We start from the raw sequence: 205,707 nt of genomic DNA, 5'->3' as shown, positions 1-205,707 counted from the left end.
TCTCAGCACTCATGACAGACAAGGCAATGAAGACGTACACCCCGCAGAACGACCCGCAAGGAATGACACCCCACTCCTGAGAAGCACGCTCCCGTCCCCCTGACCGTCGCGGCTGAGATCGCCTCGCGCGCCAGCGCGGCAGGTCAGATGCGCGGCCGCGTCCAGTGAGACAGGAATCGTAGGTGTGCGCCGGCCGCCCCGCGCGCTTTGAAATCTGTGAGTATCGCAACCCATTTCCTCAGGTAGGCATGCTGCTCTGTGAGGTGCGATAGCTGTGAGAGCAGCCGTCGGCCAGGGCCTGCTGTCCTCTGACAAGTGATCTTGGCCGTTTGCCAGGAGATTTTGACGACCAGCAGTTCCCTGCCACCTGATCTTGACCGATGGTCCTCTGTGAGCCAGGTGTCGTTTTGGTCGGACATCCCGGTGGGCCCCTTCCCGGCCTGAGATGATCAGCGGGACCGTACGAATGAACGCAGAGGTGGGGAACATGGTCGGCCTGGTGCTGCTCGGCGTCTTGGTGCTCGCCGTCGGCGGGTGTGCGTGTGTGGTGTGGGCGGAGCGCGGCGGGCCCCGCTGGGTCCGCGGCGTGGCGACCGTGACGCTCGCCGCGAGCGAGCTGGTGCGTCGCTCCGAGAAGAACCGGCGCCGGAGTCTGAACCGGACCACCAGCGACGGCGAGTAGGAACGGACGAAGCGGCCTGAACCGGGCGGTCAAAGTCGCCTGGCAATCGGTCAAGATCACTTGTCAGAGGTCACCTGCGGCTGCTGCATGGTGCTGCTGATCGTCGTGGTGGTGGCTGGGATGGTGGTTCGTGGTGCAGCGCAGCATTTGCACGACCCGGCCGGAACAAGGGTGCTGCTGCTCCGCAAGATGACCGCGCCGCAGCCCCCTACCTGATCGGCCTCCGCGACACGGCCGCATTGCTGGCCGGATTCGCCCTCGCCGCCTGCCGCAGGACCGCGTGGGTGGTGTGGTCAGCCGAGGAAGGACAGCCGGACTTGGCGTTCGGGGCTTTCCCGGCTGGAGTTCACCAGTACAACGGACTGCGAGGCCCCCAGTTCCAGCTCACCATTGACTACGGGCAGCGTGGCGTGTGGTGGTACCAGTGCCGGGAGCACGTGGTCACTGCCGTGGCCTGGACGACCGTGGCGGGCTCGCCAACGGTCGTCCGCGGGAAGAATTTCGCGGAGGGCTGCCAACAGGTCATCGTCACTGCCCGCGCCGGTCTCGATGATGGCCAGGCCGGATGTCGCGTGGGGGGTGAAAACGTTCAGCAGTCCGTTTCGCCCATGAGCGACCTCCCGGAGGAACGCGGAGCATGCGTTCGTCAGGTCGTGCATGGTCTCAGTGGCGCCGGTTGCAATGTTGATGGTGCGGGTGGTGAAGGTGCCGGTCATGATTCACCGGTACCCATCACAGAACAAAAGCACTAAGGGCCGGATGGGTTGTTCCTCCGGGACTCCGCCGGTAGGGGCACGTGCTCCCGTACCTGGACAGGCCCATCGCACCGTCTCATCCGAATACCGCAAGCCAGCCCTGGACTGCGGCTTCCTCGCTCTCCCGGCCCCACACGCATCCCTTGCCGTCCAGCGCCTCGGGGGCCTCCCCCTGAGTGGTGGACACGCTGATACTGGATCTGCTTGATCCGGAGGAAGCGAGAAGACCACCGATGGCGATGAAGGACTACTCGGACGAGTTCAAGGCCGATGCCGTGGCCCTGTACGAGTCCACACCCGGGGCGATCTACAAGAGCATCGCTGCTGACCTGGGCGTCAACCGGGCGACTCTGCGTGAGTGGGTGCTGCGGGACCGCGAACGCCGTGGCATCACCGCGGCGATTGCGAAGCCGGGCGCCCGGCCTCGGAAGGCGGTGCCATCCGCTGATCCGGACGAGCGGGTGCGGCAGTTGGAGGCCCGGGTGGCCGAGCTCGAGGCGAGTGAGCGCAAGCTCGCCACCGAGCGGGACATCCTCCGCAAGGCGGCCAAGTATTTCGCCGGAGAGACGAACTGGTGAGGAGCCGCTTCCAGTTCGTTGACGACCACCGGAACACCTACGAGGTGAAGCGGCTCTGCCAAGTCCTGGACGTGAACCGGTCCAGCTACTGGATCGCGCCCTTCTCGTTCTTGGGCGCGGCGTCGTACTCGGCCACGATCCGCAGCTTGTACTCCGGGCTGAAAGTGCGGCGCTTCGGCCGGGGAGCCGGGTCGGACCCGGCGGGCTTGGTGCTGGTCATGAGGGGGTGGTTCTCCTGTCGCGCCCTCTCAGGCTAACCCGCCGAAGCGGAACGTCTCACCCAAGGCTGACAGAGAGGGTTCCTGGTGTCGGACGATGCCTCGTTCATCACTGGCCGGACCATCCAGGCCGACGGCGGCTGGTTCTGACCAGGAAGGGCACCGTGGGCGAGACGGCCGCACAGCCTTGGTGCGCCGTCTGCTGATTCTGGGACTGGAAGTCTCCCACCCTGCACTGGAAAACACCTGGTCGCAGCGGCCAGAGTCCGTCGAACAGGCGTACAGTTAAAAGACCGGAAGTACTTCGCACACCGGCTCCCACGCGGGTGTCATTTCCGGCGATCACGAAAAACCGGGCTGCCGACGGACAGCCCGGGGGCAGGTCCACACCATGGCCACCCTCCTTGACCGGACCGCGCCCCGCGCCCCCGCATCAGAGTTCCCGGCACGCTTGTCCCTCACCCCGAAGAGCACCCTCGTCGGCCAGCTGGACGGGGCCTGGTGGCCCCGTTCCCGCGACCTGGACGTGGAGCTTCCACCGCTGGTGGCCGCACTCGACGAGGTCTGGGGACGCATCACACGCGTCACCGTGAACCCCACCCACTGGCCCGTCATCCCGCACAAGGTGCCCGTCTCCGGGCACACCGTCCATGTGGGCTGGTTCACCGAACAGCACCCCGACAAACTGATCCTGCTTTCCCTCACCCTCGGCCGCTGGGACCTGCTCGTGATCCCGCCCGAGACCGAGCCCGCCGCCACGGCCCGTCTCATGGCCGCTGCCGCGATCCCCGGAAGCGTTCTCACCGCCGACATGCTGATGGCCAACGAAGCCGATATCAGCAGCGGCATACGGGACGCCCGAAGCCGCGAGGACACCTGGGAAACCGAAGGCGGAGCATGCATGGCGCCCTTCGGGCACCCGATCGGGCAACGGGCCCTCCCCGCACCCGGGAACACGTGGCGGTGAGAAGCATGGCGCCCCTCATCTCATCGCGGCGGTGATCGTCATGACCGCCATCGGAATGCACCAGATGCACCTCCTCAACAGACAGCACGACGCGCGCATCGCCGCCTATCACTTCAGCGACGCCCTGCCCGGCGTCCGCCGACGCAGCCGCAAGCACCACCCGCGGGCACACGGAGACCCCTGCCGATGACCCAGACCCTCCTCTGACCGGGGGCAGTGGGTGGGACGCCACAGGCGTCCCACCCACCGACGTGTCGCCCGCCCCCGACGAAAGGACACCTGCCTTGGACCCTCACGAGACACAGACACCGCGGGCAGCCGGACACGCAGAAGTCCGTATCGTCGCCGCCTCGCCCCAGGCCGCCCGCGCGGTCGCCGAAATACTGCGCCACTGCTTCGACGCCACCGAACAGCGCAGCTACCCCACCCCCGCCGGCGCCACCCGGCTCCACCTCACCGTCGACACCGAAGCCGCCGTCGGCCCCGCCCGCTCCCGGCTGGCCACCAGCAGGCCCCCCACCGGCACCGGCGCCCACGCCGATGAGACCTGACGGACCGGGGCACACACCACGCACGAAAGGACGCGGCCATGGCCACACTTCGCGAGCGGAAGACCTACCGCCAGCAGATCCTCAACGACCTGTACGAAGCCACCGAAGGCAACCGCCTCCTCGGCATCACCGGGGCGAAACTCGGACACGACCTCCACATCCCGGAACAGGACTTGGCCGCCGCCTGCACCTACCTCGCCGGCGAGGGCCTGATCACCGTCGACTGGGAGCCCGGCAACACACCCGCAATGGTCTCAATGACCCACCAGGGAATCCGGCTCATGGAGACCGAGGAAGAAAATCGCGGCTGAACCAGCCTCTCGAGCATCCGCGCCACCTGGGATGGAACGAGCAGCGTGGAGGCGTGGAGGACACTTCCAGGGTCTTCGGGTTCTCGCGGGCGAAGGGCTACGACCTGATTCGTCGCAGGGAGTTGCCGTGCCGCGTGCTGCGCATCGGCCGTGGGACACGCGTCGTCACCGCGTCGATGCTCCGCGTGCTCGAAAGCGGAGAGCCGGAGTACAACAGCGTCCACGCGGAATGCGGCACGCCGTCGCATAACACCATTCCAACAGCTTTTTGAAGGGGCCTGACATGTCGGTCTTGAGCTCTACAGGCGCCAGGAACGTCTGCCAGCCTCTTGGCCGAAGTGGCGCAGTCGAGGCAGGGCCGCTCATGCTGTTCAACGACAAGGTGCGCATCAAGGGGAAGACCACTCCGGGGCTATTCATCAGCGTCAACGGCTTCAGCGCCGGCGCCAATGCAGCCTTCCAAGAGGGCACCGCGTTCCTCACCATCGAAGGCAGGGCGCCCTGTTCCCCGCTCTCCGAGTCGGTCCGTGACGGTCGACGCCCAGTAGCCCGCCGCGCGCAAAACCCCGCCGGAGCAGGCGGATTCCAGGGGTTGTTGCAACACGTGGTTGGTTGATCAGGCCGCGAGCAGTTTATGCAGGCGCTCGGCTGGGGTTTCCCAGTCGAGCGTTTTGCGTGGGCGGCTGTTGAGTTCGGCAGCAACGGCGGCCAACTGCTCGGGCTCGTGGACGGACAGGTCGGTTCCCTTGGGGAAGTACTGTCGTGGCAGGGCGTTGACGCTTCTATGTCAAGCGGCGAACTGATGTTGAGTGATGTGGTGCTGCCAGGAAGCTCGGTCTTTGGTCATGGCTCGGTGGATGACGTCGATCAGATGGCGTTTGAGGATGCGTCGGGCTCCGCGGGCTCCCTTGGTTGGCTCGCGGCGGGCCAGGAGTGCTCGTGCGCCCGGGTGGAATCGCTGTTGGACGATGGACGTCGTGTAGAGCACGCTGTTGAGCCGCCGGTTGCCGCCTCGGTGCAGTCGGTAGCGTTCCTTGTCCGAGGAGTAGACCGGGATCGGTGCAGTTCCGGTATAGCGGGCGAGCTTTGCTGAGCTTGTGAAGCGGGTGATGTCGCCGATCTCGGCGAGGAGGACCGCCGCAGAGACGTGGCTGATCCCTGTGATCTCCAGCAGCGCGGGTGCCAGCGGGGTGACCAGTTCCCGGATCGTGGTTTCGAGTCCGCGGACACGTTTGTTCAGCTCGTCCATCTCCGTGATCATCTCGATCAGCACCCGGTGGACGTGGGCACTCATTTCCGTGGTGTCCAGCAGCGCTGTCAGCGAGGTCATGCCAGGCCGACGGGTGAGGTCGCCCGGGGTGTGGTCGAGCCAGAGGCGCGTGTATGCCTTGATCTGGTTGATCACCATGGTGCGGCGTCGGACGAGGTCGGCCCGTGAGTCGACCAGAACGCGCAGCTCGCGCACGCGGTCATCAATGCGGTGACGGTCCAGGCCGGGTGTGGCGATCGCAGCGTGGGCGACCGCGAGTGCGTCGACGGGGTCGGACTTCGAGCCGGTGGCGGCGTGCCGTTTACGGTGTGCGGCCATCAGACGGGTAGGGACCCAGATCACCTCGTGGCCGGCCAGCAGCAGGCCGTCGGCCAGACGGCGGGCGAAGCCACGGCCGTCCTCAATGGCCCAGGCGACGGGGGCGTCGTCGGCGATCGTGCGGATCCATTTGAGTAGGACGCCGATCAGGTTCGCGTCGTTCTTGACGGTCAACGGCCTGGTCAGCCGCCTGCCGTCAGTGTCGACGGCCACTGCGACGTGGACGTGCTTGTGCGGGTCGATCCCCACTGTCACCATCGAGTTGACCTCTTGTCTGCTGTCGCGGATGACGGGACAGACGCGAGGGCCCTGGCCAGGGGACAAACCTATTGCGAGTTGACGGCTCAGCAGGCTTCTATCAAGTCACTCCTGGCCAGGGCTCTCGCCCTGTGGACCGCCGTGGACATCTCAACGGAAAGCCTTTCCTCACGTGTTCTCCGAGTCACCCGACGGTGCCGCCGAACCTCTCCCGTCGAAGAAGCCCGGCCCGCCAAGGCTGCACCAATTGGTGTTCTCGTTCGATCCGCGCTGCCAGGGGCTGGCTGGGTCGCAGAAGTAGACCGGAATGTCCGTGGCGACAGTGAAGGCGTGATGGGCAGCCACCTCGGATCCTTGATCCCAGGTCAGGGACTTGGTCAGGTGTCGCGGCAGGGCCTGGACGGTGGTCTGCAAGGCCATGCTGACGTCTTCGGCGCCACGGCCCTGGGGCAGATGGACGAGCATGACGTAACGGGTGGCCCGCTCAACCGGGGTGCCGGTGGCGGAGGCGCCGTCCCTGCCGATGATCAGGTCGCCTTCCCAGTGACCGGGCACTGCCCGGTCGTCCGCTTCGGCGGGCCGCTCGCTGATCATGACCATGGGGTGGGAGAAGCGCGGCTGCCGGGCAGCGGCCCGGCGGTGCGGCTTCCGCCGGGCCCGGCCCGTGCGCAGAGCTCTGGCCAGCTCCCGGCGCAGTTCCCCGCGGCCCTGGACGTAGAGGGCCTGATAGATCGTCTCGTGGACCACGTGCATCTCCGGCCGGTCGGGGAACCGTCTGCGAAGAGCGTGACAGATCTGTTCCGGGCTCCACTGCATGGTCAGGTGGGCCTGGATGAAGTCCCGCAGTTCGGTGTCCTGGCCGATCTTGCTGGGCTTGGGCCGGGGCCGGCGGGCACCGGCCCGGCGCTGGGCGGCGTGGGGACGGTAGGCCCATGCGGGTGCGGTCGCCGCGCAGAGGCATGCCGTTGCGGCGTATTTCACGGCTGATCGTGGACGGGCTGCGGCCCAGCTCGGCGGCGATCGCGCGGACGGACGCCTTCTCCCGCAGCCGGTCGGCCATGTGGAGACGCTCGTCTTCCCGCAGGTACCGCGTCGGCGAAGGCTCGGGCTCCTGCTCCGCAAGAGCAGGAGCCCGCCGCCGCTTCGGGTCGGTCCGGCCGTTTCGCCATTCGCGGCCGGTCCGTTCATGGACGCCGACGCGTCGGCTTGCCTCTCGGTTGGTCAGCCCCATCTGCACGAGCCGGAAGTATTCCTCCCGCTCGGCCTGGAGCTTCACAGGCCCCTGAGCCTTGCGAACCTTGCGGATCTCGAAATCCATCGCCCCCCATGAGCTGGGGAGTTGCGACGATCACTAGAACCGAAGCAGCCGACGGGGGCTTCTCACCTGCCTCGCGCTCTCACGTGCCTCTCACGTGCCTCTCACCAACGGGGTAGACGCGACTGCACCAGAGGACCCTGACCTGCGCGAATCGCCCCGGCGTGGACCACCTGGACCACGCAAGACGCCATCTACAACCTGTGCCAGGTGGGACCGTCACGGCCCAGGGCGGGCAGCAGTGGCCGGACGCAGTTCCTTCGGAGGGACGGGTACGCACAGGGTGGAGGTCTTGGAGCCGAGATCACCCCTGGGATGCCAGCTGAGCGCCCGCTACAGTCACTCAGCGTGCCTGCGACAGCGCCAAGTTTCGTCTCCCGCCGTCCGTCACGGCGGCCCTCCCTGGGGAGAATCTGGGGAGGATCAGCGCTGCTGGGGAGCGTCTGGGGAGGATCGACTACATAAGACGGCACGCCCCTGAAAGACCCTGAAAGATTCAACTGCACTGGTCAGAGGCGACTGAAGCTGCATCGCTCCAGGTCAGCGCGACGTGGTAGACAACTTCATGACGAAGTCCACCGGTTCGGACCTGGTTGCCGTTGGGATTACTCACGCCGACCCCTGACTCGGGCACGCAACCTCGATGCACCCATCAACCGCTTCAGCTCCCGTCGATCAGGGCGGCACAGGCGTCGCCCACGGCGACAGCCGTATTCACCGCCGAATCCGCCCCGGCCACCCCTCGCCGAACGTCTTGGCGCTGCGGTGATCGCGCTGCGCGGCGTCCACCCGGGCTGGCTCGCAACCGACACCGAATCTCATTTCGCCCAGGATCCGGTCCATACCCGGACCAGGCCGGGCTCGAAGACCACCGAGGAACGCTTTTTCGCTGGTCAACGTGTACCACCAGGAGACGAAGAATCTGCCGGGATGGCACCACGGCCGGTCCGCACAGCGAACGCCGCTTCGCAATCCCTCCCGCCGCAAGCAAGTGGCTGGAATGTCCCCATACACCACGTGCTGACGAGGCCGGTGTATGCATAGGCACCGACGTCCGGCCACAACCGAACGCATCCTGATTCGGACCTGGTCGCGCCCATCACGTTCTCGCACGTGCCCTTCGCTGCCGCAAGGCCGATACTGCCGACAGGAGCAGGTCAGCCGAGACCCGCCCGACCATCCAGCCAAGCTGACGGCCCGTCACCAAAGTCAGCATTAAGTCAGCATCAGTACCGCCAGAACCCGCTCACGACCGCCAGGGACAGCCAAGATCACGATGTACCCATACCCACTCTGAACAGCGAAAACGCAGGACAACAACTCACCTGCTACCCTGCCTGGGAGATACCTATGAGGATGCTCATCAACGTTCCCGAAACCGTTGTCGCGGACGCGCTGCGCGGTATCGCCGCCGCTCACCCCGAGCTGAACGTGGATGTCGAGAATCGTGTCGTCGTACGGCGTGACGCGCCCGTGGCCGGGAAGGTGGCGCTCGTCTCCGGGGGCGGGTCCGGGCACGAGCCGTTGCATGCGGGATTCGTCGGGCCCGGGATGCTGTCCGCGGCCTGCCCGGGAGAGGTGTTCACCTCGCCGGTGCCGGATCAGATGGTGCGGGCCGCCGCCGCGGTCGACAGTGGGGCGGGGGTGTTGTTCGTCGTCAAGAACTACACCGGTGACGTGCTGAATTTCGAGATGGCCGCCGAGCTCGCCGAGGACGACGGCGTGCAGGTCACCCAGGTGCTCGTCAATGACGACGTGGCGGTGACCGACAGTCTGTTCACCGCGGGGCGGCGGGGCACGGGCGCGACCCTGTTCGTCGAGAAGATCGCTGGGGCAGCGGCCGAGGAAGGTGCGCCGCTGGAGCGGGTGGAGGCCATTGCCCGGCGGGTGAACGAGGCATCGCGGAGTTTCGGGGTGGCACTCAGCGCCGTCACCACGCCCGCCAAGGGGTCCCCCACATTCGATCTGCCCCCGGGCGAGCTGGAGCTGGGGATCGGCATTCATGGCGAGCCGGGTCGGGAGCGGCGTCCGATGATGACGTCGCGGGAGATCGCGGACTTCGCGGTGGACGCGGTCCTGGAGGACCTGTCGCCGCGTGGACCCGTGATCGTGCTGGTCAACGGGATGGGTGCGACGCCGCTGCTGGAGCTGTACGGGTTCAATGCCGAGGTGCAGCGAGTGCTGTCCGAGCGGGGTGTGGTGGCGGCTCGTACGCTCGTGGGGAACTATGTGACCTCGCTCGACATGGCGGGCTGCTCGGTGACGCTCTGCCAGGTGGACGAGGAGCTGCTGCGCCTCTGGGACGCGCCGGTGGAGACGCCTGCGCTGCGCTGGGGCCGTTGACCCGCCCGACAAGGAGATCATGTGCTGGACGCCGACTTCTTCCACCACTGGATGACCGCGGCCGCGGCTTCCGTGGACCGCGAGGCGAACCACCTCACCGAGCTCGACTCGGCGATCGGTGACGCCGATCATGGCAGCAATCTGCAGCGCGGATTCGCCGCGGTGAGGGTGGCCCTGGACAAGGAGCCGCCGCCGACTCCGGGGGCCGTGCTGATGCTCGCCGGGCGACAGCTGATCGCAACGGTCGGCGGGGCTTCGGGCCCGTTGTACGGAACGCTGTTGCGACGTACCGGTAAGGCTCTGGGCGACGCGCCCCGGGTGGCACGGCAGCAGTTGGCGCAGGCGCTCGGAGTGGGCGTCACGGCCGTGGCCCAGATGGGCGGGGCCCAGGCCGGGGACAAGACGATGCTCGATGCGCTGCTGCCGGCCGCCGAGGCGCTCGGTACCTCGTTCGGCGCCGCCCAGGAGGCGGCGGAGGCAGGGGCGCTGGCGACGGTACCGATGCTGGCCCGCAAGGGCAGGGCGAGCTATCTGGGTGAGCGCAGCATCGGACATCAGGATCCGGGCGCGACGTCCTCCGCCCTGCTGATCGCCGCACTGGCCGAGACCGATGGTGCGAGTGGCGGTGACGCGTGAGCGGCGGGAAGCAGGTCGGGATCGTGCTGGTCTCGCACAGTGGCCCGGTGGCCGAGTCCGTCGCCGAGCTGGCCAGGGGGCTCGCGGCAGGTGGTGCGACGGCTCCGGTGGCCGCCGCCGGTGGCACGCCCGCGGGTGGTCTCGGGACCAGCGCCGAGCTGATCGCCGAGGCGGCCAGGTCGGTGGACGGCGGAGCGGGGGTGGCGATACTGGTCGACCTGGGCAGCGCGGTGCTCACGGTCAAGACGATGCTGGCCGAGGAGGACGAACTGCCGGACGGCTCACGGCTGGTGGACGCGCCGTTCCTGGAGGGCGCGGTGGCTGCCGTGGTCACCGCGTCGGCGGGCGGCGACATCGCAGCGGTGGAGGCTGCGGCGTCGGAGGCCCACGGGTACCACAAGGTGTAGGCAGACGGGTTCCGCGGTCGTGAGGCCGCCCCGCACCTGTGTCCATGGGTGGTGCGGGGCGGCCCGGTGCCTGTCCGGCTGTGATCGCCGGACAGGCACGTGGTCTGTCAGGCCGCCGACGCGGCCCCGGCTGCCCCGATCCTGATCTGCACCTTCTGTGTCGTTCCGTTGACCGTCACAGCGAGCGTGATCGTGCCCGGTCGGAGCGCGGTGAGGGTGCCGGTGGACGGGTCGAGGACCGCCGTGTGGCGGTGACGGGCGTCGTCCCGGTCGCCGATGTGGACGTTCGGGGACCCGGTCCAGTCCGCGGCCAGCGGGAAGCCGACCGGGACACTGCGGGTGCCCTGGGTGACGGTCGCCGTGACTCTCGTACTGCTTCCGGTGCCGAGGACCGGGGGGGCTTCGATTGCCAGGGCGTCGACATGCACTCGGGTCTGTACGGAGACCCAGTCGGGCCCGCCCTGCCACGGCCGCTGCCGCGCTGCGGCCTGTTCACCGGACGTGATGTGGTCGGCACCGACCAGCGACCAGCCGGTGAAGCCGCCCTCGCCCGCCGGTCCGGCCGGTGCCTTGCCGGAGTTGCCGTTGATCAGATACGGCACTCCGTCGACGTGCGAGGCGTGGAAGACCCCGACATGGCTGCCGATGAAGGCCGCGCCCTTGCCCGTCGTACGGCGGAAGTCGGCGAGCCACTGTTCGACCAGGGCCGCCTCCTTGCGGTCCCCGAGCTGGCTGCCCTTCTGTACGGTCGGGTCGCGCGGCGGCACGTGCTCGATCAGCATGACCGAGTCCACGGTCCGGTCCTTCGCCGCCGCGTCCAGCTGGGCGCGGAGCTGCTTGATCTGGGCGAAGCCTCCGCCGCGCAGGCTGAGGCTGGATGTGTCGAGCGTGACGAAGCGGGTGCCCCTGTGGTCGAACGTCCGCTGGGCGGGCCCGAATTCGGTGACGAAATTGTCGATCCTGCCGCCCATCACTTCGTGATTGCCCGGTACGTAGTACCAGGGCAGCGAGTCACCGAGTTCCTCGGTGAGGATCCGGTGGGCGAAGGCCAGGTCGGCGGGCGATCCCTCGTCGACGAGGTCGCCGTTGATCACGAGGAAGTCCGGGTCGGCTGCCTTGATCTCGCGCAGGGTGCGCCGCGCCTGGGTGACGATTGCGCTGTCCGGGTCACGGGCGACGAACTGGGCGTCCGACATCACCGCGAACCGCCAGTCCCTGCGCTCGGTCACGGCTGCCGGGTCGATCAACGGATCGGCGGAAGCCACCTGTTCGGGAAGGTCGACGGTTGGCGGCACCTGCGCGGTGAGCTCGTCGATGACGATCTCACCCGTGTACTGCTTGGCGGCCGCGGTCTCCGCGAGGTAGAAGCGGGACACGGAGAGCGGCATGGCAGCTCCCGGCGGTACGGCGAAGGTGACTTGCCGCCAGCCGGTCCAGGTGACGTACGGTCCGCGCAACAGCTGGTCGGAACCTGCGGCGTCCTTGAGATGCAGGGTAGGCCAGGCGCCCTTGCCGTCACCCTTGATCCACAGCTTGAACGACTGGGGCTGGCCGGGCACGGGGACCGGCTGGGGCGGGGCGGCGTAGGCGGCGCGGGTCGCGGTGGACTGGGTGAAGTCATAAGTGAGCTTCAGTCCGGTGCCGGTGCGGCCGTCGGGCGTGGCGGCGAGGGAACCGCTCGCCCGGGCCTGGCTGAACTTCCAGGATCCTGCGTCGTCGAAGGAGGAGACTGCCTGCTCGGTGAGGCCGACGCTGACGGCGAGGACGGTGGTGGTACCGGCCACGGTTGCCTTGATCTGTCCGGCGCCGGTGCCGGTGCGTGAGGTGACGGTGAAGGAGCCCTGGCCGTCGGCGCGGATGTCGAAGAGCGCGTGGTCGTAGTCGAGGGTGATGTCGCGCGGTTCGATGGGGGCGCTGGTGCCGTGGGCATCGAGTCCGACGATGCCGAACGTGCCGGTGGCCTCGGCGTCGGCGAGGCCCACCCGCTGGGTGGTCGGCTCGATCCGGGCGAGCTTGTCGAGGACGGTCAGGGATGTGCTGCCGCGCGCCGGTCCGTGTTCGGCGCGTACGTCGGTGGTGCCGCTGCGTCGCGCGGTGAAGAGCCCGTTGCCGTCCACCGTACCGACGGCGCCCCGCACCGTACGCCAGCGCGGGTCGCCGTCGGCGGGGCCGTACGTCTCGTCGTATCCGGTCGCGGTGAGGCGTCGGGTGAGTCCGGGGAAGACGCGGTCGGGGTGGCCGCCCTTCACGGGGTCTACGCCCGGTGCGGAACCGGCGGGCGTACGGGGCTGGACCCAGAAGCCCTTGAGCCGGCCGCTGCCGTCGGGGGCGGTGAGGGCGAGGCCGTTGGGGACGGTGCGTTCGCTGCCGTCGGACGGGCTGTTCTCCACCCGGAGCGCGTCGCTGCCGGGCTCGCGCGCGACGAGGGTCGACGATCCGCCGCCGTCCAGATTGAGTGCGCTGTACGAGCCGGCGCGCTGCATCATCAGACCGAGTTCGGTGAGGGTGACGCCGCCGCTGTCGGCCTGCCGCCCGTCGACGGTGAGGATCTGCATGGTCCGGCCGTCCTTGGAGAAGCCGACGGCGGTGCGGGGCGCTGCGGTGTTGTTGCCCTCGCCGTCGTGGTTCTGTGCGACTCCGTCGGCGACGAGAAGTTCACGGCCGCCGACCGCGGTGCGCGGCACAGGTCCGCTGTCGGTGCGTGCCCGGTAGGTCAGGGACACCGGGTCGCCGGGCTTCAGGGCGTCCAGTGCGACGGCCCCGGCTTCACGGCCGACCAGCACGGTGGTGTCGTCGGGGACGGCCCCCGGTCCGGTGGTGTCCGAAACGGAGACGACCTTGCCGTCCCGCACGACCGCTTCGGTGACCGGGGTCGCGTTGTCCACGGTCAGGGCACGGTCGGCGGTTCCCCAGGCGGAGGTGTACGCGCCGACTCCCCCGGCAGGCACATTGGCGGCGTTGTACGCGGCGAGCGGCTGCTGCCCGGCGGGCAGGGTGAGCGTCCCCTCGAAGTACAGGTTCAGGATGCGGCCGGCGCTGTCGGGGCCGATGCCGACGGCCCGGTTGATTCCCGGGGCGGGCGACTGGACGGTGATCCCGTCCCTGATGCCGATCCCTTCCGGCGCACCGGTCTGGTTGATGTCGAAGAAGTCGGCGTTGATCGCGGCGACGGTGCGGCGGCCACGGCCCGCGACGTGGCCGGCGGCGAGTTCGGAGACCGTGCGCCGGTCGGAGACCTTGCCGGTGGAGAGGTAGTCGGCGTGTACGCCGGTGCCGGTGAGGTCGACGGAGAGGGAGTCGACCCGCAGCCACTTGTCGGATTCGAGCCGGTCGTACGAGTCGATACGGACACCCGGGGCGATCGGGCGCGACGTACGAGCGGTCTCGATACCGTCGCCGTCCGCGACCGATCTGGATTCCCCTGCCGGGTTGCTCGCGGGTGGTGGGGCGACCGGTCTGAGGATTTCGGCGGAGGTACGGGGACGGGGGTCGGGGGTCGAATCGGCGAGCGCGGGAGAGATCGCGCCGACCGTCATCGCGGAGACCGTCGCGAGCAGCACGAGCGGTCGCGCAACCGTCCCGTACCCTCGCGCCGCCCTCCCGCGCGGTCCGGTCGTCTTGCCGACTATGCCAAGGCCCACAAATCCTCCTGGAATCCCGATGGTTGCGCGGCTCGGCCCGCGGGCAGAAAGCGCTGTCGGCGGACAGCATGGCCGCGCGCACAGCCGCGCACCAGGGGGCATCGGGAACCTCAGGGGAAACAGGGCGGGTCAACTCGATGACGGCGGTGATCATCGGGAAAGGGGTGTCGTCCGTGGCGGCGTACAGTACCGGGACGCAGACTTGACGGCATGCCATCCCAGAAACGCGCCACGCGCAGTGCGGGTCTCCTTCTGTTCCGCCGACCGGACGGGGCCTCGTACGACAGTGCCGGTTTCGAGGTGCTCATCGGGCATATGGGCGGCCCGTTCTGGGCAAGCCGCGAGAGCGCGGCGTGGTCGATCCCCAAGGGGGAGTACGGCCCTGCCGAGGAACCCGCGGACGCGGCCCGCCGCGAGTTCGAGGAGGAGTTCGGCCGTCCGGCGCCGGACGGTGAGTGGGTGGCGCTCGGTGAGGCCCGTCAGTCCGGCGGCAAGACCGTGACGGTGTGGGCGATGGAGGCGGATCTCGATGCCGCGGCGGCCGTTCCCGGGACGTTCATCATGGAGTGGCCGAGGGGGTCCGGTGTGCTGCGCGAGTTCCCGGAGATCGACCGGTTCGCCTGGTGCACACCCCAGGAGGCCGCGGAGCGGCTCGTCACGGGCCAGCGGATCTTCCTCGAAAGGCTGCGGGAACACGTGGAGTACGGGCGGGTGACGCCCGCTCAGGACGGGTCCTGAGCGGGCGTTTCGTCGTCTGTGCGGTTGATCTCCGGGCTGTGCAGGTGGTGTTCGACCGCGTCGTGGCTCACCCGGAGCCGTTCCCGACCGGGCGGCCGCCGTGCAGCTCCAGCCGGTCGCCGGTGAAGCGGCTGCGGAAGCTGCGGTCGTGCGAGACGACAACGACGGCTCCCCGGTACTCCGCGAGCGCTGCCTCCACCTCCTCGACCAGGCCGAGCGCGATGTGGTTCGTCGGCTCGTCCAGCACCAGCAGATCGGCCGGTCGGGTGACCGGACGGGCCAGCGCGAGCCGTCGCTGCTGGCCGACGGAGAGGGCGGCGACCGGCACGGTCAGGTCCTCGGGACGGAACAGACCCAGCGCGAGGAGGCTCTCGGCGCACTCGTCGGGGTGACCGGACCGCCCCGCGGCGAAGGTCGCCAGCAGTGTGCGGCGCGTCGGCCGGGCGGGAAGTTCCTGCGGGAGGTAGCCGATCCCGGCCCGGCGGCGCACCGTGCCCTCGTCGGGGGTGAGGTCCCCGGCCAGGACCCGCAACAGGGTGGACTTCCGTCGGCAGTCCGCCGGGCGAGGTCAGTGCTGCGGGTTCTCGCTCTGGGCCGCTTCGATGCTGCTGTGCAGATCGCTCGTCGCGTCGAGCGCGGCGGCGCCGGAGACGACCAGGCAGGCCAGCAGCGCCGCGGCGGCCGCCCGGCCGACGCGGGGTCGTGGGGCGCCCCGGCCGAGGAGTGCGGCGACGCGGCGCGGTACGGGCCCGGCCGCTGCGGCGAGCGCCACTCGTGGGCGAGGCTGCGCGGCGCCTTCGGCGGCGCGTGCGGCGAGGGCTGCTCGGCCGATGGCCCGGGCGGCGACCCTTCGGTCGCCGACGGCGGAGGCGGCAGCCTCGTCGGCGCAGCGCTCCAGGGCGTAGCCCATGGGCGCGCGCAGGGAGCGCAGCGCTGGGTGGCAGAGTGCCGCCATTTCGGCGGCGGCGATGAAGAGGTGGTGGTGGCCCGCGAGATGGGCGCGTTCGTGCGCCAGCAAGGCGTCGCGTTCGGCGGGGTCCAGTGCGCGCAGCATCCCCGTGGTGACGACGATCCGGCCGGGAGTGCCGGGACGTCCGGGCAGCGCATACGCGTCGGGGCGGCTGTCTCGCAGGACGGCCAGTTCGCCGCCGGTGTACTCGGACGGCTGCGCGGACCGGTGCAGCTCCGCCCAGTGGCGGCGGGCGGTGCGGGTGACGGCGGCGGCGCAGCCCGCGAGCAGAGACAGTGCGGCAGCTGCGAGGGGCACGGCGACGGCGGGAGCTGCGTCGGAGAGCGGCCTGACGAGTTCGCCGAAGGCGGAGACGGCGGAGAACCGGGTCGCGCCTGGCACCACGAGCAGGGCCAGGGCGAGCAGGCTGCACAGGGCGAGGCCGATGCCCGTCGAGGCGAGCAGCCGTACGGCCCGCACCGGCGACAGGGTGTCTGCCAGGCGACGGGCTGCGGGTACCGCGACGAAGGGCATCAGCAGCGGAACCCACACGGCATAGATCATCGGGCTTCTCCATCGAGCAGGTCCCGGAGCAGCTGCTCGTCCTCGTCGGTGAGCTGTGACACGAATCGGGCCAGCACCGTGCTGCGGTCCTCCTCCTTCTGCAGTTCGCTGTGCATCCGGCGGGCGGTCAGCCCGGGCGCGTCCTCGGTGGGGGTGTACGCGAATCCGCGGCCTGCGCGGGTTCGCGTGACCGTACCCTTTTCGTAGAGACGCGACAGGATCGTCGTGACGGTGGTGCGGGCGAGAGCGGCCCCGATCGCCCCCTGCACCTGGCCTGGAGTGAGCGGGGTTTCGGCCGCCCACAGGGCCGCCAGGATCGTGGACTCCAGCTCGCCGGAGGGGCGTCGCTCCGATGCGGTGTGGTGCGGTGACGGGCGCTCCGGCCCGGCTTCTGTTGCCGGCCCGGAGGGCGGTTCGCCGTACGAGCCGGGGTCGGGTTCTCGGCTCGATATCCCCTTCACTTGGGACATGGGAACTCCCCTCCGCCTTCGGGCGTCTACAGTGATGTAGACCGTCTACATCACTGTAGTCAGTCCGGGCGTTCCGTAGGGCCGCCCGCTCACCATTATGGGAGACCTTCCACCGTGTCCGTATTCTCACTGGCGGCCGCGCCGCAAGCGGTGAACCTGCTCGATGCAGGTTCACTGCTCGGAGCGTTCGGTGCGCTCGGCATCGCCGTCGTGCTCTTCGCCGAGACAGGACTGCTCGTCGGCTTCTTCCTGCCCGGCGATTCCCTCCTGTTCACGGCGGGCCTGCTCTGCGTGTCGGGCACCCACGGCCCGGTCCAGCTGTCGTTGCCGCAGGTGCTGATCGCCTCCGTGGCCGGCGCGCTGCTCGGTGCGCAGGCAGGCTACTGGATCGGTCGCCGCGGTGGCCGGGCCCTGCTCGCCCGCAGCCGCGCCAAACGGCTGCACGAGGGCGCCGCCCGCGCCGAGGAGCTGCTCGGCAGATACGGCCATGCGCGGGCGATCGTGCTGGCCCGCTTCGTACCCGTCGTACGTACGGTGCTCAACCCGCTGGCCGGGGCGCTCAACGTCCCTGCCTGGCTCTTCACACTGTGGCAGGTCGTCGGCGGGACGGTCTGGACCGTCGGACTGGTCCTCGCGGGATACGCACTGGGGTCCTCGGTGCCCAACGTCGACCGTTATCTGCTGCCGATCGTCGCTGTCGTGGTCGTGGTCTCCCTCATCCCGCTCGCCGCCGAACTGCTCCGCTCCCGCGGCCGGCGCACCGCCGAAGGAGACAACAGCTGATGCCTCTCGCCTCCACCGCCGCCTCGTTCGACGGCGGCCTGTACACCTGGATCACCGAGCTGGCCCAGCGCTCCCCGGCCGCTCTGGATTCCACCATCCGTGTCTGGTCGGACTACGGACTTGCGCTGTTCGCCCTGCTGATGCTCGCGTCCTGGTGGCGCTCCCGCTCCGCAGACCCCGCCCGTACCGCCATGGCGCTCTGCACTCCGCTCGTCGTGGTGGCCGCGTACATCGTCAACGATCTGGTGAAGTCGGCCTTCCATGAGCAACGGCCGTGCCAGACCCTGCATGTCGTGACGGTGGAGGCATGTCCCGCACTCGGTGACTGGTCCTTCCCCAGCAACCACGCCGCCATCGCGGCGGCCGCGGCGATGGCGATCTGGCTGACCGACCGCCGGCTCGGGGCGCTTGCGGTGCCTGCCGCTCTGCTGATGGCGGCGTCCCGGGTGTGGATCGGTGTGCACTACCCGCACGATGTGCTGATCGGGCTGGTCACCGGCACGCTGGTCGCCTGGCCGCTGGCGGTCGCGGCGCGGCGCTGTGCCCCGGCGGTCGTCCGGCTGCGCGAAAGCCCGCTGCGCCCCCTGGTGGCGACACGATGACCGAAGACGCTTCGGCGGTCGCGCGCGCCCGGTCCGTACCCGTCGCGTTACCGCTCCGTGCACCGCTGGGAGCCGTTCTCGTCGGGCTGCTCGGACTCATCGCGCTGACGGCTCTCGTCCTGGCCACCCGGCACGGCTCCCCGCCCGCCCTGGACCGGGCCGGCCACGACTGGTCGCTGCGGCATCGGCCGTCGGGCCTCGTGACGACCGCTCGGGCCGTCACGGCCACCGGTACCGGAGTGTTCCCGTACGGGACAGCGGTGATCGCCGGGCTGATCGCCGGCCGTGACACCCGCCGACGGCTGGGGTACGCGGCAGGCGCCCTGGCCTTCCTGCTGCTTGCGCAGGGTGTCCGCTACGGCCTCATGGAGCTGATCGCCCGGCCCCGCCCACCGCTGGCCGACTGGGCCACGCGCGCCTCGGGCTTCGCCTTCCCTTCCGGGCACGCGACGACGTCCGCGCTGATGGCCGGCCTGCTGCTCACGGCCCTCGGCCTCCGGACGCGCGGCGGGACCGGGCCGCGTCCCCTCCGCACCGTCGTCGCTGTCCTGGTGGTCTGCTGGGCCGCGGCCGTCGGTGTGAGCCGGGCTCTGCTCGGCGTTCACTGGGCAACGGATGTACTCGCAGGATGGCTGTTCGCCACGGTCTGGATCGGGCTCGGGACCGCGCTGATACGGAAGGCACTGCCGCTCCCGCAGTGACCGGTCCGTTCAGGCCCCACCCCATCGAGGTTCGGTGCGATGCCGCTCATCTCTCCCGCACGTGCCACCCGTGCCATCCGTCCACCGGTTGCGCCGCGTCTGCTCTCGCTCCTCCAGCGACGGCTGACCTGGGTGATGGTGGCCGCGTACACGGCGGCCACGCTACTGCCGCAGGGCGGACTGGCCCTGCGGCAGCTTCACCTCGCCGCGGTGCCCGTCCCCGGCGGCGCCGCCCGTACCCAGCTCACCCTGCCGTCGCTCCTGCTCGGCTATCTGCTCTTCACCGCGGCGTTACGGGTGCCTGCCGGGGGGCTGCCTCGGCTCGTCCGCCGACCACTGCCGCTGCTGGTGGGAACGGCCGCCAATACGCTCATTCCGCTGGCCCTGCTGCCCTGCCTGGCCGTTGCACTGGGCCGACTGCCCGATGCCGACGGCTGCAGCGGACTGATCACCGGCCTCGCGCTCGTGGGGGCCATGCCGGTCGCGGCCGGAGCCACGGTCTGGGGTGGTCGGGCGGGCGGCAATCACTCCCTGGTCGTGGGGATCGTGCTCGCCTCCACCCTGCTGAGTCCGCTGACGATTCCGCTGATGCTCTCAGCGGCCTCAACTTTTACACGTGGCCACTATGCCCACGATCTGTCCCGGATGGCGGCGACGGACGGCGGGGCGTTCGCCGTGATCAGCGTGATCGTGCCGTGCGTCGCCGGTCTGGCCGTCCAACGGGTGACACCCCGCCTTGCGCTCGAACGGCATCTGCCATGGCTGCGGCTGCTCGGACTCGTCGACGCGGTACTGCTCACGTACAGCAACGCCTGTGGGGCGCTCGGCGGCTTTCTGCTCCACCCACGGCCCGCACTGCTGGTCGCGGCCGTCGTCGTGTCCGGGGCCCTGTGCGCGGCGTCCTTCGTCATCGGCTGGTTTCTGGCCCGCACGGTACGGGCGAACCGCGCGGACACGGTCGCGATCACGCTCACCTGCGGAATGAACAACAGCAGTGCAGGCGCGGTACTGGCGGCGACGAATCTGCCGAGCAGCCCTCAGGTGCTCCTGCCCGTTCTCGCGTACAGCCTGTTGCAGAAGTGCGGGGCGGGGCTGGCGGACTCGGTGCTGCGCCGCAGGACCTAGGTGCACTTGGTCTGTCTCCTTGGCACTGCGGGGCCAGCGGCATGCAGCCAATGACACCGCGGCTCGGCCTCACGGTCAGCCGACCGCAGGGTTCAATCCAGCAGCCGATATCGGCATATGCCAATTGGCAACTTTAGTTACCAACTGGCGGTTCGGTAACTAAAGTTGCCCTCATGGTGATGCCTGAGATCACGACCGCAGAACTGACGGCCCTCGACACGGCCCTCCTCGAGGCCCTCAACCCGCTCGCCGCATCCATGCGCGCCCGAGCGACCGGACTTCCCGAGGACCACATGTGGGCAGCAGACCCCTCTGACGTGGCCCTGTCCATCCTCAGCACCTGGAAGGTAGTGGACGAGGAGGTCAAGCGGTTGACGGCGATTGCCGCGCAGACCGCCGGTGCCCATGGTGCGAGCTACGAGCGGATGGGCGCTGCTTGGGGGATCACCCGACAGGGCGCCCGCAAGAAGTGGCCCGACGCCGTCGACAAGTCGGCAGCCAAGGAAATGGGGGCGAGCAGCCTCGAACTGTTCGGTGGTACCGCCGAATTGTTCCGGGACACATCGTCGGATGGCTGGCGATGGAAGGGCCGGGGCGCTGACGGAACATGCAGCGAAGACAACGGCGCACTCACGCTCGCCACGAAGGAAGAGGCTGCCGCCCACGCAGGGGCCTTCCTGAAGGAACACACCGCCGACGAGGGTTGGATTCCCGTCCCGTGGGTCACTGACGGGCCCGGATGAGGATGGCGGCGAGGTGGAGTGCGGCCATCAAAGAGACACGCTCCGGGTCTGTTGTCCGGGCAGGCGGATGACGGCGAGGCCGCCGTCGAGGTCGACGGTGGAGCGGTTGGGCGGCGCGCCGTCCTCCTCGTCGTCGCGCAGCAGCAGGGCGCTTTGGCGCTCCTTGAGTTCGCTCTGTTTGCCGGGCGAGAAGCTCGCGTGCAACTGCTCGAACCCGGTCGCCGACACCTGGCCCCGGCGGGCGCCGTTGCGCCATGGCAGCAGACCGGCCCGCCCTGCGCGCAGCATCAGCTGATCGAGAAAGGCGACGACGGTCAGCCCGATCACCAGTCCGGGCAGCGTCATCAGCGCGACGAATTCCATCAGCCCATTCTCATCGGTGTCCGGTGCGGTGCGCATCGGTCGCGGGTATGACTGCGCGGGCCGTCGCACTGCGCGACGGCCCGCACGGTCCCGGGGATCAGGGCTGTGGCCGGTCAGCCGTTGGGGAGGATGACCGCGCGGCCGTTGATCTTGCCGTGGTGCAGCCGCTCGTATGCCAGTGGCGCCTCGTCCAGCGTGTAGGTCTCGACGTGGACCTCGACCGATCCGGCACGGGCGAGGTCGAGCACCTCGGCAAGCTCGGAACGCGAACCCCAGTACGGGGAGGTCACCGTCGTGCTGTACGGCAGTGAGCCGAAGCCGACCGGCAGCGCACCGCCGCCGAGGCCGACGATCGTGACATCGGAGTCGATGGCGGCCGCGGCCCCCGCCGTGGCGACGGTGGGAGGTGCTCCGACGAAGTCGAGGACGACCTGTGCGCCGACACCGCCGGTCAGTTCACGGACCTTCGCCGCGGCGTGTTCGTCGGAGAGTACGGTCTCGTGGGCCCCGACAGCGCGGGCCAGGGCGAGCTTGTCCTCCGAGACGTCCAAGGCGATGACCCGGACGGCCGTCATGGCGCGCAGCAGCTGGATCGCGACGTGGCCGAGACCGCCGGTGCCTATGACGACGGCGGTGGCTCCGGGCACCAACTTGGGCAGGGACCGCTTTATCGCGTGGTACGGGGTGAGGCCCGCGTCGGTGAGCGGCACTGCCTGGACCGGATCGAGGTCGCCGAGCGGCACCAGGTGGCGGGGTTCGTCGACGATCATGTACTCGGCCATGGCGCCGGGCGAGCCGAGTCCCGGCGGGGTGATGCCGAGTTCCTTGGCGCGCAGGCAGTAGTTCTCCTTGCCCTCGGCGCACTTGATGCACGTACCGCAGCCCCAGGGGCCGTAGACCGCGACGGACTCGCCGATCGACAGGCCGCTCACTCCGTCGCCGAGCGCGGCGACGGTACCGACGCCCTCATGACCGAGGGTGAGCGGCAGCGGGAAGGGGATCTGCTCCGCGGGCCGGCTCATCACGGCGATGTCGGAGTGACAGACACCTGCGGCGGTGACCTTCAGCAGCACCTGGCCGGGGCCGGGCTCCGGGTCGGGCACGCTGACGACTTCGGGTGCTGAGCCGACAGCGCGGTACTGAACGGCCTTCATGGGGTTCTCCTCACTGCTTTCTTTGTGTTCTGACCCTTGCCCCCCCGTTCCCCCGTCCGCCGGTCAAAAGGCGGAATAGCCGCCGTCCACCAGGTGGTAGCTGCCGTGGATGAAGGAAGCACGGTCGGAGAGCAGGAAGGCGGTGAGTTCGGCGACTTCCTCCGCCTTGCCGAGGCGTCCGGCCGGGTGCAGCGAGATGAGGTGGTCGCGGGCCGGGCCGTCCGTGTTGCGCAGCAGCGGCGTGTCGATGAAGCCGGGGCCGACGGCGTTGACCCGGACGTTCTGTGCCGCGTATTCGAGGGCGGCCGTCTTGGTGAGGCCGACGACACCGTGCTTGGCGGCCACGTAGGCGGGTGATCCGGCGAAGCCGTTGGTGCCGAGGATCGACGACATGTTGACGACGGCGCCGCCGCCCGCCGCGACGATTGCGGGAAGCTCGTAGCGCATCGAGTAGAAGACGCCGCTGAGGTTGGTGGCGACGACCCGGTTCCAGTCCTCGATCGCGTACTCACCGGTGGGGTTGCTGGGACCGCCGATGCCCGCGTTGTTGACGGCGAGATGCAGGGCGCCGAACGTGTCGACGGCGAATCGCACGCCCGCTTCCACGGACGCCGGGTCGGTCACGTCCATGGCGACCGCGGCGGCCTTGGCGCCGGCGTTCTCCAGTTCGGCGACCGCCTTTCGGGCGTTGGCCTCGTCGTAGTCGGCGACGGCGACGGACGCGCCACCTGCGGCCAGCCGGTGGGCCAGGGCCAGTCCGATGCCGGAGGCACCGCCGGTTATGAGGGCGGTCCTGCCCGCGAACTCCTGGTCGGCGGGGGTGAGGGGGGTGCTCATGAGGTTGCGTTTCCTTCCGTGGTGCTGTGCGGCGCCGGCCCAGCCGGAAGCTGCGTGAGCAGTTCTCCGGAGAGGGCGTCGAAGGCCTGCCCGACCAGTCGGGGCAGGTTGTCCGCGTGTCCGCCGCGCACCCAGGCGGCTTGGGCCGCGAGGAGCGCCCCGGCCCCCGCTGCGACCGTGACGGCGGGGCGGATGTCCAGCTGCGGATCGACTCCGAGCCGTTGCGCGATGATGGCGACCGAGTCCGCCTGGGCGTCCACCCGGATGTGGTGGAACGCGGCGTAGAGGGTCGGCTCCTGCTCGGCGAGGACCAGCAGGTCGAAAATCCGGTCGCGGCGGTGCCACGCCTGTGCGTCGTGGTCGTCGAGCCAGTCGAGGACGGCGCGGCGGTAGGCGGTGAGCGGGGGCTCTTCGGCGGGGCGTACGCGCAGGGCGTCGTTGATCCGGTCGCCGTCACCCTGGAGCGAGTCCAGGACTGCGGCTTCCTTGCTGGTGAAGTACCGGCTGAAGGTCCGCCGGTCGACGTCCGCGCGTTCCGCGATCTCCTCGACCGTCACATTCTTCAGGCCCCGGTCGAGTACGAGCTCGAACGCGGCCTGCGCCAGTGAGTCCCGGGTCCTGCGGGCCTTGCGGCTCCGTCGCTCCGGGGTCTTCCGTTCCGGATTCATGAGTGCACCGTACACCTAAAAATGTCCCGACGCGACAGAAGTCTCGCCGGGACATTGGATCAGTGTTCGGCTGCCCTGCCGGCCGCTCTACCGGCCGCTGAAGGTCTCAGCGGCCCGGCGAGCACCGTGACCCGTCGCCACGGGCCGGTGGCGGCTGCCTGCCGGTGCCCGGCGCAGGGCGAGGGCGGCGATGTCGTCGCGTCGCACACCTCCGGAGAAGGACTCCAGGTCGGCGTGGAGCGCGTCCAGCACCTCGCGCGGCCCGTGGCCCGCCCAGTGGCCCAGCCGGGCGTCCAGCGGATAGAAGGCGCCCGATGCGTCGCGGGCCTCGGTGACCCCGTCGGTGAAGGCCAGGAGCGTCGCGTCGGGTGGGAAGTCCAGCCATTCCGCGACCCGTGCCTCCAGACTGAGCTCCGCCATGCCCAGGGGGACGGATGTGAGCCGCAGCGGAACCGCGCAGGCCACGCCGTTGTGCAACAGCCGGGGCGGCAGATGGCCACAGTTGACGGCCTGTACCCGGTGCTCCCCGTCGAAGTCGAGCACCAGGGCGGTGACGAAGCGTTCGATCTCTCCGGTCTGGGCGGAGAACGCGTTGTGCCGGGCAACCGCGTCCTCCAGCGCATCGACCACTCCCGTCAGGGTGGGCTCGCGAATGGCCGCTTCCCGGAACGCTCCGAGGACGGCGAAGCCTGCCCCGATCGCAGCGAGCCCCTTGCCCTGGACATCCCCGATGATCACCCGGGTTCCGTAGGGCGACTGCACGACCTCGTAGATGTCACCGCCGACCAGGCGGTCCTCCTCGATCGGCGTATAGATGCCGTGGGCAAAGATCTGCTCGGTCAGGATGGGCAGCGGGCGCAGAATCTGCCGCTGGAGCGCAACGGCGGCGGAGCGCAGTCTGGCTATCTCGGCGGCATGACGCAGCCGCAGCGCGCAGGAGCCGACACCCAGGAAGCAGGCCAGCACGGTGAAGGCGACGCTGCTGGTGATGTCCCAGAACGTTCCCCCGTTCACCAGCCGGGAGCAGACGACGACGGTCGTGATCGAGGTGGCCACGCCGACGGTCTGCCGGATCGTTCCGAAGACCGAGACGAGTGCGGGCACGACCACAAGGAGCGGTAGAAGACGCAGCTCGTCGCCGGTCCAGACGTCGAGGATGCCGACCAGGGCGGTCAGCAGTGCCAGCCCGCCGAACAGTGCCCCGTTCCCGATCCGGGGCGCGAAAACGGCTGCCTCCCCCGCATCCGTACCAGGGAGCGTCGCTCCATGCGTCGCCGCTCGGTACTGGAGACCGATCGTCACGGCCCATTCCTCCCGGGATCTGCCGGCCCCGCGCCGACGTTCACTCCCAGTCCATCCGGTTCACAGAGGGCAGCACACGAGGCTTACGGCCCCTCGGGGCGTGCCGAAGGTCCCGGAACCGGAAATGGCAGTGACCTTCGGCCCGGAAGTTCCGGGCCGAAGGTCACTGCGCCGTGGTTCAGCGCACGGCTGCGGCACGGGCTTCGCCGTCGCGGCGCACGCCACCGGTTCCCGGCAGGCGCGTCGGCGGGTGTTCCGGTACGAGCGCCGAGAGGAAGGACGTCCGGCGGCGGAGCACGAATCCCAGTGATTCGTAGAGCCGGACTGCATTGGTGTTGGAGGCGGAGGCATGCAGGAACGGTGTTTCGCCGCGCTGCCTGATCTCGTGGGCGACGGCAAGGACGAGCGCGCTGCCGAGCCCCTGCCCGCGCACGGACTCGTCCGTGCAGACGCCGCTGATCTCGCTCCAGCCGGGTGGGTGGAGGCGTTCGCCCGCCATCGCTACGAGCGCTCCTTCGCGGCGGACGCCGAGGTAGGTGCCGAGCTCGACCGTACGGGGCAGGAACGGTCCCGGGCGGGTGCGGGCGACCAGGTCGAGCATCTCGGGCACATCGGCGGGTCCGAGCCGTACGGCCTGCGGAAACGGGGCCGCCGCGACCCCGGCGTCGACGAGCTGGACGCCCTCGGCGTGAAAGGTGATCTCCCAGTCGTCCGGCGGCGGTTCGCGGAAGGCGGTGATGGTGACGGCGCCACCGGGGCCGGCGAGCGCTGCCGCGTCGGCCCAGTCCTCGGCCTGCGGCGCGTCCGGGGTCGCGACCCAGGGGGCCACGTCCGCCGGGTAGCGCAGGATGCGGCCACGCACCTCGGCGAAGTGGGCGTGCGGGCCGGTCAGTGCGGCGCGGACCGGGTTGTCCAGCGGGTGCGCGTCACCCCCAGCGACATGCGGCGCGCTCACGCGATCGCCTCGATCACGATCTTCCCGCGCGCATGTCCGCTCTCCACGGCGCGCAGCGCCTCTCCCGCCTCGGCGAGCGGGAAGGTCCTGGTCACATGCGTCCGCAGGGCTCCGGTGACGACGAGGTTCGCCACCTCGTCGAGGACCGCCGCGGTGCGGGCCCGTGCGACGGCCGCCCCGCCGAGTTCCACCGCCAGTGGCTTGCCCCCGGCGCTGATCAACGTGGCCGGGTCCGTGAGCAGCGGGGCCACGGCCCTCAGGGTGTCGCCGCCGACCAGGTCGAAGACCGCGTCGATGCCGTCGGGTGCCACTGCCCGGACCCGGTCCGCGAGACCGGCGCCGGATTCGACGTGCACCGCGCCGAGCGACTCGATGAAGTCCTTCTTGGCCGCGCTCGCGGTACCGATGACATGGACACCGGCGTGGCGGGCGAGCTGTACCGCGGCCGTTCCGACACCACCGCCGGCCCCGGTGATCAGCAGGGTCGAACCAGGGGCGAGTCCGAGCTGACGGACGCCGTCGTACGCGGTGGCCACCGCGACCGGCAGCACGGCCGCGTCGGTGAACGACAGCTCGGCCGGCTTGTGCGCGGTCACGGCGACGGGCAGCAGCGTGTACTCGGCGTACCCGCCGGTCACCGGATTGCCGAAGACCTCGTCCCCGACCGCGAACCCTTCGACATCCGGGCCCACGCCCTCGACGACTCCGGCGGCCTCGCTGCCGAAGACGGTGGGAAACGGCTGCGGCTCACTGCCGGGCCTGGTGTACCCCGTACGCAGCTTCCAGTCGACCGGGTTGACCCCGGCCGCCCGGACGGCGACGAGCAGCTCGCCGGGGCCCGGCACCGGCACGTCCTGCTCGACGAAAGCCTCCACCTCCGGTCCGCCGTTGCGGGTGAACACGTACGCCTTGGGCATGAGCTCCCTCTCTCCTGGTCATGGCAGCGACGGTTCACGGCACCGACGGCCGGGCCGCTCACTGGTCGCTACAGCAGCAGGAAGGTCCTTTTCCGTGCACGTATTCCCGGGCCGGTGGAATGTTCATCGGGCCGCAATGATTCAGCGGACGCCGCCCGTGACCGGGTCCACGACCTTGTTCACGAGGAGTTCGAGAAGCCTCCGGTCGTCGCCCGCGGTGCCGCGTTCATCGGGTGTGTCCGGGTTGACGTCGAGCAGCACGTGGGTGGCGCCCAGCTCGCCGAGTTCTGCCAGATCGGCCCGGATCCGGTCGATCGTGCCGTGTCCGGCGGGGCGTTCACCGCGAAGGAGTGCGTCGGTGACGCGGATCTGCAATCGCGGCACGAGCGTGGGTGCGGGGCGCCGGACCCGTTCGGCCTCCTCGGTGATCACCGGCAGCCCGGCCCGGATCGCATCGAGAGGCAGCCGGTACGGATGCCAGCCCTCACCGAGCCGGGCGGCGCGGCGCTGGGCAGCGGCCGAGTTGCCACCGACCCAGACGGGCAGGCAGGGGGCGGATGCGGGCGCGGGCGCGGTCCGGACCCCTTGGTACGAGACGTGCTCGCCCCGGAACGTCGCGGGGTCCTCGGTCCATGCAGCGCGGATGGCGGCCAGGTATTCGTCGGTGATCCGTCCCCGCTCGGCGAAGGGCACGCCCAGCGCCTCGTACTCGGCCCTGGACCAGCCGATCCCCGCGCCGAGGATGAACCCGTCGGCGTTCAGGTTGTCGATATTGGCTGCGAGCCGGGCCGTCTGGAGAGGGTGCCGGTACGGAATCACGGTGACGGTCGTACCGAGCGCCAGACCTGGTACCCGCCCGGCGATGTGCGCGGCGAGTACGAACTGGTCGTAGAACGGGGCGGGATACGTCTCGTGCACGTCGGGGGTGACCGCGATGTGATCGGAGATCATCGCGAAGGAATACCCCAACTTACGTGCATCCACAGCCTGTTGGAGGAGGCTTGCCGGGGTGGTACCGGCACCGAAATTGAGTATGTTCACGCCGAATTTCACGACCGGAGCCTAACAACCGGACGTGCGCGGACGTCGACGCGAGGAAGGCGGGGAGAGCCGCCAACTCCCCCTTCGCACCAAGTCGTTTCGATGGCACCGGAGCAATCGGTCGGCGAAGACGCAGCGGTGGCGGGCGGCTTCGATGCCCTGGAGGTACTGGCGGGCCCAGTCGTACATCCCGTTCCCCCTGGAGCGCAGCGTCCGTTCCGCCGGCACCCGGGGCGCCCGGCGGCACACATCGCCTCGGCCGTGGCACTCAACCTCCTCGGCGACCGGCTGTTCGAGGCATTCTCCGACCGTGGGAGGTCCTGATGGCAGGACACGGCCCGGTTCTCGTGGCTCAGCAGCCACTACTACACCACCGAGGATTCCCCCGCCGTCACGCACACCATCGTGGGCTACCCGCGCGACTGAACAGTCCGGGCATCGGTCCGCAGTCGGCGCACCGTCGATTTCGACTCAACTACCGCTGGATATGCGCCGGTCGGCCCCGATGGGCCGTCGGCTGTGGCAACCTGAGGCGACCGCCCCACCGGGCTCCCCCGTACCGGTGGGGCGGTTCTGGTGTCCGGTGCGCCTCGCCTGCACAGATATTGCGCCCCGCCTGCACAGAGGTGACGAGGGATCACGACGATTCCCGGCCATTGATCCCGTGTGACCTGATCGACTTCCACTTTTCCGCATGGGAGCCCCCTCCGGGGGCAGACGCATACACCTCACCTACGACCAGGGGAGTGTGACGAGATGACGGCGCACACTGCGCGGACCGCCGGTGCGGAGCGAGCGGAGAGTGCACGGTCGACGCCGACGGGGGAGGCTGCCTGGGACATCGGCGACCTGCCGTGGATCGAGGACGCGAGGAAGATCGCCCCGCCGGATGCACGTGAACTGTCCAGGCTGTTCTTCGACCGGCTCCAGGTCCTGGAGGAGGGAACCCCCTCCCATCAGTACGCGCGCAGCACCCTCATCGAGATGAACCTCTCCCTCGTCCGGTTCGCCGCAGGACGGTTCCGGAACCGGGGCGGCGGCGACATGGAGGACATCGTCCAGGTAGGCACCATCGGACTGATCAAGGCCATCGACCGGTTCGATCTCTCCCGCGAGGTCGAGTTCACCTCCTTCGCGGTTCCTTACATCACCGGCGAGATAAAACGGTTCTTCCGTGACACCAGCTGGGCGGTGCATGTCCCGCGCCGACTGCAGGAGTTGCGGGTCGACATCGCCAGGACCAAGGAGTCCATGGCCACGCAGCTCGACCGCGACCCCACCGTTCCGGAGCTGGCCGAACAGCTGGGGCTCAGCGAGGGCGAGGTGACCGAGGGCATCGTGGCGGCCAACGGGTACACGGCAGGTTCGCTGGACATGCCGGCCGCTCCGGCGGACGCGGGCCGGCGAAACGCACCGGGGCGCACCTTCGCCGATGTTCTGGGCGGACCCGATCCCGCCATGGAGACGGTCGAGAATCTGCATACGCTCGCGCCGCTGCTCGGCGATCTCGACGATCGTGAACGTCGCATCATCGGCATGCGCTTCGGCCAGGAGATGACCCAGTCCCAGATCGGCACGGAGCTCGGCATCTCGCAGATGCATGTGTCACGGCTGATAAGCAGGATTCTGCGGAAGCTCCGCAGCGGAATGCTCGTCGAGGAGTGATCCGAGTGGACGCGGTCTCCGGCTGACGCATCAGCCGGAGTCTCCATCGCCCGTCTGCCCCGCGATCGCGCTCATGCATAGCTGCCGCATGAAATCGGGCGCAGCATCGGGCCACTCGGCGAGCCGCCCACAGCGGTCCCTCACGGCTGCGCAACAGGTTCGTCCACACGGGTCGGAGCCGATACGGAGACATGGCGGGCGGTGCCGTGACCAGTGGCTGAACCGCATGCGAGCGCTCGCCTCCGGCAGGCCGCGGAGACCCTCGCCATCCTGACGCCGGCCGGCGCGGGGGACCACATCGTCTCCGCCACCTCGCCGTACGGCGCCACGTACAACCTGCTGCGCCATACGCTCCCCCGGTTCGGCATCGAGGTGTCGTTCGTCGACGACCCGGACGACATCGACGCGTGGGTGGCGGCGATCCGTCCGAACACCAAGGCGCCGTTCGCACAGACGCTGGGCAATCCGCGGGGCAACGCCCTCGACATCCGGGCGGTCGCCGATGCCGCGCACGCGGCCGGACTGCCGCTGGTCGTCGACAACACGTCCACGGGGCTCGGCGGTGCCGGAGCGGGTCGCTCCGGCACCCTGGGCCGGCCGGCCGGCGGCGCTCAGTCGCCGTCCTTCTCCGGGGCGCGGCCCGCGTAGTAGGTGGCGATCATGTCCTCGCCGCCGTGCCCTGCCGCCTCGGCGCGCGCGAAACGGTCGGCCGAAGCGGCGACCAGGTCCAGGCGCACCCCCGACTTCTCCGCCGCGTCCAGGATGAGGCGGGTGTCCTTCAGCGCGGTGGACAGGGCGAAGCTCGGGGTGAGGTCGCCGGAGAGGACGGCGGCGGACTTGCCCTGGAGGTAGGCGGAGTCCAGCGGGCCGCCCTTCATGACGTCGAGGAACATCTGCGGGTCGATCCTCAGTCCTTCGGCGAGGTTGAGGCATTCCGCGATGTTGTTGACCATGGTGATCACCCAGGTGTTGACCACGAGCTTCAGCCGCGAGGCCGCCCCGGGGGTCTCCGCGACCCATACCGTTCGCTGCCCGATCGCGTCCAGCACCGGGTTCACCGACGCCCGGGCGGCGGAGGGACCGGACACGAAGACCGTCAACGTGCCCTGTTCCGCGGGTTGTTTGGTACCGGAGACCGGTGCGTCGAGGTAGACCACACCCGCGTCCATCGCCTGCCGGGCGAGATCGGTGGTGGCGTCGAGTCCGACGGTCGAGCTCTGGAGGAGCACCTGGCCGGCACGCAGGCCGGGCGACGCGGCGGTCAGTGCGGCGGCAACGGCGGGGCCGTCGTTGAGCATGGTGAGGATGACATCGGCGCCGCGTACGGCTTCCTCCTCCGTATCCGTGACCGTGGCGCCGTCGGCGGCGAGCGGGGCCGTCTTGGCCTGCGTGCGGTTCCATGCGCGGACGTCGAGGCCGGCCCGGAGCAGACTCCGGGCCATGCCGGATCCCATGATTCCGGTGCCGAGGACGGCGACGGTCGGCCGCTGCGGGGCGGCGTCGGCAGCGCTTGGGGTCATGAGGGGACTCCCTTCATCGGCCGCGTCGCGGTCGGCTCGCGGCGCGGTGGGTTCTCAGGATTGCCGCAGCGCACCTTCGAGAACGGCAGCGTGCACGGCCCTGGCGAGTCGTGCACCCCAGCGGGAGCGGGGTCCGGCGAAGGGTTCACCAGGGGTGGGTCCCGGGGAGGGGGCGGCGATGCAGACGGCGTCGGTGGGGGTGCCGGAACAGTCGAGTCCCGCATCCAGGAGTGCCTGGACCTTGGCCTCGGTCGCCGTGGAGACCGCGTTGACGAGTGCCGCGTCGGAGAGTGCCACCGGCAGGGTCACGACGATATTGACCGTTCCCGGCCGCGGCGGCCGCTCGGTGCCCTCGGCCGGGGTGGCGGCCCAGCCGCGTACGCCGAGTCCGCAGGTGGCGGTCGCCGTCACACCCTCGTCGGCCGCGGCTGTGTACGCGGTGACATCGGCGGCCGTCATCAGCCCGGCACCAGGTCCGGTGAGGTGTTCCGCGGCGGCGATCTCGGCGAGGTGGCGGTCGGGGTCCAGGCGCGGATAGCCGCCGGGCACCTGGGCGTTGAGGATCCAGGCGCGCGGGCCGATGCCACCTCCGAGCACGGCGCTGCTGCACACCCGCCACCCCGGTCCCAGCCGCCACACCAGATGGTGCAGGTCCAGGCCGTCCTCGTGCCGGGTCAGCAGTTCACCGCGCTGTTCGGGGAGCCGGATGCGTACGGAACGGATGGGGCACCCCCGGTGGCGCGGCAGGACGACGGCGGGCAGTCGGCCCGTCGATCATATGCGCCGGGGTCCCTCGGCCCGCGCCGGGTGCGGTGCGGGGGCGGAGACGTATCGGAGTTCGGTCCTGGTGCTCGGCGCCGGGCGACTCCCGTACCGGAATATCCGGACACACATCCTTCACCTATCACCCGAGTGGGCTAATCCGGGCACTGTTTGCGTACCTCTGCCGCGGGTGCCTGCCGAGCGGGTTGCGGGGGGCCTCCATCGACGGGGGAGGTTGCGGCATCCCTGCGAGTGAGGCGCGATGGGGCTCGAACGCGCCTCGCCGGAGGAAGCCGGCCGCAGGACGCGCCTCGCGAGGAGGAATCGGTCATGGGAGCCGCCGACGGTTTCACGGATTCCGGAGAACTCGACGGCCTGACGGTGTACGACGCCGCGGGCGAGAAGATCGGCGGTGTGGGACGGGTGTACCTCGACGACGACACCGGCCGTCCGGACTGGATCACGGTGAAGACCGGCCTGTTCGGCATGAAGGAGAGCTTCGTACCCCTTGCCGGGGCCCGTCGCGTGGGTACCGATCTGCATGTCGCGCATGCGAAGGAGCGCGTGAAGGGAGCCCCTCGGGTGGACGCGGACGCACATCTGTCCGTGGCAGAGGAGGAGGAGCTCTACCGCCACTACGGCCTGTCGGGAACGCCGCCGTCGGACCCGGCGGCCGATTAGAGCTGCGTCCGCACGGGTCTGCCGGGTCGGAGCAGGGGTCCGTTCTTCACCGCGTGGGGGGGCCGGCGCCCGGAGCGCTCACACGTGAGCTCCGTGTCGCATCTGCACGGAGAAGCCACCGGTGGTCGGGGCAGTCCACAGTTCCGCCGCCCGCTTCGCGGCCCAGTGCCGGATGCCGGACCCCTTGCGAGCGGGCAACCTGCCCGGGATCACGCGCGTCGGCGTGGGGCGGCACGGGGCGACTTCAGCGCGGTCAGGGGGTTCGTGAGGCGTCCCTCCTACGACGTTTGACACCCCACAGGGGTGGCCGTCGGCCGATTGGCAGCCGTGGCAGCCGCGCCCTGCGTGGGTGCGGTGACAGGTGGCCGACAGCCGGCCGGGGCGCCGCCGCGCCGGATGGCGGCGCGACGGATGGCGGGGCGGGCGGCGCGACGGCGGGCGAGCAGGCGGCGGGCGAGCAGGCGGCGTAGCGCCTCACGGCCGATGCGAAGGTCACGGCCGATGCGAAGGTCCCGGCCGTGGACGTTCCTCAGGCAGGCCGTCGACTTGCGCAACGACCGGCGGGTGCAGGACTGATCGAGGGTCGGCCGCCCGAACCGTGCCCGACCCTGCGGCCCCGCGCGCTCCGGGTCCGGACGGTTCGTGCGCCGTGCCGCGTTCATCTGCCGGCCTCTGTCGGCATTTCCACCGGATCGCTGCGGATAAACCTCTTCAAACACTCTTTACATTTATTTGTTTATTGCCCGTTCGATGGACCGCTCCGCCACCCCACCAGAGAAGATCCAGAATTCCCTGGAACACGCTCCACACAGAAGGCAGCCTCACTCGTATATCACTCATAGACAAATGTCCTACCGAAAGTTATTGCCCGACCATTTGCCCGGAAAATTCCTGGTCATCGCCACCGCGCGAGACCCTGTGGAGTGTTCGGCCACGGGCGGTTCGGTCCATCACGGCGAACGGTGTGTGATCGAAAACTAGCGGAAGGGTGTCCGGGAGGGCGGGACGGACTGCCCGCCTGCACCACGGCCAACGGCTGCTTCAAGAAGGTCGACCAGAGGGGCGGCACCGACTACCCGGCCCCCGACAGCGGCTGGGCCGGTGAGATCTCGCTCGACCTGGACATGGTCTCGGCGGCCGCCCCGTACGCCGACATCGTCCTGGTGGAAGCCGACTCCGCAAGCTTCGAAGACATCGGCGCCTCGGTCGACCAAGCGGTCGCGCAGGGCGCCAAGTTCATCTCCAACTCGTACGGCACGGGCTACACCAGCACCCCGGGCAGTGGTGAGGACCCGTCGGAGACCACCGAGTTCGACGCCCACTACAACCACCCGGGCGTCGCCGTGGTCGCCTCCTCGGGCGACGACGCCTACGGTGTCGCCTACCCCGCGGCCTCGCAGTACGTGACCTCCGTGGGCGGCACCGCGCTGGCCCAGGACTCCTCCACCAGCCGTGGCTGGTCGGAGTCGGTCTGGCACAACAGCTACGGCGGTCCGGGCTCGGGCTGCTCGGTCTACGAGGCCAAGCCGGTCTGGCAGCAGGGCGTCGGCACCGACTGCGACATGCGCGCGGTCTCCGATGTCTCCGCGGTCGCCGACCCGTTGACCGGTGTCTCCGTCTACCAGACGTACGGCGGTGACGGCTGGGCCGTCTACGGCGGCACCAGTGCCTCCTCGCCGATCATCGCCGGTGCCTACGCCGCAGCCGGCACACCGACCGCGGGCACCTACCCGGCCGCCTACCCCTACGCGGCCGGCGGCAGCGGTCTGAACGACGTCGTCGACGGCGAGAACGGCTCCTGCACCCCGGCAAAGCTATGCACGGCGGGTGAGGGCTGGGACGGTCCGACCGGCCTCGGTACCCCGAACGGCGTCCAGGCCTTCCAGAACGGTCCGCACGGCGTGCTGAGCGGCACCGTCACCGACAGCACCACCGGTGATCCGGTCGCCGGTGCAGAGATCACCGCGGGCGACTCCAAGGCCAAGTCCGGTGCGGACGGCACCTATTCGCTGACCCTGGCGGCCGGCACCTACAACCTGACGGTCGACGCCTACGGTTACACCACGGCCACCTTCTCCGGTGTCGAGATCACCGACGGAGGCTCGGTGGCCAAGAGCTTCGCGCTCACCCCGGTCCCGAGCCAGACCGTCTCCGGCAAGATCACCGACGGCTCCGGACACGGCTGGCCGCTCTACGCCGAGATCGCCGTGGACGAAGTGCCGGGCGCGCCCATCGAGACCGACCCGCTCAACGGCACCTACACGGTGAACCTCCCGGCCGGCAAGAAGTACACCCTGAAGGTCACCAGCAACTACCCGGGTTACCAGAGCGCCACCAAGATCATCACCGTGGGTGACTCGGCGGTCTCCGCCAACGTGAGCCTGCCGGTGGACGCCTGGGCAGGCACCGCGGCCGGGTACACAGCGGTGGACGACGGCGCCACCGAGCCCTTCGACTCCACCACCTCGGCCCCCGAGGGCTGGACCGTCGCCAACGCCGACGGCACCACCGGTGGCTGGCAGTTCGACGACCCCGGCAGCCGGAAGAACACCACCGGCGGCACCGGCGCCTTCGCCATCGTGGACAGCGACAAGGCGGGCAGCGGCAAGACCCAGGACTCCACGCTGACCAGCCCGTCCTACGACTTCTCGGACACGGACCTGCCGGAGCTCAGCTACCGGACCAGCTACAAGTCGTTCTCCGGCCAGACCGCCAAGGTCGAGGTGAGCACGGACGGCGGCACCACCTGGACCGCGGTCTCCTCGCTCACCAGCGCCGTGACCGGTTCCAAGATCACGATTCCGCTGACCGACTACGCGGGCGAGTCCGATGTGAGGGTGCGGTTCCACTTCACCGGCAAGTTCGGCTGGTGGTGGGAGGTCGACGACGTGTTCATCGGCGCCCGCAGTATGTCGCCCGTCCCCGGCGGTCTGGTCATCGGGCAGGTCACCGACGCCAACACCGGCGACGGCATCAGCGGGGCCACCCTGACCGGCACCGGAACCGGCGCCGTGAACACCACGTCGGCCGCCACCCCGAACGACGCGGCCCTCGGTGACGGCTTCTACTGGGCCTTCGCACCGGTCGGCAAGCAGACGCTGGCCGTCGCCAAGTCCAAGTACACCTCGGCCTCCAAGGCCGTGACCTTCGCCGCCGACTCCACCGTCGAGAAGAACTTCTCCCTCAAGGCCGGGCGTCTCAAGGTCACGCCCACCTCGATCGACTCCTCGGTGGCCTGGGGCGGTTCGGCGACCAAGACCCTCACGATCAAGAACACCGGTGGTGCCGACGCCACCGTCAAGCTGGCCGAGAAGACCGGCGGCTTCACCCCGGCGACCTCGGGTGCGCCGTTGATCAGCAAGAAGGGTGACTACTCGCCACTGTCGGCGAAGAGTCAGGCCGGCAAAGCCGGTGCCGCCGCGGCGGCACCGGCCGAGGGGGGCGAGGCCTGGGAGACCGTGGCCGACCTGCCCGACACCATCGAGGACAACGCCGTCGCCGCCGACAACGGCAAGATCTACTCGGCGTTCGGCTACGACGGTTCGGCCGACATCAAGTCGCTGTACTCCTACGACGCCGAGGACGGCTGGACCAAGCTGGCCGACGCGGCCGACACCCGGGAGGCCCCGGCCCACGGCTTCATCGGCGGCAAGCTGTACGCAGTCGGTGGCTGGGGCGCCGGCGGGAGTCCGGACGCCAAGCTGGAGATCTACGACCCCGCCTCCAACACGTGGACGACCGGTGCCCCCTCGCCGACTCCGCTGGCGGGTTCGGGCTCCGCGGTCCTGGACGGCAAGCTGTACTCCGTCGGCGGCTGCACCGCCACCGCCTGCGGCTCCGACTCGGTGACGGTCTACGACGCGTCGGACAACTCCTGGTCCACCGGGGCAAGCTACCCCGAGGACGTCGCCTGGGAGTCCTGCGGCGCCATCGGCGCACTGCTGTACTGCTCCGGCGGTGTCACCGACGATGGCGAGCTGAAGTCCGGGTACGTCTACGACCCGGCTGCCGACTCCTGGTCGGCCCTGCCGGACATGCCGAAGCCCCTGTGGGGCTCCGCGTCCACCGCGGCCAACGGCCTGCTGCCGATCTCCTCCGGCGTCAGCGGCAACGCACTCACCAACGTGGGCTACGCCTACGACCCGGCTGCCGGGACCTGGTCGTCCCTGCCCAACGCCGACGTCGCGACCTTCCGCGGCGGCGGCGCCCCGGGCTTCTACAAGGTCGGCGGCGCGACCGGCACCGCAAGCCCGGTCAGCACGGTCGAACTGCTCCCCGGCTACGACCAGACCGGCGGCTCGGACGTCAGCTGGCTGTCGCTGGACTCCTCGGAGTTCAAACTCGCTCCGGGCGCCACCGTCTCGGTCGCGGTGTCGGTGAAGGCCTCGGTCGACGAGATCACCCAGCCGGGTGAGTTCACCGCCCAGGTCGCCATCTCCACCAACACCCCGTACGCGGTGGCATCGGTCCCCGTCACCATGACGGTGGCCCCGCCGAACACCTGGGGCAAGATCACCGGGACGGTGCTCGGCAAGGCATCCAACGGCAGCACGGCACCCCTGAAGGGGGCGACCGTCCAGGTCGACTCGTGGGCGTCCTCGTACACCCTGATCACCGACAAGGACGGCCACTACGCCCTGTGGCTGGATGCCCGCAACAACCCGCTCACAGTGATCGTCGCCAAGGACGGCTACGCACCGACGGCGACCACCGTCAAGGTCGTCAAGAAGGCAACGGTGACCACCGACTTCACTCTGAAGAAGGCCTAGGCGCGGCGGACACCGGGTGTCCCCGGGGCCGCGCTCACTGGTGAGCGCGGCCCCGGCCGCTGGGGCAGGAAGCGCACCGAGGGCCGCCCGTCCGGGCCGTCGGGAGTGACCCGCGCCCTGACCCGGTAGACGTCGGCGATCCGCTCCTCGGTGATCACTTCCGCCGGGGTCCCGGCGGCCACCACCCGCCCCTCCTTCATGACGACGATCCGATCGCAGAACATCGCGGCCAGATTGAGGTCGTGCAGAGCGATCACACCGGTGAGGGGCAGCGAGGTGATCAGCGACAGCAGATCCAACTGGTGCTGGATGTCGAGGTGGTTCGTCGGCTCGTCGAGCAGCAGTTCACGCGGCTGCTGGGCCAGTGCGCGCGCTATCTGGACACGTTGGCGCTCGCCTCCGGAGAGGGTGTGCCAGGACTGGTCGCCGCGATCGGCGAGACCGGTCCGCTCCAGGGCTTCGCGCACCGCGTGGTCGTCCGCCCGGCCGGGTGCCGACCAGGCCCTGCGGTGCGGGATACGCCCGAGGCGTACCACGTCCAGGACGCTCAACTCGACCTGGGTGACGGCATGCTGGTCGACCACGGCGACCCGCTGGGCCACGGTTCGGCGACCGATCTCGTCGAGCCGCCGGCCGTCGAGGGTGATCACTCCCGCATCCGGGGCGAGGACCCCTGCCAGCACCCGCAACAAGGTCGACTTGCCGGACCCGTTCGGCCCGATCAGCCCGACGGTGGCGCCGGGCGGCGGGGCGAGATGGACCCCGTCGAGGATGAGGCGGCCGCCGGCCTCCCGGCTGACCCGCTCGGCACACAGCCCCTCAGTGGCTCCACCCGTCATGTGATCCTCCGGCTGCGGTACAGGACCAGGACGAACGCGGGCACACCGATGAGGGCGGTGACGACTCCCACGGGCACTTCCTGCGGGTCGAGGACCGTCCTGGCGAGGGTGTCGACCCAGACCAGGAATACCGCCCCCGCCAGTGCGGTGACCGGCAGCAGCCGCCGGTGCCCGGAGCCGGCGAGCGCACGGGCGGCGTGCGGCAGGACCAGACCGACGAAGCCGATGGCGCCGGCCGAGCTGACGAGTGCGGCGGTCAGCAGCGCGGTCGTGCAGAGCAGCACGATCCGGGTGCGCGCGACATGGACGCCGAGTGCGGCGGCGGCGTCCTGGCCGAACGCGAAGGCGTCGAGCGTACGGGCTTGGCCGAGGCAGATCAGCAGCGTCACGACGAGAACGGCGCAGCAGATCCACACATCACTCCAGCCGACCCCGCTGAGCGAGCCGAGCAGCCAGAACAGCACCCCGCGGGTCTGCTCGGCGTCGGCGGCGGTCATCACGACGAAGGAGGTGAGCGCGGAGAACAGCTGCATGGCCGCGACACCGGAGAGGACGACCCGGTCGGTCGTGCCGCCCAGGGTGTGGCTCAGCAGCAGAACGAGGGCGAACGAGCACAGTGCGCCGATGAACGCGCCGGTCGAGATCGACACCGCTCCCCCGCCGACTCCGAGGACGACGACCACGACCGCGCCGGTCGACGCACCGGAGGAGACGCCGAGGACGAACGGGTCGGCGAGCGGGTTGCGGAGCAGGGACTGCATGACGGTCCCGCACACCGCGAGCCCGGCGCCGCACACCGCGGCGAGCAGGGTGCGCGGCATGCGCAGGTTCCAGATGATGCCGTCGCGGATCGGGCTGAGCCGTGACCGGCCCCAGCCGAGGTGGGAGGCGACCGTGGACCAGACGTCGGCGACGGAGATACGGGCGGGGCCGATGGTGACGGCGACCGCGACGGACAGCGCGAGCAGTGCGATGCCACAGGCCCATAGGGCTCCGCCGCGCAGCCTCCGTATCCCCGTGCCACTGCGCACGGCTGCGTCAAAGGCCCGTGGCGCGTCCACCGCCGTGGCCCGTTCGGTGTCCGTCACCCCGCGAATCCGAATGTGCGCAGCCCGGCGGCGACGCGTTCCACACCCTCGGCCGTCCGGATGGACGGGTTCATGGCCTGGCCGCTCAGCAGGACGTACCGCTGGTGCCTGACGGCGTCCATGTTCTTCGTGACGGGGTTGGACTCCAGGAATTCGATCTTCTTCGCGGCGCTCTCGGCGGTCTGTGCCTTGCGGGTCAGATCTCCGATGACCAGGACGTCGGGGTTGCGGTCGGCGACGGTCTCCCAGCTGATCTGGGGCCATTCCTCATGGGTGTCGTCGAAGACGTTCTTCGCACCGACTTCCCTGGTGATGATGCCGGGCGCTCCGCAGCAGCCGGCCAGGTACGGGGCCTTGGAGTCGGAGAACCAGTAGAGGAGGGTGGCGTCGGAGGCGTCGACGCCCTCGGTCGCCTTCTTCACCCGGGCCCGCAGCTGCGCCACGAGTGCGTCGCCGCGTTTCTGCACGCCGAACACCTTGGCCAGGTCGCGCACTTCGCCGTACACGCTGTCCATGGTCAGTGGCGCGGTACGGGCTCCGTCGCCGCCGCCGCTGTTGTCCTTGCCGGTGCAGTCGGCGGGCGAGACATAGGTGGGAACGCCGAGATCCTCGAACTGTTCGCGGGGTGCGACGCCGCCCTTGGCGAGCGTCGACTCGAATGACGCGCTGATGAAGTCGGGTTCCTGGTCGAGGACCTTCTCCGACGACGGCCGGTTGTCCGCGATCCTGGGAACCTTGGCGTCGGCCTTCTCCAGGCCCTTCATCACCGGGTCGGTCCAGGTCGAGGTGGCGGCCAGCCGGTCGGCGAGGCCGAGGGAGAGCAGGATCTCCGTCGATCCCTGGTCGACCGAAACGGCCCGGTGCGGTGCGGCTTCGACGGTGACGGTGCGTCCACAGTTCTTCAGCGTCACGGGGTATCCGTCGGCGGAGCCGGACTTCGCGGCAGAGCTGCTCGTTCCGCCCCCGCAGGCGGTCAGCAGGACGAGTCCCGCCGAGAGCAGGGCAATGGCGCGGACAGGGCTGGCTATGGACGGCACGGCACGGAGTCCCTCTGCGTCTCGGGGCTCATGCGCGGAGCCCGCTGTACGGAGTCCTGCGCCCGGTACCGGGTCGCAGGTGCCAGCAGGTCTTCGGACTCGGGCTCCTACGGACGGGACGCCTTCCCAGGACACCCGCGGGTGTCCCAGTGGCCGTGGCCCCGCCCGTCCCCCTCACCGCTGCGCGTCAGTTCCGGATTCTCACCGGATTCCCTGACCCCTACGTGGAGTTTGACTGGCTTCGGCAAGCTATCACGAGCCTCCGCGCAGCTCATGGGCGGTGTGGCCGGTGGTACGCCGGGCTGTGCTCCCGTCGCACCACCTGCCCGATGCCTACGGACGCTCAAGAGCGATCACGGCGTTGTGCCCGCCGAAGCCGAAGGAGTGGCTGACGGCGCGCCGGATGGGCTGCCGCAGGGGTTGCTTGGTGACGCAGTTGATGTCGAACTCGGGGGCCGGGGCGTCCAGGTTGGCGATCGGCGGTACGACTCCGCGCTGGAGCGTCAGGACGGTCAGTCCGGCCTCGATCGCTCCGGCCGCCCCCATGCAGTGCCCGAGTACTCCCTTCGGGGCGGTGACGGGCGGCCGGTGCGGGTAGACCCGGCCGATGAGGGCGGCCTCGGTGGCGTCGTTGATCGGTGTCGCCGTGCCATGTGCGTTGACGTGCTCGACGTCCTCGGCCGCCCAGCCCGCGTCGCGCAACGCGGCCTCGACCGCGGCCTGGGCGACCGCGCCGGACGGGTGCGGGCTTGTGGGGTGGTGGGCGTCGGTGGTGGCGCCGGTGCCCGCGAGCAGTGCCCGCGGCGCGGCGCCCCGGGCGACGGCGTCGTCCGCCCGTTCCAGCACCATGACGGCGGCGCCCTCACCCATGACCAGCCCGGCACGGTCGGCCGCGAAGGGCCGGCACCGCCTGGCCGGGTCGCCCTCCGCCCGGGCCGCGGCTCCGGACCGGGCGAATCCGGTCATGGCGACCGGGTAGACGATCGACTCGGTGGCTCCGGCGATCGCGATGTCGCACTGTCCGGTGACCAGCAGATCGCGCGCGACGGACAGTGCGGTGGCGCCGGACGAGCAGGCGGTGCACGGTGCCAGGCTGGGACCGGTGGCCCGCAGCTGGATGGCGATCTCGGCCGCGGGCATGTTCGGAATGGTGAGCAGGATGCCCGACGGCGAGGTGGCATCCGGTCCGTGCCGGTCGAGTACGACGGCCTGCTCGGTCAGTGCGGCGGATCCTCCACTGCTGGTGCCGACGACCACCGCGACCCTGCTGCCCTCCCACTGCGCCGGGTCGAGTCCGGCGTCGGCGACCGCCTCCCGGGCCGCGAGAACGGCGAACTTGACGTACTTCCCCATCCGGAAGGACGTGCGGCCGCCGATCGCGGCGTCCAGATCGATCCCGTCGACCATGCAGGCGAAGTCGATCGCGCAACCCTCGAGTGCCGCGACGGTACGCACCGGCGAGACTCCGGCGCACACACCCTTCCAGGTGGATTCGGTATCGTTGCCGACCGGGGTGATCATTCCCACGCCTGTTACGGCAATCGCGGGCTTGTTCATCGGGCGTTGCTCGTCGGTACCAAGCCGCCCATCGGCGCCCCGCTGCCGGCTGTCGCGTCGATGTACCGCGTGATGTCGGCCAGGGTGGCGTCCTTGGGGAGCTTGTCGAAGTCCCCGTCGCCGCCCATCGTCGTCTCCCTGATGAGGACGGCGAACTCGGCGACGGCGAGGGAGTCCATCTCCAGGCTGTCCATCGTGGAATCCGGGTGGATCTCGGCGACGGGCACTTTGAAGGTGTGTGTCAGAACCTCGGTGATCTTGGGATGAATCGCACTCATGAGCTTCCTCTCCATCATTCGGTACGGCTGCCGGGGACGGCGGTGGCACCGTCCCGACGCCGAATCAACTGGGTGACGTGCCTCCAGTTACGCCTTGTGCCGAACCGATTCGCCACCGCCCAGCTGCGACTGCGTGAACCACCGGGCCAGGACGGCTGCCGTACCCCAGAAGACCAGCAGCACAACACGAACACCGAGGGCCCCGGCCGCCTCCCGCACCCGCTGCGTCCGCACGGCTGTTCCCGTCCTCGTCACGGCTCTCACCGCTCCCCCGGGGCCGTCGCCCGGTCCCCGTCCGACTGCCAGGCCGCCGCCGGATCGTCGTACGCATCGACGTAATCGGCCCCCGCGATGGGCCAGTCGGCGAGCAGTTCCTGCGGCAGCGCGAAGGAGTCGGCGAGGGCGGGCAGATGAGCGGCGACGGCGGTGATCAGCTCTTCCAAGGCGTCCGGCAGTCCATTGACCTGATCAGCCGTCAGATGTCCTGCGGCCAGCAGATCACCGCTGTTCCGGGCGATCCGGTCGAGTGCGAACAGCCGCTGCAGCTCGACCAGCCGCTCACGGGCGGGCCCGTCCGACAGACCTGCCACCGCGTCCGCGTACGCCTCGGCAGCCTGTCGGTGGGCGTGGGCCTCGACGCCGCGAAGGGCGGGACCGGATGCGATGTTCCACCGCTCCAGCGGGTCACCGTGCGGTGCGCGGCCCAGCCTTTCCCTGGCCCGGTCGAACCAGATCTCCTCCAGCACGGCCAGGAGCCTGCCGAGGAACCCGGGGTCGGTGAGATCACCGGGTTCGCCGCCGAAGGGAGCGTCGTACGCGGCCGGTTCGGTGGCGAAGAGCATTTCCGCGGCCGCCTTGGCGTGGATGGCCAGGTTGTCGCCCTCAGCGGTGATGACGCCTTCCACTCCGGTGATGAGTTCGCTCATGCCGTTGTTCTCCAGGAGCGCCTGGGCACCGCACCGTTCACGGCATTCGACGATCACGGACCTGGCCTGCCAGCTGATCCATCCCTTGGCGACGGCGACCAGCCGCTCCGCCTCCTCCCGGCCCGAGCCCGAGCCGTCCTCCCGTCCCTCCCAGCGGTTCAGGGCCCTGCGGTGCAGCAGGCTCATAGCGAAGACCGTGGCCATGGCCCGGGCGAGCGGGCCGTGGTGGCTGCGGTGGGCGATCACCGGCACCTGACGCGATCCGCGGGGTCCGGAGATGTACCGGTGGCTGCCGTAGCGGACGGCGACGGCGAGCGATGCGCGAGCGGAGCCGACCGCGCAGGCACTCATGGAGATCTTGCCGGAGGTGACGCGCCCGATCGACGTGAGGAGGCGACGCCTGCGGCTGCCGACGGCACTGCTGAACTCGCCGTCGTCACCGATCCGTCCGTGGTCCCCGCCGAGCAGCGCGTCGCGCCCCACGAAGACCTGGTCGAAGGAGGTCAGGCAGTGGTCCACCGGGCTCCCCATGCGTGCGGGAAGTCTGCGGACCCGTACGCCGGGCAGGGCCCGTACGGCATCGGTGAGCGGTACGAGGAAGAGGAAGACGCCGTGATCGGCGCCGTCGACGAGCAGACGCGCGGCCACAAGACCGGCTTTGGGGCCGCCTGCCGGACTGGTGTTGGGCATGAATTTCTGGGCGCCGGCATGCGGTGTGTGCAGCACAAACCCGTCGCGTTCACGGTCGTAGGCGGCCGTGGTCTCGACGGCCGCCGCGTCATTGCCGTGCGCCACCTCCGTACAGAGAAAGGTGCCGATGCTGCGTAGTCGGAGGAAGTCCGACAGATCGAGCCGGCTGTCGCCTTCGTGGTCGAGGAGGCTGCCGAGAAAGAGGTTGTAGTGGATGCCCGCCACCGTGGTGAGGGCCGGGTCGACCGGGCCGAGCCATTCGTGCAGGGCCGCGAGGGCGCGGGGGTCGGCGGCGAGCCGGGCGCCGCTGTCGAGGCAGTCGTTGAGGATGCGCAGCCGCTCGTAGGCGAGACGCAGGCGTTCGTCGGGGGTGCGGTGGTCCGGGCGGCGGAACGGTTCCGTGCTGATCATCCGCTGCCAGAAGCCGTGCTCCCGGCGGAAGTTGTCGCCCAGGAGCACACCGGTGAGGAGCTCCATGGACCGTTCGGTGGAGAGGTCGTCGATGGTTGCGGTCATGAGACATGAACGATCAGCCGACGGCAAGGACACCGGGGGCCGTCCGCGGCGGGCCGTCCGCGTCGACGCGCTGGAAGGCGAGCGCGACGTTGTGTCCGCCGAAGCCGAAGGAGTGGCTGAGTGCCCGCTCGACGTGCTGCATGCGGGGCTCCTTGACCACACAGTCGAGGCCGAACCCGTCCGGCAGCGAGTCCAGGTTGGCGATCGGCGGGACGAGACCGTGCTCCAGGGTCAGTACGGTGGCCACCGCTTCGATCGCCCCGGCCGCGGCGAGGGTGTGCCCGAGCACACCTTTCGGCGCGGTCACCGACGGCCGGTGGGGGAAGAGCCCCGAGATGAGCGCTGTCTCCATCGCGTCGTTCAGGGGGGTCGATGTGCCGTGCGCATTGATGTGATCGACCTCGTGGGCCACCCAGCCCGCCTCGTGCAGCGCCGCCTCCACAGCCCTGCGCGCACCGGCTCCTTCCGGGTCCGGGGCTGTGGGGTGGTGGGCATCGGTGCCGGAACCCGCGCCGGTCAGCAGGGCGCGCGCCCGTCCGCCGCGGGCTTGCGCATCGAGCGTCCGCTCCAGCACGAGCACGGCGGCACCCTCACCGATCACGAAACCGTCCCGGTCCGCGGCGAACGGCCGCGACGCGCCCGCCGGATCGCCGGTACGCAGGGAGAGCGCTCCCATTCCCGCGAAGGCGCTCACCACCAGCGGAGTCAGTACGGACTCCGCGCCGCCTGCCACCACCACATCGCACCGGCCGCTCGTCAGCAGGTCACGGGCCACGGCGATCGCGGTCGCCCCGGACGCGCAGGCCGTGGCCGGTGCCAGGCTGGGACCGTGGGCCCGCAGGGCGATGGCCACCTCCCCGGCGGCGGCATTGGGCATCATCATCGGGACCAGGAGCGGCGACACCGCCCCCGGTCCGCCGCCGTCCAGCCTGCGCAGATTGTCGACGAGCACGGACACCCCGCCCACGCCGACGCCGAGCACCACTGCCACCCGGTCGCCGTCCCACCGCTCCGGTGACAGCCCGGCGTCCGCCACCGCCTGCCGGGCGGCGACCAGCGCCATCTTCACGAACCGTGCCATGCGCCACGCCGAGCGACCGCCGACGGCCTCGTCCAGGTCGATCCCGTCCACCTGACAGGCGAAGTCGACCGGGATCCCGGCCAGTTCCTCACATCGCCGTGCCACGGACACACCGGCACACAGTCCCGCCCAGAAGGTGTGCTCGTCCGCGCCCGCAGGGGTCACCAGCCCCACTCCCGTAACCGCGACACCCATGTCGTCCCGCCCCATGATCCGCCCCTCCTCCGTAATCGATCACGTCTACCGGATGTCGAACGGCAGTCGCCCCGGCGAGGATGCGCTCACTGAGCCGAACGGGTCACCGATGGGCCGAGTGCACCGAACCTCGCCGCGCGCCCGGTGAAGGCGTTCACCCGTCCGCAGCAGTCCGCCGCGCTGTGTGCACCGGCAGGGCATCCCCTTGGGACATGGAAGCGGACGGTAACCAGTCTCAGTCCCCGCAAGCGCGCGCGGAACTGGAGGCGCTGCGCGCCAGGGTGGCGGTGCTGGAGGCCCGTGCCCCGGCACCGCACCGGCTGCGGGCCCGTTCGTTCTTCGCCGTGCTGCTCATTCTCGTCGCGGCCGTCCTCACGCCGCTGAGCATCGTGTCCACCTGGGCGAAGAGCGAGATCGGCGACACGGACAACTATGTGGCGATGATGGCGCCGCTCGCCTCCGACCCCGATGTGCAGTCCGCGGTGGCCGATCGCGTGACCGGCGCCGTCATGAAGCACCTCGACGTGAAGGCGCTGCTGGCCGACGTCGCCCCGGCGGACCGGCCGGTGGTCGACAAGGCGCTCTCAAGACTGAGCGGCCCCCTGACCACGGGGGTCTCGGACTTCGTGCACGGGACCGTGGAGAAGTTCGTCGCCGGCGACGCCTTCGAGACCATCTGGACCGACCTCAACCGGACCGCGCAGTCCGCGACGATGAAGGCACTGTCCGGGAGCGGCGGTGGGACGGTGAATCTCGCCAATGACACCGTCACCATCGACCTGGCACCGGTGATCGACCGGGTGAAGCAACGCCTCGTCGACCGGGGGCTGACGGTCGCCGCGAATATCCCGGAGATCCACACCGACTTCACGGTGCTGACCTCCGACTCGGTCGGCAAGGCCAAGAAGTGGTTCCGGGCCCTCCAGATCATCGGCTTCTGGCTGCCGTTGGTCACTCTGGTCCTTGCCGCGGGCGGGGTACTTCTCGCGCTACGCCGCCGTCGCGCACTGATCACGGCGGCGCTGGCGATCGCGGCGGGTGCCGCGGTGCTCGGGCTGGCCATGTGGGTGGGCCGTGCCTTCTATCTCGACAGTCTCCCGTCCGAGGTGTCCCAGCCGGCCGCCGGTTCCGTCTTCGACGCCCTGGCCGGCCCCGTACGCGTCTTGGTCCGCCTGATGGTCACGCTCGGCATTGTGGTGGCCCTCGCGGCCTGGCTCACGGGTGACGGCCGCGCCGCCACCCGTGTCAAGTCGATGTGGAGCGGCGGCATCGGTGCCGTGCGGGACGCGGCCGGTGTCACCGGCGGCCCGGTCGGCAGGTGGGTGCACCGCGCCAGGCCCTGGCTGAACTGGACGGTGGTCGTGGTGGCCGCCGCGGTCCTGGTGGCGTGGGACCGGCCGACGGGCCTGGTCACCGTATGGATCGCGCTGTGCGCGCTGTTCGCCCTCGCCGTCATCGAGTTCCTCGACGACGACAGCACGCCGCATCTGGCGGCGCCCGGGTAATGAACGGGTAATGAGACCGGGGATCGCTGATCGACAAGACCTTCGCGGCCTCCGACAAGGCCTCCTACGGGCTGAGGCGCACCGTCACCTCCGCCGGGATCTCCCCTCTGGCTGGTGGGGCCACCAACAAGTGGACCTTCACGGCCGGCGGCACGGGTGACACGGCGACCCTCCCGGTCGGCTGACCCCGAGCCGACGCCATGGCGATGCCACCGCCTTGCGAGAAGCGGTGGCACCGTCGTGTTCAACCCCGGGCGAGTGCCGCCTTCAATTCCGCCTCGTCCGGCGGGTTGGCACCGGCCCGTGCGACGGTCACGGCGGCGGAAGCCGCGGCGTGACGCAGGACATCGGTCACGGTGTCCCGGCTCAGCGAGCGCAGCCGTTCACGGCCGTCCGCACCGAGCAGCCCGTGCGAGGCGAGGGCGTGCAGGGTGCCGGACATGAAGGCGTCGCCCGCCCCCACCGTATCGACCACGTCGGCGGGCAGCGCGTCGACCGTCACCTGCCCGTCGCGAATGACGGCCAGGGCACCGTCGCCTCCCCGGGTGACGAGGACGACGGCCGGGCCGGTGGCCAGCCACCGCTCGGCGACCCGCTCCGGCTCCTGGCCCGGATACAGCCACTGCAAGTCCTCGTCGCTGGCCTTGACCACATCGCTGAGCGCGACGCAGCCCTCGACCTTGCGGACAGCCGCGTCGTGGTCCCCCATCAGCTCGGGCCGCACATTGGGGTCGTAGCTGACGGTCGCGGACGTCCGCAGCGCCTCGACGGCGGCGAGGACGGTGGCCGCTCCGGGTTCCATCACCGTCGCGATGGATCCGGTGTGGACGTGGTGGGGCGCCCGGTCCAGGGAGACCGGGTCGAGCGCCCAGGTGATCTCGAAGGTGTACTCGGCCTGGCCGTCGTCGTCCAGGGTCACGACGGCGGACGGGGTGGGTTCCGTGGCACCGTCCGTGCGGATCTCGACCCCGGCGCCGGTCAGATGGTCCCTGATCAGCCGCCCGTTGTCGTCCGGGCCGAGCTGGGTGAGCAGGGTTGCGCCGTGCCCGAGCCGGGCCAGACCGTACGCGACGTTGGCTGGGCTGCCTCCCGGGTGGACCTGGTCGGCCGCACTCGGCAGCCGGACGATGTCGGCGACGCATTCGCCGATGACCAGCAGGTCGAGTCTGTCGAGCATGAGCTGGGGTCTCCTAGTGCGGTGACGAAGGTGTCCTGGTAGGCGGTGCGGCCTCCGAACACATTGAGCCCGATCCTGCCCCTTGCATAGCGGGTGTCCGTCACATCGATGACCGGACGGCCGTCGATGAACGCCTCGATCCGTCCGCCCCGGGCCCGGATCCGCAGCGAAGGAGTCACCCCGGTGCGCAGCAGCACGGGCACTTCGGCGAGTACGGTCGTCTGTCCGCCACCCCTGCGGAAGAGCCGGGCCGTCCGCAGGTTCGGGTCGAGGTTCACGGCATGCCCGTCGGCCGTGTCCGGCATGGCGCGGAGCAGCACGGAACCGGCACCGCTGGTCCCGTCCGGGCCGCCGAACCGTACCAGCGTCGTCAGTTCCAGGTCGCCGTACACGGTGCTGGAGACGGCGGTCGAGTCCCGGTCGAAGCTTCCGGTGCGGCCGGCGCCCGTGGTCGTCCAGTGTCCGGCCGGGACCACGGTGAGATCGCCGAGCCCGCCGCTGCGGAACTCGCCCGCCTGACGGGGTCGCGGGCGAGTCCGGGCCGGTGTCGGTGGCCCGGAAGACGTCACGGAGCCGGTGGACGGTGAGTGTGACGATGCGCGCCTCGCCTCCGTCGGCGAACAGCCTTATCCTCAGGCGCCGTTCACCGTCGGCCGCTTCCTGGGGCAGAGGCGCGGAGGTCCGTCCCGCAAAGTGCTCCGTGAAGTCGCGGACGCCTGCGGCGGTACGGTCCACGAAGGGCTTCCCGGCGCCGATGTCACAGCCGACCACCGTCCGCCGGCTTCCTCCGGTGCGGAGCCGGAGGGCGAATTCGGTCGCGCCGCCCGTGCCTGCATGCCTGCTCCTGGGGACGTACGGTGTCGGCTCAGGACGCTCCTGGCCGGCCTCGCGAACCGGAGCGGCCGGCGCGATCGGAGGCGTCCGTACGGAGCATCGGCACACGCGGCCCGTGCGGCGGTCGGGGGCGGCCGCACCCTGTGGCCGCGTACGTCAAAGCCGCCGCGCGGCGGCCTCCAGCGCGTCGGCCACGAGTACCAGGAACCGTGCATGGGCCTGCGGACTGCAGACCGGCTCCGGATTCCAGGGCAGCACCCGGGCGACGCGCTCGATCGCCGACCACTCCTCGTTCGTCCGGAGCTCGTCCAGGGGTGTGGCGTTGGCGCGGATGTCGGCGAGCACGATGGCGGGGCGCAGCGCCGCGGCGTCCGCCCAGCCGACCGTGGACCAGTTCGCGCCGGGCCCCTCGACCGGCTCCACCAGGTCGACGCCGAACTCGGCCAGCACACGCAGCTCGGGCCACATGCGGGGGCGGGCGAGGTGCGTCCGGTCCTGGCCGGCCGGGGAAAGGGCGACCACCCTGGGCCGATCCGGTCCGGCGGCGAGCATGCGCAGCCGGTCCCGGGCAGCCTCCAGGTCCTGTGTCGCCGTCGTGGCCTCCTCGGCGCCGAGTGAGCGTGCCAGTTGCGCGAACCGGTCACCGATCTCCGCGAGGGTGCGCGCCTGGCCCACGTCGATGACGACGACCGGGACGTGCTCCTCCAGATGTTTGGCGGTCTCCGGGGCGAGCCCGTAGACGTGACCGCCGCCGTAGCTGACGGCCACGACGAGGTCCGGCTCACCGCTCAGCAAAGTGTCCACATCCAGGGTGCTGCCCGCACCGAGATAGCCGACCTCGGTCAGCGACAGCGATCCGGTCTTCGCCGCGTCCGGCACGGCTTGGTCGTCGTGATCGGAGCCGAATATTGCGCTCGGGCGTATCCCGTGGTCCCACAGGGTCGCTCCGGCCTGGACATAGGCGAGCACCCGCGTCGGGCGCCGCCCGGCGGTCGACAACTGACCACGATCGTCGGAGAACTGCCACACGGTCTGCTCCCTCACGTCACACACCCCTCGGCACCGGCCGCTTCGCCCCGTTTCCCGGGTCGTACACCAGTACCTGCCCAGCCAGCCCCCGTGACACCCCCTCCCATGGCCAGTCCGGTACAGATGACGCGAAGACGCCCGCGGGTGGCCGGGGCCGGCGCCCCCGGCACGGATCCCGCCCCGGCCGAGGACCACCCCGCCGTTCGTCAGGGCGTGCGTGTGATGCTGATGGCATGACTGGTCGATCCGACATCGCCGCCGTCCGCCGGCCGGGCCGGCACGGTGCCACTTGGTACGGCGGCGCTCCGCGCCGCCCTGCTCAGGATGCGATTCCTCCCGGGCATAAACGCCCGGGGTTCCTCGCAAGAACAGGGGGCGCGGGACGAGTTGGTTTGCATGGAGCGCACCGTGTGAGTGGGCGCCGGGCGTCGTCCCGCCGATGCCGACGGACCGCTACAGGTCCGCTTCGGTGGTGCGTCCCAGGTAGATGACGGGCCCGGGGTCCAGCACCCGGATCTCGCCGAAGCCGAGACGGTCGTAGAAGGCCCTGGCCGGAGTGTTGGACGTGAGCATGGACAGATGCACGGCCTCGACCGGCCTGTCCGGCCCCCGCGGCCAGGTGCTGGTCCATCTCGGCCTCCAGCGCGGCCTGCATCAGGTGCTGGGCCGGCTCGGGCAACAGCCCGCCCTCGCCCATCAGCCGCAGCCCGCCCTCGGCTGTACGCTCCGCCGCGAGCGCGGCCGGCTCCTCCAGCAGCTCGACGGACAGACCGTTCACGGATACCGGCACCGGCTTCACGTCGGCACCCTGGACGCCCTCGCCGGACCCGGCAAGCGACACGCCCTCAGCGGACTCGATCAGGTGACTCCTTCGTGGAGAGTCCGCACCTGATTCATGACACTCCCGTCGAGGACGCACAATCCGGAGGGCGGTACCTCGATCGTGCGGATGCCTGGTGTGAGGGAGAGAGCCGTGGCCTGCTGCAATCGACCTTGGGCGTCATGGGTCTCTACGCAGACCCGGCGGGGTGGTCCGGACACGTCGAGCACCATCCGTGAAGCGGTGGAGGCGTTGATGAGGGAGAGAGAACGCCAGGCTTCGGTGGGGAGGGGGACGACCTTGTCGGTGTAGTTGGTGATGACCCGTTGGTTTCCGCAGGTGGCCGTTACCTGGGGAAAGAGTTCGTCCGGGCGGCCGGGTTCGTAGTGGCCGGAGGTGAGGACGGGAGCCAGTCGACGCCAGGTGGCGAGCCAGAATGCGAGGGTGTCGCGGTGGTTCGGGGAGAGCCGGGTGAGGCGGGCGGAGATCTGCGGCACGGAGTGCAGGGCCCCATGGAAGTGTCGGGCCACGCTGTCCGGTGTTGCCTGCGGATCCCACATCAGCATGTCGGAGTGGACTGCTCCGCCGGGTGCGAGCAGCGCGATGTCCAACGTCCGGATGCGGTTGGCGACAGGATCAGCCGGGCAGTCGGTGGCGCGCAGCGCGTTGCCGAGTGCGGTCATGGCCGGCCCGGTGTAGGGCTGGCGCAGCTCGATGACGAACTGGTCGCCGCGCAGGGCCCGCAGGGCGTCGCGGATGTCGGCGAGCAGCGCGGCCATCGCCTCTCCGACGTCCGGAATGTAACCGGGGGCCGGTTGGTCGGGTGCGGCGGCGTAGGCCATGGCCTCGTCGAGGAAGTCGATTTTCAGGCCGTCGAGTCGGTACTTGTCGACCAGGGTGCGGCAGGTGTCCGCGATGTGAGCGCGCACCTCGGCGTGTCGGGGGTCGAGGATGTGGCAGTCGAGGTGCGGGACGTGGTGCGGCGCGTACGGTGCCCAGGCTTGGTAGGCGGAGGAGTGCTCTCCCAGAAGGAGCGGGGCGATCCAGGCGGTGTAGCGCAGTCCGGTCCGGCGAACGGTTCTGATGTGGGCGCGGAAGTCGGGGAACTTGACGGGGTCCGGCTGCCAGTCGCCGCAGCCCGCGTAGCCGCGGCCGTTGCCGTGCAGTTGCCAGCCGTCGTCCAGGAACAGCTGGCCGCAGCCGAGGGCGGCGGCGAGGGCGGCCTCTTCCTCGACCTCGGCCGCGGTCATGTCCTGGGTGAAGGCGTACCAGGTCGAGTAGACGGGCGTCCGGGCGAACTCCGGAACGGGCAGCGGCTCTCCGTCGGGCAGACCGGCGAGCCACTGGCGGAGCTGGCGGAGGGCGGCGGCCATGGTGGTGCCCGGCGCGGGGATGCGGACTCGGCAGGTCTGCCCGGCGGCGAGGGAGAGGCGCAGCCACACGCCGAAGCGCTTGCGCTCCTCGGAGACACCGAAGCGGATCCAGGTCTCTTGGACGGTGCAGTCGGTGGCGAGGGCGAGCAGGCTGCGACCGGCGGTGTCGTAGAGACAGCCGACGGGTGCGGATCGTACGAGTGACAGGCCGCGCCATGCCGACCAGTCGGCGGGCAGGGTGCGCTCCCAGCCGGCGTCGGGATGCCAGAAGCCCACGGCGTCGCCCAGTGGGACGTCCAGGCGCAGGGTCACGGTGCCGTCCGCCATTGCCGTGACGAGAGCGTCGGTCCCGGCCGCGCCGTCGTGCGGCAGGGTCAGGGTGGCACTGTCGGCGAGGGTGCGCAGGCTGATTCGTGTGTCGCCCACGGCGAGGGTGTGTTCGCCGTCTTCCCACCGGCCGGGGTCGAAGGCGGACAGGTCGATGAGGTGGATGGACGTGGTATCCACGGAGGGGACCTCTCTGCGGGACGCGAGTGGGGGCGTCCTTGTGGTTGGCTGCCGCGCCTGGGAGTCGCCGGCCGGCGGATTCCTGCCGGCGTCAGGCGACCTGCGGTGTGAGGGAGTGGAAGGGCCGTCCGTCGAGCGTCCAGTGCGGGTCGGGCGTGATACCCAGGGCGGCGTAGACGTGGGCGGCGACATCGGCGTGGCGGAGGCTGTCCGGTGCGGTGGAGGGGGTGATGCCGGGGCTGTTCGCGGCGATCCAGGCGGTGCGCTCCGATGTGCTGCGCCCGCCGTGGCCGCCCTCGTCGCGGTGGCCGTGGTCGGTCACCCCGATGATGGTCCACTCCTCGGACCGGGCGTCGGGACGTCCGCGTACGGCGGTGAGGAGCTGTCCGAGTCGTCGGTCGGCGGTCTCGATCGCGCGCCGGTACTCGGGGCCGCAGCCTTGGTAGTGGGCGGTCTCGTCGACGGCGCCGAGGTAGACGAAGGAGGCGTCCAGGTCTTCGCCGGAGCTGAGAACCCTTACGGCTTCGTCGGTCACGCTCTGGTCGCATTCTTCCCAGGCCTGCGGGGTGTCCTCGCGCGGGGCGATGTAGGCGAGCCTGCTCGGGGCCGCGAAGACCGGGCCGCCCTGCCGGGCCAGGAACAGGGGTTCCCAACCGCCGACCGCAAAGGTTCGCAGCCCGTGCTCGGCGGCCAGCCGGGTGGTGAAGTCGGGGAACACCCCAAGCCGGTTTCCGGTGAAGTTGTTGCCCCAGACTCCGTGCTTGGCCACGCCGACACCGGTGACGATCGTGGTCCAACAGGGGCCCGACATGGTCGGTGTGTCGTCGTCGATGTGGACGGGCGCGAGGAAGCCGGCGTTCGCGAGTTCGTCGAGGTTGGGGGTGTCCAGCAGGGGCAACAGGTCGAGGCGGACGCCGTCGATGCCGACGACCAGGACGCGGGGTGTGGGCATGTTCTCGGTTCCTTCGTGAGTCGGGTGCAGAAGGGGGCGGGGTCAGACGGTGCGGCGCAGCCGGATCAGGCGGCTGGCGTAGTCGCCGGCGGGCAGCCGCAGGTCGATGCCCCGGCGGGTCAGGACGGCGCCGCTGTGGGTGATGCCCTCGTCGATGTCGAGGTAGCGGGCCGCGGGGTCCAGGGCCGGCAGGGCGAGCCCGGGGGCCGGGTGGCCGAAGCGGGTTGCGGGGCGCCAGGCGAGGACGGCGTGTTCGGTGTCGTCCTGGGCCGCATAATGCACGGCTGTCACTCCGTCGGGGCCGTGGAGGCGGTACTGGCGGCCGTGCTGGACCAGGGGGCGGATCTGCTTGTAGCGGATGACGAGCGCGGTGGCCTCGTCGAGCTCCTCCTCGGACCAGGCGGTGAGATCCCCGCCGAGGCCGAGCGCTCCGGCCATGGCGACATGGAAGCGGAAGCGGAGAGGGGTGGTGCGGCCGGTGGTGACGTTGGGGTTGTCGGTCACCCAGGCGGCCATGGCCTGGGCGGGGAAGAGCTGGCTGAAACCGTGCTGAATGCTGATCCGGTCGACGGGATCGGTGTTGTCGGAAGTCCAGGCCTGGTCGGTGCGGGCGAGGATGCCGAGGTCGGCCCGTCCGCCACCGCCCGCGCAGGCCTCGATGCGAAGGCCGGGGTGGTCGGCGCGGAGGCGGTCCATGATCCGGTAGACGGCGCGGGTGTGGTCGATCCACAGCCTGTCGGGGTCCGGGTGGCCCGCCCATCCGGCTTCGGTGACGACCCGGTTGGCATCCCACTTGAACCAGTCGACGTCGTGGTCGCACACCAGCTGGTCCAGGGTCCGGTGGGCCCAGGCCTCGACGTCAGGGCGGGCGAAGTTCAGCATGAGCTGGTTGCGCAGTTCGGTCGCGTCCCGAGTCGCCGCATGGACGACCCAGTCGGGATGGGAGCGGTAGAGGTCGCTGTCGCGGTTGACCATTTCCGGCTCCACCCAAAGTCCGAAGGCCATGCCCAGGCGGTGCACTTCGTCGGCCAGTGGGCGCAGCCCGTCGGGGAATGCCTCCAGCCGGGGTGTCCAGTCGCCGAGGCCCGCCCGGTCGCTGGTTCGGCCGCCGAACCATCCGTCGTCGAGGACGAAGAGTTCGGCGCCCAGACGTGCGGCCAGCCGGGCCAGGTGCAGCTGGCCGGGTTGGCCGACGTCGAAGCCGGTGGCTTCCCACGAGTTGTAGACGACGGGCCGGTCGTGGTCGGGGGTGGGCAGGACGCTGGTGCGGATGTGGGTGTGCCAGGCGCGGCTGGCGGCGCCGAAGCCGTCGGGGGTGTAGAGGCCGGCGAAGACGGGTGTGTGCAGGCTCTGGCCGGGCTGGATGGTCCAGCTGAGTCCTTCGTGGCCGAAGCCGCCGGTCCAGGTGGTCCGGCCGACCGGGTCGCGGTGCACGGTGATGCGCCAGCTTCCGCTCCAGGCCAGGGCGGTGCTCCAGACCTCGCCGTGTTCCTCGTCGGCGGTGCCGTCGTCGAGGGCGAGCCAGGGGTTGGCGTGGTGGCTGGTGACGCCGCGGCGGCTGGTGAGCACGGTCTCGGCGACCGGGAGCCGGTCGCGGTGCAACTGGAACTCGCTGTTCCAGCCGCCCACGAGGTGGCTGAGCCGGTAGTCGGGCAGTGCCGGTACCGTCCAGGAGGCCGAGTCCAGCCGGTCGACGGTGATCGGGCCCGAGTCGTCGGCTCCGGTGTGGGTGAGTTCCACCCAGCGCTCGATGACGTCACTGCCGGGGCGCACGCCGTAGCACAGTTCGGCGGCCAACGGGTAGCGGCGGTCGGCCAGTTGCAGGCGGAGTTCTCCGTCCCGGACCGTGTGGCCGGTAAAGGACCACTGGGTGCCGCGGGTGCCGTCGGCGAACCGCACCTGGAGGCCGGCCGGCCCGAACCGCGCACCGGTCTGCGGGGCCAATTCGTCCGGGGTGGGGTCTGTCTCGAAGCTGCTCGCGGCAGGTGAGGTGGCTGCGGGCAGTCCACAGAGGGCGTCGGTGTCGAGCATTTCCCCCCAGTGCAGATGCCGGGGGCTGCCGTCGGCGCCGATGCGCACGGCGTAGACGCTGTTCGGGGTCCGCAGGACCACCAGCCCGCGGGTGGGGTCGAAGGAAACGGATGAGGGCGTGGGAGGCACAGGAGGTCCCGAGGGGTGTCGAGCGTCGGTGAGGACCCGGGCAAACGGAAACGCCGAATGACGTTTGAAGTGGCCGGAGTTGGGCCAGAGCGTAGGGCCGCTCGAACGAGAAAATCAATACTGGACGAAGTTATTTATTTATCGTAGGTTGCCGCCGTGTTTCCAAACCACTCGCGACCACTGGTGACGGCACCGGCCGAAACCGCCATCCTCACCCTGCTGTTGGCCGAAAGCCCGCTCAGCCGGGTGGAGCTGGCCCGCCGGACGGGTCTGTCCTCGACCGCTGTGACCAAGGCCGCGCGACCACTCATCGACGACGGCTACCTGCACGAACTTCCCCCGGAGCGCACCGCTCCAGGGGCCGGACGCCCCGTGAACCCGCTGGCCGTCACTCCCGACCGGGAGTTCGTCGTCGGTGTGAAGATCAGTGCTGACACCCTCTTCGGCGCGGTCTGCGACCTGCAGGCCCACATGCGCACCACCGCCAGCCGACCGTTGGGCGACCGCGACCCGGCCGCCGTATGTGGGCTGCTGGCCGAACTCGTCGCCGAACTTCTCGACGCGAAACCCGAGTACCGGGCCCGCACCCGGCACCTGGGCATCGCGGTCTCCGGCGACGTGGACCGCCCCTGCGGGCATGTCCGCTACTCCGTGCTCCCCAACTGGCGCGACGTGCCGCTGGCCGAGACCGTCGCCGCGGCGACCGGCCTGACCGTCACCGTGGAGAACGACGTCAAGGCCATCACCGCCGCCGAGCACTGGTTCGGCGAGGGCATCGGCACCGAGTACTTCGCGCTGGTCACCATCGGAGCAGGGATCGGTTCCGGGATCGTCATCAATGGTGAGCTGGTCGCCGGCGCGTACGGCGTCGCCGGAGAAATGGGGCACATCAGCATCGACCCGGCCGGGCCACGGTGCCACTGCGGCCAGGTCGGCTGCGTCGAGGCCATCGCCTCCAGCGACGCCGTCCTCGCCGCCATCCGCTGTGCCACCGACGACCCGGACCTGGACTTCGACGGCGCCGTGCAGCTCGCCCGTGGTGGAGACCCCGCCGCGCAGGGCGTCTTCGCGAGGGCGGGCCACGCCATCGGCGTCGGCATCGCCACACTTGTGAACCTCGTAGGTCCCGAGCGCGTCGTCGTCACAGGCGAGGGGCTCGACACCTACGACCTTTTCGGAATGCACATCAGGGACGCCTACGAAGCGCACTGCTTCAAAGCAGCGGCGAAATGCCCGCTGACCCTGCGTCCGCTCCCCTGGGAGGAGTGGGCCCGCGGCGCCGCCGTCGTCGGCATCCAGGCCCTATTCCCCTGAACGAGTGTCACCATCCTGTTCGCCGGCCCAAGCTTCCGGCGCAACCGATGTCCATCACCGTCTGCCAACTGTGAATGCCGGACACCGGCTGCGCCGGACAACAACACGTACACCCAACCCTCTCAACCTGAAGGACGCGAAGTGAGCGCACGGAGCTCCAAGCTTAGCCGCAGAGGATTCCTCGGCGGATCCATCCTGTTCGTCGCCGGAGCGGCGGTCGGCTGCAGTACCGACCCGGCCGGCGGTGGCTCCTCCAGTGCGAAGACCACCCTGAATGTCTGGTCCCACGCCTACGGCGAGGCCGGCACCCAGCAGGCCCTCACCCGCTATGCCACCGCGTTCACCAAGGCCAACCCGGACATCGCGGTCAAGGTCACCTGGACCCCGGGCGACTACACCGCCAAGCTCAACGCGACCCTGCTCACCGACTCCGCCCCGGACGTCTTCGAGATAGGCGACTTCAGCGAGAGCTTCGCCCGGCGCGGCCAGATAGCCGAGCTGGACGACATCTACGGCAGCGCCAAGTCCGACTTCAACCCGGGCGCCCGCGAGATGGTGACTGTCGACGGCAAGCTCTACGGCGTCAAGACGCTCGACGACGTCATGATGCTCTACTTCCGCAAGAGCGTGCTGTCCAAGGCCGGCATCACCCCGCCCGACAGCTTCGACGCGCTCGCCGACGCGGCCAAGGCCCTGAGCTCCAAGAAGACCAAGGGTCTGTTCGTCGGCCAGGACGGCCTGGGCGACAGCGCCATCCTGTCCGTGTTCTCCAACGGCGGCGACCTCGTCACCGACGACGGCAAGGCGGGCTTCGGCTCCCCTCAGGCCGCCGAGGCCGTGGCCGGGCTCAAGCGCCTTCACGACGACCGGTCCCTGCTGCTCGGTTTCACCACCGACTGGTGGGATCCCTCCGCCCTCACCCAGAACGTCGTCCCGATGCAGTGGGGCGGCCTCTGGTCGATGCCCGCCATCAAGACCGCGCTCGGCGACGACTTCGGCATCCTGCCCTGGCCCGCCTTCAAGCCCGGCGGCAAGCCTGTGGTGCGCGTCGGTGGCTGGAGCACCTGCGTCAACGCCAAGGGCAAGAACGTGGACGCGGCCAAGAAGTTCGTCCAGTGGCTCTGGGTCCAGCAGACCGACCTCCAGACGGACTGGTCGCAGAGCTACGGCCTCCACATCCCGCCCCGCACGTCCGTCGCCGCCTCCGCCGACAAGCTGACCCAGGGGCCCGCCAAGGAGACCGTCGAGCTGGCCGCCAAGTACGGCAGGCACAACCCCAGCACCTGGAACAGCACAGTGAGCGGCCTCTTCACCGCGGCTGCGGCGAAGATCGTCAGCGGGAAGGGCGATGCGGAGCGGCTCCTGGCCGACGCGGCCAAGAAGGCCCAGGGCGAGATCGACAAGCAGCGCGCATGATGAAGTCCGCACCTCCGCCCACGCTTCACCACGAGCGTGTCGGGTGCCCCGCGGCCGAGCCGCGGGGCACCGCCCCCGTCCGCCGTTCCCGCCCGGACTGGCGTGCCTGGGGAGCGTTCGCACTGCTCGCCGGGCCCCTGCTGATCGGCCTGGGCCTCTTCAAGTACGTCGCCATCGGCTGGAGCTTCCTGCTCAGCCTCAGCGAGGCCCGCGGCACCATCGCCCTGGGTCACTGGGTCGGCCTGGACAACTACCAGGCGCTGCTCTCCAATGCGGTGTTCCGCAAGTCGCTCGGCCAGATCCTGCTGTTCACGGTGTTCATCGTGCCGGTGACGTTCGCCGCCTCGCTGGGGCTGGCGCTGCTGGTGCACCGGATCCGGCGCGGCCGGGCCATGCTGCGCACCGCCTTCCTGATCCCGGCCGCCGTCTCCTACGTCGCAGCCTCCCTGCTGTGGAAGATGAGCCTGTTCAACGGGCTGCCGAGCGGCATCGCCAACACGATCGGCGGATGGTTCGGCATGGATGCCGTCCCGTGGCTGCAGACCACCTCGCCGCCGCTGTACTGGGTCGTCCTCGTCACCCTCCGCCTCTGGCTCCAGGTCGGCTTCTACATGGTGCTCTTCCTGGCCGGGCTCCAGGCCATCCCCAAGGAGATGTACGAGGCCGCCGCCCTCGACGGCGCCACCGGCCTGCGCCTGTTGCGCAGGATCACCCTGCCGATGCTGCGCAACACCTCGGTGGCCGTCCTGATGCTGCAATTCATCGCCGCCTTCCAGGCGTTCGACGAGTTCTACAACCTGTTCAACAGCGGGCTGTCCGGGTCGGCCGCGGCCCCGATCCGAACCCCTCTGGGCTACCTCTACGACACCGCGATGGGCTCCCAGAACTATGGCCTCGGATCGGCCGGAGCCTTCGTACTCACCGCCCTCATCGTCGGTGTGACCCTGATCCAGGGCCGGCTCACCGGCTTCGGCAAGGGTGAGGAGTGAGCAGCATGACAACAACACGACAACTGCCGCAGGTAGTACGCCGGTCCGTGCGCGGCCTGCTGGCCGGCCTGCTGACGGCAGTGTTCCTGGCGCCCTTCTACCTGATGCTGCGCAACGCGCTGATGGACACGCAGGGCCTGACGTCGCCGGACTGGACCTGGTGGCCGTCGACGATGCACTGGGAGAACTTCACCTCGCTCTTCAGCGACCCCACCCTGCACATGGGCCAGGCCCTCGGCAACTCGTTGCTGATCGCCGCGATCACCGCCCCGGTGTCGACGCTCCTCGCCTCGGCCGCCGGATACGCCCTCGCGCGCATCCCGGTACCCGGACGCGGCGTCCTGCTCGCCCTGGTGGTGGCCACGCTGATGATCCCCGGCTCGGTGACGTTCGTCCCCACCTTCGTCGTCGTGGGCTCCATGGGCGGGGTCAACACTCTGTGGGGAATCATCGCACCCGGGCTGTTCAATCCCTTCGCCGTCCTGCTCTTCCGTAACTTCTACCTCCAGTTCCCCAGCGAGATCGAGGAGGCCGGACGCCTGGACGGGCTCGGCTGGCTCGGCCTCTACCGCCGGATCGCGTTGCCGTCATCCGGAGCGATGCTCGCCTCGCTCGGCGCGCTCGCCTTCATCGACAGCTGGAACGCCTTCCTGTGGCCGCTGGTCATCGGCCAGGACCCGTCCGCGTGGACGGCCCAGATCGCCCTGTCGACGTTCCTCACCTCACAGACCATCAACCTGCCCGGCCTGTTCGCCGGAGCCGTCGTGACCATCGCCCCACTGGTGGCCATGTTCCTGGTTGCCCAGCGCTACATCGTCGAAGGCATCGCCACCAGCGGCCTCAAGGGCTGAGCCGCACCTGACTCCGGACCGCCGGTCCGGGCCGCACCACCTGAAGATCCAACCCCCACACCCACCCCACCCTTGGAGGGGACAATCATGAGATCCGACAGGTCGGCTCCCGCCGTCAGGAGATTCTTCTCCCGAATCCTGCCTGCCACGGCAGCCGCGGTCACCCTCGTTCTCGCGGGAACCACCGGCTCAGTCGCAGCGCCCCCCAGCACCAACACCACTACTCCAATGACCGGACCGCAGTTGGCAGCCTCCTGGACGGGGCCGCTGAGTACCCGCGGGCGGTACATCGTCGATGCCGATGGCAACCGCTTCAAGCTGAAGGCCGGCAACTGGGCCGGTGCCCAGGGCACCTACGAGGGCAGCGGCGACGTCAACGACCCCGCGAACCACCAGGCGGACCAGATGTCGCACAACATCCCGTTGGGCCTGGACCGCGCGCCGATGAAGCAGATCACGGACGACTTCCACGCGCTCGGGCTGAACAGCATCCGGCTGCCCTTCGCCAACGCGATGATGCACGACACCACGGTCGTACCGGACTCGGCGGTCGCGGCCAACCCGCAGCTGAAGGGCAAGACCCCGCTGCAGGTGTTCGACGCGGTGGTGGCGGCCCTGACCGCCGAGGGGTTCGCGGTCATCCTCAACAACCACACCACCACCTACCGCTTCTGCTGCGGCCTGGACGGTAACGAGCGCTGGAACAGCGGCCAGTCCACCCAGCAGTGGCAGGACGACTGGCTCTTCCTGGTGAACCGCTACAAGGCGAACAAGCGTGTGGTCGGCGCCGACCTGCGCAACGAGATCCGCCGCGACACCTGGGACGATCCCAACTGGGGCCGGGGCGACGATCACGACGTGTACGCGGCCTTCGAGCTGGCGGGCACCCGCATCCTGCAGGCCGACCCCGACATGCTGATCATCATGGAGGGCATCAACTGGTACGGCATCCCGCTGGACGGGCTGGACTACGGCAGGCCGATGCTGACCCCGGTCCGCGAACTCTCCAACACCCTCACCACCTCGGGGAAGCTGGTCTACGCCGCGCACTTCTACGGCTACACCGGGCCGAACTACACGGGTGCCGACAGCGGACCGGGTCACACCAACGACTGGCCGTACGAGGACTTCCCGCTCGACAAGCTGAAGCAACTGGTGCACGACGAGGCCCTGTTCGTCACCCAGTCCGGCCAGCACTTCACTGCCCCCGTCTGGATCAGCGAGTTCGGCGCAGCCGGCCGGGGGTCGGACGACGCCAAGGAGAAGACCTGGTTCGACAACTTCACCGACATCCTGGTCGAGAACGACACCGACTTCGCCATCTGGCCGCTGGTCGGATGGACCGGTGCCAACGGTGTGCCGCAGGACAACTGGGCCCTGATCTCCTACGACTCCGCCGGCAATCGGCAGAGCCTCAACGACGCCGGTGACTGGCGGTCCGCCGACTGGAACAAGCTGGTCAATGGCGCTGGCGTCTCCGGTCCGGTCGCACAGGTCAACCACTGGAACATGCTCGACCTCGACTTCCGGGACCACAACGTCTCCTCCCGCATGCTCGCCCAGGGCGACTGGAGCCCCGGCTACCGCAAGGGCAACTGCCCCGACAGCCAGCGCCTGACCGGCCTCGGCCGCAGTGACAAGCGCGGCCTGTGCACCGACGCGAACCAGCCCGCCAAGGGTGCCGGTGACTGGGTGGCCGTCCATGACGAGCGCTACGTCACCCACGGTGACTGGGCCTCGGGCTACAACAAGCTCCAGTGCCCCGACAACACCTTCGCCGTCGGCTACAGCGTCAGTGGCAACGCCATGGCCGGCCTGCTCTGCGCACCGTCCGCGGCACCGCTGCCGCTCAACGGCCGCAACGTCTGGTTCGACCAGGGCAACAACCGCCCCGCCACGGGCGGCTCGGTCGAGAGCGACTGGGCTCCCGGCTACTACAAGGGTCAGTGCACCGACAACGAGTACGTCGCCGGCGTCGCCTTCACCTGGAAGTGGAACCACGGCGGTGTCCCCGACGCACTGCTCTGTCGTCCGCTGAGCTGACCCACCGCCATCAGTTCCATCAGTTCGATCAGTTCCATCAGTTCCATCAGTTCCATCAGTTCCATCAGTTCCATCATCGAGGAGACCACGGCCATGCCACGACTCGAGGTTGCCGCAGACGGCTTCCGTCTCGACGACCGACCGCTGCGGATCATCTCCGGCGGGCTGCACTACTTCCGGATCCATCCGGAGCAGTGGGCCGACCGGCTTCGCAAGGCACGCCTGATGGGGCTGAACACGATCGAGACCTACGTCCCATGGAATCTCCACTCGCCCCGTCCGGGTGAGTTCCGGCTGGACGGAGGTCTCGATCTCTCGCGGTTCCTCGATCTGGCCGCCGCCGAGGACCTGCACGTGCTGCTCCGCCCCGGCCCGTACATCTGCGCCGAGTGGGAGGGCGGCGGCCTGCCCTCCTGGCTGCTCGCCGACGAGGACATCGAACTGCGCAGCCGCGACCCGCGCTTCCTGAAGGCGGTGGACGACTACCTCGGCGCCCTGTTGCCGCCCGTCCTTCCTCACCTCTCCACGCGTGGCGGCCCGGTCCTCGCCGTACAACTGGAGAACGAGTACGGCGCGTACGGCGACGACTCCGGCTATCTGGAGAATCTGGCGGAGCTGCTGCACCGGCACGGAATCGACGTGCCGCTGTTCACCTGCGACCAGCCCGCCGACCTGGAGCGTGGCGGCCTCGACGGCGTCCTGCGCACCGTCAATCTCGGCAGCCGGGTGGACGCCGGGCTCGCCGCACTGCGCACGCATCAGCCGTCCGGGCCGCTGATGTGCAGCGAGTTCTGGATCGGCTGGTTCGACCGCTGGGGCGGCACCCATGTCACCCGCAGCGCGGCCGACGCCGCGGCGGACCTCGACCGGCTGCTCGCGGCCGGTGCCTCGGTCAACATCTACATGTTCCACGGCGGCACCAACTTCGGTTTCACCAACGGCGCCAACGACAAGGGCACCTACCGCGCCACCGTCACGTCGTACGACTACGACGCGCCCCTGAACGAGGCCGGCGACCCCGCCCCCAAATACGCCGCCTTCCGCGAGGTCATCGCCCGGTACGCGCCCGTCCCCGAGGAGCCGGTACCCGCGCCCGCGCCCAAGCTCGCCCCGGCCGTCGCCGAACTCACCGCATGCGCAAGCCTCCTGGACCAGTGCGAGCGGCTCGGCAGCGCGGTGCACGCCGACCGCCCGCAGGTCATGGAACGGCTCGGCCAGTCCTTCGGATTCCTCCTGTACGAGACGGCGCTCCCGGCGGCCGGTCCGGCCGTCCTCCGCATCGCCGAGGTGCGCGATCGCGCCCAGGTCTTCGTCGACGGCCAGCCGGTCGGCGTCCTGGAACGCGAGAACCATGAGCACACCCTCGCCTTCCGCACCCCCAGGCGCGGCGCGCAATTGGCCGTGCTGGTGGAGAACCAGGGCAGGGTCAACTACGGGCAGGGCATGCACGACCGCAAGGGACTGCTCGGCGAGGTCTCCGTCAACGCACTGGCCCCGGACGGCTGGTACAGCCGGTCGCTACCTCTCGACGACCTGGGCCGGCTGTCCTTCACCGCGTTCGATCCCGCCTCGCCCCCGGTCGGCCCCACGTTCCACCGTGGACACCTGGACATCGAGCAGCCGGCCGACGGCTACATCGCCCTGGACGGCTGGACCAAGGGCCACGTCTGGATCAACGGCTTCGCACTCGGCCGCTACTGGTCCCGAGGACCGCAGACCACGCTCTACGTCCCCGCACCGATCCTGAATACCGGCCGGAACGAGATCACGGTCCTCGAGCTGCACGGCTCCACCGCCCGCACGGTGGAACTTCGGGGCACTCCAGATCTGGGCCCCATCGAGGACTGACGTCCGCGACACCGGTCGGTACGCCTCAGCCGGTGGACCGACCGGCCACGCCGACACGAACATCCAGAGGGACCGAGAATGCCCCAGCACCCTGCCGGTGCCCATGACAGCGCCGCCCCGGCCGGATCCCCGGCAATCCGGTGGAGTCAGGCCGTCATCCACCAGCTGTACCCGCGCAGCTTCGCCGACGGGAACGGCGACGGCGTGGGCGACCTCCCGGGCGTGCGCAGCCGGCTGTCGTATCTGAAGGAGCTCGGCATCGACGCCCTGTGGCTGAACCCCTTCTACGCCTCCCCACAGGCCGACATCGGCTACGACATCGCCGACCACCGTGCGGTCCAGCCCACGCTCGGCACGCTGCTTGACGCCGACGCGCTGATCCGGGAGGCCCACGCGCTTGGGCTGCGCATCATCGTGGACCTCGTGCCCAACCACTCCTCCGACCAGCACGAGTGGCTCCTCCGCGCACTGGAGGAGGGCCCGGGATCGGCACCTTCACCCGCTCCCAGGGGAAGGACGGTTTCCGCGACGGCTGCCGGGTACCGATCCCGTGGACGGTCGAGGGCACCTCGTACGGTTTCGGCACGGGCGGCAGCTGCCTGCCGCAGCCCGAGGGCTGGGGAACCCTCGGCGTCGAAGCCCGGACCGGCGACCCGGACTCGACGCATGAGTTGTACCGCAGCGCGCTCGCGGTACGGCGGACGCACCCGGGCCTCGGCGCAGGTGATGCCGTCGAATGGACCGACGCGCCTGCGGGCGGTGCTCGTCTTCCGCCGCCAGGGCTTCGTCTGCACGATGAACACCACCGATGAGGCGGTACACATCCCCGCACCCGGGCGTCTACTGCTCGCCAGCTCCCCGGTCAGTCCCACCAACAGCTCCACGGCGCGAGCTTCGAGCCGGCCGCGAACACCACGGTGTGGTGGACGGTCTGGCGCCCCGTTCCCGCACCGCTCCTGACGGCCGGCTGGCCGGCCGCAACAAGATCACCGTCCTCCACCGACGACAGAGGAATCCATGCACAGCAAGCGACGCCTCACCGAGCAGCGGCTCGACCGGGTGCTGAACCAGCGCATCCGGCCCGCGGTCCACGCCCGTCCCGTCCCGGTCGAGATCGCGATCTGGAGCGTGCCGGGCGAGCCGGTCCCCGTGGCCGACGGCCTGGCCGCACCGTACGAACCCGTGACGCTCGGGCACCGGTGGGGGCCGCCCTGGTCCACGAGCTGGTTCAGGATCAGCGGCAGGGTTCCGGAGGAGTGGACCGGCCTGCGGGTCGAGGCGGTCATCGACCTCGGCTTCAACGTCACCGGCGCGGGCTTCTCCACCGAGGGCCTGGTCTACCGGGCGGACGGCAGCGTGGTGAAAGCCCTCAACCCCCGCAACGCCTATATCCCGGTCGCCGACCCGGCGGTCGGCGGCGAGGAGTTCACCTACTACGTCGAGGCCGCCGCCAACCCCAACCTGGTCGATGACCACATCCCGTCCCGGACCGGGGACCGGCCCTCCTGGATGACGGGAGTCGGCTCCGAGAGCGCACCCTTGTACCAGCTGCTCCGACTGGAGTTGGCGGTCTTCGACGCACAGGTGTGGGAACTCGTCCACGACCTGGACGGCCTCGGGGGGCTCATGCGCGAACTGCCCGAGGCCGACCCGCGCCGCTGGCAGCTCCTGCACACCATCGAGCGGGCCCTGGACGCAGTCGACCTGCAGGACATCGCCGGCAGCGCCACCGCCGCCCGCGAGGTGCTGCGCCCGGCGTTCGCCGCCCCCGCGGCCGCCAGCGCCCACCGCATGTCCGCCGTCGGACACGCCCACATCGACACCGCCTGGCTGTGGCCGCTGCGCGAAACCGTCCGCAAGGTCGCCAGGACGCTCTCCAATGTCACCCATCTCATGGACGACCACCCGGGCTTCCTCTTCGCCATGTCCCAGGCCCAGCAGCTGGCCTGGCTCAAGGAGCACCGCCCCGAGGTCTACGGCCGGGTTCAGGAGAAGGCGAAGAAGGGGCAGTTCCTCCCCGTCGGCAGCCTGTGGGTGGAACCGGACACCAACATCACCGGCGGCGAGGCCCTCGCCCGGCAGCTGATCCATGGAAAGCGCTTCTACCTCGACGAGTTCGGCGTCGAGACCGAGGAGATGTGGCTTCCCGACACCTTCGGCTACAACGCGGCCATGCCGCAGCTGATGAAACTGGCCGGGGTCCGGTGGTTCCTCACCCAGAAGATCTCCTGGAACACCACCAACAAGTTCCCGCACCACACCTTCTGGTGGGAGGGCATCGACGGCACCAGGATCTTCAGCCACTTCCCGCCGGTCGACACCTACAACGCCGAGATCACCGGCGCCGAACTCGCCCATGCCGTCAGCAACTTCCAGGACAAGGAGGCAGCCAACAGCTCGCTGCTCCCGTTCGGCTACGGAGACGGCGGCGGCGGCCCCACCCGGGAGATGCTGGCCCGGGCCGAGCGTCTCGTCGACCTGGAGGGCTCGGCCAGGGTCGTCATCGAGAGCCCCGCGGACTTCTTCGAGCGGGCACACGCCGAATACCCCGACGCGCCGGTGTGGCAGGGGGAGCTGTACCTGGAGTTCCACCGCGGCACGCTGACCAGCCAGCTGAGGACCAAACAGGGCAACCGACGCAGCGAGCACCTGCTGCGAGAGGCCGAGCTGTGGTCGGCGACCGCCGCCGTGCGCACCGGATTCGCGTACCCTTACCGGGCCCTGGACCGGCTGTGGAAGACGGTCCTGCTGCACCAGTTCCACGACATCCTGCCCGGCTCCTCCATCGCCTGGGTGCACCGGGAGGCGGAACAGACCTACGCCGCCGTCACCGCCGAGCTGTGCGCGATCACGCACGCCGCCCAGCGCGCCCTTGCCGGCGAAGGCAACCTGCCCTTGGTCTTCAACGCCGCTCCGTTCGCCCGCGACGGCGTCCCCGCCCTCGGCGCCACGCTCCGGACCGGGCCGCCGGGCCGACCCGTCGCCCCGGTCCCCTGCGGGGACGGCTTCGTGCTGGACAACGGCCTGGTCCGCGTCAAGATCGACGCCCAGGGCCTGGTGACCTCGGCGTACGACATCGCGGCCGACCGCGAAGCGCTGGCCCCCGGCACCGCCGCCAACCTCCTCCAGCTGCACCAGGACTTCCCCAACGAGTACGACGCCTGGGACATTGACGCCTTCTACCGCAACACCGTTCACAACCTCCTCGACGCCGACTCGGTCAGGGCAGAGGAAGGCGGTGTCCGGATCGTACGGACCTTCGGCGACTCCCGCATCGAACAGCTGGTCTCCCTGTCCAAGGGCTCCCGACGCCTGGACATCGACACCGAGATCGACTGGCACGAGAAGGAGAAGCTCCTCAAGGCCGCCTTCCCGCTCGACGTGCGGGCCGACCACTCCAGTGCGGAGATCCCCTTCGGACACGTCCGGCGCCCCACCCACACCAACACCAGTTGGGACGCCGCCAAGTTCGAGATCTGCGCCCACCGCTTCCTGCACCTCGGCGAACGGGGGTGGGGCGCGGCTGTGGTCAACGACTCGACCTACGGGCACGAGGTCACCCGAGACGTCCGCGCCGACGGCGGCACCACCACCACCGTCCGGCTCTCCCTGCTCCGCGCTCCCCGCTTCCCCGACCCGGATGCCGACCAGGGCCACCACCGCCTGCGATACGGGTTCGTCATCGGCGCCGACATCGCCGACGCCGTCCGCGAGGGCTACGCGTTCAACCAGCCGGAGCGCAGCCTCCCCGGCTCGACCGAGGTCCACCCGCTCGTCACCGCGGACAACGAGGCCGTCGTCATCGAGACGGTCAAACTTGCCGACGATCGTTCCGGCGACATCGTCGTACGCCTCTACGAGGCCCACGGCGGACGCGCACGAACCGTTCTGACCGCCGGCTTCCCGCTGGCGTCGGCGGCCGAGACCGATCTGCTGAAGCGCGAACTCGACCCGCGCGAGAACGTGGACGCCGTACAAGCGGACGGCCGAAGGGTGCGCCTGGCACTCCGCCCGTTCCAGATCCTCACTCTCCGGCTGAGGCGCCGGGCGGGTGACTGACCGAGGCCCTCCGGGACGGGCCGTCTCCACCGTCCGCAGCGTGCTGGTGGGATCTCACCCCGCGAGGGTGCCGCGGTATCCGGAGACCGCGCAATCCTGTCGCAGAGCCGTCAGAGCCAGTTTCCTGGCAGGCCATCCGTCCGTCCGTACCCGCCCCCGGGCCGGACAGGTGATGCCCCCTCGCGGAGTTCCGGTGCGGGACTCCTCCAACACGCCGCCCTCAGCGAGGACGCCGCCTTGAGGAACGCCTTCACCAGGACCGACCTCACCGACAGAGCCCTGCAAAGCGATCAAGTCGCACATCCCAATTGACGGTCGAGTCGTCGCGGGGCTCCGAGCAGCCGTGTTCCTTAAGCCACTCCATCGGCTCCACCATGCCGGTCATAGATCCCCGGGGTCACCGACCTTACAAGTGATCAGCCAACCCACGACCAAAAAAGGTAGGACCGCCGTGCCTGCACTCCCCGCCGCCGTCCTGTTCGACATGGACGGCACCCTGGTCGACACCGAGCACCTCTGGCTCCAGGTCACCGCCGAACTCGCCGCCGGCCTCGGCCACACCCTCACCGAGGAGGACCTGCCCGAGGTGCTCGGCCGCGCCGTCGACCACACCGCCGCCCATCTGTACCGCATGACCCGGACCAGCTTCACTGCGGATACCTTGGCCGAACTCCTCAGCGACGCTTTCCGCAGCAAGGTCGCCGCCGAGGTCGTCCCCCGGCCCGGCGCACTGGCGCTGCTCGCCGAACTGTGCGACGCTGCCGTGCCTACCGCGCTGGTCTCGTCCTCCCCCCGCCGCGTAGTAGACCTGGTCCTCGGCAGCCTCGGCGATCAGTGGTTCACCGTCGCCCTCGCCGCCGAGGACACCGAGCGCACCAAGCCCGACCCTGCCCCCTACCTGGCCGCCGCTGATCGACTCGGACTGGACCCTTCGAACTGCGTGGCCGTCGAGGACACTCCGACCGGGGTCGCCTCCGCGCGCGCCGCCGGCTGCTCGGTGGTGGCCGTTCCCTCCACCGTGCCGATCGCCAAGGCCGACCGGATCACCCTGCTGGACAGCCTCGAACAGGTCGACCTGGCGCTGCTCTCCGCGCTGACCGTGCCGACGACGCAGACCGCCTGATGCCGTCACCCACTGCTCGCGCTCGCATGTTCGCGAGAACCTGGGTCTACCAGGAATCAGGCGTGGTTCGTCTGAATGGCCTACAGGGTTTCCGGTAGGCCGGGTGGTCTACGCTCGTCCGGTGGAAAGGCGCCGCATCTCGGGGGAACCTCACCGCACACAACGCGCACCAGCAAAATACCAGGTCAGAAGCCCTTCGCGGCCGGTTCAAGGATGGCGACGCACTCCACATGGTGCGTCATCGGGAACACATCAACGGTTTCACCGGCCTCCCAACAGAGGCGGGCGTCCAGTTCGACGCCTCTGCCGCCCAACAACCGAACAGCAGCCTCGTCACCTGGACTGTCTGGGCCGGTCCGAGCCTCGACCACCCCACTTGGAGCCTCGCGGCTTCTCCTCGCACCCAGCCTCGCTGCTGGCCGATCCCACCGCGAATCTCGCCCAAGAAACCGGCACCCGCCGACCCACCGTGGCCGCCTGTCAACGCAGGACGCCCCTTGGCACCGCGTCGGCGGCCATCCCGCCAACAGCCGGGCCCACGGTCAGCCGCGCCCGCTGGACGCCAGCACCGTCCCCAGGTCGCAGCTCACGGCTTATCACCGCTGCAGTCCCGGACAAAGCTGGCTTCCCGGGCGCGGGGCGTAGGCAGCCTGTCCGCCTGGCTCCGAATTGGCCGAGTGACCTCGGAAGCACGGCCCCCGTGGCGACGACCTCGTCGCTCCAGGCCATGACGTCGAGCAGGAGCCCATCGAGTGGCCCCCGACCAACCCGGCGTACGTGTGCCCGCGCTCGAGTCCGTGCTGACCGTCGCGCTGAGCGCCGTAGTCCTTGCGCGGGAGAAGTCCTTCGCCCATGACGCCAGAACGGCACCCAAACAACACAGCGGGCAGACAGACGAGGCGTCGGGACCGCGTCAAAGCGGGGGAAGATGGCGGGCTGCTCGCGCTCATGTTGCTCACCGACTCGCGCCGCGGCGCGGCGCGTTGCTCGGGCCCGGACGGCGAACTGGTGCCCCTGGCCGAGCGGGACTTCCCGCAAAGCCGCCGCCGGTCGCCGACGGAAGGCTGAAGCCAATGTTCAGCCGGCGTCGACACCGAGTCCGGTCAGGAACGCCGCAGCGGCCGGGGTGGGGCGCAAGCGGCTCCAGACCAACCGCTCCGTGCGGGCGGGCGCGTCGCGGACGGGCAGCACATGTACTCCGGTCAGTTCCGCCGCGAAGGCGGCCGGAAGCATGGCGATGCCGAGCCCGCTGCGGACCAGCCGGACGATGAAGTCGGTGCCGCTGACCTCGAAGGCCACCTCACGGGTGAGCCCCATCGCCGCGAACGCCTCCTCCGACTGTGCCCGGGCCGCGGTGCCGTCGGGGTAGTCGACGAACATCTCCTTCGCCAGCTGTTCCAGACCCACTTCCGCCTCACCGGCCAGGGAGTGGGTGGGGGCCACGACGGCGACCAGTTCGCCCGTGGCGAGTTCGCGATCGCTCACGCCCTTCGGCCGGTAGCTCGGCAGCACGCCCAGGAACGCCACGTCGAGCGCGCCGTCCCGCACTTCCTGGACCAGGTCCTTGCTCGCCCCGTCGCGCAGGACGATGTGCACCTTCGGGTAGCGGAGGTGGAACGCCCGCAGCGCGGCCGGGATATCGACCGCGGCGACGGTCGGGATGGCTCCGACCGCCAGGCGTCCGCGGACCTCCCCCGCTGTGGCGGCCACTTCGGCACGGGCCCGTTCCGCCGCGTCCAGCGCCTGCCTGGCCTCCGGCAGGAACGCCTCGCCCGCCGCGGTGAGCCGCACCTGACGGCTGGTGCGGTCGAAGAGCCGGGCCCCCAGCTCCTTCTCCAGCCGCGCGATCTGATGGCTCAACGCGGACTGGACGACCAGACACCTCTTCGCGGCGCGGGTGAAGTTCCCCAGTTCGGCCACCGCCACGACGTACCGCATCTGCTGAAGTTCCATCCATCCATCGTGAACCACGATCGATGAAATGAAAAACATGTGTTGGACTCATGGATGGTGGATCCCCGACGCTGAGGGACATGGCTCATTCCACACACGGGACCCGAAGCCGGGCCGTCCCGCGCACTCTCCCCGATTCGCCCGCTCTCGGGCGCGGCCTCGTCCTGCTGATGGCCCTCGCCGCCGGACTCTCGGCCGCCGGCAACTATTTCGCGCAGCCGCTGCTCGACATCATCGAGGCGAATCTGCACATCGGTGTCACCGCGGCGGGGCTGCTCGTGACCGCCGCCCAGGCCGGATACGCGCTGGGCCTGATCCTGCTCGTTCCCCTCGGGGACATCATGGAACGCCGGCGACTCGCCGTGAGCCTGTTCGCGCTGACCGCCTTCTTCCTCCTGGCCACGGCCGCTGCCCCCACCGGCCCCCTGCTGATCGCCGGGACCCTGTTCACCGCGCTGACCTCCGTCGGCGCGCAGGTCGTGGTGCCGTTCGCGGCGACGCTCGCGGCTCCGGCCGAACGCGGCAGGATCGTCGGCGTCGTCATGTCCGGTGTCCTGCTCGGCGGGCTGTTCGGGCGGATGGCCTCCGGCGCACTGTCCGAGCTCGGCGGCTGGCGTACCGCGTACTGGGTCAACGCGCTGCTCATGGCCGTCATGGCGATACTTCTGCACAAACGGCTCCCCCGGCTGCCCCGGCAGCGCGACGCGGCCCCGATGTCGTACACCGGACTTCTGCGCTCCACACTGTCCCTGCTGCGGCAGGAGCCACTGCTGCGCTGGCGGGCAGCCATCGGCGCGTTCTCCATGGCCTCGTACAGCGTGCAGCTGACCGCGCTGACGTTTCTGCTGACCCGGCCCCCTTTCCGCTGGAACGCGGCCGCCATCGGACTCTTCGGTCTGGTGGGCGTCATCGGTGTGGTGGGCATGAACTTCGCGGCCCGGTTGAGCGACCGCGGCCGGGTACAGGCGGTGTCGGGAACGGCGGCCGCGCTCCTCACGCTCTCCTGGCTGCCGCTGCTGGCAGGCGAGTCCTCCCTGCTGTGGCTGGCGGTCGGGGTGATCTCGCTGAACATCGCCCAGCAGGCGGGACTCAACAGCGCACAGAATGTGATCTACGCGCTCCGCCCGGAGGCCCGCAACCGGATCAACTCCGGATTCATGACGCTCTTCTTCATGGGCGGGGCTGCCGGAGCCGCACTCGCTTCGGTGGTCTGGGCACGGGCGGGCTGGAGCGGCATCTGCGTGCTGGGCGGTTCGCTGGCCGCCGGAAGCCTTGTGCTGTGGGTCCTGGAGCGCGTCCGGATGGCCTCCGCCACACGTCCCGGGTCCGTCGCCGTCACTCGTTGACGGTCGTCAGCAGCACTACGGCGTCCTCCAGCGCCAGCAGCCCGTGCCGCTCCTGCGGGATCGGGTGGAGTCCTCCGGCACTCAGCTCCACATCGCCGGAGGGCGCCGTGAGGCGTACTCTGCCGCGGAGCACCTGGAGGGAGGCCGCGGCGGGTGCGTTGTGCTCGTCGAGGGCGGAGCCGGAGGTGAGGGCGATGACGGTCTGGCGCAGGGGTTCCTCATGCAGCAGGCGGTGGGCGCTGCGGCCGTGTGCTGAGGTGCGGGCCGCGGCCAGATGCTCGTCGGCGAGGGCATTCAGATCGTCCATATGCCCACTGTGCCGCAGCCCTCGTCCCCCCGCGATCCTGCCGCAGGCCCACCCCACGGATTGCCCGGTCGCCCCCGCCGGTTCCCCCGCGGTCAGTTCCGCAGCCAGGCCGTCGTGTCCTGCGGGAGCCTCCCCTCCCCGTCCAGCGGCCCGCTGGTGAGAAGAATGTCCGTGTGTCCGGGCAGTTCGACGGGTTCCGCGCCCAGATTGGCGACGCAGATCAGTCCTCCGGTCCGGGTGAAGGCGAGCACCCCGGGCGCCGAGGGCAGCCAGGTCATCAGCAGCGCACCGGAACCCGCGGCCACCCGGAAGCCCGGCTCGGTCCGGCGCAGCCGCAGAGCTTCGCGGTAGAGGCTGAGCATCGACTGCGGATCGGCGCTCTGCCGGTCGGCGGCGTACGAGGACCAGTCGGCCGGCTGCGGAAGCCACGGCTCCGCGGTGGAGCCGAAGCCGGCGTACGGAGCCTGCGCCGACCACGGCAGCGGCACCCGGCACCCGTCGCGTCCCGGGTCGGTGCCGCCCGAGCGGAAGTGCATGGGGTCCTGGATCCGGTCACGCGGAATATCCGCCTCCGGAAGACCCAGTTCCTCGCCCTGGTAGAGGTAGGCCGCACCGGGCAGGGCCAGTGACAGCAGGGCCGCGGCGCGGGCCCGCCGGGTGCCGAGTGCCAGGTCCGTCGGTGTGCCGAAGGACTTGGCCCCGAAGTCGAACCCGGTGTCCTCGCGGCCGTACCTGGTGACGGTCCGGGTCACATCGTGGTTGCACAGGACCCAGGTGGCGGGGGCGCCGACCGAGGCGTGCTCGGCGATCGTGTCGTCGATCGCGGTGCGCAGCTGCCCGGCCGCCCAGGGGCAGGCCAGGAAGTTGAAGTTGAAGGCGGTATGCAGTTCGTCGGGGCGCAGATAGCGGGCGAAGCGCTCGCTGTCCGGGAGCCAGACCTCGCCGACGAAGACCGCCCCGTACTGGTCGGCGATGGCCCGCCAGGAGCGGTAGATGTCGTGGAGTTCGTCGCGGTCGGTGAACGGGTGGGGGTCGCGGCCCTTGACGAAGTCGGGCAGTGCGGGGTCCTTGACGAGCAGGGCCGCCGAGTCGATCCGTACACCCGACACGCCCCGCTCGAACCAGAAGCGGAGCACGTCCTCGTGTTCCTGGCGGACGGCCGGGTGTGCCCAGTTGAGGTCGGGCTGCTGGGTGGCGAACAGGTGCAGGTACCACTCGCCGTCCTCGAGCCGGGTCCACGGGACGCCGCCGAATTCGGAGACCCAGCCGTTGGGCGGGAGCTCACCGTCCGTGCCGCGTCCGGTCCGGAAGTGGAAGAGTTCCCGCTCGGGGCTGCCGGGTCCGGCGGCGAGGGCCGCACGGAACCATGCGTGCTGGTCGGAGACATGGTTGGGGACGACGTCGACGATCGTACGGATGCCCAGCTCGCGGGCCTCCGCGATCAGCTTCTCGGCCTCGGCGAGACTGCCGAAGGCGGGGTCGATGGTGCGGTAGTCGGCCACGTCGTATCCGCCGTCGGCGAGCGGCGACAGATACCAGGGGGTGAACCAGATCGCGTCCACGCCCAGTTCGACTAGGTGGGGCAGCTTGGCCCGTACTCCCGCCAGATCTCCGGTTCCGTCACCGTCGCCATCGGCGAAGCTGCGTACATAGATCTGGTAGATGGCGGCGTCGCGCCACCAGTTCGCGGTGGCCTCGGACGGAAGACTGGCTGCCACGTGGCGTTCCTTTCGGGCAGGTGGGACTCCGCCGCCGGCCCCGGACAGCGGGGCGCTGGATGGGAGAGGGCCCACGGCGGAGTTCTGGGGGGACGGCGGTTCGACGGCAGCGGCTAACCCTTGAGGCCGCCCGCGGTGAGACCGCTCATGATGTTGCGCTGGAAGAGCAGGAAGATGAGGAGCGTCGGGACGGAGGCGATGGTGAGCGCGGCGATGAGTACGTTCTCGGGTACTCCGTTCGCCAGCGAGTAGATGCCCACGTTGAGGGTCTGTTTGCCCGGATCGGGCAGGGTGAGCATCGGCCAGAGGAAGTCCTTCCACACACCGACGATCGCGAAGATGGAGACGACGCCGAGGATCGGCCGGGAGATCGGCAGGACCACCGAGCGCAGGGTGCGCAGCGGCGTGGCTCCGTCGATGGCGGCAGCGTCCAGCAGTTCGCCCGGTATCGAGTCGAAGAACCGCTTCAGCAGGAAGATGTTGAAGGCGTTGGTGACGGACGGCAGCCAGATGACCCAGGGTGAGTTGAGCAGATTGCGCTGCACGATGGGCACGTCGAGGACCGTGAGGTACTGAGGTACGACGAGGACGGTGGCCGGGATCATCAGGGTGGCCAGCATCATGCCGAGGATGGCCTTGCCGAACACCGGGCGGAGTCTGGACAGCGAGTAGGCGGCGGCGACGTCGAAGAGCAGTTGGAAGGCGAGCGCGCCGAACGCGTAGTAGAAGGTGTTGAAGAGAAGTCCGGACAGGTCCATCACGGTCCAGGCCCGGGAGTAGTTCTCGGTGTGGACGGAGGTAGGGAAGGCGGTGGGCGGGCTCTGTACGGCTTCCTGGGTGGTCTTGAGTCCGCCGGTGACCATCCAGTAGAGCGGTCCCAGGAAGGCCACGGTGAACAGGATGATCACCAGGACGAAGACGATCCAGTAGACGGTCTTGCCCCGGGGCCTGGCGAGCTGGGCCGGTGAGATCAGGGTCCGTTGGCGTCCCTGGTCGGCGGCGCGCCGCCCGGCCCTGCGCCGCCCGGGGACGCGCCGTCGGGAGACAAGGGTGTTCGATGCCATGGTCAGCCCCCTACTGGTCTTCGCTGCTGCGGCTCAGTCGTACGTACACCGCGGAGAAGCCCGCGAGGACGACGAGCAGGACGAGGCCGAGTGCCGCCGCGCTGCCGTAGTTGTTGAAGTTGAAGGCGTACTGATAGATGAGGTAGACGACGGTGGTGGTGGAGCCCTCGGGGCCTGCGCCGTTGGTGAGCAGGAAGGGCTCGGTGAAGACCTGCATCGTCGCGATGATCTGCATCAGCAGAAGCAGCGAGAGGATGAGCCTGGTCTGCGGGACGGTGACGTGCCAGACCTTGCGCAGCAGCCCGGCGCCGTCGAGCTCGGCCGCTTCGTAGAGTTCGCCGGGGATGCCTTGGAGGGCGGCGAGATAGATCAGGGTGGCGCCGCCCATGTTCATCCAGGTGGCTGCGATGACGACCGAGAGCATGGCCGTGTCGGTGGACTGGAGCCATTGCCGGGCCGGGAGATGGAAGAGTTCCAGGACGCGGTTGAAGAGCCCGTAGCCGGGGTCGTAGAAATACTTGAAGAGGAGTACGGAGGCGACCGGGGGCAGCATCACCGGCAGATAGACCAGAAGTCGCAAGTAGCCCTGTCCGTGCCGGAATTCATTGAGGACGACGGCGACGACGAATGGCACCGCGAAGCCCAGCAGGAGCGCGAGCCCGGTGAAGAGCAGGGTGTTGCGCCAGGCCTGCCAGAAGGCCGGGTCGTTGAGGACGTGGCTGAGGTTGGACCAGCCGGCCCAGGTGGTCCGTCCGTCCTCGTTCTTCTGGAAGGCCAGGATGAACTCCCGGACCATCGGGTACCAGGAGAAGAACGAGAAGCAGAGCACCGCTCCGATCAGAAAGCCGTGCGCGGAGATATTGCGGCGCAGTGCTCGCCGGAACTCCTGGCGGGCAGAGTCCGTACGGGCGGGGCCCTGGTGTCCACCGCGTGGCCCGGTCGCCTTGCTGGTGGACAGGGTGGGGGCCGACATGATGTCTCCTCGGTGCCGGTGTGCTGAAGCGCAGACGGACGGCCGGATGCCGGGCCGGGGCGGTGCGCTCCCGGCCCCGCGCGTCCGTCACTGGCTCGCGAGAACCTGATTGACCTGCTGTTCGGCGGTGGAGAGCAGTTTGTCGATGTCGGCGTGTCTGTTGGTGAGGACCCCCGACATGGCGTTGTCGAGGATCTTGTAGATCTCCTGCGCCTTCGGCGGCTCGGCCTTGCCCTTGACGGGGTTGTCCATGAAGGCCTTGAAGTTCTCGACCGGCATGGTGGCGTTGGCGACCCGCTGTGCGTCGTCCTTCGTCTTGGTCGCGCCCAGGAAGAAGTTCGGCTGCGGCAGCCCGACGGGCAGCTGATCGGCCTTGGTGCGTGCCCAGTCGAACTGGCCCTTGCCCTGGGTGAGGTTCTTGAAGTTGAGCCAGGCGATGGCGGCCTTGATCTGGTTGGGCGAACTGCCCTTCTTGATCATGTAGTTGTTGCCGCCGAAGAGGGTTCCCTCGGCGCCGGGGATCGGGCCCATGCCGAAGTTCTCGTACTTGGCTCCGAGTTGCTGGACCATGTACGTGATGTCGTCGGGTGCGGCGAGGAACATGCCGAGCTTGTCGCTGGCTATCTGCTTCTGCAGATCGCCCCACTTCAGCAGCTGGGTCTGGCCCATGCTGCTGTCCTTCCAGCGCATGTCGTGCAGCTGCTGGAGGACCTGCTTGCCGGTGTCGTCGTTGAAGGCGGCCTTCTTGCCGGTGGAGTCGACGACGTCCCCGCCGAGGGAGTACTGGGCTGCGGTGAAGTGCCAGCCGCCCGTGTTGCCGGCGCTGTACTCGCCGTAGCCCGCGATGCCCTTGCCGAGTGCCGCGATCTTCCTGCCGGCCTCCCGGACCGCGTCCCAGGTTGCCGGTGGCTGGTCCGGGTCCAGGCCGGCCTGCGTGAACAGCTTCCGGTTGATCATCAGGCCCATGGTGTAGTTGCTGGTCGGCAGGGCGTAGAGCTTGCCGTCCTTGCGGGCCACATCGACCACCTGGGGCTGGATGTCCTTCAGCGCGGGCACCGTCCTGTCGGTGACGTACGCGGAGATGTCCTCGGCACCACCGTTGTCGAGCACCTGCTCCAGGTCGGTGAAGTAGGCGTAGAAGACGTCGGGTTGCGACTTCGCCTTGAGCATCGCCGTGAAGCGCGGCGGCTCCAGGCACTGGCCGGGGGTGGACTTCCCGTTGATCGTGACGTTCGGGTACGTCTTCCTGAACGTCTTGATGTCCTCGTTCCACTCCCGCAGTTCCGCGGCCTTGGCGGCCGGCGGCATGCAGTCGATCGAGATCGACACCTTCGCCTTCCGGTCGAGCGGGGCCGACGGGTCGAAAGAGCCCTCGGATCCGTCACCCTTGCCGCCCCCGCTGCTGCTCGTACCGCAGGAGACAAGGGCGGTCAGGGCGAGCGCGGTGACGAGGGTGACGGCGGAGGCACGGCGTGTACGGCGGAACCCAGCACTTCTCATCGGTGGTCCCCTTCGGGCATGAGCGCGGAAGGCCCTCGGCCTGCACTCTGCCGGGGCGCGGCACACTCAACCACCGCATACAGGGGAGAGCAATATCCCGCGCAATTTTCGTAAATGTTTGACAGCGCGATGCATGTGGCGTGCACAGATGGCAGGCGGCGCGAGAGCGAGAAGCGGGGCCCTGCGGCTGCGGGCCCCGCTCGTCGTGCACTGTCAGCCGGCCGGGATCAGAGTCCGCCGGTGTGCAGAAGCCGGTTCGGCGCACCCGGGCTCAGGCAGGACAGGATGTCCTCGGTGGACTGGTCGTCGAGCCGGAACGCGATGCCCTTCGGCGTGGCGCCCGGGTTCCTCTGCTTGCAGAGGGCGGCGACACCGGCAACATGCCGACTGGCCATGGCGGTTCCGTCGAGTGTGACGGAGCCGCCGCCGAGACCGGCGGAGACGATGTCCGCGCCGGGGCGTGGCGCCACGCACATGAGCCGTAGTTGCTGAAGTCCCTTGAGCGTGATCATCCGGAGAGCTCACACAATTGCGCGGATGTGCCCGCGCACGCGTCCCGGGCGGGACAGGCCATCAGCCGTTCGCGGTCCACCGGTACCTGACGTCCGGTTCCTTCTCCTCGTTGCGGCTGCCGTCGTCGAACCCGACCGCGGTGAAGCCGTACCGCTCGTAGAAGGCCCGGGCGTCGGTGTTGCGCTGGAAGACGTACAGAGTGAGCTCGTCGGGGGCGATCTCGCGCGCCTTGGCCAGGAGCAGCGAGCCGATGCCCCGACGCCGTACATCGGGTCGCAGATACAGGTGTTCCAGCTCGGTTCCGTCGAGGGAGGCGAACCCCAGCACGTCCCCGGACCCGGTCTCGGCGATCCACACCGTTGTTCCGGGCAGGACGACATGGGTCATCCAGGCCAGCGTGTCCTCGTCGCTGTGCACCTTCGGCAGGTACGGCATGGCCGCGGCGCGGGAGGCGAGGAACAGCCGGGTGAGCGGCTCCGCGTCCTCGGCGGCGGCCTCGCGCAGCAGAACGCGGTCGGCCTCTGCGGACTCGGTCAGTGCCATCTCGTCTCTTCCCGTTCGGTCGGAACCCGCCACTTCTCGCACTCTGCGGTGGGCTGCTCGTCGTCGTGGACAACCTATGTCGGACCGGAGCCACGCCTCCACAGGATTTGGGCTGTTCATCCGGGCCGGCCCCTCCCTCCGCGCCGGTGCGTGTCCACGGCGGGGCAGTCGCGGACCGGCGCGGGCCACCCGCGAAAATAGCGGAGGGGAAGATCGCAACGACCGACCGATACGGAGGAGTGGGCAGATGCCGCACGAACGAGCTGGACAGCCGGCCCGGCCGGAGGATCTCACCGACGTGGCCCGGCTGGTCACCGCTTATTACACGCTGCACCCGGATCCGGCCGAGCCCGGCCAGCGGGTGGCCTTCGGTACCTCCGGCCATCGCGGGTCGTCCACGGCCACCGCGTTCAACGAGGACCACATCGCCGCCACCAGCCAGGCCATCAGCGAGTACCGGGCGCTGCAGGGCACGGACGGGCCGCTCTTCCTCGGCGCCGACACCCATGCGCTGTCGGAACCGGCCCGGATCACCGCCATCGAGGTGTTCGCCGCCAATGACGTGACCGTGCTCATCGATCCGGCCGACGGCTATACCCCGACCCCGGCGGTGTCGCACGCCATCCTCACCCACAACCGGGGACGGACCTCGCAGCTCGCCGACGGTGTGGTGGTCACTCCGTCCCACAACCCGCCCGGTGACGGCGGGTTCAAGTACAACCCGCCGAACGGCGGCCCGGCCGGCTCCGAGGCCACCGGCTGGATCCAGGAGCGGGCCAACGAGATCATCGCGGCCGGAATGAAGGACGTACGACGGCTGCCCCATGTCCGCGCACGGGCGGCGTCGACCACCGGGACGTACGACTTCCTCGGCAGCTACGTCGCGGACCTGCCATCCGTGCTCGACCTGGACGCGATCCGCTCGGCGGAAGTACGCATCGGTGCCGACCCGTTGGGCGGAGCGTCGGTCGCGTACTGGGGCCGCATCGCCGAACAGCACCGGCTCGATCTGACCGTGGTCAATCCCCTGACCGACCCCACCTGGCAGTTCATGACGCTGGACTGGGACGGAAAGATCCGGATGGACTGCTCCTCGCCGTACGCGATGGCCTCTCTGATCGGGCAGCGCGACCGCTATCAGATCGCGACCGGGAACGACGCCGACGCCGACCGGCACGGCATCGTCACACCCGACGCCGGGCTGATGAACCCGAACCACTACCTCGCCGTCGCCATCGACTACCTGTACGCCCACCGCGACCAGTGGCCGGCCGCAGCGGGCATCGGCAAGACGCTGGTCTCCTCGGGAATGATCGACCGGGTCGCCACCGGCCTCGGCCGTGAGCTGGTCGAGGTGCCGGTCGGCTTCAAGTGGTTCGTGGACGGACTGGCCGACGGATCGCTCGGGTTCGGCGGCGAGGAATCGGCCGGGGCGTCCTTCCTGCGCCGAGACGGGTCGGTGTGGACGACCGACAAGGACGGCATCATCCTGGCGCTGCTCGCCTCCGAGATCCTCGCGGTGACGGGCAAGTCCCCGTCCGAGCACTATGCGGCGCTCACCGGCCGGTTCGGCGAGCCGGCGTACGCCCGGATCGACGCTCCCGCCGACCGCGAGCAGAAAGCGGTTCTCGCACGGCTCTCCCCCGAGCAGGTCACCGCCGACACCCTGGCCGGTGAACCCGTCACGGCCGTGCTGACAAAGGCGCCCGGCAACGGTGCACCGATCGGCGGCATCAAGGTGACCACCGAGAACGCCTGGTTCGCCGCCCGCCCATCGGGCACCGAGGACGTGTACAAGATCTATGCCGAGTCGTTCCTGGGCGCCGACCATCTCGGCCGGGTGCAGGAGGAGGCCAAGGCCGTGGTCTCCGCGGCGCTGGAGGCCTGAGACCGGCCGGGGCCGCCTCGGGCGGCCCCGGCCGTTCGGCGAGCTCAGCGCACGATGTCCACGAAGACCGGGTTGGTGTAGAACCAGGTGTCGAGCCATGGGTTGCCCTTGCCGGGCTCGTGCGGGAGCGGGCCGTGCGGGTCGACCGACGCACCGAGGAATCCCGTTCCGTGGCGCTTGCCGTCGCTGCCGCGCAGCCGCAGGTAGAACGGCTCGTCCGCGCGCCCGACCGGGATGCGCAGGGTGTACGTGCCGCGTCGGCCCGCAACGTCGGCGGTGTGGGCGAGCCGCGTGTCCGGGGCGTGCCAGTCGTCGCGGTCGGCGGCCGGGCCGCGGACCGCGCCGCGGATGACGTCGACGTGCTCCAGGCGCGGCAGCACGCCGTACGGATTGCGGCGGGAAGCGGCCGTCACCGTGACGGTGAGGGTGAGCTTCTCGCCGCGCCGGGCGCGCAGTCGGCCGCCGAGTGTGGCGCTGTTGCCGTGCTCGCCGCGCACCTTGACGTCGATGCCGTCGATGAGATGGCCGTGGTCGACCCAGACCCGGCCGGCCCGCAGCCCCTCCATCACCTGCCGGTAGCCGTACCGGGTGACGCCGACATGCGTACGGCTGAACTGGCCCGGCCAGAAGTCGCCGCCGGGCTGCGGCTCGGTGGTGTTGTACGGGTCGGGGACGTGGCCGGTGTTGTCGAAGTTCTGGCCGGGCGGCCATGCGCCGTTGACCCAGGTGTCCTGGGCGACGCGGTGGACGTCGGAGTTGGAGGTGATCGTGAAGAGCTTGCCCTCCGCCAGCATCGCGTCCCACAGGCCACCGACGGTGGCGGTCGCCCAGTCGAAGCCCCCGTAGGTGACGTACGCCTCGCGCGGGTAGCCGGGCCAGGAGTCGACGGAGGGTGAATTCGTGTACTCGCCGCGGATGTTGGTGTCCGGGTGCCAGCCCGGGATCGCCCCGGCCTGGGCGCCCGGGGCACCCTCCATACCGATCATGATCTCGGGGGCCGCGTCGCGCCAGCCTCGCATCTCGTGCGGGGAGTCGATGCCGAGCCGCATGGGGTGGTTGGCGAGGACGAGCACGTCGTCGACGTACCGGGCGCGGCGCTGCTCGGCCAGCCACTTGAGGGCCTTGACCGCGTGCGCCTCGTTCCGCGGGGTGTCGGGGTGCGTGGGGGCACCGGCGGTGTAGCCGAGCAGCTTGCCGTCGAAGGCTTCCTCGAAACGGGTGAGGAGGTCGACTTCATGCCGTCCGGGCGGTGAGAAGACGGTGCAGTGCTCGGCGCCGGGGATGTACCACTCCAGGCCCTGGAAGATCAGCATGCGCTCGTTGTCGGCACGGGCCTTGAGGATCTCCCGGTGCTCCTGAGCGGCGCCGAGCTCGGCATGGCCGATGTTGCTGTGCTCGGTGAAGACCATCCAGTCGAGGCCGAACTTCTGTCCTGCCGAGGCCAGCTGGGAGAAGGTGTACTTGGCGTCATGGCTGTAGACGGAGTGGTTGTGGTGATCGCCGACCAGATAGACCAGGTCGGGGGCGTGTCCGTGACCGAGTCCCTGGGACCGCCCTCCCCGGCTGTCGGCCAGCGCGGGCAGCGGCAGCGACGCGGCGGCGAAGGCCGCACCGAACAGACCGGCTCGGCGCATCAGCCCTCGGCGGCTGAGCCCCTGGGGGTCGAGTGACTCCGCGGGAACCTGGGGGTCGGCCCATTCGGGCACGGGGTGGGACATGGCGCGACATTCTCCTCAGTGCAGGGCGGCAACGGCCCGGGGCCCGGATCGTGACGCCGCCGTGGTGAGGGTTTCCTGATTCCGGAAATGCCGGGTGAACCCGGCCCGAAGGGCGGGGGGCGTACCTGTGACGCGCGGGATGTGGTGGCTGCGGGTCGGCTGGGCGGAGTCCGTTCAGCGCGATACGCCGGGCACATAACGGCACGTATCGCTACAATTTGGGCATGGGAGAACGGCCTGTAGCGCCGACTGCGCCCGAACTCGTTCTCGAAACCGACGCAGGACCGACTGTGATGAGTCCGAGCCGGGATTACCACGTCGGGCGCGACCCCATGAGTGACATCGTCATCGACGACGCACGGGTTTCGTGGCACCACGCGGTGCTGCGGCCCGTGGCCGACCACTGGTCGCTGGAGGACGAGGACAGTACGAACGGCACGTACACGGAGGGCAGGCGCATCCACGAGTCGGGCGTGGGCCCCGGCAGCGTCATCCGGTTCGGTCATCCCGCGGACGGGCCGTGCGCCGTGCTGATCGGCCAGGGCCCCCCGGCCTCCGCACTGCATCCTGCCGATCGCCCGTCCGCCGTCTCCGTGCCCGCGGCCACCGGTACGTTCCGGCAGCCGACCACCGTGCGGCCGCGGCCCGTCCACAACGTGAGCATCGGCCGCAGCGCCGACAACGACCTCGTCGTCGACGACCTGACCGTGTCGCACCGGCACGCCGAACTGAGGGCACATCCGGACGGCACGTACGAGATCGTCGACCTCGGCTCGTACAACGGCACGTATCTCAACGGCCAGCTGGTCGGCCGCGCCCCGGTCGCCGCCGGTGACATCGTCGGCATCGGGCACTCCGAGTTCTCTCTGGTCGGCGACGTGCTCCAGGAGTTCGTCGACACCGGTGAGGTCTCGCTCGATGTGCAGGACCTGGCGGTCACCGTGGACCGGGGCAGCAAGACCCTGCTCGACCATGTCTCCTTCCCGGTGGGCGAGAAGTGTCTGCTCGGCGTGGTGGGTCCGAGCGGCTCCGGTAAGTCCACCCTGCTCAACGCACTGACCGGCCTCCGCCCGGCCGACGAGGGCAGCGTCCTCTATGACGGCCGCGACCTGTACCACGACTACGCCGAGCTGCGCCATCGCATCGGGCTCGTCCCGCAGGACGACATCCTGCACTCCCAGCTGACCGTGCGCCGCGCCCTCGGATACGCCGCCGAGCTCCGCTTCCCGCACGACGCCGCCCCGTCCGAACGCCGGGCCCGGGTCGCCGAAGTGATTCGTGAGCTGGCTCTGGAAAGGCGGGCGGAGCAGCCGATCCACAGCCTCTCCGGCGGCCAGCGCAAGCGCGTCAGCGTCGCGCTGGAGCTGCTGACGAAGCCGTCGCTGCTCTTCCTCGACGAGCCGACCTCGGGCCTCGACCCCGGCATGGACCGCTCGGTCATGCATATGCTCCGGGGGCTGGCCGACGACGGGCGTACGGTCATCGTCGTCACGCACAGTGTGCTCAGCCTCGATGTCTGCGACCGGCTGCTGGTCCTCGCCCCCGGCGGGAAGACCGCCTTCTACGGGCCGCCGGACGACGCACTCGCCTTCCTCGGCTTCGAGCACTGGCCGGAGGCGTTCGAGGCGTTCGAGAACGACCGGGACCGGGCATGGTCGGCGCAGTACCGCGCGTCCTCGTTCCACCGGCAGTACATCGCGAACTCCACCGCGCAGCCCCGGCTGCCGCACACCGCGGTCGCCCCGGTCGCGCCACCGCCGAAGACCCGGAGCGGGGGCGCTCAGCTGCGGACGCTGGTCCGCCGCTATGCCGCCGCGCTGAGTGCCGACCGAACCTTCCTGGCCATCATGATCGCTCTGCCGTTCGTGATGGGCGCGATGACCCGGGCCCTGGCCGGCAGCCGGCTGACCCAGGACACAGCGATCAACGCGCTGCTGATCCTCTGTGTGGGCGGCGTGCTGACCGGCGCCGCCAACGCCGTACGGGAACTGGTCAAGGAACGGGCGATCTACCAGCGGGAGCGAGCCGTCGGGCTGTCCAGATCGGCGTATCTGATGTCCAAAGTGGTTGTCCTGGGCACCATTACGGTGCTGCAGGCCGTGGTCCTGACCCTCGTCGGTCTGGTGGGCGTCGATCTGAACGCCCCGGGCGGCAAGGGCGTTCTCCTGCCACCGCTGGTCGAGGTCACGCTGGCCGTGGCCCTGCTGTCGTTCTCGGCGATGATGCTCGGACTGGTCATCTCGGCGCTGGTACGCAAGGAGGAGGTCACCATGCCACTGCTGGTGCTCCTCGCCATCGTCCAGGTCGTCTTCTGCGGTGCGCTGCTGAAGCTGCACGGGGTGCCCGGCCTGGAGCAGCTGGCGTGGCTGGTGCCGTCCCGGTGGGCGCTCGCGGCGATGGGCGGGACCATCGGGCTCGGCAGGATCGTGCCGGGAAAGGTGAGCTCGGATCCGCTGTTCGAGCACTCCGCATCGGTGTGGCTGCTGAACATGGGGATGCTGGTGGTGCTGTCGGTCGTCTTCGGACTGGTGATCGCGCGGCTGCTGCGCCGGCACGAACCCGCCGTCATGCGGAAATAACGGAAGCAGGCGCCCATGGTGACTCCGGAGTTCCGTCCGACCCATGTCGTCCCCCGGGAGGGGCTGCCCGCCTGGGAGGCGCCGGACGTCTCGCGCCCCGCCGAACCGCTCGACCCGCTGCTCCCGGTACAGCTCATCGACCGGCGCGGGGACTGGGGGCAGGTCCTGTGCGCCAACGGCTGGTCGGCCTGGGTCGACGGCCGCCTGCTCGTCTCCGTACCGCAGGGGCCGCCGATGGCCGGGCAGCCACTCGCCCGTACGGCGGATCCGCGCCCCCTGCTGGCCCGGGTCCAGGAGTCGCTGGCCCAGTACCGGCGCGCCGCGGAGGAGCTGGCCGATGGGCGTATCGACGGGGAGACCTTCCGCCGTCGTACGCAGGGGCTGCGGGTGGGGATGGTCATGGACGGCGAGGCGGTGTGGCTGTACGACGCCGAGCACGAGCGCTGGGTGTACTGCGACGGGACGCGGCTGAGCACCTACGCGGCCTCGGCCGGACCGGGCAGGCCGAGTGCAGCCCAGGCGGATGGGCCGCCGGAGGCGGTCGAAGCGGATCCGACGCAGGTCGTCGCGCCCGAGCAGTTGGGGTACGCCCGAGCGCCGGAAGAGAACGACGAGGAACCGACGCAGATCGTCCGCCCGGAACAGACGGCCCGGGACCGGCCGCCGGCGGAGGACCACGAGGAGCCGACGCAGATCGTCCACCCGGTCGGCGAATCCGACCCGCCCGCCGCGCATCCGCCCACCCGGGCGGGTGACGGGTGGTGGCCTGCGAGCCCCGGCGCCCGGCTGCCGCGCACTCCTCGCGGGGCACCGAGCTGTCCGTCGGTAGGCCTTCCGGTCTGATCGGGAAGCAGATCGCGAGCTACGTGGTGGAGAGCGAGATCGGCTGCGGTGGCATGGCGGTGGTCTACCGGGCCAAGGATCTGCGACTGGACCGCACGGTCGCTCTCAAGCTGCTGGCACCCGAACTCGCGCGCAACGACACATTCCGCAAACGCTTCACCCATGAGTCACGGGTCGCGGCCGCGATCGACCATCCCCATAGCGTGCCGGTCTTCGAGGCCGGTGAGACCGAGGGCATTCTCTACATCGCCATGCGCTACGTCGCAGGTCAGGACCTGCGCGCCCGTCTGGACCGCGAGGGGCCGCTGGCCATCGGCACGGCGGTCCGGATCGCCGCGCAGGTGGCGTCCGCACTCGACGCCGCCCACGATCACGACCTGGTGCACCGGGACGTCGAGCCGGGCAACATCCTGGTCGCGGCGGGCACGGACAGCGACCACCCCGAGCATGTGTACCTCACCGACTTCGGCCTGACGAAGAAGTCGCTGTCGCTGACCGGATTCACCTCGGTGGGCCAGTTCGTCGGAACGCTCGACTACGTGGCGCCCGAGCAGATCTCCGGCCGTCCGGTGGACGGCCGGTGCGATGTCTACAGCCTGGCGTGTGTCGTCCACGAGACATTGGCCGGCGGGCCGCCGTTCCGGCGCGACGACGACATGGCTCTGCTGTGGGCCCACCGGTTCGACCCGCCGCCGCCCCTGAGCGAGCTGCGCCCCGATCTCCCGGCCGCGGTGGACGACGTACTGGCGAAGGCGCTGGCCAAGAGCCCGGATGACCGGTACGACTCATGTCTGCAGTTCGTGGCCGCCCTGCGTTCGGCCACCCGGGGCGGTGCGCGGGAGAACCATCCGCCGACCCTGGTCGACCGGCGGATCGCCGCGCGGCCCCCGGAGCCCGAGCCACCGCCCGGGCCGCCGCGGTGGGCACTGCCGGTGTTCCCCGGGCTCCGGCGGTAGGCGCGGTCGTCAGCCGGCCACTTCGCCGCGCCGCAGGACCCTGGAGCCGAGCAGACCGCCGAAGAACCCGGTGACCAGCCCCCAGAGTGCGGCCAGAGCGAGTGCGCTCCCCATGCGCGGGCGCAGGGTGACCTGCCCGCCGAGGCCGCCGTCCACATCCCCGATGCCCAGCAGCGACAGTCCGTAGTGCGCGGAGATGGGGACGGTCAGGCAGATGGTCAGCACGGTGAGTACGAGCCCCACCGCCATGTGCACGGCGTGCTGCCAGGGCGGCATCCGGGCGGGCGAGCCAATCGCCATGAGGAACGCGGCCGACAGGGTCAGGACCGCGGCAACGACCACCAGCCACCAGGACCGCGCGTCGGCATCGGCCAGCGTGGTGACGTCGAGGGTGGAGATGTCCGGAGTGCGGAGTACGGAGTCGAGCACATGCGGCACGGGCAGCCCGAACGGGCCGTCCACCCGTCCCTCCCACGACGCCCCGAGCCCCAGCGTGAAGGCGAGCCACACAAGGTTCGGCAGCCCCAGGAGAATCACGGCGAACGTCTCGGCCGGGTGACCGCGGGTCACCGCGACGACGAGCCCGACGACCAGTCCCACTACGACGTATGCGAGCAGCAACGCCACCATGGCGTACGCGGCCGGGCGCACCGGCTCCTGGAAGCGCACCAGCCGGGCGGGGAGCGGCGCCGCCCGCGACACGAGGAGAGCGAGGACGAGAACCCCTGCCAGCCAGATCAGGCCGAGGACGAGGGTGAGGACGACATCGGCCCGGAATCCGACCTCGGGGGATGCGTCGAACACGTCGCTGATGACTGTGCCGGTCGGGCCCCCGACCGCGACGGCGAACGTCTGGCGAGCGAGCAGCGAGAGGCCGATGAGCACCAGCGCCCAGAGCACTGCCACCCGGGCGGCCCAGCCCGCCAGTTCTCGGGTGCCCGCGACGGCCCGGTGACGCAGCGGGCGCAGAAAGCCCGCGGCGATCACCAGCGCGCCGGCCAGGGTCACCGAGAGCGGCAGCACCGAGAGGTCCGCGTGGGTCTTCGCGAGGTCCCCGGCGTCCCCAAAGAGGTCGACCGTGCCGCCCGCCGCCACCACGACGACAGCCGCGACGACGCGCGGGAACGCACCGTCCGGCAGAGCGGTCGCCCCGGCCGCCCACAGTCCGAGCGCGGCCGTGACCGCCATGGCCACCAGCCCGGCGAGCACCGTGACGAGGGCGTCGCCCCAGCCGTGCGCAGCGCTGTGTCCGTTGCCGCTCCGGTCCCCGGCTCCCTGTTCGCTCACGGGGCCACGCTAGGCACGGCGCCGGGCACTCCGCCCCTTGGGAGAGCCGGTCGGCGTCGGCTTGCGGGCCTCGCGAGCATGGCGCACACAATGTGCATGCAAGGGAAGATTCGGGACCGCTGCCTACCGCCCGGAAGAAGAACCCGTGAGTGACCGAACCCCGCCGTCCGGCCGCCCCACAGGACCACCCTCCGGCCCTCTCTCGGGCCCCACGCAACAGGGACCTGTGCCGGCGCCACCGCCGCACCGTCCCTCCGGCCCTCCGTCCGGACCGCCGGCCGGAGGCGGCTCCGGCAGCACGGGTGGACCCGGTGGGTGCGTTCGCGTCGGTCCTGGGGATCGGTCCCTCCGGCGTCCCCGGCTATCTGCGCTCGCTGACCCCGGTGCAACTCCGGCTGGACACCCGGGTCACCCAACCACGGGTACCGCAACGGTGCACCCACCGGCTTCATCCGCGACCACCGAACCGCAGGCTCCGGTGCCCCCGTCCACCGGGGCGCCGCCCCCATCGCCGGCGTCGGACACGGGGTCGGCCCCCGAGTCCGTGGCGCCTCGGTCCGCGCCGGAATCCGTGGCGACGCCCGCCCGGCCGGCCTCCGGTGGCACCCCGTCGGCCGGCGGGCCGACGGGCCGACGGGCCGACGGGCCGACGGGCCGACGGGCCGACGGGCCGACGGGCCGACGGGCCGACGGGCCGACGGGCGCATAGGAGGGTACTGAAGATCTTGGCCGGATCAGGGAGCGGCGTTCGGTGCGTGCAGCTGCAAGGCGCCGGAGTCCTCGAATGGGGTCTCCCCTGCTCGAACGAAGCTGAGAGCTCGGGGAAGGAGCTATGAGGGCGTTTCGGCAACGCCGCAGATGTGCGTGCCGGGCGTCGCGAGCCCGGCCAAGATCTCCAGCGCCCTCCTAGCTAGGAGGGGACGCGGAGCGGCATGAGCCGTCGTTCTTGCGTGGTCCCGGCGGCTGTTCATCCGTCTGCCACTGAGCAGTGGCGAAGCGGGCAGGGTACGTCGACGCTTGTCCCTACCCACCGATACGCGCGGTGGACGGAGCCTGATGGGGGTGAATCCGTGTCGGACCCGGACGCCGGTGCACCGAACCCGGGGTCGACTCCGGTCGACGGTATGGGGGCGGCGGTCCTCCACACGTTGTTCGCCCAGTCCGCGGTGGGCCTGCATGTTCTGGACACGCAGTTGCGGGTGGTGCGGGCGAACCCCCTTTCCGACGTCGTCCCCGCCGAGCTCCTTGCGGGGCGTCACTTCACCGACGCGTACCACCTCGAACAACCACACGAAGCGGAGCGAATGCTGCGCGGAGTGCTGGACACCGGCGTGGCCTCGCGCGACCGCGTGATCCGCGGCCGGCTCCAGGACGCCCCCGGCCCCACTCGCAGCCTCAGGGTGTCCGTCTACCGTCTGGACGATGCGGACGGTGACACCCTCGGACTGCTGGCCACGGTCGTCGATATCAACGAGCAGGAGAAGGCGCGCGTCCGGGCGGCGTGTCTCGCCGCGGTGCGCACGCGGGTGGGCAGGTCACTCGATGTGGCGGCCACCTGCGAGGGGCTCGTCGAGGCCGTCGTTCCGGTGTTCGCCGACTTCGCCGTGGTCGAGGTGGTGGACGAGGTCCTGCGCGGCTCGGATCCGCCGACCGGACCCCTGGGGCGCGACGTCCCACTGCGCCGCGCGGCAGTCCGAGGCCTCGGCGCCGACGGTCGCAGGGACGGCCTGGTCGGGGAGATGCGCAGGCTGCCCGCCCGTACCCCCTACGGTCTGGCCGCGTCGGATCTCCGGCCCCGTCTCGTCCAGATCGGTCCCCGGACACCGTGGCTCGACGCGGACCCCGACAGCACCCGGATGATCGAAGCGACCCGGGCCCACTCCTTGATCGTGGTCCCGCTGAAGCTGCACGGCACGGTCCTCGGTCTGGTGAGTCTCTACCGGTGCCGGGGTACGGAGCCCTATGAGGAGAACGATGTCCCGCTCGCTCTGACCGCAGCCGCTCATGTCGCACTGAGCGTCGACAACGCACGGCGCTACGAGCGCGACCATGTGATCGCGTCGACGGTCCAACGCCGCCTCCTCCCCCAGCGCGACGGTGACCGGATCGCTGTGGAGACGGCACACGTCCTGCTGCCCGGGCGCAACAGCGGCTGCTGGTTCGACACCATCGGTCTCTCCGGCGCGCGCACCGCTCTGATCATCGGCAATGTCGAGGGTCCCGGCCTCCAGACGGCCATCACCATGGGGCAGTTGCGGACCGTCATCCACGCGCTGGCCGGTCTCGACCTGGAGCCGGACGAAGTGCTTGCCCGGCTCAGCGACACCGCCGGCCGCCTGGCCGTCGAACGGGCATCGCTTCCGCCCGGCGACCGACTGCACCGTGAATCGCCCGAGGCGACCTGCATGTACGCGGTCTACAACCCGTTCTCCCGTACCTGCACCATCGCACGGGCGGGGCATCCGACGCCGGTTCTCGTCACGCCCGACGGCACCACGACCACCCTGGACGTACCCCAAGGGCCCTCGCTCTTCTCCACCGACAGTTCGCCGTTCGCCACCGCTGCCTTCGAACTCGACGAAGGCAGCGTTCTGGCGTTCTTCACCGGCACCCTCCTGACCGGCCACGGGTCCGCAAACCGGGTACGGGAATCGCTCGCGCAGCCCGGCCGGAGTCTGCAGGACCTGTGCGACGACGTCGCCTACACCCTTCCGGCCGAGGACTGTCCCGAGGGCGCCGCCCTTCTTCTCGCACGTACCGGCGTCGTCCCGCCCGAACGGGTCGCGACCTGGGAGCTGGCCCATGACCGGACCACGCCCGCCATCGCCCGTACGCTCGTGCGCGACCGGCTCGACGGCTGGAACCTCGACGAGGAGACGACCGAGGCGACCGAACTCATCGTGAGCGAACTGATCACCAACGCCGTCCGCTACGGCACCCCTCCACTGCAACTGCGGCTGATCCTGGGCCGCTCGCTCACCTGCGAGGTGCACGACAGCAGTCGGGTGTCACCCCATCTGCGCCATGCGCGCACCGTCGACGAGGGCGGGCGCGGACTGTTCATCGTCTCCCAGCTCGCCACCCACTGGGGCACCCGGTACAGCAGCGACGGCAAGGCCCTGTGGACCGAGCAGGAGATCCCGTCCTTGGCGGATGAGTCCTGACCTCGGCATGCGGCACCCGCTGCGCACGGCCGCCTTCCTCGTGGCGGCCGTGCGCACGCTGGTGATGGCGATGACCGCGACAGAGCGCAGCACCGTGGTGCCCCCCTCGTTCCACCAGTCGGTACCCGGCAACGAAGGTGGCGCCCCGCGGCCGGGCTGGCCGCGGGGCGCCACGATCAGGGTGGTGGCGGCCGTTCCGGGGACGGAGAGCGGTCGCCGGTCGCGTCAGTCGCGACCGTCGTGGTGGTTACGGCCGCCACGGTCGTCGCGGCTGTCGTGACCGTTACGGCTGTCGTGACCGTTACGGCCGTCGTGACCATTGCGGCCGTCGTGGTCCCGGTCGTGGCGGTCCAGGCCATCGCGGTCCCGGCCGTCACGGTCCCGGCCATCGCGGTCCCGGCCATCGCGGTCCCGGCCGTCACGGTCCCGGCCATCGCGGTCCCGGCCGTCACGGTCCCGGTCGCGGCGGTCCCGGTCGCGGCCATCGCGGTCGCGGCCATCGCGGTCCCGGTCGCGGTCGCGGCCCCAGGACTTCGAGTCGACCCTGCGACCGTACGCGTCCCGCAGAGTCGCCGTGTCGCTGGCGTCCCATACGTGGTTGCGAAGGTCCTGGTAGACGTCGCGGCTGGTGTCGCGGCCGACTCCGGTGTGCACACGCACCGATGAGCGGCCGGCCAGCCGCAGGTCGAACCGGTAGGTGCGGCGGCTCTCGTCGCTCAGGGTCCAGCCGCGGAGGTTGACCGAGTGACGGCCGGTGTTGGTGACGGTGACCCATTCACCGTTGAGGCTCCGGTTGGAGCCATTGTCGTAGCCAGGACTGTTGTACTGGATCGCGCCCAGGACCACGGCCGAACGCGGGTCGGTCTGGGTGTGGCCGTGACCGCGGTCGCGACCGATCCCGTGGTCGTGTTCGTCTGCGATCGCCGGCAGTGCGGCGGCGGCCACCAGTGCGCCGGAGGCGAGAACGGTAGCGGTGAACCGCCGTGCGGAACGGGACATGAAGACCCCTCAGATGCGGGCCCGGACCGTGCGGTCCGAGCGTTTTCCGGTCTCGGCCTGTTGCCGAGAACGCACACTGTGGCCCGATCGCCCGAGTCACGAAAGACGCACCGATACGCGTTACGAAGTACGGACATTTCCGTCACACGCACCTGTAACCGGCACGCATCCAACCCCCCGAGTACCTGCCAACCCCTGCCTGCTGCACCCATCCGCGCGACACCGAACCGATGCCGCCAGTGGCGGCATCCAGTACCCGGCGCACACCCACGCACCCCCCGTGTGACCGGTCCGGGAAATCCGTAACAACCACCGCCCGTACAGCCTTGAACACCCGTTCCCTTACCTACGGAAAGAAGAATGACAGTTCTGCCGCGAGCCATTGCACCGCGAGGACAACAGTGGTTGAGTGACAGAGGAAGATATGAATTGAGGTTCAGAACATCGCTGACACGCCCTCGCCGAGCCGGCCATCGCCGCGGGTATCGCCGCAGGTGGGCTGCCTGCGGCGAATGCACAGCTGTCGGCCACCACCGTGATCGGGGCGGTCGCGAGGCACTTCTCGGCCCGTTGTCCCCGGTCGGCGAGCGGACCGACCCGGGACCGGTCGTAGAGGGCATCGCCACGCTGTGCCTCAGAGCCGTCGTAGCCGACGGCACCTGATCGCGAGCCGCACACCGCCGTACCCACTCCCCCGCCGCCCCGCCCATCGACCCAGGACAGGAACCCGCGATGACCGTCACCCCGCACCGGACCGACGTGCGGCCCGAGGCCCCCGCGCCGCACCCCACCCATGAGGTCACCAACCAGGCGCCGCCCCGGACCGGCCTCGACGAGTACGGCACCAATCTGCCGCTCGCACAGGCCGTCCGGACGTTCGGCGCGGCCTGGCACGAGCCGGAGCTGCACGACATCGGCACCCTGGTCGGTTCCGAGCGGTTCCAGATCAGTGCGGAGCTCGCCCACACCTCCCCGCCCGTCCTGCGCACCCATGACCGGTACGGCAACCGCGTCGACGAGATCGACTTCCACCCCGCGTACCACGAGGTCATCGGCGCGGCGGTGAGTCATGGCACACACACCGCGGGCTGGGCCGACCCGAAGCCCGGAGCAGCGGTGGCGCGGGCGGCTTCGTTCATGCTGTTCGCCCAGATCGAGCCCGGCCACGCCTGCCCGATGTCCATGTCGCATGCCGTGGTCCCGGTCCTGCAGCGCGATCCGGACGTGGGACGGGACTGGCTGCCCGGCCTGCTCAGCCGTTCCTACGACCCCCGGCTGATCGCTCCCGGCAGCAAGTCCGGGCTGACCTTCGGCATGGGGATGACGGAGAAGCAGGGCGGCTCCGACGTCCGCGCCAACACCACGCGCGCCGTCCCGCTCGCCTCCGACCCCGAGGGGCGGGCCCATCTGCTCACCGGCCACAAGTGGTTCTTCTCGGCCCCGCAGTCGGACGCCTTCCTGGTCCTGGCCCAGGCCGAGGCCGGGCTCACCTGCTTTCTCGTACCGCGGGTACTGGCCGACGGCACCCTTAACACCGTCCGCATCCAGCGGCTGAAGAACAAGCTCGGCAACAAGTCGAACGCCTCCTCCGAGGTGGAGTTCGACGGCACCTGGGCGGTGCGGGTCGGCGAGCCCGGCCGCGGCGTCCCCACCATCATCGAGATGGTCAACCACACCCGGCTCGACTGTGTGCTCGGCACCACCGCCGGCATGCGCCAGTCGGTGTCCGAGGCGATCTGGCACGCACATCACCGCAGCGCGTTCGGTGCCCGGCTGGTCGACCAGCCGGCCATGACGGCGGTCCTTGCCGATCTGGCGCTGGAGACGGAGGCCGCGACCTGGACCTCACTGCGCCTGGCCCATGCCTACGAGGCCGACAGCGGCGAGTCCGAGGCGATGTTCCGGCGGCTGGCCACCGCGGTGTCCAAGTACTGGATCTGCAAGCGCGGCCCGCACCACGCCTACGAAGCGCTGGAGTGTCTGGGCGGAAACGGCTACACCGAGGACTGGCCACTGGCCCGGCGCTACCGCGAACAGCCGGTGATGGCGGTGTGGGAGGGCTCCGGAAACGTCATCGCGCTCGATGTGCTGCGGGGCATGGCCAGGACCCCGCAGTCGCTGAACGCCTTCTGGGCCGAGCTGGAGACCACGGCCGGTGCCAGTTCCGTGCTGGACGCACACAACCGTCGGGTACGCCAGGAGCTGGCCGAGGACCTGCGCGACCCGCTGGCCGCGCAGACCCGCGCCCGGGCGACCGTCGAGGGCATGGCGCTGGCTCTGCAGTCCTCGCTCATGCTGCGCCACGCTCCCGCGGCAACGGCCGAAGCATTCGTCGCCGCCCGGCTCGGCGAGGCCCGTGGCCATCAGTACGGCATCCTGCCGCGCGGCACCGATGCAGCGGCGATCGTGGAGCGGCACTTCGGCGGGACCATCTGAGGCAGTCACCGCCGCCGATCGCCCGGTGCGGCAACGACAGACGGGCAGAGGCCGAAGAGAGCCCCCGCCCGTCGTCGTACGGCGTATCCGCCGGCATGGGCGTTAGGTTGGCTCCCATGGAGTCGAGACCCCGCACGCTGTGGCTGCGCACCGAACCCCTCCACTCAGTGATCTACTTCGACGAGGAGTGCCGGGGCATCGGCCGGTCCGTGGGCCTCAAGGGTTTCTGGATGGGCTACTTCGCCACCCGTACGGCCCCCATGGGGCCGGTCCTCCCCGAGACCGCGACCGCTGTCCTTGCCGTCTTCGCCCAGGGCATGGTGGCCCGGGCGCTGCCCGCCGCGTGGCAGATCGTCACCCCCGAAAGGCTTACGGACCTCCGCGCACAGCTTGCCGCGCGGGCGCTGCGCAGACTGGTCCCCGGCATCGGCACTCTTGCCGAACAGCTCACCCCGCCGCTCGCGGCGATGGTCGAGGACGCATCGGCCCTCGCGCGTCCGCTGTTCGCCGCGAACCGCCCGCTGTGCGAGCGCGCCGACCCGGTGGAACGCCTGTGGCAACTCACCACCGCGCTGAGGGAGTTCCGGGGCGACGCGCACGCCGCCGCCCTTGCCGACCACGGTATCGACGCCCCCGAGGCGCTCGTTCTCGCCGCCGCCACCGACCGTGTTCCGCGCGAGGGCATCCAGCTCGACCGGGGGTGGAGCGACATGGAGTGGGCGGCTGCCGAGGAACGGCTGCGCTCCCGCGGGCTGATCGACGCGGAGTCGGCTGTCACGCCGCGCGGTCGGGAGGAACGGGATCTGATCGAGGACACCACCGACCGGCTGGCCGCCCGGCTGCTGCGCCCCCTCACCGACAGCATGGTGGACGCGGTGCTCGCCGCTCTGGAGCTGCCGGCCCGGCAGGTGCTGGAGGCTGGACTGCTGCCGTTCCCGAACCCGATCGGCCTGCCCCGGCCCGTCTAGCCAGGAGGGTGCTCCGCAGGGCGTCGGCGGGTCCAGCCGAGCAGGATCACCGAGCACACCGCCGCGAAGGCGCACCAGGTCGAGACGGACTCCAGCCGCCAAAGCGCCGCACAGACGGCGGCCCCGACCGCGACCAGCACGCCGAGCCATCGCAGCAGGCGGTCCCCGGCCAGGAGCAGTGAGCCCACCGTGGCCAGAAGGTACCCGCCGACCAGCAGCCCGGAGCCGGGGAGGCCGAGGACGCAGCCGAGGGTGTGCCCGCGGATCTCTGCGGTCACGGGACGGGTCGCCAGACAGTAGGGAGCGGGACGGCGGTCGCGATTCCGGCCGCGAGGGGCACCAGCACCCGCCGTCGGGCGTGCGGCGGCGCGGCGCACAGCACACCCGACGGAACCCACAACGGCAGCAACGGAAGGGCGATGACGGCCCAGGCAAGGGTGGCGGGCCCGGTGCCACCGCCCGAGCGCCAGATCACGGACTCGATGATCTGATGGGCCCCGAGGAGCAGCGGCCGCGCCGCAAGCGGCAGGTCACGGACCCGGCGCAGCTGCGCGACACACGCCACTCCGACGGCGGCGATGCAGGTGCCCGCGACGAGATCGGCGGTCGCGCTCCAGCACATGTCTCCCCCCTGGACCCGGCATTGTGGCTTCGGCCTCTCCCGTACGCAACGCCACGGCTCTCCCGGCAGGCGCCCGATGTGTCACGAGCGGCACACTCCGCCGCAGCGGCAACGGCTGCGACTGCGGCTGCGGCTGCGGCTGCGGCTGCGGCTGCGGCTGCGGCGGGCGAGGATCACTGCCAGTGCCGCGATTGCGAGCACGGCAAAGACTCCCGCCGCGCGCCTGGCCACCGGGCCGGCTGCTGTGCGTGGCAGATCGATCGGCTCGGTCTCGCGCATCGGCGTGCTGTCGGACGCGGCGGATTGCGTACCGTCGGTCACGGAAGCAGCAGTGGCCGGTGTTGTCGTGGACGGTTCTCCCGTGGCCGACAGCTTCTGTGACAGGCAGTCGGCGAACCGGCCGATGAGTTTGTCGCTCACATCGGCCATGACCCCGCGGCCGAACTGGGCCGGCCGCCCGGTGACGGTCAGGTCGGTGGTCACGGCGACCGTCGTCCCTCCGTCGTGATCGGCCAGGGTGCCGGTCACCGTGGCGCTCGCCGTGCCCTGGCCCCGTACTTCGTTGCCCCGGGCCGACAGGACCACGCGGTGGGCCGACTCGTCCTTCTCCAGGAAGGTCGCCGTGCCCCGGTACGTCACGGTGATCGGTCCCACCCGCACCTTCACGGAGCCCTTGATGGTGTCGCCGTCGAATTCCTCCACGGTCGCACCCGGCATGCGGTGCGAGACACGTTCGATGTCGAGGAGCGCCCGCCAGGCATCGTCGACCGGGGCCGGCACGGTGAATGAGTTCTCCAGCTGCATGGTCTGCTCCTCACACGAATCACAGGGTCACGAAGTCATACGGATTTCAGCCGCGGCGGGTGGATCGCCCCGACCGTGTCCGCGAGCGGGCTGCCGGTGCCGCCCCAGCGCAGTGCGACGATCTCCGCCGCGATCGAGACGGCCACCTCCTCGGGGGTACGCGCGCCGAGGTCGAGGCCGATGGGCGAGCGCAGCCGTGAAAGTGCCGCTTCGCCGAGACCGGTCGCGCGCAGCCGGGCCAGGCGGTCCTCGTGGGTCCGACGGCTGCCCATCACGCCGATGTACGCGGCCGGGGTGCGCAGGGCCACCTCCAGCAGCGGGACGTCGAACTTCGGGTCGTGGGTGAGTACGCACATCACGGTCCGCCCGTCGATCTCCGTGTCGCTCAGATACCGGTGCGGCCAGTCGACGACCACCTCCGCACCGTCCGGGAAGCGGCGGGGGTCGGCGAAGGCGGGGCGGGCGTCGCAGACGGTGACGCGGTAGCCGAGGAACGCACCGATCCGGGCCACCGCGGCAGCGAAGTCGATGGCGCCGAAGACCAGCATCCGGGGCGGCGGGGCGAACGACTGGAAGAACACGGTGACGTCGTCCTCGCGCCGTTCACCGTTGGGGCCGTAGTGCCGCAAGCCGGTTGCGCCCAGGGCGAGTTCTCCACGCGCGTCGGCGGTGACGGCGGCGTCGAGGCCGCTCGCGCCCAGCGATCCGGAGACGGTGTCCGGCCAGACGGCGAGGGCGGCGCCGCGCGGGGCGGGTCCGTCGGTCACGGTGGCGACCACCACCGGGCGGTGCCCGGCAACCGATGCGGCGACCTCGCCGAAGGAGGTGTCGTACACCGCCGTCACGGGACGCACGAGGAGGGTGATCTCGCCGCCGCAGGTGAGGCCGACCGCGAAGGCGTCCTCGTCGCTGTAGCCGAAGGTCTGGAGCTGGGCCCGGCCCGTTTCCACGACCTCCTTGGCCAGTTCGAAGACGGCGCCCTCGACGCAGCCGCCGGAGACGCTGCCCACGACCTCGTCGTCCGGTCCCACGGCCATCGCCGCGCCGGGGCCGCGCGGAGCGCTGCGGCTGACCGCGACGACGGTGGCGAGCCCGAACGGTTCCCCGGCGGTGTACCAGCGGCTGAGCTCCGGAAGGATCTCACGCATCGGCGGCCGCCCCTCGTACCACTGCCGCCAGCCGCTCCAGGGCGGCCAGGCTGTGCCCTTCGACGGAGGCGTCCGAGTGCGGCAGCGCCGCCATGCCCGCCGCGAGCGGTGCATAACCCGGGCGTGCCTTGCGTGGGTTGGCCCACACCACGCGGTGCGCCGGCCGGTGCAGTCGGCGCATCCGGGCCGCGAGCAGTGCGGGGTCGCCCCGCTCCCGGCCGTCGGACAGGACGACCACCACCGCTCCCCGTGCGCAGGAGCGCTGTCCCCAGCGGTCGAGGAAGCTTCGCAGCATCTCGCCGAGCCGGGTGCCGCCGCTGCGGTCGGGGACCGCGTCGGCGAACGCGGCCAGTGCCGCGTCCGGATCCCGGTGGGCCATTTCGCGGGTCACCCGGGTCAGCCGGGTGCCGATCGTGAACACTTCGGTGGGTGTGCGAGCCGCCACGCCGTGTACCGCGGCGTGTGCGAAGCACAGCAGGGCATCCGCGTACGGGTCCATGGAGCCGCCGACGTCCAGCAGCACGACCCGTCGCGGCCTGGTGGTGGGGGTGCGGTGGCGCAGCCGGGCGGGTTCGCCACCGTGCCGCAGGAGTTCGCGCACGGTGCGCCGGGGGTCGACATCGCCGCGTCGGGCCGGGCGCAGCCTGGGGGTGCGGCGCGGCTGACCGCTCAGCGCGAACGCGGCGAGCATTCGCCGTAGTTGGGCTCTTTCGGCGGGGGTCAGCCGGCCCGGCCCGGCCCGCGGCCCGTCGGCTCCGTTCCCCCGGTTCGCCGGGCTCGTCACCTGTCACTCCATCCCGGCCGCGGCCAGCACCGCACGCCGGGTCAGCACCCGTACGAGATGTTCGCGGTACGCGGGCGAGGCCGACAGGTCGGAAGCCGGGTGCGTGCCCTCGGCCGCGGCTTCGGCGGCCCGCGCCACGGCGGCCGGGCCGGCCTCCGCGCCGGTGAGCGCCTGCTCGGTGGCGCTCGCGCGCAGTGGCGTGGTGCCCATGTTGGTCAGTCCGATGCGGGCCTCGGCGATGTGGCCGTCGTCGCGTCGTACGAGCGCCGCGATACCGACGACCGCCCAGCCCTGGGCGACCCGGCTGAACTTCTCGTAGTGGAAACCCCAGACGTCGGTCCTCGGCACCCGGATCTCCACCAGCAGCTCATCCTCCGTCAGGGCGGTCTGCAGGTAGTCGACGAAGAAGTCGCGTGCCGGGATGGTGCGTCGGCCCTGCGGCCCCGCAGCCACCATCTCGCCGTCGAGGGCGAGCAGCACCGCCGGGAGGTCGCCGGCCGGGTCGGCATGGGAGAGCGAACCGCCGAGTGTGCCCCGGTGCCGTACGGCGGGGTCGGCGACGGTCTCGGTGGCGGCGGCCAGCAGTCCGGCGTGGCGGCGCACCAGCGGGTCGTGGATGACGTCGTGGTGGGTCGTCATGGCTCCGATCACGAGCGATCCGGTGCCGGTGTCCTCACGGACGCCGCGCAGCTCCGGTATCCGCCCGAGGTCGACGAGGAGTTCGGGGAAGGCCAGGCGCAGCCGCAGGATGGGGATCAGGCTCTGTCCGCCCGCCAGGACCTTCGCGTCTTCGCCGCCGTCGTGCAGCGTTCGTACCGCCTCGTCGAGGGTCTGCGGCCGTGCGTAGTCGAATGCGGCGGGGATCACGTCGTCGCCTCCTCGGCCCGTGCGTCCGTGATCGCCTGCCAGATCCGCTGCGGTGTGCACGGCATCGCTACGTCCTTCACACCGAGCGGCCGCAGTGCATCCACGACCGCGTTGACGACGGCGGGGGTGGACGCGATGGTCCCGGCCTCGCCGACTCCCTTGACGCCGAGGGCGTTCGATGTCGCCGGGGTCTCGGTGCGGTCGGTGACGAAGTCCGGCAGGTCCGGTGCGGAGGGCACCAGGTAGTCCGCCATCGTCCCGGAGACCAGGTTGCCCTCGGAGTCGTACACCGCCTCCTCGTAGAGCGCCTGGGCGATGCCCTGCGCCAGACCGCCGTGGATCTGGCCCTGGACGATCACCGGGTTGATCACCTTCCCGATGTCGTCGACACAGACATAGCTGCGGATCCGGGCGCGGCCGGTCTCGGTGTCGACCTCGATCGCGCACAGGTGGGTGCCGTGCGGGAACGAGAAGTTGTCGGGGTCGACCAGGTGCTCGGCATTGATCGTCGGTTCCAGTCCGTCGGGCAGGTCGTGGGAGGAGAACGTCGCAAAGGCCACTTCCTGGATGGTTTTCGTCGCCTCCGGCGATCCCTTCACCGAGAAGGTGCCACCGGAGAACTCCAGGTCGGCCTCGTTCGCCTCCAGCAGGTGTGCGGCGACCCTGCGGGCCTTGGCCACCACCTTCAGGGCGGCGTGGTGGACGGCCAGACCGCCCACCACGAGCGAACGGGAGCCGTAGGTGTCCATACCCTGCGGTACCGCCCTGGTGTCACCGTGCACCACTTCGATGTCGTCGAAGGGCACGCCGAGCACATCGGCGGCGATCTGGCTCCAGCAGGTGGCGTGGCCCTGCCCGTGCGGGCTGGTGCCGGTGGTGACCTCGACCTTTCCCGTGGGCAGCATGCGGATGGTGGCTGCCTCCCATCCCCCGGCCGCGTACCGCAGATCGCCCAGGACCCGGCTGGGCGCGAGGCCGCACATCTCGGTGAAGGTGGAGATGCCGATGCCGAGCCGCACCGGGTCGTTCCGTGCGTTGCGCTCGCGCTGCTCGGTGCGCAGGTCGTCGTAGCCGAAGAGGGCGGTTGCGCGGTCGGTGGCCGCTTCGTAGTTGCCGCTGTCGTAGGTGAGTCCGGCGACGGAGGTGTACGGGAACTCGTCGTGCCCGATCCAGTTGCGGCGACGCAACTCGACGGGGTCCAGGCCCAGTTCGGCAGCGAGTTCGTCCATGGTCCGCTCGATCGCGAACGTCGCTTCGGGGCGGCCGGCGCCGCGGTAGGCGTCGGTCGGTGTTCTGGTGGTGAAGACGCCGGTGCAGTGGAACGTGTATGCGTTCATCTTGTAGATCCCCGGGTACATGAACGCGCCGAGCAGCGGAATGCCGGGGGTGGCCAGCATCAGGTACGCGCCCATGTCGGCGAGCAGGTCGACTCTCAGGCCGAGGATTCGTCCGTCACCGGTTGCCGCGATCTCGATGTCCTGGATCTGGCCGCGGCCGTGATGGGCGGCCTGGTAGCCCTCGGAGCGGGACTCGGTCCACTTGACGGGCCGGCCGAGCTTCCTGGCCAGTGTGAGGGCGACGGCCTCCTCCCCGTACACCTGGAGCTTGGACCCGAAGCCGCCGCCGACGTCCGGGGCGATCACCCGCAGTTTCTGTTCGGGGATCTCGGTCACCATGGACAGGAGGACCCGGGCCACGTGCGGGACCTGGGTCGAGGAGTACAGGGTGTATTCGTCGGAGGCCGTGGGCGGTGTGGCGACGACGGATCTGGGTTCCATGGCATTGGGGATGAGGCGCTGCTGGGTGTAGCGGCGGTGGAGTACGACGTCGGCGCGGGCCTTCTCCGCTGCGTAGTCGCCCGTGGCGAGCGGCCAGGTGTAGCAGCGGTTGGTGCCCTTGTCGGCGTGGACGAGCGGGGCGTCGTCGGCCAGTGCGGATTCCAGGTCGAGGACGGGCGGCAGGGGTGTGTAGTCGGCCTCCACGGCCTCCAGGGCGTCCGCGGCGGCATACCGGTCGCGGGCGATCACCAGGGCGACGGGGTCACCGACGTACCTGACCTCGTCGACGGCGACCGCCGGGTGGTCGGGCATGACGATGTTCTCCGTCACGGGCCATACACAGGGCATGGGGCCGAGTTCACCGGCCAGGTCGCGGCCGGTGAAGGCGGCGACCACCCCCGGACGTTCCAGCGCGGGCGACACATCGACCCGGTCGATGTGCGCGTGGGCCATGGGGCTGCGCAGGATCGCCAGATGCAGCAGGCCCGGCACGGTGATGTTGTCGGTCCAGGTGGTACGGCCGGTGACGAGCCGGGCGTCCTCCTTGCGCATCCGGGAGCGGCCGACCTCGGGGCGGGATTCCCCCGTGGTGATCAGGCCGGTCATGTCCGGGCCTCCTGCCCGGCGCCGATCGGGGCCGGGGCCGCGCCGCTCCGCGGCATCGGCCGGCCGGTGTCCGAGCTCCGGGGTGCGGGAGCGCGGCGGCGGCGCTCCTCGGCGGCCGCTGCCAGGACGGCGCGCACGATGTTCTGGTAGCCGGTGCACCGGCAGAGGTTGCCCTCGAGCCCGTGACGGATCTCCTCCGAAGTGGGGTCGGGGTTCTCCTTGAGCAGGTCCCTGGCCGCCATGATCATGCCGGGGGTGCAGTAGCCGCACTGCAGCGCGTGCTGTTCGTGGAAGGCGGTCTGCAGCGGTGTCCATTCGCCGTCGGAGGCGAGCCCCTGGACGGTCGTCACTTCGCCGCCGTCGGCCTGCACGGCCAGTACGGAGCAGCTCTTGACACTGTCCCCGTCGAGTTCGACGGTGCACGCCCCGCAGTTGCTGGTGTCGCAGCCGACGGGCGTGCCGGTGAGCCCCAGGTGGTCTCGGAGGTAGTGGACCAGCAGCAGCCGGGGCTCGACCTCGTCCTCGTACCTCGTGCCGTCCACCGTCATCGAGATGCGGGTCATATGCCCTCCCCAGGGCTCAGGCCGTGGTGTCGGACCAGGCGTACGGCGGTGCGACCGGCCCGCTCGCGGGTCCGGCTCCGACCGTTTCCAGTTCATGGTCGGCGGCCTTCATCAACTGCGCGGCGACGTCCTTCATGGCGCGGCTCGCCGCGAGTTCGTCGCCGATGACGGGAATATCCACGTCCTGCGGGTTGCAGCGGGCGACCCCATGTCCGATGAGCGTTCCGGATCCGGTGTCCAGTACCGCCTCGGCCCTGGTCGTACCGTCCTCCTCGGACAGACCGACGCGGACCTGCCACTCCAGCGTGCGAGTCATCGCGCACCTCCTGCGACCGCGCCCGGCCTCGGTCCGCCGCCACGACGCGGTCCTGTGACCAGCATCCACCCGGCCGGGCCCGTTCGCCCGTTCCGGCTCGTCCTGCGGGGTCACACCGCCGAAATGGGATGCATGGAGTCACTTCCACCGAGTGCGGAGGGCCCTGAACCGGCGTCGTCCTGCTCGTTCGGCGAGGGCCGGCGAACTGCTCACCACTCTGCGACGGCCCACCTCACGGGCACCCGTGAGGTGGAGCTGCATCAGGCGCGGGTGGAGCCGGCCGAGGCGCTGCAGCGCGGAATGCTCCCTTCGGCGCTGCAGCCCTCCCGGGGCCGCAGACCGCTGTCCGGTACACGCCGGCCCGCAGCGGGCCGGACATCGGCGGTGACTGGTGCGACGGATTCGTGCTGCCGGACGGCACGCCGGCTTTCGCCGTCTCCGACCTCACTCCCGCGGGCGGCCGGGACGCCGCTGCGGAAGGCCGCTCAACGCAGGAAGTGGCGCGCCAGGAACTCGTTCCGGAACTTGCCCTCCGGGTCGAACCGGGCCGTCAGCCGCTCAAACTCGGCGTACTTCCCGTACAGCGTGCGCAGTGTCCCGGGGGTGGTGGTGAACACCTTTCCCCAGTGCGGCCGCGCACCGAACGGTGCCAGGGCCTCCTCGATCGCCCCGAGCACCGGTGTGACGGCGGCCGTGTCCGGTACCCAGGTGAAGTGGAAGGCCACCGAGTCCCTGCCGCCCGCCGGGCTCAGCCACAGATCGTCGCGGGCGACGGTGCGGATCTCGGTGATCTGCAGCAGCGGGGCGATCCGCTCCCGGAGCCGGCCCAGTGCCTCGTACGCCGCAGGCGCCTCCTGCCGGGCCACGAAGTACTCCGACTGCAATTCGTCCCCGTTGCTGGGGGTGAACTCCAGGCGGAAGTGCGGAAGGCGCCGGTGCCACGGTCCGACGACGCCCTGCTGGCGGGTGCAGTTCTCGGCCGGCATCCCGGCGATCGGATGGCGCGGCCCGTCCGCGAGCCGCGCGCCGAGCCACTCCTCGGGCGCCCGCTGCGGCCCGTCGGAGCCCACCCGCTGCTTGAGCCACACCTGGTTGAGCGGCCCCTCACGCCAGTCGGTGAAGACGCTGACGCTGTAGGCGGCCGACATCACCTGGTCGAAACCGCCCGTGAGCCGGGACTCCGGCAGATCCTCGTAGACCCACTGCTGTACGTCGAAGGCGGGCACCACGTCCAGCGTCAGCGCGGTCACCACGCCCAGCGCGCCCATGGCCACCACGGCTCCGGGAAAATCCGCGTCTCCACGCCTCAGTGACACGTTCCGGCCGTCGGCCGTGACCATGTCCAGTGCCCGGACGGCCCCCGCGATGGAACTGTTACCGACTCCCGAGCCGTGGGTTCCGGTCGCGCAGGCCCCGGCGACCGAGATGTGCGGCAGCGAACCGAGGTTGTGCAGGGCGTACCCGTTCTCGTGCAGTACGTCGGCGAACTCCCCGAAGCGCAGCCCCGCGGCGACGGTGACCGCCCCTGCCTCCCGGTCGATCTCGACCCTGCGGGGCAGCCCGGCCACCGACATCAGATCGCCGCGGGTGTCGGCGACGGTGTTGAAGGAGTGCCGGGTTCCCAGCGCGTGTACCGCGGTCGAGGCGGACACCGTCTCCCGCAGCTCGGCCTCGGAGCAGGGCATACTCAGCCGCCGCGCGCCGAACGTGATGTTTCCGGCCCAGTTCTTCTCCGTGGGAGTCACCACACGTCCCCACTTTCGCTCATGGCCTGGTGTCGTGATCCCGACGGTGCATCCTCCCAGACAAGCCTGTTGGTGAGGCCATGCAACTGGTGACGTACATGTCCGCACACCATCCGATTCCGGCACCTTCCAAATGCGAACAGTCACCCACAGACCACGAGATCCAGCCCGGAACGGGACGAGTTCCGAGCCAGTGCGCATGTCTGAACTTCACTGGAACTCCAGCGAAATGGCACGTGTGTGGATATCGTGCAGCGAGCGAGGGCGCATCCGTCAGTCCATGGGATCGGCGGATGCGTCCCGTTTGTGGCGATGCAACTGTGACTGGGGGGTTCATGGGGCATGTCGAGCTACCCGATTCGAACAGATCAGGACCTGTGGGGCTGGCGGGGGCGCCTCGTCCACGGACTGCTTCAAATCGGCCTCGCAACAAGGAACTCGACGATCTGTGGAGGGCACCGACCGTACAGCGCGAACGTTCAGGACCGGCCGCGACGAAGAGAAGGACGGGCCGCTGTCTGCCGGTCGTCATCGGAGCCGAACTTGTCGGCCTGGGGATTCCGGCATGGCTCGTGCTGGCGGCCGGAGGACAGGAGCGGGCCGCGGTCGCCGCGGTCGTGGCCGCTCTTGCGTGGTCCGGTGTGCGGGCCGCGCGCGGCCGGTACGCGGACCGGCCTCCGGGCGATCCGCCGGGGGTACTGAGCACGACGGGCGACTGGCTGCTGCTCATCGGCGTACTCGCCGTGCTGAGGACCATGACCGGCGATTCGGCCGATCCTGCGACGGCGGTCGTGGCCCTGCTGCCCGGCCTGCTCGTGGGCATTGCGCTATGGGGGGTGCGGCGGTTGCCCTGGCCGGGGCGGCAGCAGCGGGCGGTCCGGCGGGTACTGGTGGTCGGTGAGGCCCCGGGGGTGGAACGCGCGGTGCAGCTGCTCGGTTCCCGTGCGGACCATCCGTACGCGGTCGTTGCCGCCATACCGGTGGGGACCACGCCGCTGGAGTGCGAGGTCCATGTGCCGGGCCGGCTCGCACCGGCACCGGCCGACGACGATGCGACGACCGTGCTGGGCGGAGCCTTCGCCCATGACGCGGACCTGGCTCTGGTGGTGCCCGGGCCGCAGCTCTCCGAGGAGCGGCTGCGCCGGCTCTCCTGGGGGCTGCACGACGGCGGGCTTCCGCTGTCCGTGCTGTCGGAGCTCTCGGGCATCGCGGCCTCCCGGGTACGGCCTTCCGCGGCGGCCGGGCTGACCCTGCTGCACATCGCGCCGCCGCTGCGCCGGGGACCGCAGATGGTCCTGAAGGCCCTGGTGGACCGTACCGGCGCCGCACTCGGTCTGCTGGTTCTGGCACCCCTGCTGCTCCTGATCGGGGCAGCGGTGCGGCTCGGCTCGAACGGGCCGGTCTTCCACCGCCAGATCCGCCACGGGCAGCACAGCCGGCCGTTCACCATGTGGAAGTTCCGGACGATGGTGGTGGACGCCGAGAGCCGCAAGGCTCATCTGGTCACGGCGAACGAGAACGACGGCCCGATGTTCAAGATGCGCCGCGACCCCCGGGTGACCGGGATCGGCCGTCTGCTGCGCCGGACATCTCTCGACGAGCTGCCGCAACTGCTCAATGTGCTCCGGGGCGACATGTCACTGGTCGGTCCACGGCCTCCGCTGCCGGATGAGGTGTCCCGCTACGACGAACGCGAGCTCCGGAGGCTCGCGGTCAGGCCGGGGCTGACCGGTCTGTGGCAGGTCAGCGGGCGCTCGGATCTGTCCTGGCAGGAGACCGTCTCGCTCGATCTGTGGTATGTCGACAACTGGTCGGTGGCCACGGACATGGGACTCATGGCCCGCACGCTGCGCGCCGTCACCGACGGCCGCGGGGCGTACTGAGTGCGGCGGCCGTCGATGCGAAGAGTGCGAAACCTCCGGCCGTGCGGGGCCGGAGGGAGGAGCGGCCGTCGCGTTGCGGCGGCGGCCCCGTGCCGGTCGGCCCGTCGGGTCCGCTCAGACCTGTGCGGCCTGCCGCTCCAGCCACCATGCGTAGGTACGGGCGATCCCGTCGCGCAGTGGAATCTGCGGTGCGAAGCCGAGGGAGGTGAGCCGGGAGACGTCGAGCAGCTTGCGCGGGGTGCCGTCGGGCTTCGACGTGTCCCATTCAAGAGAACCCTGGTACCCCGTCACCTCACTTACCGTTCGGGCGAGTTCACGGATCGACAGGTCCTCCCCGCAGCCGACGTTGACGGGCTCGTCACCGTCGTAGCGCTCCAGCAGCAGGAGGCACGCGTCGGCCAGATCGTCAACGTGCAGGAACTCACGGCGGGGACTGCCGGAACCCCAGAGCGTGACCGCGGGCGAGCCGTCGCGTCGCGCCTCGTGGAAGCGGCGGATCAGCGCAGGCAGTACGTGCGAGGTCTCCAGGTCGAAGTTGTCGCCCGGGCCGTAGAGGTTGGTGGGCATGGCGCTGATGTACGAGGCGCCGTACTGCCGGCGGTAGGACTGGGTCTGCACGATTCCGGCGATCTTGGCCAGTGCGTACGCCTCGTTCGTCGGCTCCAACGGGCCGGTGAGCAGGGCGCTTTCGGGGATCGGCTGTGGGGCGCGCCTGGGGTAGATGCAGGACGAGCCGAGGAAGAGCAGCCGCTCGACCCCGGCGGCATGAGCTCCGGCGATGACGCTCAGCTGGATGCGCAGATTGTCTTCGAGGAACTGCACCGGATACGTGCTGTTGGCCATGATCCCGCCGACCTTGGCGGCGGCCAGCACCACTGCGTCCGGACGGGCCTCGCGGAGAAATGCCTCGGTCCGCGTGGCGTCGCGCAGATCGAGGTGATCGCGATCGCGGGTGATCACCTCATGTCCGGCGGCGGTGAGGCGGCGTACCAGCGCCGAACCGACCAGTCCGCGGTGACCCGCGACGAATATGCGGGCACCGGGTCGTAGGAGGGGGCGGACGGATTCCTGGGGAGGGCCGGGGAGATCAGTCGTCATGGCTCGGATTGTGCCAGCAGCCGCAGGCCGCGGTGGAGTTTTGCCGCAGATCGCTCAATTCCGATATTTCGGTGAGAATCAACAGCCTTTCAGGCGAAGACAGAGGGGGAGTCGTGGCGAAGACCGCGCTCATCACCGGCGTGACCGGACAGGACGGTTCGTACCTGTCCGAGCTGCTGCTCGACAAGGGATACACGGTCCATGGACTGATACGCCGCTCGTCGAGCTTCAACACCGAGCGGATCGACCACATCTACCAGGGACCGGAGGAAGAGAACCGTTCGTTCGTCCTGCATCACGCCGACCTCGCCGACGGGGTCGCGCTGGTGAATCTGCTGCGCGACATCCGGCCGGACGAGGTCTACAACCTGGGTGCGCAGTCGCACGTACGCGTCTCGTTCGACGCTCCGCTGTACACCGGTGACATCACCGGTCTCGGCACCATCCGGCTGCTGGAGGCCGTCCGCGCGAGCGGTATCGACACCCGTATCTATCAGGCGTCCTCGTCCGAGATGTTCGGCTCCACCCCTCCGCCGCAGAACGAGAAGACCCCCTTCCATCCGCGGAGCCCGTACAGCGTCGCCAAGGTCTATTCGTACTGGGCGACCGTCAACTACCGTGAGGCGTACGGGATGTTCGCGGTCAACGGGATTCTCTTCAACCACGAGTCACCGCGCCGCGGTGAGACGTTCGTGACCCGGAAGATCACTCGTGGGGTGGCCAGGATCAGAGCAGGTCTGCAGACCCACCTCCATCTGGGCAATCTCGATGCCGTGCGCGACTGGGGCTACGCCCCCGAGTATGTCGACGCGATGTGGCGCATGCTGCAGTGCGACAACCCTGACGACTATGTGGTGGCCACCGGCGAGGGTGTCAGCGTCCGGCAGTTCCTGGAGTACGCCTTCGCGCACGCCGACCTGGACTGGCGGGAGCACGTCCGCTACGACGCCAAGTACGAGCGCCCCAGCGAGGTCGACGCGCTGATCGGTGATGCCGCCAAGGCCGAGGAACTGCTCGGCTGGAAACCGGCCGTGAAATCGCAGGAGCTCGCCAGGATCATGGTCGAGGCGGACATCCGGCAGCTGTCCGACCAACTCGCCGGAGCGGCTGTGCGGGTGGACCGATGAGAGATCCGTGCACATCCGACAGCCGCACCGCCCTGCCGGTCACCGGTGTTTCGACCGGTTCGGCAATCACCCACAGCACCCGGCCGTCGCACCCCACGACCGCGCCGGGGACCACAACGGGCACGACCTGGCTCTCCACCGGCTGCCCGGTGGACCCGAGCGCGTCCGCACCGGTCCGGGCCCCGGGCCCGGACCACTCACTCGCCCTCGCCGGCAGCGGGACGGACAGTCTCCGCCGCCGGTCGGACGAGGCAGGAACCGCGGCCTTCCAGCCGCAGCTCGTTCTCACCTTCGGAGCTGAATGATGAACGGAAGTACGGGGCGCAGACCCATCGGACGCGGCAGGGCACGTGCCGCGGCCGCCGCGCTCTGCCTGCTCGCCGGAGCCCTGACCGCCGCCGCGTCCGGGGGCTCCCCGGCCGCCGCCCTCACACCGCCGGTCTCCCTGACCGCGGACGACCTCACCACCTGGCAGACCAACGGCATCGTCTGGTCGATGGCCGCGTCGGATGCCGGTGTCGTGTACACCGGCGGAACCTTTTCCACCGTCCGGCCGCCGGACGCGGCCGCCGGAACCTCCGAACAGCCCGCGGTGAACTTCGCCGCGTTCGATGCGGCGACCGGTGCACCGACCGGCTGCAGTCTGTCGTTCACGCTTTCGTCGGGGACAGCGACCGTACGGGCCCTCACGCTCTCCCCCGATCAGAAGACCCTGTACGTCGGCGGGCAGTTCGGGGCGGTGAGCGGGGTCGGGGTGAGCAATATCGCCGCGATCGACACCGCGACCTGCACCCCGCGCCAGGACTTCAAGGTCTCCGTCTCCGCGACGGTACGGGCGCTGGCCGTCACGGCCGACACCGTCTATCTGGGTGGTGACTTCAACACAGTCGCGGGGCAGACCCGGAACAAGTTCGCCGCGGTCACCACGGGCGCCGCGCTGAAGCCGTGGACGGCCAACACCGACGAGGTGGGCCGGGCAGTGGAGCTGACGCCCGATCGGAAGCACGTGCTGATCGGCGGTGACTTCTTCACCGTCAACGGCACCACCTCGCACGCGCTGGCCGTCGTGGACGCCACCACCGGGGCCGTCGCCAAGAGCTACCCGGCCGGCTTCATTCCGAACACCTCCACGGTGCAGGACCTGACCACGGACGCCACCGGCTTCTACACCGCCAACGAGGGCACCGGAGGCGGTGTCTTCGACGGCAGGATCGCGCTGAACCTCAGCAACTTCGAGCAGCGCTGGCGGGACACCTGCCTGGGCGCCACCCAGGCCGTCCTCGTGCACAACGGCGTTCTGTACAGCGGCAGTCACGCACACGACTGCGCCAGCATGGGTGAGTTCCCGGACCAGCCGCGCAAGCATCTGCTGGCCCAGTCCGTAGACGACCCGAAGCTGCTGCCCTGGTTCCCGGACACCAACGACGGCATCGGGGAGCCGGTCGGGCCGCGGGTGATGGCGCAGACCGACAAGGGCGGCCACCACTATCTGTGGGTGGGCGGCGAGTTCACCACCGTCAACGGCTCCGCGCAGCAGGGCCTCACCCGGTTCGCCGACGGCCCCGACACCGGGGCACCGTGGGTGCCGAACGCCAGTCTGTCCACCGTTGCCGCGGGCAAGGTGGAGGTCAACTGGCAGACGAGCTTCGACGCCGACGACGGTGAGCTCACCTACCGGATCTACAAGGACGGTGCGAGCACCCCGGTGTACACCACGACGGGGTACTCGCTGTTCTGGGACCGGCCACAGCTGAGGTGGACCGATACGGACGTGGCCGCGGGTGAGACCCACTCGTACCGGATCAGCGCGAGCGACGGCACCAACACCAGCGCCAAGTCGCCCGCCCTGTCCGCCACCGTGGCGTCAACCGCCGAGAAGTACCCCGCCAAGGTACTGGCGGACGGTGCTTCGCTGTACTGGCGATACGACGAAGGCACCTCGACCTTCGCCGCAGACACCGGCAGCGGGCTGGACAACGGATTCCTGCGCAACTCCCCCGCCTACCGGCAGACTCCGGCCGCTGTGGCGGGCGCCTCGACCGCGATCGGCTTCAACGGATCGAACCAGTACGCGTACAGCAACAAGCGTCATGCGCAGCCCATCAGGTTCTCGGTGGAGACCTGGATCAAGACGACCACCACGAGGGGAGGGAAGATCATCGGCTTCGGCAATGTGACCATGCAGAACAGCACCCAGTTCGACAAGCATGTGTACATGCGCAATGACGGGCGGCTGAACTTCGGGGTCTACAGCGGCGGCACCAGGACCATCACGACGCCTGCCGCCTACAACGACGGTGCCTGGCACCATGTCGTCGCCACGCAGGGCACCGGCGGTATGGCGCTGTACGTGGACGGGCAGCTCCGCGCCTCCAGCGCCCTCTACACCGGCAACGAGAACTACAGCGGCTACTGGCGGGTCGGCGGGGACAATCTGAACAACTGGCCGAACCAGCCGACGAGCAACTTCTTCGCCGGGCAGATCGACGAGAGCGCCGTCTACCCGACCGCGCTGAGCAGCTCGCAGGTCAGCGCCCACTACGCCCTGAGGACAGGTGGATGAGGTATCCGTTCCCGGCCGGCGCCGCCGTCGTCGTACTGGCGGCGGCGCTGGCCGCCTGCGGCTCGTCCTCCGACGGGCACAAGGCGGCGGGCGATGAAAGGCCATCGGCCACCCGGACCCCTGTCACGGCCCCCTCGGCAGGTCCCGGCGCCACCTCGCCCAGTGGCCCTTCGGCTCCGCGGACGAGCGAACCACCGAAACTGCCCACCGATGAACTCACCCCGGCCACCGGCTCCTTCAACAAGAAGCAGAAGGAGTATCTGGTCGACCGCGTGCCCAAGGGCATGGATCCGGCGGCCGTGCTCCAGACCGGTCAGGAGACCTGCGACAAGCTGACGTACCTCGTGAAGGTCGACCGGGACACGGCGGTCGGCGCGATCGTGACGGGCGAGATCGCCGGTGCGAAACCCGCCGTCGAGCACCTCTGCACCCAGCACGAAGAGCTGGTGCGGGAGGCCTCGCAGGGGTACGCGGACGGCACGTACAAGGACGAGCAGATCCGGCCCGGCCGCTACCACGACGTCACTCCCACCAAGAACTGCACCTGGCAGATCACCGGAGCGAACGGCAAGAACCTGGTGTCGGGCTCCTCCGCCTCCGGGAAGCGGGCCGAAATCACCGTCCCGGAGGCGGCCCGCGCGTTCACCTCCACAGGCTGCTACGCCTGGCTGCCCGAAGGAGACCATGGATGAGCAAGCTGCCGATAGCCGTGGTGATCCCCACGAAGAACGAGGGGCTGAACATCGCCGAGGCGGTGAAGTCGGTGCTCGGCCACTTCGAGGCGGTCGTCGTCGTCGACTCGCACAGTACGGACGACACGGCGAAGATCGCCGAGGAGTACGGAGCCGAGGTGATGACGTACACCTGGGACGGCGGTCATCCGCGCAAGAAGCAGTGGTGCCTGGACCATGTCCGCACGGACCTGGACTGGATTCTGCTGCTCGACGGGGACGAGCGGCTCAGCCCCGGTCTGCTGGCAGAGCTGCGGCAGATCTTCGCCGATCCCGGCGCGCCGAAGCCCGCGGCCTACGACATACCGCTGGGTTACTGGTTCTCCGGGAAGCGGCTACGGCACGGCTACACCATCCGCAAGCGGTCACTGACCGACCGCACCCGTTGCAGATACCCGGAGGTCGGGGATCTCGAAGCGCCGGGCATCGGCGAGGTCGAGGGCCACTACCAGCCGGTCGCCGAGTCGGCCGGCTCGCTCCGCAATCCGATCGAGCACCAGGACCTCGACCCGGTCACCGCCTGGTTCGAGCGGCACAACCGGTACTCGGACTGGGAGGCGTGGCTGGAGCACCACCCCGAGGTCAAGGAGCAGGTGCGGAGGGTGAAATCGCGCCAGGGGCAGCTGTTTCACAAGGCGCCCTTCAAGCCCCTGGTGTCGTTCGCTTACATGTATGTGTACCGACGGGGATTCCTCGACGGGCGGGCGGGCTTCGACTTCGCGCTGGCGATGAGTTTCTACCGCTGGCAGATCGCGCTCAAGTCCCGTGAGGGGAAGACCGTTTGACTCAGCGGCCCTTCCGGCGGACCACGTCCTCGTAGGTCCGCCGGAGGGTCCGGGTCACGACCTCGATGGTGAAGTGCTCATTGACCAGGCCCCAAGCAGCCTTTCCCGCCCGGGCGTTGGACTCGGGTTCGAGGAGTTCCAGTATCGCCCCGGCGACCTTGAGCGCGTTCTTCCCGTCCTCGCCGACCCGGCTGTCGATCACCCGGCCCGCCCCGGCCCGCGCGACATCGGGGCCGAGACCACACGTGCGGGTGATGACCACAGGGGTGCCGACCGACATCGCTTCGAGGACGGATACGCCCAGGGGTTCCTCGATCGACGGCAGTACGTACACATCGGCCTGCCGCCCCGCCGCCAGGACCTCTTCGTGGTCGAGCGCTCCCACATGGTCGAGGGCATCCATCACCCCCAGTCCGCGGGCGAGTTCGAGAGTCGCGGGCAGCGCTCCGGTGTCGGGGCCGGCCAGCACGAACCGGGCGTCCGGATGCTCGGCCAGGACCGTCGGCATCGCGGCGACGAAGTCCTCCGGGCGCTTGCGCTCCTGGATCCGGGCCAGGAAGAGGACCGTCGGCGGCCGCCCCGGCTCCCGGGCCGGCCCCAGCTCCTGCGGCCGTACACCGTTGACCAGCCGTACGGTGCGGGTCAACGGCACCGGTGCGGCAACGGCGTTCACGTCGAGGCGTTCCCTCTCGGTCAGATGCAGCACGGCGTCGGCGTCCCGCAGCACCTTGCGCACCCCCAGCAGATCGGTCAGCTGGGCAACCCGCTTCTCGGTCGGGTCCACCATGCCATGGGTCTGGACGACCAGGGGTGTGCGCGAGGCCAGCGCGAGCAGCGCGACGGGCAGCGTCACCAGGTCGCGCATCAGATGGACATGGACGAGATCGGCGCCGCGCATCATGCGACGGGCGGCGAGCAGCAGCGCACCGGAGGTGATTCCGCTGACCTCGAACATGGGGAGCAGATAGCGGGCCCGGAAGAGATGGACCGGCACGCCCTCGACCTCGCGCGGCAGCCGTCCTTCGAAGCCGTCGCCCAGTGCCACGATGCGGGCGTCGTCGCCCCCGGCCCGCTGAACCTTCGACAGGTTGAGCGCCACCCTTGTCGGGCCGCCGAACGCATGGTCCGGGGTGTGCAGTGTGACGACGTGCAGGATCTTCACCAGGGTTCCCCTCAACCTCGGCCGACCTTTTACAGACTAGTCATCCAAACCCCCCAAGTGGGTTGATTCGTTAGAGTGTTCACAGGTCCACGGAACGGGGAACAGATGACGTCCGTGCACGAGGCGGCGCCGCCCGCACCCGTACCGGAGCACGGCCCGCGAGACCCGGTCCAGCCGCCGGCGAAACCCATGTCGTGGGCGATGCTGTCGCGGGCCCTGGCCGTGCCTCTCATCCTCGGCCTGGTCTGCTTCCTGCCCGCGGTGATCGCCGCGCAGCCGGGGACGGGCGTCCGGGACACCGCGTACTGGCTGCAGCTGGTGCTGACGTGTTACGCGGGAGCCCGGCTCGCCACGATGATTCTGTCCACGCGGCGGCGTCTGCTGCAGGGCGTGTTCTGGATGTTCGTGTACATCGCGATGGGGGTGGCGCCGTTCGCCCAGGCGGTCATCGGGCAGACCCCCACCCCGTTGGTCGGGCCGCGGTCGGATCTGATGACGGCCATCGCGCTGATCCTGGTGGGGTGCGCCGCGTTCGATCTCGGGGCGCTGCTGGCGTCCCGGCGTCCGCTGCGCCACCGGGCCACCGCACGCTCGGGAAGCGGTCCGGCCACCGCGCACCGGATGCGGCTCAGGCTGTTGGTGGTGCTGGCCTTCGCGGCGAGCGGCTACTACGTCCTGAAGCTCGGCGGGCCCGCGATCTTCTTCACCAGCCGCCAGGAGATCAGCGCCTCGGTCGCGGTCAGCGGGGTTGCGTCGAGCCAGTCCAACGTGGGATCGGCCTTCCTCAAGGGCTTCGGTACGGTACCCGCGCTACTGGGGCTGCTCTTCTGCACCCGCCGCCTGGTGACCTCGCGCAGGGCCCGGCGTTCCCCCTCGACGGTTCTGGTCTGGTGCGGGCTGCTGATCCTCAACATCGTCGTCAACAACCCGATATCCAACGCCCGTTACTGGTTCCTGACCGTACTGGTCTCGCTCCTGTTCACCGCGTTCCCGAGCAGCGCGGCGATGTACCGGTCGGTGCTGGCCATGGGGGTGGTCGGGGCGCTGGTGCTGTTCCCGTACGCGGACCGGTTCCGCTACGACAGCGCCGGGTACCGGCCGGTGGATTCGTCGTCGGTCTTCGAGCCGCTGGCCACCAAGGACTACGACCAGACGGTGATGTTCGCCAACACCATTACCTGGGTCGACGCCCGCGGCCACACCTATGGGCGGCAGCTGGCGGGCTCCGCCCTCTTCTTCGTGCCCCGGTCGGTGTGGAGCGGCAAGCCGGAGGACACGGGGGTCCGCGTCGGCCAGTGGATGGGAATGAACATGACCAATCTGTCGGCGCCGCTGTGGACCGAGCTCTGGGTCGACTTCGGTGCTCCGGGCATGGTCGGCACTCTCGCACTGATCGGGTACGTCGCCGCACGCACCGACCGGCGTTACGCGCGGGCGGTGTCCCGGGACGGCCCGGGCCCCGGCAGTGTTCTGGCCGTCGCCGCGCCGCTGATCGCCGGGTACACCTTCATTCTGTTGCGCGGACCGCTGTTGCAGTCCGTCGGGAAACTGGCGATCGCGGCGCTCTGTCTGCTGCTGATCACAAGCTTCAGGAGCCGGAGCGGACAGCGCTCGCACTGACGGGCGCCTGTTCCACCGTGGTGCGGCGTCCGAGCCGGGCCACCCGGGTCCAGGTGGCCACCGCCTTGCAGATGGATCCCAGGCACAGGCCCCAGGCCGCGCCCGGCACCCCGCCGAGCACATAGCCGCCGGTGAGGAAGGCGACGGCGGCGAGCGAGAAGACCACCTGGATGGAGAGGGTGGTACGGGGGTCGAGCATCCGGAGCGCCAGCAGCCCGCAGGTGCCGACGGCCATCGCCGCGTACTGGCTGCCCGTCGCCGGGAGCAGGGCGGCGGCCAGGGGCCAGGTGTCGCCGAGCAGATGGCGGCCGATTCCGTCGGGCAGCAGGGCGAGTGCGGTGGCCCAGGCGGCGGCTGTGGCGGCCAGGACCGCGGCGAGCGCCGCTGTGGCACGCACCCTGCGCCGTTCGGAGGCGAGCCGTCCGAGCAGTGGCGGGCCGAAGCCGGTGGCCGAGGTGAACAGCACGTTCAGCGGCCCGAAGAGAGTGGTGGCGCCGCGCAGGGCGCCCACCACGAGCGGGTTGCCGACCATGCCGAGTACGAGCACGGAGAGCTGGCTGGTGGCGTTTCCCACCCCGAACTCCACCACGAAACGCCGTCCCAGATGTCCTCTCCGCAGCAGGACCTTGAGCCGCAGCGTCGTACCGGCCACTCTGCGGCGCAGCAGGGCGGCCGACAGCAGAAGGGCGGGCAGCGCGGAAAGCCCCCAGACGCTGACGAGCCGGGCCGCCGGGGCACCGTACGGCTGCACGGCCAGCGCGCCCAGCACACAGACCAGTCTGAGCACATCGCTCGCCAGCGCCAGGTGCGGCAGGTGCAGGGTGGAGAAGGCGTAACGCATGGTGTCCTGCCCCAGGACCACCGGCAGGACGATTCCCAGCATCATCAGGGCACGCGCGGTGGCCCCCGGCAGCGTCAGGCAGACGGTGGCGAGCAGGCCGCCGAGCGCGGCCGCGGCAAGCAGGGTGAAAGCGACCGCCGACCGGCACGCCCCTCGCACCTCGTCGCTCTCGCCGCGCCGCAGCACGAGCGGCTGCCCGGTGTAGGCGCCGGATACCCCCAGCAGCACGGTGAAGACGAGGTAGACCGCCGAGAAGCGGGCGAAGTCGGCCACCGTGGAGAGCCGGGCGGCGGCCACCAGCACCAGGATGTTGGTGAGCGCCGCCACGCCCTGGTCCGCGACCGAGCAGACGATCGCGGTCCGTGCCTTCATCTGTGTCCCGCGGTGGAGTCGAAGGTGCGCAGGCCGAGCGTCTCGGCCGGGTCGCCGGTGTACCCCCGGCCGCCGTCGTCCCGGCCCGTCGCGGAGCCGGACCGGCCTCCGCCCGTGCGGCGCCGGCCGGCCTTCTTGCGGGCCCGGCGCTCGTAGCGGCTCCGGCCGGAGTGCAGCAGGGCGCCGAGCACGGAGCCTCCGGCCGCCCCGATGATCTCGCGGATCCGCTCCAGGTCGCTGCGGTGCACCTCGCGCGGGTCGCAGACCACCACGACGCCCTCCACCCGGTCGATCAGTGCGACGGCGTCGGCGTACGAGAGCACGGGCGGGGCCAGCACGATGACGACGGCGCCCGGCCGGTCGCCCTCGGCGACGATCCGTCCGACGGGCGCGGAGGTCAGGGCGCGCGGGACGTTGTCCGTGCGCCGGCCCGCTATCAGGGTGAAGGCACCCGACCCGGGTACGTCCACATTCATCCGGCTGTCCGACGGCCAGGCCCGTTCGCCCTCCGATGCCCAGCGCGGCCCGGCGCCCTGCACGGCCGGGCCGAGGTCCCTGGCCAGCGAGGGGGTGCGCAGATCGGCCTCGACCAGGAGTACATCACGTCCCATCTCGGCGAAGGCCGCGGCCAGGTTGACCGCGGCGGCGGCCGCCGCGTCGTTGTCCCCGCGCGGGGCCGTGACCAGGAGTCTGCGGCGCTGGGCGAACGACGGGTCGTAGGCGAGCCGGAAGGCGACCGCCCGGTACTCCTCGGCGAGCCGGCTCCCGCTCCGCCCGATGGCGAGCAGCGCGCCCGCGGATGCTCGTTCCCTGGGCAGGGTGCCGAGCAGCGGGGCGCCGAGCGAACGGACCAGCTCCCGGGTGGAGCGCACGGCAGGGTCGAAGACCAGGCGTACCCACGAAAGGAGCAGGCCGAGCGCGAGCCCGACGACGCCGCCGAGTCCGAGCAGCAGGGGCAGCCCCGCGCCGGTGGGGTCCGTGGGCGCGACGGGCTTCTTCGTCAGATAGCCGGGAGTGGTGTCCAGGGCGCGCAACTCCGAGATTTTACGGCTCAGTTCGGAGATCGAGACCACGAGGTTGGCCCGTGCGCTGGTCACGTCGTTGCTTGTCCCGGCCTGCTCCGCCAGCTGATCGCGCTGTTCGGTGAGGGGCTTCAGCTGGGCGCGGTAGCCGTCGACCATGTTGGCGATGCTGTCCTCGGTGCGCTGTCTGCGGATCTCCAGATAGGCGTCGGCGAGCGCCTCGGCCCGCGCCTTCGCCAGCGCGGGGGTGCGGCCGGTGTAGGAGAAGCGGAGCACGAGGGTGTTCGGCGGGTTCGTGACCTGGAGACCGGACAGCAGGGTCCCGACCTCCACCCGGTCGCCGCGCCTGGCCAGGGAGCCGACGGCCAGGGTGCCGACGGTGTCGCTGACGGCGGTCTGCCGCTCGGAGCCGATGTTGATGCCCTTGTCGGCGGAGGCACCCGCGGCGAAGGGGTCCGAGACGGCGGAGCGTACGACCACCTCGCCCGTCGATGTGTAGCTCTCCTCGCCGCTCAGGGCGAGCCAGCCGCCGCCGAGCAGTCCGAGGACCACACCGGCGGCGAGCAGCGCGCGGTAGCGCAGGAGCTGACGGAACTGGTCCCTCAGCAGCGCGGGCTCGTCCTGGTCCTCCAGGGCGCGGATCGGCTGGGTCATCGGCGTTCTCTCCCTTGTGCGTCCGCGAGGACCTCGGTGAGCAGGGCGTCGAAGCGGGCCAGGCCCGCCTCTCGGCTCAGGTGACGTGCGACGTACTGCGGTCCGTTGGCGCCGAGCCGGTCCGCTTCGGCCGGCGCTTCGAAGAGCTTGCGTACGGCTGACAGCAGCGCGGCAGGATCCTCCGGTGCGACGAGGATCCCGGCGCCGGACCGGTGGACCTCCTGGGCGGTGCCTCCCCCGTCGGCGACCGAGGCGACGACGGGGCGGCCCGAGACGAAGTACGAGGTGAGTTTGGACGGGACGCTCATGTCGAGCACGGATGCCCGCTGGGTCACCGCCAGCACATCGGCGGCAGCGAGAATGTCCGTGAACTCGTCCGCGCCGGCCGGCGGCAGGAAGTCGAGATTGCGCAGGCCCGTCGCACGCCCCAGCAGCGCCTCGCGTTGGTTCCCGTCCCCCATCAGCACGACACGTATCTCCGGTGCCAGCCGGGCCGCGTCGACCAGGACCTCCAGGCCCTGTTTGAGTCCCATGTTCCCGGAGTGCAGGACCACGGGAGTGCCCTCGCTCCAGCCGAGTCGCGCCCGGGTCCCCGCACGGTCTGCCGAAGGTGCCTGCACATGCGACCAGTTGGGCACGATACGGATACGCCCCGGGTCCACGCCGTACTCGGTGACGCGCGGGACGAAACTCTCGTGGATGACTCCGACGAGGTCGGCGCCGCGCAGTGCGTATCGTTCGGCCGCCGAGGCGACGGCTGCCGCCCGGCCCCCGCCCCGGATACCGCTCTGCGCGGCGGCGGCACCCATCAGATCCTGCACGACCGGTATGTGCGGCGCTCGATGGCGGCCCGCCAGCCGGGCCCCGATGACACCGCCCGCAAGGCTCGGCATCTGGGAGATCACCGCGTCCGGCGGACGCGAAACGGGCGGCGACAGCAGACCGTGTCCGAGCACCGTGGCCTCGAACGCCGCTCTGCGCAGGGCGGTCTGGCGCGGCGGCACATAGTGCCTTCGACGGTGGACGGTGACCCCGGCCCGCTTCTCGGTGACCCGCCACACGCCCCGGTACTCCGCTTCGGTACGCCAGGACGGGTAGTGCGGCATGCCGGTCAGTACATGGGTCTCGGCCCCGGACGCGGCCCAGTGCTCGGCGAGCTGCGCGGCGTACGGGCCGATGCCCGTCAGCTCCGGTGCGTAGTTGGTCGAGACGACCAGGAGAGTGCGGTCTTCGAACGGCTTGTGACGATCGGCATCGGACATGGACGCTCGCCTTCCCCCCGGAACATTCTGTGTTCCCCCCAAGGAACAGCCCCAAAAGTGAGCTTATCCGTTCACGAGATGCGCAAGTGGTCTTCACAGTAAGGTCGTTGCACCATCAACACCGATACCGATATCCCGCAGCACCGGATGCCATGTCCGGACAACGGCTGCTGGACACGGACATCACGTTCACCGTGGGGGGAGAGAACGGATGGTGCACAGGGTCGGCTACGCGCCGGGGGTCTACGACCTGTTCCACATAGGCCACCTCAACATCCTGCGGCATGCCCGCAGCCAGTGCGACTACCTCGTCGCGGGCGTCGTCTCGGACGAGATGGCCGCGCTCGCCAAGGGCCACAAACCGGTGATTCCGCTGCCGGAACGGCTGGAGATCGTACGCAGCGTCCGCTACGTGGACGCTGCGTTCGTCGAGACCGTGCCCGACAAGGTCGAGACCTGGCAGCAGGTCAGGTTCGACGTCATCTTCAAGGGGGACGACTGGCGGGACACCGAGAAGGGCAAGCGGCTGGAGCGCGACTTCGCCGAGGTGGGCGTCGAGGTGGTCTACTTCCCGTACACCGTGCACACGTCCAGCACCCAGCTGCGCCGGGCGCTGGACACGCTCGTCAGTCCGCAGTCCGGAGCGCTGTCAGCTCCCTGAACCACTTGGCGAGGAACGCCACCAGGAACAGTGCGTGCACGACGGCGAGCACCGCATAGCCGATGCGGAACGCGGTCCGGTCGCCGAGCAGCAGGAACACCAGGCAGAACACCCCGTAGTCGGCGGGCAGCAGTGCCACGGCCCGCACCCGGGACACCGGGACCGCGGCACCGCTGCCTGCCGTGGGCAAGGCGGCCGCCCTGCCCAGCTGTTCACGCAGCAGCCCGGCGCAGAAGGTCAGAACGGCGGTGAACAGGAAGCCCAGCGGCAGGAGCAGCCAGACCTCGGCCGGCAGAACGAAAAACCGCTGGAACGAGATCAGCACGGCGGTGTGTACGAGGATCATCTTGGCGCAGTCCACGACATGGTCCAGCCACTCCCCGTCCGGACCTCCCCTGCCGGTCAGCCTGGCCAGCTGTCCGTCGGCCGAATCGAAGGCGAAGCCGATGACGAGCCCCGCGTACACCGCGACCGCGAGCCCCCAGGACGGCCGGACGAGAGCCACCGAGGCGATGGCGGTGAAGGTGAATGCCGCGCTGATCAGCGTGACTTGATTCGGTGTCAGTCCGATGCGGTATGCACCTGCCGCGAACACCCGTCCGGCCGGGCGGTTCACGTACCGCGAGTACAACGACACCCCCTTGGCCGTCTTCTGCGCACCGCGCAACTCGCGCAGAACCGTGCCCGTGCTTCCCATACGCCCCCCAGCGTGTCGCCGTTGCCGGCGGCATCGGCAGAGCACTGCGGACGCTGCCGTCGGAGCCGCATCATGGCACGCGGGCCCCGTTTCGCGTGGCCACTCGCCCGCTCCGGCCGGCGATCCGCCTCCGTCGGGCCCGCACCGGGTGCGCAGGCCCGACGGACCGCGCCTCAGGCGGGCACGGCGCGGCACTCCGGGTGGCCCCAGCCGTTCGGGTTCTTGGCGATCATCTCCTGTGCCGCGTAAGGCTTTCCGCAGTGGCAGCGGCCCGCGAACCTGGCCCGGATGGTTCCACCGGAGCGTGCGGAGCGTGCCGAGCCCCCTGCCTTCTTCGCCGGAGCACTCTTGCCCCGCCCCTCGGTCGCCCTGGCCGGAGCGGGCGTCGGCAGCTGCGAGCCGTGCGCGGTACCAGCCGGCCGCTGCGCCACAGCGGCCTCGCTGGCCGCCTGGTCGGCGAGGGCGTTGAGCGGATCTCCGTCCACCTGGTGGGCGGGCACATAGACGAATTCCACGGTCCGGCCGGTCAGCAGGGCGTCGATGCGGGACACCAGGTCACGGTTGGCCACCGGCTTTCCGGCCGAGGTCTTCCAGCCATTGCGCTTCCATCCCGGCAGCCACTTCGTCACCGCGTTCATCGCGTACTGCGAATCCATCCGTACCTCGATCGCCACGGACGGATTGGTGGAATCCAACAGCTCCTGCAGCGCCGTGAGTTCGGCGACATTGTTGGTGGCGGTCCCCAGCGGTCCCGCTTCCCAGCGCTCCGGTCGGCCCTGCGCATCGGCCACGACCCACGCCCAGGCCGCAGGCCCCGGATTGCCCTTCGATGCCCCGTCACACGCGGCGATGATGCTCTCGTTCATGCCCTCGATCATGCCAGCGCTGCACCGCCTCCACGGCACACCGTAACGCTGAGTGACGATTCGAGGTGCGGTGAACCGGCGACGCTGGTTCTCTGATGGAGCAAGCTCTTCCCAACCGCACAAGGAGCGATGATGAGCGTTGCACGTGAATCCGGTGACCGTGCGCAGGAGCTGCGCGAGAAGGCCCGGCACATGACCGAGGCCGCTGAGCGCACCACCGACCCTGAGCAGCGCCGGCGGCTCCAGGAGAAGGCCCAGAAGCTGCAGGAGCAGAGTGACCAGCAGGGCAACATCGGCAGCGGGAAAGCCCGCCCGCCGAAGTAGTTCCTGCGCCACGCCGTACACGTGTCAGTAGTACCTGTGTCACGTAGTACCTGTGTCACGTAGTACCTGTGTCACGTAGTACCTGTGTCACGTAGTACCTGTGTCACGTAACACCTGTGTCACGCAGTACCTGCCTCAGAAAACGGCCGGCGCCTTGCTGCCCTTCCATGAGTGAGCGGCAGGACGTCGGCCGCCAGGCTTCGACACCCCGGCTTCATCGGCGACGCAGCGATCGTCGATCTGCTCTCGTTCCGAACCGCCTCAGTACGGATGTCTGTTCGCCTTGTTCGTCCACGCCTCGCAGGACGTGGCCCCCAGCTCCGTCAAACGCCGCAGCAGTCGATCACGGCGAATCCTTCCCACCGGAGAAGTTCACGGGCCTCGGACGATGTCAGGAACGCATGGTCGTTCCTCCGTACACGCCGGCCGGATCGATCGCCCGCGGCTGAGCAACGCCCGGGCCGGGACGCACCGCCCACTCATGGAGGCTTGTTGACGTTCCTCCGGCGCAGGGCCTAGGTTTCGGTAAGCGCTTTCCAGCCCAGGAGACTTGGGACATGAGCAGTCCACTGCGCATCACGCACGCCCACGGGGACCGGATCACGGTCACGGAGGAGCGGGGCGGTATCGATCTGATCAGCTATGTCTACCGTCCGGAGGCGGCCTGGGAGGCCCCGAAGCCGTACGTCCACCCCATGCGCACACTGGCCGATAACGTTGTCACGGACTATCGGCCCACTGATCACCGCTGGCACAAGGGCCTTCAGATGACGGCCTCCCATCTGTCCGGGCAGAACCTGTGGGGAGGCAACACCTACGTTCACGGCCAGGACTACCGGCCGCTGCCCGAACGGGTCGGATCGATGGCGCACATCGGGTTCGACGAGGTGGCGGCGGACGCCGGGCGCGCGGTCATCGCGGAGCGGCTGAGCTGGCGCCACCATGACGGCACGCACTGGGCGGACGAGCAGCGGATTATCGACCTGCATGACGTGGAGCACGCCGAATCCGGCGCCGGTACGGCGGGCACCGGAGGCAGTTGGACGCTGACCTGGTCGAGCGCGATCACCAATCGGCGTACCGAGCCGCTGCGCTTCGGCAGCCCCACGACGCACGGCCGGGAGGCTGCGGGCTACACCGGTCTCTTCTGGCGCGGGCCGCGCGCCTTCCGGGGCGGGCGGATCCTCGGGCCGGACGGCGCGGGGCCGGAGCTGATGGGGACGCAGGCGCCGTGGCTGGCCTACAGCGGTGAGCACGACGGCTCCGACGGCCACGCCACACTGATTTTCCAGCACGCCCCGGAGAACGATCACACGGGAGAGGGCGGGACCCACCCGGCACACTGGTTCGTCCGCAACAAGCCCTTCGCGGCCGTCGCACCCTCCTTCGCGTTCTACGACGAACTGGAGCTGGCCCCGGGCGACACCCTGTCCCGCCGCTACCGGGTCACCGTCGCGGACGGTGCATGGGACCGGGAGCGGATCGCCGAGTACCTCGCGGAGCACCCGTGGTGAACGAGGGCGCGGACGGGGTCAGCCTGTACGTGGAGCTGTCCCTCGACGATTCGCGCTCGACGGACGAGAGCGCTCGGGTCGTCGACCTGTGCGGCGGCAACTGGCTCCGGCTCGACACCGGCGCCCCACTGGGCAATTCCGTGCGGTGGTCCAGAGGATTCTGAGGACGAGGCCCCGATGCCGCCGACCGCGCCGGGCCGATGGAGCACGGGCTGACCGAGGGGCGGCAGGACGGTCCCGGTGCCGGGTTCCTCTTGCGTACGCAATGGGAAAACGCTTTCAGGGCAGCTATCGTAGCCCTATGCAGAGCCAGGTCAATCGACGTTCCGCCCGTTCCCGCCCGCCGTCCGCCGTGACGCTCCAGCAGGTCGCGCACGACGCCGGGGTCTCTCTCGCCACGGCTTCGCGCGTCCTCAGCGACAGCGACCGCAATGTCACCCAGGAGCTGCAGGAGCGCGTCCTGGAGGCGGCCGCCCGGCTCCGCTATGTGTCCAACGCGCCGGCCCGCGCGCTCGTGCAGTCCACGACGTCCATCGTCGGTCTGATCGTGCACGATGTGAACGACGCCTACTACTCCGCCATCGCGGCCGGTGTCATGGAGGTCGCCCGCGACCACAAGCTACTCGTGATGCTGGCCGGCACCTTCCATGAGCCCGGACTCCAGGCGGAGTACGTGGCACGGCTGCGGGCTCAGCGGGCCCGCGCCGTCGTCCTGGCCGGCTCGGGCTTCACCGGCGGGAGCCCCGCGCTCACCCAGGAGCTGGAGGCGTTCGCGGCGCAGGGCGGCCGGGTGACCGCGGTCGCCCACCAGGATCTTCCGGTGGACACGATCGTGCCGGGAAACCGCGAGGGTGGCCGGGCGGTCGCCGAGCATCTCGCCCAGCTGGGGCACACGGAGATCGGCATCATCTGCGGACCGCTGGCGCTGGTCTCCGTGCAGGACCGGCTGCACGGCTTCCTGGAGCGGGCGGCCGAACTGGGCATCTCCGTTCAGGAGCGCCATCGCGTCGAGGCCGACTTCACCCGGGAGGGCGGGCGGGCCGCTGCGGTGCAGCTGTTCCGCAGGTCGCCGGGGATCACCGCACTCTTCGCACTCAATGACGCCATGGCGCTCGGGGCGCTCGCGGCGCTCCGTGACGACCTCGGGCGAAGCGTGCCCGCCGATGTCTCCGTCGTCGGCTTCGACGATCTTCCGGTGGCCTGCGACGTCACACCCGCGTTGACCACGGTGCGGCTGCCGCTCGAAGAGATCGGCCGCCGGGCGCTGCTGCTGGCCCTCGGCGACGCGACGGCTTCGCCGCGCACGCTCGCCGTGCCGTCGCGACTGGTGGTGCGTGCCAGCACGGCACCGCCACCCCGCACGACCGGCTGAGGCACGACCGGCTGAGGCCCCCGTCCGGATCACTGGATTGACGCATTGAATCAGCAACTCCCCTATTTGACGCACTAAGTTGCCGATTATTCCGCTGCAACCCTCTTGAAATAATGCGTTAACCGCCACCACACTGTGATCAACGCCGATTGACGCGTCAAATCCGAGAGGCTGGTGGCCGGATGGGTACGTCCGGACCCAAGTACCAGCGCATCAAGGACGAGTTGCGGGCCGAGGTGGCACGTGACGCGTACGAGGCCGGCGCTCCGTTCATCACTCAGAACCAGCTGCGCGAGCGCTTCGGGGTCAGTTCCACCACCGCCGTCCGGGCACTCAACGACCTTGTCGCGGAAGGGTTGTTGGTACGCCGCCGGGGCCTGGGTACCTTTGTCGCCGATCCTTCGGACCGGACCGCGGAACCTTCCTCGGCCCACAGATCCGGTGTGATCGCCTGCATCATCAGCGGCCAGGGGCCGTACCAGTCCGAAGTGCTGCGCGGGGTCGAGTCCGGCTGTTCGGAGCGCGGGCTGCGGCTGTTCTTCTCGGACTCCGCGGTCCAGATGACCGACACGGGGCACGCCGATCACCCCGCGTCCCTCGCCCGCCAGGACCAGGCGCTGCACCAGGCCGTCGAGGACCGGGTCGACGGCATCATCCTCTACCCGGTCCAGGGCGCGCCCGATCTCGACGTGCTGGACGAGATCAGACGCCTGCGCATCCCGATGGTCCTGGTCGACCGGTATTTTCCCGGCCTCGCCATCGACGCGGTCACCGCCGACAACTACGACGTCGGCTACCGGCTCACCGAGCATCTGCTGGCCGACGGCCACGAACGCATAGCGACGCTCTGGGGCGAGACGCAGTGCACCAGCGTCCACGACCGGATGACCGGGCACAAGCAGGCGCTGCGCGCCCATGACCAGCCCCTGCTCCCCCGGTTCACCGCGCTGCGCTCGTACACGGCACTGTCCGAGGACGACCGCAAGCAGTTGTTGTCCGGTCTCCTTGCGGCACCCGAGCCACCGACCGCCCTGCTGTGTGCGCATGGTTTCGCCGTCGCCACCGCCGCCTCCGATCTGGCTTCGCTCGGCATTGCCGTGCCCGACGAGATCGTGCTGGCCGGTATGGACGACGCGGGCCCCTACGATCTGCTGCCGCTCACCAGTTTCGCCGCCCGGCTGCCCGCCAGGGAGATCGGCAGCCGGGCGGTCGAGCAGCTGGTCACCCGGATCGCGGAGCGCACGGCGGGCGAGGATCCGTACCGCAGCGCCGAGCAGATCGTGCTCCCCGTCCGGATCAGGACGCGCGAGTCCGCACCGGTCCGGCTCCGTACCGTCGCCGCCCGCCGGCCCTGAGGGAGGAGACTCCTGTGTTCGCCGCCCCCGCACCCCGTACCCGCGAACTCGGGACCGATGTCCTGGTGGTCGGTGCCGGTCTCGGTGGTCTCGCCGCCGCGCTGACCGCCGCCCGGTTCGGACACCGCGTCGTGCTCACCGAGGCGACCGACTGGCCCGGTGGCCTGTTCACCGCGCAGGCGGTGCCCCTCGCCGACGGCCACCGCATCGAACTGGATCCCGTCTCCCCCGGCTATCGCGATCTGCGCGAGCGGATACGCGACTTCTACCGGCGCAACTACCCGCTGTGCCCGACGCCGTACGCCGATCCACTGCTCGACCCCGGCCTCAGTACCACCGGTCATCTCAGCCATGAGCCGCGCGCCGCACTCGCCGTCGTCCAGGAGCTCCTCACCCCGCATCTCGCCTCGGGCCTGCTCACCCTGCTGCTCGGCCACCGCCCGGTCGCGGCCCAGGCGGACGGGGACCGGGTGGCCGCGGTCACCCTGGAGGCGGCTGACGGCGAGCTGCTGACGGTCAGCGCCCCGTACGTCGTCGACGCGACGGACCTGGGAGAGCTGCTCGACCTCGCGGGCGTCGAACATGTCACCGGCGCCGAGTCCCGCGAGGAGACGGGCGAACCGCACGCGGCCGCCGTCGCCGATCCGCTCGACCAGCAGCCGGTCTCCTGGGTCTTCGCCCTGGACCACCGCCCCGGCGAGGACCACACCGTCGACCGGCCGGCCGGCTACGCCCGGTGGGCCGACGCCTTCTCCTGGGACACCGCGGAACCCGGCGGCGCCCCGGCCCGCTCCGTGCCGCTCTTCCTGCACGAGCCGGACGAGGTGCCGCCGTGGGCCGCACCGCCCAACGACCGCTGGCACCAGCTGCGGGCACTCGCCCGGAGCCGGTATCTGCCCGGCACCTTCGACAGCGACATCACCCTGGTCGACTGGGAGCAGACGGCCTACACACGCCTGCCGCTCGCCGGGCTCGGGGACGAGGTACGGGCCCGCGCCGAACGGGAGGCATGCGAGCAGGCACTGTCGTTCCTCCACTGGATGCAGACGCGGGCACCTCGGCACGACGGAGGCCACGGCTACCCCGAGCTGCGCCTGCGGCCCGACGCCACCGGCACGGCGGACGGGTTCGCCAAGACACTCCACGTACGCGAATCCCGGTGCATCCGGGCCGAGTTCACCGTGCTGGAACATCATCTGACCGCTGCGGCACGGGCCGGGGCACCGGGCGCCGAGGCCTTCACGGACAGCGTGGGCACCCTGCGATCCCGGATCACGCTGCACCCTGGAACCGGTGGCGGCGCGGGCCTCGATCTGGAGTGCCTGCCGTTCCAACTGCCGCTGGGCTGGGCGCACTGCTGCCCGTACGGGTGGAGAATCTGCTCCCCGCCGGGCGGAACATCGGCGCCACGCATCTCAGCGCACCCGCGCTCGGCGGGCACGCGGGCCAGTGGAGCATCGGCGAGGCCGTCGGCGCGCTCGTGTCGTACTGCCTGGAACACCGGCTGCCGCCGCGCGCGGTCCGCGGCGCCGAGCACCGACTCGTCTCCTTCCAGAGCCGGTTGAGCAACTCGCTCGGCCTCGCCCTCGACTGGCCGGACCGGCTCCGCACCGGACCCGTGACCAGTGCCGGGGCGCTCTACGCCACTCTCTGAAACCCAACCGCCCTTCCCTCGGGAAGGGCGCCTTACCGACCTGCTGGAAAACGCTTACCAACCCCGGCGGCTCACGCCCTCAGCCTGGACGGCCCTCTGTGACTTTGTCTCCCTACCGTGTACTGCTCGTCGGCGCGGGCAACATCGCCCGCGCCGTCCATATGCCGGCGTTCCTCGAACTTCCCTCGGACTTCGCAGTGGTCGGCGCCGTCGATGCCGATCCCACCGCGGCCCGCGCCTTCGCCGCCGACTTCTCGCTCCCCCACCACTCCACCGATCTCGCCGCCTCGCTGAGCAAGGTCCGTCCCGATCTCGTCGTCGTCGCCTCGCCGCCCGTCGCCCACCGGGATCAGGTCGTCGCCGCCCTGGGGGCCGGGGCGTGGGTGTGGTGCGAGAAGCCGCCCGCCCTCAGTCTCGCGGAGTACGACGCCATGACCGCCGCCGAGGGCGAGCGGGGCCCGTACGCCCCGATCGTCTTCCAGCACCGGTTCGGATCGGGCGCCGAGCACGCCAAGGCCCTCATCGCCTCCGGCGAGCTGGGTGCGCCGCTGGTCGCCCACTGCCAGGCCACCTGGTACCGCGACGACGCCTACTACGCGGTCCCCTGGCGCGGAAAGTGGGCGACCGAGGGCGCGGGCCCCGCCATGGGGCTCGGCATCCACCAGATCGATCTGCTGCTGGAACTGCTCGGGGACTGGGCGGAGATCCGGGCCATGGCGGGGCGGCTGGCCCGCGACCTCGAGACCGACGATGTCACCACCGCCACCGTGCGTTTCACCTCGGGCGCACTCGCCACCGTGGTCAACAGCGCCCTTTCGCCGCGTCAGCTGAGTCATCTGCGGATCGATCTGCGGGACGCCACGATCGAGCTGAACCATCTTTACGGGTACGCAAACGGTGACTGGAGCTACACCCCCGCACCAGGTGTCGAGCCCGGCCGGGCGGCCGCCTGGACCTCCCCCGCCGAGGACGTCCCCAGCTCGCACAGCGCCCAACTCCGCTCACTCCTGGCCGACATGCGGGCGGGCCGACGGCCCAGGGCGAGCGCCGGGGACGGCCGCCGTTCCCTGGAGCTGATCACCGCGATGTACAAGGCGGCGCTCACCGGTCGCCCCGTCCTGGCCGGCGAGATCGTCCCGGGCGATCCCTTCTACACGGCACTGCACGGCTCCGTGCCCGGCTGGGCGCCCAAGGAGTCCGGGCGATGACCGGCCGCGGGGAAGATCACGTCGACCGCGCCCTGCTGCTCACCTTCGACGACCGGCATGTGCGCGAGTGGGCCGCCGCCGCACCGCTGTTCACGTCGTTCGGCGCCCGTGTCACCTTCTTCGTCTGTGAGCCCGACCGGCTCGACCGCGACGACGTGCGGCTGCTGCGCCGGCTCGCGGACGACGGCCACACCGTCGGCTGCCACGGTCTGCGGCACGAGCGGGCGCCCGAGTTCATCGCCGCGCACGGCGCGGCCGCCTATCTCGACCGGGAGGTGGTGCCCGCCCTGGAGACGCTGCGCCACCTCGGCTTTCCGGCCCGGGCCTTCGCCTACCCGTGCAGCGCGCGCGACGAGAGCACCGACCGGCTGCTTCTCGCGCTCTTCGAGCGGCTGCGCGGCGGTCTGTCCGGCGACCGCCGCGCCGATCCGTCCCTCGCGGCCGAGCTGCGTGTCCCGGCCGGCGGCATCGCCGCCCGGCGGGTCCTGCCGGGGTGCTCGGTGGACTCCGGGCGCGGGGGCGTCGCGTACGGAGACGATCTGACCGGCGTCGAGACGGCACTGCGCCGGACCGCCGATGACGGGGGCTTGACCACGCTCTACGCCCACTGCATCGCCGACGCCCATGAGGCCAACCATGTGACACCGGCCCGGCTGGAGAAGCTCCTGGCCCTGGCCGACGGGATGTCACTGCCCTGCGTGGGCTTCGACGAGCTCCCGTGAACCACCACCGCGCCGCACACATTTCATTCAGAGGGGCCCTTCACTCATGCATGACGACCGCACGCTGACCGAGGAACGGCTCGACCGCGCCCTGCGCGAGCGCATCCGCCCCGCCGTCCATCCCCGTACGGCACCCCTCGAATTCGAGGCCTGGCACGCCCCCGGCGAACCGGTGCCCTTCGCCGAGGCGGTGGCCGCCCCCTACAAGCCCGGTGCCATCGGCGACGACTGGGGGCCTGCCTGGGGCACCAGCTGGTTCCGGGTGACCGGCCGCGTCCCGGCCGACTGGGCGGGTGAGACCGTCGAAGCGGGACGCGCGGGGTCTGGTGGTCTCGGTCGTCGATCTGGTGGCCGGGCGCGAGACGATCGCCCCGGGCTGCGCGGCGAATCTGCTCCAGGTCCATCCGGATCTGCCGAACCGCTGGGACGCCTGGGACGTCGATGCCTTCTACCGCAATTCGGTGACCGATCTGACCGGGGCGGACGTGGTGCGCCGCAGCGGTGACGGCGTCGAGGTGGTGCGTACCTTCGGTTCGTCCCGTGTCACCCAGCTGCTGACGCTGAGCTCTTCGCCGAGAGCCCTTCCCCGGAGACGGGAACCACCTGGCTGGATGCGGTCACCACACTGGGCAGCGTGAACCACCAGGACACCTGGCTGCAGCGGCGTCCGCTGTTCGGCCACTGGGTGCGTCCCGACGGCTCCCCCGGGCATCTGCACGTCCATCTGATGAAGGACGACGGGGCGGAGGACTTCGACTTCGCGTCCGGTGTGCTCTCCACCGTGCAGAGCGGCCCGCATGTGGCCTGGCTGACGGGATTCGCCTGCCCGGCGGGCGACCGGCACCACCACCTCGACATGATCGAGCCGGGTGACCGGTTCCGGGCGCGGTCGCTGCGTCTGGTGGTGGACGTGATCGGTGCGCCGCCCGTAGCGGAGACGTCCGTGGCCGGCGGCGATGTCGACCTCGACCTGGGGACGGCGCGGCTGGGCTTCAGCCTGGCCGGGGGCAGTTTCGGCGGCCGTACGCCGACGGCCCGGCTGGTCCCGCTCGCTGACGGGGTGCGGATCGAAGTCGTCCTTTTCGAGAGCGCGACCCCGGTCGAGCTGGACTGGGCGGCGTTGGGCGACACGTTCGCGGCGGGGACCCTTTCCCTTGTGCCGTCCGGTACGGAGCAGGGCGGGGAGCCGGTGCCTGATCCCGAGGTGGATGTGGTCGGCGACTGCGCCGAGATGTGCTGGACAACCCCTCAGGGACGCCGGCTGACGGTGCGCGGCAGCCGGTCGGTCGTCTCCCGCGAGGAGCACGCCGCGCTGCACTCCGCGACGGTGGACGGCGCGGCACCGCCGTCGCCCCGCCTGTCGGAGTCCCGGCTGGTGCCGTAGACACCCAGGAGCTCCTCTTCGGCCCGGGGGCCGGAGCGGAGCTCCCTCGGCAGGAGCCGGCACGGCCAGGCGGTCGCCGACCTGATCAAGCGTTGATTCCTGCGCAGTTCGGCGTCGGCGGCTCAGTGGAGGGGGGCGCCGACGTGGGCGAGATAGCCGAGTCCGGTGGACACGTCACCGTCGGTGGCGCCGTGCCGTGACGGGCGCAGCCGATCCCGGGGTCCGGCCTGCTCCCGGGTGCTCGCTGATCCGTGCATTCGTATCAGGGGGCCGCGTTGGGACCGCCATGGGTGACGCGGCGCTTGCGGGCCGCCGTCACCAGGCCCGCGCCTGTCAGGACGGTCACGCCCGCGAGTCCGCTGATCCAGGCCAGGACCACAGTGCTGGTGCCCGTCGGGGCCATGAGCGACTTCGCGGGGGTTCGGTCTCCGGCGGCCTGCCGGATGAGATCGGCGACGACATCGGGGTGCGACATCATCGCGACATGCGAGGAATCGACCTCGACGGTGTGCGAATTGGCGCGCTTGGCCTCGAAGCGTTCGAGATCCGGGGCGATGGCCTTGTCCCGGGTGGCCACCAGCGCCCAGGACGGAATGGTCTTCCAGGCCGCCGCAGCCGCCGTGTCCATGAACGCGGCTCCGTTGATGGGGCGTTGAGTGGCGGCCATCACGGCCGTGGTGCCCGACGGCACGTCCGCCGCGAAGACGTCGTGGAACCTGTCGGGCTGAATGTACAGATCAGTCCCCTCCTTTCCGTCGGCCTCCGGGAACGGCACCGGCTTCAGAGCCGCATTCAGCTCGCTTCCCGCGAACTTCGCCGACAGGTCCGACAGCTTCTCCCCCTTGTCCGGCATGAGCGCGGACACGAACACCAGCGACTTCACCTGCGGGTTCCCCGCGGCGGCGCTGCTGATCACCGCACCGCCGTAGGAATGCCCGGCCAGCACGATCGGGCCCTTGATGCTCTTCAGCACGCCGGCTATGTACGCGGAGTCACCGGCGAGCCCGCGCAGCGGATTGGCCGGGGCCATGACCTTGTACCCGTCACGCTGCAGGCGTTCCACCACACCGTTCCAGCCCGAGGCATCGGCGAACGCGCCGTGTACCACCACCACCGTGGGCTTGACGCCGGGCGGATCGGCACCGCCATCGGCTGCGGCAGGTCCGGCGGCCGCGGCAAGGGCGGCTGCGGTGAGCGCCACGGCGACGGTCTGCGCGCGCCGCCCGCGTATCCACATCCATGGGGCGAGGAGGGTTGAGACGGTCATGCTGTTCTCTCTTCGTCGAGGAGCAGTTGGTGGGCTCAGCGTTGCCAGGCCCGGCCCGGACGGCGCGACGCGCGAAGCAAAGGAGTGAAAACGCGCGACCGTCCGAGTGAACGAGATGCAACACGGAGTGACGGGAGCCGAGAGTGTGCCGTACCGATCAGCTGTCCGGGAGCGGAGGCGGACCGGGTGCGGTATCCCGGAAACATGGCTTCCCGGCGGTTCCTGCAGTCGTTCCCAAAGACCCGAAGGCGCAGGAACGCTCTCGTGGCGATGCCGTTCGCGCTGATCGCCATCGTCACGGTGGTTGACGTCATCTCGCCGCCGGATGTGCACATGGGCCCGTTCCTGGTGGCCGCTCCTGCGGTGGCTGCCTCTTTCACCGGGCCGCGCATGACCGCTTTCGTCGGTGCGGTCGCCGTGCTGGCCCAATCCCTGGTGGCCATCGCGCGCACCAGCATCAACGACCTCAATCACACCTACCAGATCATCGCGCTCATTCTCATCTCTGGCTTCGTCACCTTCTTCGCCCATCTGAGAGAACGGAACGAGCAGGCGGTGTCCCAGCTCCGTTCGGTGGCCGAGGCGGCGCAGCGAGTGGTACTGCGGCCGCTGCCCAGGCGCAGCGGCCCCTTGCGCATCGCCTCGGTCTATCTGGCCGCGGAGGCGGAGGCGCAGATCGGGGGTGACCTGTACGCGGCCGCCCGCACCACCGACGGAACCCGCCTGATCATCGGCGATGTCCGCGGTAAGGGACTGTCCGCGATCGGCGAGGCAGCCAGCGTCCTGGGTGCCTTCCACGCTCTTTCCCGCCAGGAGTCGCAGCTGCCCGATCTGGTGGCGCATCTGGAGGCGAGCATCGCGCTGGACGAGAACGACACCGTTCACGAAGGCATGGACGACGACCTCGCGGAGTCCTTTGTCACCGCGGCCGTTCTCGACATCCCCGATGCCTCCACCGAACTCCACCTCGTCAGCTGCGGTCATCCACCGCCGCTCCTGCTGCGTGCGGGAGAGGCGATCCCGCTCAAAGTACGGGCGCCCGCCCCGCCGCTCGGTCTGACGCACCTGCTGGTCACCGAACACACCGCGGAGACGTTCGCCTTCGGCGTCGGCGACACCCTGCTTCTGTACACGGACGGTGTCATCGAGTCCCGGGACCGGTCAGGGGTCTTCTATCCGCTCCCGGAGCGGGCCGCATTGCGGTGCGGCCAGGGCCCGGACTCCCTGCTGGAATCACTGTGTGCCGACCTGGTCCGCCACGCCGGCGGCCGCCTGGGCGACGATGCGGCGCTGGTCGCCATCGAACGGCTTCCGGCCTCCGGGTGACGCCACCCGCCCGCACCGCTCAGGCCTGGCCGCCTCGCAGCCTGCGCGATACGGCACGCAACCAGGGATGGCGTTCATGCAGTTGCGACGAGTGCCGGTCGAGTTCCTTGCCCAGACGTTCCGTGCGCTTGTCGATGTCGAGCTCGTCCAGAATCCGGTCGATCTCGGCGAGCAGGGCTCCGTGCAACTGCCACTGTCCGGGATGTTCCTGAACGTCTTCGAGGAGCAGGTTCGCCACCCGGTCCCTGGTCGCACGGCTCACGGCGAGCGCGCGGGCGAGCCGGTCCTCAGCCTCCTCGCCGTTCTCCGCGACCGGAGTGGTGATCAGCTCCGAGAAGCTCTCGATGGCACCGGCCATCTGTCCGAACAGCTCCGTCAGGGATTCGGCCACGTCGGCGGGGAACAGCGTCTCGTCGGTGCGGGCCTTGGCCAGGTCGGTCAGGGTGCGTGACAGCACCCGCAGCACCACGGCGCAGATCTCCAGGGTGTCCAGACCGGTACGCAGCACGACCCGGTACAGCAGTCCCTGCCTCACGCGCGGGTTGAGCGTGAGGCCTTCCTCGGCCTGCCGCAGCGAGGCATCGACCTCCACGATGTCATGGTCCAGCCGACGGGCTTCGTGGAGCCGGTCGGCCGCCCGCTGGACGGAGGCGCGACCGCCCACGTCCTCTCCCATCGCACGGAACATATGTCCCATCGCGTGGGCCAGACTGTCGATGGAGGCGCCCGCGGACTGCACCCAGACGGGTGGCGCGAAGAGCAGGTTGAACAGCATTCCCACGCCCGCGCCGATCAGTGTCTCCAGCACGCGGTCCCAGGCTGTGGAGGCGACCTGCGAGACGCCCAGTACGAGCATCGCGCTGATCGCCACCTCGGGTACGAACTCGTCGACCCGCACCAGCCGTCCGATGATCAGCGAGGCGAAGATCGTGAGTCCGAGGCTCCACCAGCTGAGTCCCACCAGGGAGCTGAGCGCACTGGCGATGAGCACCCCGACGATGACGGAGTTCACCCGGCGGATCCCCGTGGTGAGGGTCGCGTAGAGGGTGACCTGTACGACGAGGAGTGCGGTGAGCGGTGCGGTGAGCGGTGCCGGATGCGGAAGGGTCCACACCGCCACGACGTAGGCGATGACGGAAGCCGCCGTGGAACGCAGGGTCTGCGCTCCGACGGGCTCGGTCGTACGCCGGACGAGCTTGATCACGGGTGCGGATACTCGTGCCATCTATTTCCCATGCCCGCCCGTGCGCCGCCACAGCGCCTCGGCGAACCGAACCCCACCGTACGGCCGTGCCGATGGGCGCAGCCGCGGATGTCGTGGCTCAGGAGCGCGGTTCGAGGGCGCCGATCAGTTCCCTGCCCGTGGCGGTGGCCCGCATCTCGTCGGACAGGCACTCGGCCCGCGCCCGGTACGAGGGTTCCTTGAGGACCAGTTCGACGGACGACCGGAGATGGGAAACATCGTCGGGGCCGAGCACCGTCGACTCGTCCGCCGGGCCCACGGTCGGGGTGACAGCTGTCCCCGCGCCCGCCTCGGTCACCAGCCGGGCGTTCACGGGCTGGTCGGCGAAGAGGGGGACGCAGACCAGCGGGACGCCTGCCGCCAGGGCGCCGAAGACCGTCCCCGACCCGCCGTGGCAGACCACGAGGGAGGCACTGCCCAGGACATCGGCCTGCGGCACCCACGCCTCCACGTGGACGTTGGGCGGAATCGGCCCGAGCCCCGATACGTCGGTGCCGTGCCCCGTCGTCAGCAGTACCCGCACCGGCAGTCCGCTCGCCGCCTCCAGCGCCGCCCGCTACAGGCCGGCGGCGGTCGGCATGGCGCCCGCCACGGTGCCCGGGGTGGGGTAGACGAGCGGTTCCTCGACCCCGCCCCACCAGTCCGGCAGTACGCCCGGACGAAGGGGTTCACAACTCTTTGGCCGGCACCTTGTTCTGGCGAACATGGGCACCACTGAGTGAACGGCGTGACGATCTGTGGGTGTGCCCGGCGGGGTCTGCGTAACGTGTTCGTTGCGATTTGGGACGCCGGGTGTGGCGTCAGCAGTCGGGGCCCCCGTTCCACCGGAGTGATGGTTCGGGGCCTCCCCGTCGCCTCCGGCCACACCCACATGGCCAGGTCGTAGGGATTCCGCCCGCCTGGAACGGACCGCATACGGGATATGCGTCGCCGCCCAGGACGCGAAAGCGGAGGACCAGCGCGCCCAAGACGTTCGGGGCGTGCCAGTGGGGCGGGCTCACTCCTGCTCACTGCCCAGGAACGGTTCGTGGTAGTGGTGGGTCACGGCGTACGGCGAGGGATCGAGGGAAGCCGGCAGGCGCGTCAGACGGGCCGCCACTCGCGGCATGCCTCCTCCAGCGCGGAAAGCATCGCGGCGGTGAACAGCCGGCCGAACACCTCCCTCGTCATCAGGGACACGCCGTCGTCCGGGGGCAGTTCAAGCACGCGCGCCATCACCGGCCCGAGCTCCTCGTCGGGCGGCTCTCCTCCGATGCGGTACGGCTGTTCCCGGGTCCTCAGTAACGCTTCGAGTTTCGGTGGGGCGACGACGAGGACGTCGTCGCCCCGTGCCGTGCACGCGTCGATGAAAGGGAGGAGTGGGTGGAAGTGGCCCGATCCGCTGGTCGAGGCGAAAAGTACACGCATGGGGCCGGGCCCAGGGGTGGCCGCCCCCCTGCCCACAGGCCCACTTTCCGCCTGGTTCCGGCGCCTTGCCCGGGTGCGTACGCCCCGGCCGTCAGACCGGACGGTCGTCGGTCACGTGCCGGTCCTGCACCCTGATCCGGTACAGCCACAGCAGTACGGCCGCCACCAGAACGGCAAGTGCCACTCCCAGTTCGGTGTAGCCGCCGTATCCGGTGATGGAGAAGCCGGTCGCACCCACAACCAGCACCACTGTGAGGAACCCGGCCAGCGTCCAGGCCAGGGGTACGAAGAAACGGGGCAGCCGGATCGGCCGCGCGGCGTCGGGACGGTCCTTGCGCAGCAGAGCGAAGCCGGAGACCGCCAGCACATGGGTGAGGATGTATCCCAGGTTGCCGGTGACGATGATGGCCAGCGGGGTCTGAAGCACTGTCAGCACGAAGACGTTCAGCACCAGGGCCACCAGCAGGGCCCGGGCCGGCACCCCGCGCTTGTTCAGTACCCCCACCTGCTTGATCGTGAGCCCCGCCTTGCCCATCTCGTACAGCACCCGGGAGCCGTCGGCGAGACCGGTGATCATGATGAGCAGCAGTGAGGCGATGAGGAAGACCACCATGAGGTCGGAGGCGCCGCCCACCAGGTCCTGGAAGGCGCCGACGAAGAAGGTGGTGGGTTCCTCGCCGATGGCCTTCTCACCGACGTACCCCGACAGGGTCAGCGGCAGCAGGATGAAGACGCCGAGGGAGAACAGCACACCGGCGCGCAGGGCCCGGGTGGTGTCGCGCACCGTGTCCTTGTACTCGGGGGCGAAGGTCGCACACACCTCCACACCGAATGACGTCCACGCCATGACGTACAGCCACACCAGCGCCTCGCGCAGCCCCGCGGCGCCGTGCAGATTCCAGTGCAGGCCCTGCGCGCTCCAGTCACCGGAGAACAGCGGCAGGACAATGAAGACGGCGAGCGGCACCAGCAGCGCACCGCCGGTGACGTAGACGACCCACATGGCGACATGCAGGCCGATCATTGCGGCGCCGAACAGCAGCAGCATCACGAGCAGGCCCACCGCTATGGGGAAGTCCACTTTCACCGGCCCGAACTCCACGCTCCAGTCCTGGCCGGGGAACCACTGGGCCTGGACGAAGGAGCCGATGAGCCCGGAGTAGACGGCGAGGGCCGTCGTCCAGGGGAACCAGTAGCCGATGCTCGCGATCGGGCCCACCACGGGCGCCCGCTTCTTCCAGCCCTCGGTCGCGTAGTGCGCGATCCCGCCGGAGGAGTCGGGGAACATCGCGGCCAGTTCGGTGTAGATCCAGTTGGTCGCGGTGGCCAGCACCATCGAGGCCGCCCACAGGGCGATCGCCCCCCAGGCGCCGAGGCCGCCGATGGAGGCGCCGAGCGAGGCGATGAGCGCCGCCGGCATGGTCAGCGACATCGCGAATCCGTCGAACCAGCTCATCTTCTTCGGCAGTGCCGGGGCGGACGCACCCGCCGCTCCCGAGGAGTCCGAAGGGTCCGGTGAGGGTGGGGCTGGGGTCTTTGGCTGGGATGACATGGGCTTCCCCTCAGGGTGGGCGCAGACAGGAGAGTCGTTGGGGCCCGGTTATAGATGAAGCGAAAAACACCTGTCAATACTCATGAACAAGCAATGATCGACTTCAGGTTTTGCTGATTCAGCAGTCTTGACAGTTCCTGATTGCTCAGCGAGTCTCCAGTCATCGCTTCGCACCCGACCCGGGCCGGCGCGGCCCAGAGCCGACGCGCCCGTTCCCGGTCAGGAACAGGACAGAGAGGCCAACGCATGACCACCCCGACCGCCGACCGGCACCAGCTCTTCATCAACGGCGCCTACACCGACGGCACTTCCGGGACCACCCACGAGGTCATCAGCCCCGCGACGGGCGAACTCGTGGGCACCTTCCCGCTGCCCGCGGCCGCCGACGTCGACACGGCCGTGCGTGCCGCGAACGCGGCCCAGCCGGCTTGGGCCGCGACCAATGTGTGGACCCGCGCCGAGCTCTGTCACCGCATCGGTACGGAACTCGGCAGGCGCGTGGACGAACTCGCCCGCCTGCAGTCCCTGGAGCAGGGCAAGCCGCTCGCCGAGTCCGTCGCCGACATCGAGGAGGCGGCCAAGCTCTTCCACCTGCACGCCGAGGACGCCGTACGGCTGCACGGCGAGACGCTGCCCTCCACCGACAACACCAAGCGGATGTTCACCTTCCAGCGCCCGGTGGGCACGTGGGGCATCATCACGCCGTGGAACTTCCCGCTGCTGATGCTCGCGGAGTTCGTCGCCCCCGGACTCGCCACCGGCAATGCCCATGTCGTCAAGCCGCCGGCCAACACCCCGCTCACCGTTCTCAAGGCGATGGAGGCGTTCGTCGCCGCCGGACTGCCCGACGGCCTCGTCAACATCGTGCCCGGCGAGGGCGACACCGGCGATGCGCTGGTACGCCACGAGGGCATCCACGCGATCGGCTTCATCGGCTCCACCGCGACCGGGGCGAAGATCCAGTCCGCCGCCGGCCTCAAGCGCTCCATCATGGAGTGCTCGGGCAACGGCCCGCTCGTCGTCCTCGCGGACGCCGATGTCGAGGCCGCTGCCAAGGCCGCTGTCGACGGCGCCTACCCGTGCGCCGGACAGGTCTGCTGCGCCACCGAACGCGTCATCGTGCACGCCGACATCCACGACGAGTTCGTCGAGGCCGTGCTGCGCGAGGCCCAGCGCATCACCCTCGGCGACCCGTTCGACCCCAAGACGGTTCTCGGCCCCCTCAACAACGAGGGCGTCGCAGCCAAGATGGACCGTCACATGGCCGACGCGCGCGAGCGCGGCGCGCGCATTCTGCTCGGCGGCAAGCGCGCTTCAGGACACCCCACGGACCTCTACTACGAGTTCACCGTGGTGGACGGGGTGCCCGAGGACAGCCTGCTGTCCCGCGAGGAGTCCTTCGGCCCGGTCGTCCCGATCATCACCGGGCAGGACGAGGACGACCTGTTGCGCATCGCCAACGACGACAAACTGGGCCTCCAGGGCGCCGTCTTCACCCGCAGCATGACCTCCGCCTTCCGCTTCATCGAGGAAATGGCCGTCGGCCAGGTCGTCGTGAACGAAAGCAACAACTGGTGGGACATCAACATGCCCTTCGGCGGCGCCGGCAGCCGCTCCACCGGCTGGGGCCGCATCGGCGGCAAGTGGACTCTCATGGACATGACCGACACCCGCACCGGCGTCATCAGCCTCTGACCGCGCCGCGCCCACTCCACCGTCCGCCGACCGGGGCCCCGACCAGCGTCGGGGCCCCGGCCCGCGCTGCCCCACCACGCCGGTAACGAGGTACCCGCCAGATGACCACCGCAGCCCCCCGCCCCACCGACCACCGCAACCGACTGCGCGACACGAAGGCCGCCCCCTACTGGCTGGACCGGCCCGAGCACCCCGCACCGCTGCCCCGGCTGACCGCCGACACCGCCTGCGATCTCGCCGTCGTCGGCGGCGGTTACACCGGGTTGTGGACCGCCCTGCTCGCCAAACGCGCCCGCCCCGAACGAGACGTCCTCGTCCTCGAACAGAACACCTGCGGCCACGCGGCCAGCGGCCGGAACGGCGGTTTCTGCTCCCCCAGCATCACCCACGGTCTCGCCAACGGCGCCGACCGCTGGCCCACCGAGGCCCGGCTGCTGCACCGCCTGGGCATGGAGAACTTCGACGCCTTCCGGCGCGACCTGGACACCCATGACATCGACTGCGGGTTCGTACGCAGCGGCAAGGTCACCACCGCCGCCACCCCCTGGCAGGCCGAAGGACTCAAGGGCGCCCATGCGCTCGCCCGCCGGTACGGCGAACAGACCAGGCTGCTGGACCGTGACGAACTGCGGAGCTATGTCGACTCCCCTCTCTGGACAACCGGCCTGTGGTCTCCCGACTACGCGCTCCTCGACCCCGCCCGCCTTGTCTGGGGCCTGCGCGCCGCCTGCCTCGACCTCGGGGTCCGCATCGCCGAGCACACCGAAGTCACCGCCCTGACCTCTCGTCATGCCGGCCGGGTCCGCCTCACCACCCCCTACGCCGCGGTCGGTGCCCGGCAGGTCGCCCTCGCCACCAACATCTACCGGCCCCTGCTCAAGCGCCTCTCGCTCACCATGATTCCGGTCTACGACTACGCGCTGACCACCGAACCCCTGAGCAATGAGCAACTCGCCGCCATCGGCTGGAGCGGCGAGCACGGAATCACCGACGCGGGCAACCAGTTCCACTACCTCCGCAAGACCGACGACAACCGCATCCTGTTCGGCGGTTACGACGCCATCTACCACTACGGCAACCGGGTCGAGGAGCGCCTCACCCAGCGCCCCGCCACCTTCGACACCCTCGCCGCCCAGTTCGCCGAAGCCTTTCCCACCCTCGCCGGCGTCCGCTTCTCGCACTCATGGGGTGGCGTCATCGACTCCACCACCCGCTTCTGCATGTTCGCGGGCACCGCCGCGCGCGGCCGGATCTCCTACGCCCTCGGCTTCACCGGGCTCGGCGTCGGCGCCACCCGCTACGGCGCCCAGGTGATGCTCGACCTGCTCTCGGGCCGGCGCACGGAACGGCTCCGGCCCGCCATGATCCGCCGCCCTCCGGTGCCCTTTCCCCCGGAGCCGGTCCGCTATCTCGGCGTCGAGGCCACCCGGTGGTCCATGGCCCGCGAGGACACGTACGGCCACCGCAACCTGTGGCTGCGCACCCTGGACCGGCTCGGCCTCGGCTTCGACTCCTGAGCAAGCCGGGCAGGATAGGCCCGTACGACCGAAGATCCAGGCCCGCACACCGTGGTGGGCCGTACATGAGAGCCGGAGCACAGCATGAGCACGCTGGGTGGCAGCCCCCTGGACGACACCGACCGTCAGATCATCGCCGCACTCCAAGCGGACGGCCGCCGCCCGTACAGCCAGATCGCCGAGGAACTGGACATTCCGGCCTCCTCCGTGCGTTACCGCGTTCAGCGCATGGAGGAGAACGGCACCCTCCAGATCGTCGGTATCGCCAACCCGCTGACCATCGGCTTCGACCGGTTCGCCATGGTCGGCATCCGGGTCAGGCCGGGCAGCGCCCAGGAGGTCTGCCGACGGCTGAGAGAGTTGCCCGAGACCTCCTACGTCATCATGACCGCGGGCACCTACGACGTGATGGCGGAGGTGATCTGCCGGGACACCGATCACTTCACCGACCTGATGAACCGCAGGCTGCATCACATCGACGGAGTCGTCTCGACCGACTCGTTCTTCGTACTGGAAGTGCACAAGCTGGCGTACGGCTGGGGCGTCGGCGAGGTGGACACCTCGCTGCTCGACGCCCCGCAGCCACCACTCAGCGCCGGTCTCGACCAGCGCGCCTGAGCCGCGCCGCCCTGCCCGGCGGGCCACTCACCGATCGCCACCACCTGTACGGCGCGCAGCTTAACGGTGGGGTCCACGTCGGCGCGGTCGGGGCGCCGGGCCGTGGTCGCGGGCAAGGACGCGGGCGGGGACGGAGACACGGACGTCGGGGATACCGACTCGGACGGGCCGGCCGCAGTCCGGGAGGTTGCCGAGCAGCCCGTGGATCCCGCGAGCAGTCCACCGGTGCCGAGCAGCAGTGCACGCCGGCCGAGTGGTTGTCGCATGCGTTGCCCCGTTCCCGTTCGGGGTCCTCACCACGGAGATTCGGACCCGTACGGATTTCGATGGTCAGGCATGAATAGCTTCATCATCTTCCATTCACCCGGGCGCGACTGCCAGCATCGGCGCACCGCCACCCCGTGAGGGAGAAATCCGATGAATCGTCCCCGTTCTCTGCGCTGTCTGGCAGCCCTGGCAGTAGTGGCTCTCGCGGCTACCGCGTGTGGCCGCTCCGGCCAGGGCGACGCCCCGTCCGGCCGTTCCTCGCAGGCCGCCGCCGGCCGGACCGCAGCCGAGCTGCTCCCCGCGCAGTACCGGCAGAAGGGTGTGCTCCAGGTGGCCACCGCGGTGGGATACCCGCCGATGGAGATGTACGAGCCCGGGACCACCCGGCTCACAGGTGTCGACCCCGACCTGGCCAAGGCCATCGCCGAGCGGCTCAAGCTGAAGCTCGAACTCACCAATGCCGCCTTCGACGGGCTGATCCCCGGTCTGGAGTCCGGACGCTTCGACCTGGTCATGTCGTCCATGACGGACAGTGCCCAGCGGCGCCGGGCGGTCGACTTCGTCGACTACTTCCGCACCGGCGGCGTCATCATGACGAAGAAGGGCAACCCGCAGGGCATCAAGTCCCTCACGGACCTGTGCGGAAAGACCGTCGTCCTCGCCAAGGGCAGCTCGAACCTCCACATCGGCGAAGAACAGAACGCCAAGTGCAAGGAGAAGATGCGGATCTCGCAGAGCGAGGACGCGCCGACCGGGCTGCTGCAGCTGGACAGCGGACGCGCAGTCGCGACCATCGTCGACTATCCCGTTGCCAGGATGTTCACAAAGAAGAGCAGCGCTTACGAGGTTCTGCCGACGCAGTACGGCACCGCCCCCTGGGGCATCGCGGCCGCGAAGAACCAGGGCGGATTGCGCGATGCCGTCCACAAGGCCCTGCAGGAACTGATCGACAACGGCGACTACAAGAAGATCCTCGACACCTGGGGAGTCGGCGACAGCGCCGTGCCCGAGGCCACCGTGAACGACGGGCAGTGAGTACGGACATGACCCACCGGAAAATGCCCGGCGCCGCTCTCAAAGCGGCACCGGCAGCAGCCACAACGGATGCGACACCGCCGGAGGAGGACCTCTCCCTCCAGGTGACCCGGCGCCCCCGTCCCGGGCGCTGGCTGGCGGTCCTCGCCGCCGCACTGTTCGCGGTGTGGCTCGCCTACACCGTCATCGTCAATCCCAACCTGCACTGGGACATCGTCGCCAAGTACCAGTTCGACGGCGTGATCCTCAAGGGTCTCGGCGTGACCATTCAGCTCACGCTCGTCTCGATGGCTCTCGGCATCGTCATCGGGGTACTCGTCGCGGTGATGCAGCTCTCCGACAGTCCGGTTCTGCGTCTCACCGCCGGTGCGTACACCTGGTTCTTCCGGGGCACACCGCTGCTGGTCCAGCTCATCTTCTGGTTCAACCTGGCCCTGCTCTTCCCGGTGATCAGCATCGGTATCCCGTTCGACGGCCCGAAACTCATCAGCTGGCAGTCCAACCAGGTCATCACCGGCTTCGTGGCGGCCCTGCTCGGCCTCTCCATCAACGAGGGCGCCTACATGGCCGAGATCGTGCGGGCCGGCATTCAGAGCGTGGACCCCGGCCAGCGCGAGGCGGGTGCGTCCATCGGCATGTCGAACCGTCAGATCCTGTCCCGGATCATCCTTCCGCAGGCGATGAGAGTCATCATCCCGCCGTTCGGCAACCAGTTCATCTCCATGCTCAAGACGACCTCGCTGGTCTCTGTCATCGCGGGCGCCGATCTGATGACCGTCTCCCAGCACCTCTACCTCGCCAATTTCGAGGTGGTGGCGCTGCTGCTGGTGGCTTCCCTCTGGTACCTGGTGCTCACCACGATCGCGAGCATCGGCCAGCATGCCGTCGAGCGCCGCTACAGTCCGGGCGCCGCCCCGCCGCTGCGGCGCAGGGTCCTGGCGAATCTCGTACCCGGGCGTGACAGGAAGAAGGCAGCGGCATGAACGAGGTGATCCTCAGGGCCCGTGGGGTCCGTAAGCGATTCGGTGACACCGAGGTGCTGAAGGGCATCGATCTCGATGTCCGCAGCGGTGAGGTGCTGTGTGTCATAGGTCCTTCCGGGTCCGGGAAGTCGACGCTGCTGCGCTGCTTCAATCACCTCGAGCAGATCGACGCGGGGCGGGTGTGGATGGATGGTGAGCTGATCGGCTACGAGCAGCACGGCCCGTCCGGGCGTGTCCTGCGCGAGCGGCGCCCCCGTGACATCCGACGGCAGCGGGAGCGGATCGGCATGGTGTTCCAGCGGTTCCACCTGTTCCCGCACCGCACAGCGGTGCAGAACGTGATGGAGGGGCCGGTCGCCGTCAAGGGCCTCTCGCGTGCACGGGCCGAGAAGCAGGCCCGGGAGCTGCTGGACCACGTCGGTCTCGCGGACCGAGCGGATCACTACCCGGGGCAGCTCTCCGGTGGGCAGCAGCAGCGTGTGGCGATCGCCCGGGCACTGGCCATGGAGCCGGCACTCATGCTCTTCGACGAACCCACCTCCGCTCTCGATCCCGAGCTCGTCGGCGAGGTCCTGGGCGTCATGCGAGACCTGGCCCGCAGCGGTATGACGATGGTCGTGGTCACCCACGAGATGGGCTTCGCCCGCGAGGTCGCCGACCGTGTCCTGTTCATGGATCAGGGTGCCGTCGTCGAAGCCGGGAGCCCGGAGCGTGTGTTCACCGACCCGCGGCACGAGCGCACGCGGGCCTTCCTGTCGACGGTGCTGTGATGGGCCGCCCACTGGACCTTCTGCTGCGCGGCGGCACACTGGTCGACGGAACCGGGGCACCCGCCAGGGAGGCGGACATCGCGGTGGTGGACGGACGGGTCGCAGTGCTTCCCGCCGGCACCCCGGCCGCGGCGGCCGAGACGCTGGATGTGACCGGCCAGGTCATCGCGCCCGGCTTCATCGATGTGCACACGCACTCCGACGCCCTCGCGGCACCCCACGGCGCCGACGGCACCGCGGAGCCGGTCGACGACCTTCGCCTCGCACCACTGCTGCAGGGCGTCACCACGGAGATCTGCGGCAACTGCGGGACGAGCCTGTTCCCTTCGCTGCCGGAACGGCTGCCTTCACTTGCCGAGCATCTCAGAGTGACGTTCGGGCTCGGACCGGTACGGCCCGCGGTGGACTTCGACGCATTCGCCGCCGGACAGGACCCTGCCCTGCGCCGCAACCACATCGCCTCGCTGGTCGGACACGGCACGCTGCGCGCCGGGGTGATGGGCTTCGAGGCCCGCCCGCCCCGGCCCGACGAGCTGGACACCATGTGCGCGCTGCTCGACCGGGCGCTCGGCCAGGGTGCGGCCGGCCTGTCCACGGGGCTGATCTACCCGCCGGGCACCTACGCCGGCACCGAGGAGATCGTCGCGCTGGCCGGAGTCGCCGCGCGTCATGGCAAGCCCTACGTCACCCATCTGCGCGACGAGATGTCACAGGTGGAGACCGCCCTGGAGGAAGCCCTGGAGATCGCGGTTCGCTCCGGTGCCCCGCTGCAGATCTCCCATCACAAGACCGCGGGCCGGCACGCCTGGGGCGCCACGCTGCGCACCCTGCCCCGGCTGGAAGAGGCCCGTGCCGAAGGCGTGGACGTGCTGTGCGACGTCTACCCGTACACCGCGGGCAGCACCGTTCTGCACGCCATGCTGCCACCGTGGACGAGCGAGGGCGGCATCGGCGCCCTGCTGGAACGGCTGCGCCGGGCAGATACGCGCGACCGGATCCGGACGGACATCGCTCAGGGCGTCAAGGGGTGGGAGAACACCGTGGGCAACGGCGGCTGGGACCTCATCACCGTGGCCGCCGCGCAGGCGCACCCGGAGGCCGAGGGCCGCAGCATTGCCGACCTCGCCGCCGGGCGCGGCGTCCACCCGGTCGACTACGCGTGCGACCTGCTGCTGGCCGAGCAGGGCGAGGTGACCATCATCAGCCATTCCATGCGCGAGGACGACGTCCGGCGGGTGCTCGCCAGCCCGCTGTCGATGATCGGCTCGGACGGAGTCCCCAAACCCGGTCGCCCGCACCCTCGTTGGGCGGGAACCTTCGCCCGCGTACTCGGCCATTACGGCCGCGACCAGCAACTGATCCGGCTGGAGAACGCGGTGCACAAGATGACCGGTCTGCCGGCCCGGAGGTTCGGGCTCACCGGCCGCGGCGTGGTCCGCGACGGCGCCCTCGCCGATCTGGTCGTCCTCGACCCGGCGTCGGTACGCGACACCGCCACCTTCGACCGACCGCTGCTGGCCCCCGAAGGCATCGATACCGTCGTGGTGGCGGGGCGGGTCGCAGTAAGGGGCGGCTGCCCGACCGCGGCGCGAGCGGGAGAAGTGGTGAGGATCCGATGAGTCTGGCCCAAGTGGCCGCGGCGGCGCGGCGCTCGGCAGCGCTGCCGCTCACCCTGGCCGTCGCCGCCGTCGACATCGACGGCGGCGAGACGGTGGGGGTCCACGACCACACCGTGCTGCCGGTCGCGTCCGCCTCGAAGCTGCTGCTGCTGGCCGAGGTCTCACGCCGACTGGACACCGGTGAGCTGCTCGCCGACCGGCCCGTCGAAGTCCTCGACGAGGACATGGCGGACGGCACCGGCCTGCTGCGCCGGATGAGCAGGCGCGGCTGGACCGTCGAGGATCTGGCCTGGCTGACCGCTTCGGTCAGCGACAACACCGCCACCAATGCGCTCCTGCGCCTGGTGGGGTGCGAGTCCACGGCCCGGCTGGCGGAGGAACTCGGGCTCGGCCGCCTCACACTGCACGACAAGGTCCGTGACATCCGGGGCCCTGATGTGCCGGCCGTCTTCGCCACCGGCACCGCACGGGACCTGGCACGGCTGGTGACACATGCGGTACGCGGCACGATGAGCTCCCCGGCAGCCTCTGCACGGCTGCTGGAGTGGATGCGCGCCAACACCGACCACGGTCTGGTCCCCGCCCTGGTGGATCACGACCCGTACGCCCCCGGCTTCCCGAACCCCTTGCCCGACGGGCTTCTGGTGGCCAACAAGACCGGTACCGACACCGGGGTCCGCGCCGATGCCGGTGTCATCGTCGGTGCGCGCCGACTGGCATACGCGGTGGTGGCGCACTGGGACCCGGCGCTGGGCCCCAGCACGCAGCGGGCCGCGGTGCACGCCATCCGGGACGTCGGCCGCACCCTCGCGGCCTGTGCCCGACGCCGCACCGCCGAATGAGAGCGGCACGCCCCGCCGGTCAGGACCACTGCATCTCCAGCAGCGACCGGATCTCCTCGGCGGCCGACCGCAACTCCGCGAGGAAGATCCGCAGCAGCGGGTTGCGGTTGGTGGGCCGGGTGGCGACCCCGATCCGCCGGTGCAGTCGGGGATGGTCCAGTCGGCAGACGTGCACACCCGTGGTGTCGCCGAGCCCGAGGGCCGGGACGAGCGCGATACCCATGCCCGCGCGGGCCAGGTTGATCGTGACCTGGTAGTGATCGCTGCGGCAGCGGACCCGCGGCCGGAACCCCTCGGCCGCACATGCGCGTTCCAGGACCGGTTCGCCGGTGTGGCCACCGTGCGTACCGATCCAGCTCTCCCCCTCCAGCGCGGCAAGCCTGACCGCGGTGTGCCGACCGAGGCGGTGCCGCAACGGGAGGACCACCAGCTGCGGCTCGTCGAAGAACATCTCCACATCCACGGTCGCCTGCCGGCACCAGGGGTCCAGCGGATGTTCGAAGACGACCGCCGCATCCAGCCGGCCCGCCTCCAGATCGGGAACCAGCTCGTGCGGCTGCCCCAGGATCAGCTCCAGCTCGACCTTGGGCCGCTCGGCCGCGAAGGCCGACAGCGCCCGAGGAAGCAGCTCCAGGCCCGAGGAAGCGAAGAAGCCCAGCCGCAGTACCCCGGCGTCGCCTTCGGAGTGCGCCCGCAGATCGTCCTGTGCGACAGCCATCAGGTCGGCGACAGCCTGCGCGTGCTCGGCCAGCCGCACACCGGCCGCTGTCAGCCGCAGGCTCTGCGGCTGACGTTCCACCAACGCCACCGCGAGTTCCTGCTCCAGCCGGGCGAGTTGATGCGAGACGGCGGACGGGCTCAGATGCAGCGCCTGGGCCGCGGCCACAATGGTGCCCGTGCGGGCTATTTCCAGCAGGACGAGCAGTCGGGCACTGTTCAGCATCGGGTCAGACTAGGCCGTGCCGACGCGCTGCGCCGCCCCGGCACCCGACCGTACGGACAGGCTCCGGGCGGCGCAGTGCGTCGGCACGGCGGGCTCGTCCACGTCCAGGCGCAGCAGGTCCTCCTCGGTCTCCCGGCGCACCACTGTGCGAGCATGGCCATCGGACACGAAGACGACAGCGGGGCGCGGCAACTTGTTGTAGTTGGACGCCATGGCATATCCGTATGCGCCCGTGACCGGCGTGGCCAGGAGGTCACCCACCGCGACCTCGGCCGGCAGGGCGGCGTCGTCGACGATCACGTCGCCGCTCTCGCAGTGTTTGCCGACCAGCCGTGCCCGCAGCGGTCGCGGGGCGCGGGGGCGACGCGGCAGGAACACCTCGTAGCGACTGCCGTACAGGGCGGGGCGCAGATTGTCGCTCATCCCGCCGTCGACGCTGACGTATGTCCGCACGCCCTCTATCCGCTTGATCGTGCCGACCCGGTACAGGGTCAGCCCCGCGCGGGCGGCGATGGACCGGCCGGGCTCCACTGTCACGTCGCCGCCCCAGCCCGCATCGCGCACCGCGGTGCGCACCCGGGCCGCCCAGTCGGCGAACGAGGGTACGGTCTGCCCCGCCTCGTACGCGACTCCGAGGCCGCCGCCGACGGTGAGCCGGTGCACCCCTGTCTCCGCCGCGAACCGTGCGACGGCCGCGGCTCCTGCCGCGAGCTCCGCCGTGTCCAGCACCTGGGAGCCCACATGCGCGTGGACGCCCTCCAGGATCATGGCCGGGGAGCCGGCGGCCCGCCGCACGGCGGCTGCGGCGGCTGCGCCGACGAGGCCGAAGCCGAACTTCGAGTCGATGCCACCGGTCCGGATCGCCTCGTGTGCGCCTGCGGCGACACCGGGCGCCACCCGCAACTGGACCCGGGCGGGCGGCAGTTGTTCCTCGGCGTGCAGGAGCTCGATGCGGTCCATCTCGTCGAAGCTGTCGACCACCACATGCCGCACCCCGGCTGACATGGCCGTGCGCAGCTCCGCCTCGTCCTTGTTGTTGCCGTGCAGCACGATCCGTCCGGCCGGAACACCCGCGTGCAGCGCCACGCGCAGCTCGCCGCCGGAGGCGACATCGAGCAGCAGTCCCTCCTCATGGGCCAGTCGGGCCATGGCCGTGCACAGGAATGCCTTGGAGGCGTAGGCGACGTTGTCCTGGCCGAAGGCCGCGACCGCCTCCCGGCAGCGTCGGCGCAGGTGCTCCTCGTCGTACACGAAGAGCGGTGTTCCCCAACGCTGTGCCAGTTCGGTGAGCAGGACGCCTCCGACGGCGAGCCCTTCCGGGCTGATCTCGGAAGTGAAGGGCAGCAGACCCGTTTCGATGGCTGACGACATGGTTCCTCCCCCATAGGCCGGTTCTCCGCCATCCTGCGGCCTGCACGAGGGGTCACAAAAGCGCATTCTTCTGTGGCTGAGCCTCGCCATTTTCGACGCTCATGCCACGTCGGGGGTCGCGGGAAGGGCCTCTCGTACCGGGCCGGGAACTCCCGTCACAAGGTCGTGATCAGCCCTCCGTCGATGACGAAGTCCGATCCGGTGACGTTGCCCGAACGGCCGCTCGCCAGCAGCACTACCAGATCGGCGACTTCTTCCGGCCGGGTGAACCTACCGGTCACCGCTTGGGCCGCGAACTCCTGGGCGACGGTGTCCGGTGCGGTGCCGTCGGTCGCTGCGACGGTGGCCGCGATGCCTCCCTCCCCCAGCCAGAGATCCGTGGCGACAGGTCCGGGGCTGACGGTGTTCACCCGTACCCCTTGCGGGCCGGCCTCCTTGGACAGGGCCTTGCAGAAGTTGGTGAGGGCAGCCTTGCTCGCGCAGTAGTCGATGACCGAGGGGTCGGGCAGAAAGGCGGTGACCGAGCTGACTGTCACGATGGAGCCCGAGCCGCCCTTGATCAGGTGTGGCAGCGCGGCGCGCGTGGTGCGGACCGCAGTGAGGAAGTTGACCGTCATCGCCCACATCCAGTCGTCGTCGCCGACGGACAGGAAGCCGCCCGCTCGCGGACGTACGGCCCCGACGTTGTTGACCAGGATGTCCAGCCCGCCGAACCTGGCGACCGCTTCCTCCACCGGTTCTGCGGAGCCGTCGGGCTCGGTGAGGTCCGCCTGTACGAAGTGGACGTCCTTGCGCGCCGCCAGCTCGGACAGGGGTTCGGTGGGGGTGCGGGAGGCGGCGACCACACACGCGCCCTCGTTGGCGAGCGCCTGTGTCACGGCAAGGCCGATGCCCCTGCCGGCGCCGGTGACCACGGCTACTTTGTCTGTCAGGTGCAGATCCATCATGGTCTCCTAGCAACGAGCGGCACCGACGGCGGCGAGTCCAGGCGCGCCATGAGAGGCACGACGGACTCAGCGTTTCCGGTATCGGCCAGTGATGGCGCGGCCCGGACAGCAGCGGAGTGACGCAGGCCGACCGTCCGGGTGAAACCGGCTGTCGGAACGGGTCCGCCCCCCTCGCTGCTACGTGTGGCCTTGGTGTGTGGTCGTCACGCGTTCTTCAGCAACGTCCAGGGCATGGCGCACCGCACCCATCGCAACGGCTCGTTCGCCGAGCACCGATGCGTTCAGCTCGACCGGCACCAGGGTGTGTGATCGCAGATGCCTGCGCACGGGGCCCAGCAGGGTGTCCCCCGCTCGCGACACCCCGCCGCCGATGACGACCCTGCCCGGATCGAGGACGAGGAGAAGTACGGCGAGTCCTCGGGCGAACCGGGCGGCCACGCGCTCCACCACCTCGACGGCAACCCGGTCGCCCGCTTCCGCCGCTGCGAAGAGCGGTGCGATGTCATGGGCGCCGCCCACGGGAGCGCCGGCCTCCAGGGCCAGCCGGTGAATGGCCTCGGCGCCGACCAGCCGCTCGAACGGCCCCATGCCGTCGGCCGGGCGCGGTCCGGGACGGGTGTCGGGATCACCGACGAGGTCGACGAAGCCCAGTTCACCGGCGGCGGCCGAATTGCCCCGGTAGGGCCTGCCGTTGATGACGATGCCGGTGCCGATGCGCCGCCCCCACTGAACGAAGACCAGGCAGTCGGTACGCACACCGGCGCCGGCGCCACTGCCCGCTCCGGCGGGGACCTCGGCTCCGCGCCAACGCTCCGCGAGCACCGCGAGGTTGACGTCGTTGTCGATGGACACCGGGCAGTGCAGCCAGTCGCGCAGCAGCGAAACGGCGGGCAGCCCGGCCCAGTCGGGAATGCTGGGAGCGAGCAGCACCTCGCCCCGCTCGCGGTCGACGATGCCCGGAGTGCCCGTACTCACCGCCCACAGGCTCGACAACGGCACGCCCGCCTCGGCCGCGGCCGCCGTCAGTGCGGCGCGGACGGTGGCGAAGAGCTGTGGTCCGGTCACTCCCCTGTCCACGGCCGCACGATGGGTGGCCAGCACCTGACCTGCCAGGTCCGCGATCATCACCAGCACCTTGTGCGGACCGATGTCGACCCCGGCGACATGTCCCGACTCGGCACGGAACCTGGCGTACTGGGCGGGACGGCCGAGCTGCTGCGGTCCGGCAGCTGCGGTGAACTCCACCAGGCCGCAGTCCCTCAGCTCGGTCAGGGCCCTGGTCACCGCGGGCCGTGACAGTCCCGTGAGCGATGCGAGGTCGGTGACGCGGGCGGTGGGAGTGTCCCCCTCCCGCAATGCGGCCAGCACCGCGGCTACATTTATCCGGCGCAGGACGTGCGGCCCGGTGGCCGCTGCTTTCCGGACTGGCATGTGCGTCAACTCCCTTGCCCGACCGTGCTGTCGGCACTGTACCCAGCGCTTCGAGAACCCGGGCTGTCGGCGCTCTTGACGATCGCGGCGCAACCCGCCCATATTAACGAATGCTCCGTTAGTAAGTCTGATGTGCGTCCGCACCATGTCCTCGGCAAGCCCCCGCATCCCTTCATCGGACGAGGTCAAAACCTTGAGAAGCCTCAGATCCTGGATCGCCGCCTGCACTGCCGCCCTCGCTGTGCTGGCCACGGTGCTGAGCACTCCTGCCGCTCCCGCAGAAGCCGCCCCCAGTGACAGGCCCGCCTTCGCCCCCGGGCCGGCGGAGGCGGCACTGCGCCGCCTCCTCCCCCGGCACGCCGGGCAGTTCGACCTCGTGCCGGTGAGCCGTCCCGCATCCGGTGACTACTTCGCCGTCTCCGGGACCACGGGGCATGTGCGCATCCAGGGCACCAGCCCCGCCGTGCTCCTCAGCGGCGTCAACTGGTACCTCAAGTACACGGCCGAGGTGGACATCGGCTGGCCGGGCGACAGCACGTCGAAGCTCCCGAAGAAGCTCCCGGCACCCGTCGGCACGGTCCACCAGGACGCCTCGGTGCCGCACCGGTTCGCCCTCAACGACACGGACGACGGCTACTCCGGTGCGTACCGGAACTGGGCTTCGTACGAGAAGCAGATCGACGTCCTCGCGCTGCACGGCGTCAACGAGGTGTTCGTGCAGATGGGTGCGGACGCCGTGTACTACGACACCTTCCAGGAGTTCGGGTACGCGAAGAAGGAACTCACGTCCTGGATTCCGGGCCCGGCGCACCAGCCGTGGTGGCTGATGCAGAACATGTCCGGGTTCGGCGGCCCGGTCACCGAGAAGCTGCTGGATCAGCGCGCCGAGCTCGGCCGCAGGATCGCCGACCGGCTGCGCCGGCTCGGCATGACGCCGGTCCTGCCCGGTTATTACGGCACGGTCCCGCCCGGGTTCACGGACCGCAACCCCACCGGCCCCGTGGTCCCGCAGGGCGGCTGGGTCGGTTTCGAACGGCCGGACTGGCTGGACCCGCGCAGCGAGATGTTCCCGAAGGCCGCAGAGGCCTTCTACCGTCATCAGCGCAAGCTGTTCGGCGACTCCGCCATGTACAAGATGGATCTGCTGCACGAAGGCGGCAGGCCGGGCGACGTACCCATCGGGGACGCGGCCAAGGCCGTCATGAATGCCCTGCAGACCGCGCACCCGGGTGCCACCTGGGTCCTGCTCGGCTGGCAGAACAACCCCTCCACGCAGCTCATCGACGCGGTCGACAAGAGCAAGCTCTTCATCGTCGACGGACTCGCAGACCGCTACAACGGCCTGGACCGCGAGGCCGCCTGGCACGGCGCACCCTATGCCTTCGGCACCATCCCCAACTTCGGCGGCCACACCACGATCGGGGCCAACACCGCTGTCTGGACGGCCCGGTTCAATGAGTGGCGCACGAAGCCGAACAGTGCGCTGCAGGGAATCGCGTACCTGCCGGAAGGCACCGGCGGCAACCCCGTCGCATACGAACTCTTCACCGAACTCGCCTGGCGCACCGCCCCGTCGGACCAATCGGCCTGGTTCGCCGACTACGCCGAACGCCGTTACGGCGGCGCCGACCCGCACGCCGCCAAGGCGTGGGAACTGCTGCGGACCGGCCCCTACAGCACCCCGTCCGGCACCTGGAGCGAGTCCCAGGACAGCCTCTTCACCGCACGCCCCGGGCTGACCGTCGGCACGGCGGCCAGCTGGAGCCCGTCGTCCATGCGATACGACGCGTCGACGGTGCAGCAGGCGCTCACGGAGCTGCTCCAGGTCGCCCCCGATCTAAGGAAGTCGGATGCGTACCGCTTCGATGTGGTGGATGTGGCCCGACAGGCCCTGGCCAACCGCAGCCGTACGCTGCTGCCGCAGATCAAGTCCGCGTACGACGGGAAGGACCTCGCCCTGTACCGGCAGCGGACCACGGAGTGGAAGCAGGACCTCGCCCTGCTCGACCGGCTGCTGGCCACCGACCGGCGGTTCATGCTCGGGCCCTGGCTCAAGGACGCCAAGTCCTGGGGCAGCACGGATGCCGAGCGGTCCGCCGCGGAATTCGACGCCCGCTCGGTCCTCACGACCTGGGGACATCGGTCCGGCAGCGAGTCCGGCGGGCTGCGCGACTACGCGAACCGCGAATGGTCGGGCCTCGTCTCCGACTTCTACGCCAAGCGCTGGACGCTCTACCTGGACTCCCTCGACACGGCCCTGGTCACCGGGCAGCCGCCCGCCGCGATCGACTGGTTCGAGCGGGACAACGCCTGGAACCTGGAGCTCAAGAGCTACCCGGTGAAGCCCACGGGCGACCCGGTGGCGCTGGCCGGAACTGTACGCGCATCCCTTCCGGCTCCTGTCGCTCCGACTGCCGGTGACTGATTGACCGGCGCCATGACGTCACCGGCATTCGAGACCATCGCCCCCCGACTCCACCGTCCACCTCGACCGCCTTGCCGCGACCGACCTGGCTCGCGCCTGCAAGAGCCGCATGCTCGACGAACTCGGACTCCGGCCCGGCCACCTCGGCTGCGGCCCCGGCCCGCTCGCCGAGGCCGTCACCGCGGCAGCCGAGGTGATCCGGTGTCGACCACGACCAGGCCACGGTCGACACCGCCGAGCACCGCACCCGCGACCTGAGCACCGTCACGGTCCGACGCGGTGACATCTCCTGCCTTGGACCTGATCCGACGCCAGAAGGGCTTCCTGGGTTATGAGGGCGGTGGAACCCGGAGCCGTGACGGCATGGGCGCCCGCCACCGCGCCCAGGCGGGCGCATTCCAGGGCGTCCCGGCCCGCGAGTCTCCCGTAGAGGAAGCCGCAGACGAAGGCATCACCTGCGCCGTTGGAATCCACCACCGGTGCGGGCGGAACGGCCGCCGGAATGTGGTGCGGGACCGAGCCGCCGTTCCGGGTGAGGACGTAGGAGCCGTCTGCGCCCGCCGTGACGACGACGGTGTCCGCGCGGCCCTCGCGGAGGATCTCCCGCATCAGGGCGGTGGCGTCCTGGCCCGCGCCCGCCGCACTGAGGAAGACGAGGTCGGAGCGGAGCGCGAACTCCCGGTGGTGGTCGGCAAGTCCGTCCCAGTCGTGCAGATCCGTGGAGACGGGGACACCGAGATCCTCGATGTCCCCGTAGAGGAAGCGCGCGAAATTCATGATGGAGAGGTGGACGTGGCGGGTGCGCCGCAGCCGGGGAAGGTAGAAGTCCCGGGGCATCCGCAGATCGGCCGGGTCGCGGGCGTCGTAGAAGGACATCCGGCGTCCGGTCGCGTCCACCAGGTTGACCGCGCGGCGGGTGCCCGCCGCCGAGATCAGCGGGGCGAACTCCACGTCTCCCACAGCCAGCCGCTCGCGCACCTGCGCGCCGGTCCAGTCGTCACCGATGCAGTCGAGCAGCGCGACCTTCAGGCCGAGCGCCCGGGTACCGAGGGCCACATTCCCTCCGGTGTGGCCGGGCCACTCCTCGATCGGCCCGACATGGACCGAGTCGGCGAGCGGTACCGGCAGGGCATCGACGCGGACAATGGTGTCCACCCCGCTGCCTCCGACCACCAAGACGTCGTACTCCGTGTGCTGTTGGATCACCGTTCCCCCTCTCTGTTCCCGCCGCGGCCCAGTATGGCGTGGGTACGGGGTACGGTTCGGCGCTTGTCGCACTCGGACTCGTGAACGCCGCGCCCCCTCCGTGGCCGACGCTGTCCACTGCCGATCCGGTCGCCATACATTCCATGGCTGAGCCGGTCGAGGAGGCATCGACTGTCAGCGATCGGGGTCACGGAGCCCCAGCCCGTCCAGGACCAGGTCGGCCAGGACGCGCGGCAGATCTTCGTCAAGGGGCTCCCGGGTCAGCAGCACCCTGCTGTGAAGGGGGGCGATCAGGGCTTCGAGGGCCACGCGCGGATTCACACCGGTCCGGAGTTCGCCCCGGTCGATGCCGCGTTCGATCATCGTGGCCGCCAACTGGATCCTCGACTGCCAGAACGCCTCGCGGGCCGCGGCCAGTTCCGGATCCTCCACCGTGATCACGGCCGCGCGGGCGAGGGCTCTGCCGAGGGGGCTGTTGAGGTACTCCACCACCGAGGTGGCGAAGAGGTACAGGTCCTCGCGCACCGAGCCGGTGTCCGGCACCGGTACGCGCCGGTCGCTGACGGCGAGCAGTGCGTCGGTGATCAGATTCTCCCGTGTGCGCCAACGCCGGTAGACGGAGGTCTCGTTCACCTCGGCCCGAGCGGCGACGTCGGCAAAGCTGAACCTGGTCACACCGTTCTCGACCAGTGCCTCCACGGCAGCGTCGAGCACGGCTTGGCGGACACGTGCGCCCCGGCCGCCAGGGCGGCGCCGGATCTCGTCCTCGGTCATGTGCATCACTCCTCACACCCATATTAACGCCAAGATTCTTGCTTTTACCCCCGACTTGGGTCATGTTCTTAACACAAGAGTTCATGCTTTTAGCGTCACTCGCGGTGACGCTGCCGCGTTAGGAGTTCGACATGTCGTACATATGGCCGCTGGATCCGCGTGATCTGTTCACCGAGCGCTATCCGCAGATGCTCGGCTTCGGACTGCCCACCCAGGACGTCGACGCGACCCGCGCCACGATCAAGGACATGTGGCCGAACGCACCGGCCGGCTGGGTGCACGAGTGGTCGCAGCTCGCCGCCCGCTACGCCGTCGAAGGCCGGCACGACCTGGCGGCGCTCGCCTACGGCTGGGCGAAGTTCCCCACCCTGACCGACGAGCCCAAGCGCACCGCGCTTGCCCGGCAGGCCGAGCAGTACGAGCTGGCCTCGGCCGGCTTTCCGGTGGACTTCGAGCGCCGGGTCCTCAATGTCCCCTACAAGGGCGGCACGGCACGGGTCACGATCCACATCCTGGCTGCCCCCGGCCTCCCCGCCGACGCGCCCGTCACGCTCGCGAGCGGAGGAGTGGACTCCTGGAAGATGGACCTCCACCCGCTGTGGGTGCCGCTCGCACTTCAGTCCCGTACCCGGATCGTCGCCTTCGACCTCGCCGGCACGGGCGAGACCAGCCACCTCCCCATGACTCACGACGGCGGCACCGAAATCATCGAGGGCCTGATCGCCGAGGCCCGCAGGCTGGGCAACGGCAAGGTGGCGCACCTCGGCATCTCCATGGGCGGCTACTACTCGGCCCGCACCGGCCTCTCGGGCGCGGTGGACGCCTCCGTGGTACTCGGCGGCCCCGTGGAGGCTTCGTTCGCACCCGCTCGCGGATTCGCATTCGGCATGGAGGGAACCGTCGGCAACGCGCTCGGCTTCGACCGGCCCCCGAACCCGGAGGAGCAGTCCGACGCATTCGCCCGCTTCAACCTGCGCCCGCTGCTCGACCAGGACGCTCACACCCCGATGCTCGTCATCAACGGCACCGACGACGTCCATGTCCCCCAGCACGACACCCTCGTCTTCCGGGGCCGCCGTGACACCCGGGTCGAGCTCGTCCCCGGCACGGGACACTGCGCCATCTCCAAGCTCCCGGAAGTCCTGCCCGTCATGGTCGGCTGGCTCGGGCAAACCCTGAACACCTGAACCGTACGAATGAACGCTCCGGTACGCCGCGCGCACCGGAGCGTTCTGATTGCGACGCTTGATCCGGCAGTACTGGGAGAGCAGATCGGCAAAGCGATTGGCGCTTACCGAAGAAAGACAGTGGCTCCGCCCTCCGATGGTCTTGCACGGCTGGCCGACCGTATTGCTCAGCTCGCCCATTGAGGAAAATACGCCGCTGTCGGTGGGCAGAATTTCACCCTTGATCTCTCGTACTCTCGTGACGGTTGATCCTCGGGTCGGCGATGGTGTACTGGAGGCGCTCAGGCGACCAGAGGCCGGTCCTGTGGAGCGATGGGCGCCAAAAGCGCCGTGGAGCCGTTCAGGTAGCGGTCCGTTGCCGCCGCGGCGGACCGTCCCTCTGCGATGGCCCACACCACGAGGGACTGGCCACGCCCCGCGTCACCGGCGATGAACAACCCGCCGGTCCCGGCGCGGCCTGTCCGCTCGGCCGGCTTTGCCGTTTCGGCCGCGAAGGCAGCATTCCGGGCGAAGTTTCCCCGGTCGTCCAGCGTGAGTCCGAGCTGCCGCATCAGGCCGGTGCCCCGTTCGGGACCGAAGAAGCCGAGGGCGAGCAGGACCAGATTCGCCGGGATCACATGTTCCGTCTCCAGCCGCGGCGTTCTGTCCTCGGGCTCCACTTCCGCCAGGCGCAGCGCGCGCACTTTGCCGGACGGGTCCCCTTCGAAGCTGAGGGTGGCGGAGGAGAAGACTCTCGGATCCGCGCCCTCTCGCCCCCGGGCCTCTTCATGAGCATGAGATATCCGATAGACCTTCGGATACACGGGCCAGGGCTCGGCGTCCCGTCGGGTGTCACCGGGCTCGGGGTTGATGTCCAACTGTACGACGGAGGCGGCGCCCTGACGCAGGACGGTGCCCAGACAGTCCGAGCCGGTGTCCCCGCCACCGATGATCACCACGTGTTTTCCCTCGGCGGTGACGACAGGCACGTCGCGGTCGCCCTCCGCCACCCTGTTGGCCAGGGTCAGGTAGTCCATGGCCTGGTGGATGCCGTAAAGCTCACGGCCCGGGACGGGCAGTTCCCGTTGCCCCGTGGCTCCGACGGCGATGACGACCGCGTCGTGTCGCTCTGCGAGCTCGGTGGCGTCGAGATCGCTGCCGACATCCACACACGTGCGGAACTTGGTGCCCTCCGCCCGCATCTGCTCGAGACGGCGATCCAGGTGGCGCTTCTCCAGCTTGAACGCGGGGATGCCGTAGCGCAGCAGCCCGCCGATGCGGTCGGCGCGCTCGTAGACGGCGACGGTGTGACCGGCACGGGTGAGTTGTTGTGCTGCCGCCAGTCCCGCGGGGCCGGAGCCGATGACGGCGACGGTCTTGCCGCTGAGCCGCCCGGGCGGTTGCGGCGTCGTGTATCCGCGCGCCCAGCTCTGGTCGGCGATCGCCTGTTCGACATTCTTGATCGTCACCGGATCGGCATTGATGGTGAGCACGCAGGCGTCCTCACACGGCGCCGGGCACAGCCGCCCGGTGAACTCCGGGAAGTTGTTCGTCGCGTGCAGTCGCTCGGCCGCTGCCCACCAGTCACCCTTCCTCGCGTAGGCGTTCCACTCGGGGATGAGATTTCCCAGCGGGCAGCCGCTGTGGCAGAAGGGTATGCCGCAGTCCATGCAACGTCCCGCCTGCTCGGACACGAGCGGAAGGCGCGCCTGCCCCGCGTAGACCTCGTTCCAGTCGCTCAGCCGCTCCTGGACGGGGCGCGCCGGGACGGGCCGGCAAGGCGTCTTGAGGAAGCCGTAGGGGTCGGTCATGCGCCGCCTCCGTCGCTCACTCGCGGTACACAGGCGTTACGGCCAGACTACGCCTGCACACCACGACGACCACCTGCTCGGTGCAGCGGTTTCAGCGCAAGCCGGGGGGGGGCGCCGACAGGTTGTCGATCACTGGTCGAAGGCGAGTCCGCTCTGCCGGCGGAGCGCACTCCTTGCGCTTCTGTCCTGCCTGGATGTCGCCTGTACGGGTGGTGCATCCCCGGCCACGGCCGTAGCGTCGTTTCAGGAACAACTGCGGAAAGAAGGGCGTCACCGCCACCGACGAGTGCTTCTGACGGGCAGACCGCAGCGCGCGCGGCTGGTCAGGCGTATTTTCGGGGCCGCCCGGGCTGAAAAAGAGGCAGTTGGGGAGCCGATATGCGAAGAGACAAGTTCACAACAGCGGTCATGCTGTGTGCTGCCACAGCACTCGCGGCAGCAGTAGTACCAGCATCCGCATCCGCAGGATCACCCGCGTCCGCCCACGCAGTGGCCGTCGACTGTTTCTCGAAACCGCAAGTACGCCCCGGCGACTTCTTGATCGCCTGTGGCGATGGCAACAACCACCTCATCGGACTTCGGTGGTCCAATTGGGGGCACACGTCCGCTGTGGGCAGGGGACTCGACGCAGTGAATGACTGTCAGCCCTTCTGTGCCGCAGGCAGGTTCCACTCCTACCCCGTCATCGTCAGGCTCGACCGCCCGGATTCCTGGAAGAAGCAACCTGAGCTGAAACGCTTCACCCGGCTGCAACTCACCTACACCGGCGACAGGCCGTCGCAAACGCCGCGGGACGTGACCTACAAGCTCTGGGACTGATGCTCCTGACGCCCCTCGGTCCGCCTCGCCACCTCGTGCCGTGTGCCTCTGCAGTGGGCGGCCACTCATAGGGTGGCGTGCGTGATCGTTCGCGAGGGCGCAGTGAACGCAGGCGATGGCTGGCGGCCGGGCTATCCGGCTGCGGCAGTGGTTTTCGCCATCGGGATGGCCGGGACCACCCTGCCCACACCGTTGTACGGGCTCTACCAGGAACAGATCGGGTTCTCCGAACTGGTGGTGACCGTTGTGTTCGCCGTGTATGCCGTTGCGGTCATCACCGTGCTTCTGGTGGCGGGAAACTACTCCGACGAGGTCGGCCGCAGACCGGTGCTCCTGTGTGCCATGGCTTTGTCGGCCGCGAGTGGGGGCTGCTTCCTCCTGCAGAGCGGTCTGCCTCTGCTCTTCGCGGGGCGGCTGTTGTCCGGCTGCGCGGCCGGCTTGCTGAGCGGTGCGGCGACAGCGGCCGTCATCGAGCTGGCCGGTCCGGGGCAGAAGGCGCAGGCCGGGTTCGCCGCCACCGCGGCGAACATGGGTGGTCTGGGCTGCGGACCGCTGCTCTCCGGCCTCCTCGCGCAGTACACGCCCCGGCCGCTGATGCTGCCGTTCTGGGTCCACCTGGGGCTGGTGGCTGTGGCCTGTGGGATCACCTGGTTCCTGCCGGAGACCGTGGCGGAGCCGAAGCGATGGCCTCCTCTGACGCCGCAGGGAGTCAGGGTGCCTCCCGAGGTGAAGGGTGTGTTCACGTCCGCCTCGCTGGCGGCGTTCGCCGGCTTCGCACTTCTCGGGCTGTTCACGGCGGTCGCGCCGAGTTTTGCCTCGCAGACGCTGGGTGTACGCAACCTGGCTGTTTCGGGCGCCGTTGTGTTCTCCGTGTTCCTTGCTTCGACCGTCGGGCAGTCCTTGACACAACGGATCGGTGCGCGCCTCGCCCTCCCCGTGGGGTGCGGCATCCTCGTTGTGGGCCTGCTGCTTGTGGCGTCATCGCTGATCGCTGAATCCATGCTTCTGCTCGTCCTGGGGGCCCTGTGCGGCGGCGCCGGCCAGGGACTGGCCTTTCGCGCGGCACTCACCCTGGTCAGCGGCGCGGCCCCGGCACAGCATCGTGGCGGCACGATTTCGACGTTCTTCGTCGTCGCCTACACCGGGATCTCGGTCCCGGTGGTGGGGGTCGGCGCCATGGCCACATGGCTCGGGCTGCGCCAAGCCGGGCTGATCTTCACGGGCTGTGTGATGCTGCTGGCGGCAGGCGCGGGAACATATGCTGCGCGCAGGCCGCCGGCGGAGGCGTAACCGCTCAGGACGCCTGCCTGTCGGCGACGAGGGCCGCATGCCGTGCCTCCAGTGCGGCAAGGCGTCGGGACTTGCTGAACCACTCGCCCTTGGAGCGGTGGCCGCCCGCGGCCCGCTTCGTCCCGGGTTCCCCGATCGGGAGGGACAGGCGGTGCCGCAGCGTCCTGATCCCGGCTTCCAGCGTCTGGATGTGGGCGGCCTGGCAACGGCTTCGGTGCGGCAATCCGCCGGCAGCTCGCAACTCCCAGGCGTCCGGGCCGGGTCCGGGCCGTCCCGGGGGCTCCGAGGCGGCCCGGACAGGATGCCGGTGTCTTCCCCCCCGTTGTGGGTCACGGCACGGCAGGCTTGAGCACGACAGGCAGCTCCGCGAGGCCGCGGAAGGCCGGAAACGGAACCTCCATCCAGGGCGCCTGACGCGCGGGGTCCGCCAGGGCCGCCCTCGGGAAACGGCTGAACAGACCCGTGAGAGCGAGTTGCGTCTCCAGTCTGGCCAGAGGTGCTCCCAGGCAGTAGTGGATGCCGTACCCGAACCCCAGATGGGCACTTCGCGCATTCGCCGGTCGCTTCACATCGAACTCGTCCGGAGAGTCGAATTTCAGCGGGTCGCGGTTGGCCGAACTGAGCGCGATCTGCACCAGGGAGCCCTTCGGGATCCGCGCCCCGGCGATCTGTACGTCCTCGGTCGCATAGCGGAACGTGGCGCTCTCCACCGAGCCGTCGTAACGCAGCAACTCCTCCACCGCCTGTCCGACCAGCTCCGGGTTCTCCTGCACGGCACGGAGCTGCGCAGGATGGGTGAGGAGATGGTGGACCGCGTTGCCGATGAGGTAGGCGGTTGTCTTGTGACCCGCGAACATCAGCAAAAACGCGGTCGAGATCAGCTCCTGCTCGGTGAGCCCTCCGTTTTCGTCCCGGGCCGCGGTGAGCGCGCTGAGCAGGTCCTCACCCGGGCGGCTGCGCTTGCGCGCGAGGAGATCCGCGAAGTACGCGTGCAGGTTCTCCTCCGCTTTCTGCTGGGCCTGCTTGGATTCCTTGCTGAATCCTGTCTGCGCCACCGTGGTGGACAGGCCTTGCAGGTCCGACCGTTCGTCCGGCGGCACGCCGAGCAGTTCACAGATCACGATGATCGGCAGCGGGAACGCGAACGCGGGCAGCAGGTCGACCGGTTCGCGGGTCGCACAGTTGTCCAGCAGCGTATCGACGATGTCCTGGATCCGCGGCCGCAGCGACTCCACGCGACGCGCGGTGAACGTGGAGTTGACGAGCTTGCGCAGCCGGGTGTGCTTGGGCGGGTCGGAGTTGAGCATGTGGTCGTCCAGCGCCACGGACGAGTCACCGAAGATCCTCCGGTAGGCGTCCATGGCCCCGTACATGTCCTTGCTGAGCCGCGGATCCGCCAGGGCCGCCCTCGCGTCCTCGTACCGCGTGATCAGGTACGTGTCGATGCCGTGCGGCGGCCGCATGGGGCAGACGGGTGCCGTGTCCCTGAGGCTCGCGTAGACCGGGTGCGGGTTCCGTCGGAACTCGGGGGTGCACCGCTCGGCTGCGGCGACCGGATCGTCCACTGTGGTCACGGACGGCTCCTGAGGTCGAAGAGGGCCTCGGCGTTGCCGCCGAGAATGAGCTGCTGGGACGCCTTGTCGATCGGCAGCTTCTCGATCATGTGCATGAACTCCTCCAGGGGCACGGACATCGGCGGCGAGTCGGTGCCGAACAGCATCCGCTCCGGCCCCAGCACCTCCGCGTTGAGGCCCAGGTGCGCCGGGCTGAATGTGCTGGTGTCGACATACATGCGCTGGAGTGCGCCGCCCGGGTCGGCCGACGGCGGAGTGGAGGATGGAGCCGGGGCCGAGGACGGCGCCGGCGGCTTGCCCCCGCCCCAGTGCCGGGGACGCGCCGCTGTCTGCAGGCGTTCCGGCAGCAGCGCCAGCGCACCGCCGCCGGTGGCACCGATCAGCCGCAGGCCCGGATATTTGTCCAGCCACCCCGCGAACGCGATCATGGCCATGCCCATGGTGACGTCGCCGAACCGGCCGATCTGCTCGACGAAGCCGAAGTCGTCGACCCGGTCCGTGCCGATCGGTTCGGCCGGGGCGTGCACCAGGACCGGCACTCCCGTCTCGGCGGCCAGCGCGAAGAATGAGTCGGCTCGCGAAGAGCCGAGCAGTTCGCCGTGGACGCTGGAAGTGGTGATCAGGCCGACGAAGGCGGGATCCGCCAGCGTCTCCCGGACTCCTTCCAGGTGATCGTCGTCGCCGAACGGGTTGGCGTACACGTACCCGCGCAACTGGTCCGGGAAAGTGGCGATCAGGCCCGACATCCAGGCGTGGAAGCCTCGGAGCCGGTCCCGTGGTTGCGAGTAGTTGTCGACGCCCGGAACCCGCGCCATGGCGCCGGCGCCGACCGGGCTGCCGATGATGGTGAGGTCGATGCCGGCCTGGGCGCGGGCGGCCAGCATTCCGTCGACGTCGGTCAGGCTGGGAGGCATGGGGAAGCTTCGGGCGGCCTCGGGTGGGGACAGATGTCCGTGGATGTCGATGATCACGTCTGAGTTCCCGGGTTCGGTGTGAGTGCGTGGACGACCGCGACACAGTCCTCGTCCCCGTGTCCCTGGTCGATGGCGTGGACGTGGGTCTGTGCGGCCGCGGCGACGAGAGGGAGCCGCAGTCCGGCCGCAGCCGCCTGGTCCGCGGCGAGCAGGAGGTCCTTGGCCATCAGGCTCAGCCGGAAGTCGGGCTCGTCGAAGCGCCCGGCTGCCAGCCGCTTGGACTTGAACGACATGACGGGCGAGGCGAAGCCACTGCCGGCGATCGTGCCGAGGACGAGCTTCCGGTCGAGTCCGGTGGCGGCCGCCAGTTCGACGGCCTCGGCCAACGCCTGCACCTCGATGCCCATCAGCAGGTTGAGGAGCAGCTTCATCCGCATGCCGGAACCGAGTTCGCCGAGGTGGACGACCTCCTTGCCCAGCAGTTCGAGCAGCGGGCGCCCGGCGGTGAAGACCCGCTCCTCGCCGCCGACGAACAGCCGCAGCTCACCGCTGTGGGCGTGCTCCCGGTTGCCGAGCATGCCGACGTCCAGAACGGAGTGCATGTCGCCGGTGAGGCGGACGACCTCTTCGGGGGCGACCGTGCTGGCGCAGACCAGGGCACCGGGGTACGGGCCCCCGGTCATGATTCCGTCCGGTCCGTGCAGCACGGCGGCGAGGGCTTCGCCGTCGGTCACGGTGCAGATGGCGGCGCTCGTGCCCTCGACGGCATCGGCCGGATGGACTGCGGCGACGGCGCCGGCCCGGGCGAGCGGTTCGGTCCGCCCCGCGGTGCGGTTCCAGACACGCACCTGTACGCCCTGCTCAAGAAGGCGCGTGGCCAGGCCGGTGCCCATGGTGCCGAGTCCGAGGACGGCGACGGGGCCGGTGGTGGGGTGCGTCATGCCTTCACCCCCACGGTCTCCTGAATGACCCGGTATCGCAGCGACTGGGTCTGATCGACCCAGTGGCGCAGCGGGGTCAGCAGTGCGCGATGGTCCTCGCCCTGTTGCCAGGCGAAGAAGTGGTCGGGCGTCTCCCACTCGCTGGTGATCACCCACTGGCGTGAGTCGTCGATGGGTTCTCCGAGCCGGTCGATGATGTGCCCCGGGACGCTGGCGACGGACTTCCGTATTTGCTCGTACGCCTCCAGAAACCCTTGCTCACCGCCCTCGATGACGTGGACCGTGTACACCACGGAAAGCCTGTCGGCCGAGCGGCCGTTCTGCTCAGCGTGCATGTCTTCTCCTGAAGGCCGAGATCTGTAAGAGCACGACTCCCACAGACTCATGACCCCCGTGGCCACGCAACTCCGGCGTGGCCACAACCCAATGGAGAGAAGGCAGCTCCCACGTTTACCGGCGCGGTCGGGTGAGATCGGAAGGGCAACCGACTCGACGGCGAAGTTCCACGTGGCGAACATCCTGACCAAGCTGAATGTGGAATCGAGAGGCGAGGCAGCAGCTCTGGCCCGAGCAGTGCGAACAGCAACAGCAACGCCCCGCGGTGGAGGCCGTCAGGGTGGGCGGTCTCCATGGTGGCGCCCTGGATGCAGGACGGGATTGCGGTGGATCGCGACGAAAGCGGCGTCGTCCCCCAGACGTCCGCCGGCATGGGTGAGGAGGTCGCCTCGCAGGTGGTGCAGGAGTGCCTCCGGGGAGCTCTCGGCCCACCGGGCGGCCCGTTCCGCGAACGGGTAGAAGTCTCCGTCTCGGTCGCGTGCTTCGATGACGCCGTCGGTGTAGAGGAGGAGCGTGTCTCCTTCCTCAAAGGTGAACACGTCAAGGGCATAGCCCGTCGGCCCCATGCCGCCCACCCCCAACGGGGGCGCGGGGTGCAGACTCGGAACTGTGACGGAGTGCCCTGGGCTCAGCAGCAGCGGTGCAGGGTGTCCACAGCTGGTCATGCTGCTGATGTGGCCACGGTCGGGGATCTCCAGCAGCAGGGCGGTGGCGAAGCGTTCCCCGGCCTCCTCTTCCGGCTCGAAGTCGGCCTGGTAGCGGGTGACGCTCTGTTCGAGGGCTGCGGCCAGTGCGGGCAGGGCGGTGTGCTGGTGGGCGGCCTCGCGGAAGGCGCCGAGCAGAAGGGCGGCTTCTCCGATGGCGGCCAGGCCCTTGCCTCTCACGTCACCGATCAGCACCCGCGTTCCGCCTTCGATGCGGGTGGTTGCGTACAGGTCACCGCCGATCTGGGCCTCGTCCTCGGCAGCCAGGTACAGGCAGGCGATCCGTAGCGGGCCGATACGGTCCGGGAGCGGCCACAGCAGGACGTGCTGCGCGGCTTCGGCCACCGACCGCACCTGGGCGAGCTCCCGTCTGCGCCGCTCTCGTACCACGCAGAAGCACACGATCAGGGCCGAGAGCCCAGCGAGGGCGGCGATCTGCACCACCCAGTTCCGGGAGGACAGCACGCCTAGCTGCAGGCCTATGTATGCCTGGGCCGCCACGGCGAGGAGCCCGATCACTCCGGTCAGCAGAGGACCGGCGAATGAGGCAGTGATCGCGGGCGCGATGACCAGCAGTGGTCCCAGATGAACGTCCGCCGGTACGAAGATGTCCACGACTGTGATCACGATGATGAGCACAACAGGAATCGCCGGCAAGGCGTGGCTCGGCCGCCATGACTCCCGCAGACCCGCAAAACGTCCACTGAGGCCCACGTCTCCACAGTGCACCGCCGCCGGGCGGCTGACGAGTCGGCCAGGTGCGGCCGGGCCCGGTGAGCTCCTCGCCACGTGCTGGGGGCTGATCGCGGAGCTCCCGCTGACGCGTCGTGGACGTGCTGCCCGACCGGACGAAGCGTTACGCTCAGTTTGTACGCATTCGTTCCGACTGTGGAGGCGGCCATGAGCGAGAACGACGAGTACCCAACGCCGTCGCAGGCCGAGGGCGAGAGGCTGGAAGAGGACATGAATCCGGCCGAGGAGCGGCACCCCGCCACGACGCGGACCCAGCCGTCCCAGGCGGAGGGTGAGCGCCGCGCGGAGGACACGGAGACCTGACAGAGGCAGCAGCTGTACGGTGGCGGCTCCTCGCCGGCTCGCGCCGGAGGGGGCTCCACGCGTGCCCCGCCGCGAGGCCTGCTGGGCGGCTCATTCCAGGGCGGGTCCGAGACCGAGCACGGCGCGTCAAGTCCAGCATTTCCGCACGTCGGGCCCCCATCGCCAGGACCGCGGCGATCTGCCCGGTCCGGTCACTGCAGCACGGCGATGCCGCCGCCGAGGTCGTCCCTGATCGAAGGCAACGCGACGTTGGCCACGAGGGCATCGAGCGTGATCGCGAAGAAGCGGAACACGGCCGCAGGCAGCGCCCCGCCGACGCCGGCTGCCCCGGAACGTCGCCGACAAGTTGCCGGGCCGGGGTGACAAGGACAGACATGGGGAACCCCCGCGGAAGGAAGAAGATCTTCAACGAGCATCCAGCCTGCTGTCCGCACCCGCTCCCCGGCAGAACGCGCTGTGCCGGGGAGCGGCGTTCCGGGGTGTGATACGGCCCCTCACACGCCTGCCTCCCAGGTCAGGGCACCGCCACACGCTGAAAGCCGTGGCATGTGAGCAGCACGGCGGCAGCGGCCGCTCCGAGCTGCGATGCCTCCCGCCCCCTCCCCCGCCGACGTCCGCCTCCCCGGGGCCACGGTCGGCGCCGCCCGGCTGGGCACCCTGGCCACACCGCCCCGAAGGCCCCTGGCCCTACCGAGCGGTCGTCCGGGCACCGGCCGACCGGCCTCCGGACCGGCCGGCACCTCGCGCGGGCGCGGCGGTCCGCATGCGCGGGACGACGCTTGCGCCCCCATGCTTGGTGGGAGGCGCAGATGCCCATTCGGAGAGGAGTGCCCGACATGATCCGTCGCAAGTGTGCGGCCCTCGGCACAGCACTGCTGACCGCCGGGGCTTTGGCGACGACGACGCACGATGCGGCCGCCGCTGAGGAGACATGCTCCTACACGTCCTCCACCGACCGTCCCGCGCTCAGGTACATGAACACCGGTCTGTCCGTGAAGCAGGCGCAGTGTCTGAGCAATGTGTGGGGCGGCGTTCCGAAACTCGCGGTGGACGGGGTCTTCGGCTCAGCCACGTCGAAGAAGATCATCTGGATTCAGGGGTGCCACGGTCTGGACAGAACCGGGGTTGTCGAGGAGGACACCTGGCAGGTGCTTTACCACCCCGCACTGGACTGCTACGACCCGTATCCGCAGTGAGCTGCCCAGGCTTGGCCGGGACTGCTGCCGGTCGAGCCGTCGGCATCGATCGAGGTCGGCCGCGCCCTGCCCGGCGGGCTGCGATGTGCCGCCATCTCGTACTGCGTGAATCGACAGGGCCTGTGCGAGCGCCCGACCGATGACGTGCCGTACTGCCGACTCTCGCTGCCTTGAATGCGACGGACAAGGCAATACCGGCGGTGCGTCCTACGGCCGCAGCGTCGCGGTGAGGAACGTGGTCGTGCGGTGCGGCTTGCGGCCAGGGCATGAACCACTCGCCGACTCGTTCGTGGTGGAAACGGTGTGATGCGTCGGGTAACCCGGTGTACAGCCAATTCCGCTGCCGGGGGCGGCAACCGATACCGATCGGCATCGGTTGCCGCCCCGCCTGCCGGGACGCCGGATCGGACAGTCTGCCGAGATCAGACCGCCGGGGCCGGGTAGGTCGGGTACTCCACCCCGGAGACATGCTGGACGACGCGGATGACCTGGCAGGAGTAGCCGAACTCGTTGTCGTACCACAGGTAGAGGATCGCGTTGTCGCCGTCGACCTTGGTGGCGCCGGCGTCGACGATCGAGGCGTGGCGCGAGCCGATGAAGTCGCTCGACACCGCGTCGGGGGCAGTTGTGAAGTCGATCTGGCGCTTGAGCGGCGAGGTCAGTGACACGTTGCGGAGGTAGTCGAGAACCTCCTCGCGGGTGGTCTCGCGCCCGAGCCGCAGGCTGAGGATCGCGATCGAGACGTCCGGCACCGGGACACGGATCGAGCTGCCGGTGATCGGCGCCTTGAGGTCGGGCAGCGCCTTGGCGACGGCGGAGGCGGCACCGGTCTCGGTGATGACCATATTGAGCGGCGCCGAGCGGCCGCGGCGGTCGGAGCTGTGGTAATTGTCCAGCAGGTTCTGGTCGTTGGTGAACGAGTGGACGGTCTCCACGTGGCCGCGCAGGACGCCGTACTCGTCCGCCATCGCCTTCAGCGGCGGGACGATCGCGTTGGTGGTGCAGGACGCGCAGGACAGGATCTGCTCATCCGGCTTGATCGTGTCGTGGTTGACGCCGTGCACGATGTTGGGGACGTCACCCTTGCCCGGCGCGGTCAGGACGACCTTTTCGATGCCGGGGCGCAGGTGCTTGGACAGGCCCTCGCGATCGCGCCACTTGCCGGTGTTGTCGATGAGGATGGCGCCCTTGATGCCGTACGCCGTGTAGTCGACCTCCGACGGATCGTTGGCGTAGATCACCTTGATCTCGTTGCCGTTGGCGATGATCGTGCTGTTCGCCTCGTCAACGGTGATCGTGCCCTGGAACTGGCCGTGGATGGAGTCGCGGCGCAGCAGCGAGGCGCGCTTGACGAGATCCTCGTCGGCCCGGCCGCCGCCCCCGCGGACGACGATGGCGCGCAGACGCAGGCCGTTGCCCGAGCCGGCCTTCTCGATGAGCAGGCGGGCGACGAGGCGGCCGATGCGGCCGAACCCGTAGAGCACGACGTCACGCGGCTCGCGGCGCTCGATCTTGTCGGCACCTGTGGCACCGCCGACGGCCTCGGCGGTGAACTCCGCCACCGAGAGACCGCGGCCGTCGGTCTTGTACGTCGCGGCAAGCATGCCGATGTCGATCTGGGAAGGACCGAGATCGAGCGCGGCAAGAGCCTGCAGGAACGGCAGCGTCTCGGTGACCGAGAGTTCCTCACCGGCGATCTGCCGGGCGAATCGGTGGGTCTTGAGAATGCTGACCACCGACTTGTTCACCAAGGAGCGGCTGTAAAGCAGGACTGTGACGTCCCGCTCCCGGTGCAGCTTCCCGATGACGGGGATCATCGACTCCGCGATCTCCTCGCGGTTCTTCCAGTTGGTGAACGAGTCGTCATTGACAGTCACAGGCTTATCTTTCGAGCTAGGCGGCGCTCATATGCTAACCCCCCGCCACTTTGATCATTCAATCGGTGCCACCCGAGCGGGATGTCGCAATCGGGTTCCCCGGCCCACTGCGCGGTGACAGCAGCCATCACCACAGCCCCCGCCGGCACGGTGCCCAAGCGCGGGATGCGCCGGGCCGGAACGGACTCCGGACCTACGGAACAGCGAGCCGGGGATTTCCGACAGGAGCCACCCGGCGTGATCGGCGACGAGCCGGCCGCAGGATCGAATGCTCCCGGAGCGGGCCGAGCATCACGATGTGCCCCGTCGGCGCGCCCGCGCATCCCCCGCCAGGACGTGGGCCACCCCTGCCGCCTCGGCATTCGATGGCGCCGCTTCAAGGGCTGCCGATTTGACGAACATCACATATTGACAAAGTTCCCATATCGGACATTTCGCCCCAAATATTCAAGATCCCTGATTTCGGGCCACGTATGGTCGCCGTGGCCTATGAATTGGGATCCGATCCGGTGTCGCTGAGCCCCGATTCCCATTCATCGATTCTCCGCGGCCCGAACAGATGCCAGGGCGGCCACCTGCTGCAGCCCACTCCCCTGAGCGGTTGTAAGCAAACGCAGCGGGAGCCCGGCTCTCAGCCGGTCGCGCGAGGTCCGGCGAGATGACCTACGGCACACAGCGAGACAGGACAGAGCCTTCATGCATGGATCACACATATTGACCTGCTCGCGGCGCGGCCTGGCCACTGCCCTGGCCGCAAGCTCATTGCTCACCGTATTCGCCTTGGCAACCCCGGCGTCGGCCGGCACCGCCAGTGCCACGGCGGGCGGCTCGAAGGTCGTCTGTACCTCGAAGAAGCCAGGACTGGCCTCCGAGCTGTCCCACGACATAGCCGGGGCTTTCAACGGGCGACAGGGCACATGGTCGCTGGCCCTCTACGACCGGATCACCGAAACCACCTGTGAGCTCAAGGCCGACACGTATTTCGACTCCGCCAGCGTGGTGAAGGTTTCGGTGCTCGGAGCACTGCTGCGGCAGGCCGAGGAGGCACACCGGAAGCTGACTCCGCGGGAGGTGAAGCTGGCCACTGCCATGATCACCAAGTCGGACAACGACTCGACCTCCGCCCTCTGGCACCAGATCGGTTCCGCCGGCTACAAGAAGTTCCTGACTCTGGCGCAGATGCGGCACACCGTTCCCGCTGCAGGTAAGAGCTGGGGCCTCACCCAGATCACCGCCGGCGACCAGCTCCGGCTCATGCAACTGCTGACAACGGAGAATGCGGTGCTTACCCCCTCCTCGCGCAGCTACGCTCTCGGTCTGATGAATCACGTCACCCCCGACCAGAGGTGGGGGGTGCCCGCCGGGTCACCCGCCACGACATCCGTGCACGTCAAGAATGGCTGGCTGCCGCGCACCACCGGCGGATGGCGGGTGAACAGCGTGGGCGCCTTCACCGGCGGTGGTCACGACTACGGCATGGCTGTGCTCTCGACCGGCAATCGCACGATGGAGTATGGCGTCGGCACAGTCGAAGGAGCGGCCCGCATCATCCATCGTGACCTGACGGGTGCCGCTTGACGGCAAGCCGTTGAGCGGAAGGCGCTTGCTCCGAATGATCCTCTGGGCATCGGCTACAGCATCTTCCTGATGGATCGCGTACGTGAGGAGAGCGAGCGGCTCGGCCATGCCCGTGGCGTCCTGGAGGGCCTGGCCGGCACCGGTGGCGTCATCACCTCGGTCGGTGTCGTGCTCGCCGCGCCCTTTGCAGGGCGAAACGATCGCGCCCGCCCCGCCCACGTCGCAGGGCGTGGGTGCAGCCGCTGGTGCCTCACCGGTCCGGTGGTCCATCAACGACGCCTGTGCCGGCTCTGTTCGGCTTTCACGGTGTGGGCCGGCTGAAGGCCGGATCCCATGTGAGCCGAGCGAGGTGGGCATCCAAAGGCTGAACCCGCCCGGGCAGGGCTTCCCGGAGGTCCCACCGACGAATGTCCACGATCTCCTCGTTCTGCAACACTCGGCTGACGGGGGCCCGTCAGCCGAGTCGGGGTCGTGATCCCCGCCCGGTTCCGTGCGCGTCCAGCGGAGCGGCATGGCCGCTCGATCACGTCAGTAGTCCGGGTCGTGAGAGTTCTCCAGCCGGATGATCAGTCGCTCGGCGTCTGCTTCGAATGCTCGGCCCGGTGGACGCCCCGGCGGCGGACTCCGACGGCGGACTCCGATCCGGATTGAACAAGGTCTCGATTCCGACGGTGGCGCGCAGCTCGCCGACCGCGGAACCACGCCGAGCGCTGGTCCGGCGTCATCGGTGTTCAGCCGCCGTGCTCGACGAGTCCTGCGACCACGACGGTCTCCGCCATGGTGCCGGGGATGTCTTCCGGTGCCCCGCGCAGGATGTCGCGGGAGAGGACCACGAAGTCGGCGGCCTTGCCGACCGTCAGCGAACCGCGTTCGTGTTCAAGGAAGTTGGCGTATGCCGAGCCCATCGTGTATCCGTGGACCGCGGCCTCCACGCTGATCGTCTCCTGCGGCATCCAGGGCTCACCGCCGCCCAGGGGGCGCCGGGTGCGCGGCCACACCGGCAGGGTGGTAGCCGGACCGGTACCAGTAGGCGCCGTCCGGACCCGCGTGCAGGGCCGGTGGGTCGTAGTGGCAGCGGCGCATCGGCATGTCGGTGAGAAACACGCCGCCCCAGGGCGCGAACACGATGATCAGCAGGGAGAGGAAAGACAGCAGCGAGCTGGTGAAATCGGTGAGGAAGAGCGCGCAGAGAGATCCCGCGGCGGTGACGGCCGCGCTGATGACGATGGCCTTGGAACGGCTCCAGGGCACGCCGAGCACCTGAAGGTTCAGGCTCGACGAGTAGAGCGTGACGATCGAGTTGGTGACCGAGCCACCAAGGACGAGAGCGAGGACCGAGGGTGGCGCCACGGACGGCGCGAAGCTGGTGATCCGCGCCGCGGGACAGCCGTCCGGCCTCGGAGGATGCCCGGCTGAGCGGGATGCGGACAGGCCGTGCGGGCCGGAGGGGTGCTGGGACGAACGCATCCGTCCCAGCACCCCTCCGAGCGGCGGTTGCGACCAACGCCGGCGCACGACCGGGACACATCAACAGGCCGGCCGCGAGACGGTCTCCGCAGCCGTCCGCGCCGGGCAGCGGGCCCGGACACCGTCGCGCAACCGTCAGACGCCCGCGGCTCGCGCTGCCTCGTACACCTCGGCCGCCACGTCGATCAGCTCCGCGGCGTCGCGCGTCGCTCCCTGGAGATCCAGCAGGAACTCCGGTACGCCCGTTTCGGCGTGTGCCACCAGGTCTTCGACGATCTGCGCCACGCTCCCGTGGAAGGGCTGTCGGCCCGCACCCTCGAACGGCTTGGCGCTGTACCGCGCATTGGCACGGGCGCAGACGTCGACCGGACGCTCCCGTCCGCGCTCGGCGGCCACATCCTGTACCCGCTGCCACTCCTCGGCCAGCCGAGCGGCGCCCATGGCCACGGGCATCCAGCCGTCCGCCCGGTCGACCAGACGGCGGGTGGCGCGCGGGCTGTTCGCTGGCAAGTAGACCGGAATGGGGCGCACCGGCTTGGGGCCGACCTCGGACGGGGCGATGGTGGTCAGCTCGCCCTCGTAGCGGACAGGGTCCGGGCCCCAGACGGCCGCGCACACGTCCAGCAGCTCGTCCAGGACCGCACCTCGCCTCTCGAAGGGCGCGACGGAGGCGGCCGCATACTCGTCCAGAGACCATCCCGTGCCGAGGCCCGCGATCACTCGCCCACCGCTCGCGACGTCCAGCGAGGCGAGCGTACGGGCCAGTTGGAACGGCACATGCAAAGGCGCGACCAGGACGCTGGTGCCGAGCCGGGCCGAGCCGGTGGCTGCGGCGGCCAGCGCGAGCGTGACGAGTGGGTCGGCGACACTGCGGTACTGGTCCGGCCACGGCAGCCCCGGTACGCCGTACAGCCCCTGGGTGGCGGGCTCAGGAAAAAGGACACGCTCGAAGACCCAAAGACTCGCGTATCCGGTCTCCTCCGCCGCGCGTGCCACGGTGGCCACATCGCGGCCGATGTCGTACTGCTTCATCTGCGGGAGACCGAGACCGAGTGAGATCGTCATGTATGCGCTCCTTCATGATGACTGCTGGACAACTGACTTAGGACACCCATTTGTTCCTTGTCCGGTGTCCGTCGAAACGTTCGGCGAAAGAGATGGGGCACCCTGCCGGATCCGTCGTCCGAACGGCCGAGTTGCTCTTCCGTCACCGCAACACCGTCCTCAGCCGCCTTCGCAGGATCCACACCATCACCGGACACGACATCACAAACTGTGGCGACCATGTGGAACTCTCTCTCGCCCTGTGCACGCCGAGACCACTCGGTGCCAGCCTCATCAGGTGAAACTTTACTGAGCGCCGTCCGGTTGTGCGACACGCACAGCCACGCCCACTCGACGTGGATCAACGTGCCCATGGCCCACTTCTGTGCCCCGTGACAAGTGTCCGGGACGCGGAACGGGTCCCGCTTGTGTCCCCGTTCGGGCTTCTGGAAGGACCTCATGTGGGGCGTCGTGTCGTCCGGACTCACCACTGAAGAGGGCGTGATCCGATACGGGTCAACGCACAGCGCGACGTACGGATCGCTCGCAGAAGCCGCGGCCAGCACGAAGCTCCTGGCGGCCGCCGCACCTCTCAAGTCGCCCGACGAGTTCACGGTTCTAGGCACGTCCCAGAACCGTATCGACGCACTCGCCATCGTCACCGGCCGCAAGAAGTTCGGCATGGACCACCAAGTTCCCGACGCCAAACCGACCATGGTGCGCCGACCGCCGACGATCAACGGGACGGTCGGGACCGTCCACAACGCCGATGTGGTCGCGCGGATGCCGGGCATCACCGATGTCGCGGCCGTCGAGCACGGCGTAGCCGTCCGCGGGGAGACGTTCGGCCAGTGCATCGACGCGCTGCGGGCCCTGGAGGTGACCTGGGGGCTGGGCACCGTGGACGGGGAATCGGACGACACCGTACTGCGCAAGATCAAGGCGGCCGCCCTGCCCTTGATCGTACCGCCCCTGCTCACCAAGAAGCTCGACGCCGAGTTCACCTTCGCGTTCGCCAGCAACAGCCCGCTGGAGCCCGACAACGCGATAGCCGACGTCCGCGCCGACCGGGCCGAGATCTGGGCGAGTCTGAAGGTGCCGATCGTGGCCCAGCGCGCGATCGCCACCCGCCTGGGACTGCCCCAGAAGGCGGTCACCGTCCATGTGGTGGAGGGCGGTGGCTCCTTCGGCCGGCATCTCTTCCACGACGTGGCCGCCGAGGCAGCGGAGATCTCTCAGAAGATCGGCAAGCCTGTCAAGCTGTCGTGGTCCCGTACCGACAACTTCCGTCAGGGCCGTACGCATCCGAATGTGCGTCTCACGTGTACGCGCGACGTACGCGCTCGGCAACGTCCTCAGTTACGAGCAGCGGCACACCAGTTCGCAGACCGACTTCGGCCACGGTCTCGGAGAGATGATCACGTCGACGGCGGCGAAGTTGCCCGTCGCCGGCAACCTGACGTTCGCCGAGACGATCTTCGAGCTGACTCAGTCCTCGCCGTACAATTTCGGTGTCACCACCCAGCTGCTCAACGAGGTGCCGCTGAAGTTCAACACGGGCAGCATGCGCAACATCTACTCCCCGAATGTCGCCTGCGCGCGGGAGCTGGTCGTCGATCAGCTCGCCGCGAAGATGGGCAAGGACCCCGTTGAGTTCCGTCGCGAGTTCCTCAAGGACGAGCGGTTGCGCGCCGTCCTTGACAAGGCGGTTGACGAGGGCGACTGGGGCAGGTCACTGCCCCCGGGGGTGGCCCAGGGAATCGGCCTGCACTCGGAGTACCGGGGCGCGGTCGCCACGCTCGTCGAGATCGGCTGCCGGCCGGAGACCGTCAACCGGAAGATCCGGGACGCGGTGACGGGACCGCGCGTCACAAAGGCCCTGATGGTCGTCGACGCGGGATTCGCCATCAACCCCCGCGGCCTGGACGCCCAGATGATGGGCGGTCTCAACGACGCCCTCGCCATGGCACTCACCTCCAGCCTGCACATCAAGGACGGCATACCTCTGGAGGGCAGTTGGGACAACTACTTCTACACACGGCAGTGGAACACCCCGCCCGAGCTACTGGTCGTCGTCATGCCGAGCACCAGCGACAAGCCCTCCGGAGCAGGTGAGTTGGGGGGCGCGCCCGCGTTCGCCGCCATCGCCTGCGCGTACGCCCGCGCGACGGGCAGCATGCCGACGAGCTTCCCGATCAACCATGGCACCCTCAGCTTCGAGCCATTGCCCCTCGAACCGTCCACACCCCAGTCCCCCACCGACGGTCTTGACCGCGCCTACTGAGGAGCCCTGAGTCCAGCCATGACAAGCCACACTTTCAAGCTCAACGGCGAGCAGATCACCGTCGAGGCCGATGACGACGTACGACTGTTGTGGGTGCTGCGCGACCTGCTCGGCGTCACGAGGCCCAAGTACGGCTGCGGTCTCGGCGTGTGCCAGGCCTGCACGTCGCACATCGACGGCAAGGCCTTCAATCCGTGCTCGGTCCCCGTGTCGAAGATCACGCCGGACGACGAGATCACCACGATCGAGGGGCTGCCCGCCACGGTCGGCAAGGACCTGCATCCGATGCAGGAGGCATGGCTGGACCTGGACGTCGCACAGTTCGGCTACTGCCAGCCAGGCCAGATCATGGCCGCCGTCGCCAAGGTCCGGCAGGCCGCTGCCGATGGCCGCGAGATCGAGGACCGCGACCTCGACGAGACCCGCAACATCTGCCGCTGCGGCACGTACACCCGTATCCGGGAGGCCATCAAGGCGGGCGCGAAGAACATGTGATCGGGCCGTCAGCCGCTGTACGCCCACTGCCGAGGAGGCAACCCTCGCCGCGCGCGCGACGGTACTGTGCTCGGCAGTGTCCGCGGCGGCTGCGCCGAGAGCGCGATCCACGGGCCGGACCTGGAGGTCGTGTTCCACGAGAACACCTCCTCCGCCCAGTCCAAAACCTTGAACGATACCACCTCGAAAGTCAATCTTCCGCGCGCGGGACCATGCCACCTCGTTCTCCGGGGCCGACCGATTCCCGGGGTTCCACGTCACCGTGTGCGATGCCCGAACACACTTCACCAACGCCTGCACGCGAACCTGCTCGCCTGCCTGCACCACCCGATCGGCCTCGACCTGGACACCGTCACCCCAAAGGACACCGCGTTCTCCATCCCAGCCGATCGTCTCCGTACGACGCGGCGGTACGGGCGGATCGCCGACCCGGACGGTCACGCCCGTCCACAAGGCGGCGCCCGTCCGCAGAGGGCGGGCGCATTCAGCATCGATCCCGACCGCCTTGTCCATACCCACGCGCCCCTGTGAGCCGGTCACCCTCTTTTGGGGGATGTTCGGGTGGCAGCCCGAAGGTGGACAGTTGAGACTAAGGCGACGGTTCGGGAATCGGACAACGGATCCCGGCCTCGTGACTTCCGGAATGCTCGCTCCGGCCATCGAAAAAGCGCGAGTACGGGGCGCCGACCGTAATGGCCGACGGCACTCGAATGTTCGCCTCAAGGAGCCCGCATGGAGGAGAAATCCGTCGAAGTCTTGATGTCCGGGCCGGATGAATCTGCGATCAACACGCGCAGGTACTCCGACCCGGGGATCGGCATCGAGACAGACCTCGCCAAGGTGCTGGCTGACGTCATGTGCGTCGAACAGGTGTCGGTCGACAGCAACTTCTTCGATGACCTCGGCGCCAACTCGTTGGTGATGGCCCATTTCTGCGCACGGGTCAGGAAACGGGCGGACCTCCCATCGGCGTCGATGAAGGACATCTACCGGCACCAGACGATCCGAAGCCTGGCGACGGGGCTCGCGGACGCCGCGCCCGCCCCTGTCAAGCCGTCGGTCCCGGCGCCGGCCGAGGTGGTGACCCCGGCCGGCACGGTGCAGTACGCCCTCTGCGGAACGCTGCAGTTCCTGCTCTTCCTGGGCTATTCGTTCCTCGCCGGACTTGTTGCCGACCGAGGCTATACATGGGTCTCCGCCGGCTCGGGTGTGACCGGTATCTACCTGCGATCGTTCGCCTTCGGCGGCGTCGGCTTCGTCGGTCTGTGCACCTTCCCGATCGTGGCCAAATGGCTCCTCGTCGGCCGGTGGAAATCGCGCGAGTTCCCGGTCTGGGGCCTGACGTATCTGCGCTTCTGGACCGTCAAGGTGCTGATCCACGCCAATCCGATGATTTTCTTCGTCGGCAATCCCCTGTACGTGCTGTACCTGCGAGCCCTGGGCGCACGGATCGGCAAGGGGGTCACGATCCTCTCCCGCAATGTTCCGGTCTGCCCCGACCTGCTCACGATCGGCGCCGGCACGGTGATCCGCAAAGACTCGTTCTTCCTCTGCTACCGGGCGCACGCCGGTCGTATCCAGACCGGGCGGGTCACCCTTGGCCGGGACGTGTTCATCGGCGAGAAGACCGTGCTCGACATCGACACGTCGATGGGCGACGGGGCGCAACTCGGCCACACGTCCACGCTGTACAGCGGTCAGGCGGTCCCGGACGGACAGCGCTGGCACGGATCCCCGGCACAGCTCACGGAGCATGACTACGTGAGGATCGGGCCGGCCGAGTGCGGCACGCTGCGCCGGGCCGGCTTCGGCCTCGTCACCGTGCTTCAGATGTTCTTCCTCTACGTGCCGCTGGCCGTCGGGGGCGCGTACATGCTGTTTACCCTGGTTCCGGCGCTGCACAACCGGCTGGGCCCGGACACGGTGGGGTTCACATCTCCGGACCTCTACATCGACGCGCTGATCCTTTCCCTCGTGCTGTTCTTCGGCTTCGTCGTCGTGGGCCTGATCGTACTGTTCACTGTTCCACGGCTGCTGAACCTGCTCGTCAAACCGGACAAGGTCTATCCGCTGTACGGGTTGCATTACTCGGCACACCGGGCGATCGGGCGCCTGACCAACATCAAGTTCTTCAAATGGCTGTTCGGTGACAGCTCCTACATCGTCCACTATTTACGCGGCCTCGGATACGACTTGTCCCAGGTCGAGCAGACCGGGTCGAACTTCGGCACGGAAGTGCAGCACGAGACCCCGTATCAGTGCTCTGTCGGCAGCGGAACGATGGTCGCCGACGGGCTCTCCATCGTCAACGCCGACTTCTCGAGTACGTCCTTCCGGGTGTCTCGGGCCTCGATCGGGCCACACAACTTCATCGGGAACAACATCGCCTTTCCCTCAGGGGCCAGGACGGGCGAGAACTGCCTCCTCGCGACGAAGGTGATGGTTCCGCTCGACGGTGAGGTTCGCGAGGGCGTGGGCCTGCTCGGCTCGCCATGCTTCGAGATTCCCCGGTCGGTCGAGCGCGACTCCCGGTTCGACCACCTCCGGACCGGCGACGAGTTGCGCCGCAGCCTCGCCGCGAAGAACCGCTACAACATCCGCTCGATGGTCTTCTTCCTGCTCGTGCGGTGGCTGCACTTCTTCGTGCTCACGACGCTCGGCCTGGCGAACGTCGATCTGTACGGTACTTACGGGCACGTGCTGATCGCCGCGTTCCTGGTGTTCAGCCTTGGGTTCACCGCCGTCTACTTCGTACTGGTGGAGCGCGGCATCGCGGCATTCCGTGCGCTGCGACCGCAGTTGTGTTCCATCTACGACCCGTACTTCTGGTGGCACGAGCGCCTCTGGAAGGTGCCTGACACGTACCTCAACGTCTTTAACGGCACCCCTTTCAAGAACGTGATCTGGCGGATGCTGGGTGTTCGTATCGGCAGCAGGGTCTTCGATGACGGCTGCTATCTGACGGAGCGGACGCTCACCACCATCGAAAACGACTGCACGCTCAATGCGGGAAGCAAGATCCAGTGCCACTCGCAGGAGGACGGCACCTTCAAGTCCGATCGCAGCACCCTCGGCGTCGGCTGCACCCTCGGTGTGGGATCCCACGTCCATTACGGCGTGACGATGGGCGACGGCGCGGTGCTCGCCCCCGACTCCTTTCTCATGAAGGGCGAGGAGGTCCCGCAGCACGCACGCTGGGGAGGAAACCCCGCCACGGAAATGCGAGATGCCCCTTATCAGCCCGAGGCACTGACGCGAAAGAGGTAGCAGCGCCGCCCTTGTCGGCGCTGGACAGCACAGTCGCGACGGTGAATGGAAAGAGACGACGAGATGGAAATGCAAGTGCAGGCCGACCGGGAGTTCTGGCGCGCTGTGCTCGTCGCCGGTGGATTCACCGCAATCCCGCGGTGGACGCTCGAACCGGTGACGGGCGTCGGCGAACACGAGGCGACGGTCCCGGACGACGTCGTGGCGGCGTTGGGCCGGTTGGCCGAGGACCTGGCGATGCCGCTCGACTCCGTGCTGCTGGCCGCGCACGCCAAGGTACTCGCCGCGCTGTCCGGCGAGCACGAGGTCGCGACCGGCTACGTCACTGTGGAGGGCGGCCCGCTGCTGCCCTGTCGACTGACGACCGAAACCGACTCGTGGCGGACGCTGTTGCTGTACACCCATCGAGTCGCGTCAGATCTGCTGTTGTACAAGGACTTTCCGGTCGATGAGCTCAGACGCGAGCTGGGCCTGGCCGAACCGTCGATCGAGACCGTGTTCGATCCGCACGGCTTGGGCGGAGAACTCGCCGGTGAGACCGTGCTGTGGGTGGGTATTTCGCAACGCGAAGGCCGCCTCGCGCTGCGGCTGCGGTACCGGACCGACGCGCTCAACGCGGACTGCGCCGTCAGGATCGCCGGATACCACCTCACCGCGCTCGCGCTGATCGCCGCCGATCCCGACGCCGAGCACGGGCGGCAGAGCCTGCTCTCCGCCGAGGAAATCCGCTTCCAGCTCGAAGGGCTCGCCGGTCCGCGCCGGGAGCTGCCGGACCGCCGGTTCCACGAGCTGTTCGAGCAGCGGGTGGCGGCACACCCGGACGCCATCGCGGCGGTGCATGGGGAACGGCAGCTGACCTATCGGGAACTCAACGCGCGTGCCAACCGGTTGGGACGAGCCCTGCTGGCACGGGGGCTGCGCCCCGAGGGTGTGGTCGCGGTGGTGACGGAGCGCAACCTGGACTGGATGGCCGCCGTCCTCGCGGTCTTCAAGGCCGGCGGCGTGTACCTGCCCATCGAGCCGCATTTCCCGGCCGATCGCCTCGCGGCCATGCTCTCCCGTGCCGCATGCGGGCTCGTGCTGACCGAACCCGGCAGCACCTCCACGCTCGACCAGGCCCTCGACTCGCTGTCCGGGGTCCAGAAGCTGTTCGTCGGCGCAGCCTACGTGGAAGACCATGCCGACGATGATCTGGGCCTGCGCGTTGCACCGGACCAGCTCGCCTACATCTATTTCACCTCCGGCTCCACAGGTGAGCCCAAGGGCGCGATGTGCGAGCACGCGGGCATGCTCAACCACCTCTACGCCAAGATCGATGACCTGAAGATCAGCGAGGGACAGGTGGTCGCCCAGACCGCACCCCAGTGCTTCGACATCTCGCTGTGGCAACTGGTGTCCGGCCTCCTCGTCGGGGGGCGGACCCTGCTGGTGGAGCAGGAAGTTATCCTGGACGTCCAGCAATTCGTCGACACGATCGTTGACGGCCGGGTCGCTGTCCTCCAGGTTGTGCCCTCCTACCTGGACGTCGTCGTGTCCTGTCTGCAGCAGCACCCCCGCGAGCTGCCGGACCTGCGCTGCGTGTCGGTCACCGGCGAGGCGCTGAAGAAGGAGCTCACGCAGCGCTGGTTCGCCGCCCAGCCCGGGATCAAACTGGTCAACGCCTACGGGCTGACCGAGACTTCGGACGACACCAACCACGAAGTCATGGACCACGTGCCGGACGGGGACGGCGTCCTGCTGGGTCCCGCGGTCAACAACGTGCACGTCTATGTCGTCGATGAGCACCTGACCCCGGTGCCGCTCGGTGCCCCCGGTCTGATCGTCTTCTCCGGCGTCTGCGTCGGCCGCGGATACGTCAACGACCCCGAGCGCACCCGGCAGGCCTACCTGGCCGATCCGCACCGTGAGGGCGCCCGGCTCTACCGGGGCGGCGACTACGGCCGCTGGCAGCCCGAGGGCAAGCTGGAGTTCCTCGGACGCCGGGACACCCAGGTGAAGATTCGTGGCTTCCGGATCGAGATCGGCGAGATCGAGAACACCCTGGTGCGGGTGCCCGGTGTTCGCGACGGTGCAGTGGTGGTCACCGAGCGGGCCGACCAGAGCAAGCACCTGGTGGCGTTCTACTCCGGTCGACAGCCACTCGAGGCCGACGTCCTGGTGGACCGGCTCGGTGAGTCGCTGCCCGAGTACATGGTCCCGTCGGCCTTCCACTGGCGGGAAAGTCTGCCGCTGACGGCCAACAGCAAAATCGACAGGAAGACTTTGCGGGCGCTCGCCGAAGAACTCGACGTCGTCCAGGACGACTACCGCGCGCCGAATACGCCGACCGAACAGCAGTTGGCGGCCGCATGGGCGAAGGTGCTCGGCATCCCCCAGAACCAGATCGGACGGCAGGACCACTTCTTCGACCGGGGCGGCACGTCGCTGTCGGCAGTGAAGCTGGCGATCACCCTGGACCGTGCGGTGTCCCTCAAGGACGTCACCCGTCACCCGATCCTTGCCGATCTGGCCGGGCTTGTCGACGGCAGGTCCGAGCGGCGCTCCGGACCGGTCGACGGCAGGTCCGAGCGGCACTCCGGGCTGCTTCAGCCATTGTCGGAACCGGACGGTGCGCAGGCCGCTGCCCTGGTGTGCTTCCCCTGCGCCGGCGGCAACGCGGTGAACTTCCAGCCGATGGCCAGGGCACTGGCGGGCGGCGGGCCGGCGGTCTACGCCGTCGAGCTGCCCGGTCATGACGTGGCCGCCGGGAGCGAGCCGATCGCGCCGATGACACAGGTGGTCGAGCAGGTCGTCGTCGAGATCATCCGGCGCGGCCTGACCAGGGTCCTGCTGTGGGGCCACTCCTCGGGCACCGCCTTGGCCGTTGAGACGGCCAGAAAGCTGCAGGAGCGCGGGGTGGACGTCCAACGGGTGTTCCTCGGAGCGCAGTTGCTCGGTGACGCCGCCCACCGGCGCGCCACCATCGCCGAGCTGACCGGGCTGGACAACGCCGAGATCGCCGCGGAGCTGAGCGCGGACGGCGGGTACACAGACCTCGTTGAGCTGGACGCGCAGCACGCCGAGCACTTCGGTGCCGCCTACCGGCACGACTGTGTGTCCGCACACCGCTATTTCGCCGACGCCCTGGACAGCCCGCCTGCGCCGAAGCTGTCCGCTCCGGTCACCGTGGTCGTTGCCGCCGACGACCCGAGCACAGCGGAGTACCCGCGCCGGTACCGCGACTGGCAGCTCCTGGCCGAGCAGGTCGACCTGCACGAGCTCGCCGACGGCGGCCACCACTTCCTGCACACCCGTCCGACCGAGGCGGCACAGGCCGTGCTGCGCGCCGCCGCCTTGTTCGCTTCTTTCTGAGTGGCAACTGAAAGGAAACGAGATGTCGTTCATGCCCACGGCGTCGCTGGAAGACGTGGAACTGGAACCCGGTAAACCTCCGCTGCTGCGGGCCGGTGCCACCGGCGACGCGCTGAGCTGGGCGGCCGAGCACCGGGACGCGCTGCGCGCTGTCGTCGCCGAATACGGTTCGGTCCTGGTCCGCGGCCTCGGGCTGCGCGACGCGGCCGAGACCGGCGCCGTCTTCTCGAAGCTGGCCACCGGTCTGATGACCGAGAAGGAGGTCTTCGCGCCCCGACGGATCTACTCCGACGGCGTGTACTCCTCATCGAAGTGGCCGCCGAACCAGCCGATGTGCATGCACCATGAACTGAGCTACACGCTTGAGTTCCCCGGCCTGATGATGTTCGCCTGCCTCAGCGCCCCCACCGACGGCGGGGCGACCGCGGTGGCCGACTCGCCGAGCGTGCTCGACGCGCTGCCCGCCGAGTTGACGGAACGGTTCGAGCGGGAGGGCTGGCTGCTCAACCGCAGCTACAATGAAGAGATCGGGGCGTCCATCGCCGACGCGTTCGGCACCGAGGACCGTGGTGCCGTCGAGAGTTACTGTCGCGCCAACGCGATCACGTTCGAGTGGCAGCCCGACGGTGGACTGCGCACCAGGCAACGCCGCAGCGCCGTGGTGCGTCACCCGGCCAGCGGTCGGCGCTGCTGGTTCAACCAGATTGCGTTCCTCAACGAGTGGACGATGGCCCCCGAGGTGCGCGAGTACCTGGTGGACGTCTACGGCGCCGACGGGCTGCCGTTCAATACCCGCTTCGGCAACGGCGACCCGATCGGCGAGGACGTCGTGCAGCTGCTGAACAGCGTCTACGAGGCCAACACCGCACGCGAGCCGTGGCAGGCGGGCGACCTGATGCTCGTCGACAACATCCGTACCGCGCACAGCAGGGAGCCCTTCGAGGGACCGCGCGAAGTGCTCGTCGCCATGGCCGACCCGGTGCATCTGGCCGATTGCTCGCCAACCATTGAGGTGACCGCAGGATGACCACCATCAGTTCCACCGCAACACAGTCCGCGATGGCCGCACCGATCACCGTGCCACCGTTCGCAGTGATCTCCGGTGCCCAGGTCCAGCGCGCGCTGCACGGATGCGAGAGACAGATCGTGGAGTTGGTCGAGGCCACCTACCGGGTGCACGGCGCCGGTGATTCGGTGAACCCGCCGTCGTACTTCCTGCGTTTCCCCGACCGCCCGTCCTCCCGCATCATCGCCCTGCCCGCCTCGATCGGCGGGGAGGTGCGGGTGGACGGCCTGAAGTGGATCTCCAGCTTCCCGGAGAACGTGACGGCCGGCATCCCGAGGGCCTCGGCCGTGCTGATCCTCAACGACCACGACACCGGTTACCCGTTCGCCTGTCTGGAAAGCTCGATCATCAGCGCCACCAGGACGGCCGCGTCAGCGGCGTCGGCGGCCGACTGGCTCAGCCGCGACCGGCCGCGACCGACGCGTGTCGGGTTCTTCGGAGCGGGCTTGATCGCCCGCTACATCCACACCTTCCTGGCCGGCACCGGCTGGTCGTTCGACGAGATCGGCGTGCACGACCTGTCCGCCGACAGCGCAGCAGGCTTCCGGTGCTACCTGGAGCAGTCGGGCACCGACGGCCAGATCACCGTGCACGACAGCGCCGAGCAGTTGATCCGCAACAGCGACCTGGTGGTCTTCGCCACCGTCGCCGGTCAGCCACATGTCAGCGACCTGTCATGGTTCGCACACAATCCGCTGGTGCTGCACGTGTCGCTGCGCGACCTCGCGCCGGAGATCCTGCTCGCCTCGACCAACGTCGTCGACGACATCGAGCACTGCCTGAAGGCCAACACCTCGCCGCATCTGGCCGAGCAGCTCACGGGCAACCGGGACTTCCTGCACGGAACGCTGGATGACGTGATGGCCGGGCGGGTGACGGTGCCGGCGGACCGGCCGGTGGTGTTCTCGCCCTTCGGCCTCGGGGTGCTCGATCTCGCGGTGGGCAAGTACGTCTACGCCGAAGTGGTCCGCCGCGGAGAGTTGCACGTCGTCGACGACTTCTTCCACGAACTGAGCCGGTACGGATGAGCCGGCCAAGAGCCCAGGAGGCTACCCAGGGCTGATCCCAGGAGATCACCACTCAAGTCTCAGCAGGTCCTGACGCACGAGACAGCGACCGCTGACGCAGGGCCACCGTCCGGCTTGGTCGGGCACAGGCTCCCGCCGCAAAGCGAGAAGCCCGCCCACGGTCGTATGGACGTTTCGAAAGTGCTCTGCTCCAGATAAGAGGAGACCATCGTGCCCGTCGTATCCGTTCCCTACGCCTTCAACGAAGAGGAGCTCTATGTCGACCTTCGGTCGATCATCGGGCACTCGCTCTTCCTGAAGTGTGAGGGCTTCAACTTCGCCGGCTCGATCAAGTTGAAGGCCGCAACCGAAATGGTGGAGGCTGCTGAGCGGGATGGAGTCCTGACGCCGGAATCGATCCTGGTCGAGTCCTCGTCCGGGAACCTCGGCGTGGCGCTGAGCATGATCGCGGCGAGCAAGGGCTACCGGTTCCTGTGTGTGACGGACTCCCGCGGCAACCTGTCGACCAGATTGATGATGGAGGCGTTGGGCAGCCAGGTGCACGTGATCGCCGATCATGAGGCCAACGGCGGCTTTCTCGGCGCGCGGATCGAGTACATCCGCGCGCTGTGCGCCTCCGACGACCGGTACGTGTGGCTCAGCCAGTACACCAATCCGAGCAACTGGAAGGCGCACTACCGCAAGACGGCGCCGGAGATCGCCCGCCAGTTCCCGCAGCTGGACGTGCTGTTCGTCGGGGCCGGCACCACCGGGACCCTGATGGGCTGCGCGCGCTACTTCCGGGAGTGGCACCGGCCGGTGCGGATCATCGCGGTGGACAGCGCCGGGTCGGTGTCCTTCGGCGGTCCGCCCGGCCGCCGGATGATTCCCGGCCTGGGGATGAGCATGCGCCCGCCGCTGCTCGACGAGTCCTATGTGGATGAGGTGATATATATCGAGGAGGCGGACACCATCCGTACCTGTCACCGTCTGGCCAGGCGCGGATTCCTGTTCGGCGGCTCCACCGGCACGGTGGTCAGCGGAGCGACGGACTGGTTGGCCCGGCACGACGCGCGCGAACTCACTGCAGTGGCCATCGGCCCGGACCTCGGCGAGCGCTACCTCGACACCATTTACCAGACCAACTGGCTGCAGGATCTCTACGGCGAGGACGTGCTCGACTCCGACGAGGTGACCGCCGGTTCCTGGGCGGCCTCCCCCGCGCCACCACCACGGTGGGGCCGGCAGCTGGACCCTGCAGACCGGCAACCGCAATGGCAACCCGCACCATCAGCTCCAGGATCGTAAGACCTGGGTGTTCTGTCCACGGAGCTGACGGCCCCGACCAGGCCCTCCTGGCCGCTGCAACCCGCGTGCCATCAAGCCGGTGGATGGACGGAACGGCTGCTCGGCATGCGACGTGCGCCATGCCGGAGCACTCTGATCGTGAAGCTGCTTGTCCCCGGACCGGCAGCCGGCCAGGAAGGGGTGGCAGCGATGTTCGCGAGGCTGAGCACCTATGAGGGATCACCGGTTCCTGCGCAGGGAGGCCTGACCGCGAACTGGGAAGAGACTCTCGAGCAGGTCCAGGAGGTCCCCGGCTTCCGGGGCGTGTACTACCTCGTCGACCGAGCCTCTGGGAAGGCCAAGTCGCTGACCTTGTGGGATGACAAGCAGACCATGCAGGCCAGCGAGGAAAGGACAACCCGGCTCCGCGAAGAAATCGCAAAGAGGGAAGGCCAACGGGTTGTCTCGGTCGAGCGCTTCGAGGTGGGATTCAGTCACCTGGAGCCATAGCAGTCATCGTTCCGCAGGTTGACGGCGCCATGAGGTCGGCGGGCCGATGGCACCAAAGGAATTGGACGGGCGCCTGGATCCGTGCGCGATCGCGGCCGGCCTCGGTTTCCCCGTCTTGTCGACGCTTCCGGGGAGCGGTGTTGTGCCATTCGTGTTGTGATCGATGGCGGAGGACACAAACGCTGTTGAGAACGGGAGGAAATCATGGCTGAGAAGCTGCGAGCGCGAGACATCATGTCCGGCGGCGTGCAGTGCGTCGGTGCGCACCAGTCGCTGTTCGACGTTGCGAAGATGATGCGCGATCTGGACGTCGGTTGCCTGCCCATCTGCGGCGACAACAACAAGCTCACAGGCTTGATCACCGACCGTGACATCATCGTCAAGTGCTGCGCCGAGGGCGTCGACCCGGCAACCGTGCAGGCCGGATCGCTCAATGCCAGGGTGCACTGGATCGATGCCGAAGCGGACGCCACCGATGTCCTGACGACCATGGAGGAACATCAGATCAAGCGGTTGCCGGTGATCGACGTCCAGAGCGGCCACCGTCTGGTCGGCATGATCACGGAGGCCAATCTTGCGAAGAATCTGAGCGACGAACAGATTGCCGAGTTTGCGAGCCGCGTATACGCGAGCGCTGGAGTGTCGGACCAGTCCGAACACTGAGGCGTCTCCTCGAACCCCGGAAGACAGTCGCCGGCCGGGGGTCCGACCCGCACGGCGTTCGGCCGCCGCGACTATGAGCTGGTAGATGCCGCATACGCAGAACGCATGGTCCGCGATGCATGCACGGACCATGCTCCTGGCGTTGATACGGGTCGTACGAGCCACCCGCTCGCGAGCTTCGGCTCCGCCGAGCAAGCACCATGAGCTGTCTCAGAGCCCGGCCTGGCCGTGTCGTGGCCAGCGCTGCCTGGCCGGGCGGGAGAGCCCGCTCGGCGGATGCCTGCGGCGCAGGCGAACAGTGAGCTTTTCGATCGCGCTTCGAGGCCGTCAATGTGCGCCTCCAATCAGCCTCCAGGCCGGTGGGGTCGGGGTCCTGTCAGGCCGGTGCCCTGACGAGGTATGTGCAGCAGCAGAGCTTCTACGGATGACAGCGTTTTCCTGCGCGTCTGCCGCCTCAAGGACGACGGCGCCCACCACGCCGTGCTCGGCATAGCCTGCCTGCACAATCTCACCCAGGCCGGAAAGGCGGACGGGCCGCACGGCGACCGACCGCGCCTCCACCCATCAAAGATCATTCATGGGACGTCCCCTGGGCCGTCATCTGCGCCCCACCCATAGCCAGTCCACTTATCTCAGATTGGACTTGGTTGGGCGCTAAATGGCATTGCTACGGTCCTCGCATGAGATTCCATGTTGTCAACGCGTTCACTGATCGTCCGTTCTCCGGGAACCCGGCAGGTGTGTGTCTCCTGCCCGCCGGGGAGTGGCCGCAAGACACCTGGATGCAGCAGGTTGCAGCTGAAATGAACTACTCAGAGACCGCATTCGCTCTCCCGCTGCCTGTTGAGTCCGAGGCCGACTGGGCGATCCGCTGGTTCGCACCGCTCGTCGAGACCAATCTGTGCGGCCATGCCACATTGGCTACGGCGCACATCCTGCGTGTGGAGCGGGGTCTCCTGGGCACTGTGCGGTTCAGCAGTCGGCAGAGTGGCGTCCTGGTGACCCCACGCCCACGAGGGAGGCAGCGTCACTCTGGACTTTCCGGCCGCGCCCGGCGCCGAAGTCCCCGTACCGGAAGGACTGGCCGAGGCGTTGGCGGTCAGGCCTGAAGCCACCTTCCATACGGGCGCGCTCGGCGATCTGCTGACAGTCCTGCCCGGTGAAGCCACCGTTCGGGCCGTGACTCCCGACCTGGACGCGGTAGCCGCCCTGACGCGCCGCGAGGGCCTGCGCGGCATCATCATCACGGCCCCGGCGGCTGAGACCGGCCTGAAGTACGACTTTGTGTCCCGCTTCTTCTCACCGGCCGAGGGCATTCTCGAGGACCCGGTCACGGGCAGCGCCCACACCGCGCGCGCCCCGTACTGGTCGACGCGACTTGGCCGCGACGAACTCACCGGCCTCCAGGCGTCCGCGCGTCCTGGTCTGGTCCATACTGCTGTGCACAGCGACCGCGTCCACCTCACAGGAAACGCCGTCACGGTCATGGACGGCACCCTGCATGCCTAGAACTCGTCCGGCCGGTTCCGCTGCCCATCTGGGACTCCTGAGACCGTCTCAGCCTCTGTCCCATCGGCGAGCCCCGTCCGTCTGATGGCGGCCCAGCGCACCGCAACTCCGCGGAATCCGGGACGAGTCGGCACCAGGCTCTGTGCGGGCGACGGGCCTTCCGCCGGCACGCGCTCCGCGGAACCGCGCGGGACGACAGGAGCTCGCCGCATATCTCACAGCGGGGAGTTCCGTCATGGGGGTTGCTTCGCCGCAGTTTCGTTGCGGCGGCGCCTGCTCGCAGGCCGTCACACATCACAGCCGACAGCAGGCGCGGCGTGCCCACGGAACCCTCCCGGAGTTGTCCCGTCGTCGAGCAACTGGCCAGCAGCGACTGCACATCCTCCGGCCCCCGCCGTCACCCCGCACCGCCCCGGTCTGCTGGGCACGCCTCAGCGGCGCCGTCAGGAGTTACGGAGCGTTCGAGGGAGTCGGTCAGCCAGAGGTGGGACGCGCCGAGTGTGACCGGGTCGCCGCTGGCCTCGCCCACGAGCCGCCAGTAGCGGCGCATCCGCGGGTCGCGGTCGGCAGCCACGTGGGCCAGCAGTCGGCCTCTGAACTGCGGGGTGTCGCTGCCGCCACGTACCGCGGCGTGTGCCGCGACGAACCGATCGAGTTCGGGGCCCCCGCGGGGAGGCTCGCCCGCCCGCACCATGGGCTGGGCCAGCGCGCACGCCTCACTGATCCCATTCATCAGCTCGGCCTCGTCAGCGATCAGTTCGGCGTTGGCCCGCGCCATGGCCAGCAGGCCGCGTGTCAGTGCCCGGTCGCCGGCCAGGGCGAACAGTTCAGCGAATGCGACCACCTGCGGCGGGGTCGGGTCGGTGGGCGGCTCGGGCACGGCCATGGTCACGAACGCGGTGAGCATCGCCTCGGACACCGGCGCGACCATCGTGCGTCTCCAGAAGTCGATCAGCGCGTTGCGGGCGGCACCCCCGCTCTCCACGGCGGCCAGCAGCTCCAGCCTGGCAGCCCGGTCGCCTGGTCCGGCCTCCTCGACCGCGCGCAGCGAGGCCCGCCGCCAGGCCAGGTCCGCGAGCTGCACGTCGAGCGCGGCCCGCTCGGCCGCGACGACCTCGGCCACGGAGCGTTCGCCGGCGAGCACGTGCCTGATGGAGATCAGCCCGATCCCGAGCCCGCGCAGCCGTCTGACCAGGCCGAGCCGCTCCACGGCCGCCTGGTCGAACCTGCGGTGCCCGCCCGTGCTGCGCACCGAGTCGACGATGCCTTCGTCGCAGTAGAAGCGAATGGTCCGCACCGGCACGCCAGTCAGCCGCGCCAGGTCGCCGATCCCAAGCGTCTCATCGAGCAAAGGCACTTGAACCTCCACTGGACTGAAGTTTCTACCGTACCGGCGTTAGCCCGTGAAAGGAGCTTCGTGATGACATCGACGCTGGACACCGCACGGCTCGTGGAGGGCCTGCGGGAGCAGACCGGAGGGTTCACCCGCGCGGTCGCCGGAAGGGACCCGGACGCTCGGGTGCCCACCTGCCCAAAATGGCCGCTGCGTACCCTTGTCGGGCGCGTCGGCCAGGAGCACCGGTGGGCGGCCGAACTCGTGCGCAAGGGCGAGCAGTTACCCGTCCCTGACCCGCGGCAGGCCGATCCCGGCGCCCCGGACGAGTGGGCCCGGTGGCTGCGCGAGGGCGCAAAGGAGTTGATCCGCGCGATGCAGGAGCCCGGCACGGACACCGAGATGCACACGTTCTTCGGGCCGCGGCCGGCGGCCTTCTGGCTGCGCAGGGTGCTGAGCGACACCTGTGTCCACCACTACGACGCGGCGTTTGCGACGGACACCGCGTTCGAGATCGCCGACGACCTCGCGGCCGACGTGATCAGCGAGAACCTGGACCTGCTGTCCACGCCGGCCTTTGAGACGGCCAGGCCGGCGGTCGCCGGGCTGCGCGGCCGGGGCGAGCGGATCGGGTTCCGGCCGAGGTCCATGGAGGGCTGGGTGATCACCAGGACGCCTGAGTCGGTGCGGTGGGAGCGCGGGCCGGCCGAGGCCGACGTGGTGGTGTCGGGGGCGGTGGCGGACCTCATGCTGGTGTTTTCCCACCGCGTCCCTCCGGAGGACAACCGGGTGACGGTGACGGGCGACCGCGCGTTGCTGGACCACTGGCTGGCCCACACCGCGCTCTAGCCTCAGGCGACCCGCAATGCGCTTCCATCGCCGCGTCGGTTCGCCTGGCGATCCGGCCCCACCCGATCCGCTTTCAGCAGCGCCTGGTGGGGCGGGGTTGACGGCCCGTGCAGGGCGCGTTCGTCGGCCTGTCCGGCTTCCTGGCAGCGGTCCAGGTCAGGCAGCAGGTCGGGTAGCGGTCGAGCACGTCGCCGTGCCCGGGCCGCGGTCGTGCCACCAGCCGTGGGCGTCACCAGTGGTACGTGGTCGGCACATGGCTGGTGGCGCCTGGCGCCGGCGGGCGCCCTCACCCGGCGTTGCAGGGCGCGCTCCGCTTGGGGCGTCACCGGGTCCAGCAGGGCGAGACAGGAGTGCCCCATCGCACTGCGTCTGGCAGATGGCGGGCTGCTGACCTGCTGGGACGCCATGTCGTTCGAGGACGCCAACGGCCGGTGTTCTCAAACGACATGGCTTTCACGGAAGTGCCCGGGCGGTGGGCAAGGACAGCTTGGCTTCATTCACTTTCGGTGACAGCGTTTGTTGACGAGTTCGGGTTCTGCTCGCGTTCCGGGGCGGTGATCTCGACCTGTGGCCTTCGCTGAGGAGCTGTGGCCTCCGCCTGGCAGGTGATCGACTACTCCGCATGGGCCTCGCGCGAGCGTGCCCTACATGCACGGACATGCTGACGAGCTGAAGGTCACAACCACAATCCGAGATCTCTACCGAACCCGGGGTCGACACGCCGACTTCCGGAACCAACCTGGCCGGGACACGCCTCTGTTGAGTCAGACCGCGGACGGACACCGGACCGGCGACATACCCCGGGAGAGCCAGCCCCGAAGAGCGGCAGACGGTTCACGAGTCACCCGGACCGGCGTCCTACGGCACGCTACGAGCGGCCAACCCGACCGCGTCCCGCTTTCCCCATATAAGTCGGCGGTTCACACCGACTCCTTGATCTGCACCAGATCGACGTCACCCCGTTACCCGGATCGCCCGCCCGCACCTTGGAGCAGATACAAGCACGCTCGACGTCCCCCGAAGAGCATCCCCCAGATCAATTCTGACAGTTATTCAATTACAGGCCCCCGGGCCTGGCGGAGAACTGCCAGGTCGGTGTCTTCCTCGCCTACGCCGCCCAGCGCGGTCGTACATTGATCGACCGTCGGCTGTGCCTTCCCGCTCCTGGACGGACGCCCCCGAGCGCTGCCGCCGGGCCGGCATCACCGATGAGACCGCGCGGATACCGGCCCAGCGCGCCGAGCCGGAACGGACCGGTGTCGCGAAATCTGGGCCGCCGTCGTTGGCGTAGAAGGCGGTCATGGGCATTCGGGGCGGCCCCCGCGTGGTCGAGTGCAGCGTTCACGGCGGGTGCGGCTTCCACGGTGAAGCTCATCCGGCCGCCGGGAGAGCTCGTCCGCCGGCGCGGACGGAGGACTGTCGTCGAGCAACGCAACCCATGGCTGAGCGATCGACCGCTGATCGTGATGCGATGGAGAAATGAATGAATCACTAAAAAACCGCACAAATGGAACGTATGATGTGGTCGTGCTGGGCGCAGGCCCGGTCGGACAGAACGTCGCCGACCACGCCCGTGCTGCCGACCTCACCGTCGCCGTCGTGGAGTGTGAGCTCGTCGGCGGTGAATGCTCCTACTGGGCGTGCGTCCCCAGCAAGGCGCTGCTACGGCCGGTCGTCGCCGTCGCCGACACCCAGCGGGTGGACGGCGCCCGGCAGGCCGTCACCGGCCGGCTCGACACCGACCGGGTCTTCGCCCGCCGCAACCACTACGTCACCGACTGGGACGACAGCGGACAGGCCAAGTGGGTCAGGTCCATCGGCGCCGATCTCTTCCGTGGCCAAGGCCGGATCGACGGCCCCCGCCGGGTCACGGTCACCCGGGACGACGGCGCATGCCAGACGCTCACCGCCCGGCACGCCGTGGCCATCGCCACCGGCAGCCGCCCGGTGCTGCCCGACATCCCGGGCATCAAGGATGCCCGCCCCTGGACGAACCGGCACGGCACCGACTCCAGCACCGTCCCCGCCCGGCTCGCCGTCGTCGGTGGCGGCGGGGTCGGCGTCGAGATGGCCACCCTTTGGCAGGGCCTCGGCTCCCAAGTCACCCTGCTCGCGCGCCGCGCCCTGCTGCCCCGGATGGAACCCTTCGCGGGCGAGCTCATCGCACGCGGCCTGACTCAGGCGGGCGTGGATGTGCGGATCGGAGTGCAGGTGACCGCCCTGCGTCGCCCCGCCGCCGCCGAACCGGTCACCCTGACCCTCGACGACGGCAGCGAGCTGGAGGCCGACGAAGTCATGTTCGCCACCGGCCGCGCCCCCCACACCGACGACATCGGCCTGGACACGGTCGGCCTCACCCCAGGCTCCTGGCTGGACGTGGACACAACCTGCCTGGTCCGTGGCGTCGAAGGCGACTGGCTGTACGCCCTTGGCGACGTCAACCACCGCGCTCTCCTCACCCACCAGGGCAAGTACCAGGCCCGGACAGCGGGCGACGCGATCGGCGCGCGCGCCGCCGGCCTCCCGCTGGACGACGCCCCCTGGGGCGACCACGCCACCACCGCCGACCAGCACGCCGTGCCGCAGGTCTTCTTCACCGACCCCGAGGCGGGCGCGGTGGGCCTGTCCGCCGAGGAAGCAGCCCGGGCCGGCCACCGCACCAAGGTGGTCGACCTTGACTTCAACGCCGTGCAGGGCGCCAACCTCTACGCCGACGGCTACCAGGGCCGCGCCCGGATGGTGGTCGACCTCGACCGGCAGGTCCTGCTCGGGGTGACCTTCGTCGGCTACGGAATCAGCGAACTGCTGCACTCCGCGACCATTGCCGTCGCCGGCGAGGTCCCGCTCAAACGACTGCGGCACGCGGTCGCCTGCTTCCCGACCGTCAGCGAGATCTGGCTCTTCCTCCTCGCCGCCTACCACCGGAACTAGAAGCGGTGTCGCCGTGGGCCACGCTCCACACCCGGTTTCGCCGCCGGGCAGCGCCCTGCTCGCGGTGTCCCCCACCCACCGGGAACGGCTGCCCGCTCCCGTTCCCTCCTGGGAGGACGACCGCGGCTTCCATCGCGTGGTCGCCATCCTGCGGGTGCAGGGCAGACGTTCGGCTGCGCCTTTGCCCAGGGGCCCAGTGGGCCGGGTCCGGTTCGCCGCTCGCGACGAGGCCGCCGGGGACGGCTTTCCGGGCCTGGCCTCTGCGGCAGGCCCAGGCGTTGCCGGTCGGCACCCGTTCGATCCGGGGATTCCGGCACCAGACCCCTTCTTCGACGCACTCAACCCGCGAAGCGGGCCATCCACTCCTCGACGTCGTCCGCCGACCGCGGCAGGCCCGCTGACAGGTTCTCGTGACCGTCGTCGGTGACGACCAGGTCGTCCTCGATCCGGACGCCGATGCCGCGCCACTCCTCGGGCACAGTGAGATCGTCCGGCTGGAAGTACAGGCCGGGCTCGACGGTGAGCACCATGCCCGGCTCCAGCACGCCGTCGACGTACTCCTCGTGCCGGGCCTGCGCGCAGTCATGGACATCCAGACCGAGCATGTGACCGGTGCCCGCCATGGTGAAGCGGCGTTGGAGGCCGAGTTCGTACGCGCGGTCGGCCGGGCCTTCGATGAAGCCCCACTCGACCAGCCGGGCGGCCAGGTGGCGCTGGGACGCCTCGTGGAAGTCGCGGTACGCGGCGCCCGGCTTGACGGCAGCCATGCCGGCCTCCTGGGCCTCGTACACCGCGTCGTAGACCTTGCGCTGCAGAGGAGTGAAGGTTCCGCTGATCGGAAGCGTGCGCGTGACGTCGGCGGTGTAGAGGGTGTGCGTCTCCACTCCGGCGTCGAGCAGGAGCAGGTCCCCCGGACGCACCGGACCGTCGTTGTCCGTCCAGTGCATGATCGTGGCGTGCTCCCCCGCGGCGCAGATCGAGCCGTAGCCGACGGCATTGCCCTCGAGGCGTGCGCGGCGGAAGAACGTGCCCTCGATCCACCGCTCGGACGACGCGATCGCCCGGGAGAGCTCACCGATCACATCGGTGAATCCGCGCACCGTGGAGTCCACGGCCTTGCGGAGCTCGGTGATCTCCCAGTCGTCCTTGACGAGACGGAGATCACTGAGCGCCTCTTCCAGTTCGGCGTCGCGCTCCTCATCTGTGGTGACGGCGGCCTCCAGGGACGGGTCGAGATCCCGGACGATCCGGGTCGGCGCACCGGAGGCGGCGGCCAGGTCACCGGCCGCCGTGCGGACGTCCCGGCAGGGCAGACCGAGTACGAGCTCCGACTCGGCGAGGGAGCGGCGCCGGCCCATCCACAGCTCCGCCGTGTAGCCCACCCAGAACTCGTCGTTGTCCCTGCTGTCCCGCGGCAGCTGGTAGCAGTAGGCGTCATGGCCGCCGTCCGCACGGGGTTCGAGGACGAGCGCGCCGTCCCGGACCTGGTCTCCCGTCATGTGCACGTAGCCCGAGTACGGGCGGAACGGGTAGGTGTCGTCGTTGGAACGGACCTTGAGATTCCCCGAGGGGATCACGAGGCGTTCGCCGGGGAAGCGTGCGGAGAGCGCGGCACGGCGGCGGGCCGCGTACGGAGCCTGCTCGCCGAGTTGCAGGTCGTGCTGCTCCGTGTCCGCCCACCCCGTCCGCATCAGAGCGGACAGTTCCTCGGAGATCCCTGAGTAGAGACCGTTCTTTCGGCCTTTTGCCACGTCATACACCTTCTTCTGGGTGGGTTCCTCAACGGCGAGGGGCAGAGGGGCCCTACGGACAGGCCGAGCTCCCTCCCGGTGCGGTCCGGGCGCCCTCGCTGCCGCCGGTCGATGGCGGCTCCCGGACCGTATCCCGCATCACGCACGCTTGGTGCCGAAGACTGCCACTGGCACAGATCGGCCACAGCCCCGACAGGAGCCGTCGATAATGCGGCGTATGACGAACGCGAAACTCGGCGAGGCCCTTCGGCTTCTGGGAATCGATCACGCGGCCGGGCAGGTCTATCTGGCGCTGCTGGAGCTGGCCCCCGCTCCGCTGAGTGCGATCGGAACCGCGGCCGGTCTGGGCGCTGCGGAACTCGCCACGGCGTACGGCGCGCTGGTCGACGCCGGTCTGGCCAGCGCCGCCGAGGAGGGCGGGGAGGTGGTGGCCCCGGTTCCGCCCACCGCGGGCCTGGAGATCCTCGCCCGGCACCGGGCGGCCGAGGTCGAGGAGTCGCGCATCACCGTCGGAGGCGCGTTCGAGTCGTTCCGGCGACAGCGGCTCGCCGCGTACAACGACAATCTCGTCGAGGTCGTCACCGGCGACGCCGTCGGCCCCAGGATGCGTCACGCTTGGGCGAGCGCCCGCGATCAGATCCGGCAGTTCGAGTCACCACCGTATTTCCCCTTGCCCGGGGCCACGGACGACGCGCTGGCCACGCTCGCCCGCGGTGTGACGCAGCGTGTCGTGTACTCGCGGGAGTCGCTGGAGCATCCGGGCCACCTGAAGGAAGCCATCGAACCGTGCATCAGGGCCGGCGAACAGGCCAGGGTGCTGCCGTCGGTGCCGGTCAAACTCGTGATCATCGACGAGGCGTACGCGCTCGTGTCGTTGTCGATCAAAGAGGCCGACGTACACAACGCCATGCTGGTCGTACAGCCGTGCGGCCTGTTCTCCGCGCTCGTGGCACTGTTCGAGCAGTCCTGGCAGAGCGCCCTGCCGTTCCACGGCCACACCACCCGTCCAGGCGGTCTGCCACCCGCAGACCGCCGCCTGCTGTGGCTCCTCGCGGGCGGTGCGAGCGACGACGTCATCGCCCGCGAGCTGGGAATCAGTCGCCGCACGCTGTTCCGCCGCCTGCAGATCCTGATGGCCCAGCTGGGCGCCGCGAACCGCTTCCAGATGGCCTTGCAGGCACAGCGCTGCGGATGGTTGTGACCCGCACACTGCCGGACGAAACCGAGGCGAGCAGCTCGAACGTGCTCGGCCGGCGGCGCCGAGGGCTGTCGCCACACGGCGGACGGCGTCGCCCCGGCCCGATGCGAAACACCCGGACCTTCACCGAACCGTCCTGGGCCGCGCGCACCGTGAAGTTCAGGTCGGACTTGGCGGTCACGAACTCGGGCACCAGGCCCTCGGCCTGCAGCGCGTGGTACTCGGGCAGCTCCTCGTAGCTGGTCAGCGTTCCAGCACTCTCCTCGACCTGGACGTCCACTCGGAAGCTCGACCTGGACGTCCACTCGGAAGAAGGAAGTCCGGTTGCCGGTCCGAGGGGGCTGGAGCCGGTCCACGAGCAGATCGAACGGCAGCCCGCTGTGGGCGTAGTCAGCGACCAACGCGTCCCTGGTGCGGCGCAGCAGTTCACCCGAGGAACCGGGCGATGTCCGCCTCCTCGGCGGCGATGCCCGCGAGCACGTCGTCCGTCAAACCTTCGAAGGGGGTGAGGTCCACAGCCCTGCCCCGGTTCCGCGTACTCCAGGTCGCACAGGCCAGGCCGTCCACCGTGACCGCAGGGCCTTGGCAGACGGCTGCCGGAAGCTGTGCCACGGCAGATCAGCGGGCGTGAGGGCCCGGGTGTGAGGACCCGGTGGCCGAGCGCCGGGACCCGATGGGGAACCAGGAGGAAGCGTGATCGCCATGGTGACCGCCGGGCGGTCCAGCATCGTCCTGGAGCGAACGGGTGAGGAACGGGCGCTGCTGACCCGTCCGGAACTGTTGCGCGCCGATGGCATCCGGGTGACGGGCGACGCGCCGAGGCGCTCAGCCTCTCGCAGGAGTCGCCCCGATGCGGGGGCCCGCAGTACGGGCAACACAAGAAATCCCCGGTCCGCAATTGCGGACCGGGGATTTTCCCGAGTATATTGAGTCTTTCTGTGTGCCCACAGAAAGGCCCCACAAAGGGGGCTTCTAAGTAACACCATATCCGGCAGGGAGCCATTTTGTCAACTCGGGAAAGTGCCGAATTGCAGAAGGAGCAGGAATTCATCGGCCGGCTCTATGACCGTGTCGACGTGCTGCGCGGAGTCGCTGCACAGCACGTCGATGACGCGCTGACGCCGGTCGGGACCGGACTGCAGGCCCGTCTCGAACGCGACGTGCTCGTCGCCGAACGCTCGGGTCTGCTGGCCGCTCTGAATGCGGTGGACGGCTCGCTGTGTTTCGGCCGCATCGATCTCTCTGACGGCGACGCGCACCATATCGGGCGTATCGGAATCCGCGAGGACGACACCGCGCATACGCCCATTCTGATCGACTGGCGTGCGCCGGTCGCCCGCCCTTTCTATCTCGCCACCGGTCACATGCCGATGGGTCTGCGTCGGCGCAGACACATCACCACCAACGGCCGCGTCGTCACCGAGCTGCACGACGAGATCCTCGACGTCGAGGACCGCGAGCGCACCGGTTTCGAGGACCCGAGCGGCGATGCGGTGCTGCTCGCCGCCGTGAACTCCGCCCGCACCGGCCGCATGGGCGACATCGTGCGGACCATCCAGGCGGAGCAGGACCGCATCATCCGCGCCCCACACCGCGGTGTGCTCGTCGTCGAGGGCGGTCCCGGTACCGGCAAGACGGCGGTGGCGCTGCACCGGGCGGCCTACCTGCTGTACGAGCACCGTGAGCTGCTCGCCAAGCGCGCCATCCTGATCGTGGGCCCCAACCCGGCCTTCCTGAGCTACATCGGCGAGGTGCTGCCCGCGCTCGGCGAGACCGGTGTCCTGCTCGCCACGCAGGCCGAACTCTTCCCCGGGGTCCAGGCCGACGGCACCGACACACCCCGTGCCGCCGCCGTCAAGGGCGGTGAGCCGATGGCCGAGGCGCTCGCGCTCGCCGTGCGCGAGCGGCAGCGGCTGCCCGAGCCCGGCGCCCCACTGGTCATCCCGCACGACGACGGGGACCTCCTCCTCGACTGGGAAATCGCCTACGAGGCCCGCCAGGCGGCCCGCGACACCCGCCTGCCGCACAATCTCGCCCGTCCGCACTTCGCGTTCCGGATCATCGATGCCCTCACCGCGCAGCTGACGGAGCGCATCGGGGCCGACCCGTACGGCGGTCCCAATTTCCTCGGCCCCGACGACATCGCCCAGCTCGGCAAGGGCGTCGCCGTCAGCGAGGCGGTGCACTCGGCCGTCGACGAGCTGTGGCCCGCGCTCACCCCGGAGGGGTTTCTCACCGGCTACCTGGCCGACCCCGTGTACGTACCGGACGAGGACGCCGAAGCCATCCGGCGCGCACCCGACGGCGGAAAGTGGACCCCCGCCGACGTTCCGCTGCTCGACGAGGCGGCGGAACTCCTCGGGGTCGACGACAGCGCCGAGCGGGCCGCCGCCGAGGCCGAGCGTCAGGAGCGGATTGCGTACGCGCAGGGCGTTCTGGCGCTGTCGAGGGGCTCGGAGACATACGAGTTCGAGGACGAGGAGTCCGAGGTCCTGGCCGCCCACGACATCATCGACGCCGAGCGGATGGCGGAGCGGCAGGAGGAGGCCGATCACCGCAGCGCGGCCGAGCGGGCCGCCGCCGACCGCTCATGGGCGTTCGGGCACATCATCGTCGACGAGGCGCAGGAGTTGTCGCCGATGGCGTGGCGGCTGCTGATGCGCCGTGCGCCGACCCGCTCGCTGACTCTGGTCGGCGACCCCGCGCAGACCTCCGAGGAGGCAGGCGTCGGCTCGTGGGAGAAGATCCTGGAGCCGTATGTCGGTGACCGCTTCGAGCATGTCAGGCTCAAGGTCAACTACCGCACGCCCGCCGAGATCATGGAGCTGGCCGCCAGGGTCGTACGCGCCGACGACCCCTCCTTCGAGCCGCCCGGCTCGGTGCGGTCCACCGGCGAGGTGCCGTGGACGCGGGACGCCGGGGAGGACCTGGCAGGGGCGGTGGCGCAGGCGGTCTCGGAGCTGATGCCCAAGGAGGGACGCCTCGCGGTGATCGCGCCGCGGGCGCTCCACGAGGAGATCGCCGCTCCACTGGAAGGAGTCAGGGCCGGTGCCGAACCCGATCTGACCCGCACGGTGGTTCTGCTCGACCCCCGGCAGGCGAAGGGGCTCGAATTCGACCATGTGCTGGTCGTGGAGCCCGCCAGGTATGGGACAAGCGACCTGTACGTGGCTCTGACCCGCGCCACGCAGCGCCTGGGCATCGTCCACCGGGAGGAGCTGCCCGAGTCACTGCGCTGACGGCGCCCGGGCGCGGCACTCGAGCGGCACCGGCGATGGGTGCCGCCGCTCCGGGTCCCGCTCCCGGGCTCGTCACCGCGGGTGTCCGGGCCGGCCGGCGAGGGCCGGCCCGGACGTCATGATCGGACGAGGTCGAACCGGTCCGGGTTCATCACCTTGTGCCACGCTGCGACGTCGACGACATCGTGTCGACGGCCCCCAGGACGGTGCGGGGCCTGGAGATCCGCGGCATCGCCGTGGCGCTCCCCGACGTCGATCCCCCGGCCTCGTTCATGAGCCATGAGGTCATCCGGATCACGCCGACGTGGGTCTACGCCTGGGGACTCGACCCCGACGTGCAAGGCCGGCAGGTCCGTTCGAAGGCGGCGAAGGCGTCGGGGAACCACGGTTCCGTCACGCCTTCGCTCGGCGGCGCGCGCTCGATGTAGCCGCCAGGTGAGGAGCTGAAAGTGCCGGCGTCTCGGATTACTCCTCAACCCCGTTGTGTTCAGGTGGACGGAGGCCGCGTCGGGGATGTTCCACAGCAGTCGCTCGCGGTAGGAGTTGAGCGGGTCGGTGCTGTCGTCGATGCCGCCGCTGCAGGTGTTGATGGTGCGGTCGCCGCCCAGGATGTTGACCAGGATCGTGGCGCCGCCGGGGATGTTCTGGAAGACGATTCCCTGCTGGCCACCGCCCGGCGCGGTGAGGTCGAAGTCCACGTCGAAGACCTGGAGCGAGGACGTTCCGTCACCGCGGAACACGGTCTGCGTGCCCTGGTTGACCGCTGTGCCCGTGGCTTGCCGGGGTCGGCCGTCGACCCGCGCACAGCACAGGTCGGCCGTGGTCGGCTGGTCCCGCAGGCCCGTGCAGGGCTGGACGGCGTTGGGGGCGTGGACGAGCTGTCCGGTGACCGTGCCGGACTCGGTCCCCGCGTACCGTACGACGCCCTGCTCGCCGACCAGTCCGCCGGTGGTGTCGAGGCGCCGGCCGCTCGCGATCTTCACGTTCCTGCCGGTGGTCAGGAAGTCCGCCGCGTTCGGCGGCGGCACGCGCGAGCCCACGCCGACGATCCCGAGGTTGTACAGGCCGCCGACCGCCGCGTCCTTGTTCTGGTCGAAGTCGTCGAGCACGACGACTCGGCCCTCGGCCTCCGCCGCCCGGCCCCGACCAGGAAGTCGTTGCCGGCGAAGATGTTGATGGCGTTGTCGCGGCCGGCGATCGGCCCGTTGTTGATTCCGGGGAACGGGTTCGGGCAGGAGCCGAGGCCGCCCGGAAGCGGGGCCGTGCAGGCGGGAGCCGTTCCGAGGCCGAGGGTGAGGGCGGGCACGGTCGCCGCCGCTACGACCAGGGCCGTTCCGGTGGCGCCGACACGGACACGCGGCGCGCCGAGGTGCTGGGAGATACGTCTCATGAGGGAACTGGCCGATGGCCCCCGCGTACAAACCGTCTGCATGAAACGTACCGGTGATCGGATCTCCCGACCTGTCTCATGCGAACGGAGTACGCCGGTGGGTCTGCGGCGCGATCGGACGCGTGCCGGGTCAGTGTGTGACGTCGAATGCGGCGGCGCGGGACACGAACGTCGTGTCCCCGTCCTTGGCCGTCGCCAGCGCCGAAACGTACCAGGTCCCCTCAGCCAGCTCGGCGGCCTCCTCCTTCGTGGCCCGCAGCGTGTAGGTGCAGTGGGACATCTCGGCCGTGGTGCTCCGGCACGTGGCGCTTTCCACGGACCGAAGCTCCGCCTCAGTCGGATCGAGTTTCGAACTCGCGGGCCATGCAAGGACCTTGAGGCTCCGGATGCCCGAGTCGTCACTCGCGTCCGCGGTGAAAGTGAGTGCGCCTGCGCTGCCGTTGGACGGAGCGGCGTAGCGGGCCGAGCCGTTCTCCAAGGTCGGCTCCGTGGCAGCCGAGGCCATGGCGAGGCCGCCGGCGGAAATTCCGCCGAGGACGACAACGCCGATGAGCGACGACACGAGAATGCGCTTGGACATGAGAAATCCTCCTGAATTCGTCAGGGAGCAGATGTTGTGCACCTGCGGAAAGGAAATGCCCTTCGGGCGGACGGCCGGAAAGCGATGCGCGGAAAAGCTTGGAAGAACCGGTGGTCGATCGCTTTCTCGATGTGATCGACTCTATGGCCCGGAGCAGTGCGCTGCCCTCGCGCTACGGGATGATTACCGCGTCGAACCGGAGGTAGAGAACGCTTCCGGCCCGTCCATCGTCCGAGGTGCACACCGCAACTCCGCACCGCTGTTCCGTCACTCCGCGCGGGCGGGACGGGCGTCCGGCCGTGCACCGCCGTGACCGGTTCCGGCCGATCCTTTCCACGCCTTCCGAACCATGCTCTCGTCGATGCCGTCGCCCGCGTCTTCCTCGCGGTCTGTGCCGTCCTGTTCGTGTGGGCGCTCGTGGTGCGCGCCGACGACAGCTCGGACGAGTCCGTGGCGGGTGTCATCCCGCTGCTCGCCACCGCCGCGGCGAGCCTTGTGCTGTTCGTGTTGCCATACCAGAACGCGATGTTCGTCGCCGCCGTCGTTCTCGGGGCGATGGCCCGGTCATCGGCTGGTGCGCCCGCGCAGCGCCGCGGCGACGGCCCGGGCCCGGCGCCGCAAGTCCCGGCCGCCAGGCCGCCAGGCCGCCAGGCCGCAGCTGGGACCGGCGCCAGTGTCTGCGTGCGCTTCTGCTTCTGCTTCTGCTTCTGCTTCTGCAGGGATTGGGCCGCCGGGAGGGCAAGGCATGGCCGGGAGCGCAGGGCATACGCCGGAATTCCGAGCCGGCTGCGTGCGGCTACTGCTCACCGGCCGCGGCGGCGAGCTCCTTGAGCAGTACGGCGACGGCGGTCTCGGTCATCCGGTACCCGTCGGCCGTCTCGACGATGTCGCCGGCAGTGACACGGGAGGTCCACCACTCTTCCAGGAAGCCGGGGGCGTATCCGCCGGTGCGGAAGCCGAACGGGTCGGACACCAGACAGAAGGCGATCATGAGCTCGTAGTCCGGCTGTGTGTAGGAGCGCTCCTGCGAATGCGGCGTCCTGACGTACCGTTCGAAGGAATCGACCTGGTTGTCACTCGTGAACAGCCAGAACAGGTAGTCGTACATCAGCATCGAGCGCGCGTCGGCCTGCAGGGCAAAGAACCCCTTCTCCCGCACGACAGCCTCAGCGAGCCCCCTCATCAACCCGTCCGCGTCGGGCAGGAGGTCCGCGACTTCGCGGAAAGCCCCTAGTAGGGCTTTGTTAGGTCCTGTGGTGGGGTTCGGGGGTTGGTGCGGGTTGGCCGCATATCGAGCAGGCGCCGGTCCAGGTGGCCAGGAGGGCCTGGAGTTCGCGGAGGACCGCGTAGAGGGT

The 205,707-nt window shown here is 69.7% G+C and carries 167 protein-coding genes, 22 pseudogenes and 1 riboswitch; of the genes and pseudogenes, 99 read left to right on the top strand and 90 right to left on the bottom strand.

What is annotated here, in order from left to right; translation table 11 throughout:
* Nucleotides 1-487 precede the first annotated feature (487 nt).
* Nucleotides 488-682 carry a hypothetical protein gene (locus ACIPEK_RS22200; protein ID WP_401998665.1) on the top strand — a complete coding sequence of 65 codons (195 nt, stop codon included), beginning with the start codon at nt 488-490 and terminating at the stop codon, nt 680-682.
* Nucleotides 683-769: 87 nt separating this feature from the next.
* Nucleotides 770-898 (top strand): hypothetical protein, encoded by a 129-nt coding sequence (locus tag ACIPEK_RS22195; protein WP_327277502.1) that lies wholly within the window; start codon nt 770-772, stop codon nt 896-898.
* Nucleotides 899-975: 77 nt separating this feature from the next.
* Here the strand turns inward: ACIPEK_RS22195 and ACIPEK_RS22190 are convergent, their stop codons facing one another.
* Nucleotides 976-1,398 (bottom strand): YjbQ family protein, encoded by a 423-nt coding sequence (locus ACIPEK_RS22190; protein WP_401756039.1) that lies wholly within the window; start codon nt 1,396-1,398, stop codon nt 976-978.
* 272 nt (nt 1,399-1,670) lie between these two features.
* On the opposite strand from ACIPEK_RS22190, the gene ACIPEK_RS22185 reads away from it, so the two are divergent.
* On the top strand, nt 1,671-2,015 hold the full coding sequence (locus ACIPEK_RS22185; RefSeq protein ID WP_401998632.1) for a transposase: 345 nt from the start codon (nt 1,671-1,673) through the stop codon (nt 2,013-2,015).
* Between the two features lie 85 nt (nt 2,016-2,100).
* Here ACIPEK_RS22185 and ACIPEK_RS22180 read toward each other — a convergent pair whose 3' ends face one another.
* Entirely contained in the window at nt 2,101-2,235 is a 135-nt protein-coding gene (locus ACIPEK_RS22180; RefSeq protein WP_401998629.1) for a hypothetical protein, read from the bottom strand.
* 389 nt (nt 2,236-2,624) lie between these two features.
* Between ACIPEK_RS22180 and ACIPEK_RS22175 the strand changes: the two genes are divergently transcribed.
* From ACIPEK_RS22175 to ACIPEK_RS22150, 6 genes are all read left to right on the top strand, one after another.
* Nucleotides 2,625-3,200 (top strand): DUF5994 family protein, encoded by a 576-nt coding sequence (locus ACIPEK_RS22175; RefSeq protein ID WP_401998626.1) that lies wholly within the window; start codon nt 2,625-2,627, stop codon nt 3,198-3,200.
* Nucleotides 3,201-3,240: 40 nt separating this feature from the next.
* On the top strand, nt 3,241-3,390 hold the full coding sequence (locus ACIPEK_RS22170) for a hypothetical protein (RefSeq protein ID WP_401998623.1): 150 nt from the start codon (nt 3,241-3,243) through the stop codon (nt 3,388-3,390).
* Between the two features lie 94 nt (nt 3,391-3,484).
* Nucleotides 3,485-3,751, top strand: coding sequence for a hypothetical protein (locus tag ACIPEK_RS22165; protein ID WP_401998620.1), 267 nt, complete (start codon nt 3,485-3,487; stop codon nt 3,749-3,751).
* A gap of 38 nt (nt 3,752-3,789) precedes the next feature.
* The gene (locus tag ACIPEK_RS22160) at nt 3,790-4,062 is read left to right on the top strand and encodes a hypothetical protein (protein WP_327277497.1); all 273 of its coding nucleotides are present in this window, start codon (nt 3,790-3,792) and stop codon (nt 4,060-4,062) included.
* A 53-nt stretch (nt 4,063-4,115) separates the two neighbouring features.
* Nucleotides 4,116-4,334 (top strand): hypothetical protein, encoded by a 219-nt coding sequence (locus tag ACIPEK_RS22155; RefSeq protein WP_401998616.1) that lies wholly within the window; start codon nt 4,116-4,118, stop codon nt 4,332-4,334.
* 92 nt (nt 4,335-4,426) lie between these two features.
* Nucleotides 4,427-4,678: a hypothetical protein gene (locus ACIPEK_RS22150; protein WP_401998613.1), complete on the top strand. Its 252-nt coding sequence runs from the start codon at nt 4,427-4,429 to the stop codon at nt 4,676-4,678.
* Here the strand turns inward: ACIPEK_RS22150 and ACIPEK_RS22145 are convergent.
* From ACIPEK_RS22145 to ACIPEK_RS22135, 3 genes and pseudogenes are all read right to left on the bottom strand, one after another.
* Nucleotides 4,679-4,837, bottom strand: a pseudogene (locus ACIPEK_RS22145) (IS30 family transposase); the annotation flags it as partial. It lies immediately after the preceding gene.
* A 12-nt stretch (nt 4,838-4,849) separates the two neighbouring features.
* The gene (locus ACIPEK_RS22140; protein ID WP_401998610.1) at nt 4,850-5,908 is read right to left on the bottom strand and encodes an IS110 family transposase; all 1,059 of its coding nucleotides are present in this window, start codon (nt 5,906-5,908) and stop codon (nt 4,850-4,852) included.
* 246 nt (nt 5,909-6,154) lie between these two features.
* Nucleotides 6,155-7,226: pseudogene (locus ACIPEK_RS22135) on the bottom strand (IS30 family transposase); the annotation flags it as partial.
* Nucleotides 7,227-8,573: 1,347 nt separating this feature from the next.
* Between ACIPEK_RS22135 and dhaK the strand changes: the two are divergent.
* Genes dhaK through ACIPEK_RS22120 form a run of 3 tightly spaced genes read left to right on the top strand, consistent with a single transcriptional unit; the run spans nt 8,574 to nt 10,609 of the window.
* Nucleotides 8,574-9,566: a dihydroxyacetone kinase subunit DhaK gene (gene dhaK, locus ACIPEK_RS22130; RefSeq protein ID WP_401998607.1), complete on the top strand. Its 993-nt coding sequence runs from the start codon at nt 8,574-8,576 to the stop codon at nt 9,564-9,566.
* Nucleotides 9,567-9,587: 21 nt separating this feature from the next.
* Nucleotides 9,588-10,202, top strand: coding sequence for a dihydroxyacetone kinase subunit DhaL (gene dhaL / locus ACIPEK_RS22125; protein ID WP_401998604.1), 615 nt, complete (start codon nt 9,588-9,590; stop codon nt 10,200-10,202).
* The gene (locus tag ACIPEK_RS22120) at nt 10,199-10,609 is read left to right on the top strand and encodes a PTS-dependent dihydroxyacetone kinase phosphotransferase subunit DhaM (RefSeq protein WP_383076103.1); all 411 of its coding nucleotides are present in this window, start codon (nt 10,199-10,201) and stop codon (nt 10,607-10,609) included. The genes dhaL and ACIPEK_RS22120 overlap by 4 nt, the downstream gene beginning before the upstream one ends.
* A gap of 107 nt (nt 10,610-10,716) precedes the next feature.
* Here ACIPEK_RS22120 and ACIPEK_RS22115 read toward each other — a convergent pair whose 3' ends face one another.
* A complete protein-coding gene (locus ACIPEK_RS22115; protein WP_401998662.1) occupies nt 10,717-14,145 on the bottom strand; it encodes a phosphodiester glycosidase family protein in 3,429 nt (1,142 codons plus the stop codon).
* Nucleotides 14,146-14,460: 315 nt separating this feature from the next.
* On the opposite strand from ACIPEK_RS22115, the gene ACIPEK_RS22110 reads away from it, so the two are divergent.
* Nucleotides 14,461-14,988 (top strand): NUDIX domain-containing protein, encoded by a 528-nt coding sequence (locus ACIPEK_RS22110; protein ID WP_401998601.1) that lies wholly within the window; start codon nt 14,461-14,463, stop codon nt 14,986-14,988.
* A gap of 67 nt (nt 14,989-15,055) precedes the next feature.
* Here ACIPEK_RS22110 and ACIPEK_RS22105 read toward each other — a convergent pair.
* From ACIPEK_RS22105 to ACIPEK_RS22095, 3 genes and pseudogenes are all read right to left on the bottom strand, one after another.
* Nucleotides 15,056-15,532 (bottom strand): annotated as a pseudogene (locus tag ACIPEK_RS22105) (ATP-binding cassette domain-containing protein); the annotation flags it as partial.
* A gap of 24 nt (nt 15,533-15,556) precedes the next feature.
* On the bottom strand, nt 15,557-16,501 hold the full coding sequence (locus ACIPEK_RS22100; protein WP_401998598.1) for a M56 family metallopeptidase: 945 nt from the start codon (nt 16,499-16,501) through the stop codon (nt 15,557-15,559).
* A complete protein-coding gene (locus ACIPEK_RS22095) occupies nt 16,498-16,830 on the bottom strand; it encodes a BlaI/MecI/CopY family transcriptional regulator (RefSeq protein ID WP_229845958.1) in 333 nt (110 codons plus the stop codon). The genes ACIPEK_RS22100 and ACIPEK_RS22095 overlap by 4 nt, the downstream gene beginning before the upstream one ends.
* Before the next feature lie 255 nt (nt 16,831-17,085).
* Here ACIPEK_RS22095 and ACIPEK_RS22090 point away from each other — a divergent pair, with 255 nt between their 5' ends.
* The 5 genes from ACIPEK_RS22090 (at nt 17,086) to ACIPEK_RS22070 (ending at nt 20,925) form a co-directional block, all read left to right on the top strand.
* Nucleotides 17,086-17,754: a DedA family protein gene (locus ACIPEK_RS22090; RefSeq protein WP_401998595.1), complete on the top strand. Its 669-nt coding sequence runs from the start codon at nt 17,086-17,088 to the stop codon at nt 17,752-17,754.
* Entirely contained in the window at nt 17,754-18,356 is a 603-nt protein-coding gene (locus ACIPEK_RS22085) for a phosphatase PAP2 family protein (RefSeq protein ID WP_401998592.1), read from the top strand. The genes ACIPEK_RS22090 and ACIPEK_RS22085 overlap by 1 nt, the downstream gene beginning before the upstream one ends.
* Complete coding sequence (locus tag ACIPEK_RS22080; protein ID WP_401998589.1) at nt 18,353-19,057, top strand: phosphatase PAP2 family protein; 705 nt, start codon at nt 18,353-18,355, stop codon at nt 19,055-19,057. Before ACIPEK_RS22085 ends, ACIPEK_RS22080 begins: the two co-directional genes overlap by 4 nt.
* Before the next feature lie 39 nt (nt 19,058-19,096).
* Nucleotides 19,097-20,182, top strand: coding sequence for a bile acid:sodium symporter family protein (locus tag ACIPEK_RS22075; RefSeq protein WP_401998587.1), 1,086 nt, complete (start codon nt 19,097-19,099; stop codon nt 20,180-20,182).
* Nucleotides 20,183-20,355: 173 nt separating this feature from the next.
* Nucleotides 20,356-20,925 (top strand): hypothetical protein, encoded by a 570-nt coding sequence (locus ACIPEK_RS22070; protein ID WP_401998584.1) that lies wholly within the window; start codon nt 20,356-20,358, stop codon nt 20,923-20,925.
* 27 nt (nt 20,926-20,952) lie between these two features.
* Here ACIPEK_RS22070 and ACIPEK_RS22065 read toward each other — a convergent pair whose 3' ends face one another.
* The 8 genes from ACIPEK_RS22065 to ACIPEK_RS22030 all read right to left on the bottom strand — a co-directional run bounded on the left by ACIPEK_RS22065 (nt 20,953) and on the right by ACIPEK_RS22030 (nt 28,162).
* Nucleotides 20,953-21,288 carry a DUF6191 domain-containing protein gene (locus ACIPEK_RS22065; protein ID WP_401998659.1) on the bottom strand — a complete coding sequence of 112 codons (336 nt, stop codon included), beginning with the start codon at nt 21,286-21,288 and terminating at the stop codon, nt 20,953-20,955.
* 113 nt (nt 21,289-21,401) lie between these two features.
* Nucleotides 21,402-22,442: an NAD(P)-dependent alcohol dehydrogenase gene (locus ACIPEK_RS22060; protein WP_401998581.1), complete on the bottom strand. Its 1,041-nt coding sequence runs from the start codon at nt 22,440-22,442 to the stop codon at nt 21,402-21,404.
* Nucleotides 22,443-22,505: 63 nt separating this feature from the next.
* Nucleotides 22,506-23,279, bottom strand: a complete 774-nt coding sequence (locus ACIPEK_RS22055) for an SDR family NAD(P)-dependent oxidoreductase (RefSeq protein ID WP_401998578.1) — start codon at nt 23,277-23,279, stop codon at nt 22,506-22,508.
* Nucleotides 23,276-23,947, bottom strand: coding sequence for a TetR family transcriptional regulator (locus tag ACIPEK_RS22050; protein WP_401998576.1), 672 nt, complete (start codon nt 23,945-23,947; stop codon nt 23,276-23,278). Before ACIPEK_RS22050 ends, ACIPEK_RS22055 begins: the two co-directional genes overlap by 4 nt.
* Before the next feature lie 87 nt (nt 23,948-24,034).
* The gene (locus tag ACIPEK_RS22045; RefSeq protein ID WP_401998573.1) at nt 24,035-25,249 is read right to left on the bottom strand and encodes a PP2C family protein-serine/threonine phosphatase; all 1,215 of its coding nucleotides are present in this window, start codon (nt 25,247-25,249) and stop codon (nt 24,035-24,037) included.
* Between the two features lie 178 nt (nt 25,250-25,427).
* The gene (locus ACIPEK_RS22040; protein ID WP_401998570.1) at nt 25,428-26,204 is read right to left on the bottom strand and encodes a GNAT family N-acetyltransferase; all 777 of its coding nucleotides are present in this window, start codon (nt 26,202-26,204) and stop codon (nt 25,428-25,430) included.
* Complete coding sequence (locus ACIPEK_RS22035) at nt 26,201-27,121, bottom strand: NADP-dependent oxidoreductase (protein WP_401998567.1); 921 nt, start codon at nt 27,119-27,121, stop codon at nt 26,201-26,203. Before ACIPEK_RS22035 ends, ACIPEK_RS22040 begins: the two co-directional genes overlap by 4 nt.
* A gap of 141 nt (nt 27,122-27,262) precedes the next feature.
* Nucleotides 27,263-28,162 carry a TIGR03619 family F420-dependent LLM class oxidoreductase gene (locus ACIPEK_RS22030; RefSeq protein ID WP_401998564.1) on the bottom strand — a complete coding sequence of 300 codons (900 nt, stop codon included), beginning with the start codon at nt 28,160-28,162 and terminating at the stop codon, nt 27,263-27,265.
* 102 nt (nt 28,163-28,264) lie between these two features.
* Here ACIPEK_RS22030 and ACIPEK_RS22025 point away from each other — a divergent pair, with 102 nt between their 5' ends.
* The 3 genes and pseudogenes from ACIPEK_RS22025 to ACIPEK_RS22015 form a co-directional block, all read left to right on the top strand.
* The gene (locus ACIPEK_RS22025; RefSeq protein WP_401998561.1) at nt 28,265-28,486 is read left to right on the top strand and encodes a hypothetical protein; all 222 of its coding nucleotides are present in this window, start codon (nt 28,265-28,267) and stop codon (nt 28,484-28,486) included.
* 432 nt (nt 28,487-28,918) lie between these two features.
* The gene (locus ACIPEK_RS22020) at nt 28,919-29,827 is read left to right on the top strand and encodes an RNA polymerase sigma factor SigF (protein ID WP_401998558.1); all 909 of its coding nucleotides are present in this window, start codon (nt 28,919-28,921) and stop codon (nt 29,825-29,827) included.
* A 246-nt stretch (nt 29,828-30,073) separates the two neighbouring features.
* A pseudogene (locus ACIPEK_RS22015) lies at nt 30,074-30,373 on the top strand (PLP-dependent transferase); the annotation flags it as partial.
* A gap of 65 nt (nt 30,374-30,438) precedes the next feature.
* On the opposite strand, the gene ACIPEK_RS22010 reads toward ACIPEK_RS22015, so the two are convergent.
* Nucleotides 30,439-31,347, bottom strand: coding sequence for an NAD(P)-dependent oxidoreductase (locus tag ACIPEK_RS22010; protein WP_401998555.1), 909 nt, complete (start codon nt 31,345-31,347; stop codon nt 30,439-30,441).
* A 54-nt stretch (nt 31,348-31,401) separates the two neighbouring features.
* Nucleotides 31,402-31,986, bottom strand: coding sequence for an adenosylcobinamide amidohydrolase (locus ACIPEK_RS22005; RefSeq protein WP_401998552.1), 585 nt, complete (start codon nt 31,984-31,986; stop codon nt 31,402-31,404).
* A 453-nt stretch (nt 31,987-32,439) separates the two neighbouring features.
* Here ACIPEK_RS22005 and ACIPEK_RS22000 point away from each other — a divergent pair.
* Nucleotides 32,440-32,757 (top strand): annotated as a pseudogene (locus ACIPEK_RS22000) (PRC-barrel domain-containing protein); the annotation flags it as partial.
* A gap of 995 nt (nt 32,758-33,752) precedes the next feature.
* Nucleotides 33,753-37,559: a carboxypeptidase regulatory-like domain-containing protein gene (locus ACIPEK_RS21995; RefSeq protein WP_401998549.1), complete on the top strand. Its 3,807-nt coding sequence runs from the start codon at nt 33,753-33,755 to the stop codon at nt 37,557-37,559.
* Here ACIPEK_RS21995 and ACIPEK_RS21990 read toward each other — a convergent pair.
* The 8 genes from ACIPEK_RS21990 to ACIPEK_RS21955 all read right to left on the bottom strand — a co-directional run bounded on the left by ACIPEK_RS21990 (nt 37,556) and on the right by ACIPEK_RS21955 (nt 45,781).
* Nucleotides 37,556-38,398: an ABC transporter ATP-binding protein gene (locus ACIPEK_RS21990; protein ID WP_401998546.1), complete on the bottom strand. Its 843-nt coding sequence runs from the start codon at nt 38,396-38,398 to the stop codon at nt 37,556-37,558. The two genes, ACIPEK_RS21995 and ACIPEK_RS21990, sit on opposite strands and share 4 nt — an antisense overlap.
* A complete protein-coding gene (locus tag ACIPEK_RS21985) occupies nt 38,395-39,429 on the bottom strand; it encodes a FecCD family ABC transporter permease (RefSeq protein WP_401998656.1) in 1,035 nt (344 codons plus the stop codon). The genes ACIPEK_RS21990 and ACIPEK_RS21985 overlap by 4 nt, the downstream gene beginning before the upstream one ends.
* Before the next feature lie 53 nt (nt 39,430-39,482).
* Nucleotides 39,483-40,523, bottom strand: coding sequence for an ABC transporter substrate-binding protein (locus tag ACIPEK_RS21980; RefSeq protein WP_383079962.1), 1,041 nt, complete (start codon nt 40,521-40,523; stop codon nt 39,483-39,485).
* 66 nt (nt 40,524-40,589) lie between these two features.
* Nucleotides 40,590-40,778: riboswitch (cobalamin riboswitch) on the bottom strand.
* Between the two features lie 78 nt (nt 40,779-40,856).
* Nucleotides 40,857-42,080, bottom strand: coding sequence for a beta-ketoacyl-[acyl-carrier-protein] synthase family protein (locus tag ACIPEK_RS21975; protein WP_401998543.1), 1,224 nt, complete (start codon nt 42,078-42,080; stop codon nt 40,857-40,859).
* Entirely contained in the window at nt 42,077-42,358 is a 282-nt protein-coding gene (locus ACIPEK_RS21970; protein WP_401998540.1) for an acyl carrier protein, read from the bottom strand. The genes ACIPEK_RS21975 and ACIPEK_RS21970 overlap by 4 nt, the downstream gene beginning before the upstream one ends.
* A gap of 87 nt (nt 42,359-42,445) precedes the next feature.
* Nucleotides 42,446-42,613 carry a hypothetical protein gene (locus ACIPEK_RS21965; protein ID WP_401998537.1) on the bottom strand — a complete coding sequence of 56 codons (168 nt, stop codon included), beginning with the start codon at nt 42,611-42,613 and terminating at the stop codon, nt 42,446-42,448.
* A gap of 5 nt (nt 42,614-42,618) precedes the next feature.
* Nucleotides 42,619-44,490: an acyl-CoA dehydrogenase gene (locus ACIPEK_RS21960; RefSeq protein WP_401998535.1), complete on the bottom strand. Its 1,872-nt coding sequence runs from the start codon at nt 44,488-44,490 to the stop codon at nt 42,619-42,621.
* A gap of 13 nt (nt 44,491-44,503) precedes the next feature.
* The gene (locus ACIPEK_RS21955) at nt 44,504-45,781 is read right to left on the bottom strand and encodes a beta-ketoacyl-[acyl-carrier-protein] synthase family protein (RefSeq protein WP_401998532.1); all 1,278 of its coding nucleotides are present in this window, start codon (nt 45,779-45,781) and stop codon (nt 44,504-44,506) included.
* A 197-nt stretch (nt 45,782-45,978) separates the two neighbouring features.
* Between ACIPEK_RS21955 and ACIPEK_RS21950 the strand changes: the two genes are divergently transcribed.
* Nucleotides 45,979-47,271, top strand: coding sequence for a hypothetical protein (locus tag ACIPEK_RS21950; protein WP_401998529.1), 1,293 nt, complete (start codon nt 45,979-45,981; stop codon nt 47,269-47,271).
* 244 nt (nt 47,272-47,515) lie between these two features.
* Here ACIPEK_RS21950 and ACIPEK_RS21945 read toward each other — a convergent pair whose 3' ends face one another.
* The 4 genes and pseudogenes from ACIPEK_RS21945 to ACIPEK_RS21930 all read right to left on the bottom strand — a co-directional run.
* The gene (locus ACIPEK_RS21945; protein WP_401998653.1) at nt 47,516-48,448 is read right to left on the bottom strand and encodes a carbohydrate kinase; all 933 of its coding nucleotides are present in this window, start codon (nt 48,446-48,448) and stop codon (nt 47,516-47,518) included.
* A 669-nt stretch (nt 48,449-49,117) separates the two neighbouring features.
* Nucleotides 49,118-49,219, bottom strand: a pseudogene (locus ACIPEK_RS21940) (hypothetical protein); the annotation flags it as partial.
* A 219-nt stretch (nt 49,220-49,438) separates the two neighbouring features.
* Nucleotides 49,439-50,326 carry an ABC transporter substrate-binding protein gene (locus ACIPEK_RS21935; protein WP_401998526.1) on the bottom strand — a complete coding sequence of 296 codons (888 nt, stop codon included), beginning with the start codon at nt 50,324-50,326 and terminating at the stop codon, nt 49,439-49,441.
* 438 nt (nt 50,327-50,764) lie between these two features.
* Nucleotides 50,765-50,911, bottom strand: a pseudogene (locus ACIPEK_RS21930) (GNAT family N-acetyltransferase); the annotation flags it as partial.
* Between ACIPEK_RS21930 and ACIPEK_RS21925 the strand changes: the two are divergent.
* The gene (locus ACIPEK_RS21925; RefSeq protein ID WP_401998523.1) at nt 50,877-51,203 is read left to right on the top strand and encodes a hypothetical protein; all 327 of its coding nucleotides are present in this window, start codon (nt 50,877-50,879) and stop codon (nt 51,201-51,203) included. The pseudogene ACIPEK_RS21930 and the gene ACIPEK_RS21925 overlap by 35 nt on opposite strands.
* On the opposite strand, the gene ACIPEK_RS21920 is transcribed toward ACIPEK_RS21925, so the two are convergent.
* The 3 genes from ACIPEK_RS21920 to ACIPEK_RS21910 all read right to left on the bottom strand — a co-directional run bounded on the left by ACIPEK_RS21920 (nt 51,170) and on the right by ACIPEK_RS21910 (nt 56,123).
* Nucleotides 51,170-53,011 (bottom strand): glycoside hydrolase family 36 protein, encoded by a 1,842-nt coding sequence (locus ACIPEK_RS21920; RefSeq protein ID WP_401998520.1) that lies wholly within the window; start codon nt 53,009-53,011, stop codon nt 51,170-51,172. The two genes, ACIPEK_RS21925 and ACIPEK_RS21920, sit on opposite strands and share 34 nt — an antisense overlap.
* A gap of 91 nt (nt 53,012-53,102) precedes the next feature.
* Nucleotides 53,103-53,963: an alkaline phosphatase family protein gene (locus ACIPEK_RS21915; RefSeq protein ID WP_401998518.1), complete on the bottom strand. Its 861-nt coding sequence runs from the start codon at nt 53,961-53,963 to the stop codon at nt 53,103-53,105.
* A 42-nt stretch (nt 53,964-54,005) separates the two neighbouring features.
* Nucleotides 54,006-56,123 carry an alpha-galactosidase gene (locus tag ACIPEK_RS21910; protein ID WP_401998515.1) on the bottom strand — a complete coding sequence of 706 codons (2,118 nt, stop codon included), beginning with the start codon at nt 56,121-56,123 and terminating at the stop codon, nt 54,006-54,008.
* Between the two features lie 156 nt (nt 56,124-56,279).
* On the opposite strand from ACIPEK_RS21910, the gene ACIPEK_RS21905 reads away from it, so the two are divergent.
* The 9 genes and pseudogenes from ACIPEK_RS21905 to ACIPEK_RS21865 all read left to right on the top strand — a co-directional run bounded on the left by ACIPEK_RS21905 (nt 56,280) and on the right by ACIPEK_RS21865 (nt 69,766).
* Entirely contained in the window at nt 56,280-57,437 is a 1,158-nt protein-coding gene (locus tag ACIPEK_RS21905; protein ID WP_401998512.1) for an ROK family protein, read from the top strand.
* A gap of 141 nt (nt 57,438-57,578) precedes the next feature.
* Nucleotides 57,579-58,853 (top strand): ABC transporter substrate-binding protein, encoded by a 1,275-nt coding sequence (locus ACIPEK_RS21900; protein ID WP_401998509.1) that lies wholly within the window; start codon nt 57,579-57,581, stop codon nt 58,851-58,853.
* A complete protein-coding gene (locus tag ACIPEK_RS21895; RefSeq protein WP_401998507.1) occupies nt 58,850-59,842 on the top strand; it encodes a carbohydrate ABC transporter permease in 993 nt (330 codons plus the stop codon). The genes ACIPEK_RS21900 and ACIPEK_RS21895 overlap by 4 nt, the downstream gene beginning before the upstream one ends.
* 5 nt (nt 59,843-59,847) lie before the next feature.
* On the top strand, nt 59,848-60,693 hold the full coding sequence (locus ACIPEK_RS21890; protein ID WP_266356299.1) for a carbohydrate ABC transporter permease: 846 nt from the start codon (nt 59,848-59,850) through the stop codon (nt 60,691-60,693).
* A gap of 87 nt (nt 60,694-60,780) precedes the next feature.
* Entirely contained in the window at nt 60,781-62,736 is a 1,956-nt protein-coding gene (locus ACIPEK_RS21885; RefSeq protein WP_401998504.1) for a glycoside hydrolase family 5 protein, read from the top strand.
* Nucleotides 62,737-62,829: 93 nt separating this feature from the next.
* Nucleotides 62,830-64,584 carry a glycoside hydrolase family 35 protein gene (locus ACIPEK_RS21880; protein WP_401998501.1) on the top strand — a complete coding sequence of 585 codons (1,755 nt, stop codon included), beginning with the start codon at nt 62,830-62,832 and terminating at the stop codon, nt 64,582-64,584.
* Nucleotides 64,585-64,662: 78 nt separating this feature from the next.
* Nucleotides 64,663-65,516, top strand: a pseudogene (locus ACIPEK_RS21875) (alpha-amylase family glycosyl hydrolase); the annotation flags it as partial.
* Between the two features lie 85 nt (nt 65,517-65,601).
* Nucleotides 65,602-68,643 (top strand): alpha-mannosidase, encoded by a 3,042-nt coding sequence (locus tag ACIPEK_RS21870; RefSeq protein WP_401998498.1) that lies wholly within the window; start codon nt 65,602-65,604, stop codon nt 68,641-68,643.
* 451 nt (nt 68,644-69,094) lie between these two features.
* Nucleotides 69,095-69,766 carry an HAD family hydrolase gene (locus ACIPEK_RS21865; RefSeq protein ID WP_401998495.1) on the top strand — a complete coding sequence of 224 codons (672 nt, stop codon included), beginning with the start codon at nt 69,095-69,097 and terminating at the stop codon, nt 69,764-69,766.
* A 1,077-nt stretch (nt 69,767-70,843) separates the two neighbouring features.
* Here the strand turns inward: ACIPEK_RS21865 and ACIPEK_RS21860 are convergent.
* Complete coding sequence (locus tag ACIPEK_RS21860) at nt 70,844-71,719, bottom strand: LysR family transcriptional regulator (RefSeq protein WP_401998493.1); 876 nt, start codon at nt 71,717-71,719, stop codon at nt 70,844-70,846.
* 80 nt (nt 71,720-71,799) lie between these two features.
* Here ACIPEK_RS21860 and ACIPEK_RS21855 point away from each other — a divergent pair, with 80 nt between their 5' ends.
* Complete coding sequence (locus ACIPEK_RS21855) at nt 71,800-73,065, top strand: MFS transporter (RefSeq protein ID WP_401998490.1); 1,266 nt, start codon at nt 71,800-71,802, stop codon at nt 73,063-73,065.
* On the opposite strand, the gene ACIPEK_RS21850 is transcribed toward ACIPEK_RS21855, so the two are convergent.
* From ACIPEK_RS21850 to ACIPEK_RS21820, 7 genes are all read right to left on the bottom strand, one after another.
* A complete protein-coding gene (locus tag ACIPEK_RS21850; RefSeq protein WP_114242880.1) occupies nt 73,055-73,372 on the bottom strand; it encodes a cupin in 318 nt (105 codons plus the stop codon). The two genes, ACIPEK_RS21855 and ACIPEK_RS21850, sit on opposite strands and share 11 nt — an antisense overlap.
* A gap of 92 nt (nt 73,373-73,464) precedes the next feature.
* Entirely contained in the window at nt 73,465-75,090 is a 1,626-nt protein-coding gene (locus ACIPEK_RS21845) for a glycoside hydrolase family 13 protein (RefSeq protein ID WP_401998487.1), read from the bottom strand.
* Between the two features lie 113 nt (nt 75,091-75,203).
* Entirely contained in the window at nt 75,204-76,154 is a 951-nt protein-coding gene (locus ACIPEK_RS21840) for a carbohydrate ABC transporter permease (RefSeq protein ID WP_401998484.1), read from the bottom strand.
* A 10-nt stretch (nt 76,155-76,164) separates the two neighbouring features.
* On the bottom strand, nt 76,165-77,127 hold the full coding sequence (locus ACIPEK_RS21835) for a carbohydrate ABC transporter permease (protein ID WP_401998481.1): 963 nt from the start codon (nt 77,125-77,127) through the stop codon (nt 76,165-76,167).
* 87 nt (nt 77,128-77,214) lie between these two features.
* On the bottom strand, nt 77,215-78,627 hold the full coding sequence (locus ACIPEK_RS21830; protein ID WP_401998478.1) for an extracellular solute-binding protein: 1,413 nt from the start codon (nt 78,625-78,627) through the stop codon (nt 77,215-77,217).
* A gap of 227 nt (nt 78,628-78,854) precedes the next feature.
* Complete coding sequence (locus ACIPEK_RS21825) at nt 78,855-79,139, bottom strand: hypothetical protein (protein WP_401998475.1); 285 nt, start codon at nt 79,137-79,139, stop codon at nt 78,855-78,857.
* Between the two features lie 61 nt (nt 79,140-79,200).
* A complete protein-coding gene (locus tag ACIPEK_RS21820) occupies nt 79,201-79,683 on the bottom strand; it encodes a GNAT family N-acetyltransferase (RefSeq protein ID WP_401998473.1) in 483 nt (160 codons plus the stop codon).
* Between the two features lie 247 nt (nt 79,684-79,930).
* Here ACIPEK_RS21820 and pgm point away from each other — a divergent pair, with 247 nt between their 5' ends.
* Nucleotides 79,931-81,571, top strand: a complete 1,641-nt coding sequence (gene pgm / locus ACIPEK_RS21815) for a phosphoglucomutase (alpha-D-glucose-1,6-bisphosphate-dependent) (protein ID WP_401998470.1) — start codon at nt 79,931-79,933, stop codon at nt 81,569-81,571.
* Between the two features lie 44 nt (nt 81,572-81,615).
* Here pgm and ACIPEK_RS21810 read toward each other — a convergent pair whose 3' ends face one another.
* Nucleotides 81,616-83,289: a PHP domain-containing protein gene (locus ACIPEK_RS21810; protein ID WP_401998467.1), complete on the bottom strand. Its 1,674-nt coding sequence runs from the start codon at nt 83,287-83,289 to the stop codon at nt 81,616-81,618.
* Between the two features lie 224 nt (nt 83,290-83,513).
* Here ACIPEK_RS21810 and ACIPEK_RS21805 point away from each other — a divergent pair, with 224 nt between their 5' ends.
* The 3 genes from ACIPEK_RS21805 to ACIPEK_RS21795 are packed head-to-tail and all read left to right on the top strand — an operon-like array spanning nt 83,514 to nt 87,667.
* Nucleotides 83,514-85,868, top strand: a complete 2,355-nt coding sequence (locus ACIPEK_RS21805) for an FHA domain-containing protein (protein ID WP_383081469.1) — start codon at nt 83,514-83,516, stop codon at nt 85,866-85,868.
* 15 nt (nt 85,869-85,883) lie between these two features.
* Entirely contained in the window at nt 85,884-86,711 is an 828-nt protein-coding gene (locus ACIPEK_RS21800; protein WP_401998464.1) for a hypothetical protein, read from the top strand.
* Nucleotides 86,684-87,667 carry a serine/threonine-protein kinase gene (locus tag ACIPEK_RS21795; protein ID WP_401998650.1) on the top strand — a complete coding sequence of 328 codons (984 nt, stop codon included), beginning with the start codon at nt 86,684-86,686 and terminating at the stop codon, nt 87,665-87,667. Before ACIPEK_RS21800 ends, ACIPEK_RS21795 begins: the two co-directional genes overlap by 28 nt.
* Nucleotides 87,668-87,676: 9 nt before the next feature.
* Here ACIPEK_RS21795 and ACIPEK_RS21790 read toward each other — a convergent pair whose 3' ends face one another.
* Nucleotides 87,677-88,954, bottom strand: coding sequence for a streptophobe family protein (locus ACIPEK_RS21790; protein ID WP_401998461.1), 1,278 nt, complete (start codon nt 88,952-88,954; stop codon nt 87,677-87,679).
* Nucleotides 88,955-89,099: 145 nt separating this feature from the next.
* Between ACIPEK_RS21790 and ACIPEK_RS21785 the strand changes: the two are divergent.
* Together ACIPEK_RS21785 and ACIPEK_RS21780 are read left to right on the top strand one after the other, a co-directional pair.
* Nucleotides 89,100-89,404: pseudogene (locus ACIPEK_RS21785) on the top strand (DUF6777 domain-containing protein); the annotation flags it as partial.
* Between the two features lie 674 nt (nt 89,405-90,078).
* A complete protein-coding gene (locus tag ACIPEK_RS21780) occupies nt 90,079-92,118 on the top strand; it encodes a SpoIIE family protein phosphatase (RefSeq protein ID WP_401998647.1) in 2,040 nt (679 codons plus the stop codon).
* Between the two features lie 519 nt (nt 92,119-92,637).
* Here ACIPEK_RS21780 and ACIPEK_RS21775 read toward each other — a convergent pair.
* A pseudogene (locus tag ACIPEK_RS21775) lies at nt 92,638-93,117 on the bottom strand (lamin tail domain-containing protein); the annotation flags it as partial.
* A 732-nt stretch (nt 93,118-93,849) separates the two neighbouring features.
* On the opposite strand from ACIPEK_RS21775, the gene ACIPEK_RS21770 reads away from it, so the two are divergent.
* Together ACIPEK_RS21770 and ACIPEK_RS21765 are read left to right on the top strand one after the other, a co-directional pair.
* Nucleotides 93,850-95,553, top strand: a complete 1,704-nt coding sequence (locus tag ACIPEK_RS21770; protein WP_401998458.1) for an acyl-CoA dehydrogenase family protein — start codon at nt 93,850-93,852, stop codon at nt 95,551-95,553.
* A gap of 116 nt (nt 95,554-95,669) precedes the next feature.
* Nucleotides 95,670-96,521, top strand: a complete 852-nt coding sequence (locus ACIPEK_RS21765) for a hypothetical protein (protein WP_401998455.1) — start codon at nt 95,670-95,672, stop codon at nt 96,519-96,521.
* Here the strand turns inward: ACIPEK_RS21765 and ACIPEK_RS21760 are convergent.
* From ACIPEK_RS21760 to ACIPEK_RS21725, 8 genes and pseudogenes are all read right to left on the bottom strand, one after another.
* Nucleotides 96,518-97,143: pseudogene (locus ACIPEK_RS21760) on the bottom strand (DUF6629 family protein). The gene ACIPEK_RS21765 and the pseudogene ACIPEK_RS21760 sit on opposite strands and share 4 nt — an antisense overlap.
* An 81-nt stretch (nt 97,144-97,224) precedes the next feature.
* Nucleotides 97,225-97,947, bottom strand: a complete 723-nt coding sequence (locus ACIPEK_RS21755) for an SRPBCC family protein (RefSeq protein WP_401998452.1) — start codon at nt 97,945-97,947, stop codon at nt 97,225-97,227.
* A gap of 35 nt (nt 97,948-97,982) precedes the next feature.
* A complete protein-coding gene (locus ACIPEK_RS21750) occupies nt 97,983-99,095 on the bottom strand; it encodes an XdhC family protein (RefSeq protein WP_401998450.1) in 1,113 nt (370 codons plus the stop codon).
* Nucleotides 99,088-99,879: a VWA domain-containing protein gene (locus tag ACIPEK_RS21745; RefSeq protein WP_401998447.1), complete on the bottom strand. Its 792-nt coding sequence runs from the start codon at nt 99,877-99,879 to the stop codon at nt 99,088-99,090. Before ACIPEK_RS21745 ends, ACIPEK_RS21750 begins: the two co-directional genes overlap by 8 nt.
* A gap of 3 nt (nt 99,880-99,882) precedes the next feature.
* On the bottom strand, nt 99,883-100,746 hold the full coding sequence (locus tag ACIPEK_RS21740; protein WP_401998444.1) for an FAD binding domain-containing protein: 864 nt from the start codon (nt 100,744-100,746) through the stop codon (nt 99,883-99,885).
* Nucleotides 100,743-103,130, bottom strand: coding sequence for a xanthine dehydrogenase family protein molybdopterin-binding subunit (locus tag ACIPEK_RS21735; protein WP_401998441.1), 2,388 nt, complete (start codon nt 103,128-103,130; stop codon nt 100,743-100,745). The genes ACIPEK_RS21740 and ACIPEK_RS21735 overlap by 4 nt, the downstream gene beginning before the upstream one ends.
* Entirely contained in the window at nt 103,127-103,693 is a 567-nt protein-coding gene (locus ACIPEK_RS21730) for a (2Fe-2S)-binding protein (protein ID WP_401998438.1), read from the bottom strand. Before ACIPEK_RS21730 ends, ACIPEK_RS21735 begins: the two co-directional genes overlap by 4 nt.
* 16 nt (nt 103,694-103,709) lie before the next feature.
* The gene (locus ACIPEK_RS21725; protein ID WP_401998435.1) at nt 103,710-104,009 is read right to left on the bottom strand and encodes a DUF1876 domain-containing protein; all 300 of its coding nucleotides are present in this window, start codon (nt 104,007-104,009) and stop codon (nt 103,710-103,712) included.
* 163 nt (nt 104,010-104,172) lie between these two features.
* Between ACIPEK_RS21725 and ACIPEK_RS21720 the strand changes: the two are divergent.
* Nucleotides 104,173-104,455 (top strand): annotated as a pseudogene (locus ACIPEK_RS21720) (serine/threonine-protein phosphatase); the annotation flags it as partial.
* Between the two features lie 39 nt (nt 104,456-104,494).
* On the opposite strand, the gene ACIPEK_RS21715 reads toward ACIPEK_RS21720, so the two are convergent.
* Nucleotides 104,495-105,754 carry a D-arabinono-1,4-lactone oxidase gene (locus tag ACIPEK_RS21715; protein WP_401998644.1) on the bottom strand — a complete coding sequence of 420 codons (1,260 nt, stop codon included), beginning with the start codon at nt 105,752-105,754 and terminating at the stop codon, nt 104,495-104,497.
* Between the two features lie 335 nt (nt 105,755-106,089).
* Here ACIPEK_RS21715 and ACIPEK_RS21710 point away from each other — a divergent pair, with 335 nt between their 5' ends.
* Nucleotides 106,090-107,637, top strand: coding sequence for a sugar transferase (locus ACIPEK_RS21710; protein WP_401998432.1), 1,548 nt, complete (start codon nt 106,090-106,092; stop codon nt 107,635-107,637).
* A gap of 114 nt (nt 107,638-107,751) precedes the next feature.
* On the opposite strand, the gene ACIPEK_RS21705 is transcribed toward ACIPEK_RS21710, so the two are convergent.
* Entirely contained in the window at nt 107,752-108,735 is a 984-nt protein-coding gene (locus ACIPEK_RS21705; RefSeq protein ID WP_401998429.1) for a GDP-L-fucose synthase family protein, read from the bottom strand.
* Between the two features lie 113 nt (nt 108,736-108,848).
* Between ACIPEK_RS21705 and gmd the strand changes: the two genes are divergently transcribed.
* Genes gmd through ACIPEK_RS21680 form a run of 5 tightly spaced genes read left to right on the top strand, consistent with a single transcriptional unit; the run spans nt 108,849 to nt 113,941 of the window.
* The gene (gene gmd / locus ACIPEK_RS21700; protein WP_383078203.1) at nt 108,849-109,862 is read left to right on the top strand and encodes a GDP-mannose 4,6-dehydratase; all 1,014 of its coding nucleotides are present in this window, start codon (nt 108,849-108,851) and stop codon (nt 109,860-109,862) included.
* Nucleotides 109,859-110,167: a hypothetical protein gene (locus tag ACIPEK_RS21695; RefSeq protein ID WP_401998426.1), complete on the top strand. Its 309-nt coding sequence runs from the start codon at nt 109,859-109,861 to the stop codon at nt 110,165-110,167. The genes gmd and ACIPEK_RS21695 overlap by 4 nt, the downstream gene beginning before the upstream one ends.
* The gene (locus ACIPEK_RS21690; protein ID WP_401998423.1) at nt 110,164-112,425 is read left to right on the top strand and encodes a LamG-like jellyroll fold domain-containing protein; all 2,262 of its coding nucleotides are present in this window, start codon (nt 110,164-110,166) and stop codon (nt 112,423-112,425) included. Before ACIPEK_RS21695 ends, ACIPEK_RS21690 begins: the two co-directional genes overlap by 4 nt.
* Nucleotides 112,422-113,117: a hypothetical protein gene (locus ACIPEK_RS21685; RefSeq protein WP_401998420.1), complete on the top strand. Its 696-nt coding sequence runs from the start codon at nt 112,422-112,424 to the stop codon at nt 113,115-113,117. Before ACIPEK_RS21690 ends, ACIPEK_RS21685 begins: the two co-directional genes overlap by 4 nt.
* The gene (locus tag ACIPEK_RS21680; RefSeq protein WP_401998417.1) at nt 113,114-113,941 is read left to right on the top strand and encodes a glycosyltransferase family 2 protein; all 828 of its coding nucleotides are present in this window, start codon (nt 113,114-113,116) and stop codon (nt 113,939-113,941) included. The genes ACIPEK_RS21685 and ACIPEK_RS21680 overlap by 4 nt, the downstream gene beginning before the upstream one ends.
* Nucleotide 113,942: 1 nt before the next feature.
* Here ACIPEK_RS21680 and ACIPEK_RS21675 read toward each other — a convergent pair whose 3' ends face one another.
* Nucleotides 113,943-115,103 carry a glycosyltransferase gene (locus ACIPEK_RS21675; RefSeq protein WP_401998414.1) on the bottom strand — a complete coding sequence of 387 codons (1,161 nt, stop codon included), beginning with the start codon at nt 115,101-115,103 and terminating at the stop codon, nt 113,943-113,945.
* Between the two features lie 105 nt (nt 115,104-115,208).
* Between ACIPEK_RS21675 and ACIPEK_RS21670 the strand changes: the two genes are divergently transcribed.
* A complete protein-coding gene (locus ACIPEK_RS21670; RefSeq protein WP_401998411.1) occupies nt 115,209-116,723 on the top strand; it encodes a hypothetical protein in 1,515 nt (504 codons plus the stop codon).
* Here ACIPEK_RS21670 and ACIPEK_RS21665 read toward each other — a convergent pair.
* The 3 genes from ACIPEK_RS21665 to ACIPEK_RS21655 are packed head-to-tail and all read right to left on the bottom strand — an operon-like array spanning nt 116,692 to nt 120,874.
* Nucleotides 116,692-117,936, bottom strand: a complete 1,245-nt coding sequence (locus ACIPEK_RS21665; RefSeq protein WP_401998408.1) for a hypothetical protein — start codon at nt 117,934-117,936, stop codon at nt 116,692-116,694. The two genes, ACIPEK_RS21670 and ACIPEK_RS21665, sit on opposite strands and share 32 nt — an antisense overlap.
* Nucleotides 117,933-119,612, bottom strand: coding sequence for a lipopolysaccharide biosynthesis protein (locus ACIPEK_RS21660; RefSeq protein ID WP_401998405.1), 1,680 nt, complete (start codon nt 119,610-119,612; stop codon nt 117,933-117,935). Before ACIPEK_RS21660 ends, ACIPEK_RS21665 begins: the two co-directional genes overlap by 4 nt.
* Nucleotides 119,609-120,874, bottom strand: a complete 1,266-nt coding sequence (locus tag ACIPEK_RS21655; RefSeq protein WP_401998402.1) for a glycosyltransferase — start codon at nt 120,872-120,874, stop codon at nt 119,609-119,611. The genes ACIPEK_RS21660 and ACIPEK_RS21655 overlap by 4 nt, the downstream gene beginning before the upstream one ends.
* 211 nt (nt 120,875-121,085) lie before the next feature.
* On the opposite strand from ACIPEK_RS21655, the gene ACIPEK_RS21650 reads away from it, so the two are divergent.
* Nucleotides 121,086-121,535: an adenylyltransferase/cytidyltransferase family protein gene (locus ACIPEK_RS21650; RefSeq protein ID WP_114242908.1), complete on the top strand. Its 450-nt coding sequence runs from the start codon at nt 121,086-121,088 to the stop codon at nt 121,533-121,535.
* Here the strand turns inward: ACIPEK_RS21650 and ACIPEK_RS21645 are convergent.
* A complete protein-coding gene (locus tag ACIPEK_RS21645) occupies nt 121,501-122,232 on the bottom strand; it encodes a CDP-alcohol phosphatidyltransferase family protein (protein WP_401998397.1) in 732 nt (243 codons plus the stop codon). The genes ACIPEK_RS21650 and ACIPEK_RS21645 overlap by 35 nt on opposite strands.
* A gap of 173 nt (nt 122,233-122,405) precedes the next feature.
* The gene (locus tag ACIPEK_RS21640; RefSeq protein WP_401998394.1) at nt 122,406-123,098 is read right to left on the bottom strand and encodes a ribonuclease H; all 693 of its coding nucleotides are present in this window, start codon (nt 123,096-123,098) and stop codon (nt 122,406-122,408) included.
* Nucleotides 123,099-123,230: 132 nt separating this feature from the next.
* On the opposite strand from ACIPEK_RS21640, the gene ACIPEK_RS21635 reads away from it, so the two are divergent.
* The 12 genes and pseudogenes from ACIPEK_RS21635 to ACIPEK_RS21580 all read left to right on the top strand — a co-directional run bounded on the left by ACIPEK_RS21635 (nt 123,231) and on the right by ACIPEK_RS21580 (nt 132,631).
* A complete protein-coding gene (locus ACIPEK_RS21635) occupies nt 123,231-123,422 on the top strand; it encodes a DUF6381 family protein (RefSeq protein ID WP_383078180.1) in 192 nt (63 codons plus the stop codon).
* Nucleotides 123,423-123,979: 557 nt separating this feature from the next.
* Complete coding sequence (locus ACIPEK_RS21630; RefSeq protein WP_401998390.1) at nt 123,980-124,936, top strand: PmoA family protein; 957 nt, start codon at nt 123,980-123,982, stop codon at nt 124,934-124,936.
* Complete coding sequence (locus tag ACIPEK_RS21625; RefSeq protein WP_401998387.1) at nt 124,930-125,100, top strand: hypothetical protein; 171 nt, start codon at nt 124,930-124,932, stop codon at nt 125,098-125,100. The genes ACIPEK_RS21630 and ACIPEK_RS21625 overlap by 7 nt, the downstream gene beginning before the upstream one ends.
* A 137-nt stretch (nt 125,101-125,237) precedes the next feature.
* Nucleotides 125,238-126,308 carry a LacI family DNA-binding transcriptional regulator gene (locus tag ACIPEK_RS21620; RefSeq protein WP_401998384.1) on the top strand — a complete coding sequence of 357 codons (1,071 nt, stop codon included), beginning with the start codon at nt 125,238-125,240 and terminating at the stop codon, nt 126,306-126,308.
* 182 nt (nt 126,309-126,490) lie between these two features.
* A complete protein-coding gene (locus ACIPEK_RS21615; RefSeq protein WP_401998381.1) occupies nt 126,491-127,663 on the top strand; it encodes a LacI family DNA-binding transcriptional regulator in 1,173 nt (390 codons plus the stop codon).
* A 14-nt stretch (nt 127,664-127,677) separates the two neighbouring features.
* Nucleotides 127,678-128,949 (top strand): annotated as a pseudogene (locus ACIPEK_RS21610) (FAD-dependent oxidoreductase); the annotation flags it as partial.
* 32 nt (nt 128,950-128,981) lie between these two features.
* Nucleotides 128,982-129,137: pseudogene (locus ACIPEK_RS21605) on the top strand (FAD-dependent oxidoreductase); the annotation flags it as partial.
* A gap of 278 nt (nt 129,138-129,415) precedes the next feature.
* Nucleotides 129,416-130,525 (top strand): Gfo/Idh/MocA family protein, encoded by a 1,110-nt coding sequence (locus ACIPEK_RS21600; RefSeq protein ID WP_401998378.1) that lies wholly within the window; start codon nt 129,416-129,418, stop codon nt 130,523-130,525.
* A complete protein-coding gene (locus ACIPEK_RS21595) occupies nt 130,522-131,247 on the top strand; it encodes a polysaccharide deacetylase family protein (protein WP_401998375.1) in 726 nt (241 codons plus the stop codon). Before ACIPEK_RS21600 ends, ACIPEK_RS21595 begins: the two co-directional genes overlap by 4 nt.
* Before the next feature lie 172 nt (nt 131,248-131,419).
* Nucleotides 131,420-131,497: pseudogene (locus tag ACIPEK_RS21590) on the top strand (hypothetical protein); the annotation flags it as partial.
* A gap of 61 nt (nt 131,498-131,558) precedes the next feature.
* Nucleotides 131,559-131,831: pseudogene (locus ACIPEK_RS21585) on the top strand (glycoside hydrolase family 38 C-terminal domain-containing protein); the annotation flags it as partial.
* 50 nt (nt 131,832-131,881) lie between these two features.
* Nucleotides 131,882-132,631 carry a hypothetical protein gene (locus tag ACIPEK_RS21580; protein WP_401998372.1) on the top strand — a complete coding sequence of 250 codons (750 nt, stop codon included), beginning with the start codon at nt 131,882-131,884 and terminating at the stop codon, nt 132,629-132,631.
* Nucleotides 132,632-132,753: 122 nt separating this feature from the next.
* On the opposite strand, the gene ACIPEK_RS21575 is transcribed toward ACIPEK_RS21580, so the two are convergent.
* A complete protein-coding gene (locus ACIPEK_RS21575) occupies nt 132,754-132,888 on the bottom strand; it encodes a hypothetical protein (protein ID WP_401998370.1) in 135 nt (44 codons plus the stop codon).
* Between the two features lie 5 nt (nt 132,889-132,893).
* The gene (locus tag ACIPEK_RS21570) at nt 132,894-133,898 is read right to left on the bottom strand and encodes an alpha/beta fold hydrolase (protein WP_401998367.1); all 1,005 of its coding nucleotides are present in this window, start codon (nt 133,896-133,898) and stop codon (nt 132,894-132,896) included.
* A 270-nt stretch (nt 133,899-134,168) separates the two neighbouring features.
* On the opposite strand from ACIPEK_RS21570, the gene ACIPEK_RS21565 reads away from it, so the two are divergent.
* Nucleotides 134,169-135,224 (top strand): PP2C family protein-serine/threonine phosphatase, encoded by a 1,056-nt coding sequence (locus ACIPEK_RS21565; protein WP_401998641.1) that lies wholly within the window; start codon nt 134,169-134,171, stop codon nt 135,222-135,224.
* 19 nt (nt 135,225-135,243) lie between these two features.
* Here the strand turns inward: ACIPEK_RS21565 and ACIPEK_RS21560 are convergent, their stop codons facing one another.
* The 4 genes from ACIPEK_RS21560 to ACIPEK_RS21545 all read right to left on the bottom strand — a co-directional run bounded on the left by ACIPEK_RS21560 (nt 135,244) and on the right by ACIPEK_RS21545 (nt 139,426).
* The gene (locus ACIPEK_RS21560; RefSeq protein ID WP_401998364.1) at nt 135,244-136,449 is read right to left on the bottom strand and encodes an aromatic acid exporter family protein; all 1,206 of its coding nucleotides are present in this window, start codon (nt 136,447-136,449) and stop codon (nt 135,244-135,246) included.
* Nucleotides 136,450-136,546: 97 nt separating this feature from the next.
* Complete coding sequence (locus tag ACIPEK_RS21555; protein ID WP_401998361.1) at nt 136,547-136,990, bottom strand: glycosyltransferase; 444 nt, start codon at nt 136,988-136,990, stop codon at nt 136,547-136,549.
* Nucleotides 136,991-137,550: 560 nt separating this feature from the next.
* Nucleotides 137,551-137,874 (bottom strand): hypothetical protein, encoded by a 324-nt coding sequence (locus tag ACIPEK_RS21550; protein ID WP_401998358.1) that lies wholly within the window; start codon nt 137,872-137,874, stop codon nt 137,551-137,553.
* 91 nt (nt 137,875-137,965) lie between these two features.
* A complete protein-coding gene (locus ACIPEK_RS21545; RefSeq protein WP_401998356.1) occupies nt 137,966-139,426 on the bottom strand; it encodes an APC family permease in 1,461 nt (486 codons plus the stop codon).
* A 246-nt stretch (nt 139,427-139,672) separates the two neighbouring features.
* On the opposite strand from ACIPEK_RS21545, the gene ACIPEK_RS21540 reads away from it, so the two are divergent.
* The 8 genes from ACIPEK_RS21540 to ACIPEK_RS21505 all read left to right on the top strand — a co-directional run bounded on the left by ACIPEK_RS21540 (nt 139,673) and on the right by ACIPEK_RS21505 (nt 148,772).
* Nucleotides 139,673-141,121 (top strand): aldehyde dehydrogenase family protein, encoded by a 1,449-nt coding sequence (locus tag ACIPEK_RS21540; RefSeq protein ID WP_401998353.1) that lies wholly within the window; start codon nt 139,673-139,675, stop codon nt 141,119-141,121.
* Nucleotides 141,122-141,222: 101 nt separating this feature from the next.
* Nucleotides 141,223-142,638: an NAD(P)/FAD-dependent oxidoreductase gene (locus ACIPEK_RS21535; protein ID WP_401998350.1), complete on the top strand. Its 1,416-nt coding sequence runs from the start codon at nt 141,223-141,225 to the stop codon at nt 142,636-142,638.
* An 84-nt stretch (nt 142,639-142,722) separates the two neighbouring features.
* Complete coding sequence (locus ACIPEK_RS21530) at nt 142,723-143,256, top strand: Lrp/AsnC family transcriptional regulator (RefSeq protein ID WP_327276970.1); 534 nt, start codon at nt 142,723-142,725, stop codon at nt 143,254-143,256.
* Between the two features lie 417 nt (nt 143,257-143,673).
* A complete protein-coding gene (locus tag ACIPEK_RS21525; protein ID WP_401998346.1) occupies nt 143,674-144,558 on the top strand; it encodes an ABC transporter substrate-binding protein in 885 nt (294 codons plus the stop codon).
* Between the two features lie 8 nt (nt 144,559-144,566).
* Nucleotides 144,567-145,541 carry an amino acid ABC transporter permease gene (locus ACIPEK_RS21520; RefSeq protein ID WP_401998343.1) on the top strand — a complete coding sequence of 325 codons (975 nt, stop codon included), beginning with the start codon at nt 144,567-144,569 and terminating at the stop codon, nt 145,539-145,541.
* Nucleotides 145,538-146,311 carry an amino acid ABC transporter ATP-binding protein gene (locus ACIPEK_RS21515; RefSeq protein WP_401998340.1) on the top strand — a complete coding sequence of 258 codons (774 nt, stop codon included), beginning with the start codon at nt 145,538-145,540 and terminating at the stop codon, nt 146,309-146,311. Before ACIPEK_RS21520 ends, ACIPEK_RS21515 begins: the two co-directional genes overlap by 4 nt.
* Nucleotides 146,311-147,930: an amidohydrolase family protein gene (locus ACIPEK_RS21510; RefSeq protein WP_401998337.1), complete on the top strand. Its 1,620-nt coding sequence runs from the start codon at nt 146,311-146,313 to the stop codon at nt 147,928-147,930. Before ACIPEK_RS21515 ends, ACIPEK_RS21510 begins: the two co-directional genes overlap by 1 nt.
* Nucleotides 147,927-148,772, top strand: coding sequence for a serine hydrolase (locus ACIPEK_RS21505; protein WP_401998334.1), 846 nt, complete (start codon nt 147,927-147,929; stop codon nt 148,770-148,772). The genes ACIPEK_RS21510 and ACIPEK_RS21505 overlap by 4 nt, the downstream gene beginning before the upstream one ends.
* Before the next feature lie 19 nt (nt 148,773-148,791).
* Here the strand turns inward: ACIPEK_RS21505 and ACIPEK_RS21500 are convergent, their stop codons facing one another.
* The 4 genes from ACIPEK_RS21500 to ACIPEK_RS21485 form a co-directional block, all read right to left on the bottom strand.
* Nucleotides 148,792-149,715 carry a LysR family transcriptional regulator gene (locus ACIPEK_RS21500; protein WP_401998331.1) on the bottom strand — a complete coding sequence of 308 codons (924 nt, stop codon included), beginning with the start codon at nt 149,713-149,715 and terminating at the stop codon, nt 148,792-148,794.
* Nucleotides 149,716-149,724: 9 nt separating this feature from the next.
* The gene (gene lysA, locus ACIPEK_RS21495) at nt 149,725-151,086 is read right to left on the bottom strand and encodes a diaminopimelate decarboxylase (protein ID WP_401998328.1); all 1,362 of its coding nucleotides are present in this window, start codon (nt 151,084-151,086) and stop codon (nt 149,725-149,727) included.
* 155 nt (nt 151,087-151,241) lie between these two features.
* Nucleotides 151,242-152,030 (bottom strand): SDR family NAD(P)-dependent oxidoreductase, encoded by a 789-nt coding sequence (locus ACIPEK_RS21490; RefSeq protein ID WP_383072067.1) that lies wholly within the window; start codon nt 152,028-152,030, stop codon nt 151,242-151,244.
* 180 nt (nt 152,031-152,210) lie between these two features.
* Nucleotides 152,211-153,464: an ROK family protein gene (locus ACIPEK_RS21485; protein WP_401998325.1), complete on the bottom strand. Its 1,254-nt coding sequence runs from the start codon at nt 153,462-153,464 to the stop codon at nt 152,211-152,213.
* A 193-nt stretch (nt 153,465-153,657) separates the two neighbouring features.
* On the opposite strand from ACIPEK_RS21485, the gene ACIPEK_RS21480 reads away from it, so the two are divergent.
* The gene (locus ACIPEK_RS21480; RefSeq protein ID WP_401998322.1) at nt 153,658-155,889 is read left to right on the top strand and encodes an alpha-N-acetylglucosaminidase; all 2,232 of its coding nucleotides are present in this window, start codon (nt 153,658-153,660) and stop codon (nt 155,887-155,889) included.
* A 264-nt stretch (nt 155,890-156,153) separates the two neighbouring features.
* Here ACIPEK_RS21480 and ACIPEK_RS21475 read toward each other — a convergent pair whose 3' ends face one another.
* Entirely contained in the window at nt 156,154-157,095 is a 942-nt protein-coding gene (locus ACIPEK_RS21475; protein WP_401998319.1) for a carbohydrate kinase family protein, read from the bottom strand.
* Nucleotides 157,096-157,269: 174 nt separating this feature from the next.
* Complete coding sequence (locus ACIPEK_RS21470; RefSeq protein ID WP_383072063.1) at nt 157,270-157,869, bottom strand: TetR/AcrR family transcriptional regulator; 600 nt, start codon at nt 157,867-157,869, stop codon at nt 157,270-157,272.
* A gap of 131 nt (nt 157,870-158,000) precedes the next feature.
* On the opposite strand from ACIPEK_RS21470, the gene ACIPEK_RS21465 reads away from it, so the two are divergent.
* On the top strand, nt 158,001-159,056 hold the full coding sequence (locus tag ACIPEK_RS21465; RefSeq protein ID WP_401998315.1) for an alpha/beta hydrolase: 1,056 nt from the start codon (nt 158,001-158,003) through the stop codon (nt 159,054-159,056).
* A 281-nt stretch (nt 159,057-159,337) separates the two neighbouring features.
* Here the strand turns inward: ACIPEK_RS21465 and ACIPEK_RS21460 are convergent, their stop codons facing one another.
* Nucleotides 159,338-160,846 carry a glutamate synthase subunit beta gene (locus tag ACIPEK_RS21460; protein ID WP_401998312.1) on the bottom strand — a complete coding sequence of 503 codons (1,509 nt, stop codon included), beginning with the start codon at nt 160,844-160,846 and terminating at the stop codon, nt 159,338-159,340.
* A gap of 630 nt (nt 160,847-161,476) precedes the next feature.
* Here ACIPEK_RS21460 and ACIPEK_RS21455 point away from each other — a divergent pair.
* Both ACIPEK_RS21455 and ACIPEK_RS21450 read left to right on the top strand, forming a co-directional pair.
* The gene (locus ACIPEK_RS21455) at nt 161,477-161,665 is read left to right on the top strand and encodes a hypothetical protein (protein WP_401998309.1); all 189 of its coding nucleotides are present in this window, start codon (nt 161,477-161,479) and stop codon (nt 161,663-161,665) included.
* Nucleotides 161,666-161,746: 81 nt separating this feature from the next.
* Complete coding sequence (locus ACIPEK_RS21450) at nt 161,747-162,955, top strand: MFS transporter (protein ID WP_401998306.1); 1,209 nt, start codon at nt 161,747-161,749, stop codon at nt 162,953-162,955.
* Between the two features lie 13 nt (nt 162,956-162,968).
* Here the strand turns inward: ACIPEK_RS21450 and ACIPEK_RS21445 are convergent.
* From ACIPEK_RS21445 to ACIPEK_RS21420, 6 genes and pseudogenes are all read right to left on the bottom strand, one after another.
* A pseudogene (locus ACIPEK_RS21445) lies at nt 162,969-163,163 on the bottom strand (IS200/IS605 family accessory protein TnpB-related protein); the annotation flags it as partial.
* A gap of 121 nt (nt 163,164-163,284) precedes the next feature.
* Nucleotides 163,285-164,529 carry a cytochrome P450 gene (locus tag ACIPEK_RS21440; protein ID WP_401998303.1) on the bottom strand — a complete coding sequence of 415 codons (1,245 nt, stop codon included), beginning with the start codon at nt 164,527-164,529 and terminating at the stop codon, nt 163,285-163,287.
* On the bottom strand, nt 164,526-165,500 hold the full coding sequence (locus ACIPEK_RS21435) for an amidohydrolase family protein (protein ID WP_383072057.1): 975 nt from the start codon (nt 165,498-165,500) through the stop codon (nt 164,526-164,528). The genes ACIPEK_RS21440 and ACIPEK_RS21435 overlap by 4 nt, the downstream gene beginning before the upstream one ends.
* Nucleotides 165,497-166,384, bottom strand: coding sequence for an NAD(P)-dependent oxidoreductase (locus ACIPEK_RS21430; protein WP_401998300.1), 888 nt, complete (start codon nt 166,382-166,384; stop codon nt 165,497-165,499). The genes ACIPEK_RS21435 and ACIPEK_RS21430 overlap by 4 nt, the downstream gene beginning before the upstream one ends.
* Complete coding sequence (locus ACIPEK_RS21425; RefSeq protein ID WP_401998297.1) at nt 166,381-166,719, bottom strand: antibiotic biosynthesis monooxygenase family protein; 339 nt, start codon at nt 166,717-166,719, stop codon at nt 166,381-166,383. Before ACIPEK_RS21425 ends, ACIPEK_RS21430 begins: the two co-directional genes overlap by 4 nt.
* Before the next feature lie 276 nt (nt 166,720-166,995).
* Nucleotides 166,996-168,111: a PP2C family protein-serine/threonine phosphatase gene (locus ACIPEK_RS21420; protein WP_401998638.1), complete on the bottom strand. Its 1,116-nt coding sequence runs from the start codon at nt 168,109-168,111 to the stop codon at nt 166,996-166,998.
* A gap of 213 nt (nt 168,112-168,324) precedes the next feature.
* Between ACIPEK_RS21420 and ACIPEK_RS21415 the strand changes: the two genes are divergently transcribed.
* Nucleotides 168,325-168,480 carry a hypothetical protein gene (locus ACIPEK_RS21415; RefSeq protein WP_189277832.1) on the top strand — a complete coding sequence of 52 codons (156 nt, stop codon included), beginning with the start codon at nt 168,325-168,327 and terminating at the stop codon, nt 168,478-168,480.
* 836 nt (nt 168,481-169,316) lie between these two features.
* Nucleotides 169,317-169,676: a peptidoglycan-binding protein gene (locus tag ACIPEK_RS21410; protein ID WP_383072052.1), complete on the top strand. Its 360-nt coding sequence runs from the start codon at nt 169,317-169,319 to the stop codon at nt 169,674-169,676.
* 422 nt (nt 169,677-170,098) lie between these two features.
* Here ACIPEK_RS21410 and ACIPEK_RS21405 read toward each other — a convergent pair whose 3' ends face one another.
* Nucleotides 170,099-171,553 (bottom strand): glyceraldehyde-3-phosphate dehydrogenase, encoded by a 1,455-nt coding sequence (locus tag ACIPEK_RS21405; protein WP_383072051.1) that lies wholly within the window; start codon nt 171,551-171,553, stop codon nt 170,099-170,101.
* A 780-nt stretch (nt 171,554-172,333) separates the two neighbouring features.
* On the opposite strand from ACIPEK_RS21405, the gene ACIPEK_RS21400 reads away from it, so the two are divergent.
* Nucleotides 172,334-173,131 carry a serine hydrolase gene (locus tag ACIPEK_RS21400; protein WP_401998292.1) on the top strand — a complete coding sequence of 266 codons (798 nt, stop codon included), beginning with the start codon at nt 172,334-172,336 and terminating at the stop codon, nt 173,129-173,131.
* Between the two features lie 42 nt (nt 173,132-173,173).
* Nucleotides 173,174-173,320, top strand: a pseudogene (locus tag ACIPEK_RS21395) (MMPL family transporter); the annotation flags it as partial.
* Nucleotides 173,321-173,862: 542 nt separating this feature from the next.
* On the opposite strand, the gene ACIPEK_RS21390 reads toward ACIPEK_RS21395, so the two are convergent.
* The 3 genes and pseudogenes from ACIPEK_RS21390 to ACIPEK_RS21380 form a co-directional block, all read right to left on the bottom strand.
* On the bottom strand, nt 173,863-174,084 hold the full coding sequence (locus tag ACIPEK_RS21390; RefSeq protein WP_401998289.1) for an amidohydrolase family protein: 222 nt from the start codon (nt 174,082-174,084) through the stop codon (nt 173,863-173,865).
* A gap of 34 nt (nt 174,085-174,118) precedes the next feature.
* A pseudogene (locus tag ACIPEK_RS21385) lies at nt 174,119-174,472 on the bottom strand (cytosine permease); the annotation flags it as partial.
* Nucleotides 174,473-174,733: 261 nt separating this feature from the next.
* Entirely contained in the window at nt 174,734-175,663 is a 930-nt protein-coding gene (locus tag ACIPEK_RS21380; protein ID WP_401998286.1) for a TIGR03619 family F420-dependent LLM class oxidoreductase, read from the bottom strand.
* Between the two features lie 92 nt (nt 175,664-175,755).
* On the opposite strand from ACIPEK_RS21380, the gene ACIPEK_RS21375 reads away from it, so the two are divergent.
* From ACIPEK_RS21375 to ACIPEK_RS21320, 12 genes and pseudogenes are all read left to right on the top strand, one after another.
* Complete coding sequence (locus tag ACIPEK_RS21375; protein ID WP_401998283.1) at nt 175,756-175,944, top strand: helix-turn-helix domain-containing protein; 189 nt, start codon at nt 175,756-175,758, stop codon at nt 175,942-175,944.
* Nucleotides 175,945-176,107: 163 nt separating this feature from the next.
* A pseudogene (locus ACIPEK_RS21370) lies at nt 176,108-177,926 on the top strand (molybdopterin cofactor-binding domain-containing protein); the annotation flags it as partial.
* An 18-nt stretch (nt 177,927-177,944) separates the two neighbouring features.
* On the top strand, nt 177,945-178,421 hold the full coding sequence (locus ACIPEK_RS21365) for a (2Fe-2S)-binding protein (RefSeq protein ID WP_401998280.1): 477 nt from the start codon (nt 177,945-177,947) through the stop codon (nt 178,419-178,421).
* A 264-nt stretch (nt 178,422-178,685) separates the two neighbouring features.
* Nucleotides 178,686-178,952 carry a hypothetical protein gene (locus ACIPEK_RS21360; protein WP_401998277.1) on the top strand — a complete coding sequence of 89 codons (267 nt, stop codon included), beginning with the start codon at nt 178,686-178,688 and terminating at the stop codon, nt 178,950-178,952.
* Between the two features lie 201 nt (nt 178,953-179,153).
* Nucleotides 179,154-181,688, top strand: coding sequence for a Pls/PosA family non-ribosomal peptide synthetase (locus tag ACIPEK_RS21355; RefSeq protein ID WP_401998274.1), 2,535 nt, complete (start codon nt 179,154-179,156; stop codon nt 181,686-181,688).
* 63 nt (nt 181,689-181,751) lie between these two features.
* Nucleotides 181,752-185,039: an amino acid adenylation domain-containing protein gene (locus ACIPEK_RS21350; RefSeq protein WP_401998271.1), complete on the top strand. Its 3,288-nt coding sequence runs from the start codon at nt 181,752-181,754 to the stop codon at nt 185,037-185,039.
* 31 nt (nt 185,040-185,070) lie between these two features.
* Nucleotides 185,071-186,066: a TauD/TfdA family dioxygenase gene (locus tag ACIPEK_RS21345; RefSeq protein WP_401998635.1), complete on the top strand. Its 996-nt coding sequence runs from the start codon at nt 185,071-185,073 to the stop codon at nt 186,064-186,066.
* Complete coding sequence (gene sbnB / locus ACIPEK_RS21340; protein WP_401998269.1) at nt 186,063-187,133, top strand: 2,3-diaminopropionate biosynthesis protein SbnB; 1,071 nt, start codon at nt 186,063-186,065, stop codon at nt 187,131-187,133. The genes ACIPEK_RS21345 and sbnB overlap by 4 nt, the downstream gene beginning before the upstream one ends.
* A gap of 210 nt (nt 187,134-187,343) precedes the next feature.
* A complete protein-coding gene (gene sbnA, locus ACIPEK_RS21335; protein WP_401998266.1) occupies nt 187,344-188,420 on the top strand; it encodes a 2,3-diaminopropionate biosynthesis protein SbnA in 1,077 nt (358 codons plus the stop codon).
* A 138-nt stretch (nt 188,421-188,558) separates the two neighbouring features.
* Nucleotides 188,559-188,909, top strand: coding sequence for a hypothetical protein (locus ACIPEK_RS21330; RefSeq protein WP_401998263.1), 351 nt, complete (start codon nt 188,559-188,561; stop codon nt 188,907-188,909).
* A 204-nt stretch (nt 188,910-189,113) separates the two neighbouring features.
* On the top strand, nt 189,114-189,572 hold the full coding sequence (locus ACIPEK_RS21325; RefSeq protein WP_383072041.1) for a CBS domain-containing protein: 459 nt from the start codon (nt 189,114-189,116) through the stop codon (nt 189,570-189,572).
* A 680-nt stretch (nt 189,573-190,252) separates the two neighbouring features.
* Nucleotides 190,253-191,081, top strand: a pseudogene (locus ACIPEK_RS21320) (PhzF family phenazine biosynthesis protein).
* Between the two features lie 397 nt (nt 191,082-191,478).
* Here ACIPEK_RS21320 and ACIPEK_RS21315 read toward each other — a convergent pair.
* Complete coding sequence (locus ACIPEK_RS21315) at nt 191,479-192,438, bottom strand: MerR family transcriptional regulator (protein ID WP_401998260.1); 960 nt, start codon at nt 192,436-192,438, stop codon at nt 191,479-191,481.
* A gap of 63 nt (nt 192,439-192,501) precedes the next feature.
* Here ACIPEK_RS21315 and ACIPEK_RS21310 point away from each other — a divergent pair, with 63 nt between their 5' ends.
* The 3 genes and pseudogenes from ACIPEK_RS21310 to ACIPEK_RS21300 all read left to right on the top strand — a co-directional run bounded on the left by ACIPEK_RS21310 (nt 192,502) and on the right by ACIPEK_RS21300 (nt 196,194).
* The gene (locus ACIPEK_RS21310; protein ID WP_401998257.1) at nt 192,502-193,263 is read left to right on the top strand and encodes a maleylpyruvate isomerase family mycothiol-dependent enzyme; all 762 of its coding nucleotides are present in this window, start codon (nt 192,502-192,504) and stop codon (nt 193,261-193,263) included.
* A 1,070-nt stretch (nt 193,264-194,333) separates the two neighbouring features.
* Nucleotides 194,334-194,476, top strand: a pseudogene (locus ACIPEK_RS21305) (transposase); the annotation flags it as partial.
* A gap of 266 nt (nt 194,477-194,742) precedes the next feature.
* Nucleotides 194,743-196,194, top strand: coding sequence for a dihydrolipoyl dehydrogenase family protein (locus ACIPEK_RS21300; RefSeq protein ID WP_401998254.1), 1,452 nt, complete (start codon nt 194,743-194,745; stop codon nt 196,192-196,194).
* A 338-nt stretch (nt 196,195-196,532) separates the two neighbouring features.
* On the opposite strand, the gene ACIPEK_RS21295 is transcribed toward ACIPEK_RS21300, so the two are convergent.
* Nucleotides 196,533-197,945, bottom strand: a complete 1,413-nt coding sequence (locus tag ACIPEK_RS21295; RefSeq protein WP_401998251.1) for an aminopeptidase P family protein — start codon at nt 197,943-197,945, stop codon at nt 196,533-196,535.
* A gap of 217 nt (nt 197,946-198,162) precedes the next feature.
* Here ACIPEK_RS21295 and ACIPEK_RS21290 point away from each other — a divergent pair, with 217 nt between their 5' ends.
* On the top strand, nt 198,163-199,146 hold the full coding sequence (locus tag ACIPEK_RS21290) for a LuxR family transcriptional regulator (protein WP_401998249.1): 984 nt from the start codon (nt 198,163-198,165) through the stop codon (nt 199,144-199,146).
* 423 nt (nt 199,147-199,569) lie between these two features.
* On the opposite strand, the gene ACIPEK_RS21285 is transcribed toward ACIPEK_RS21290, so the two are convergent.
* Nucleotides 199,570-199,755, bottom strand: a complete 186-nt coding sequence (locus ACIPEK_RS21285) for a hypothetical protein (protein ID WP_401998246.1) — start codon at nt 199,753-199,755, stop codon at nt 199,570-199,572.
* Between the two features lie 416 nt (nt 199,756-200,171).
* Here ACIPEK_RS21285 and ACIPEK_RS21280 point away from each other — a divergent pair, with 416 nt between their 5' ends.
* Nucleotides 200,172-202,382 carry a HelD family protein gene (locus ACIPEK_RS21280; RefSeq protein ID WP_401998243.1) on the top strand — a complete coding sequence of 737 codons (2,211 nt, stop codon included), beginning with the start codon at nt 200,172-200,174 and terminating at the stop codon, nt 202,380-202,382.
* A gap of 116 nt (nt 202,383-202,498) precedes the next feature.
* Here ACIPEK_RS21280 and ACIPEK_RS21275 read toward each other — a convergent pair whose 3' ends face one another.
* Together ACIPEK_RS21275 and ACIPEK_RS21270 are read right to left on the bottom strand one after the other, a co-directional pair.
* Nucleotides 202,499-203,491 (bottom strand): choice-of-anchor A family protein, encoded by a 993-nt coding sequence (locus tag ACIPEK_RS21275; RefSeq protein WP_401998240.1) that lies wholly within the window; start codon nt 203,489-203,491, stop codon nt 202,499-202,501.
* 411 nt (nt 203,492-203,902) lie between these two features.
* Nucleotides 203,903-204,352, bottom strand: a complete 450-nt coding sequence (locus ACIPEK_RS21270) for a DUF5707 domain-containing protein (RefSeq protein ID WP_383072034.1) — start codon at nt 204,350-204,352, stop codon at nt 203,903-203,905.
* Between the two features lie 309 nt (nt 204,353-204,661).
* On the opposite strand from ACIPEK_RS21270, the gene ACIPEK_RS21265 reads away from it, so the two are divergent.
* On the top strand, nt 204,662-205,183 hold the full coding sequence (locus tag ACIPEK_RS21265; protein ID WP_401998237.1) for an SCO4225 family membrane protein: 522 nt from the start codon (nt 204,662-204,664) through the stop codon (nt 205,181-205,183).
* Here ACIPEK_RS21265 and ACIPEK_RS21260 read toward each other — a convergent pair.
* The gene (locus tag ACIPEK_RS21260; RefSeq protein ID WP_401998234.1) at nt 205,149-205,535 is read right to left on the bottom strand and encodes a hypothetical protein; all 387 of its coding nucleotides are present in this window, start codon (nt 205,533-205,535) and stop codon (nt 205,149-205,151) included. The two genes, ACIPEK_RS21265 and ACIPEK_RS21260, sit on opposite strands and share 35 nt — an antisense overlap.
* Nucleotides 205,536-205,707 lie beyond the last annotated feature (172 nt).

It is taken from the genome of Streptomyces sp. NPDC088246 (genome assembly GCF_044741025.1).
Lineage (GTDB): Bacteria > Actinomycetota > Actinomycetes > Streptomycetales > Streptomycetaceae > Streptomyces.
The sequence above is the reverse complement of the archived record's forward strand: the minus strand, read 5'-3'. Positions and strand labels throughout refer to the sequence as shown.

Bases quoted from the DNA above. Each gene is read 5' to 3' on its own strand.
- ACIPEK_RS22200 (WP_401998665.1), top strand. From the start codon at position 488: ATGGTCGGCCTGGTGCTGCTCGGCGTCTTGGTGCTCGCCGTCGGCGGG.
- ACIPEK_RS22195 (WP_327277502.1), top strand. From the start codon at position 770: ATGGTGCTGCTGATCGTCGTGGTGGTGGCTGGGATGGTGGTTCGTGGT.
- ACIPEK_RS22190 (WP_401756039.1), bottom strand. From the start codon at position 1,398: ATGACCGGCACCTTCACCACCCGCACCATCAACATTGCAACCGGCGCC.
- ACIPEK_RS22185 (WP_401998632.1), top strand. From the start codon at position 1,671: ATGGCGATGAAGGACTACTCGGACGAGTTCAAGGCCGATGCCGTGGCC.
- ACIPEK_RS22180 (WP_401998629.1), bottom strand. From the start codon at position 2,235: ATGACCAGCACCAAGCCCGCCGGGTCCGACCCGGCTCCCCGGCCGAAG.
- ACIPEK_RS22175 (WP_401998626.1), top strand. From the start codon at position 2,625: ATGGCCACCCTCCTTGACCGGACCGCGCCCCGCGCCCCCGCATCAGAG.
- ACIPEK_RS22170 (WP_401998623.1), top strand. From the start codon at position 3,241: ATGACCGCCATCGGAATGCACCAGATGCACCTCCTCAACAGACAGCAC.
- ACIPEK_RS22160 (WP_327277497.1), top strand. From the start codon at position 3,790: ATGGCCACACTTCGCGAGCGGAAGACCTACCGCCAGCAGATCCTCAAC.
- ACIPEK_RS22150 (WP_401998613.1), top strand. From the start codon at position 4,427: ATGCTGTTCAACGACAAGGTGCGCATCAAGGGGAAGACCACTCCGGGG.
- ACIPEK_RS22140 (WP_401998610.1), bottom strand. From the start codon at position 5,908: ATGGTGACAGTGGGGATCGACCCGCACAAGCACGTCCACGTCGCAGTG.
- dhaK (WP_401998607.1), top strand. From the start codon at position 8,574: ATGAGGATGCTCATCAACGTTCCCGAAACCGTTGTCGCGGACGCGCTG.
- ACIPEK_RS22115 (WP_401998662.1), bottom strand. From the start codon at position 14,145: ATGACGGTCGGCGCGATCTCTCCCGCGCTCGCCGATTCGACCCCCGAC.
- ACIPEK_RS22110 (WP_401998601.1), top strand. From the start codon at position 14,461: ATGCCATCCCAGAAACGCGCCACGCGCAGTGCGGGTCTCCTTCTGTTC.
- ACIPEK_RS22100 (WP_401998598.1), bottom strand. From the start codon at position 16,501: ATGATCTATGCCGTGTGGGTTCCGCTGCTGATGCCCTTCGTCGCGGTA.
- ACIPEK_RS22085 (WP_401998592.1), top strand. From the start codon at position 17,754: ATGCCTCTCGCCTCCACCGCCGCCTCGTTCGACGGCGGCCTGTACACC.
- ACIPEK_RS22080 (WP_401998589.1), top strand. From the start codon at position 18,353: ATGACCGAAGACGCTTCGGCGGTCGCGCGCGCCCGGTCCGTACCCGTC.
- ACIPEK_RS22075 (WP_401998587.1), top strand. From the start codon at position 19,097: ATGCCGCTCATCTCTCCCGCACGTGCCACCCGTGCCATCCGTCCACCG.
- ACIPEK_RS22070 (WP_401998584.1), top strand. From the start codon at position 20,356: ATGGTGATGCCTGAGATCACGACCGCAGAACTGACGGCCCTCGACACG.
- ACIPEK_RS22065 (WP_401998659.1), bottom strand. From the start codon at position 21,288: ATGGAATTCGTCGCGCTGATGACGCTGCCCGGACTGGTGATCGGGCTG.
- ACIPEK_RS22060 (WP_401998581.1), bottom strand. From the start codon at position 22,442: ATGAAGGCCGTTCAGTACCGCGCTGTCGGCTCAGCACCCGAAGTCGTC.
- ACIPEK_RS22055 (WP_401998578.1), bottom strand. From the start codon at position 23,279: ATGAGCACCCCCCTCACCCCCGCCGACCAGGAGTTCGCGGGCAGGACC.
- ACIPEK_RS22050 (WP_401998576.1), bottom strand. From the start codon at position 23,947: ATGAATCCGGAACGGAAGACCCCGGAGCGACGGAGCCGCAAGGCCCGC.
- ACIPEK_RS22035 (WP_401998567.1), bottom strand. From the start codon at position 27,121: ATGCCCAAGGCGTACGTGTTCACCCGCAACGGCGGACCGGAGGTGGAG.
- ACIPEK_RS22025 (WP_401998561.1), top strand. From the start codon at position 28,265: ATGGCACCGGAGCAATCGGTCGGCGAAGACGCAGCGGTGGCGGGCGGC.
- ACIPEK_RS22020 (WP_401998558.1), top strand. From the start codon at position 28,919: ATGACGGCGCACACTGCGCGGACCGCCGGTGCGGAGCGAGCGGAGAGT.
- ACIPEK_RS22010 (WP_401998555.1), bottom strand. From the start codon at position 31,347: ATGACCCCAAGCGCTGCCGACGCCGCCCCGCAGCGGCCGACCGTCGCC.
- ACIPEK_RS21990 (WP_401998546.1), bottom strand. From the start codon at position 38,398: ATGACGGGTGGAGCCACTGAGGGGCTGTGTGCCGAGCGGGTCAGCCGG.
- ACIPEK_RS21975 (WP_401998543.1), bottom strand. From the start codon at position 42,080: ATGAACAAGCCCGCGATTGCCGTAACAGGCGTGGGAATGATCACCCCG.
- ACIPEK_RS21970 (WP_401998540.1), bottom strand. From the start codon at position 42,358: ATGAGTGCGATTCATCCCAAGATCACCGAGGTTCTGACACACACCTTC.
- ACIPEK_RS21960 (WP_401998535.1), bottom strand. From the start codon at position 44,490: ATGACCGCAACCATCGACGACCTCTCCACCGAACGGTCCATGGAGCTC.
- ACIPEK_RS21955 (WP_401998532.1), bottom strand. From the start codon at position 45,781: ATGGGGCGGGACGACATGGGTGTCGCGGTTACGGGAGTGGGGCTGGTG.
- ACIPEK_RS21950 (WP_401998529.1), top strand. From the start codon at position 45,979: ATGGAAGCGGACGGTAACCAGTCTCAGTCCCCGCAAGCGCGCGCGGAA.
- ACIPEK_RS21945 (WP_401998653.1), bottom strand. From the start codon at position 48,448: ATGCTCGACAGACTCGACCTGCTGGTCATCGGCGAATGCGTCGCCGAC.
- ACIPEK_RS21915 (WP_401998518.1), bottom strand. From the start codon at position 53,963: ATGCCCACACCCCGCGTCCTGGTCGTCGGCATCGACGGCGTCCGCCTC.
- ACIPEK_RS21895 (WP_401998507.1), top strand. From the start codon at position 58,850: ATGATGAAGTCCGCACCTCCGCCCACGCTTCACCACGAGCGTGTCGGG.
- ACIPEK_RS21890 (WP_266356299.1), top strand. From the start codon at position 59,848: ATGACAACAACACGACAACTGCCGCAGGTAGTACGCCGGTCCGTGCGC.
- ACIPEK_RS21885 (WP_401998504.1), top strand. From the start codon at position 60,781: ATGAGATCCGACAGGTCGGCTCCCGCCGTCAGGAGATTCTTCTCCCGA.
- ACIPEK_RS21880 (WP_401998501.1), top strand. From the start codon at position 62,830: ATGCCACGACTCGAGGTTGCCGCAGACGGCTTCCGTCTCGACGACCGA.
- ACIPEK_RS21870 (WP_401998498.1), top strand. From the start codon at position 65,602: ATGCACAGCAAGCGACGCCTCACCGAGCAGCGGCTCGACCGGGTGCTG.
- ACIPEK_RS21860 (WP_401998493.1), bottom strand. From the start codon at position 71,719: ATGGAACTTCAGCAGATGCGGTACGTCGTGGCGGTGGCCGAACTGGGG.
- ACIPEK_RS21855 (WP_401998490.1), top strand. From the start codon at position 71,800: ATGGCTCATTCCACACACGGGACCCGAAGCCGGGCCGTCCCGCGCACT.
- ACIPEK_RS21850 (WP_114242880.1), bottom strand. From the start codon at position 73,372: ATGGACGATCTGAATGCCCTCGCCGACGAGCATCTGGCCGCGGCCCGC.
- ACIPEK_RS21840 (WP_401998484.1), bottom strand. From the start codon at position 76,154: ATGGCATCGAACACCCTTGTCTCCCGACGGCGCGTCCCCGGGCGGCGC.
- ACIPEK_RS21835 (WP_401998481.1), bottom strand. From the start codon at position 77,127: ATGTCGGCCCCCACCCTGTCCACCAGCAAGGCGACCGGGCCACGCGGT.
- ACIPEK_RS21830 (WP_401998478.1), bottom strand. From the start codon at position 78,627: ATGAGAAGTGCTGGGTTCCGCCGTACACGCCGTGCCTCCGCCGTCACC.
- ACIPEK_RS21825 (WP_401998475.1), bottom strand. From the start codon at position 79,139: ATGATCACGCTCAAGGGACTTCAGCAACTACGGCTCATGTGCGTGGCG.
- ACIPEK_RS21820 (WP_401998473.1), bottom strand. From the start codon at position 79,683: ATGGCACTGACCGAGTCCGCAGAGGCCGACCGCGTTCTGCTGCGCGAG.
- pgm (WP_401998470.1), top strand. From the start codon at position 79,931: ATGCCGCACGAACGAGCTGGACAGCCGGCCCGGCCGGAGGATCTCACC.
- ACIPEK_RS21810 (WP_401998467.1), bottom strand. From the start codon at position 83,289: ATGTCCCACCCCGTGCCCGAATGGGCCGACCCCCAGGTTCCCGCGGAG.
- ACIPEK_RS21805 (WP_383081469.1), top strand. From the start codon at position 83,514: ATGGGAGAACGGCCTGTAGCGCCGACTGCGCCCGAACTCGTTCTCGAA.
- ACIPEK_RS21800 (WP_401998464.1), top strand. From the start codon at position 85,884: ATGGTGACTCCGGAGTTCCGTCCGACCCATGTCGTCCCCCGGGAGGGG.
- ACIPEK_RS21780 (WP_401998647.1), top strand. From the start codon at position 90,079: ATGGGGGCGGCGGTCCTCCACACGTTGTTCGCCCAGTCCGCGGTGGGC.
- ACIPEK_RS21770 (WP_401998458.1), top strand. From the start codon at position 93,850: ATGACCGTCACCCCGCACCGGACCGACGTGCGGCCCGAGGCCCCCGCG.
- ACIPEK_RS21765 (WP_401998455.1), top strand. From the start codon at position 95,670: ATGGAGTCGAGACCCCGCACGCTGTGGCTGCGCACCGAACCCCTCCAC.
- ACIPEK_RS21755 (WP_401998452.1), bottom strand. From the start codon at position 97,947: ATGCAGCTGGAGAACTCATTCACCGTGCCGGCCCCGGTCGACGATGCC.
- ACIPEK_RS21750 (WP_401998450.1), bottom strand. From the start codon at position 99,095: ATGCGTGAGATCCTTCCGGAGCTCAGCCGCTGGTACACCGCCGGGGAA.
- ACIPEK_RS21735 (WP_401998441.1), bottom strand. From the start codon at position 103,130: ATGACCGGCCTGATCACCACGGGGGAATCCCGCCCCGAGGTCGGCCGC.
- ACIPEK_RS21730 (WP_401998438.1), bottom strand. From the start codon at position 103,693: ATGACCCGCATCTCGATGACGGTGGACGGCACGAGGTACGAGGACGAG.
- ACIPEK_RS21725 (WP_401998435.1), bottom strand. From the start codon at position 104,009: ATGACTCGCACGCTGGAGTGGCAGGTCCGCGTCGGTCTGTCCGAGGAG.
- ACIPEK_RS21710 (WP_401998432.1), top strand. From the start codon at position 106,090: ATGGGGCATGTCGAGCTACCCGATTCGAACAGATCAGGACCTGTGGGG.
- ACIPEK_RS21705 (WP_401998429.1), bottom strand. From the start codon at position 108,735: ATGACGACTGATCTCCCCGGCCCTCCCCAGGAATCCGTCCGCCCCCTC.
- ACIPEK_RS21695 (WP_401998426.1), top strand. From the start codon at position 109,859: ATGAGAGATCCGTGCACATCCGACAGCCGCACCGCCCTGCCGGTCACC.
- ACIPEK_RS21690 (WP_401998423.1), top strand. From the start codon at position 110,164: ATGATGAACGGAAGTACGGGGCGCAGACCCATCGGACGCGGCAGGGCA.
- ACIPEK_RS21685 (WP_401998420.1), top strand. From the start codon at position 112,422: ATGAGGTATCCGTTCCCGGCCGGCGCCGCCGTCGTCGTACTGGCGGCG.
- ACIPEK_RS21680 (WP_401998417.1), top strand. From the start codon at position 113,114: ATGAGCAAGCTGCCGATAGCCGTGGTGATCCCCACGAAGAACGAGGGG.
- ACIPEK_RS21670 (WP_401998411.1), top strand. From the start codon at position 115,209: ATGACGTCCGTGCACGAGGCGGCGCCGCCCGCACCCGTACCGGAGCAC.
- ACIPEK_RS21665 (WP_401998408.1), bottom strand. From the start codon at position 117,936: ATGAAGGCACGGACCGCGATCGTCTGCTCGGTCGCGGACCAGGGCGTG.
- ACIPEK_RS21660 (WP_401998405.1), bottom strand. From the start codon at position 119,612: ATGACCCAGCCGATCCGCGCCCTGGAGGACCAGGACGAGCCCGCGCTG.
- ACIPEK_RS21655 (WP_401998402.1), bottom strand. From the start codon at position 120,874: ATGTCCGATGCCGATCGTCACAAGCCGTTCGAAGACCGCACTCTCCTG.
- ACIPEK_RS21650 (WP_114242908.1), top strand. From the start codon at position 121,086: ATGGTGCACAGGGTCGGCTACGCGCCGGGGGTCTACGACCTGTTCCAC.
- ACIPEK_RS21645 (WP_401998397.1), bottom strand. From the start codon at position 122,232: ATGGGAAGCACGGGCACGGTTCTGCGCGAGTTGCGCGGTGCGCAGAAG.
- ACIPEK_RS21640 (WP_401998394.1), bottom strand. From the start codon at position 123,098: ATGAACGAGAGCATCATCGCCGCGTGTGACGGGGCATCGAAGGGCAAT.
- ACIPEK_RS21635 (WP_383078180.1), top strand. From the start codon at position 123,231: ATGAGCGTTGCACGTGAATCCGGTGACCGTGCGCAGGAGCTGCGCGAG.
- ACIPEK_RS21630 (WP_401998390.1), top strand. From the start codon at position 123,980: ATGAGCAGTCCACTGCGCATCACGCACGCCCACGGGGACCGGATCACG.
- ACIPEK_RS21620 (WP_401998384.1), top strand. From the start codon at position 125,238: ATGCAGAGCCAGGTCAATCGACGTTCCGCCCGTTCCCGCCCGCCGTCC.
- ACIPEK_RS21615 (WP_401998381.1), top strand. From the start codon at position 126,491: ATGGGTACGTCCGGACCCAAGTACCAGCGCATCAAGGACGAGTTGCGG.
- ACIPEK_RS21595 (WP_401998375.1), top strand. From the start codon at position 130,522: ATGACCGGCCGCGGGGAAGATCACGTCGACCGCGCCCTGCTGCTCACC.
- ACIPEK_RS21575 (WP_401998370.1), bottom strand. From the start codon at position 132,888: ATGCACGGATCAGCGAGCACCCGGGAGCAGGCCGGACCCCGGGATCGG.
- ACIPEK_RS21570 (WP_401998367.1), bottom strand. From the start codon at position 133,898: ATGACCGTCTCAACCCTCCTCGCCCCATGGATGTGGATACGCGGGCGG.
- ACIPEK_RS21565 (WP_401998641.1), top strand. From the start codon at position 134,169: ATGCCGTTCGCGCTGATCGCCATCGTCACGGTGGTTGACGTCATCTCG.
- ACIPEK_RS21560 (WP_401998364.1), bottom strand. From the start codon at position 136,449: ATGGCACGAGTATCCGCACCCGTGATCAAGCTCGTCCGGCGTACGACC.
- ACIPEK_RS21550 (WP_401998358.1), bottom strand. From the start codon at position 137,874: ATGCGTGTACTTTTCGCCTCGACCAGCGGATCGGGCCACTTCCACCCA.
- ACIPEK_RS21545 (WP_401998356.1), bottom strand. From the start codon at position 139,426: ATGTCATCCCAGCCAAAGACCCCAGCCCCACCCTCACCGGACCCTTCG.
- ACIPEK_RS21540 (WP_401998353.1), top strand. From the start codon at position 139,673: ATGACCACCCCGACCGCCGACCGGCACCAGCTCTTCATCAACGGCGCC.
- ACIPEK_RS21535 (WP_401998350.1), top strand. From the start codon at position 141,223: ATGACCACCGCAGCCCCCCGCCCCACCGACCACCGCAACCGACTGCGC.
- ACIPEK_RS21530 (WP_327276970.1), top strand. From the start codon at position 142,723: ATGAGCACGCTGGGTGGCAGCCCCCTGGACGACACCGACCGTCAGATC.
- ACIPEK_RS21525 (WP_401998346.1), top strand. From the start codon at position 143,674: ATGAATCGTCCCCGTTCTCTGCGCTGTCTGGCAGCCCTGGCAGTAGTG.
- ACIPEK_RS21520 (WP_401998343.1), top strand. From the start codon at position 144,567: ATGACCCACCGGAAAATGCCCGGCGCCGCTCTCAAAGCGGCACCGGCA.
- ACIPEK_RS21515 (WP_401998340.1), top strand. From the start codon at position 145,538: ATGAACGAGGTGATCCTCAGGGCCCGTGGGGTCCGTAAGCGATTCGGT.
- ACIPEK_RS21510 (WP_401998337.1), top strand. From the start codon at position 146,311: ATGGGCCGCCCACTGGACCTTCTGCTGCGCGGCGGCACACTGGTCGAC.
- ACIPEK_RS21505 (WP_401998334.1), top strand. From the start codon at position 147,927: ATGAGTCTGGCCCAAGTGGCCGCGGCGGCGCGGCGCTCGGCAGCGCTG.
- ACIPEK_RS21500 (WP_401998331.1), bottom strand. From the start codon at position 149,715: ATGCTGAACAGTGCCCGACTGCTCGTCCTGCTGGAAATAGCCCGCACG.
- lysA (WP_401998328.1), bottom strand. From the start codon at position 151,086: ATGTCGTCAGCCATCGAAACGGGTCTGCTGCCCTTCACTTCCGAGATC.
- ACIPEK_RS21490 (WP_383072067.1), bottom strand. From the start codon at position 152,030: ATGGATCTGCACCTGACAGACAAAGTAGCCGTGGTCACCGGCGCCGGC.
- ACIPEK_RS21485 (WP_401998325.1), bottom strand. From the start codon at position 153,464: ATGCCAGTCCGGAAAGCAGCGGCCACCGGGCCGCACGTCCTGCGCCGG.
- ACIPEK_RS21470 (WP_383072063.1), bottom strand. From the start codon at position 157,869: ATGACCGAGGACGAGATCCGGCGCCGCCCTGGCGGCCGGGGCGCACGT.
- ACIPEK_RS21465 (WP_401998315.1), top strand. From the start codon at position 158,001: ATGTCGTACATATGGCCGCTGGATCCGCGTGATCTGTTCACCGAGCGC.
- ACIPEK_RS21460 (WP_401998312.1), bottom strand. From the start codon at position 160,846: ATGACCGACCCCTACGGCTTCCTCAAGACGCCTTGCCGGCCCGTCCCG.
- ACIPEK_RS21430 (WP_401998300.1), bottom strand. From the start codon at position 166,384: ATGACGCACCCCACCACCGGCCCCGTCGCCGTCCTCGGACTCGGCACC.
- ACIPEK_RS21425 (WP_401998297.1), bottom strand. From the start codon at position 166,719: ATGCACGCTGAGCAGAACGGCCGCTCGGCCGACAGGCTTTCCGTGGTG.
- ACIPEK_RS21415 (WP_189277832.1), top strand. From the start codon at position 168,325: ATGAGCGAGAACGACGAGTACCCAACGCCGTCGCAGGCCGAGGGCGAG.
- ACIPEK_RS21410 (WP_383072052.1), top strand. From the start codon at position 169,317: ATGATCCGTCGCAAGTGTGCGGCCCTCGGCACAGCACTGCTGACCGCC.
- ACIPEK_RS21390 (WP_401998289.1), bottom strand. From the start codon at position 174,084: ATGCCGCAGGAGACGATCAGCGTGGAGGCCGCGGTCCACGGATACACG.
- ACIPEK_RS21380 (WP_401998286.1), bottom strand. From the start codon at position 175,663: ATGACGATCTCACTCGGTCTCGGTCTCCCGCAGATGAAGCAGTACGAC.
- ACIPEK_RS21375 (WP_401998283.1), top strand. From the start codon at position 175,756: ATGGGGCACCCTGCCGGATCCGTCGTCCGAACGGCCGAGTTGCTCTTC.
- ACIPEK_RS21365 (WP_401998280.1), top strand. From the start codon at position 177,945: ATGACAAGCCACACTTTCAAGCTCAACGGCGAGCAGATCACCGTCGAG.
- ACIPEK_RS21355 (WP_401998274.1), top strand. From the start codon at position 179,154: ATGGAGGAGAAATCCGTCGAAGTCTTGATGTCCGGGCCGGATGAATCT.
- ACIPEK_RS21350 (WP_401998271.1), top strand. From the start codon at position 181,752: ATGGAAATGCAAGTGCAGGCCGACCGGGAGTTCTGGCGCGCTGTGCTC.
- ACIPEK_RS21345 (WP_401998635.1), top strand. From the start codon at position 185,071: ATGCCCACGGCGTCGCTGGAAGACGTGGAACTGGAACCCGGTAAACCT.
- sbnB (WP_401998269.1), top strand. From the start codon at position 186,063: ATGACCACCATCAGTTCCACCGCAACACAGTCCGCGATGGCCGCACCG.
- ACIPEK_RS21325 (WP_383072041.1), top strand. From the start codon at position 189,114: ATGGCTGAGAAGCTGCGAGCGCGAGACATCATGTCCGGCGGCGTGCAG.
- ACIPEK_RS21310 (WP_401998257.1), top strand. From the start codon at position 192,502: ATGACATCGACGCTGGACACCGCACGGCTCGTGGAGGGCCTGCGGGAG.
- ACIPEK_RS21300 (WP_401998254.1), top strand. From the start codon at position 194,743: ATGAATGAATCACTAAAAAACCGCACAAATGGAACGTATGATGTGGTC.
- ACIPEK_RS21290 (WP_401998249.1), top strand. From the start codon at position 198,163: ATGACGAACGCGAAACTCGGCGAGGCCCTTCGGCTTCTGGGAATCGAT.
- ACIPEK_RS21270 (WP_383072034.1), bottom strand. From the start codon at position 204,352: ATGTCCAAGCGCATTCTCGTGTCGTCGCTCATCGGCGTTGTCGTCCTC.
- ACIPEK_RS21260 (WP_401998234.1), bottom strand. From the start codon at position 205,535: ATGAGGGGGCTCGCTGAGGCTGTCGTGCGGGAGAAGGGGTTCTTTGCC.